Source organism: Maribacter arenosus (assembly GCF_014610845.1).
GTDB classification, from domain to species: Bacteria; Bacteroidota; Bacteroidia; order Flavobacteriales; family Flavobacteriaceae; genus Maribacter_A; species Maribacter_A arenosus.
In genome coordinates this window covers 57672-288357 of sequence record NZ_JABTCG010000003.1, presented here as the reverse complement: position 1 = coordinate 288357, position 230686 = coordinate 57672, and the positions used below count along the sequence as shown (strand labels likewise).

208 protein-coding genes, 2 tRNA genes, 1 other RNA gene and 1 pseudogene (2 of these 212 only partly in view) are annotated in these 230686 nt (G+C 40.1%); 65 read left to right on the top strand and 147 right to left on the bottom strand.

The genetic code is table 11. From position 1 onward, the window contains the following. The 8 genes from HPE63_RS09355 to HPE63_RS09320 all read right to left on the bottom strand — a co-directional run. On the bottom strand, positions 1–2080 hold the 5' portion of the coding sequence (locus tag HPE63_RS09355; RefSeq protein ID WP_188314006.1) for a GH36-type glycosyl hydrolase domain-containing protein. It extends 356 nt beyond the left edge of the window; only the first 2080 of its 2436 coding nucleotides appear in the window; the start codon lies at positions 2078–2080; its stop codon lies beyond the left edge, outside the window. A gap of 27 nt (positions 2081–2107) precedes the next feature. Next, entirely contained in the window at positions 2108–3712 is a 1605-nt protein-coding gene (locus tag HPE63_RS09350; protein WP_188314005.1) for an MFS transporter, read from the bottom strand. Positions 3713–3888: 176 nt separating this feature from the next. Next, entirely contained in the window at positions 3889–4164 is a 276-nt protein-coding gene (locus tag HPE63_RS09345; RefSeq protein WP_188314004.1) for an ATP-dependent Clp protease adaptor ClpS, read from the bottom strand. A gap of 55 nt (positions 4165–4219) precedes the next feature. After that, on the bottom strand, positions 4220–5056 hold the full coding sequence (gene prmA, locus HPE63_RS09340; RefSeq protein ID WP_188314003.1) for a 50S ribosomal protein L11 methyltransferase: 837 nt from the start codon (positions 5054–5056) through the stop codon (positions 4220–4222). 173 nt (positions 5057–5229) lie between these two features. Continuing rightward, positions 5230–5979: a triose-phosphate isomerase gene (gene tpiA, locus HPE63_RS09335; RefSeq protein ID WP_188314002.1), complete on the bottom strand. Its 750-nt coding sequence runs from the start codon at positions 5977–5979 to the stop codon at positions 5230–5232. After that, positions 5976–6482: a TlpA family protein disulfide reductase gene (locus tag HPE63_RS09330; protein WP_223198104.1), complete on the bottom strand. Its 507-nt coding sequence runs from the start codon at positions 6480–6482 to the stop codon at positions 5976–5978. The genes tpiA and HPE63_RS09330 overlap by 4 nt, the downstream gene beginning before the upstream one ends. A 4-nt stretch (positions 6483–6486) precedes the next feature. Continuing rightward, positions 6487–7581 (bottom strand): BT_3928 family protein, encoded by a 1095-nt coding sequence (locus tag HPE63_RS09325; RefSeq protein WP_188314001.1) that lies wholly within the window; start codon positions 7579–7581, stop codon positions 6487–6489. After that, complete coding sequence (locus HPE63_RS09320) at positions 7578–8123, bottom strand: DUF1599 domain-containing protein (RefSeq protein WP_188314000.1); 546 nt, start codon at positions 8121–8123, stop codon at positions 7578–7580. The genes HPE63_RS09325 and HPE63_RS09320 overlap by 4 nt, the downstream gene beginning before the upstream one ends. Before the next feature lie 115 nt (positions 8124–8238). On the opposite strand from HPE63_RS09320, the gene folP reads away from it, so the two are divergent. Together folP and cdaA are read left to right on the top strand one after the other, a co-directional pair. Beyond that, the gene (folP, locus tag HPE63_RS09315; protein WP_188313999.1) at positions 8239–9060 is read left to right on the top strand and encodes a dihydropteroate synthase; all 822 of its coding nucleotides are present in this window, start codon (positions 8239–8241) and stop codon (positions 9058–9060) included. A gap of 57 nt (positions 9061–9117) precedes the next feature. Next, positions 9118–9903, top strand: coding sequence for a diadenylate cyclase CdaA (gene cdaA, locus HPE63_RS09310; protein ID WP_188313998.1), 786 nt, complete (start codon positions 9118–9120; stop codon positions 9901–9903). Here the strand turns inward: cdaA and HPE63_RS09305 are convergent. Both HPE63_RS09305 and truA read right to left on the bottom strand, forming a co-directional pair. Continuing rightward, positions 9900–11666 (bottom strand): ABC transporter ATP-binding protein, encoded by a 1767-nt coding sequence (locus HPE63_RS09305; RefSeq protein ID WP_188313997.1) that lies wholly within the window; start codon positions 11664–11666, stop codon positions 9900–9902. The genes cdaA and HPE63_RS09305 overlap by 4 nt on opposite strands. Further along, the gene (gene truA / locus HPE63_RS09300) at positions 11659–12408 is read right to left on the bottom strand and encodes a tRNA pseudouridine(38-40) synthase TruA (RefSeq protein ID WP_188313996.1); all 750 of its coding nucleotides are present in this window, start codon (positions 12406–12408) and stop codon (positions 11659–11661) included. Before truA ends, HPE63_RS09305 begins: the two co-directional genes overlap by 8 nt. Before the next feature lie 92 nt (positions 12409–12500). On the opposite strand from truA, the gene HPE63_RS09295 reads away from it, so the two are divergent. Together HPE63_RS09295 and HPE63_RS09290 are read left to right on the top strand one after the other, a co-directional pair. Beyond that, the gene (locus HPE63_RS09295) at positions 12501–12995 is read left to right on the top strand and encodes a metallophosphoesterase family protein (RefSeq protein WP_188313995.1); all 495 of its coding nucleotides are present in this window, start codon (positions 12501–12503) and stop codon (positions 12993–12995) included. A gap of 93 nt (positions 12996–13088) precedes the next feature. Beyond that, complete coding sequence (locus HPE63_RS09290; RefSeq protein ID WP_188313994.1) at positions 13089–13895, top strand: class I SAM-dependent methyltransferase; 807 nt, start codon at positions 13089–13091, stop codon at positions 13893–13895. A gap of 96 nt (positions 13896–13991) precedes the next feature. Here the strand turns inward: HPE63_RS09290 and HPE63_RS09285 are convergent, their stop codons facing one another. Further along, positions 13992–14402, bottom strand: coding sequence for a DUF4293 domain-containing protein (locus HPE63_RS09285; RefSeq protein ID WP_188313993.1), 411 nt, complete (start codon positions 14400–14402; stop codon positions 13992–13994). A gap of 192 nt (positions 14403–14594) precedes the next feature. On the opposite strand from HPE63_RS09285, the gene rho reads away from it, so the two are divergent. From rho to HPE63_RS09270, 3 genes are all read left to right on the top strand, one after another. Next, positions 14595–16208, top strand: coding sequence for a transcription termination factor Rho (gene rho / locus HPE63_RS09280; protein ID WP_188313992.1), 1614 nt, complete (start codon positions 14595–14597; stop codon positions 16206–16208). 195 nt (positions 16209–16403) lie between these two features. Next, complete coding sequence (locus tag HPE63_RS09275; protein ID WP_188313991.1) at positions 16404–17171, top strand: hypothetical protein; 768 nt, start codon at positions 16404–16406, stop codon at positions 17169–17171. Positions 17172–17183: 12 nt separating this feature from the next. After that, positions 17184–17864 (top strand): hypothetical protein, encoded by a 681-nt coding sequence (locus HPE63_RS09270; RefSeq protein WP_188313990.1) that lies wholly within the window; start codon positions 17184–17186, stop codon positions 17862–17864. A gap of 147 nt (positions 17865–18011) precedes the next feature. Here HPE63_RS09270 and rpsT read toward each other — a convergent pair whose 3' ends face one another. The 4 genes from rpsT to proS form a co-directional block, all read right to left on the bottom strand. Continuing rightward, positions 18012–18263, bottom strand: a complete 252-nt coding sequence (gene rpsT, locus HPE63_RS09265) for a 30S ribosomal protein S20 (protein ID WP_188313989.1) — start codon at positions 18261–18263, stop codon at positions 18012–18014. A 43-nt stretch (positions 18264–18306) separates the two neighbouring features. Further along, positions 18307–18381 (bottom strand) — tRNA-Glu (locus HPE63_RS09260). 94 nt (positions 18382–18475) lie between these two features. Further along, positions 18476–18547 (bottom strand) — tRNA-Glu (locus HPE63_RS09255). A 171-nt stretch (positions 18548–18718) separates the two neighbouring features. Further along, complete coding sequence (gene proS / locus HPE63_RS09250; protein ID WP_188313988.1) at positions 18719–20194, bottom strand: proline--tRNA ligase; 1476 nt, start codon at positions 20192–20194, stop codon at positions 18719–18721. Positions 20195–20289: 95 nt separating this feature from the next. On the opposite strand from proS, the gene HPE63_RS09245 reads away from it, so the two are divergent. Both HPE63_RS09245 and HPE63_RS09240 read left to right on the top strand, forming a co-directional pair. Next, positions 20290–21639 carry a hypothetical protein gene (locus HPE63_RS09245; protein ID WP_188313987.1) on the top strand — a complete coding sequence of 450 codons (1350 nt, stop codon included), beginning with the start codon at positions 20290–20292 and terminating at the stop codon, positions 21637–21639. A gap of 39 nt (positions 21640–21678) precedes the next feature. Next, entirely contained in the window at positions 21679–23181 is a 1503-nt protein-coding gene (locus HPE63_RS09240) for an OmpP1/FadL family transporter (RefSeq protein WP_188313986.1), read from the top strand. Between the two features lie 76 nt (positions 23182–23257). On the opposite strand, the gene HPE63_RS09235 is transcribed toward HPE63_RS09240, so the two are convergent. Both HPE63_RS09235 and HPE63_RS09230 read right to left on the bottom strand, forming a co-directional pair. Beyond that, positions 23258–24718 carry a T9SS type B sorting domain-containing protein gene (locus HPE63_RS09235; protein ID WP_188313985.1) on the bottom strand — a complete coding sequence of 487 codons (1461 nt, stop codon included), beginning with the start codon at positions 24716–24718 and terminating at the stop codon, positions 23258–23260. Between the two features lie 127 nt (positions 24719–24845). Continuing rightward, positions 24846–26678, bottom strand: a complete 1833-nt coding sequence (locus HPE63_RS09230; RefSeq protein ID WP_223198103.1) for a T9SS type B sorting domain-containing protein — start codon at positions 26676–26678, stop codon at positions 24846–24848. 109 nt (positions 26679–26787) lie between these two features. Between HPE63_RS09230 and folE the strand changes: the two genes are divergently transcribed. The 6 genes from folE to HPE63_RS09200 all read left to right on the top strand — a co-directional run bounded on the left by folE (position 26788) and on the right by HPE63_RS09200 (position 31326). Next, on the top strand, positions 26788–27468 hold the full coding sequence (gene folE, locus HPE63_RS09225) for a GTP cyclohydrolase I FolE (protein ID WP_188313984.1): 681 nt from the start codon (positions 26788–26790) through the stop codon (positions 27466–27468). A gap of 15 nt (positions 27469–27483) precedes the next feature. Next, positions 27484–28965 (top strand): cysteine--tRNA ligase, encoded by a 1482-nt coding sequence (cysS, locus tag HPE63_RS09220; RefSeq protein WP_188313983.1) that lies wholly within the window; start codon positions 27484–27486, stop codon positions 28963–28965. A gap of 32 nt (positions 28966–28997) precedes the next feature. Then, positions 28998–29243 (top strand): membrane protein insertion efficiency factor YidD, encoded by a 246-nt coding sequence (yidD, locus tag HPE63_RS09215; RefSeq protein WP_188313982.1) that lies wholly within the window; start codon positions 28998–29000, stop codon positions 29241–29243. An 82-nt stretch (positions 29244–29325) separates the two neighbouring features. Then, on the top strand, positions 29326–30288 hold the full coding sequence (gene lgt, locus HPE63_RS09210; protein ID WP_188313981.1) for a prolipoprotein diacylglyceryl transferase: 963 nt from the start codon (positions 29326–29328) through the stop codon (positions 30286–30288). Positions 30289–30305: 17 nt separating this feature from the next. After that, positions 30306–30800, top strand: coding sequence for a DUF192 domain-containing protein (locus tag HPE63_RS09205; RefSeq protein WP_188313980.1), 495 nt, complete (start codon positions 30306–30308; stop codon positions 30798–30800). 4 nt (positions 30801–30804) lie between these two features. Then, the gene (locus tag HPE63_RS09200) at positions 30805–31326 is read left to right on the top strand and encodes a GNAT family N-acetyltransferase (protein ID WP_188313979.1); all 522 of its coding nucleotides are present in this window, start codon (positions 30805–30807) and stop codon (positions 31324–31326) included. A 45-nt stretch (positions 31327–31371) separates the two neighbouring features. Here HPE63_RS09200 and HPE63_RS09195 read toward each other — a convergent pair whose 3' ends face one another. Next, positions 31372–34140: a phosphoenolpyruvate carboxylase gene (locus HPE63_RS09195; protein WP_223198102.1), complete on the bottom strand. Its 2769-nt coding sequence runs from the start codon at positions 34138–34140 to the stop codon at positions 31372–31374. Positions 34141–34334: 194 nt separating this feature from the next. On the opposite strand from HPE63_RS09195, the gene HPE63_RS09190 reads away from it, so the two are divergent. Continuing rightward, positions 34335–35576: an ATP-binding cassette domain-containing protein gene (locus HPE63_RS09190; protein WP_188313978.1), complete on the top strand. Its 1242-nt coding sequence runs from the start codon at positions 34335–34337 to the stop codon at positions 35574–35576. A 373-nt stretch (positions 35577–35949) separates the two neighbouring features. Continuing rightward, positions 35950–36330 carry a hypothetical protein gene (locus tag HPE63_RS09185; protein ID WP_188313977.1) on the top strand — a complete coding sequence of 127 codons (381 nt, stop codon included), beginning with the start codon at positions 35950–35952 and terminating at the stop codon, positions 36328–36330. A 61-nt stretch (positions 36331–36391) separates the two neighbouring features. Here HPE63_RS09185 and secDF read toward each other — a convergent pair whose 3' ends face one another. Then, complete coding sequence (gene secDF / locus HPE63_RS09180; RefSeq protein ID WP_188313976.1) at positions 36392–39364, bottom strand: protein translocase subunit SecDF; 2973 nt, start codon at positions 39362–39364, stop codon at positions 36392–36394. Positions 39365–39519: 155 nt separating this feature from the next. Further along, entirely contained in the window at positions 39520–40446 is a 927-nt protein-coding gene (gene mdh, locus HPE63_RS09175) for a malate dehydrogenase (protein ID WP_188313975.1), read from the bottom strand. 251 nt (positions 40447–40697) lie between these two features. On the opposite strand from mdh, the gene HPE63_RS09170 reads away from it, so the two are divergent. After that, on the top strand, positions 40698–41072 hold the full coding sequence (locus HPE63_RS09170) for a hypothetical protein (RefSeq protein WP_188313974.1): 375 nt from the start codon (positions 40698–40700) through the stop codon (positions 41070–41072). Positions 41073–41152: 80 nt separating this feature from the next. On the opposite strand, the gene HPE63_RS09165 is transcribed toward HPE63_RS09170, so the two are convergent. The 3 genes from HPE63_RS09165 to asnB all read right to left on the bottom strand — a co-directional run bounded on the left by HPE63_RS09165 (position 41153) and on the right by asnB (position 46146). Beyond that, complete coding sequence (locus tag HPE63_RS09165; protein WP_188313973.1) at positions 41153–42157, bottom strand: DUF6588 family protein; 1005 nt, start codon at positions 42155–42157, stop codon at positions 41153–41155. A 72-nt stretch (positions 42158–42229) separates the two neighbouring features. Next, a complete protein-coding gene (gene gyrB, locus HPE63_RS09160) occupies positions 42230–44170 on the bottom strand; it encodes a DNA topoisomerase (ATP-hydrolyzing) subunit B (protein WP_188313972.1) in 1941 nt (646 codons plus the stop codon). Between the two features lie 305 nt (positions 44171–44475). Then, the gene (asnB, locus tag HPE63_RS09155; protein ID WP_188313971.1) at positions 44476–46146 is read right to left on the bottom strand and encodes an asparagine synthase B; all 1671 of its coding nucleotides are present in this window, start codon (positions 46144–46146) and stop codon (positions 44476–44478) included. Between the two features lie 266 nt (positions 46147–46412). On the opposite strand from asnB, the gene HPE63_RS09150 reads away from it, so the two are divergent. After that, positions 46413–46952 (top strand): DUF2911 domain-containing protein, encoded by a 540-nt coding sequence (locus tag HPE63_RS09150; RefSeq protein WP_188313970.1) that lies wholly within the window; start codon positions 46413–46415, stop codon positions 46950–46952. A gap of 64 nt (positions 46953–47016) precedes the next feature. Here the strand turns inward: HPE63_RS09150 and HPE63_RS09145 are convergent, their stop codons facing one another. The 9 genes from HPE63_RS09145 to HPE63_RS09105 form a co-directional block, all read right to left on the bottom strand. Beyond that, a complete protein-coding gene (locus HPE63_RS09145; RefSeq protein WP_188313969.1) occupies positions 47017–48636 on the bottom strand; it encodes an amidohydrolase in 1620 nt (539 codons plus the stop codon). Between the two features lie 157 nt (positions 48637–48793). Continuing rightward, a complete protein-coding gene (locus HPE63_RS09140; protein ID WP_188313968.1) occupies positions 48794–49207 on the bottom strand; it encodes a hypothetical protein in 414 nt (137 codons plus the stop codon). A 100-nt stretch (positions 49208–49307) separates the two neighbouring features. Further along, entirely contained in the window at positions 49308–50069 is a 762-nt protein-coding gene (locus HPE63_RS09135; protein ID WP_188313967.1) for an NYN domain-containing protein, read from the bottom strand. Positions 50070–50085: 16 nt separating this feature from the next. Beyond that, the gene (locus HPE63_RS09130; protein ID WP_188313966.1) at positions 50086–53328 is read right to left on the bottom strand and encodes a S41 family peptidase; all 3243 of its coding nucleotides are present in this window, start codon (positions 53326–53328) and stop codon (positions 50086–50088) included. A gap of 21 nt (positions 53329–53349) precedes the next feature. Then, positions 53350–53829, bottom strand: a complete 480-nt coding sequence (locus HPE63_RS09125) for a GyrI-like domain-containing protein (RefSeq protein WP_188313965.1) — start codon at positions 53827–53829, stop codon at positions 53350–53352. Positions 53830–53837: 8 nt separating this feature from the next. Next, a complete protein-coding gene (gene bla / locus HPE63_RS09120) occupies positions 53838–54578 on the bottom strand; it encodes a subclass B1 metallo-beta-lactamase (protein ID WP_188313964.1) in 741 nt (246 codons plus the stop codon). A 16-nt stretch (positions 54579–54594) separates the two neighbouring features. Further along, positions 54595–56289, bottom strand: a complete 1695-nt coding sequence (gene ggt / locus HPE63_RS09115) for a gamma-glutamyltransferase (RefSeq protein ID WP_188313963.1) — start codon at positions 56287–56289, stop codon at positions 54595–54597. A 164-nt stretch (positions 56290–56453) separates the two neighbouring features. Beyond that, complete coding sequence (locus tag HPE63_RS09110) at positions 56454–56645, bottom strand: cold-shock protein (protein WP_188313962.1); 192 nt, start codon at positions 56643–56645, stop codon at positions 56454–56456. A gap of 145 nt (positions 56646–56790) precedes the next feature. Then, the gene (locus HPE63_RS09105; protein ID WP_188313961.1) at positions 56791–58095 is read right to left on the bottom strand and encodes an MFS transporter; all 1305 of its coding nucleotides are present in this window, start codon (positions 58093–58095) and stop codon (positions 56791–56793) included. Positions 58096–58240: 145 nt separating this feature from the next. On the opposite strand from HPE63_RS09105, the gene HPE63_RS09100 reads away from it, so the two are divergent. Further along, entirely contained in the window at positions 58241–59032 is a 792-nt protein-coding gene (locus HPE63_RS09100; protein WP_188313960.1) for an NIPSNAP family protein, read from the top strand. Between the two features lie 18 nt (positions 59033–59050). Here HPE63_RS09100 and HPE63_RS09095 read toward each other — a convergent pair whose 3' ends face one another. From HPE63_RS09095 to HPE63_RS09085, 3 genes are all read right to left on the bottom strand, one after another. After that, a complete protein-coding gene (locus tag HPE63_RS09095; RefSeq protein ID WP_188313959.1) occupies positions 59051–60154 on the bottom strand; it encodes an OmpA family protein in 1104 nt (367 codons plus the stop codon). A 199-nt stretch (positions 60155–60353) separates the two neighbouring features. Further along, positions 60354–62102, bottom strand: a complete 1749-nt coding sequence (locus tag HPE63_RS09090) for a TonB-dependent receptor domain-containing protein (protein WP_188313958.1) — start codon at positions 62100–62102, stop codon at positions 60354–60356. Between the two features lie 21 nt (positions 62103–62123). Beyond that, a complete protein-coding gene (locus HPE63_RS09085; RefSeq protein WP_188313957.1) occupies positions 62124–65147 on the bottom strand; it encodes a tetratricopeptide repeat protein in 3024 nt (1007 codons plus the stop codon). Between the two features lie 236 nt (positions 65148–65383). Here HPE63_RS09085 and HPE63_RS09080 point away from each other — a divergent pair, with 236 nt between their 5' ends. Then, positions 65384–66067: a cell division ATP-binding protein FtsE gene (locus tag HPE63_RS09080; protein ID WP_188313956.1), complete on the top strand. Its 684-nt coding sequence runs from the start codon at positions 65384–65386 to the stop codon at positions 66065–66067. 93 nt (positions 66068–66160) lie between these two features. On the opposite strand, the gene HPE63_RS09075 is transcribed toward HPE63_RS09080, so the two are convergent. Beyond that, complete coding sequence (locus HPE63_RS09075) at positions 66161–67351, bottom strand: exo-beta-N-acetylmuramidase NamZ family protein (protein ID WP_223198101.1); 1191 nt, start codon at positions 67349–67351, stop codon at positions 66161–66163. A gap of 323 nt (positions 67352–67674) precedes the next feature. On the opposite strand from HPE63_RS09075, the gene HPE63_RS09070 reads away from it, so the two are divergent. Further along, positions 67675–69180 carry a ComEC/Rec2 family competence protein gene (locus HPE63_RS09070; RefSeq protein ID WP_188313955.1) on the top strand — a complete coding sequence of 502 codons (1506 nt, stop codon included), beginning with the start codon at positions 67675–67677 and terminating at the stop codon, positions 69178–69180. A 5-nt stretch (positions 69181–69185) separates the two neighbouring features. Beyond that, entirely contained in the window at positions 69186–69608 is a 423-nt protein-coding gene (locus HPE63_RS09065; protein WP_188313954.1) for a hypothetical protein, read from the top strand. 70 nt (positions 69609–69678) lie between these two features. Here the strand turns inward: HPE63_RS09065 and HPE63_RS09060 are convergent, their stop codons facing one another. Genes HPE63_RS09060 through HPE63_RS09040 form a run of 5 tightly spaced genes read right to left on the bottom strand, consistent with a single transcriptional unit; the run spans position 69679 to position 75186 of the window. Then, positions 69679–70737, bottom strand: a complete 1059-nt coding sequence (locus HPE63_RS09060) for a mandelate racemase/muconate lactonizing enzyme family protein (RefSeq protein WP_188313953.1) — start codon at positions 70735–70737, stop codon at positions 69679–69681. After that, the gene (locus HPE63_RS09055; protein WP_188313952.1) at positions 70737–71537 is read right to left on the bottom strand and encodes a creatininase family protein; all 801 of its coding nucleotides are present in this window, start codon (positions 71535–71537) and stop codon (positions 70737–70739) included. The genes HPE63_RS09060 and HPE63_RS09055 overlap by 1 nt, the downstream gene beginning before the upstream one ends. Continuing rightward, positions 71534–73003 (bottom strand): hypothetical protein, encoded by a 1470-nt coding sequence (locus tag HPE63_RS09050; protein WP_317172908.1) that lies wholly within the window; start codon positions 73001–73003, stop codon positions 71534–71536. Before HPE63_RS09050 ends, HPE63_RS09055 begins: the two co-directional genes overlap by 4 nt. Positions 73004–73041: 38 nt before the next feature. After that, the gene (locus HPE63_RS09045) at positions 73042–74118 is read right to left on the bottom strand and encodes a DUF1611 domain-containing protein (RefSeq protein ID WP_188313950.1); all 1077 of its coding nucleotides are present in this window, start codon (positions 74116–74118) and stop codon (positions 73042–73044) included. A 6-nt stretch (positions 74119–74124) separates the two neighbouring features. Continuing rightward, positions 74125–75186 carry a pyridoxal-phosphate dependent enzyme gene (locus HPE63_RS09040; RefSeq protein ID WP_188313949.1) on the bottom strand — a complete coding sequence of 354 codons (1062 nt, stop codon included), beginning with the start codon at positions 75184–75186 and terminating at the stop codon, positions 74125–74127. A gap of 748 nt (positions 75187–75934) precedes the next feature. On the opposite strand from HPE63_RS09040, the gene HPE63_RS09035 reads away from it, so the two are divergent. Both HPE63_RS09035 and ppgK read left to right on the top strand, forming a co-directional pair. Next, positions 75935–76243: a hypothetical protein gene (locus HPE63_RS09035; protein ID WP_188313948.1), complete on the top strand. Its 309-nt coding sequence runs from the start codon at positions 75935–75937 to the stop codon at positions 76241–76243. A gap of 145 nt (positions 76244–76388) precedes the next feature. Next, positions 76389–77150, top strand: coding sequence for a polyphosphate--glucose phosphotransferase (gene ppgK / locus HPE63_RS09030; RefSeq protein ID WP_188313947.1), 762 nt, complete (start codon positions 76389–76391; stop codon positions 77148–77150). Between the two features lie 58 nt (positions 77151–77208). Here the strand turns inward: ppgK and typA are convergent, their stop codons facing one another. Further along, positions 77209–79008 (bottom strand): translational GTPase TypA, encoded by a 1800-nt coding sequence (typA, locus tag HPE63_RS09025; protein WP_188313946.1) that lies wholly within the window; start codon positions 79006–79008, stop codon positions 77209–77211. Between the two features lie 165 nt (positions 79009–79173). Between typA and kdsA the strand changes: the two genes are divergently transcribed. Together kdsA and HPE63_RS09015 are read left to right on the top strand one after the other, a co-directional pair. Beyond that, positions 79174–79995 (top strand): 3-deoxy-8-phosphooctulonate synthase, encoded by an 822-nt coding sequence (gene kdsA, locus HPE63_RS09020; RefSeq protein WP_188313945.1) that lies wholly within the window; start codon positions 79174–79176, stop codon positions 79993–79995. 46 nt (positions 79996–80041) lie between these two features. Continuing rightward, entirely contained in the window at positions 80042–82006 is a 1965-nt protein-coding gene (locus tag HPE63_RS09015; protein WP_188313944.1) for a transglutaminase domain-containing protein, read from the top strand. A 51-nt stretch (positions 82007–82057) separates the two neighbouring features. On the opposite strand, the gene HPE63_RS09010 is transcribed toward HPE63_RS09015, so the two are convergent. Further along, entirely contained in the window at positions 82058–82417 is a 360-nt protein-coding gene (locus HPE63_RS09010; RefSeq protein WP_188313943.1) for a DUF1801 domain-containing protein, read from the bottom strand. Positions 82418–82516: 99 nt separating this feature from the next. Between HPE63_RS09010 and HPE63_RS09005 the strand changes: the two genes are divergently transcribed. After that, positions 82517–83632: an Sb-PDE family phosphodiesterase gene (locus HPE63_RS09005; protein ID WP_188313942.1), complete on the top strand. Its 1116-nt coding sequence runs from the start codon at positions 82517–82519 to the stop codon at positions 83630–83632. 8 nt (positions 83633–83640) lie between these two features. Here the strand turns inward: HPE63_RS09005 and HPE63_RS09000 are convergent, their stop codons facing one another. Next, on the bottom strand, positions 83641–84846 hold the full coding sequence (locus tag HPE63_RS09000) for an NAD(P)-dependent oxidoreductase (protein WP_188313941.1): 1206 nt from the start codon (positions 84844–84846) through the stop codon (positions 83641–83643). Positions 84847–84955: 109 nt separating this feature from the next. Here HPE63_RS09000 and ssrA point away from each other — a divergent pair. From ssrA to HPE63_RS08970, 6 genes are all read left to right on the top strand, one after another. Continuing rightward, positions 84956–85355: a transfer-messenger RNA gene (ssrA, locus tag HPE63_RS08995) on the top strand. Between the two features lie 428 nt (positions 85356–85783). Then, positions 85784–86011: a helix-turn-helix domain-containing protein gene (locus HPE63_RS08990; RefSeq protein WP_188313940.1), complete on the top strand. Its 228-nt coding sequence runs from the start codon at positions 85784–85786 to the stop codon at positions 86009–86011. Beyond that, positions 86008–86343, top strand: coding sequence for a HipA N-terminal domain-containing protein (locus tag HPE63_RS08985; protein ID WP_188313939.1), 336 nt, complete (start codon positions 86008–86010; stop codon positions 86341–86343). The genes HPE63_RS08990 and HPE63_RS08985 overlap by 4 nt, the downstream gene beginning before the upstream one ends. Then, entirely contained in the window at positions 86333–87310 is a 978-nt protein-coding gene (locus HPE63_RS08980) for a HipA domain-containing protein (protein WP_188313938.1), read from the top strand. Before HPE63_RS08985 ends, HPE63_RS08980 begins: the two co-directional genes overlap by 11 nt. Positions 87311–87618: 308 nt before the next feature. After that, positions 87619–88350 (top strand): hypothetical protein, encoded by a 732-nt coding sequence (locus tag HPE63_RS08975; RefSeq protein ID WP_188313937.1) that lies wholly within the window; start codon positions 87619–87621, stop codon positions 88348–88350. Positions 88351–88788: 438 nt separating this feature from the next. After that, on the top strand, positions 88789–89013 hold the full coding sequence (locus HPE63_RS08970; RefSeq protein WP_188313936.1) for a hypothetical protein: 225 nt from the start codon (positions 88789–88791) through the stop codon (positions 89011–89013). A gap of 135 nt (positions 89014–89148) precedes the next feature. Here HPE63_RS08970 and HPE63_RS08965 read toward each other — a convergent pair whose 3' ends face one another. Beyond that, the gene (locus HPE63_RS08965) at positions 89149–89415 is read right to left on the bottom strand and encodes a P-loop NTPase family protein (RefSeq protein ID WP_188313935.1); all 267 of its coding nucleotides are present in this window, start codon (positions 89413–89415) and stop codon (positions 89149–89151) included. 1327 nt (positions 89416–90742) lie between these two features. Between HPE63_RS08965 and HPE63_RS08960 the strand changes: the two genes are divergently transcribed. The 9 genes from HPE63_RS08960 (at position 90743) to HPE63_RS08920 (ending at position 102869) form a co-directional block, all read left to right on the top strand. Beyond that, positions 90743–91777 (top strand): glycosyltransferase family 2 protein, encoded by a 1035-nt coding sequence (locus tag HPE63_RS08960; RefSeq protein WP_188313934.1) that lies wholly within the window; start codon positions 90743–90745, stop codon positions 91775–91777. Between the two features lie 11 nt (positions 91778–91788). Beyond that, a complete protein-coding gene (locus HPE63_RS08955) occupies positions 91789–92655 on the top strand; it encodes an ABC transporter permease (protein WP_188313933.1) in 867 nt (288 codons plus the stop codon). 6 nt (positions 92656–92661) lie between these two features. Continuing rightward, on the top strand, positions 92662–93936 hold the full coding sequence (locus HPE63_RS08950) for an ABC transporter ATP-binding protein (RefSeq protein WP_188313932.1): 1275 nt from the start codon (positions 92662–92664) through the stop codon (positions 93934–93936). A 105-nt stretch (positions 93937–94041) separates the two neighbouring features. Further along, positions 94042–94953, top strand: coding sequence for a glycosyltransferase family 2 protein (locus tag HPE63_RS08945; RefSeq protein WP_188313931.1), 912 nt, complete (start codon positions 94042–94044; stop codon positions 94951–94953). 17 nt (positions 94954–94970) lie between these two features. Continuing rightward, positions 94971–95981 carry a glycosyltransferase family 2 protein gene (locus HPE63_RS08940; protein WP_188313930.1) on the top strand — a complete coding sequence of 337 codons (1011 nt, stop codon included), beginning with the start codon at positions 94971–94973 and terminating at the stop codon, positions 95979–95981. A 10-nt stretch (positions 95982–95991) separates the two neighbouring features. After that, positions 95992–97248: a glycosyltransferase family 2 protein gene (locus tag HPE63_RS08935; RefSeq protein WP_188313929.1), complete on the top strand. Its 1257-nt coding sequence runs from the start codon at positions 95992–95994 to the stop codon at positions 97246–97248. Positions 97249–97256: 8 nt separating this feature from the next. Continuing rightward, the gene (locus tag HPE63_RS08930; protein WP_188313928.1) at positions 97257–98906 is read left to right on the top strand and encodes a glycosyltransferase; all 1650 of its coding nucleotides are present in this window, start codon (positions 97257–97259) and stop codon (positions 98904–98906) included. Positions 98907–98917: 11 nt separating this feature from the next. After that, positions 98918–99925, top strand: coding sequence for a polysaccharide deacetylase family protein (locus HPE63_RS08925; RefSeq protein WP_188313927.1), 1008 nt, complete (start codon positions 98918–98920; stop codon positions 99923–99925). Between the two features lie 682 nt (positions 99926–100607). After that, positions 100608–102869: a hypothetical protein gene (locus tag HPE63_RS08920; RefSeq protein ID WP_188313926.1), complete on the top strand. Its 2262-nt coding sequence runs from the start codon at positions 100608–100610 to the stop codon at positions 102867–102869. Positions 102870–103075: 206 nt separating this feature from the next. Here the strand turns inward: HPE63_RS08920 and HPE63_RS08915 are convergent, their stop codons facing one another. The 22 genes from HPE63_RS08915 to HPE63_RS08810 all read right to left on the bottom strand — a co-directional run bounded on the left by HPE63_RS08915 (position 103076) and on the right by HPE63_RS08810 (position 129912). Continuing rightward, entirely contained in the window at positions 103076–104824 is a 1749-nt protein-coding gene (locus HPE63_RS08915) for a c-type cytochrome (RefSeq protein ID WP_188313925.1), read from the bottom strand. A 33-nt stretch (positions 104825–104857) separates the two neighbouring features. Next, positions 104858–105763, bottom strand: a complete 906-nt coding sequence (locus tag HPE63_RS08910; protein WP_188313924.1) for a glycosyltransferase family 2 protein — start codon at positions 105761–105763, stop codon at positions 104858–104860. After that, positions 105763–106299, bottom strand: coding sequence for an LbetaH domain-containing protein (locus HPE63_RS08905; protein ID WP_188313923.1), 537 nt, complete (start codon positions 106297–106299; stop codon positions 105763–105765). The genes HPE63_RS08910 and HPE63_RS08905 overlap by 1 nt, the downstream gene beginning before the upstream one ends. Positions 106300–106543: 244 nt before the next feature. Further along, positions 106544–107734, bottom strand: coding sequence for a glycosyltransferase (locus tag HPE63_RS08900; protein ID WP_188313922.1), 1191 nt, complete (start codon positions 107732–107734; stop codon positions 106544–106546). A gap of 6 nt (positions 107735–107740) precedes the next feature. Beyond that, positions 107741–108910 (bottom strand): glycosyltransferase, encoded by a 1170-nt coding sequence (locus tag HPE63_RS08895; protein ID WP_188313921.1) that lies wholly within the window; start codon positions 108908–108910, stop codon positions 107741–107743. Next, positions 108907–109896 (bottom strand): glycosyltransferase family 4 protein, encoded by a 990-nt coding sequence (locus tag HPE63_RS08890; RefSeq protein ID WP_188313920.1) that lies wholly within the window; start codon positions 109894–109896, stop codon positions 108907–108909. The genes HPE63_RS08895 and HPE63_RS08890 overlap by 4 nt, the downstream gene beginning before the upstream one ends. A 272-nt stretch (positions 109897–110168) precedes the next feature. Continuing rightward, positions 110169–111512, bottom strand: coding sequence for a phenylacetate--CoA ligase family protein (locus tag HPE63_RS08885; RefSeq protein ID WP_188313919.1), 1344 nt, complete (start codon positions 111510–111512; stop codon positions 110169–110171). 205 nt (positions 111513–111717) lie between these two features. Continuing rightward, entirely contained in the window at positions 111718–112974 is a 1257-nt protein-coding gene (locus HPE63_RS08880) for a WcaI family glycosyltransferase (RefSeq protein WP_188313918.1), read from the bottom strand. Then, the gene (locus HPE63_RS08875; RefSeq protein ID WP_188313917.1) at positions 112971–113411 is read right to left on the bottom strand and encodes a VanZ family protein; all 441 of its coding nucleotides are present in this window, start codon (positions 113409–113411) and stop codon (positions 112971–112973) included. The genes HPE63_RS08880 and HPE63_RS08875 overlap by 4 nt, the downstream gene beginning before the upstream one ends. A gap of 15 nt (positions 113412–113426) precedes the next feature. After that, a complete protein-coding gene (locus tag HPE63_RS08870) occupies positions 113427–114596 on the bottom strand; it encodes a glycosyltransferase (protein WP_188313916.1) in 1170 nt (389 codons plus the stop codon). A gap of 584 nt (positions 114597–115180) precedes the next feature. Further along, entirely contained in the window at positions 115181–116533 is a 1353-nt protein-coding gene (locus HPE63_RS08865; protein WP_188313915.1) for a hypothetical protein, read from the bottom strand. 9 nt (positions 116534–116542) lie between these two features. Then, positions 116543–117067, bottom strand: coding sequence for a glycosyltransferase (locus HPE63_RS08860; RefSeq protein ID WP_188313914.1), 525 nt, complete (start codon positions 117065–117067; stop codon positions 116543–116545). Continuing rightward, positions 117060–118097 carry a CgeB family protein gene (locus HPE63_RS08855; protein ID WP_188313913.1) on the bottom strand — a complete coding sequence of 346 codons (1038 nt, stop codon included), beginning with the start codon at positions 118095–118097 and terminating at the stop codon, positions 117060–117062. The genes HPE63_RS08860 and HPE63_RS08855 overlap by 8 nt, the downstream gene beginning before the upstream one ends. An 11-nt stretch (positions 118098–118108) precedes the next feature. Continuing rightward, complete coding sequence (locus tag HPE63_RS08850; RefSeq protein WP_188313912.1) at positions 118109–118903, bottom strand: glycosyltransferase family 32 protein; 795 nt, start codon at positions 118901–118903, stop codon at positions 118109–118111. Between the two features lie 603 nt (positions 118904–119506). Further along, the gene (locus tag HPE63_RS08845) at positions 119507–120661 is read right to left on the bottom strand and encodes a glycosyltransferase family 4 protein (RefSeq protein ID WP_223198100.1); all 1155 of its coding nucleotides are present in this window, start codon (positions 120659–120661) and stop codon (positions 119507–119509) included. Then, complete coding sequence (locus HPE63_RS08840) at positions 120658–122025, bottom strand: lipopolysaccharide biosynthesis protein (RefSeq protein WP_188313911.1); 1368 nt, start codon at positions 122023–122025, stop codon at positions 120658–120660. The genes HPE63_RS08845 and HPE63_RS08840 overlap by 4 nt, the downstream gene beginning before the upstream one ends. Before the next feature lie 46 nt (positions 122026–122071). Continuing rightward, a complete protein-coding gene (locus HPE63_RS08835; protein WP_188313910.1) occupies positions 122072–124369 on the bottom strand; it encodes a GumC family protein in 2298 nt (765 codons plus the stop codon). Between the two features lie 146 nt (positions 124370–124515). Further along, entirely contained in the window at positions 124516–125868 is a 1353-nt protein-coding gene (locus HPE63_RS08830; RefSeq protein WP_188313909.1) for an undecaprenyl-phosphate glucose phosphotransferase, read from the bottom strand. A gap of 195 nt (positions 125869–126063) precedes the next feature. Then, positions 126064–127146 carry a GDP-L-fucose synthase family protein gene (locus HPE63_RS08825; protein WP_188313908.1) on the bottom strand — a complete coding sequence of 361 codons (1083 nt, stop codon included), beginning with the start codon at positions 127144–127146 and terminating at the stop codon, positions 126064–126066. Between the two features lie 89 nt (positions 127147–127235). Beyond that, on the bottom strand, positions 127236–127619 hold the full coding sequence (locus HPE63_RS08820) for a GxxExxY protein (protein WP_188313907.1): 384 nt from the start codon (positions 127617–127619) through the stop codon (positions 127236–127238). A gap of 56 nt (positions 127620–127675) precedes the next feature. Then, positions 127676–128788, bottom strand: coding sequence for a GDP-mannose 4,6-dehydratase (gene gmd, locus HPE63_RS08815; protein WP_188313906.1), 1113 nt, complete (start codon positions 128786–128788; stop codon positions 127676–127678). Between the two features lie 650 nt (positions 128789–129438). Further along, entirely contained in the window at positions 129439–129912 is a 474-nt protein-coding gene (locus tag HPE63_RS08810; protein WP_188313905.1) for a UpxY family transcription antiterminator, read from the bottom strand. A gap of 326 nt (positions 129913–130238) precedes the next feature. Here HPE63_RS08810 and HPE63_RS08805 point away from each other — a divergent pair, with 326 nt between their 5' ends. Beyond that, entirely contained in the window at positions 130239–130553 is a 315-nt protein-coding gene (locus HPE63_RS08805) for a hypothetical protein (protein WP_188313904.1), read from the top strand. Between the two features lie 264 nt (positions 130554–130817). Here the strand turns inward: HPE63_RS08805 and HPE63_RS08800 are convergent, their stop codons facing one another. Then, on the bottom strand, positions 130818–131567 hold the full coding sequence (locus tag HPE63_RS08800; protein WP_188313903.1) for a hypothetical protein: 750 nt from the start codon (positions 131565–131567) through the stop codon (positions 130818–130820). 1035 nt (positions 131568–132602) lie between these two features. On the opposite strand from HPE63_RS08800, the gene HPE63_RS08795 reads away from it, so the two are divergent. Then, complete coding sequence (locus HPE63_RS08795) at positions 132603–133958, top strand: exopolysaccharide biosynthesis polyprenyl glycosylphosphotransferase (RefSeq protein ID WP_188313902.1); 1356 nt, start codon at positions 132603–132605, stop codon at positions 133956–133958. A gap of 408 nt (positions 133959–134366) precedes the next feature. Here HPE63_RS08795 and HPE63_RS08790 read toward each other — a convergent pair whose 3' ends face one another. The 11 genes from HPE63_RS08790 to HPE63_RS08740 form a co-directional block, all read right to left on the bottom strand. Next, a complete protein-coding gene (locus HPE63_RS08790) occupies positions 134367–135374 on the bottom strand; it encodes a metallophosphoesterase family protein (protein ID WP_188313901.1) in 1008 nt (335 codons plus the stop codon). Between the two features lie 20 nt (positions 135375–135394). Continuing rightward, complete coding sequence (locus tag HPE63_RS08785) at positions 135395–137485, bottom strand: alpha-L-fucosidase (protein ID WP_188313900.1); 2091 nt, start codon at positions 137483–137485, stop codon at positions 135395–135397. Positions 137486–137577: 92 nt separating this feature from the next. Further along, the gene (locus HPE63_RS08780) at positions 137578–138000 is read right to left on the bottom strand and encodes an endonuclease domain-containing protein (RefSeq protein ID WP_188313899.1); all 423 of its coding nucleotides are present in this window, start codon (positions 137998–138000) and stop codon (positions 137578–137580) included. 89 nt (positions 138001–138089) lie between these two features. After that, complete coding sequence (locus HPE63_RS08775; RefSeq protein ID WP_188313898.1) at positions 138090–138917, bottom strand: glycoside hydrolase family 16 protein; 828 nt, start codon at positions 138915–138917, stop codon at positions 138090–138092. Between the two features lie 23 nt (positions 138918–138940). Continuing rightward, the gene (locus HPE63_RS08770) at positions 138941–141085 is read right to left on the bottom strand and encodes an alpha-galactosidase (RefSeq protein ID WP_188313897.1); all 2145 of its coding nucleotides are present in this window, start codon (positions 141083–141085) and stop codon (positions 138941–138943) included. A gap of 787 nt (positions 141086–141872) precedes the next feature. Further along, a complete protein-coding gene (locus HPE63_RS08765; RefSeq protein ID WP_188313896.1) occupies positions 141873–142166 on the bottom strand; it encodes a GIY-YIG nuclease family protein in 294 nt (97 codons plus the stop codon). Positions 142167–142731: 565 nt separating this feature from the next. Continuing rightward, positions 142732–144339 carry a sulfatase gene (locus tag HPE63_RS08760; protein ID WP_188313895.1) on the bottom strand — a complete coding sequence of 536 codons (1608 nt, stop codon included), beginning with the start codon at positions 144337–144339 and terminating at the stop codon, positions 142732–142734. An 18-nt stretch (positions 144340–144357) separates the two neighbouring features. After that, positions 144358–145692, bottom strand: coding sequence for an alpha-L-fucosidase (locus HPE63_RS08755; RefSeq protein WP_188313894.1), 1335 nt, complete (start codon positions 145690–145692; stop codon positions 144358–144360). A gap of 265 nt (positions 145693–145957) precedes the next feature. Then, positions 145958–148318 (bottom strand): glycoside hydrolase family 95 protein, encoded by a 2361-nt coding sequence (locus HPE63_RS08750; protein ID WP_188313893.1) that lies wholly within the window; start codon positions 148316–148318, stop codon positions 145958–145960. A 19-nt stretch (positions 148319–148337) separates the two neighbouring features. Next, the gene (locus HPE63_RS08745; protein WP_188313892.1) at positions 148338–149747 is read right to left on the bottom strand and encodes a sialate O-acetylesterase; all 1410 of its coding nucleotides are present in this window, start codon (positions 149745–149747) and stop codon (positions 148338–148340) included. Further along, positions 149744–151351, bottom strand: a complete 1608-nt coding sequence (locus HPE63_RS08740) for a sulfatase family protein (protein WP_188313891.1) — start codon at positions 151349–151351, stop codon at positions 149744–149746. Before HPE63_RS08740 ends, HPE63_RS08745 begins: the two co-directional genes overlap by 4 nt. A gap of 263 nt (positions 151352–151614) precedes the next feature. On the opposite strand from HPE63_RS08740, the gene HPE63_RS08735 reads away from it, so the two are divergent. Next, positions 151615–153000: an exonuclease domain-containing protein gene (locus HPE63_RS08735; RefSeq protein ID WP_188314311.1), complete on the top strand. Its 1386-nt coding sequence runs from the start codon at positions 151615–151617 to the stop codon at positions 152998–153000. A 436-nt stretch (positions 153001–153436) separates the two neighbouring features. Here HPE63_RS08735 and HPE63_RS18570 read toward each other — a convergent pair whose 3' ends face one another. From HPE63_RS18570 to HPE63_RS08690, 10 genes are all read right to left on the bottom strand, one after another. Then, positions 153437–153568 (bottom strand): hypothetical protein, encoded by a 132-nt coding sequence (locus HPE63_RS18570; RefSeq protein ID WP_262890207.1) that lies wholly within the window; start codon positions 153566–153568, stop codon positions 153437–153439. A gap of 103 nt (positions 153569–153671) precedes the next feature. Then, positions 153672–153878 carry a YgaP family membrane protein gene (locus HPE63_RS08730; RefSeq protein ID WP_188313890.1) on the bottom strand — a complete coding sequence of 69 codons (207 nt, stop codon included), beginning with the start codon at positions 153876–153878 and terminating at the stop codon, positions 153672–153674. Positions 153879–153983: 105 nt separating this feature from the next. Then, entirely contained in the window at positions 153984–155396 is a 1413-nt protein-coding gene (locus tag HPE63_RS08725) for an MBL fold metallo-hydrolase (RefSeq protein WP_188313889.1), read from the bottom strand. A 67-nt stretch (positions 155397–155463) separates the two neighbouring features. Next, a complete protein-coding gene (locus HPE63_RS08720; protein ID WP_188313888.1) occupies positions 155464–157188 on the bottom strand; it encodes a SulP family inorganic anion transporter in 1725 nt (574 codons plus the stop codon). Positions 157189–157518: 330 nt separating this feature from the next. Then, positions 157519–159339, bottom strand: a complete 1821-nt coding sequence (locus tag HPE63_RS08715) for a hypothetical protein (protein WP_188313887.1) — start codon at positions 159337–159339, stop codon at positions 157519–157521. A 184-nt stretch (positions 159340–159523) separates the two neighbouring features. Beyond that, a complete protein-coding gene (locus HPE63_RS08710; protein WP_188313886.1) occupies positions 159524–159979 on the bottom strand; it encodes a GNAT family N-acetyltransferase in 456 nt (151 codons plus the stop codon). A 2-nt stretch (positions 159980–159981) separates the two neighbouring features. Next, entirely contained in the window at positions 159982–160572 is a 591-nt protein-coding gene (locus HPE63_RS08705; protein WP_188313885.1) for a DinB family protein, read from the bottom strand. A gap of 35 nt (positions 160573–160607) precedes the next feature. Then, positions 160608–161384: an aldose epimerase family protein gene (locus HPE63_RS08700; RefSeq protein ID WP_188313884.1), complete on the bottom strand. Its 777-nt coding sequence runs from the start codon at positions 161382–161384 to the stop codon at positions 160608–160610. A 51-nt stretch (positions 161385–161435) separates the two neighbouring features. Next, positions 161436–162836: a CotH kinase family protein gene (locus HPE63_RS08695; RefSeq protein ID WP_188313883.1), complete on the bottom strand. Its 1401-nt coding sequence runs from the start codon at positions 162834–162836 to the stop codon at positions 161436–161438. A 64-nt stretch (positions 162837–162900) separates the two neighbouring features. After that, positions 162901–164139 (bottom strand): ABC transporter permease, encoded by a 1239-nt coding sequence (locus HPE63_RS08690; RefSeq protein WP_188313882.1) that lies wholly within the window; start codon positions 164137–164139, stop codon positions 162901–162903. A gap of 3 nt (positions 164140–164142) precedes the next feature. Here HPE63_RS08690 and HPE63_RS08685 point away from each other — a divergent pair, with 3 nt between their 5' ends. Beyond that, the gene (locus tag HPE63_RS08685; RefSeq protein WP_188313881.1) at positions 164143–165381 is read left to right on the top strand and encodes an exo-beta-N-acetylmuramidase NamZ family protein; all 1239 of its coding nucleotides are present in this window, start codon (positions 164143–164145) and stop codon (positions 165379–165381) included. Between the two features lie 12 nt (positions 165382–165393). On the opposite strand, the gene HPE63_RS08680 is transcribed toward HPE63_RS08685, so the two are convergent. Together HPE63_RS08680 and HPE63_RS08675 are read right to left on the bottom strand one after the other, a co-directional pair. Beyond that, the gene (locus HPE63_RS08680) at positions 165394–165888 is read right to left on the bottom strand and encodes a YkgJ family cysteine cluster protein (protein ID WP_188313880.1); all 495 of its coding nucleotides are present in this window, start codon (positions 165886–165888) and stop codon (positions 165394–165396) included. Further along, positions 165881–166402 (bottom strand): DUF2059 domain-containing protein, encoded by a 522-nt coding sequence (locus HPE63_RS08675; RefSeq protein ID WP_188313879.1) that lies wholly within the window; start codon positions 166400–166402, stop codon positions 165881–165883. Before HPE63_RS08675 ends, HPE63_RS08680 begins: the two co-directional genes overlap by 8 nt. A 57-nt stretch (positions 166403–166459) precedes the next feature. Between HPE63_RS08675 and HPE63_RS08670 the strand changes: the two genes are divergently transcribed. Together HPE63_RS08670 and HPE63_RS08665 are read left to right on the top strand one after the other, a co-directional pair. Further along, complete coding sequence (locus HPE63_RS08670; protein ID WP_188313878.1) at positions 166460–167149, top strand: class I SAM-dependent methyltransferase; 690 nt, start codon at positions 166460–166462, stop codon at positions 167147–167149. Positions 167150–167245: 96 nt separating this feature from the next. Continuing rightward, complete coding sequence (locus tag HPE63_RS08665) at positions 167246–168070, top strand: hypothetical protein (protein WP_188313877.1); 825 nt, start codon at positions 167246–167248, stop codon at positions 168068–168070. A gap of 118 nt (positions 168071–168188) precedes the next feature. Here HPE63_RS08665 and HPE63_RS08660 read toward each other — a convergent pair whose 3' ends face one another. After that, complete coding sequence (locus HPE63_RS08660) at positions 168189–168821, bottom strand: 7-carboxy-7-deazaguanine synthase QueE (RefSeq protein ID WP_188313876.1); 633 nt, start codon at positions 168819–168821, stop codon at positions 168189–168191. 74 nt (positions 168822–168895) lie between these two features. On the opposite strand from HPE63_RS08660, the gene HPE63_RS08655 reads away from it, so the two are divergent. From HPE63_RS08655 to HPE63_RS08640, 4 genes are read left to right on the top strand one after another with little or no spacing between them, the layout of a single operon-like run. After that, positions 168896–170401 (top strand): helicase HerA-like domain-containing protein, encoded by a 1506-nt coding sequence (locus tag HPE63_RS08655; protein WP_188313875.1) that lies wholly within the window; start codon positions 168896–168898, stop codon positions 170399–170401. A gap of 6 nt (positions 170402–170407) precedes the next feature. Next, positions 170408–170962, top strand: coding sequence for a hypothetical protein (locus tag HPE63_RS08650; protein ID WP_188313874.1), 555 nt, complete (start codon positions 170408–170410; stop codon positions 170960–170962). 60 nt (positions 170963–171022) lie between these two features. Further along, positions 171023–171862 carry an alpha/beta fold hydrolase gene (locus tag HPE63_RS08645; RefSeq protein WP_188313873.1) on the top strand — a complete coding sequence of 280 codons (840 nt, stop codon included), beginning with the start codon at positions 171023–171025 and terminating at the stop codon, positions 171860–171862. Positions 171863–171893: 31 nt separating this feature from the next. Beyond that, positions 171894–172316, top strand: a complete 423-nt coding sequence (locus tag HPE63_RS08640) for a VOC family protein (protein ID WP_188313872.1) — start codon at positions 171894–171896, stop codon at positions 172314–172316. Between the two features lie 68 nt (positions 172317–172384). On the opposite strand, the gene HPE63_RS08635 is transcribed toward HPE63_RS08640, so the two are convergent. The 7 genes from HPE63_RS08635 to HPE63_RS08605 form a co-directional block, all read right to left on the bottom strand. Beyond that, entirely contained in the window at positions 172385–172570 is a 186-nt protein-coding gene (locus HPE63_RS08635; protein WP_188313871.1) for a hypothetical protein, read from the bottom strand. A 9-nt stretch (positions 172571–172579) separates the two neighbouring features. Beyond that, positions 172580–173437, bottom strand: a complete 858-nt coding sequence (locus tag HPE63_RS08630) for an alpha/beta hydrolase (protein WP_188313870.1) — start codon at positions 173435–173437, stop codon at positions 172580–172582. A gap of 107 nt (positions 173438–173544) precedes the next feature. After that, positions 173545–173868, bottom strand: a complete 324-nt coding sequence (locus HPE63_RS08625; RefSeq protein ID WP_188314334.1) for a hypothetical protein — start codon at positions 173866–173868, stop codon at positions 173545–173547. A 51-nt stretch (positions 173869–173919) separates the two neighbouring features. Next, positions 173920–175614 carry a DUF2207 domain-containing protein gene (locus HPE63_RS08620; protein WP_188313869.1) on the bottom strand — a complete coding sequence of 565 codons (1695 nt, stop codon included), beginning with the start codon at positions 175612–175614 and terminating at the stop codon, positions 173920–173922. A gap of 237 nt (positions 175615–175851) precedes the next feature. After that, the gene (locus HPE63_RS08615; protein WP_223198099.1) at positions 175852–176403 is read right to left on the bottom strand and encodes a LemA family protein; all 552 of its coding nucleotides are present in this window, start codon (positions 176401–176403) and stop codon (positions 175852–175854) included. 135 nt (positions 176404–176538) lie between these two features. Next, the gene (locus HPE63_RS08610) at positions 176539–177162 is read right to left on the bottom strand and encodes a DUF2306 domain-containing protein (RefSeq protein ID WP_188313867.1); all 624 of its coding nucleotides are present in this window, start codon (positions 177160–177162) and stop codon (positions 176539–176541) included. A 4-nt stretch (positions 177163–177166) separates the two neighbouring features. Continuing rightward, complete coding sequence (locus tag HPE63_RS08605) at positions 177167–178903, bottom strand: alpha/beta hydrolase-fold protein (protein WP_188313866.1); 1737 nt, start codon at positions 178901–178903, stop codon at positions 177167–177169. Positions 178904–179045: 142 nt separating this feature from the next. On the opposite strand from HPE63_RS08605, the gene HPE63_RS08600 reads away from it, so the two are divergent. Next, complete coding sequence (locus tag HPE63_RS08600) at positions 179046–179192, top strand: hypothetical protein (RefSeq protein WP_188313865.1); 147 nt, start codon at positions 179046–179048, stop codon at positions 179190–179192. Between the two features lie 36 nt (positions 179193–179228). On the opposite strand, the gene HPE63_RS08595 is transcribed toward HPE63_RS08600, so the two are convergent. The 6 genes and pseudogenes from HPE63_RS08595 to HPE63_RS08570 form a co-directional block, all read right to left on the bottom strand. Beyond that, positions 179229–181274 carry a M13 family metallopeptidase gene (locus tag HPE63_RS08595; protein ID WP_188313864.1) on the bottom strand — a complete coding sequence of 682 codons (2046 nt, stop codon included), beginning with the start codon at positions 181272–181274 and terminating at the stop codon, positions 179229–179231. A gap of 109 nt (positions 181275–181383) precedes the next feature. After that, the gene (locus tag HPE63_RS08590) at positions 181384–182268 is read right to left on the bottom strand and encodes a bifunctional 5,10-methylenetetrahydrofolate dehydrogenase/5,10-methenyltetrahydrofolate cyclohydrolase (protein WP_188313863.1); all 885 of its coding nucleotides are present in this window, start codon (positions 182266–182268) and stop codon (positions 181384–181386) included. A 63-nt stretch (positions 182269–182331) separates the two neighbouring features. Continuing rightward, positions 182332–182703: pseudogene (locus HPE63_RS08585) on the bottom strand (four helix bundle protein). 53 nt (positions 182704–182756) lie between these two features. Next, positions 182757–184094, bottom strand: coding sequence for a signal recognition particle protein (ffh, locus tag HPE63_RS08580; RefSeq protein ID WP_188313862.1), 1338 nt, complete (start codon positions 184092–184094; stop codon positions 182757–182759). 190 nt (positions 184095–184284) lie between these two features. After that, positions 184285–184737, bottom strand: a complete 453-nt coding sequence (locus HPE63_RS08575) for a hypothetical protein (RefSeq protein WP_188313861.1) — start codon at positions 184735–184737, stop codon at positions 184285–184287. A gap of 72 nt (positions 184738–184809) precedes the next feature. Then, on the bottom strand, positions 184810–186573 hold the full coding sequence (locus HPE63_RS08570) for a hypothetical protein (RefSeq protein ID WP_223198098.1): 1764 nt from the start codon (positions 186571–186573) through the stop codon (positions 184810–184812). A 107-nt stretch (positions 186574–186680) separates the two neighbouring features. On the opposite strand from HPE63_RS08570, the gene HPE63_RS08565 reads away from it, so the two are divergent. The 3 genes from HPE63_RS08565 to HPE63_RS08555 all read left to right on the top strand — a co-directional run bounded on the left by HPE63_RS08565 (position 186681) and on the right by HPE63_RS08555 (position 190828). Then, the gene (locus tag HPE63_RS08565) at positions 186681–187193 is read left to right on the top strand and encodes an RNA polymerase sigma factor (RefSeq protein ID WP_188313860.1); all 513 of its coding nucleotides are present in this window, start codon (positions 186681–186683) and stop codon (positions 187191–187193) included. Between the two features lie 172 nt (positions 187194–187365). Beyond that, positions 187366–188277 carry a FecR family protein gene (locus HPE63_RS08560; RefSeq protein ID WP_188313859.1) on the top strand — a complete coding sequence of 304 codons (912 nt, stop codon included), beginning with the start codon at positions 187366–187368 and terminating at the stop codon, positions 188275–188277. Then, positions 188258–190828, top strand: a complete 2571-nt coding sequence (locus HPE63_RS08555) for a TonB-dependent receptor (protein WP_188313858.1) — start codon at positions 188258–188260, stop codon at positions 190826–190828. Before HPE63_RS08560 ends, HPE63_RS08555 begins: the two co-directional genes overlap by 20 nt. Here HPE63_RS08555 and argS read toward each other — a convergent pair whose 3' ends face one another. Continuing rightward, positions 190829–192664, bottom strand: coding sequence for an arginine--tRNA ligase (gene argS / locus HPE63_RS08550; protein ID WP_188313857.1), 1836 nt, complete (start codon positions 192662–192664; stop codon positions 190829–190831). A 115-nt stretch (positions 192665–192779) separates the two neighbouring features. On the opposite strand from argS, the gene HPE63_RS08545 reads away from it, so the two are divergent. Together HPE63_RS08545 and HPE63_RS08540 are read left to right on the top strand one after the other, a co-directional pair. Next, complete coding sequence (locus HPE63_RS08545; RefSeq protein ID WP_188313856.1) at positions 192780–193205, top strand: hypothetical protein; 426 nt, start codon at positions 192780–192782, stop codon at positions 193203–193205. Further along, the gene (locus HPE63_RS08540; protein WP_188313855.1) at positions 193202–194626 is read left to right on the top strand and encodes an SDR family oxidoreductase; all 1425 of its coding nucleotides are present in this window, start codon (positions 193202–193204) and stop codon (positions 194624–194626) included. Before HPE63_RS08545 ends, HPE63_RS08540 begins: the two co-directional genes overlap by 4 nt. 64 nt (positions 194627–194690) lie before the next feature. Here the strand turns inward: HPE63_RS08540 and ctlX are convergent, their stop codons facing one another. From ctlX to rpsL, 40 genes are all read right to left on the bottom strand, one after another. Further along, a complete protein-coding gene (gene ctlX, locus HPE63_RS08535; protein ID WP_188313854.1) occupies positions 194691–195620 on the bottom strand; it encodes a citrulline utilization hydrolase CtlX in 930 nt (309 codons plus the stop codon). 92 nt (positions 195621–195712) lie between these two features. Then, positions 195713–196627: a dimethylarginine dimethylaminohydrolase family protein gene (locus HPE63_RS08530; RefSeq protein ID WP_188313853.1), complete on the bottom strand. Its 915-nt coding sequence runs from the start codon at positions 196625–196627 to the stop codon at positions 195713–195715. A 107-nt stretch (positions 196628–196734) separates the two neighbouring features. Then, a complete protein-coding gene (locus HPE63_RS08525; protein ID WP_188313852.1) occupies positions 196735–198021 on the bottom strand; it encodes a citrate synthase in 1287 nt (428 codons plus the stop codon). Positions 198022–198154: 133 nt separating this feature from the next. Continuing rightward, a complete protein-coding gene (locus HPE63_RS08520; RefSeq protein ID WP_188313851.1) occupies positions 198155–199696 on the bottom strand; it encodes a glycogen synthase in 1542 nt (513 codons plus the stop codon). 112 nt (positions 199697–199808) lie between these two features. Next, positions 199809–201101, bottom strand: coding sequence for a phosphopyruvate hydratase (gene eno / locus HPE63_RS08515; RefSeq protein ID WP_188313850.1), 1293 nt, complete (start codon positions 201099–201101; stop codon positions 199809–199811). A gap of 102 nt (positions 201102–201203) precedes the next feature. Beyond that, a complete protein-coding gene (gene carA, locus HPE63_RS08510; RefSeq protein WP_188313849.1) occupies positions 201204–202331 on the bottom strand; it encodes a glutamine-hydrolyzing carbamoyl-phosphate synthase small subunit in 1128 nt (375 codons plus the stop codon). A 70-nt stretch (positions 202332–202401) separates the two neighbouring features. Beyond that, positions 202402–203112, bottom strand: a complete 711-nt coding sequence (locus HPE63_RS08505) for a hypothetical protein (RefSeq protein WP_188313848.1) — start codon at positions 203110–203112, stop codon at positions 202402–202404. Positions 203113–203499: 387 nt separating this feature from the next. Continuing rightward, complete coding sequence (locus tag HPE63_RS08500; RefSeq protein WP_188313847.1) at positions 203500–204192, bottom strand: hypothetical protein; 693 nt, start codon at positions 204190–204192, stop codon at positions 203500–203502. A gap of 157 nt (positions 204193–204349) precedes the next feature. Further along, positions 204350–204844: a 50S ribosomal protein L17 gene (rplQ, locus tag HPE63_RS08495; protein ID WP_188313846.1), complete on the bottom strand. Its 495-nt coding sequence runs from the start codon at positions 204842–204844 to the stop codon at positions 204350–204352. A gap of 65 nt (positions 204845–204909) precedes the next feature. After that, entirely contained in the window at positions 204910–205902 is a 993-nt protein-coding gene (locus HPE63_RS08490; protein WP_188313845.1) for a DNA-directed RNA polymerase subunit alpha, read from the bottom strand. Positions 205903–205920: 18 nt separating this feature from the next. Then, complete coding sequence (gene rpsD, locus HPE63_RS08485) at positions 205921–206526, bottom strand: 30S ribosomal protein S4 (RefSeq protein ID WP_188313844.1); 606 nt, start codon at positions 206524–206526, stop codon at positions 205921–205923. A gap of 98 nt (positions 206527–206624) precedes the next feature. Continuing rightward, on the bottom strand, positions 206625–207017 hold the full coding sequence (gene rpsK, locus HPE63_RS08480) for a 30S ribosomal protein S11 (protein ID WP_188313843.1): 393 nt from the start codon (positions 207015–207017) through the stop codon (positions 206625–206627). 102 nt (positions 207018–207119) lie between these two features. After that, a complete protein-coding gene (gene rpsM, locus HPE63_RS08475) occupies positions 207120–207494 on the bottom strand; it encodes a 30S ribosomal protein S13 (RefSeq protein WP_188313842.1) in 375 nt (124 codons plus the stop codon). Between the two features lie 2 nt (positions 207495–207496). Then, positions 207497–207613: a type B 50S ribosomal protein L36 gene (ykgO, locus tag HPE63_RS08470; RefSeq protein WP_013305171.1), complete on the bottom strand. Its 117-nt coding sequence runs from the start codon at positions 207611–207613 to the stop codon at positions 207497–207499. A gap of 9 nt (positions 207614–207622) precedes the next feature. Continuing rightward, the gene (gene infA / locus HPE63_RS08465; RefSeq protein ID WP_013305172.1) at positions 207623–207838 is read right to left on the bottom strand and encodes a translation initiation factor IF-1; all 216 of its coding nucleotides are present in this window, start codon (positions 207836–207838) and stop codon (positions 207623–207625) included. A 3-nt stretch (positions 207839–207841) separates the two neighbouring features. After that, entirely contained in the window at positions 207842–209185 is a 1344-nt protein-coding gene (gene secY, locus HPE63_RS08460) for a preprotein translocase subunit SecY (protein ID WP_188313841.1), read from the bottom strand. A gap of 18 nt (positions 209186–209203) precedes the next feature. Beyond that, positions 209204–209656, bottom strand: a complete 453-nt coding sequence (gene rplO, locus HPE63_RS08455) for a 50S ribosomal protein L15 (protein ID WP_188313840.1) — start codon at positions 209654–209656, stop codon at positions 209204–209206. 15 nt (positions 209657–209671) lie between these two features. Further along, entirely contained in the window at positions 209672–209851 is a 180-nt protein-coding gene (rpmD, locus tag HPE63_RS08450; RefSeq protein WP_013305175.1) for a 50S ribosomal protein L30, read from the bottom strand. Between the two features lie 92 nt (positions 209852–209943). Continuing rightward, entirely contained in the window at positions 209944–210468 is a 525-nt protein-coding gene (gene rpsE / locus HPE63_RS08445) for a 30S ribosomal protein S5 (RefSeq protein WP_188313839.1), read from the bottom strand. 8 nt (positions 210469–210476) lie between these two features. Continuing rightward, positions 210477–210833 (bottom strand): 50S ribosomal protein L18, encoded by a 357-nt coding sequence (gene rplR / locus HPE63_RS08440; RefSeq protein WP_188313838.1) that lies wholly within the window; start codon positions 210831–210833, stop codon positions 210477–210479. A gap of 11 nt (positions 210834–210844) precedes the next feature. After that, positions 210845–211387, bottom strand: coding sequence for a 50S ribosomal protein L6 (rplF, locus tag HPE63_RS08435; RefSeq protein ID WP_188313837.1), 543 nt, complete (start codon positions 211385–211387; stop codon positions 210845–210847). Positions 211388–211409: 22 nt separating this feature from the next. Further along, positions 211410–211808, bottom strand: coding sequence for a 30S ribosomal protein S8 (gene rpsH / locus HPE63_RS08430; RefSeq protein ID WP_188313836.1), 399 nt, complete (start codon positions 211806–211808; stop codon positions 211410–211412). 65 nt (positions 211809–211873) lie between these two features. Beyond that, complete coding sequence (gene rpsN / locus HPE63_RS08425; protein ID WP_188313835.1) at positions 211874–212143, bottom strand: 30S ribosomal protein S14; 270 nt, start codon at positions 212141–212143, stop codon at positions 211874–211876. Between the two features lies 1 nt (position 212144). Continuing rightward, positions 212145–212696: a 50S ribosomal protein L5 gene (gene rplE / locus HPE63_RS08420; RefSeq protein ID WP_188313834.1), complete on the bottom strand. Its 552-nt coding sequence runs from the start codon at positions 212694–212696 to the stop codon at positions 212145–212147. Positions 212697–212698: 2 nt separating this feature from the next. Next, on the bottom strand, positions 212699–213013 hold the full coding sequence (rplX, locus tag HPE63_RS08415) for a 50S ribosomal protein L24 (RefSeq protein WP_188313833.1): 315 nt from the start codon (positions 213011–213013) through the stop codon (positions 212699–212701). Positions 213014–213027: 14 nt separating this feature from the next. Further along, complete coding sequence (gene rplN, locus HPE63_RS08410; protein WP_013993867.1) at positions 213028–213396, bottom strand: 50S ribosomal protein L14; 369 nt, start codon at positions 213394–213396, stop codon at positions 213028–213030. 1 nt (position 213397) lies between these two features. Then, positions 213398–213655 (bottom strand): 30S ribosomal protein S17, encoded by a 258-nt coding sequence (rpsQ, locus tag HPE63_RS08405; protein WP_188313832.1) that lies wholly within the window; start codon positions 213653–213655, stop codon positions 213398–213400. A gap of 13 nt (positions 213656–213668) precedes the next feature. Further along, positions 213669–213860, bottom strand: a complete 192-nt coding sequence (gene rpmC, locus HPE63_RS08400) for a 50S ribosomal protein L29 (RefSeq protein ID WP_188313831.1) — start codon at positions 213858–213860, stop codon at positions 213669–213671. 12 nt (positions 213861–213872) lie between these two features. Further along, complete coding sequence (rplP, locus tag HPE63_RS08395; protein ID WP_188313830.1) at positions 213873–214298, bottom strand: 50S ribosomal protein L16; 426 nt, start codon at positions 214296–214298, stop codon at positions 213873–213875. Between the two features lie 20 nt (positions 214299–214318). Next, a complete protein-coding gene (gene rpsC / locus HPE63_RS08390; RefSeq protein ID WP_188313829.1) occupies positions 214319–215038 on the bottom strand; it encodes a 30S ribosomal protein S3 in 720 nt (239 codons plus the stop codon). Between the two features lies 1 nt (position 215039). Beyond that, complete coding sequence (gene rplV / locus HPE63_RS08385) at positions 215040–215447, bottom strand: 50S ribosomal protein L22 (protein ID WP_188313828.1); 408 nt, start codon at positions 215445–215447, stop codon at positions 215040–215042. A 3-nt stretch (positions 215448–215450) separates the two neighbouring features. Then, positions 215451–215729 carry a 30S ribosomal protein S19 gene (gene rpsS, locus HPE63_RS08380; RefSeq protein WP_188313827.1) on the bottom strand — a complete coding sequence of 93 codons (279 nt, stop codon included), beginning with the start codon at positions 215727–215729 and terminating at the stop codon, positions 215451–215453. 12 nt (positions 215730–215741) lie between these two features. Next, entirely contained in the window at positions 215742–216566 is an 825-nt protein-coding gene (rplB, locus tag HPE63_RS08375; RefSeq protein WP_188313826.1) for a 50S ribosomal protein L2, read from the bottom strand. Positions 216567–216575: 9 nt separating this feature from the next. Beyond that, positions 216576–216866 carry a 50S ribosomal protein L23 gene (gene rplW, locus HPE63_RS08370; protein WP_188313825.1) on the bottom strand — a complete coding sequence of 97 codons (291 nt, stop codon included), beginning with the start codon at positions 216864–216866 and terminating at the stop codon, positions 216576–216578. A gap of 6 nt (positions 216867–216872) precedes the next feature. Beyond that, the gene (gene rplD, locus HPE63_RS08365) at positions 216873–217502 is read right to left on the bottom strand and encodes a 50S ribosomal protein L4 (RefSeq protein WP_188313824.1); all 630 of its coding nucleotides are present in this window, start codon (positions 217500–217502) and stop codon (positions 216873–216875) included. Beyond that, the gene (gene rplC, locus HPE63_RS08360) at positions 217502–218125 is read right to left on the bottom strand and encodes a 50S ribosomal protein L3 (protein ID WP_188313823.1); all 624 of its coding nucleotides are present in this window, start codon (positions 218123–218125) and stop codon (positions 217502–217504) included. The genes rplD and rplC overlap by 1 nt, the downstream gene beginning before the upstream one ends. 149 nt (positions 218126–218274) lie before the next feature. Beyond that, positions 218275–218580 (bottom strand): 30S ribosomal protein S10, encoded by a 306-nt coding sequence (gene rpsJ, locus HPE63_RS08355; RefSeq protein WP_007094989.1) that lies wholly within the window; start codon positions 218578–218580, stop codon positions 218275–218277. 10 nt (positions 218581–218590) lie between these two features. Beyond that, positions 218591–220723 carry an elongation factor G gene (fusA, locus tag HPE63_RS08350; protein ID WP_188313822.1) on the bottom strand — a complete coding sequence of 711 codons (2133 nt, stop codon included), beginning with the start codon at positions 220721–220723 and terminating at the stop codon, positions 218591–218593. 6 nt (positions 220724–220729) lie between these two features. Next, the gene (gene rpsG, locus HPE63_RS08345; protein ID WP_188313821.1) at positions 220730–221206 is read right to left on the bottom strand and encodes a 30S ribosomal protein S7; all 477 of its coding nucleotides are present in this window, start codon (positions 221204–221206) and stop codon (positions 220730–220732) included. A gap of 25 nt (positions 221207–221231) precedes the next feature. Then, positions 221232–221606 carry a 30S ribosomal protein S12 gene (gene rpsL, locus HPE63_RS08340; protein WP_013305196.1) on the bottom strand — a complete coding sequence of 125 codons (375 nt, stop codon included), beginning with the start codon at positions 221604–221606 and terminating at the stop codon, positions 221232–221234. 407 nt (positions 221607–222013) lie between these two features. Between rpsL and HPE63_RS08335 the strand changes: the two genes are divergently transcribed. From HPE63_RS08335 to rlmB, 5 genes are all read left to right on the top strand, one after another. After that, positions 222014–222517, top strand: coding sequence for a carboxypeptidase-like regulatory domain-containing protein (locus HPE63_RS08335; RefSeq protein ID WP_188313820.1), 504 nt, complete (start codon positions 222014–222016; stop codon positions 222515–222517). Further along, on the top strand, positions 222483–225242 hold the full coding sequence (locus tag HPE63_RS08330; protein WP_188313819.1) for a SusC/RagA family TonB-linked outer membrane protein: 2760 nt from the start codon (positions 222483–222485) through the stop codon (positions 225240–225242). The genes HPE63_RS08335 and HPE63_RS08330 overlap by 35 nt, the downstream gene beginning before the upstream one ends. 12 nt (positions 225243–225254) lie before the next feature. Further along, positions 225255–226637 carry a SusD/RagB family nutrient-binding outer membrane lipoprotein gene (locus tag HPE63_RS08325; RefSeq protein ID WP_188313818.1) on the top strand — a complete coding sequence of 461 codons (1383 nt, stop codon included), beginning with the start codon at positions 225255–225257 and terminating at the stop codon, positions 226635–226637. Positions 226638–226655: 18 nt separating this feature from the next. After that, on the top strand, positions 226656–227567 hold the full coding sequence (locus tag HPE63_RS08320) for a DUF1735 domain-containing protein (RefSeq protein WP_188313817.1): 912 nt from the start codon (positions 226656–226658) through the stop codon (positions 227565–227567). A gap of 464 nt (positions 227568–228031) precedes the next feature. Then, on the top strand, positions 228032–228766 hold the full coding sequence (rlmB, locus tag HPE63_RS08315; RefSeq protein ID WP_188313816.1) for a 23S rRNA (guanosine(2251)-2'-O)-methyltransferase RlmB: 735 nt from the start codon (positions 228032–228034) through the stop codon (positions 228764–228766). Positions 228767–228908: 142 nt separating this feature from the next. On the opposite strand, the gene HPE63_RS08310 is transcribed toward rlmB, so the two are convergent. Further along, on the bottom strand, positions 228909–229676 hold the full coding sequence (locus HPE63_RS08310; RefSeq protein ID WP_188313815.1) for a rhomboid family intramembrane serine protease: 768 nt from the start codon (positions 229674–229676) through the stop codon (positions 228909–228911). A 92-nt stretch (positions 229677–229768) separates the two neighbouring features. Here HPE63_RS08310 and HPE63_RS08305 point away from each other — a divergent pair, with 92 nt between their 5' ends. Continuing rightward, a protein-coding gene (locus HPE63_RS08305) for a replication-associated recombination protein A (RefSeq protein ID WP_188313814.1) crosses the window boundary here: on the top strand, positions 229769–230686 show its 5' portion. The gene runs 360 nt beyond the window's last position; the window shows 918 of its 1278 coding nt (coding positions 1–918); the start codon lies at positions 229769–229771; its stop codon lies off the right edge, out of view.

The window sequence follows — 230686 nt, the reverse complement described above, 5'->3', positions numbered from 1 at the left end:
GTTCTACCTTATGTAGTTCCGAAATGTCTTCGAGAAAACTCGGGGCTATTTTGGTATAATACCCATACGCCTGGTCTCCCCTACCCAATAGGGTCTCCCCAATCATAATCCAAGGATTGTTATGGCAGAAGATACCGCCATTTTCCTTATACCCGGCCGGATAGGTCGAAATCTCCCCGTATTCGATATAGTATTTGGTAAATGCTGGACTATTCAAAACAATGCCATATTCACAGTCTAAATGCTCTTTTACCGCATTCAGCGATTTTTCCACCATGCCCTCTTTCTTACCGATTTCCGCCATGGAACACCAGCCCTGGGATTCTATAAAGATCTTACCTTCCTCATTTTCATTCGACCCGATTTTTTTTCCATAATAATCATAGGCCCTTAAATACCAATCGCCATCCCAACCGTCTTTTTTTACAGCTTCAATCATGGCCTTTACATGCTTTTCGGCTTCCTTTGCTTCGGTATCCTTCCCAATTCGCTTACAAAGTTTTACATATTCCTTTCCATAGACCACAAAAAGTCCGGCGATCATCAAGGACTCGGCCGTCTTCCCTTTTTTATTTCCAGTGGTTTGGAAAGACTCATTGGGATCATCCGAAAAACAATTGAGATTGAGGCAATCGTTCCAATCGGCACGACCGATAAGCGGCAGACCATGGGGACCCAAATTATTCACCACATGGTAAAAGGAGGCTTTTAAATGGTCGAAATGGGGTTTGGCCCTAGAGGCATCATTATCAAATGGCACCATCTCATCCAATAGGGAGAAATCCCCGGTTTCTTTGATATATTCGGTGGTGGAGAGGATCAACCATAACGGGTCGTCATTAAAATCGCCACCTATGGCCGAATTGCCCTTTTTGGTCAAAGGCTGGTATTGGTGGTAGCATGAGCCATCCTCAAATTGGGTCGATGCGATATCGAAGATACGCTCCCTTGCCCTTTCAGGAATTTGATGTACAAAGCCGATCAAATCCTGATTGGAGTCCCTAAAGCCCATACCACGGCCAATACCCGATTCAAAAAAGGAAGCGGAACGCGACATGTTGAAGGTGACCATACATTGGTATTGGTTCCAGATGTTTACCATTCTATCCAAACGGTCATCGCTGGATTCAATATTGATCTTGCCCAGCAACCTATCCCAGTAGGTGTGCAAATCGTCATAGGCGGTATCGATTTTTTCAACAGTATTATATTTTGCCATCATAGCCTTGGCAGGCTTCTTATTGATGACCGCCTTTCGTTCCCATTTATCGTCCTTGTCGACCTCAACATAACCCAACATAAAGATAAAATCGCGCGATTCCCCAGGTTGCAATTCTACTTCAATATAGTGTGATGCAATGGGTGACCATCCGTGGGCCTCCGTGTTTTTGGGAGTCCCCTGGTTCACCACATCGGGGTTATCAAAGCCATTGTATAGACCCAAGAAAGATTCCCTATCGGTATCATAGCCATCAATAGGGGCATTGACGGAATAAAAGGCATAGTGGTTGCGGCGTTCCTTGAATTCGGTTTTATGGTAAATGGTAGAATCTTCGATTTCTACCTCCCCTGTTGAAAAGTTCCGTTGGAAATTGGTCATGTCATCCTCGGCGTTCCAAAGGCACCACTCTATAAAGGAGAACAATTTCAGCTTTTTGGTTTCTGAAGCGGTATTCTTCAAGGAGACTTTTTGGATCTCGCCCCAAAATCCTAATGGAATGAATTGAAGGATCTGCGCTTCAACGCCATTCTTTGCACTATTGAATTTGGTATAGCTCATGCCATGGCGACATTCATAACTGTCCAAACGGGTCTTCATCGGTTTCCATCCTGGGGACCAAGTGACATCTCCGTCCTTTATATAAAAGTATTTTCCACCATCGTCTATGGGAACATTATTGTACCGATAGCGTGTCAGCCGTCTAAATTTTGCGTCTTTATAAAAGGTATATCCGCCACCGGTATTGGAGGTTAAGGAAAAGAAATCCTCATTACCCAAATAATTGATCCAAGGGTATGGGGTTTGGGGATTCGTGATTACATATTCCCTATTCTTATCGTCAAAATGTCCGTATTTCATGTTTTTACTATTAATTCTTAAAGTGCGTTATTCTTGAAGCCTTCGTTGTTTCAACTCCAACGTGATCTCATCCAATTTCTTTTGTGTCAAAGGGTAAAGGAACATTAATCCTGCCGCCAATACAGTGATCAAGGCCGGTACCCAGCTCATCAGCATTATAATTCCCGGTACCGCCCCTTTAATCGATTCGGGATCTTGACCATTGTAAGCGAAAGCCCCCAAGACCAAACCGATAATCGCACCGGCAATACCCCCACCAAACTTTGTCGCAAACGAACCTGCGGAATAAATGAGCCCCGTAGCCCTACGGCCATTCTTGAACTCTGAATAATCCGCAGCATCGCCCAACATGGCAAAGAACAAGGTTGGGAAAATAGCGGCTGCAAATTCTGAAACAATACCAATGGTGAAAATGGCGGTGATATCCTCAGGGCCACAAAAAGCGAGTAAGGCATTTACCCCACCGGAAAAAAGAAGGGCATAAATAAAGAGGTTGCGCTTACCCAATCTCTTTCCTAAGGGAGCGGTTGCCATCGCGCCCAGTACAGAGGCAATCATAAGACCGATCAAGAACGAGGCGGACAAAAGTTGATTATGGAGATAATGGCTAAAGTAAATGATGACAATGCCCTGCTTGATCGAATTGTACACATTGAACAAAAGTCCTATGATCAATAATACCAGCCAAGGTTTGTTCGAAATCAAATCCTTGAAATCCTTTCTCAGGTTGTTCTTTTGCTCCTTGGGGGGTTGTATTCTTTCTTTGGTGGTATAGAAGGTCAAGAACATTAATATCGCCAGAAAAATGGACATCAAATACATGGCGTTGCTATACCCTCTTTTTTGGTCGATAATGGTGATTTTATCCGTAGATAGGTTTTGCTCCCCCTCGACCAAAAACACATACTCCTTATCGGCTTCCATAGAAAAACTTTTTCCATGGGTAGGGCTATCTTCCCCACTTACGTCTTGGGCATCTTCCCAAGTAAACAAGGCAATGCCGTCATCTGTCTTGATATTCACGTTCTCTACGTCGGAAGGTGCCGAAACGACTACTTTATAGGTATCATCGGTTACTTGATCTATAGCTATCTTGGGATTCACATTTCCGTAATAGGCTACCAAAAAAAGCAATGCCCCCTGTACCAACATACCCCCACCAAAAGCCCCCACCATCCGGTAAGACCCCAGACTCGTTCGTTCTTTATCATCCCCAGTCATTACGGCCATCAGAGCCCCATATGGCACGTTGTTGGCCGTGTATATTAGCGTAAAAAATATATAGGTGACATAAGCGTAAACGATCTTCCCAGTTTCCCCTAAATCGGGACTAGTGAACAAAAGAGATAAAATAGCGGCCAAGGGTATGGCGGTCCATAAGATCCATGGACGGAATTTACCATATTTCGATTTTGTGCGATCGCCAATGATTCCCATCACTACGTCGCTAATACCATCGCTAAAACGGGCGACAAGCATTAAGACCCCCACAGTTACAGGACTCAAGCCAAAAACATCGGTATAGAATATGAATAAAAAGGTGGCCACCCCTCTCCAGGCAATATTGGCGGCACCATCCCCTAAGGCGTATCCTATTTTTTCCTTTATGGATATTTTTTCAAATGACGACATGGCCTTAGGTATTGATTAGCTTTTAAAAGTAATCAATAATCATAGTCCACTGTAATGCAAAACAGTCTAATAATGCGCTAAAAAATAAGAGTTTTCCTTAAGAGTTTTCCTTTGGCAGGACCCTATCGCCCAGTCTTTCACTAAAATCCTAAATGAAATTCCAGAAGTGGTTAGATCTATACGATTTCTGCACTTAATCCTGCTTGGAGCAAACGACTGCATCGGGGTTCCAAATCTTTATAATCCCCTGTTTTTACGGTACATTTACCGTTGTAGTGAACAATTAAAGAACATTGTTCTGCCTGCTCTGGAGTGTGTTCGCAAACATCGATCAAGGTTTCTATAACATGATCGAACGTATTTACCTCATCATTAAAAAGTACAATTTCGTTTTGCTTTACTGTTTCTTCCTCGAGCAGTAATTCTTCCGAAATTTTTTCCTTTGTGCCCATAATTCAATATTTAAATTCGGATCTAGAACCTGTATTACATAGGTCCTAACTTTCTCTAAAATACATATTTTACGGCAACCCAATTATTTTTTTCCAGATTTTTTTCAATCCGAAGTCCATTTTCATTGCATTTTTCGGTGATTAAGGGAATGTCTTCCTTATAAAATCCGCTTAGGAACAACTGTCCGTTTTCGGTAAGGCATTTGCTATAAACAGGAATATCGGATAGCAGGATATTCCTATTGATATTGGCGATGATCACGTCATATTTTTGACCTTCCAATAGGGTTGCATCCCCTTCAAAAACCTTAATATTCTTACAATCGTTTCGTTCGATATTCTCTTTGGCATTGAGGTAACACCAATTATCAATATCTATGGCATCGACCGAGGCTGCTCCTTTCAACTCTGCCAATATAGCCAAAACCCCCGTACCGCAACCCATATCCAATACGCACTTTCCTTTAAATTCATGCGCCAAAATAAATTGCAACATCATATGGGTGGTCTCATGATGCCCAGTCCCAAAACTCATCTTGGGTTCAATGACAATATCATAGGCTACCTTCGATTTCTCGTGAAAAGGGGCCCTTACCTCACATTGATCACCAACACGAATGGGCTGGAAATTGCGTTCCCAGGTCGCATTCCAGTTTTCCTGTTCCAATTCCTTAACATCATAATCGAACTTAAATTGGGGATTCCCCAAAATCGTAACTTCACTCAAAATGTCTTCCCGCCATTCCCCTTTTTGGATATATGCTTGGATGCCGGTTTCGTGTTCCACAAAACTCTCGAAACCCACTTCACCCAATTCCGCGATCAGTATATCTGCTGCAGGTTGTAAGGGCGAAATCTCGAAGTTGTACTCTATGTAAATGGTATTCGGCATTTTTAGATTTTCTGGAAAAGGAAAGAGGCGGACTGAAAACCTAAGACTCTTAATATGAGCGCAGTTGAAGACCTTATTTTGCCTGGTTTTGAGGTCTTTCGACTGCGCTCAATGTGACTAAGTGAATTAAATCTTACTTTTTATCCGCCTTGTTGATAGAAATATACTAGGCCTTAGATCGCCTTAACGATAGCGATAAAATCATCTGCTACCAAAGCTGCCCCACCAATAAGGCCCCCATCAACATCGGGTTTGGAGAAAATCTCCTCGGCATTACTTGGTTTTACGCTACCACCATAAAGAATGGAAACGTTATCGGCTATATTTTTAGTAAAGGCAGTAGCAATGGTCTTACGAATAAAGGCATGCATTTCCTGTGCTTGTTCCGGAGAGGCTGTTTCACCTGTACCAATGGCCCATACCGGTTCGTAAGCCAAAATAATACTGCTCCATGATTTGGCATCCAAACCAAAAAGGGCGTTTTTTAATTGACTTTCGACTACCTTGAAATGATTCCCTGATTTTCGATCGTTCAATTCCTCCCCAAAACAGAACATGACGGTCATCTTTTTGGCAAGGGCGGCTTTTACTTTTTTCTTTAAGATCTCATCGGTTTCACCAAAATAGGCCCTACGCTCAGAGTGCCCCAATATAACAGTGTTGATGCCAATATTCAATAACATATCGGCAGAAATTTCACCCGTATAGGCGCCACTTTCGGCAAAATGCATGTTCTGGGCGATAACCTCTATTGATGAACTTTCCAATTGGTTTACGGCACTGGCCAAATTCACAAAGGTCGGTGACACCATGACCTTCGCATCCGTATCCGGCAATTTGGCGGAAACCTCGGCCAATAATGCTTCGGTCTCTTCCATATTCTTGTTCATTTTCCAGTTTCCCGCTACTATTTTGTCTCTCATGATCTATTTTCTTTTAATTGTTCTATAATTGCTTTATCACTAGCCTTGATGGCCTTATATAATGTTATATTTCCTTGTGCATCCAATACCATGTACCTCGGAATCCAATCCAAATCGATTGCCTGGAAAAGTTCGGACTTCCACCCATCCTTGGCCCAAAAATGGGAACCTTCCTCGATGTTGAACCTTTCGATCCCTTTTTTCCAGCTTGCCTCATCCTTATCCAAGGAAATAAACACCACAGTCATATCGGGAAACTCTTTTTGCAATTCTTTTACCTTGGGCATTCCTACGACACAATCCTTGCACCAGGAGGCCCAAATGTCCAAGAGTACCATATTGCCTTCATGTGCTTTTAATATGGATTGGAAAGTAACAGTATCCCCATTTAAACCTATCAGGGAATCATTCAATGCCTCATCGGAAAAAGTACGTTCCTGAGCGCACGCCAACAAGGAAAAAAAGATGACCCCGATTGTAACAACTTTGCTAATCTTCCCCATAAGCTTAAAAATTAAGATCCTCCAAATCGTTATAGTGTACCTTTTGTACAATTGTTCCCTTTTCTACAACCAAAACCCCTGGATTGGAACGGACAATGGTTTTTAAGGTGGTCTCATCGGTAAAATAAAAGGAAATGTCCAAACCGTATTTTTTAATCAATCCGTCGGTATGTTCAGGACCTGAGGCCGACATCCCTATTACCTTGTAACCCATATTCTTTGCCTTGGCAATCATCTTGGCCAATTCGGGATAAACCTTGAAATTACTTTTTCGAAGGTCATAGGAGATGATCATCACCAGTTTCGGTTCTTCCAATAATTCCGGGGCATAATCCACGCCCTCTTGCTCAATGGTAAAATCATGGATCGGGGGTTCGTACCCTTTTTCGATTTCAGTGGTTTCCACGTCGATGAACTCCCCTTCGACTGACGGATAATCCCCTTGGGTCACAATCACTTTTTCCTCCCCATTTATATTGAACTTCCAAGCGTATTCAAAGACCGGTTTTTGGGCATCTTCCGGTATTTCCATGCCTTCAATGATATTCGCCCCAATTTTGTAGGGTCTAAAATCGATTACGGGAAGATGTCGCAGCACATGATTCGCGAAAAGGATACATATCAGCAAGGAAACGCCAGTAATAATCCGTTTTGTATTCGATTCAAAAATGGGTTTTACATATTTCTTTCCTAGGAACAAAATGATAATGAATACCAATAGAACAACATCCTTCGTAAAAGAACCCCACGGCGTCAAATTCACGGCATCACCAAAACAACCGCAATCGGTAACCTTGTTGAAATAGGCCGAGTAGAACGTTAAAAAAGTAAAAAACAAGATTATCAGGAATAAGCTCCATAGGGTAAATTTGGCCCTGAAACCCAATAACAGCATCACACCCAAAAGGACTTCGAAAATGACGACAAAGAGTGCCAACCCAAGGGCATAGGGTACCAAAAAAGGGAGGTTAAGCACCCCTTCACTAAAGTATTCCTCTAATTTAAAGGAAAAGCCCAATGGATCGTTAAGCTTTATAAAACCACTGAAAATAAACAATACCCCTACGAATATTCGCGAAAAAGCAACCAGATATTTCATTTGGAATCCTCTTTTAAATGAATCAAGGCAAAAACCGCATAATTTACCATATCCTGATAATTGGCATCTATACCTTCACTGACCAAGGGCACCCCTTTATTATTCTCCATTGTCTTTACACGCAAAAGCTTTTGGAGGATCAGATCGGTCAAGGAGCTTACGCGCATATCGCGCCAAGCTTCCCCATAGTCATGGTTTTTATCCTCCATCAATAATTTGGTGATATTGGCATGTTTATCATAGAGTTCCAAGGCTTCCTTCTCCGATAGGTCCGGTTGATCTACCACGCCTTTTTCCAACTGAATCAAGGCCATGATCGCATAATTGACGATTCCAATAAATTCAGACCGCTCGTCCTCATCTACCTTTCGTACCTCATTTTCCTGAAGGCCTCTAATGCGTTGTGCTTTAATGAATATTTGATCGGTCAAAGAAGGTAATCTAAGAATACGCCACGCGCTACCGTAATCTTTCATCTTTTTCTGGAATAATTCCCTACAAATCTTAATTACGGCGTCGTATTGTTCGGAAGTCTGCTGCATGTAGTGTCACTAATTTGCGTAAATTTCGCCTAAAATATTTTAAACTTCAAAGTTCGTGTTTTAAAGTTGGTTTATCAAACTTTATTAGGGCAACTTTGCATCTTACTTTTGCCGTATGACGTTGAATTGTAATGGAAAATTGATTGATTTGTCAACCCCTAAAGTAATGGGCATTCTAAACCTTACCCCAGATTCGTTTTATGATGGTGGAAAGTACGAGGGCGAACAGGGGATTTTAGGCCAAGTAGAAAAAATGCTGGCTGAGGGCGCTACCTTCATAGATGTAGGGGCGTATAGTTCCAGGCCGGGAGCAGCTATAGTCACTTTGGAAGACGAATTAACAAGAATAGTCCCCGTAGTCACAATGCTTATAAAAACGTTCCCTAAAATCAACTTATCCATCGACACGTTCCGCAGTAAAGTGGCAGATGCCTGCCTGAAGGAAGGAGCAACCATGGTCAATGATATCTCCGCAGGTATACAAGATGATCGCATGCTCGCTGTGGTCGCCGAACATGGGATACCTTATTGTATGATGCACATGAAAGGCACTCCCCAGAACATGCAACAGAATACCGATTATAGCGATTTAGTGGTCGACCTACTGTATTACTTCTCCGAGAGAATAGCACGGGCAAGGGAATACCATATAAACGACGTCATCATCGATCCGGGATTTGGTTTTAGCAAAACCTTGGAACAGAATTATACCTTGCTACAAAATTTGGATTTACTGCAAACATTGGAACTACCCATTTTAGTTGGTTTAAGTAGGAAATCGATGATATACAAAGTACTGGAAAAAACACCACAGGAAGCGTTGAATGGTACCACGGCCCTTCATATGGTCGCCTTACAAAAGGGAGCACGGATCCTGAGGGTGCATGATGTTGCCGCTGCTATCGAATGTATTATATTGAACGAACAGCTCAACTAAAAATCCAATAGGGTTTATGTTCATCAAATTTTGTTAATTTTACAAAAACGGCTAGGATTGGATTTTTTGAATTTTCTCGACTTTAAGATTACCGATATTCTCGACATTATCTTAGTCGCCTTACTTCTTTATTATATCTACAAATTGGTACGTGGATCGGTTGCCATCAACATATTCATAGGAATTGTCATTATTTGGGGCTTTTGGAAACTTACCGAGTTGCTCGAGATGGAAATGATCAGTAGTATGGTTGGTGGGTTTATGCAGGTCGGACTGATCGCTCTGATCATTGTCTTTCAGCAAGAAATAAGGAAATTCCTGTTGATGATCGGGTCCACGAACTTTGCGAATAAACGAAACTTCCATCGTTGGTTTCGGTTTTTAAAACCGGAAGGCCTGACGACAAGCACGGATATCGACGCTATTTTGAAAGCCTGCAGGAGTATGGGACGATCTAGAACCGGTGTCATCATAGTTATTAAACGGAATAACTCCCTCGATTTTGTAAAGTCATCCGGGGATAGCATGTACGCCGAGGTCAATCAACCTCTTTTGGAAAGTATTTTTTTTAAAAATAGCCCCTTACACGATGGTGCTGCGGTCATAGAAGACAATAATATTGTGGCTACCCGCGTGATACTTCCGATTTCAAATGAACGCAGTATTCCCCTTCGTTTTGGATTACGCCATAGGGCCGCGGTAGGGATTACCGAACGTACGGATGCATTGGCACTTGTAGTCAGTGAAGAAACAGGTGATATTTCTTATATCAAAAATGGGGGGTTCGTACACTTTAAGGATATTGAAGAATTGGGCAATCTGATGAAAGAAGATTTGATTTAAGCCGCTTCCTCCTCCAAAAACTGGGCTTCATAAAGTTTGTTATAGTATCCTCCTTTTTTCAATAGCTCGCTATGGGTGCCAGACTCGACTATTTTCCCGGCTTCCATAACCAAAATCTTATCGGCCTTCTTGACCGTAGCCAATCGGTGGGCAATGATAATCGAAGTTCTTCCTTCCGTAATCTTATCGGTGGCGCGTTGGATCAATCGTTCGGAATACGTATCGACCGAGGAAGTGGCCTCATCCAAAATAAGGATACTTGGATTACTGACATAAGCCCTAAGAAATGCAATTAATTGACGTTGACCGCTCGACAACATGGAGCCTCGTTCCTTTACATTGAACTGATATCCTCCAGGAAGGCTTTCGATGAACTCATCTACCCCGATTTGCTTGGCAGCTTCCTTGATATCTTTTAAAGCTATGTTGTTGTTTTTCAGTGAAATGTTGTTGGCAATGGTATCGGCAAAAAGAAAGACATCCTGCAATACCACGGCTATATGGGAACGTAACGAAGCCAGTTTAAAGGATTTACTGTCTATACCATCAATTAAAATCTGTCCTGATTGTATTTCATAAAAGCGGTTCAATAAATTGATTATGGTCGATTTTCCGGCCCCTGTGGCACCAACGATAGCAATGGTTTCACCTGCCTTGGCCTCGAAAGAAATGCCATGTAGTACTTCTTCGTCTGGCACATATCCGAACCGGACATTCTTAAAGCTAATATCGCCCCTTACATGGGTATCCTCAAACGTTCCTGAATCATCCATGGTGCTTTCCGTATCCAAAATGGAAAAAACCCTGTTGGCCGCCACCATGCCCATTTGTAAAGTATTGAACTTATCGGCGATTTGTCGCAAAGGCCTAAAAAGTATCTCAATACAAAGGATATAGGCAAATATGGTTCCTGCCTCACTAGCTGAGATATTGGCGACATTCATGAGTCCACCATACCAAACCACCAAACCGATGGCCAGTGAAGTAACGATCTCAGCAACAGGGAAAAATATGGAGTTGTACCAGACCGTTTTCAACCAGGCTTTCTTATGCTTTTCATTGATTTCCCGGAATTTTGCACTCTCGATCTTTTCACGGGTAAATAGTTGAACTATTTTCATGCCCGCTATCCTTTCTTGAACAAAAGAATTTAAATTGGCAACTTCGGCCCTAACTTCGATAAAGGCCACCTTCATCGCCTTTTGGAACAAACGCGTGGCATATAAAATCAACGGAAGCAGGGCGAAAACGAGCAAGGCCAATTTCCAATTCATATATATCATCAACGCAGCCGCGGCGAACATTTTCAACAAATCGGCAACAATAACAAAAAATCCTTGGCTGAAGATTTCCCCAATACGCTGCATATCGGCCACTGCCCTGGTGACCAGAACACCTAATGAGGATTTATCAAAATAGGTCATTCTAAAATCGAGCATATGCTGAAATAATTTAATACGCACATCCTTTATGACCGATTCACCCAACCAGTTCGCATAATAATTAAAAAGTAATTGAAAGATGACTTGAGCCAATAAAACCACCAACATAGCCACCACCAAGTAGAACAATTTTTCGGCGTCGGATTTCATTATGGCATCATCAATAAGCATGCGCAATAAAAAGGGGGTCATCACAGCAAAAGCAGACAGTAAAATCGCGGAAAGGGCCACGCCATAAAAAGTAAACCTATACGGTTTGGTATACCTTAGTAGGCGCTTGAATAATCCGGTATCAAATGCTTTTCCTAATTCTTTACTCATTTCCTTTTATTGTATCGGGGTATACGATTTTGGTCAAATATAACCCTTTTGCGGGGACAGAAGCCCCAGCAAGGGATCTGTCTTTCCCTTTTAAAATTATCCTGACATCCTCCAGATTCGACTTCCCAATACCTACATCGAGAAGGGTTCCTACAATGGCCCTTACCATATTCCGAAGAAAACGGTCCGCTGTTATCTTGAATACCAATCTATCGGTATGCCGTGTCCATTCCGCCTTTTTTATCTTACATAGGAAGGTACGCACTTCGGTATTCGATTTTGAAAAGCATTCGAAATCGTTATGGGCCCGAATTAATTGGGCGGCCTTGTTCATGGCATCGATATCCAATTCATGCCTTACGTAATGGGCCGTGTCCATATAAAAAGGGTTCTTCCTTTGTGTTATCCAATATTCATAGGTGCGTTCGATTGCATCAAATCGTGCATGGGCATCGTTCGCCACCGGGTGTATTCCAACAACGGCAATATCATCGGGCAAAAAAGCATTTAAGCGAAATACAAAATCGTCTACGGCCAATTCCCCTTCAAAATCAAAATGGGCATACATTTGTTTGGCATGTACGCCTGCATCGGTTCTGCCGGCACCGACCACAGCTATATTTTCCCCCAAAAGCTTGGAAATCGAATCTTCCAAAACGGCCTGTATTGTTATGGCATTCGGCTGGCTTTGCCATCCATGGTACGACTTTCCAAAGTATGAAAAAACGATAAAATATCTCAAGTGAATGGTCTATTTTTGTGGTGATCAAAGATACTTCGTTCCATCTAAAGAGAGGTCCAAAAATCCTTAATTTTAAGCTTAATTTAAGTTTTATGACCAAAATTCTATTACTGTCGGATACCCATGGACATATTGACGACGCCATTTTAAAATATGTTCGACAGGCCGATGAAGTATGGCATGCCGGTGACATTGGGAGTTTGCAGGTAACCGATACCATTGAAAGAATAAAACCATTGAAAGGGGTCTATGGAAATATCGATGATCATATTATTCAAAAAGAATTTCCATTGCATAAACGGTTCATGTGTGAAGAGGTCGATGTCTGGATAACCCATATTGGCGGATATCCTCCCAAATACAATAGTAATGTAATCAAAGAAATAAGGGCGAACCCACCGAAACTGTTCATTTGTGGCCATTCGCATATATTAAAGGTAATGCACGACAAGACGAGGGGAATTCTGCACATGAATCCCGGCGCTTGCGGTAAATACGGATTTCATCAAGTACGAACTATGCTGCGATTTGTGATCGATGGAAAGGAGATCAAGGATTTGGAGGTCATTGAATTAGGCAAGCGATAAAAATAAGCTAGTTTTGAAATTCCAGCCTTAAAAAAGATAGTTTTATTTTCTAAAACAGGAATTTTGAAGTGGGGTTAAAAATTTGGGTACAAAATGGGGGCTAAAGAAAACTACATCGAAATAAACAGGGATTTATGGAATAATTCAACTGATTTTCATTTGAAATCGGATTTTTATGATCTCGATGGGTTTTTAAAAGGAAAGTCCTCATTGAAAGAAATTGAGTTAAACCTATTGGGTGACGTAAAAGGAAAAAACATCCTTCACCTTCAATGCCATTTTGGCCAGGACTCCATATCAATGGAAAGACTGGGAGCTAGTGTTACGGGAGTTGACCTCTCGGATAAGGCTATAGAGCAAGCTGAAAAACTTGCCAAAACGTGTAATGTAGACACTACATTCATCTGTTGTGATATTTATGACCTACCCCATCATTTAAATAAAACCTTCGATATTGTTTTTACCAGTTATGGAACTATAGGCTGGCTTCCGGACCTAAACAAGTGGGGCCAAATCGTATCGCGATTTTTGAAACCAAACGGCAAATTCGTTTTCGTGGAATTTCATCCGGTAGTATGGATGTTCGATGATAATTTCACTGAAATTGGATACAACTATTTCAATTCTGGTGCAATCATTGAAATGCAGAAAGGCACATATGCGGATAAAAATGCCAATATACATCAGAAATGTATTGTGTGGAATCATGGAATTAGCGAAGTGGTGAACAATTTAATCCGAAACAACCTGGAAATACAGTCATTGGATGAGTTTGATTATTCACCCTACAATTGCTTTAATAAGACCATAGAATTTGAACCCGGGAAATATCATATTGAACACCTGGGTAATAAGATTCCTATGGTGTATTCGATAGTCGCCACAAAAAAGGATAATTAACCCATTAGGGGGCATTTAGGGTTGAACCTGCATAAAACGTAAAAACCCTGATGCTTCCATCAGGGTTTACGCACTAATACTACTAAGATGTTAGGTTCAACGCAAACGATCCACAGATTTTACAAGATCCTCATCCTTCTTAATAGCCCTGTTGGCCAGGACCAAAAAAACGATAGAAAATACAGGAATCAACATCCCAATACCCTTCTCAGAAACCAAAGTTTCTCCGGATAAGTTTAGCGATCGGTAAACGAAAAATCCTAGTAAAAAAAGATTCAATATGATGTTCAATCTGTTAATCACAAATTGATTTTGTCTCTTCTTGAATAAAAAAATAGCAATCATGGCCAAAATCGCCGAAATGTAAAAAGCAATTGAGATCCATAGTTCATTTTTGGCAAAAAACTCCGCTCCTTTGGAATCTAACCAGAGATAGGCCAGAAAGGGGGCAACACCTCCCAATAAGGCGACAATGATTAGATAAATGGACTGAATTCTTTGAATCATTGCTTTTTAGAACGATTTGAAGCGCAAAAATACATGTCTTTTAAAAAATATCCCCGAATTATTGAAAATAATTTGTAATATTGTGGCGTTATTAGTTATAACACTTACCAAAGCGGGGATTCTTCCCCTTGTAAACCCAAATAACAATACACTTCTTAATTGTCTAAAGACGTATAATTTATATCACACTTAATGTTTGAGATTTCAGATTTAAAATCGAAAAAACTTCCTGAACTTCAGGAAATAGCGAAAGGGTTAAAAGTACCCAAATTCAAGACCTTAAAAAAACTAGACCTAGTCTATCAAATTTTGGATGTACAGGCGGCAAATCCGAAGGTTGCGGAAGCTATCGCTTCAGTTCCCGACCTTGCACAAGAAAAACCAACAGAACGACCAAAAAGATCCCGAGTTTCCCATGCAGAAAAAGCTGAAGGAAAAGCGACGGACAATACCAAAACAGAAGCCCCGTCCGCTGCTGAAAAACCAGTTAAGAAGCCACAAAAGGAAGGCAACAGACCCAACCCAAGGGCAGCCACTGGCCAAAGCACCAAGAAAGACCATCAAAAAGGGCCACAGCAACATAAAACCCAAAGTGTCAAAAAGTCCCATCATCAAAAAAACGGACAGGACAAACGCAATAGCAATTTTGACAAAGATCTCAAGAACCGATATAAGGAACCTGAATATGAATTCGACAGCATTATTGCAAGTGAAGGGGTCCTCGATATTATGCAAGATGGCTATGGTTTTTTAAGATCCTCGGATTACAATTACCTTTCATCACCAGATGATATTTATGTTTCGCAATCACAGATCAGATTGTTTGGACTTAAAACCGGTGATACGGTTCTAGGGAATGTACGACCGCCTAAAGAGGGCGAGAAATATTTCCCATTGATCAAGGTGAACAAAATTAACGGTATTGATCCCCAGGTCGTCCGCGACCGGGTATCCTTTGAGCACTTGACTCCATTGTTCCCACAGGAAAAATTCAATCTTTCGGAGCGCCAAAGCAGTATCTCGACCCGTATTATCGATTTGTTCTCCCCAATAGGAAAAGGACAAAGGGGTATGATCGTTTCCCAACCTAAAACGGGTAAGACCATGCTGTTGAAAGACATAGCAAACGCGATTGCAGCAAATCATCCCGAGGTATATCTAATTGTTTTGCTTATCGATGAGCGTCCTGAAGAGGTGACCGATATGCAGCGTAATGTACAAGGCGAAGTTATTGCTTCCACGTTTGATAAGGAAGCAACCGAACATGTTCGGGTAGCCAATATTGTATTGGAAAAAGCCAAACGTTTGGTCGAATGTGGTCATGATGTCGTTATCCTTTTGGATTCAATTACACGATTGGCTCGTGCGTATAACACGGTACAACCAGCGTCTGGGAAAGTATTGAGTGGTGGTGTTGATGCCAACGCATTGCACAAACCAAAACGTTTCTTCGGTGCTGCACGTAATATTGAAGGTGGTGGATCATTGTCGATCATTGCCACGGCATTGACCGATACCGGATCCAAAATGGATGAGGTTATCTTTGAGGAATTCAAAGGAACCGGTAACATGGAACTTCAATTAGATCGAAAAATCAGCAACAGAAGAATATTCCCTGCCATCGATTTGACTTCCTCGAGTACACGTCGGGATGATTTATTGTTGGATGACAATACCATTCAACGTATGTGGATCTTGCGTAAATACCTAGCGGACATGAACCCAATCGAGGCCATGGAATTCATTGAGCAGCGCATTAAACAAACTAAGAACAATGAGGAATTCTTACTGACTATGAATCAGTAGGAGAGACTTAAAATCATAATTGATTTCAAATAATCCCTTGGATCTTAGATTCAAGGGATTTTTTTTGTTTCTCAGGTTAGGATTTAATAATGATCCCAAATTTAACATCTTACTCTTATTTTAATATCTTTATAAGGCAAAGATTGCCTTCCCCCACATTTTTGCATGAACATTTATAACCTAAAACCCCTTGTTATGATCAAAGCAAAAAATTCCTTGTTATGCCTTTGTGTGCTTTCCCTTAGTGTTTTAAACCTCTCAAGTTGCGAGGAGAAAATGGAAAAAGAAAAAGAGGATCTCCCTGAGGTCATGGCCCCTGACCAAATCGTAGAGATAGCACAAGCCAAGCAAATGTATGATTTCTATGGCGACAGGCGCGTACCCTTGATTCAGCGCTATGAAGATTCCATCAACCGTAGTAAGTATAACGATAAAATCCGCCAGCAAAAGAAAGCCAATGTAAAATCAGGGAATGATAACGACGAAAAAAAATTCGATGTAGCACGCTATGTTTCCTATGATTATAAAACCATAAAACAGTACTTGGCATTTATAGAACAAGAAGCTAAAAAGGCCAATGTAGAGATTTCAGGATTGCGATTTTATTTTTCGAATTATCCCGACAAACCATTTTTCGACAACAAGGATTCTGTTTTACATCCAAGGCAGAATTCGGTGATGCTATCACCCACCTTAAAAAAAGGAAAACGGGAGTATTTATTTTATATCGGAGGCACCGAAGCACAACAAGAAGCTATATTGCTCACTGATAGTTTTGGACCGATTAAAACAGAAGGAATGGGTGCCACCCCTACACATGGTATCCGGTCATATGCCTCTATAATGCCCAATCTGACCAACAATACTATAAACACCACTTTAAATTCATCATTTTATGCCGGTTCAAGCTTAACGATGAATAAGGGCACTGCAGCCCCGCCGCCATATGAGGAACAGAATTAAGCTCGTATTTGGATGTACGCATTTTTAAAAGATAATTATTTCTTACCCCTGTATGCGATTACATTGGTGGTTTCATTACTCCGCTATAACCGCTATTTTAGTACAAGTGTCCTAAAATACCTACCTATGTTGATCGCATACACCCTGGTATCGGAAATACTGGGTTATTTCATTCGTGATTTTGAAAACTTTCAGGTTGTTTATCAGGATAAGTATCAATACGCCAACTATATCATCTTCAATATTTATGATGTCGTATTCTTTTTGTATTTCTACCTTTTATTTTGGAAAACCATAAACAATAAAAGACATAAGGTTATTATCAAATATGGGGGTGCTGTTTATATCATAGCAACACTGATAAATCCGTTTTTTCAAAATGTCTTGATTTTTCCACAAATTTATGCCTCCACCATAGGCTCCATAGTATTGATCATTTCAATAGTTCTTTATTACCATCAAATTAAGGGGCAAAATGGAAAACAATATAATCTATTGGTATGGATAAGTTCCGGACTTTTGGTTTTCAATCTTTTCTTTCCCTTGATTTCAATTTTCGCCCGATATGATTATGCGCTATATGAAAAATTAAGCCTAAGGCAATTCCATTATCTCCTCATTGTAATTATGAATGCTTGTTTTATTCTGGGCTTTCTATTAATGAGACCCATACGCGCTCCTGAAGATTCTTGAAAGAACAGCAATTTGGCAGTAGACCTTATGGTATTGATTTTCTAAACGATTCATAAATGAAGGACATCCACCCATAGTCAATGGAATGAAAAAGCCCTGAAGGTAGTACCTTCAGGGCTTTTCTAAATTGTTCAAAAGCGTTCGTTCTTACAAGGCAGCAATATGCTTTGCCAACTTACTCTTTAGATTTGCGGCTTTATTAGCATGGATGATATTGCGCTTTGCCAACCTATCGATCATACTAACAACCTCGGGCAACATTTTCTCGGCATCTTTCTTATTCTCCTCACCGCGCAACTTCTTGATTGCATTACGGGTAGTCTTGTGCTGGTACCTGTTACGTAATCGAACAGCTTCATTTCTTCTAATTCTCTTTAATGCCGACTTATGGTTTGCCATCTTTTCTTTAAATTATGTTTTTAAGACAATCGTCTCTTTAATTTGGTAGCCCGTAGGGGAATCGAACCCCTGTTACCAGGATGAAAACCTGGCGTCCTAACCCCTAGACGAACGGGCCGTTTTAAAGGTTCGAAGTTAGAAATACGAAGTACGAAAATTAGTTTTAAAATCCCCACTTCTTAAATCGTACCACTTCCCTCTTACTTCCCTTGTAGTCCGTAGGGGAATCGAACCCCTGTTACCAGGATGAAAACCTGGCGTCCTAACCCCTAGACGAACGGACCATTACTTTGCACAAAATGCGGATGCAAAAATACAATTATTTTTAACTATCGCAACACCTGCTTATTATTTTTTTACCGATTCCCGAAGATAAGGAATCCTGTAAAAGATTATGACAGGTTTGGTGAACTTTCAAAAATCATCTTTTATTATAATTAAAGGCATCTTTTGCCTTAGTATGCCTTGGCGAACAATACCCTTCTAACCGATGGTTCGCCCGTAACCATACAATGGCCAGCAGTAGTATCCCCTTCTATTGGAATACAACGTATGGTAGCTTTGGTCTCTTCCTTGATCTTATCCTCAGTTGTTACCGTACCATCCCAGTGGGCCGCAATAAATCCACCCTTTTCTTCCAGGACTTTTTTAAATTCTTCATAGGAATCGACTTCGGTGATATGTTGCTGTCGGTAATCAAACGCTTTGGTATAGATATTCTTTTGAATATCCTCCATAAGGAATTCAATTTTGGGGACAACCTCATCCATCGGCACGGTTTCCTTTTCAAAGGTATCGCGACGTGCTATCTCATAGGTGCCATTTTCCATGTCGCGCTGACCAATGGCCAAGCGTACAGGAACCCCTTTTAATTCATATTCATTAAACTTAAATCCCGGTTTCTGGGTATCCCGATTATCATATTTCACCGAAAACCCTTTAGCCCGCAACTCCTTTGCCAAAGGTTCGACCTTTTCTGAAATGGCCTCCAATTGATCAAGGCCTTTGTAAATGGGTACGATTACAACCTGTATAGGTGCCAGTTTTGGAGGCAATACCAACCCATGATCATCACTATGGGTCATCACCAAAGCTCCCATCAATCGGGTGGATACTCCCCATGAAGTTGCCCATACATACTCCTGCTTACCTTCTTTGGTAGCGAACTTCACATCAAAGGCCTTGGCAAAATTCTGCCCTAAGAAGTGGGAGGTTCCCGCTTGCAAGGCTTTGCCATCCTGCATTAATGCCTCGATACAATAAGTCTCCACGGCACCGGCAAACCGCTCGCTTTCAGTTTTCACCCCCTTTATCACCGGCATGGCCATATGGTTTTCAGCAAAATCAGCGTAAAGGTCCATGATCATTTCCGCTTCGTCTATAGCCTCTTTTTCTGTGGCATGTGCCGTATGGCCTTCCTGCCATAAAAACTCTGATGTCCGTAAAAAAAGTCGGGTACGCATTTCCCATCGTACTACATTGGCCCATTGGTTGATCAACAAAGGTAAATCCCGATATGATTGAATCCATCGTCTATAGGTATCCCAAATAATGGTTTCGGAAGTTGGCCTAACTATAAGCTCTTCTTCCAATTTTGCATCGGGATCCACAATGATACCACTTCCGTCCTCGGCATTCTTCAAACGATAATGGGTTACTACCGCGCACTCCTTTGCAAACCCTTCAACATGACTTGCTTCCTTACTTAAATAAGATTTTGGAATAAACAGGGGAAAATAGGCATTTTCATGGCCGGTTTCCTTGAACATCCTATCCAATCCAGCTTGCATTTTTTCCCATATGGCAAAGCCGTATGGTTTGATGACCATACATCCCCTAACCCCCGAGTTTTCGGCTAAATCAGCCCTTACAACGAGCTCGTTATACCATTTGGAATAATCCTCATCCCTCTTTGTTAATTTTTTACCCATTATGCGTAGTTTGGCACAAATCTTGTGTTAATATTATCGAAATAGTTCGGTAAAACTAACTATTTTTAATATGTTCAACAATAAAAATTGAAACCATGATACATTCGCTACCTCACCATAGAATCCGCACCGTGGCGCTTTTTGCTTTTATAGGCATATTTGCAGCATCCTGTGGTTCTTACCAGCAAGCCTCATACTACGACAATGATGGCATTTACGAAGATGATAATGTCAGAGTGGTTGAAAGGGCCCCTCAACAAGTAGTGAAGAAAAAAAGCCACGATCCCTACCAAGACTATTTTGGACAAAAGGCCGAAGAGTATAACGAAATATTGGATAGTGAAGTCTTTACTGATATCGATTCCTATTCAAGTGAATCCGAATTCGACAGCATTCCACAGAAAGATGAGTTGACCGATTATTACAAACCTGAAAACGATTATGAAGGTTATGGTGGTTGGGGAGACAATGCCACTGACGTGAGTATCAATGTTTATACAAGTGGCTGGAACAATTGGGGCTGGAGTGCCTATGGTTGGGGTTTTAATAACCCATGGCTGTGGGATAACTGGGGTTATGCAGGATACTATGGTTGGGGTGGATATTACCGTCCATGGCGCTGGAACAATTGGGGCTGGGGAGGCTACTATGGTTACGGATGGGGAGGATGGTATTCCCCTTACTATTATGGTTTTGGATATGGTTATGGTTATTATGGTAACCGATATTATAATCGATATTATGGAAATAGGTACTATGGCCGATATGGGAATTATGGAAATTACGCCTTGAACCGAAGTCGTAGAGGATACTATAACTCCAATTCACTTGCCAACAATTCGAGTAGCTTAAGGGGAAGATCCAATGTAAATACCAGGGGAACCTCACCAAGATACCGAAGTAACAGTACCTCAACAAGAACGAGTAGCATCAGAAGCAATAACAATACAGGAAGGTCGAATACCTATCGAAGTAATTCTACCACCCGTAGAACAGTAGGTGTAGATCAAAATAGGGCATATCGTACCAGTAGAAGTACCAGGGCAACACCAAGATATAACACCTCATCCAGGACAAGTCCATATTATAGGAGTTCTAATTCCAGGAGCAATACTTATAGAAGTGGTGCCACACGTTCAGGTAGTCCTACTAGGGCAACAACTCCTAGAACTTCTACCTACAGAAGTTCGGGAAGCCGCACTGGTAACTCTGGTACATATAGAAGTTCTGGAAGCAACACGCGAAGTTCGCAGTCTTACAGAAGTTCAGCACCAAGGACAAGTACTTATAGATCGTCTGGTAGTAGAAGTTCGAGCACTAGAAGTAGCGGAAGCTATAGAAGCTCCAGCAGTAGTTCTTCACGATCATCTGCCGGTCGTTCCTCATCTTCAGGTTCTAGCAGAAGTAGCGGTTCTAGTAGGAGTAGCGGTGGAAGGAGAAATTAAATCCTATATTATCAATACTGACATTAAAAATCATATAAAATGAAAAGGTATATAACTTTCATAGTGCTTTTGGTATGCACGATCTCAAGTGCCCAAAATATTAATGACGTGCTTCGTTATAGTCATGAAAATTTACAAGGAACTGCCCGTTTTCAAGGTATGGGTGGGGCATTTGGCGCTTTAGGCGGTGATCTATCAGCACTCAATATCAATCCGGCAGGGGCGGCAGTATTCAATAATAGCTTGTTTACGATTTCCGGTTCACATTACCAAATGGACAATTTGGCTACTTATTTCGGCACATCCTCGGGTGTTAAAACCAATAATTTGGATCTTAATCAAATTGGTGGGGTATTTGTTTTTAAAAGTAATAGCGGTTCGGATTGGAAAAAAATGGCCCTTGCGGTCAATTACGATCTGGTACGGAATTTCGACGATGAATTCAGTATCGTGGGCACCAGTGACCAAGGCATCGATAATTATTTCTTGAATTTCGCCCAAGGGGTTCCCTTTGGTTCCATTTTATTACAGGATGGTGAGTATATTGAAGATGGCTACCTGGATATCGGAGCTGTTCAGGGATTTGGGGATCAACAGGCTTTTTTAGGGTATTATGGGGGTATAATAGATCCCCAAAGTGATGATGATGCCACCACAATATACAATAGCAATGCTTTGTATAATACTGTGAATCAGGATTTCTTACGATTGACCTCGGGATACAATGGTAAATTCACTGTGAATTTCGCTACCCAATACCAAGACAACCTATATTTGGGAGCCTCATTGAATTTTCACACCATTTTCTATGATCAATTCGATGAATTCCGTGAAAGTGGGTATGATACAGGATCTCTGATACAACGGACAGAGTTTTCCAACTTTCTACATACCGAAGGTTCGGGGTTCTCTTTGAATTTAGGGGCAATAGCGAAAGTGAATGAAAATTTTAGAGTGGGAGGTAGTTATCAATCCCCGACCTGGTATCGTCTGACCGATGATTTTTCGCAACGCATCAATTCAGATTTGGCCGATGATGATATTAATTTTATCAACCATGACATAATAAACCTTTTTGAAGAATACACCATTAAGACACCAGCTAAGTGGACTGGTAGCATGGCTATGATTTTCGGCAAAGACGGACTTCTAAGTTTTGACTATAGCTACCAAGACATGTCCCAGGCAGAATTAAGACCTGCCGGTGATACTAGTTTCTCCTTAGTAAATTCCCAGATTGCCAATAATCTCGATGGGGTATCTTCCTTTAGATTAGGAGGCGAATATCGTATTGATCAAGTGAGCTTAAGGGCAGGATATCGGTTTGAACAAAGTCCATACGCCGACGGCAACAATATTGGGGATTTAAACGGTTATTCCGGGGGAATTGGTTTTAACTTCGGGGGAAGTCGATTAGATCTCGCAGTGAACAGGATCGAACAGGATTACAATATGCAATTGTTCGATACTGGAGTTACGACACCAGCCCTTATCAACAAGTCAAATACGAATGTAACTTTAAGCTATACATTGAATTTTTAAGGCAATAAAGTTCTAAGGAACAAAAAAAGACCCTTATGGTATACCTAAGGGTCTTTTTATATAATTTTTATCCAAATTATCTTTTTAAAGTAAAATGGGTTCGCAACGACCTTGCAACCACTACCCCTTCCTCATCACGGGAATATTCCATCTTAAACCAATAATCCGAGGATGGCATAGGCCTTCCATTAAAGGTGCCGTCCCAGCCAATGGTCGTGGCATCCAATTGTTTTATCAGTTTCCCGTACCGGTCAAAAATATGAACAACGGGATCAATAAGGGTCTCAATACCCAGTACGTTCCAGTAATCGTGGAACCCATCGGTATTGGGCGTAAAGAACTTAGGATAGCCCACTACTAAAAACTCTAAGGGTTCTGTGGTACCACAACCATTTTTGTCATTAACGATCACTGTATTAATGCCCGGAGGCACATCATTAAAAATAGGGTCATCTTGAAAATCCCCCCCATTAATGGCATATTCATAGTCGCCGTTACCTACAACATTGAATTGTACATTATTACTATCCGCTAAGTCATCTAATATTGTTACCTCGTTACCAAGTTCCAGTACAGGAATCCCATAGAAAGTAATCAAAATACCTCCGACGTCAGCCACCGTAGGTGGGGTTCCTGAAGCTGTTGTGATTTCGGCAAAATAACGACCTGAGTTGGGGCTTGTCACCACATACTCAGCTCCATATGTTCCCGTTCCTGTCAAGGTATCGTCAATAGTTCCATCATCATCATAGTCCACGGTCCAAGTTACATTGGCGATATCCGGTCCTGCAGGAGAGTTTAAGGCGGTCAACACTATATCGGGGTCGCCTTCGCAGGCAATGATATCCAGCCCCAAAAATTCATCCCTAAGGGTACAATCCAAGGCATTGTCTTGATCGGCATCAACCGAACTACCTGTAAAGGTCAGCGAAAATTGTTCTGGATCCCCATCGAAATTCGTATTAAAATTATTTACAAATATATAGTAGATCTCTCCTGGCAATACATCCAACCATTCATCGTAGGTGTTCTGACTTCCTTTTACAAAAGGGCCCCCAGGCACTCCATTTTCAGGATTCACACCAATCCCCGTAAAATTGGTAGTGTTCACTTCATAGTTACATCGTATGGGTTCAGAAGTACCATCACCTATAATAGTACAAAAGTTTTGACCACTGGTTTGGTCATAAGGACCATAAACCGCAAAGTCCCACTCCGCTGTTGGGGTTCCCACACCACCAACTGGCAATGCTTCAATATCAAAACCTACTTGCCCCCCTGTGCCAGCCCTAAAAACGAACCATGAGGTGTTGTGCTCAATATTGGCAGAACTAACGCTTCCTTTTTCCAAGCAACCACTTTGCCGAACAACATCGGGGTCAAAATCATCGATATCACCAGTTCCATCAACAAAAGGCATAATGGGTTGCCCATCGGCGCAAACGGGAATAGCACTTCGACAATCGGGTGAATTTTGGGCTTTTATCCCCGTTAAGAACAGGAAAAAACAACCTATAACAAAAAAAAGTGTTCGCATAGAAAATGGGGCTAACATTATACCAGTAACAACTAGTATAACTCAACCACTTATATTTTATTATATTTTGGCGATATTTTATGCAGTTAATCGATAAAATGCAAGCCTATCCTAATAATTTGGCCGACTATCTTTTAAGAGAGAAATGGTTGTTAATGTATTTTGCCGTTGACCTTTGCCCCGTGGTATCGATATAACTTAATTTAAACCAATAGTCAGACGAGGGTAGGGGGTTGCCATTAAAACGGCCATCCCAACCTATATCGCTTGCATTGAGCTGTTTTAAAAATTTTCCGAAACGATCATAAATATGCACAATAGGGGCTTCAAGTTCAGAAATTCCATCTATATGCCATAAATCATTGTGATTATCCCCATTTGGCGTAAAGAATTTTGGGAAACCCACGACCACAATCTGCTCAGTGACTGTGCCACATCCATTCACATCATTGATGGTAATCGTATGTATTCCTGGGAGGACGTCGCTAAAAACGTTAGAAGATTGAAAATCCCCACCATCCAATTGAAATTCAATGTGATCAGTGATATTGGTCAAAACCGTAACCGTGTTCTTTACCTGTAAATCCTCAATCAATACATCGGTTATTACGGGTGTTACAGATGTGGTAACATTAATTGTCCTTGAGTCATTACAGGTTACCCCACCTTGTGAATTGGTTGCCGTTACAGTATATGTGCCAGCTTGGAACACCTCAATATTGGCGGTTGTTTCTCCCGAATCCCACAAATAGGTATAATTTGGATTTGGTGGAAGGGTCTCCCCAATCACCACACTTGCGTTTTCGGCGCAAAGGTAAGCCTCCGTATCGAAATCCATAATCGGGGATTCAAGATGGGTCAATTGAAATTGCTGGCTAGCGTCAAAACACATAGGATTGCTTATCGATGACAACCGTACAAAAATTGTCTGTGAACCATTACCAGTAACGAAAGCCTTGGGCAAAACATTGGTCCCATTGGTGGCGTCCGTATAAGTCGCATGATAACTGACGATAAATTCGGCCGGATTTTGTGTTCCCAAAACCTCTGTATCCTTTTGTGAAAGATCATATGTTGTCGCTCCTGAACAGGATGCATCATCAGTCAAGGGGTTTGCTAATGGCATTGCCGAATAAACCACTTCCACATCACTTATTACGGTACTTCCATCAGGCAGTGTAACGTTTACCCTGTAAGCACCATTTGTTGTAACTGCAAGGGTTGGGTTATTTTCCCCAATAATGGGTTGAAAACCACTCCCACCATCCATGAACCAGTTATATGCAGTTGCATCAGTTGTTGTTGCATCAAGTGTAATGATATCATTTTCACAGGCTGAAATCGGCGGCCCCAGTAAGTTACTGATAATGGAACAATCCAAAGCATCATAAGGATTGCTGATGAAAATGCTTCCTGAAAATTGTATTGAAAAACCGGAATTGCTGTTGCTGAAATTATTGATCAACAAATAATAATCCTCTCCTGGCTCTACTTGTAACCAATCCTCATATTGTACATTAACGGTAGTTCCTGTCGGGTCCTCCCCCACTCCAATAAATGCATTCTGATCTTGATTATCGAAAAAATTGCAACGAACAGGCTCTCCCAATGTGTTGCAATCACTCGTTTTGTACAGTGCAAAATCCCAATCTTCAGAAGTATCAAATCCGATATTGAAGCCTAATTGACCAGATGCCCCCGTCCTGAAACGATACCAAGCCGAATTGGATTCGATGGCCCCTGTTGTAGTTTCTTCCAAACAACCGGACATTAATGCCCCATCGAAGTCATCGACACCATAACCCATAGTTCCCCCATTTACCGGGGTATTGTTACAAATGGGAATAGCAGTGCCACAATCAGGTGCTACCTGCGCATATACACCGGAAACTCCCAACAGTAAAACTAAAAAGAACCTAATACCCTTATACTTCATTGGCAGGTTAAACTTGAGAATCATAAAAATAATCTGCGATCACCCTTAACACTAATTTATGTTGTGTATTACGGCAATTAGGTCATAAAGTGCCATATAATGTATATCTTTGCCGTTCTGTAAAGTTTTTTGAATGAAAATGGATAGTACTTTGGAACAGCACTTCGAAGAAATGGGAAATGACCACGTTGCTTCAGCTGAGGACACCCCATTACGCGATGATGCCTTTGTGTTGAACGAGGATGAAAAAATCAAACGCATTCGGGCAAACGTTCGGGAGATTATGCTCACTTTAGGGCTCGATTTAGATGATGATAGTCTAAATGGCACTCCAAATAGGGTTGCAAAAATGTTTGTAAAAGAGATTTTTGGTGGATTGGACCCGCAAAAAAAACCGAAATCCTCGACCTTTGAAAACAAATACAAATACGGTGAAATGTTGGTTGAGAAGAACATCACCCTATATTCCACCTGCGAACATCATTTACTCCCAATAGTTGGTAAGGCCCATGTGGCATATATCTCCAATGGGACCGTTGTTGGACTTTCAAAAATGAATCGAATTGTCGACTATTTTGCCAAGAGGCCACAAGTTCAGGAACGTTTGAATATACAGATCGTACGAGAGCTTCAAAAAGTATTGAACACCGATGACGTTGCATGTGTAATCGATGCCAAGCACTTATGTGTGAACTCCAGAGGCATTAGGGATATCGAAAGTAGTACGGTGACAGCGGAGTACGGGGGCAAATTCAAAAACGAAGCCCTTCGAATCGAATTTTTGGAATATTTGAATCTAGATACAAAATTTTAATTGTCTTCACCTCAAATGCAATTGTACCAGGAACAAATCTTAAAAATCACAAATTCACTTTCCGGTAAAAAAGAAATCTTCAGACCTATAAATGAAGGTCATGTGGGCATGTATGTTTGTGGTCCTACGGTATACAGCAATGTGCATTTGGGAAACTGCCGCACCTTTATGTCGTTCGATATGATTTTCAGGTATCTAAGACATTTGGGCTATAAAGTTAGGTACGTGCGCAATATCACCGATGCGGGACATTTGGTAGATGACGCCGATGAAGGTGAGGATAAAATTGCAAAAAAGGCACGATTGGAAAAAATTGAGCCCATGGAGGTTGTGCAGCGGTACACCGTTGACTTTCATTATATCCTGGATCAATTCAATTTCTTACCCCCAAGTATAGAGCCAACGGCAACCGGACATATCATTGAACAACTTGAAATCATTAAGGAAATTCTCGAGAAAGGATATGCCTATGAAGTAAATGGTTCTGTATATTTTGATGTTAAAAAGTTCAATAAGGACTACGATTATGGGAAATTGAGTGGCAGAAAGTTGGAAGACATGATTGCCAGTACCCGTGAATTGGCCGCCCAAAGCGAGAAAAAAAACCCACAAGATTTTGCGCTTTGGAAAAAAGCCGAGCCTCAGCACATCATGCGATGGCCTTCGCCATGGGGGGATGGTTTTCCCGGATGGCATTTGGAATGTACTGCGATGAGCACCAAATATCTTGGGGAAACCTTTGATATTCATGGTGGTGGGATGGACCTGAAATTCCCGCATCACGAATGTGAAATAGCCCAGGCAGAAGCCAGCAATGGCCATTCCCCTGTGAACTATTGGTTGCATGCCAATATGCTGACCATGAATGGACAGAAAATGGCAAAATCCACAGGCAACAATATCCTACCCGGTGAGATTTTTTCGGGTGATAATAAAGTATTAAGTAAGCCATTTAGCCCCTCCGTAGTACGATTTTTTATGATGCAGGCTCATTATACCAGTATTTTAGACCTTAGCAATGATGCACTCTTGGCCTCTGAAAAAGGCTTTTATAGATTAATGGATGCCATTGACAATCTTAAGGATTTGAAGACCAACAAGCTTTCGGATTTCAATGTTTCTGAGTGGCGGCAGAAATGTTATGATGCCATGAATGATGATTTCAATACCCCAATACTCATTGCCCATCTGTTCGAGGCCGTAAAACATATCAATCTCATCAAAGAAGATAAGGAGAAAATTACCACCACGGACAAGGAATTGCTTCAACAAACCATGAATGATTTCGTATTCGAAGTATTGGGCTTGGAACAAAAAACGGAAAGGAACCAGGATTCGAACAAGCTTCAGGGGGTTGTTGAACTCTTGATCCAATTGCGCAATGAGGCACGTAGCAATAAGGATTTTGCTACTTCTGACAAGATTCGCGATCAATTGGCGGCTTTAGGCATTCAATTGAAAGACGGTAAGGAAGGCACCACTTTCAGTGTTTCCTAAACGACAATCAAAATAACAAAGTTCAGCGGCTTATGGGACTGGATACCAAACTCAGTTTAAAAAAAATTCTTATTGCCCCTTTTGTGCTTTTGGTGAAATTTTATCAATATGCCATTTCCCCATATACTCCGGCAACATGCCGGTACTCACCTACCTGTTCTCACTACACTCTAGAGGCCTTACAAAAACATGGATTATTTAAAGGGGGTTGGTTGGCGCTGAAACGCATCTTCAGTTGTCACCCATGGGGTGGCAAAGGGTATGATCCTGTTCCCTAGTGGGCAAGTTGTAGTAAATACCATGGTTCTCATAGGAAGTACTTTGGACTAAATAGTTATCTTAGCCATTCAAATTTTACATATGCACTTTTTAAGCTTAATATGGAATCCTAACGAAACATTGTTCAAAATAGGTTTTCTACAGATTAAATATTACAATCTGCTATGGATTGTTGCCTTCGCTCTTGGGTGGTTTATCATGAAACGTATTTTTACCCATGAAAAAAAATCCGTTGAACAACTCGATTCCCTATTTATTTATTCGGTCTTAGCGACCATGTTAGGTGCCCGGTTAGGACATGTGCTATTCTACGATTGGCCCTATTACAAAAATCATATTGCGGAAATTCTTTTGCCGATACGGGAGAGTGCCGACAGCAGTCTATTTGGAATTATAAATGGGTACGAGTTCACCGGTTTCACAGGGCTAGCAAGCCATGGGGCGGCAATAGGTGTGATTATTGGCATGTACCTCTATACCCGTAAATTTCCCGAATTCAAACTGCTTTGGGTTTTAGACCGTGTTGTTATACCCGTTGCCATTGGGGCCTTTTGCGTTCGTTTGGGCAATTTTTTCAACTCGGAGATTAATGGGAAAGTGACGGATGAATCTTTTATTTTCGCTACAAAATTCATTCGTGATTCAGATGACATGCATCCATCAAAAGCCCTGGCCATTACCAAGGAAAAAACGGTCAATGCGGCCTATGATGCTATTGAGCACAATGCCCAATTTTCAGAATATTTAGCCCAAATCCCCTATAGGCATCCTACCCAATTATATGAGGGTATTTGCTATATTTTCGTTTTCATCCTTTTGTATTATCTGTACTGGAAAACCGATAAGAAAAATAAATTGGGGTACCTTTTTGGGTTGTTCCTGGTTTTGCTTTGGACCATTCGGTTCTTTGTTGAATTTGTCAAGAAAAGTCAAGGTGGATTCGAGGAAACCTTGGGTCTATTATCAACAGGACAATGGCTGAGCATTCCCTTTATTTTAATCGGGCTGTATTTTATGTTCAGGCCAAGTAGTAATCGGTCGTAATCGGAAGTCAGATAGTAATGATAAAAATCAATACGCTCAAAGCATCCATTTTACTAGGTTCTTTCATATTCTTTTCGGCATGCAAGGATGAAACAAAGAAAGCAATCAAAACCGAAACTGTGACTTTCACCAAAGAAGGTATACTGACAATTTATAAAGCAGAAACTGATTCTGTCCTTACTACGCTCGATATCGAAATTGCCGATTCGGATTACGAGACCGAAACCGGATTGATGTATAGAAAGAGTATGGCCGAAAACCAAGGAATGTTGTTTATATTCCCAGATGTGCGGCAACATTTTTTTCATATGAAGAATACCGAATTCGGTCTGGATATCATTTTCTTGAATGAGGACTTAAGAATTGCAAGTTTTCAGGAAAATGCCCAACCTTTCGATGAAAAGTTACTGCCTTCACAAGTCCCAGTAAAATATGCCTTGGAAATAAAGGCAGGCCTTTCGGAAAAATGGTTACTTGAAGTTGGCGATAGGGTCGAATTCAATAAGTTATAGGGCAATGGATTTTCTTTTGACCGGTGAGGAATCCGAAAGATTGTCCTATCGAAAGTTAGAACCCTCTGATTTTGATGCCTGGCTACCTTTTCATGAAAATCCAACTAGCACCCAGTATTGGGCTGAAGAGTCATTAGATCCAAAAGAAGCCTGTCATAATTGGTTTAAAAATATCTTCTATCGGTATGACAACCACCTTGGGGGACTGAATGCCCTTGTCGACAAAAAAACCGGCTTATTGGTTGGCCAATGCGGATTACTGAAACAAACCGTAGACGGCATTCAAGAGCTGGAAATCGGTTATTCTTTGCTCCCTATCTACAGAAAAAGAGGATATGCCATTGAAGCGGCCAAAAAATGCAAGTCTTTTGCCATAGAACACCAATTGGCTAATTCGCTGATCTCTATCATCCATATCGACAATTTACCATCACAAAAGGTTGCGTTAAAAAATGGAATGTCATTGGATAAGACCACGACGTACAAAAACAATCCGGTTTATATCTTTCGGGTGAACATCTTTTAAGGCTTTATTTAAATTGAAATACATTTCAAGATTTCAACAAACCCGTTAACCCGTATTTCGGTTGGCCCCTGCTATAGCGTTGATGGTAAGCATAAGTTCTATTTGGGTGTTTTGGGCGGCGACTGGATTTTGAGGTTTTTCCATTCTCCACCTACGCAATAATTCCACTTGTTTCTTATGTAAACTGTACATCAATGGAGCCCTTAAATGATTGGAAAAGTACAATTCTTTTCTCCTCTCCTCTATTCGTTTTCCCGATAAGTCATCCATATGCTGATGCATCAATTTCAATTCGTCCAAAAATTTTGAAAGGAATAAATCCTTCAATGATGTGTCTGGCACCAATTCTGAATACAGTTTCATGGTTTCCTCATCAGTTGCAACTAGACTACTATCGACATTGGTAAATACATATCTTAAAAAAGCATCTGTTTCTATAGACTGTTTCAACTCTTGGTATTCTTTTGGTCGTTCGGACTTCAATTTTTTCAGCGCAGAACCTAATCCGTACCAACTGGTCATATGATAACTGGCTTGACTCCAAGAAAAAACCCATGGAATGGCCCTTAAATCCGCCAAGGTATTGGCTCCGGTTCTTTTGGATGGTCTTGAGCCAATTTTACTGGTTTCAATCGCATCTATCGGGGTGGCCGCCCTAAAATAATCTATAAAACCATCGGACTTTATAAGGCTGGTATACTGATTTTTACTTTCTTCCGCCAACCATTCAATAATATCGGCATTCTCATGATAACTACGCTCTTTGCTTTTATCCAATAATGTTTTACTTAGGGTATTGGCTACCAATAATTCCAGATTGAATGCGGCATTTATTTTATGGGCATATTTTTGGGCAATGGTCTCCCCTTGTTCGGTCAATCGAATGTTTCCGTTGGGAGATTTATAAGGCAATGCCTTTATGAAATAATGCGTGGGACCTGAACCTCTACTTATAGACCCTCCCTTACCATGGAAGAATCGTATATCGATATTGTATGCTTCCCCCAACTGGGCCAATTTATATTGGGCTTTGTACAAATGCCAGTTACTTGACATGATCCCACCATCCTTATTGCTATCACTGTAACCTATCATAATCTGTTGCATAGGTCTCTTATGACCTTGTTGTTCCTGATGATATTTTAAAGATCTTTGCACTATTGGGTTCGAAAAGTACGCCTCCAAGATAACGGGACCATTTTCTAAATCTTCTATGGTCTCCAATAATGGTACCACATGTATCTTTGAGACCAAACCTTCTTCAGACATAAAAGTAAGTCCGGCTTCTTTGGCCAAAAGATAAACGGTCATAAGGTCAGAGAACGAACGCGTCATACTCACTATAAACGACCCAATACAGTTGAAACCATAGATAGCAGTATGCGCCTCAATTGTTCGGTAACAATCCATAACTGCTTTCGCTTCACTATCTAACGGAGTTTTGACATGTACGAAAGGTCTGGCATGCTGTAATTCCGCTAATAAAAAAGCCGCTCTTTTTTCTTCATCCCAGTCTATATACGAACTTTCTTCCCAATGTGCCGCCTTCAAAAGCTGCCCAATGGCCTTATCGTGAAAATCACTGTTCTGTCGTATATCCAAGGCCGCAAGATGGAAACCGAAAACCTCTACAATACGCAGGGCTGAAGTTACTTCTTCATAGGCTGTAGACTTTGCACCATAGTCCAATAATTCTTTTTGCAATAATCCCAGATCCCTTCGCAGGTGGGAGGAATGTATATATGCCCCCTGGATATTGGATAATTTTGTCGCATGTCCCCGTTCTGTATCAACGGGTAATTTTGCGATCATTAAAGAAATCATTTGCCGAAAAGCTTCTCCCACATTGCGATGCAAGGCCTGGTGTCCGCGTTCGCCCAATTCAGTAACCATTTCGTCAATGCGTTTTTGATAGTCATTGGAGCATTTCTCCAAGGGTATACTAAAACTAAGACGCCGAACCAATTCATTCAATTTTCGACCAATAACCACGAAGGCATTGAGTCTTAAATGCAACAGTGTGTTCTGGGTTACCTCTGAGGTCACCAACGGATGACCATCCCGATCGCCCCCTACCCAGTTTCCAAAGGTGATTTTGGGATAGGCGTGATTGCTCTGAATCGCCCCTTTATTCAAGTCCAAAATATGGGCTGCTTGCTCTAACCGCTGATCCACAATAGGGATGACCTCTGGGAATACATTGACCAAATAATGCACAATGTTCCGCAGTTCAGATTCCACATCCGGTTTTTCCAAATAAATCTCCCCTGTTTTCCATAGGCGATACAAGCTAAGTTTAATGGTATTCCTAATATTTGCCTTTTCATGTTGGGAATACATGGTATTCTCAAGTTTTACCAAAAGGAGATAAAGTTCTCGATGATGCTCCAAAACAGTAGCTCTTTTTGCCTCTGTAGGATGTGCCGTAAGAACAGGTTCTATGGATATTTCCTTTAAAATTGGGATGATCTCTTTTTCGCTCATCCCCTTGGCCTTCAAATCCTTTAGGTTCGAGGCCCAAAGACCATTTACCCCAGCAAGGTCAGTTTCTTCCATTGACCGGCGATTTTGGACAGCATTATTAATTTCTACCATATTCACCATTTGAAATATAAGCGAATACAATTGTATGATTTTAGGGGTGATAGATGTTTCATGAAGTTGATCATGATTGATCCAGGGTATGTATTTTGCGATATCCTCTTCCCCATTTTCAATCAAAACTTCATTTAAGGACTCTAGTAAAAACCTTAGTCCTTTATAGGCCTTGCCCATTTCTTTCTCCACCGTAATAAGTGTCATCTTTTCTTCCATATTCAGGCCGTTTTTGTCCGCCAATCTGAAAATGGAAAATACCTTATAATTCTCAAAAAACAAAGTTGCCGAACTACAAAAAATGTGTCGATAGTACGATCATTCCCGATTTTTGGAAATAAAAGCATTATCCATAAGGTTTCGCACTTTTATATGCTTTCCATTCGGCGTATATTTAATAAAAATGTCATGGCATGAAGAAAGGTGAACATTGGGCGGTTTTCATTAATAATGATTCCAAAACAATGGATTTTATTGACAGATTAATGTCAGGAAACATCCTGAATTTTACCGCGTTGAAAGGATTACAAGGGGGTCTATTTTCTAAACTAGCGTTGATCGAATTTATCAAGGAGGAAAGTCGACACGGCGAAAGTGGAATAACTGCTAATCGCCAACAGAGTTTACAATCCATGTCTAGCGGGGAACAAAAAAAAGTGCTTCTCGACCATTTATTACAATCCAATCCTGATTTTTTGGTTTTGGATAACCCATTTGACAATTTGGACCAATACTTCCTGAAAGAATTTAGAAAACAACTTCGCCATATCTCAAAAGATATTGTAATGATCCAAATCATAAGTAGAAAGGAAGACCTTTTACCATTTATCACCCATTATGCAAAACTTATAGGTAATACCATAGAAAAGCTGCCAAGCTTAAAAGCCCTAACACCTACTGAAACCCATAATACCTTTTTAGGCAAAATACCCCTACCCTTGAAGCCCATGCACTATAATGGAGACACCTTGATCACTCTTAAGAATGTTAATGTTAGTTATAATGACAGGCCTATTTTAAAGAACATAACTTGGGATATAGGTAGGGGGGAGTTTTGGGAACTTAGCGGCAACAATGGAAGTGGAAAGACCACGATACTTTCCATGATAACAGGCGAGAATCCAAAAGGCTATGGGCAGGAGCTTTATCTTTTTGGGTATAAAAAAGGCAGTGGGGAAAGTGTTTGGGACATTAAAAAAAATATCGGCTACTTTACACCCACTATGACCGATAAATTTACGGGGTACCACTCCTTGGAGCATATGATGATCTCTGGGATATTAGATTCCGTTGGCCTATACGTACGGCCTACCGAAGCCCAATTGAGGCTCGCCAAAGAATGGTTGCAACTGATAAATATGTGGCATCTTAAAGACACCCTTTTCCACGATCTTACCCTAGGTCAAAGGCGTTTGATAATGACTACCAGGGCTATGATAAAACATCCTTTGTTGTTGATTTTGGATGAGCCTACCGTAGGACTTGACGACAATTCCGCAAAACTCTTGGTCTCTTTGGTCAATAAGATGGCCCAGGAAAGCAAGTCCACCATCATTTTTGTCTCCCATAGGAAGGAATCCGCTTTACAACCTCAATTTATAATCAGGCTCGAAGTAGGTGAAGATGGTTCACAAGGTAAAGTAGTACTACCCTGATTGCTCTTAGGGTCTCTTGATTCTTATCCTATCCGTCTTATGCCAGGTGCTGACATACCGATAATGCAATCTAGGTCTAAGGGTTATTCCTAGAATAATTCTTAGTTTTTCAACAGAAAGTTCTAACGTAAATCACGTTACGCACTGTTTGCGATTTAGATGCGAATGATGGTTGCTATATTGAGGTTAGGCAACAATTTAATTATATCAAGGAAACAAGATCTCCCAAAAAACATGTGGCCTAAAAATTGATTATTCACACAACTTAAATAAATCGGAACAATTCCATCTATTTTTTGGATTTTACTATAAAACCTCTTTATATTTAAAATGTAGGTTAAAGAAATTATAATATCCAAAAACTGCTCATTGTATGCCCATTGAACTAAAATTGAAAACCCAAGAAAATTATCTAGAAGCTGAATTTATTGGGAATCGCGATGCCGATGATGAGTTGGAAGAAAGTATTCGAATATGGTCCAAAATACCTCTTGCTTGTGAAAAGCATGGCTTGGATAAGATTCTTGCTATCTCTAGATTAAACAGAAGATTGAAACTGGATAATACCTTTGTCTTTGCAGAGCAGTTCAATGCAATCGGGTGGAAGCCTCATTATAAGCTGGCGGGAGTGGCATTTGATGAGGAACTTCTAAGGGATTATGAGTTATTGGCGACCTTTATTCGAAATTTTGGTTACGAATGTAAAATGTTCAATACCATTAAAGATGCCAAAAATTGGCTTATGAAATCCTAATCAGCCTAAAAAAAGCCGCTTTTTAGCGGCTTTTTTTATTGAGTTAGTTTGTGATATATTATTATTTAGCCTTCTTCCCGTCAGAAATCTTTTTCTTTATTGTATCGAACATGATAGGAGTAGCGATGAACACTGAAGAGTAGGTACCTACAACAACACCTACGATCATAGCGAACATAAAACCTCTTAAGGATTCTCCCCCAAAAATAAATATGGCCAACAACACCACCAATGTAGTCAAAGAGGTGTTCAATGTACGACCCAAAGTACTGTTCACCGCAGCATTGACGTTCTCACCTCCACGCCAACCACGCTCCGCTAAGGTTTCACGTATTCGGTCAAAAACAACTACGGTATCGTTCAAAGAGTACCCTATTACCGTTAATATGGCAGCGATAAAGGCCTGATCAATTTCCATATTAAAGGGCATTATTTTCCCCGTAATCGAAAATATACCCAACACGATCAAAACATCATGGAAAACTGCGACCACGGCACCTAAAGAAAATTGCCATTTTTTAAATCGCAATAAAATATAGAGGAACACTACGGCTAGTGACCCGATAATCGCCAAGAAAGCATTCTTTTTGATATCATCCGCAATGGTCGGTCCGACCTTTACTGATTGCATTATTCCGATGGCCTTATCATCACTACCGATAATGAAATCCTCTTTTGAAATACCGTCTGGAAGGTATTTTTGAAGAGACGTAAACAACTTATCCTGTATTTCATCATCAACCTCAACGCCTTCAACATCTACTTTGTAAGGTGTTGTAATTTTAATTTGGTTGGCCTCGCCATATGTTTTTACATTGGTACCACTTCCGAAAACAGTATTTAACTCCGAGGCAATCTCAGAGGGACTTACCTCATGTTCAAAACGAACTTGGTACGAACGACCGCCGACAAAATCGACCCCTTGTTGCAAACCGGCACCAAAGAACAAAGAGAATGCGCTTATGGCCACCAAAATAAATGACATTACATAAGCGATTTTTCGCTTGCTCAAGAAGTCGATATTCAAGTTTTTGAATAGATTCTTTGTAAGAACCGTAGAGAAATCCAGGGTTCTCCCTTTCCCGCTTAAATACCAGTCGACCAAAAGTCGCGTGATAAAAATGGCGGTGAACAATGATGTAAGGATACCTATTAATAAAGTCGTAGCGAAGCCTTTTATAGGACCGGTTCCGAACAAAAATAAGATCAAAGCGGTTAATCCCGTCGTGATATTCGCATCTAAAATCGATGAAAGGGCATTACCAAAACCATCAGCAACGGCTTGTGACTTTCCTTTTCCCCTATCCAATTCCTCCTTGATCCGTTCAAAGATCAGTACGTTCGCATCGACCGACATACCAATGGTCAAAACGATACCGGCAATACCAGGCAAGGTCAATACCGCACTTAGGCTGGTCAGCACACCAAATATCAGAAGAATATTCAACAGTAAAGCAATATCGGCAAATAGTCCCGCCTTACCATAGTAGAAGACCATCCAGACCAATACAATGGCCATCGCGATCAAGAACGACATAAACCCACTATTTATAGCTTCGTGCCCTAAAGAGGGCCCTACTACATTGGATTGTATAATTTCTGCTTTTGCAGGCAGTTTACCCGCACGCAATACGTTGGCAATATCCTTGGTTTCCTCTACGGTAAAACTACCGGTAATCTCAGTTCCACCACCGGAAATACCCCCAACAACGGAACAACCAGGTGCCGTGTAAACCTTATTGTCAAGGACCACCGCAATTCCTGTATTATTGATATTGGCATCGCTTGTTAATTTCTGCCATTCCTTGGCCCCTCTGGAATTCATACTCATACTTACGGCCGGTTTTCCAAATTCATCATAAGTATCACGGGCATCACTTACAACATCACCGCTTATTCTTGGTTCGCCATTTCTATTCGATTTTAAAGCATATAAATCAAGTATTTCCACATTATCCGTAGAAGGTCGTTCCCATAAAAACTTGGTGAATTGGATATCCGCTGGCAGTAGCCTTTGAATCTCAGGCATTCTGAGGTATTCCCCAACTTTGGCCGTATCTTTTACTGCAGCCCTGAACATAGCATGCGTACCGGGATTAGCAGGAAGTAATATATCGTATAATGGATTAATTTGATTTGTCAAATCCAAGGAATCGGTAACATCGGAAAGCAGGGAATCCAACTCGGATTCTTCCTTGACCGGTTCTTCAATATCATCGACCTTTACTAGCGTTTTAAGCTTCTCATTAGCGGCTACGATAAAATTGCCGAAACTAGGATTGTTTTGCTCATAGGTTTCCCAAAACTCCAATTGGGCCGTACTAGACAATAGCTCCTGTGCCCTAGCAATATCCCTTGCCCCAGGCAATTCTACCAATATACGACCTGAACTACCCTCCCGTTGAATATTGGGTTGTGTCACCCCAAAACCATCAATACGTTCCCGCAACACCTCAAAGGCCGAAACAATAGACTCATCTATCTTTCTACGAATGATGGGTTTAACCTCATCATCGGTCATTTGAAAATTGATCTCATCGCTCAATCCCTTATTCGCGAAAATCTCCGGAGAGGCCAATTTGGTATTTCCCTTAATGTTGTCAAATGCTTCAAAAAAGAGTTCTACATAGGTATTGTCACTATTCTTGGAAGCTAAGTCCGCATCAGCTAAGGCCTTATTGAAAATCGGACTATTGGAATTGTCCGCTAATCCTTTCAATATATCCTTTACTGATATTTGAAGGGTTACATTGATGCCCCCTTTGAGGTCAAGACCCTTGTTCAACTCCTTTTTCTTGGCATCATCATAAGAAGTATAGCCAAGTATTGGATTACCTCCTATTGAATCTAAATAATTGGCTTCCAATATCTCTCTTTGGGCAAGGTAATTTTCCTCAGCACTGGAAATTTTATTGATTGCATATTCTTCGGCATCTTTTTCAATTTTAGCCGTAATGAAGGTATATGATAATTGGTAGATACTAACAAGCCCGAATAAGAAGGCAAAAAGCTTTATAAGTCCTTTATTTTGCATGGGTTATGAATATTTTATATGTGCTTTTCTCAACAGCCTGCAAATATATGATTTACACTAAGAATTGGCAATATATTTATAAGTTATTGTAAAAAACGGAGGCATCCTCACTTTTTGGTCAGGATGCCTCATGAATTTAAAAGTTTAGCTTTGTACTATACCTCTAAAAGCGCGTTGGTATTGGCAACACCCTTGGCGCTTTCCTGCATTTTGGTTTTTTCTTCATCGGATAAAGGAATATCTACGATTTTCTCTATACCGTTCTTTCCTAATATGACGGGGACACCGATACAGATATCCTTTAAACCGTATTCCCCGTTCAAAAGGGTAGAACAAGGGAACATTTTTTTCTGATCGCATGCGATAGCTTGGACCAAAGAAGAAACTGCAGCACCTGGGGCATACCAAGCACTGGTCCCTAATAATTTTGTCAATGTGGCGCCACCAACCTTTGTGTCTTCAACTACTTGTTCTAAACGGTCCTTGCCGATAAATTCCGTAACCTTGATACTATTACGGGTCGCATGCGATGCCAATGGTACCATTCCGGTATCACTATGCCCACCGATTACCATTCCATCTATATCAGAAATGGGAGCATCCAAGGCCTCAGCCAAACGATATTTAAAACGGGCGCTATCCAAGGCACCACCCATTCCTATAATCTTATTCTTTGGTAGTCCGGTAACTTTATGCGCCAAATAGGTCATTGTATCCATAGGGTTGCTCACTACGATTAAAATTACCTTAGGCGAATGCTTAATAAGGCTCATTGCCACTGTTTTGACTATTCCCGCATTGATCCCGATCAATTCTTCCCGGGTCATTCCAGGTTTTCTTGGAATACCAGAGGTAATGACAGCGATATCGCTTCCTGCGGTTTTAGAATAATCGTTGGTGGTTCCAGTAATTTTTGTGTCAAATCCGTTTAAAGAAGCTGTTTGCATTAAGTCCATTGCCTTGCCTTCTGCATAGCCTTCCTTTATATCCAAGACGACTACCTCAGATGCGAAATTCTTTATTGCAATATACTCGGCACAACTCGCGCCAACAGCACCTGCACCTACTACCGTAACTTTCATATGATTTTGTTTTTATGTTGTGAATTTTAAGGGTACAAAAGTACTGAATCGTCAGCAAAAAAATATGACAAATATCAGTTTATATTTTTCTCATTTTCGGGAAGGGCATCACCTATGTCCTATTTATGTTAAAGGAAATGACCTTTCAACGAAGATAAGCCCTAAATCATGTCATTCATCGAATTTTAGCAATACAAAATATGGGGATTTCGTTCTATAATCATTAACCCCGAATCTGTAATTACCTACTAATGAAAAAGCTATTTTCATTCATTGCAATTGTCGGAATCATACTGGCAAGCAACTGTTCAAGAATACCTGAAAACAATAATCCCGTAATCGGAATATGGTCAAGTATGTCTACCCTGACTACAAGTGACTCCGGAAAAGTGTCCACTCGGTTCGAATGGATTTTCAATGACGCCTACCTTGGCAGATACCACATTAAGGAAAATGGGGTTGTGGTGGCCAAAACCGATTTTAAATGGAAGGATGACGACGGAGTGTATACCATTTGCTATCCTGGAATGGAAAATAAACCCGATGATAAGGTAACTATGCATGATACACCGGAAAGGGCAACGCTAATCGATGCAAAAGGAAATATTCTCGCTATTAGGGAATAATATCAAAATCATAATTACAAACCAAAGAGCCCTGACTATTTCGTCAGGGCTCTTTTATTATTATAATCTCACTTTATGGCCTACCTAAAACCAAAATTAACGCCAACGGAGAGGGTGTTAAATTCGGCCAAAGCATAATCGGCATGCAATCTAAAGAATCCTAATTTCAATTTAGTCCCAATATTCGCGGTAACCCCGCTTGCATTTTTCTTGATGGAAAAGGGATCCACATACGATTCTTGAAACGGGCCGGACTGTACGGTGTAAGTCCCTAGAACGTCTGTTGTTGATGACCCGGTCAAATATCCTAGACCACCATAAAAATTAATGACAGGAAGCTTGGTAGAAACTACGGCCTGAAAAACCCAAGTATTTACATCAACCTCTAGTTTTTGGTCTTGCCCAGCCACTATATTCGAACTGGTAAAATCGTAAGATCCGTCTAGATGGGTAAATCCTATGACAGCGGAAATAGCGATGGGCAATACTTTATCCGCAGGCAAATGTTTGGTAAATTCATGTTGTATTCCTAACCCATACATGCCTAATTTAAAGTCATCAGTGTTTATCTTAGGTAAGAATCTTGCTTTCAACTCAGTCCCCTTGATAAGGCCCACACTAGCCTGGATAAAGCCAGAAGGCACAAAATTTACGTTCTCCGAGGCCAAACCTGATGGTAAGTCGAATTCCTCTCTTAGAAGTCCATTCTCATCCTCAACAAAAACCCTGACACCTTCAATATCGCCTAAGGAACTTGAAACCAATTTTGAGGTACTACCATCTACAAATTGTAGATTTTCATAATCGGCCGTATTCATTTCAAAGGCCTTTTTATCCTCTTTATTCTTAAAACCGGCCATGTTTCCGATTATTGATATCTCAAAGCCACCCAAGGGTTTGGCATCTGCTGTGTTGTACCATCCACTTGAGAGACTGTACATGAATCCTTCGGATGCCGGGGCAAGATAATCGGTCGTGAATTTTTCGGCATCGTCAAGACCTGCCGCAAATACTTCGTTGATATTTGATTGGGCCATAGCCTGAAAACTGCAGGCCACTGCCAATAGGGATACTATTCGTTTCATTTGTCTGAATTTTCCCTAAAACTAAAAATCCTGACGCAAACGTCAGGATTTTTGTTGTGTAAGTACTACTTTCTATGCATCAATGTTCGCATAAACGGCATTTTTCTCAATAAACTCCCTTCTCGGAGGCACCTCGTCACCCATCAACATAGAGAAGACCCTATCGGATTCGGTGGCATTTTCGATATTTATCTGTCTTAGTGTGCGAAACTCAGGGTTCATGGTAGTGTCCCACAATTGTTCGGCGTTCATTTCACCAAGACCTTTATAGCGCTGAATGCTTACACTACCGTTAAAACTATCGGCAATCTCATCCCGCTCCTTATCAGACCAAGCATAACGCTTTTTGTTTCCTTTTTTCACAAGATATAAAGGTGGGGTAGCGATATATACGTGCCCTCCTTCTATCAACTCGCGCATGTAGCGGAAAAAGAAGGTCAAAATAAGTGTTTCAATATGACTCCCATCTACATCGGCATCACACATGATAACTACTTTATGGTAACGCAATTTCTCGAGATTCAACGCCTTACTGTCATCCTCGGTTCCAATCGTTACGCCCAATGCTGTGTATATGTTCTTGATTTCCTCATTTTCAAACACACGATGCGGCATGGCCTTTTCTACATTAAGGATTTTACCACGAAGTGGAAGAATCGCTTGAAAATTCCTGTCGCGGCCTTGTTTGGCCGTGCCACCCGCCGAATCACCCTCAACCAGGAACACTTCACAATTCGCAGGATCCTGATCAGAACAATCGGATAATTTTCCCGGTAATCCACCTATACTCATCACCGTTTTACGCTGCACCATTTCCCGTGCCTTGGTTGCAGCATGACGGGCTGTGGCTGCAAGTACAACTTTTTGAACGATAATTTTGGCATCATCGGGATGTTCTTCCAAATAATTGGTCAGCATTTCGGAAACAGCTTGACTAACTGCTGCAGAAACTTCCCTATTCCCAAGCTTTGTTTTCGTTTGCCCTTCAAATTGTGGTTCGGCAACCTTCACAGAGATTATAGCCGTCAACCCTTCCCTAAAATCATCGCCCTGAACTTCAAACTTTAACTTATCCAACATTCCTGAAGCATCCGCATATTTTTTCAAGGTACTAGTCAATCCCCTTCTAAATCCAGATAAATGTGTCCCACCTTCATGGGTGTTGATATTGTTTACATACGAATGGAGATTCTCTGTGTAGGACGTATTATATACCATAGCAACCTCAACAGGAATATCGTTCTTTTCCCCTTCCATGGAGATAACATTCTGAATCAAGGCCTCCCTATTGCCATCTAAAAACCTAACAAATTCCTTTAATCCCTCATCCGAGTAGAAGGACTCTGATACATATTCGCCTTTTTCGTCTTTCTGTCTTTTATCCGTAATGGTTATGGTAACCCCTTTATTCAAAAAGGATAGCTCACGCATTCTATTTGCCAAGGTTTCATAACTATACTCAATGGTCTGGGTGAATATGGCAACATCTGGGTGAAAAGTAATCTCCGTGCCTCTTAAGCTTGTTTCGCCAACACTTTTAACAGGATAAAGGGACTTTCCTCTTTCATATTCCTGCTCCCAAATTTTACCATTCCGGAATACCGTGGCCTTTAAGCGATCGGAAAGGGCATTTACAACCGAAACCCCTACTCCATGCAAACCACCGGATACTTTATAGGAATCTTTGTCGAACTTACCGCCTGCACCAATTTTGGTCATAACCACTTCCAATGCGGAAACGCCTTCTTTTTTATGTAAATCAACCGGAATTCCCCGGCCATTATCCCTAGTTGTTATGGAATTGTCTTCGTTTATAATCACTGAAATGGTATCACAATGACCCCCCATTGCTTCATCAATGGAGTTGTCAACCACCTCATACACCAAGTGATGCAATCCTCGAACACCAATATCCCCGATATACATTGAAGGACGCATACGTACATGTTCCATTCCTTCCAGGGCCTGAATACTATCGGCTGAATATTGTTCTTTTTTTGGTTCTTCGCTCATAAATTAATTCGTTGTATTCATTATAATTTTCACAATCTTACAAATATAACCAATACCCCATGCAATATGGGTTTTTGGGCTGTTTTATACCATGAAGTTATCAACAAATATTGTGGAAAATATGACGGAAGTTATTTGGTTTTTTAGAAAGAAATACTATTGAAAAACCCATCTTTTTAAATCCTAAGAAAACAAACAAAAAAGAAGCCCCAAATCAATGACACTTCTTTTTATTCTTATCCGATCTAAAACAAACCTGCTTTTACGCAGCGGTTACGCAGATTAATGGTTTATATGAAACACATTTAATTTTTATACGCATCGTCATGTACATTGGCCACTGCCCTTCCTGAGGGATCGTTCATGTTTTTGAACGCCTCGTCCCATTCCAATGCAATTTTTGTACTGCAAGCTACCGAAGGCTCCTGTGGCACGCACATTGCGGCGGCATCCGATGGAAAATGCTGTTCAAAGATCGAGCGATAATAGAACTCTTCCTTTGTAGTAGGTGTTTGCAATGGAAAACGGAACTTTGCATTCGCCAATTGCTCATCGGAAACTTCTGTCTTCACAATTTCCTTTAAAGTATCGATCCAACTGTAGCCGACACCATCAGAAAACTGTTCTTTTTGACGCCAAGCAACGCTTTTTGGCAACATATCCTCGAAAGCTTTACGAACTACCCATTTCTCCATACGTTCCCCATTGATCATCTTGTCTTTTGGGTTGATGCGCATGGCCACATCCATAAACTCCTTATCCAAAAATGGCACACGCCCTTCTATACCCCATGCGGCCAAGGATTTGTTCGCCCTTAGACAATCGTACATATGTAATTTGCCAAGCTTCCGAACGGTCTCTTCATGAAATTCCTTATCATTTGGGGCTTTGTGGAAATACAGATACCCACCGAATAATTCATCGGCCCCTTCACCTGATAAGACCATTTTTATACCCATGGATTTGATTACCCTGGCCATCAAATACATAGGGGTCGAAGCCCTAATCGTTGTAATGTCATAGGTTTCTAAATTATATACCACATCCTTGATGGCATCAAGACCTTCTTGAATGGTAAATTTTATTTCATGGTGTACCGTTCCTATATGGGCTGCCACCTTTTGGGCCGCCGCCAAATCGGGTGAACCTTCCAAACCTACGGAGAAGGAATGCAACTGTGGCCACCAAGCATCACTGACATCATCGGATTCGATACGTTTCTGCGCATACTTTTTCGCAATTGCGGAGGTCACGGATGAATCCAAACCACCAGAAAGCAAAACCCCATAAGGCACATCGGACATTAATTGCCTATGAACTGCGGCCTCCAAGGCCTCTTTTATTTCTTGAATGCTGGTCTCATTTTCCTTCACGGCATCATATTCCATCCAATCCCGTGTATACCATTTTTTTACTTCCCCATCGCGACTATGCAAATAGTGCCCGGGAGGGAATAACTCGATTTTAGTACATGTGCCTTCCAATGCCTTAAGCTCAGAGGCCACATAAAAAGTGCCGTTTTTGTCCCAACCCATATATAAGGGAATTATACCCATATGGTCACGGGCAACAAAATACTCGTCTTTTTCAGAATCATAAATGGCAAATCCAAAGATTCCGTTCATCTCATCAATGAAATCAACTCCTTTTTCCTTGTACAAAGCAAGAATCACTTCACAATCCGATTCGGTGTTAAACTTATATTTACCCGCAAATTGCTTACGCAATTCCCTATGATTATAAATTTCACCATTGGCAGCCAAGACCAATTTACCATCTTCGCTAAACAAGGGTTGTTTCCCTGAGGCTGGATCAACAATGGCCAGTCTTTCATGGGCCAAAATAGCTTTCTCATCCGCATAAATACCGCTCCAGTCAGGTCCCCTATGTCTCACTTTCTTGGACATCTCCAACAATTGGGGTCTTAAAACCTCCGTACTTTCCTTTACATCAAAGGCACAAACAATTCCACACATATCAATATATTTATATCAATTTAGAGGCAAATATGAATTTAAAATATCATATAAAAAACATAAAATCATATATTAATTATATTTTATAATCAAACTTATCATTTTAACTACATATTGTAATTTTATTAAAAAAATATTGGAAATTTCAAGCCATTTTGTAAGTTGGGATATTTTTAACGACTTTTTATATTCCAATAAATGGATTACTAATTAGATTTGAAAACACTAACCCTGAAATAAATTCAGGAAAAAAAACAAACACTATTATGAAAAAATTAGTTACGCTTTCCTTTTTAATGCTCGCTTTATTAGGGACCACTTACGTTTCTGCCCAAAAGTTCAGCGGATTGGACAAAAGCCCAATGGATATTACTGCCTTTCCTTCAAGCTATAAAGTTGCAGATAAAGCCGTACGGGTTACGTATAGTCGCCCCCAGTTAAAAGGTCGTTCTGTTTCGGAACTGGCTCCGGCCGGTGAGGTTTGGAGAACAGGTGCCAATGAAGCTCCTGAAATCACTTTCTATAAAGATGTCAATGTTGGCGGCACCGATGTAAAAGCAGGCACATACTCCTTATTCACGATTCCCGGTGAAGGCGAATGGACCGTTATCCTAAATAGTAATCTGAATCAATGGGGAGCTTATTCCTATGACCAGAAAGCGGATGTTGCAAGGGCCAAGGCCACGACTACTGCAGACAGTGAGTCCTTAGATGCGTTCTCCATGGCCTTTGAAGAGGTCGATGGCGGTGCAAATTTGGTAATGGGTTGGGGCACGGTGAGGGTTTCACTTCCCATTATAATGTAAGGGCTATATTTAATTATAATAACCCACAAAAAAACCGAAGCGGTTCGCTTCGGTTTTTTTGTGTTCAATAGACTCGTTTCCCAGCTATATAGGTCTGTTCTACCTCGATTTTCGGAACTTTTTCGATAGGGACTTCCATTAGGTCATCGCCATACATCGTAAAATCGGCAAATTTCCCCACTTCTATGCTGCCTTTTTCATCTTCCTCAAAATTCGAATAAGCGGCCCAAATAGTCATGCCTTTCAAGGTCTCTTCCCTTGTCAATGCATTATTGGTTTGATAGCCCCCTTCAGGATAACCATCCAAATCCTTTCTCGCCACAGCGGCATAAAAGGTTAAAAACGGACTCACCTTCTCTACAGGAAAGTCAGTTCCCAGAGCTATAGTTCCTGCTTTCTCCAATAGGGTTTTAAAGGCATAGGCCCCTTTTTCGCGTTCTTCCCCAATTCTGTCCCCGGCCCAATACATATCACTAGTAGCGTGGGTAGGTTGAACCGAAGGAATTATCCCATCTTTGAAATAATCAAAATCCTCCGGTGAGATGATTTGGGCGTGTTCCACTTTCCAGCGTCTATTTTTCTTACCCTCCAAAGCTTTTTGATAGGCCCTTAAAATCACAACATTTGCAGAATCGCCAATGGCATGGGTGTTCATTTGAAATTGGGTCCCTGCAATACGTTCTGCCAAGGCCTCAATATCGGACACTGGAGTAACCATGGCCCCATAATGGCCAGGTTTATCCGAATACGGTTCTCGCATGGCGGCACCCCGCGAGCCCAAAGCCCCATCACCATAGACTTTTATGGAACGCACATTCAAGCGTTCGGTCTTATAAGGTTCACGCTCCAAATAATAATCCAAATCATCCTTGATGGCACTGACCATGGCATACACACGAATGGATAAATCGCCGGTTTGGTGAAGACTATCGATCAGTTCAATGGTCGTTCGGCTCAAACCCGCATCATTAACGGTAGTGAGCCCATTTTCCAAACAGATTTTTTCAGCATCTTTCAATGCTTCGATTTGGGCCGCCCTACCCACGGGAGGAATTACCGCATAGACCATATCCATGGGGTTATCGATCAAAACACCGGTTAACTTTCCGTCCTTCTTAACAATTTCACCACCATCGATCTTGGTATCCCTTTGGATACCGGCCAGGTCCAACGCCTTTTGATTGACCAAGAGTGCATGTCCATCGATACGTCTCAGGGCAACGGGAGTATCCGGAAATAAGGCGTCCAGTGTTGTCTTGGTTGGAAACTCCTTTACCTCCCAATCGTTTTGATCCCATCCCCTACCAAGAATAAAATCCTTTGGGTTGTTTTCCTGGAACTCCTTTACTTTGATCAGAATTTCATCATAGCTTTTAGTGTCCACCAAATCAACTACTTGTTGGTTCATACCCAACCCGTAAAAATGGCAATGGGCATCGATAAGACCAGGGGTAATGGTGTTCCCTTCGGCATTTAGGGTTTGATCAGCGGTATATTTACCCAAAATTTCATCGGTAGTCCCAATAGCCAAGAACTTTCCCCCATCGACCGCAAAGGCCTCGATTTTAGAGAAAGCCGCATCTACCGTATACGTATTTGAATTGAATACGATTAAATCAACTTTTTCCTTTTTTTGACCACAGCCCATAAGAAGTAGTACGATTATCACAAATAGTTTTTTCATAGGGTGCATGTTTTTAAAATAGTATGATTTAATGTGAATAGTCCCAAAAATAGGAAATATTAAAATGGGTGTTTATTTATCCTTTTTGGAATAAAAAAATCCGTGGCAGCCCTAAGACACCCCGGATTATGCGCTTCAAGACAAATTAATTCTAATCCTATAACACTTGTCTTTTACCTTGAATGTTAAAAGTACCATCGTAAGACGTACTTTTTCCTGATATTATATCACCATCCACTGTCAAATCAACAGCAACGGTTTGACCTTCAATAAAAACATTGAATTTTATGGAATTGTCGACCACCTGAACGTCCTCACCTGCCAATTCACCATTGGGCAACTTAACCTTTACCGTATAAGTCTCACTTAGTTTGGCAATAATAATTACCCCCTTACTATATTCGTAAGGCGCATTTTCAACGGTATACTCATAGGCACCCAACAACGCCTCACTTGGCCAAGGGATATCGATTTTATGCCCTTCAGTATCGGTGTTCGACCATGAAATTGAAATGGACAATAGGAAAAATAAGGCGATTAAAAGCTGTGCTTTTTTGAATATTGGATTCATTTTTTATCGTTTGATGTTATACACTTTCTACAACCTTGTAAATTTAGAAAATAGAATAATTGGTTGCTTATCTTATTAATGATTTTATTAAACCATATGCCTATTTTCTTTGAGGTTTTGCAGACTTTTGTTCTTTCACCTTAACATAAATTAATTTCTTACGCCCACGGGAATCTTCCCTGCGCTCCACTTCAAAATTGGAAATGGATCCGATTAAAGGCGTTAATTTTTGAAAGCCATAATTACGAGAATCAAAATTTGGATGTCTTTTTTGGAGCAGGCTGCCTACATCTCCCAAAAAGGCCCATCCGTCGTCATCGGCAACATCCTCAATGGTTGAAGAAATAAGTCGGATATCCTTAGGGGTGACCTTATCAATATTACTTTTGGATGTATCTTTATTTGGACTGGTTCCAAGAATTTCCTCTGTTTGAGCCTTTAAAATCTCAATATATATGAATCGGTCGCAGGCCACAATAAATGGATTGGGGGTTTTCTTTTCGCCCATACCTATTACTTGCATTCCCGCTTCACGAAGTCGCGTCGCCAAGCGTGTAAAATCACTATCACTGCTTACGATACAGAAGCCATTGACCTTTCCAGAATATAGAATATCCATCGCATCGATTATCATGGCCGAATCTGTGGCATTCTTTCCCGACGTATATCCATATTGTTGGATTGGGGTAATGGCATTCTCCAACAACACGTTCTTCCATTTACCCAAACGTGGATTGGTCCAATCGCCATAAATCCGCTTTATGGTCGGATTGCCGTATTTGGCTATTTCCTCCATCATTTCCTTTATATAGGCCGAGGGTATATTGTCGCCATCTATTAGTACTGCTATATTTACATCCATTACTTATTATTTACTATTAATTATTAAATGATTTGTCGGGATATGCGGGAGGTTGTGGCACTTCCCTAGGATCTTGGGCAATCAATTTCTGCAAATGTACGATTGCGGCTTCCAATTGGGCGTCTTTACCTTTGAAAGTAGCATGTGGCAAATTATCCACTACGATATCGGGTTCAAAACCATGCCCCTCGATCAACCAGTCACCGTCCGGGCCATATACACCCATCATAGGAGCGCGAGCAATACCCCCATCACTCAACCTATTTGCACCACTTAACCATATTTCACCGCCCCAAGTGCGTGTGCCAATGGCCGTACCCAAATTTAGTTTTTTAAATCCGTCGGCAAATGCTTCCCCATCCGAGGCCGTATTACCATCAACAAGAATAACAATGTGCCCTCTAAAAGCATATTGCATGTTCCAATAGGGTTTGCCTGATCTTGATTTCCAATACATCCAAGCTTTACGCAATAATTTTTCGAGAATAAAACTTTCAATATTACCCCCTCTATTATGCCTTACATCTATAATGAGCCCCGGTCTGTCAAATACAGGATAGAATTCCCTATACCATTGATTCAAATCCTTACTCCCCATGGCTTGCAGGTGCACATAACCTACTTTGTTTTCGGTTGCTTCCTCCACTGTCGTACGACGGGAATATTCCCAATCACGATATCTCAAACTGTAAGTACTCCCTAAAGGTTTAACAATGATATTCTTTAATGAAGTTCCCCGTTTTATCTGCAACCTCACTTGTCTATCTTCTTGATTACGAATCAATTCACCAATATCCAAGACAGATAAGCATGGTTTACCATTAACACTTGTAATAATGTCTCCTTCCTTAATATCTAAAAAAGGATCATCAAGTGGTGATTTTTCATCGGGATAATCAGGATCAGCTTTATAGATATAATCAATGCGAAAGCCACCCAGGGATTCATCCCTCACGAGCCTTGCCCCTAAGTCCGCTACGGGAATGTTCTTGTCGTCTTCCCTGAGGTCACCCCCTCGTACACTGGTATGCAGTGCGGCCAGCTCACCAACAAACCGACCGATTAAATCGGACAACTCGCTTCTTGTAGTAATGCGATCCGTTAAAGGGAAATACTTATCGTGCATGGCCTTCCAATTAACCCCATGCATGTTCTTATCATAAAAATAATCACGTTCCATTCGCCAAGCATCCGTAAAAATCTGCCTCCAATCTTCTTGGGGTGTAATTGCAAACTTCCACCCGCCAAGGTTTATCTTCATATCGCTCAAATCACCAACCTTGTCCGTTCCGGCATCGACCATATAAAAGTCGTTTTTCTTTCGAACCAGCATTTTTTTACCATCCCCGGAAAGGTCAAAACTCTTAACATCCTCGACCATTGTTTTCAACTTTTCTTCCTCATTGCTTATCTTCAATACTCCTAAATGAGTCTTGGCATCTACGCCAGTTTCTCGGGTCATGACATAGATAGCCTTTTTTGTAATTGCCAATCCACGATAGTTTCCCGGTTTTAACGGTACTTCCTGGATTCTCCCAATTATTCCATCTTTATCAACATGTACAATGACCTTATTTTCACCATTTTCCTTTTCATCTTCTTTATCGCTGCTTGGAGCTAACTCATCATCGGGTTTAAATGGGGATCTAGTCCCTTTTTTTAACGCAATATGATATAGTTTCTCACTGGCATCAAAGTATGGTTCAGGTTGTCTCGGCCCCCATGGACTACCTACAAGTGTTGTAAAACTTCTATCTGAGAGAAAATAAATGAACTTGCCATCCGGACTCCAAACCGGATAATTGCTATTTGCCCTATCGGTGGTTATAGGGAATGAGGTAGCTGAAGCCAGATCATATAAATGGATTTGTGACATGGTATTATCGGCCACCTGTGTAAAAGCTAACCATTTACTGTCAGGCGACCATGAAAAGGAGTAGATTCCTTCCTCGTTCGTCGATATTTTTTTACTCGTACCGGTTGCTATTTCAAAGACGTACAAATGGCCTTTTAAATCATCAAAGGCCAACCATTTATCATCAGGGGATGGTTTACCAGCATACCTCAAAACGTTGCCGTTATTGGTGATCGGTTTTTGGGTGCCAATGCCATTGCTAGGCATACGTATAAACTCGAATTCACCACTTTCATCAGACAGTGCGTATATGTTTTTACCATCAGAGGAAAAAATGGCATCTCTAAGTCGCACATCCTTCTTATCGGTGAACTCTACCCATCGCCCTGACTTTACCGGCACTACAAAAGCCCTACCCCTAGCAGTAATAACTATCCGTTCACCTTTGGCATCAGGATTCACGGAGGTAATATATTCCGACGGATTATCAACCCATTTTTCCCGTAACTGGTCTAAATCAGATGCAAGTCGTATTTCTATTTTTTTTTTCGAATCGTCACTAACGTTCAAGTGCCAAATATCAGCCCCTAACTGATATACGATGCTTCCATTGTTGAGATTGGCATAGCGCACATCGAAACCGATATGATCCGTATGTTGTTTTAAATCATTCCCATTTTCATCGATAGACCAGATATTCATGATACCGTCGCGATCGGTAATGAAATAGACCCTACCGTTATACCACATCGGATGATGGCTTTCCCCGGTATACCCCTTGGTAATCTGAATGGCTTCATCAGTTCCAAAGGTGAATTTCCAAATTTGTCGGGCTGTGCCTCCTTTATATCGTTTGGTCACATTTCCATGATAAGACGGCCTAACAAAGTAAACCGTATTACCAGAGGCATCGAATGATGCTTCACTGGCTTGACTCAGAGGAATTCGTTCCTTGGTTTTGGACTTTAAATCTATAGTAACCAATTGACGGTCGGGCAATGTGGCATAGGCCCTCGTGTCATAAATAACCTTACCATCGGAAGTCCACCCATTGGTTATTGACAAATCACTCTCATAGGTCCAGCGAACTGGGAGTCCCCCTGTTATTGGCATGGTATATATCTCTGTTGGACCTTCATAACTTGCCGAAAATGCAATAGTCTTTCCATCCGGTGATATGGCGGGATATTGTTCCTCCTCTGCATGGGTAGTCAACTTACGAGCCAAGCCTCCGGTCAAGGGAACCGTATAAATATCGCCCTCTGCTGAAAAGACGACGGTATTGCCATGCACATCTGGAAATTGGTAGTACCCTTCAAAACCTTGTGATTGAAGGTTCTGATAAGCCAGAAACCATATCATAAAAATTTTCAATGGTATTGCAATTCTAAATTTCGATTTCATACGAGTAATTATTGGTTTGTCTTATTTTGGTTGTATCGGAATCCATATTTCCTCTTGGGAATCTGGATCATTGTTCTTGTATTTTTCGCCCAATACCTCAAAATGAGGTCGCTTATCCAATTTATAGTCCGACTTCGGTAACCAAGACGAATAAATATATTCAAAGATTCGACTATCGGCACTAGACCCTTTGTAGTCAAAAATGGCATACAAACCGCCTTCTAAGACAAAGGTATCCAATTTAGTAGGGATATCCTTGAAATCGGTCACCTCAACAGCGGCCCATTTCACGAATTCAAGTTTTGGATCATAGTTATTGAAATAAATGTCAGGGTATATCTGCAAGGCTATTTTATCTTTATTTATCGTATTTTCAATCTGATCGATCATGGGTAAGACGCTTCGCCATAGCTCAGCGGTCCTATTATTGACCAATGACATTTTTAGGTATTTCCCCGCCAATTTTTTTTCTTTTAAAATCTTTATTCTGGGGTTACGCATAGTATCGGTTATTCTTTGAATAAGGCAATGGTATAATCCAACAGCTCTATACCCCCTACTTTGCCATGACCAGGAACCACAATCTTTACATCTCGGTATGTATCCTTCAATCTTACCACGGAATTGGACCATTCATCTTCATTGGCATCATTCAAGTTTCCTTTTTTGGCCATATTAGCCTTTATCAAACAACCACCGAACAATACTTTTTCACTAGGTAAGTAACTTATTATGTTATCCTTGGTATGCCCTTCCCCCAGAAATTCATTCATTACTTTTTTATCGCCCACCATCAGTTCCAAATATCCATCAAAACCACTTTGGGGAACAGTAACAGCTTTTACTTTTGCAAGATCAATGGTTTTATCCAAAGCATACGATGGAATGCTGGCGTTATGGAATTCGGCCAAGCCTCCCAAACAATCCTCATGAAAATGGGTGGCCATAACCGCTTTCACCTTAATACCTTCCTTGTTTTCGATCCAATCGATTAATTCGTCCGAAGCCTTATCGTTCGTAGGGGTGTCAATTACAATAGCTTCGCCATTATCGACAACGATCAGACCATTACAGGGCACTTTTCCCCATGTATCGGTTTCTAGATATGAAATATGTACATAGGTACTCTCTGTCAATCTTTCTATTCTGAGATTTTCCGATTCATAGTGTAACGTATCAATACTTTGAGATTTGACAGTAGCATGTATTACTAAAACTATGCAAATCGAAATAAGCTCTAAATGCTTCATATAAAAGTGCTATTATTTAATAACCAGCTGCCTGACCATCTTTTCTGCTTTCAGAAGCACCGTGATAAACTTTGTTTTCCCTATCCCAAAGTATGGCTTGATAACCCCCATAAATACCACGACCAAAGCTTACCTTATGATTCTTATCCATAAGTCCACGGACGGTTTCATATGGAATTCCCGATTCCAGTCTAATTTCCCCTGTACCCTCTTTGGGAAAACCTGTCGGGGTTGAGGTACCAACGTGGTCCCAGCGAGGGGCATCCCCAGCCTCTTGCAGGTTCATTCCAAAATCCACTAAATTCATTACAATTTGGGTATGTCCTTGTGGTTGAAAATCACCACCCATGACCCCAAAACTCACAAAAGGTTGACCATCCTTGGTTATAAAAGCAGGAATAATTGTATGAAAAGGTCGCTTGCCAGGTTCATATGTATTGGCCTGACCACTTTTTAAACTAAAGAGTTCGCCACGATCTTGCAGCATAAATCCCAATTTTGGCGGAACCATTCCAGAGCCCATTCCGCGGTAATTGCTCTGTATCAATGAAATCATATTTCCGTCCTTGTCGGCCACAGTCAAATAAACTGTTTCACCTGCACTGATCTCACCCGCGTCATAGGATGAGGCATTTTCTGTGATACGTTTTCTACGTTCTGAGGCATAGTCATCTCCCAACAATTCTGTGACCGGAACGTTTACAAAATCCATATCGGCATAGTACTTGGCCCTATCCTCAAAAGCTAATTTTTTGGCTTCGGTAAACAGGTGCAAGTGCTCTGTACTACCAAAATCAATTTTTGAAAAATCAAAACCTTCCAAAATTTGAAGCATCTGAAGGGCAGCTATTCCTTGTCCGTTTGGAGGAAGCTCCCAAACATCATAACCCCGATAATTGATGGATACGGGTTCTACCCATTCCGATTTATGGTCTGCCAAATCTTTTTCAGATAAAAACCCACCTTTCTCTTGGATGAATGTAGCCATGGTCTTGGCGACCTCTCCTGTATAAAAGGCATCACGACCCCCTTTGGCTATTTTACGATAGGTATTTGCCAAATACGGATTTTTATATAGTTCCCCTTCACCGGGCAATTTACCGCCATTCTGGTCTAAATAAGTCTCACTGATATTGGCAAACCCCCTTTTCTGGTAACTTGTAACACTTTGCATATACCATGCAATCAGTTCTGTTAATGGAAAGCCATTTTCGGCATAGGAAATAGCCGGCGCCAATATTTCATTCATTTGTTTTGAACCAAACTTCCTATGTAATTCAAACCATCCATCGACTGCCCCAGGCACACTAACAGGAAGTGGACCGTGGGAAGGTATTTTTTCCATTCCCTTTTTTTTGAAAAATTCCAGGGTAAGTGTTTTAGGTGATCTACCACTGGCATTAAGTCCGTACAATTTCTTGGTCTTGGCGTCCCAAACTATGGCGAATAGATCACCCCCGATACCACTGCCCGTTGGTTCCATTAATCCCAAGGCTGCATTAGCGGCTATTGCAGCATCAATGGCATTCCCTCCACTTTTCAAAATATCTAGACCTATTTGGGTTGCCAAAGGGTGGCTCGTAGCCACCATTCCATTTTGTGCCAGGACTTCGGAGCGTGTTGCATATGTAGCTCCTGTAACCCGATCTTGACCAAGAGTCAAATTAAGGCTTAGGCTTACCACAAATGCGGCGAAAATGTATACTCTCATAAGAATGAATTTTTCAATTGATTATCAGCGATGGTCTTGAAATATGTTAAAACATACCCTAAAATTGGAGTATAGCAATTTAGAGAATAATTAGATAAAAGACCACAAAAAAGCCCTGACTTTTCTGGTCAGGGCTTTCATCTAAAAAAATTAAAAAGTATCTATTAAATAACTTTTACGTTTACCGCATTTAATCCTTTTTTACCGTCTTGCAGATCAAATTCAACTTCATCGCCTTCACGAATTTCGTCTACTAATCCAGATACGTGTACAAAATGATCTTTGTCAACGCCTTCTTCAGTTATAAAACCAAATCCTTTGGCATTATTGAAGAACTTTACTGTTCCTTTACTCATTGTTAAAATTTAAATTAATTACTTATCGTTCGGCAAATATAGTGCCATTATTTTTAAAAGGCGCTATTTAATATTGTAAAGTGCTTTAAATAAATAATTTATGTCAGTTCCCATCAAAAGAATCATCACGTTTCAATCAAGGAACCTATTGAGGACTATTCGCTTTTAATGAGCCCATCAATACGAAAGACAAAAAGGCCGTCCCTATATACCCTACCACTCTGTACGAATCAAAGGTAGCGTAACATAAACTGAATATGGAAGGCGCCAAGGCACTGGCCAAAACGATCAAGCCCATTACTTTGCCAGTTATTGCCCCGAGGTGATTACGACCATAAAATCGAGGCCACGCAATAGCATTGAGTACCGCAAAAAAACCACCCATAATTCCGAAACCGGCAATCAGCAAAGGAATACCAAAAGGATAGGCCAGCATCAGAAAACCGATGGATGCAAGCATCCCTCCAAAAATCATTAGAAATAAATACAATTTTAGCGATAGATAGTCGCTCAGATAATTAAAAATGGTCGAAATAGCCACCGCGACTACCGAACCGGGCAAAAAAATGGAGATGGCGTCCGATTTCGGGTAACCTTCACTGGCAAAAATAGAGACTACATGAAACGTGAGGCCTGTAATAAAAAAACTATTGAAGGCCAACATTAATCCATACATCCAAAAAGCACGTGTACCTTTTGCCTCTTTTAAAGTATATTGTTTTTTTTCGACGCGAACATCCTTCTTTATTTCAATCGGATCAGCAGCACCATCAGGTATAAGACCATGTTCTTCAGGCTTATTCTTATAAAACTGAAAGATGAGTAGGCTAAATACCAAAAGGCCTATGGCCAAAAGACGCCATGCCCCTTCCCATCTGTACTCTTCGATCAAAAAGTTGATCCATAGAGGTGATGATGAAAAACCAAAGGAAATGGCAATACTACTAACAGCATTTACCTTGCCCCTATTTCTATCGAACCAGATCATGATCATATTCCTCGAGGCCATTGTTAAAACTCCTTGTCCGGAAAAACGTAACAAAAAGAAGAGTAGTGTCATGATGGTAAAGGGCACCATCCAAGAATCCAAACGCAACATGTTTTTTACAAAGTAGGTCATTTCCAAAGACCATGAACACAGAAACAAGGCCATCGCTAAGGTAAGGGCAGCAAAGAATGCAGTATATCGCGCACCGTATCTATCAAACCAAATGCCAGCCCTGCCGATGAACATAGAACTGATTATCGTGCCGATCATATAAGCATTGCTAAACTGATTCCTTGATAATCCCAATGCATCTTTTACGGGATCTGTAAACAAAGACACCCCAATAGTTTGTCCAGGAATGCTGAAATAAATGCCCAAAGTACCTAAGACAAGAATGACATAGCCATAAAAAAATGGACTTTTGGAAGGATTTATAATTGAATACCGATTAGAACTGGACATACATTTTACGAAAAAAGCTAAAGTACATATTTACACGTAGGGGTATTGCAACTTTATCAGGAAAAATATAGTATGTCCTTTGGTGCAAAATAGGAAATATTGTTAAACTTGAGTAATTTTGAAGGAGCAACATTCTACCCTAAAAATGAAAAAACATTCCATTTTCAAGATACTGTCCATTACTCTGTTATTATTAGGAACTTTTACCACCATACAAGCCCAAAAACAACAAAGGGAGTTTTATCAACTAAAAACGTACACCTTGGAAAATGAAAGTCAGGAGAATCTTCTTGATACCTACTTAAGGGATGCGTATTTACCAGCATTGAAAAGAATGGGCATACAAAATGTTGGTGTTTTCAAAATTCATCCCCATCCTTATACGTTATCCGACAAAATTTATGTTTTAATCCCGTTTTCTTCTTTCGATATACTCCAAAGTGTTGAAAGTAGATTGGCCGATGATAAAATATATAAGCAAGCTGGGAAAGACTATATTCAAGCTTCTTATGACCACCCCCCTTATAAACGTGTGAATACAGTACTAATGACGGCTTTTGAGGATATGCCAAATATGAGGCCTACGAAAGTACAAGGTCCGAGAGAAAAGCGAATCTACGAATTAAGGAGTTATGAATCTCCTACCGAAGCCATATTCAAAAACAAAGTGGATATGTTCAATGCCGGGGGCGAAGTCGCTCTTTTTGATGATTTGGGGTTCAATGCTGTTTTTTATGGTGAAGTTATTTCTGGGGACAAAATGCCCAATTTAATGTACATGACCACGTTTACCGACCAGGAAAGTAGGGATGCGCATTGGAAGAAATTTGGGGATGCACCCAAATGGAAAGAACTCTCAACCATGCCCAAATACCAGAACAATGTTTCCCATATAGATAAAATTTTCTTATATCCTACGGATTATTCGGATTATTAGCACCTGTGATCGTATTGCCTACTTGTTGGATTTGAAAATGGTTTTTGAAATCACGAACTCTACCCGTCTATTCTGCTTTCTGCCGTCTTCGGAGGCATTACTTGTGATAGGTTGGGAACCTCCATGGCCCTGCCAAAAAATCCGTTCTTTCGGTAGACCCAATACGCCCAGATAATCAGCAACGGCCTTGGCCCTTGATTTTGATAAGGTTAGATTATAGTCGTCGGACCCTACGGAATCGGTATGGCCTTCAATTTCTATGGTGAGGGTGGAATCACGCTTTAATACTGAATAAACATGCTGTATTTCTTCCTTAGCATCTTCTAAAATATCGAATCGATCAAAATCGAAAAATACATTCTTAAAAACATGGTTTTTATCCAATACTATTTTCCCTTCGGCCAACGTATTGGCATCGATCTTTGGTTTTTGAACAAAATCAGTTGGTTCTGCCGATTCCAATAATACCATATCGATATAGTAGTACGCCCCTTGTTTGGCATTTCGTTTGGTCTTGAACAATCTGGTACTTCTATTGTTTTTAAAATTGCCGAAAATAAGAAACCGTTCAGTACCCTTGGCCTCGAATTGTGAATCGACCAAAATCCAATCCTTAGTGTCATCAAAAAAATTAGAATACCCTATTTCCATATAATGGTATTCATTTTCGGTGTCTTTATACAAATGCATTTTTGAAAGCTCCTTCCGAATGGAGACATCCAATTTGTTATTTGAAAAAAGAAGTCCAAATTCCTTTATCGCAAAATCCGAACGTTCCGCAAGGCTCACATAAAATGAAATCCTATACTTTTTCCCTTTTTCCAAGGGTTGGGATAATTCTGCCTGGATATATTCGCGATAGTCATTTGGGGCATATAGATATAGACCGGCATAGCCCACCCCAAAATCCGCAGGTTGTGACCCATTAAAATTTTCAGGGGTTCCCATTGCGGTGCTACACCCATTGAAATAATCTGTTGAACCCCGGGTAGGTGATGACCAACTTTCTACATCATCATTAAAATTCCCTAATTTTTTGGGGCAGTCGACAAAGACCTCAAAGCTCGGATTCTGAATGAGATTTTGGGACATAACGGTGGTGACGCCTAATAGACACGCCATTAAAATGATATGTTTTTGCGGGGTATTCAAGATAATACAAGATGCTTAGGATTACTCTAATGTAGTAATTTCCGCAGTATTATAAGTCCATCTGCCATTGCCAATTTAACCATTTTGTTTTCAGAATCTACATTGGCGTTTCTGAAATAATGGTGATTATCCTGTATAGTCATGCCCTAAAATCCTGAACCCTTCATCCTTAAAAATCGAACTTATAGGTGGCTCCTCCCAGCAACTGAATGCCCTGAACGGGAAAGTTGGCCCATTTTTGATAGTTATTATTGGATAAATTCGCACCTTTTAAGAAAATGGACAATTGATCGTTTACCCGGTACCCTACATGGGCATTGGCGTCAAAATAACTATCCAAAGTAATCAAGGTTGCATCGGTAACCCCAGGGGTTGGATCCTGTATTACCGAAGTCGAAAAATCCTCTCGTTCACCTATATAGAAGAGGTTAACACCCATATACCATTGTTCGTCGATCTGGTAATCCATGAATAGGGATCCCTTCAGGTTGGGCAGGTTCCAAGCAGGGTTATTGGTCTCTGTATCATAATCATAGACCTCAGCATTCACACCCAAGGTAAAATTGCGATTGATATCGACGTTCAATTCGCCAAACAATCCCAATGTTTTTATATCATCATAGAACACCTCGAAAGAGTTCCCGTAATAATACCCTTTCTCATCGTTCCTGAAATCATTTTGAGGGTTAAGATTGAACAATGGCCTTCTATTCTCCGCAGTATACGACCCTTTGATATTATAACTTAAGTTGGGCAACAATTGTCCTTTTAGGCCTATATAGGCATCATATTGGGAATCTGTAGGCTGAATATTCAAAGTCGGGGAAACATACGGGTTCTCTTCTACAAATCCATAGAACGAATTTTGCCTTAATTCCCCTTGCACCCCAGCGTAGGCGATGACCGTTTCATCCAACAATCGATAGGATGCAGCCACCGCAGGATAGACGTAAAAATTATTCTCACTGTTTTCCATATCCATCCCATACACAATGTTCACACCCAAATCCAGTGTAAGGTCATCCCTAAGCATGCGCAGTGTGGGGTTGATCCCTACCTGGAAATTGCTATAGTCGATCCCCTCATCATTGGTGGGACTGTTCACGTCGGCATTGGCAAAACTGCCCCCTACATAATCCAAGTGGATATTGATCCCAAAAAATTCCTCTTCCAAGGGAAATTCGAATCCTGTTTTGAATATTGCCCTATTTTCTCCCGATTCGACAGCGTCCCAAAATCGTCTATAGGTAATATTGGCATTCTTAAAATAGGCATCCTCAACATTTATATGGGCCCCTATTTCGCCCATAAAATAATTCTGCCGCTCATCTATAGTGTTTATCGTTGCCAGATCATAAGCTCCTTCAGGAAGGCCATACCAATTGTACAGTTGATGTTGCAACCCAATATCGGCTCCCCAATTCATGTCACTATCCCTTTTGGAATAGGAGGCATCTACCGTGGTATTCGCATATTTGCTTTCTAAATCAACCCCATCAATATCCGCTCTTGAAGAGTTATGGTTCAAACCTAAATCCAACCGCTCATCCCTATTGATCGCCCTACTTGTATAAAACTTGGCCATTGCATTTCCCGGATTTCCTAAACCTCCTGAAGCATAAGAGTTGTACAATTCAGGGGGAGGTAATTTTTTAACGGTTGATGCCTTACCCTTGGCCGGTGAAAAGGTAGAAGCTACAGGAACCGAGAAGATATTGTATTCGATTTTCTTTTTTTGAAGAACGATAGAATCATTCAAGTTTGGCATCGACTTGATCTTAAAGGCATCCGAAATCGTTGGCGAATAGGCTTTGGTCACGGTTACCGTTTCGGTTCCGATATTATCTTTCTCATCCTGGGCCACAACTAGCTGTGAAAGTCCAAAAATGACAAATAGAAGGTATACATGCTTCGACATAATGTGTTCTTTATCGGAATATTAATTTCCGTCAGGATTAACAGATGAATTACGTTGGGCCTCCTTGGCCCTAATGATGGCCAATTCGCCTTTTGCCTCGGCTACAATCTCCGGGTATTGGCTAAAATTGGTACTGACACTTTCGAGGATATAGGTCGCTTGATACGAATCGTTCAAGGCATAAAAGTTCTTGGCCATTAGTATCAATCCTTTTCCGCCCCATTCCTTATAACTTGAATAGTCCTTGGCCAATTTTTGTACCGAGGTATTCGATGCCTCATTTTGCCCCGCCTGGTTCTTAAAATACGCGTCGTAATAAAGCGCTTCTGCGGCGGTTTCACCGGTAGCGATTTTCAAGACCTCTGCATAAGCTGCTTCTGCCCTATCCATATTATTGGTCTGTATGGCCGAACGGGCAATCATTATTTGGGCATCACTTTTTATTCGATTGTCAATGGTGGGTGTTGCCAGTACTTTTTCCGCATAGGCTATGGTTTGCCCGTAATTCCGCTGTTCATAAAACCCTTTCATCAAATTGGATTGGGCAAAAGTCCTGTTCTGTTGTATATCACCCTGTTTCTCCAAGCGTTCCAAATACGGTAATGCCGTACCGTAATCGTTATTTCCGATATAAATCTCACAAACCCTTGTCAAAGCTTGTTCTGCAAATTCGCTCGCTCCAAGATCGGCCACATACTTAAAATAGGGCAAAGCCTTATCTTTTTGGTTTTTGGCAAAGTATAACTGTGCCAAATGAAAATTGGACTTAGCAGCATGCATCCCATTGGGGAATTGTTTTAGGTAACTCTCATAGCCCTTGATGGCGGCGTTGGTATTACCTTCGAGATTCTGCTTGTCGGCCGATTCAAAACTGGCATTGTCCAATTCAGTGTCAGTGACCTCAACAAAGTCCAAATCACGGACCCATTCGGCATATTCGTTTACACGGCCTAAATCAACATATACCAATTTAGCCGTCGCCACTGCTTGAACGGCTTCCTGGGTATTTGGAAAATCCCTGACCACGGTCTTGAATTTCTCCAGCGCTTTTTCATTTCTATTGGCATTGTAATGTACCAAACCTTGTCGCATCATGGCTTGGGGCACCAATGAACTTCCCCTATATCCTTCGATAAGGCGATCATAGGTTATCAATCCCTTGTTTTCCTGGCCTGCAGTGATATAGGAATTACCCAATTCAAAAAGGGCATCATCCTTTAAGGTAGATTGTGGATATCTGGAGACGAATTTGTCCAGCTCCTCGATCTTTGAATCACTTTTACCCACGAACCCGTAGCTTAAGGCCTTTTGAAAGGCGGCATAATCTTTTTCAGGGCCAGATAAGGCCAGAGCTTTATTATAAGTTTCAATGGCAGGCCAATATTTGCTGGTTACAAAGTAGCTATCGCCCAAACGCAAATAAGCATCATTCAGTTTATCTTGATCTGTGGTTCCAGATTTAGTGAAACTATCAAAGCTACTGATGGCATTGCCATACTGCCTTAATTTAAAATAAGCATACCCCAAATTATAATCCACATCGTTAAATTCACTAGTGCCCCTTGCACTTGAATTCCGTTTAAAATCAGTAAAATTGGCCAGTGCCTCCTCGAACCGGTTCAACATATATAAGGCCTCTGCGTTCCAGTAATTCGCCCGGGCCCTAAAAAGTGCATCTTCGGCATTCGACAGCGACTTTGCTAAGTTTTCATGGGCCCTGGAATAATCGCCATCGATAAACAATTCTATACCCCGGTAAAATGCTACTTTTTGATAAGTGGCTTTACTGGCATAACTGCGATTCTTTTCGAGTAATGCCATGGCTCCCTCAAAATTCTTTGATGTGATATAGGAATCAACCAATAAGCCTTGCATTTCCTGTGCATTGCTATCATTGGGATATTTATCCAAGTAACTTGATATAACCTGGGGAACCGGTTCATACGCATTCCCTATCTCATAGCTCAATCGGGCATAATTCAAATAGGCATCCTTTTGGATCTCAGGAGAGAAATCCATTTGCGAAGCATTGCGAAAGGCATTCAAGGCTTCCTGCTTCTTGCCCAAATTCAAATAGCATTCGGCCAAGTGATAATAGGCATTTTGGGAGACACTATTCGTACCCCCAATAATCTTATTGAATTGTTGAATGGCGTTGGCATAATCCCCTTGTTTATAAAAGCAATACCCTAATAGATAATAATCCGTATTGCTCCATTTACCGTTTTTACCCTTGTAAGCCTCTAAATATGGTATGGCATTCGCATATTGACCAAGATTGAAATAGCTCTCCCCAATGATCTTGTTCAATTCGGAAACCTCATTCCTATCGGATTTGGGCAATTGCTTTTTGGCCAAGGCGATGGCTTCTTCGAACTTCCCAAGTTTAAAATTCATGTCGGCCTGATAATACGATAGTTTTTCATCCAACAATTCCGGGTCGGTAATCTGGTCAAAGCGTTCGTTGGCTCCTTCATAGTCGTCTTGTTGGTAGGCAATATACCCTAAGTAGTACTTGGCTTGGGAACCATAGACCGGTGAATTGACTACCTTTCCTAAATATTTTTCGGCCTCTTTGCCCTTGCCGGAGGAAAACAACGAATAGCCATAATTGAAATTAAACTTGTCCATCTCTTTTCTTGACATGGCACTTTGATCCACCTTATTGTACCATTTCAAGGCGTATGGATATTTTCCCGTTTCGAAATAATAATCCGCCACATCGGAATAGGCGGAGTTACGTTTGGTAGATGTTGGATATTTTTCAACAAAATCCTCCATAAGGCGATCAGCCCCCAATTGGTTCAATCTCACCGCGGCATTGGCCGCATAGTAGGCACTATTGGCGGCTGTCTCATAATCTTTGGTCGTTAATTTGACCTTTTCGAAAATAGTCTGTGCGGCTTGGTATTGTTCGTTATTAAACAATGCCAAGGCATCTTGGTAGTCTTTCTGATCGTGGGTATAGATTTTGGTTTCCTGGGCCGTCCCAATCCAAAGTATTCCCGCAAAAATGGGAATAAAAACGGTGATTCTTTTCAGCATAGTGTTCTAACTATTTATAAAAATTCCGTACTCGTATTTAAAATTACCTTCAAGAAATCCCGCCAAGACGGACATAACCTGAAAGCGCTACTTTCGTAGTTAAAAACAATAACGGCAAATATTATTCCTAAGTATATTCGTTACGTAAAAATGTAACAAGAACAAAGTAAAATAATTTAAGTGGGCTACCTTTGTATTCATTTAGAACTTATTACTTTTATATCAACATTAAGAATATGTCAGAATCTATTTTAGAATTAAAGGATGTCGGTGTTTTTCAAAAGGAAAACATGGTATTGAATGAAGTAAGTTTAGACATAAAAAAGGGGGAGTTCGTTTACCTGATCGGTAAGACCGGCAGTGGTAAAAGTAGCTTTATGAAAACCCTATATGGAGATTTACCCTTACGGCATGGTGAAGGCAAGATAGTAGGCTTTGACCTTAAAACACTTAAAGAAAAAGACATACCGTATTTGCGACGTAAACTGGGCATCGTCTTTCAGGATTTTAAATTATTGCCCGACCGCAGTATCAACAATAACCTCCAATTTGTGCTCAAGGCTACGGGTTGGAAGGACCAGACTAAAATGAGTAAACAAATTGAAGAGGTACTGGACAAGGTAGGGATGAAAACCAAAGGATTTAAATTTCCGCATGAACTTTCAGGTGGGGAGCAACAAAGGATTGCTATAGCCAGAGCCCTTTTAAATGACCCTGAACTCATTTTGGCCGATGAGCCTACTGGTAATCTGGACCCACAGACCAGTGTAGAGGTTATGAAAGTGCTACAGGAAATCAATAAATCCGGAAGGACTATACTAATGGCCACACATGATTATGCCTTGATTTTAAAGTATCCGTCCAAAACCTTGAAATGTGATGGAAGCAAGGTATTCGAAGTTGTACAAAAAGCGGTATAAACTAAAAGCCATAGGGCCAACGTTGTCGGCCTTTTTTATTTATCCCCTTAATAACAAGTACCCGATCACCTTCCAAACGAACAATCATATACCTTATTCTTCATAAATCTTAATGCTTTCTAGCATTTGACGATATTCTTTGAAATCCTCAAAAGACCGGAGCATTTCAATACTTTCATTGTTTTCAACCCAATGCCTCAATCGATCCGTTCCGTTAATGATGTCTATAGGTAGGTTAATATAGTCATATTCGTAGGGTGGGTCTAACCAATGAAAATCGTTATCCATAAGATGATACAATTCCCTTAAAAGCCATTGACCTACTCGCCATGGTTGATAAACTTTTTTATCGGTTACATGAATTTGAAAACCCCCACAAACCTTTCCGGCCTGTTTCTGAAATGTGGGCATAAAAGTCATAGGCCTTAAGGCTACTCCTTGCAACCTTGCTTTCTTTAAAGCTTGTTTCAAATGTCCCTCAAACATAGAATAGGGCTCAATTTTTGGATGACCGACAATTTCCAAGGATTGTGTCGTTCCCCTTCCTTCGCTTAGGTGTGTCCCTTCAAATAAAACCGTTGCTGGAAAGGTCAAGGCGCTTTCTGACCTTGCCAAATTTGGAGAGGGCAATAGCCATGGCAATTGGGTGTCCTCAAAGAACATACCACGCTCCCAACCCAACATTTTTATCACCCTATATTCAATCCTTTTTTCTGCCCAATACTTTTGGTGAAACAATCCTATTTCGCCTATGGTCATCCCATGGCGGACCGGAATGGGATGGCGACCGATAAAGGAGGCGAATTTGGGGTCCAGAATATTGCCTTCCAAAGTAATCCCGTTCAATGGATTTGGACGATCCAGAACGATAACCTCGATATCCTTTTCGCTGCACTTTTCCAGTAACAAGGTCAAGGTATAGATGTACGTATACATACGACATCCTACATCTTGAAGGTCTATGAAAATATGATCAATACCCACAAGCATTTCATCAGTTGGGACACGGGTTTCAGAATAGAGGGAATACACCGGAATCTTAAAAAAAGGATGCTCAACGTGCGCTGTTTCGATCATATTGTCCTGTGCGTCGGTAGAAAATCCATGCTGTGGACCAAATAGCTTAACAAACCTAGGGCCAAAAATCGTTTTAAAACTTAATGCTGCATGCTTGAAATGGGCATCGATGGAAGCATTATGACAAAGTAAGGCCACATTTCCCTTGAATTCTTTTTGAAGCCTTGAATCATTTATCAGCACCTCCAACCCAGTAGCTATCTTCATGATACATACATTATTTACACAAGGATATTATTCAATTTTACATTGATATTCAGTGTATCATTAATTCAATAATAAAATTACGATTATTACGCTTTTAACGGGAAGCATTCGATGAACAATATGAGCCATAATCCCTATAACGGTGAATTACAATTCTGTAAAATGCACCCTCGAAGTAAATCAACGGTTTAAAATCCATTGATAATCCTTAATAGACCAAAAATTGCCAAAAAAATACCAAGCGTACAATATTAAGGGGGATTCTTACAAAAAAGGCCCTACCCACCCGAACATTTAATAACTTTAGGTAAACACCTTACGCTATGCCTCAATTCGAATATATTGGATATAAATATGCCAACTATCCTTTCGCATACCTCTTTAAAGATGTAAATGGAAGTAAGGGAAATAAGAAAATACACCAAATTATCTTTGGCGATTGGGTGGGTGTCCTTAAGCCCAAAAAAACCGATGGGGACTATATTTATGTTAGAGTACGGGGAGAAAACGGTTGGATGCATAAAGATGCCCTTCTCGATGAACGTGTGCTTGAGATTGTCTTTTTGGATGTGGGACAAGGCGATGGTGCCCTAATCGTTACCCCTGATGATGAACATATCATTGTCGATGCGGGGCTTGGGGATAATATGTGGCGTTACTTAAAATGGAGGTACAACGAATTCAAAACCCAATGGACATTTAAATATGCCGTTGCAAGTCATCCCGATCAAGATCATTATGGAGGGTATCATTATTTGGCGGGCGAACCCAATGTATTTTTCAATGAATTCTTGCATAATGGATTGTTAGAGTATCAAGATAATATAAAACCATCGTATTTTGGGGAATCAATAAAAACAAACCGGACATACTATACCGAACTTTTCGACAGCAAACAAAAGGTGACCGACTATCTGGCCCATGAACCCAATTGGAAACACCCCTCAGGCAATTCCCATTGGGATAAGAAATATGCCAAGCTTTTAAAGCGCATGCTTGATAACAACAAAATAAATGGGGAGATTAAAATGATCAGTGAAGCTGATAAATATCTTGATGGCTTTGAACAAAACAAACCCCTCAACATACAAATCCTAGGTCCGATCAGTGAAACTGTAAACAATAAGAAGGCGTTACGTTCTTTAGGGGGTAAAGGCAAGACAAAAAACGGACATTCCATTGTCTTTAAACTCAACTATAAAGACATTAACATACTCCTAGGTGGGGACCTCAATATCAAAGCCGAGGAGTTTTTAATGAAAAAACATACAGGGCAAACATTGGATTTCAATTCCGGTACAGAGGAAAATGAGTTTATTGAAGGTGCCCGTAACATATTCGAGGCTGACGTCTCCAAAGCCTGTCATCATGGAAGTGCGGATTTTACAAGTCTGTTCTTAAGATGCCTGAATTCTGTGGCGACCGTAATCTCTAGTGGGGACGAAGAACAACATTCCCATCCCAGACCTGACACTTTGGGGGCCATTGGGTTAAACGGGCGGGGCGATAGACCTTTGATCTTTAGTACGGAACTGGCGAGATCGCACCGGGAAAATGAAAATAAGACACTTAATGAAATCAAGGAATTGGAAATACGTTTAGCAACTACCACCTCCCCTGCCAAAAGACTGAACCTCATTAACAAAATTCAGGAAAAGAACGATAAACTTAAAGAACGGAATGTTACGGTTTATGGTTCCATAAATCTTCGCACCGATGGTGAGCGCTGTATCATCGCCCAAAAGTTGGAAAAAGGGGGCGGAAGCAAGGTTTGGGACCTCTATAAACTTGAAAAAAGCAATATTGGCCGCTTTAAATACGTTCCTTAGATAGTATGATACAAGAAAAAAAAGCCTTTGCCCCTAACCAAAAAGTAAGTCCGTTCATTGGACTTTTATTGTTCCTTATTTCAATTGTCCTAGTGGTCTTTACCACGCCTTTGGGTTTCATTTATGGCGTTTTCCATAATCTGTTCACAAAAGGTTTTTCAGGAATCGGGGAGTTTCTATTGCAAATCGCGATTTCTATCGATCAATTGGGCAATGTGGTCATGCAACATCTGTTAAATACTTTATGGATTAAAAAAAGTGGTTATAAATTTGGTAATCGGGATGAAACCATCTCAAGTGTCATTGGCAAAAACAAACAGCTTCGTACCTTGACCTTCTTTGGTAAAAACATGGACAGGATCCTCGAATTTATAGAGGCCAACCATTCGTTGAATTCCATCGATTATTATGTACAGCCTGATAAATAGGAATCATAAATAAAAGCACTAGGCCACCGGAATACAACCTCATAAAAAAATGTGTTGGTAAAAATTAGCCCTATTCGGCATAACCCAATCCATAATTTTCTTTAGGATACAATATGCCTTTCTCTAGACGAAAAATATCCGTATACGGGTCTGCCACTAGTTCAAGATGACCATCGAGATCTGCATATTGGATATTGGGTCTGGACAACGCAAAATGCAACCCTGCCGCAATGCCCAAACCACATTCATCGATGCAGCCCACCATAGCTTCCAAATTTGCCGCTTTGGCTACCGAATTAATATGCATACCGGCCATAATACCCCCTACTTTTTGAAGTTTGATGTTTACCATATCAACCCGTTCGTTCTGTGCCAAACGAAATGCATCGGTCAGGGTTTTTAGGCTTTCATCGGCCATTACAGGAATATCTACCTGGTCAGTAACCAAGCCCAAACGTTCCTCGGCCTCGATCTTCGTAGGTTGTTCGAATATTTCGATGCCGATATGGCTAGTGGCTCGCACGAAAGCTATGGACTCTTTTACGGAATATCCTTGGTTACCATCAAAACGCCATTTAACTTCCGGGAATTTTTCATGGAGCTTGATCATTTTTTCCACGTCATCTTGCAGATTATCCCCCCCTTTCACCTTTAGAATAGAAAAACCCTGTTTTACGTACTCCTGAGCATGTTTCACGGTATCGTCAACGGTCAAAATACCAACGGTAATACTGGTGGGAATACTATTTCTGAATCCTCCTAAAAACTGATACAATGGGACTTCCGCTTTCTTGGAAATCAGATCATATAAGGCCAGATCGACCATGGCCAATGCAGATGAACGCATTCCCAATAACTCCTTTAATTCTGTCAGAATCAAGGCATAAGTAAAAGGATCCTTACCAACCAGGTAGGGTATGATCAGGGTATTGATCGCATGTGCCACTTCCTCAGGATTTTCCCCAGTCACTACCCTATCAGGGGCAGCACAACCATAACCTACATATTTGCCATCGGTCTCCAATTTTAGAATAAAATTGGTTGTACTTGAAATGGTTTCGTAGGCAATAGTATAGGGTACGGATAGTTTAAAATCCATACGCTCGTAAGAAACTGCTGTGATCCGCATTAATATCGTTTTTGATACAGGTCTTTTAAAGGGGTATTCTTTATCGATTCAACAAAACGTACCATATGATGAATCATTAACTCCCATATTTTCTCTCCCTTTTCCGCAGTGCCCTTGGTAGCATCCCCCATAACGCCACTTTCCGATATCTTATGGGTATGCACATACCAGCTTACGCTAAGGTCATTGTCAAAATCCAAATAAGAACTGCCAAATTTCAAGGTCGCATCCACCGCCTTATCCATCTGTACCATATCGGGGCGAATAGCCATAGTAGTGCTAGTTTCCAGCTCTCCCGCATGAATGTCATTAGGTGTATCAATAAGTTTAAATAAAACAGAATCACTGGTTTCCCCAGTATCGACACAAACGAAAATATTGGTGTCCCTTGTTATCATTTGGGCCGCATAACTCAATGTTGGCGCATTATCTCCGTGTCCATTAAGGATAATGATTTTCTTAACCCCATTTTTGGCCAAACTCATGCCCAAATCATAGACGAATTTAGACAGTGCGTCATTGGAAACACTTAAAGTACCCTTAAAATCATCATGATGAAAAGAGACCCCGAAAGGTATGGTGGGCAATACTAGGGGTTTTGGGTCCTTACAGGCCTCGGCCACTTTATACGCCATATATTTGGCATCATAATAATCAACATCAACCGGTAAATGAGGTCCGTGTTGTTCTATTGCCCCACAAGGCAAAATAACCGTATCAACAGTTTTCAAATATTCTTCAATCTCGGGCCATGTAAATTCTTCCCACAGAAAACCAGACTTTTTATTTATAGTATTCATAATTCATTTTTTAGAAAATAAGGTGTTTCAAAATCCTCCTTTTGAAGGGTAAAGGTATGCCAATTCCGGTCACGATATCGTACGGCCCCATCGGTGTACTTTGCTAAAATTTTAAATAAAGGTCTTCGAGAATGAATGGGCAGGTCGCTCATCATACTTCGTTCATTATCAAAACGCAATTTTAAAATCTCGGGATGGGCCTTGGCCAATTTCAGACTATGTTCATTTTTTTCGACCAATCCTTTTTCGACCAAGAGATAATATAAATGCGCGGCATCACTACCGATTTGTTTTACGCTTCGAGCCGATAGGGCTTTTAAGCCCTTTTCAATCTGTGCCTCGGTATACCCACATCTTTTAGGGTCTTCGTCAAGTACTTTCAGCATACCAATGATACGTCGGCATTTTTCACAATTACCGCAGGGTAACATCCTTCCGTTTTCTTCATGTGCTGCATGGCAGGATACCTGCTGGGCTTGTAAATCAGGATAACGCTTCACCAGTACCTTCAAAATCAGCAGTTCGGAAAGGCTTCGTAAAATGGAATATTGGTAGATGTTCCACCCTTTTCTTTTATAATAACGGGTCAACGCATTATCGAAATATTTGCTCTGGTCGTATAAGGCATTATAATGGGTTATTCCTTCATGGGTTCCCTTTACTGTAGAATCATACTCATTACCGATGAGTACATTCCCGATATTGCGTTTACGAACAATGGGAAGGGTCCCGAAAAGGAAAACCGCTACCGTCCAAAGTCGAATAGGATAAATATCGGCCCTGATGTTCTGGAAGTTCTCCTTAATAAAAGGCATTTGCTTCACCATCCAATTAAAGATACGATCACTATTACACCAAGGCTTTGCAGTATTCGGTTCTTTCGCCTTAAAATATTTGTGAGAATTGATCGCGGTAAACCAGTGCCGGCCCGATTCATTGACAAATATAGGATGGGCCTCCCCTATTTCCTTGATAATGCCATAGGTCAATAGGCTATCCTTACCACCGCTACTTAGAATTCCATAAGCATCCAAATCTGTTTCGCGAGCAGACTTTTCAAGCTTCATATGGGCAAAATCCATATTGGTAAACTCGATTTTAGCAGCGGTATAACGGGCCATTTTTTCAGGTTTTATAGCATCGTAGGGAGGTTTTAAAAATTCATTTTTGTGAAAGAACTTGTTCACGAGGATTTCCCTGGAGGTATTCTCCATCATATCCCTTAGGAAACTTTTATCGGTATCGTCATAAAAACCATCGAATACAATGGTTTCGAAAAAAAGTCCATAATTCAAGGCTACTTGTACCACCATCATAGAGGCCAAATTCACATCCTCTGGATGCTTTTTATCAAAATACACCTTGTCATAGGAATAAATCAATTCGTTCGCAACCGTACTCCCATCTTGTTTTGTAATGGTATACACCGCTTTGACCCTTTTTGGCTCTAGGCAGATTTTATGCACCGTTAGTTTTTTAAAAACAACCAAAGATCGGATCGAGGTCATTTCAATTGTTCCTTTAAAATGGAAACCAGCTGATCTGCCCCAAAACGTAATACATCAAAGGCCGGCAATTTGGTTTCCAAGGTTATGTTCTTACAGGCTTCCAAAATTTCCTTATCACTTTCCATAAGTTCATGGTTTACGGTTATAGCGATTACCTTTTTTCCTGAGATCACTTCTACCGCATTGATCTGTTCTTTTAGGGAATGGAGTTTATACCCGGGGAAACCGTCATATTCGACACGTTTCGGGGCATGTTGCATTATCACAAAATCTGGGCGGCCTGCTGCCAATATTTCAAATCCGCCAGGATAGGCCGGATTCATAAGACTTCCCTGCCCTTCAATGACGATTACGTCAGGATCTTCATTTTCATAAGCACTTACAACGGCATGTTCTATTTCACCAGAAACAAAATCGTTGATGCAACTATCCATGACCATGCTATATTTAGCACCTTGCATCCAGGCTGTCTGACCAGTACCGATCATTTCAGCTTTGAGGCCTGCCTTACGAAAGGCATGTACGATGATCCAAGCCGTGGTACGTTTTCCGAGCGCGGAATCTGTACCTAATATGGCCAATTTTAAACAATCAACCTTTTCAATATCCCCGGTAAAAAAATGAAGTTTATCCCGATCTGGTGTCTTTCGAACATCACGGATACGACATCCCTTTTCTTGGCCTAATTTTACCAGTTCGGGATCATTCGTCAGAAAATCGTGCAAACCACTATCAACATTCCAGCCTTTTTGAAGTGCCTTTTTGATCGTACCCTTGGCTTCGGAAGGTAATCGACCCCCGTCTGGAGCAAGGCCGATAACAAGTGTTCTTGGCGTGTTCCCAGCTTTGGAAAGCGCTTTTGAAGCGTCTTCTATATTGGCAAAAATGGGAATTCCATTCGCTTTTCCATCCAGGACTTGGCCAGCATCCTGACCGGCGTATGTTGTGTCTAACACCCCAACCACTTCATAACGTTCGGTAAAACGGACAAGTCCATGTGCTGTCTTACCATTTGGGGTATTGAAAGCACCTTCACAGTATACAAGTGCCTTACCATCTATTGTTTTCTTCATAATCCATTAATTTTTTGCTGTCAACACTGCAACGAAACGGCCCGGTTCAAAATTCAATTTTTCATCCATTTCCAGAAGGGCAATGAGCCCTGCGGTAGCAGCAGGAAGAATTTTAAACCCTTCTTTTTTGGCCAATAAAGAGGTCATTTCCTTCATTTTCCTATCGCTGATGTTAAAGGCCTCTCCTTGGGATTCCCTCAGTGCGTATAGGGCCTCCTCCCCATCAAAACTATGCCAATTGATCAGGGGTTCGTTGTATTTTGTTTCTTTTATGGCTTCAGGTTTTAAATCCATACAATGATCTAATCCCGATAAAAAAGATTGCACAATGGGGTTCTTACGGGTTGACGAAGCGGCTATCATTTTTGGTATTCTCGAGGTTTTGCCCCTTTTGTACAAACTCACAAATCCACGATAGATCCCTGCCAACAAAGTTCCGTTCGATACGGGTACCGCGCAGTATTTAGGGGCATCACCCAAATCCTCATAAATCTCAGTGGCAATTAGTGAATACGCGGAAATCTGTAAGGGGGTATTCGAGGCCCCAGGATTTGCATCGTACCAATCGTTTTCTACAGCCAATTCACTACTTCTCACCACCACATCCTCATAGCTGCCTGGCAATCTTATAATTTGGGCGCCAAGTGCCTCCATTTCCTCAATGCGGTCTGTTTGGTAACATTCGGGAATGTATATTTTACATTCCATACCCGCCAAATTGGCCGCTAAAGCTACAGCAACCCCATAATTACCACAAGTAGCCAATGAAACAACATGGAATTCCCGTCTTAGGGCATCATAAATCTGGGCAAAGGCAATTCGATCTTTTTGTGTCCCTGTCGGGTTATCCCCTTCATACTTAATATACAATTGACGGATACCGAATTCACGTTCCATGGTTTTCGCACGGCTAAGACCGGTATCGCCCACTTCCAAATTCATTATGTCTTCATAGGATTCTAGGCGATCTACAAGCGATTTGCTCTTGTCCTTGACAAAAGCACTCAGTTCATAGGCTTCATCCGAAACCTTATTTTCAGCGGTTTTTACTCCGTCTTTAAGATTCATTGTCCATAGTTGATTAACACCTTTAAGTTATGTATTTTTTTACTATAATACGTGTATTTTAATAATCCATTCCATATTACAAATTCGGGTGCATAGGTAGTGAATTATTACTCTTCTAAAATAAAAATTAACTTTCCTTTTTTTGAAGGAATCCAATCGGTTTTCAATAAGATACCAAGAACGACACTTTGGATTATTCAACATATCCCCTTCTAGCAGTTCCCATCATAAAATTACACGTATTGGAGACATGGCCATTCACAACCGTACCTTGGATTTTGCTATTTTCCAATGGAATGCCATGCTTTGTGAAGCACCTTTACCCGTTTATTGGCACATGCAACCCAAGCATGATAATACAAAATACATAATGTGCTGTTTATTAATTAGTTACATATAACATTGTACTGATAAAATTTTGCTAAAAAAACACATAGAATCAAAAAAATGTACGTCATTTGTAGTATAATTTGGTTTATTTAATTTTGATTTTCATCACATGAAAACAATAGGGCCCAACCTGCTGCCAGGTATTCGGATACGAAATTCAAAAACGTCCGTTTTAATTGAAAAAAGGGGGCAACAAACTATCCCGAACATGGTACAAACCGAATTTTACATTCCTTCAAAAGAAAATTATATGGTGAGGTAAACCTATTGAATTTAGGCTTTTGCTACAAAGTCTATATTTCACATTATAATCACAATTACATGCTTTTAAAATTTAATGAATAAAAACAATACTATTATGAAAACACTATTTATTTCCTTGGTTTTAATCTTCTCTAGCTTTAGCGTGCCTATAGTGCAAGAATCTGAACAAGTGACTGCCACCTATGTTGGTATGGAAGATGACGTGTATTATTTTACCGATACGGATGGATTTTCTATGGAATTCCATAATATCAACCAAGAGGCACTTGACAGCTTTGACTTATCTGACGATAAATATAAGGGCGCTGTGTTTACCATAACCTATATTTCCGAGCCTGAAATCGATGAGCTTGATGAGGAAGTCATGGTAAATAGCATTATCGGATTAAAAATGATGCAATGAGCATCGTAAAGTATCCAAGGGGCGAAAGCCCCTTTTTTTTATGATTTTTATTAAAGATTATTTCGTTCTGACTTATTTCAGACTTTGCAACTTTCCAAGAGCCGATTCTTTTTATTACTTTGCGGTGGAAACATAAAAAACAAAAATGACAGTTCTAGGTATTGATATTGGAGGTTCCGGAATGAAAGGGGCGTTGGTAGACTCCCTTACGGGTGAAATGTTGACGGAGCGTTACCGAATTCCTACCCCACCTTCAAGGCAGCCCGCGGAAATGGCCAAGGTGGTCAACAAAATCGTTACCCATTTTAATCATAAAGGGCCCATTGGTGTAGGTTTTCCCACCGTTATAAAAAAAGGTGTCTGTAAATCGCCAGGAAATTTACACAAAAAATGGTTGGGCGTAAATGTCCAAGAGTTGTTCTCTGAAGCGACTGGGCTTCCGGTAACGGTAATCAATGATGCCGATGCAGCCGGTTTTGCAACGATGAACTACGGCATCGGGAAAGGAAAATCGGGTCTTGTGATCATGATCACTATTGGTACAGGTTTGGGTAGTGGGGCATTTTTTGACGGAGAACTTATCCCAAATTTTGAACTTGGCCAAATTCCCTATAAAAAATACACAAAAATCGAATCATGGGCTTCTGCTGCGGCAAAGGAACGTGAAGGATTATCCTTTACGAAATGGGGTAAACGTTTCAATACATTTTTAGAATTGGTTGAATTATTGGTTTCACCCGACTTGATTATCCTCGGTGGGGGCACCTCCAAAAAGTTCGATCTTTTTAAACAATGCATCAAGATCAACACCCCTGTAATTCCTGCCGAACTTCGTAATGAAGCTGGTATTATTGGGGCTGCGGCTGCCACAATGCATCAAGCACCGAAAAATTTTATCAAGGAATAATAAAAAAGACCTGACGACAACGACAGGTCTTTTTTTAAATAAGCTGTGATTTAAAGCCTTAAGCTATTTTATTCCTTTTACGTTCCACTTCTGTCAAGTGTATTTTACGTAACCTTATGAATTTAGGGGTTACCTCAACATATTCATCCTTTTGAATGTATTCCAAGGCTTCTTCCAATGAAAACTTTATGGCAGGCACAATTTTGGCCTTATCATCCGCACCTGAAGAACGAACGTTCGATAATTTTTTGGTCTTAGTAATATTGATGGTCATATCATCCCCACGGGAATTTTCGCCTATGACCTGTCCTTCATAAATATCCTCACCTGGATCTACAAAAAACTTACCCCTGTCCTGTAATTTATCGATTGAATACGGAATGGCCTTTCCTTTTTCCATAGAGACCAAGGACCCATTTTGACGTTGGGGAACATCACCTTTCATCGGTTGATACTCAAAAAACCGGTGAGCCATTATGGCCTCACCTGCAGTTGCCGTCAATAATTGGTTTCGAAGGCCAATGATTCCTCGAGATGGGATAAGGAATTCGCAATGCATGCGATTGCCCCTAGCCTCCATACTGGTCATTTCACCTTTACGTATGGAAACCATTTCAACAGCCTTGCCAGATACTTCCTCAGGCAAATCTATGGTCAATTGCTCAACAGGCTCACATTTCACACCATCAAACTCCCTAATAATAACCTGTGGCTGTCCTATTTGCAATTCGTAACCCTCTCTTCTCATGGTCTCAATAAGCACGGAAAGGTGTAAGACCCCACGGCCGAATACCATGAACTTATCCGCACTATCGGTCTCTTCGACACGTAATGCCAAATTCTTTTCCAATTCCTTTTCCAATCGCTCTTTAATGTGTCTTGACGTAACGAATTTACCATCCTTACCAAAGAACGGACTATCATTGATCGTAAACAACATACTCATGGTAGGCTCATCGATGGCAATGGTCTTTAATCCTTCCGGATTTTCGAAATCGGCAATCGTATCCCCGATTTCAAAACCTTCCAGACCAACAATGGCACAGATATCACCTGTTACCACTTCTTTTACTTTTAATCTTCCCATTCCTTCGAATGTAAAGAGTTCCTTTATTTTTGATTTTACTATGCTCCCATCCCTTTTTACCAAGGAAATCTGTTGTCCTTCCTTTAAACTTCCTCTTAACAACCTTCCAATTGCAATTCTTCCAGTAAAAGATGAGAAGTCCAAAGACGTGATCAACATTTGTGTATTTCCTTCTTTTGGCACAAAAGTGGGAATATGCTCTACTACCATATCCAATAATGGTTCGATGGAATCGGTTTCGTTTCTCCAATCATCGCTCATCCAATTGTTCTTGGCAGAACCATAAACCGTAGGGAAATCCAATTGCCATTCCTCGGCACCCAATTCGTACATCAGATCAAAAACTTTCTCATGTACTTCCTCTGGGGTACAGTTTTCCTTATCAACCTTATTGATAACCACACATGGTTTCAATCCCAAATCGATTGCTTTTTGTAATACAAATCGCGTTTGGGGCATAGGGCCTTCAAAAGCATCAACCAACAACAACACACCATCCGCCATATTCAATACGCGCTCAACCTCACCCCCAAAATCGGCGTGACCAGGAGTATCGATAATATTGATCTTGGCATCTTTATAGTTTACAGAAACGTTTTTCGAAGTAATGGTTATCCCACGTTCACGTTCAAGATCATTGTTGTCCAAAATAAGGTCGCCCGTATTCTGGTTGTCCCTAAATAGGTGGCAATGGTGCATGATCTTATCTACCAAGGTTGTTTTCCCATGGTCTACGTGTGCGATAATCGCAATATTCTTTGTTGTTGACATAACTTTAATTTAATAGCTTCCGTATTTTCAGCGCGCAAAGATACTGCTATTTTTTGTAGTTCATCATAAAAGAACCTTAATTCTTATCTAATTGATTTTGAGATAGTTCAACATAATTATTTTAGTGTCAAAATCCCGTATCTTTGGCCCGAAAATATATTACCCATGAAACTAGATTCAATACCCCAGTTAAAACATACAGATAGCAATAATTTCTTTTTGCTCTCCGGTCCTTGTGCTATTGAGGGCGAAGAAATGGCCATGCGTATTGCGGATAAAATAGTCTCGGTGACGGACAGACTTAAAATCCCTTATGTTTTTAAAGGTAGTTTTAAAAAGGCCAATCGAAGCCGTGTGGATTCTTTTACGGGTATTGGAGATGAAAAAGCCCTAAAGATCTTACGCAAGGTTTCGGAAACCTTTAAAGTGCCTACCGTGACCGACATCCACGAAATATCCGATGCAAAACTAGTTGCGGAGTATGTCGATGTACTTCAGATTCCCGCTTTTCTGGTACGACAAACAGATTTGGTTGTGGCAGCCGCAAAAACAGGGAAAGTCGTCAATTTGAAAAAAGGGCAATTTATGAGCCCCGAAAGTATGAAGCATGCCGTGACCAAAGTGATAGATTCCGGTAACGAGCAGGTGATGATCACAGACCGTGGTACCATGTTCGGCTATCAGGATATGATTGTGGACTTTAGGGGAATACCGACCATGAAGCACTATGCCCCGGTGGTGTTGGATGTTACCCATTCCTTACAACAACCCAACCAATCTTCAGGGGTGACCGGAGGGCGGCCCGATATGATCGAGACCATAGCCCGGGCAGGCATTGCCACCGGGGTAGACGGAATCTTTATGGAAACCCACTTTGATCCCTCTATCGCCAAAAGTGATGGGGCCAATATGCTGCATTTGGATCATTTGGAAAAACTACTGACCAATTTGGTGGCACTGAGAAAAACGGTGAATCAACTGCAATAATTCGAACAATAATCTGTTAGGATAACAGCACCTAACCCATTTTACAATGCGCTTTAATATTGTGATTATTTTGTTGCTCTTAAGCAATATAACCACCCTCACTTCTCAAGACAAAATCAATTTTGGAAAGCTTTCTGAAAAAGAAAAAGCATTCAAAACTTTCGAAAAAGATTCAACCGTCAATGCCGTAGTACTTTACGAAATTGGGGATAACTATTTTGAATGGGTTAATAATCAAATTCGAATAATCAAGGAATATCATGTGAAAATTAAAATACTAAATAAAAATGGATTCGATGAGGGAAATATATCCATACCCTATTACCACAACGAAACAACCTCAGAAAAAATTACTGAAATAATGGCAAAAACCCATAATGAAATTAGTTCACATAGTGTAATGCCCAATCAATTCTTTAAAAATAGTAATTCTGAGAAATGGTCAGAATTGGTATTCACTTTCCCACAACTACAAGAAGGCAGCATTTTAGAATATTACTATAAGCTTACTTCACCTTTTATATATAATTTTAGCGGATGGACCTTTCAATCCTCCATCCCTAAACTATATAGTGAGTTCAACGCATCGATACCGGGCATATATCATTATAACAGAGAATTAATTGGCAGCTTAAAATTAGATACAAATGAAGCGCATATTAAAAAAAAATGTACACAAATTGGTAGAGGTATCTCTTCAGGTGAATGTGAGGTGTTAAAATATGTTATGAAAGATATTCCCGCTTTTGAATCTGAAGAAAATTATATGCTAGCGGCTTCAAATTATCTCTCGCGAATAGACTTTGAATTATCCGAAATGCTACTTTTTAATGGATCAAAAAAAAGATATACTAAAACTTGGAAAGATGTTGATAAAGAATTCAAGAATAATAAAAACATTGGCCGGCAATTGTCTAAAAAGAATTTTTTTGAAAAAAATGTTCCTGAAAATTTGCTAACGGACGGTACTGAATTGGAAAGAGCAATGAATATTTATGAATTTGTTCGTGACCATTATACGTGGAACAAAAAATTCGGTATTTTTCAAAAAGCCCGTGTCAAGGAAGCCTTTGACGATAAGGTCGGAAATGTTGCTGAAATAAATATGTCATTGATTAATTTATTGAATGCAGCAGGTATTGAAACCAAATTAATGCTTTCATCAACAAGACAACAAGGACTACCAAAAACTTCACATCCTGTTATATCTGATTTTAACTATTTTCTCGCAAAGGTTGAGATAGACGGAAAAGACTATTTATTGGATGCCACTGATAAATTTATTCCTTTCGGCATGTTACCTTTCCGTGCCCTCAATCATTATGGTAGGGTTATGGATTTCAAAAATGAGAGTTATTGGTTCGATATCGTTCCTTGGCGGAATAACAGATATCAAATTCGGGGAGAATTAAACTTTGACATTGAAAATAACAAAGCCGATGGCATATTGGATATATTAAATCTGGGATATAATGCCGTTGATTTGCGCCAAGAGTTCGCTTCGGCTTCAGAAGAAGCTTATTTGGAGAAAATCGAGGATGCCTTTAACGGGGATTATAAAATTACATATTACGAGCCATCAAAAAAAAGCAATGAGAAAAGATTCTTAGAGCGGTTCAAGTTTGAATCGGAAAGTGCGATTAATGGAAATATGGTTTATCTGAATCCATTTATTATCCACTTTTTCAACAAAAATCCTTTTACCACGGAAAATCGCGATTATCCCATTGATTTTGGATATCCCAGAAATTACAAATATCAAATGAACTTCCACATCCCTGACGGTTATGCAGTTCATGAGCTTCCTGAAAATCGTGTCATCAATCTGGGGGAAGAATCGGCCTTACTAAAATTTTACCATCAGGAGGCAGAGAACCAATTATTGTTCTTGTTTGATCTTAAATTGAATTCGACGCATTTTACCCCAGAAAACTACGACGCCCTAAAACAATTGTTCGCGGAGGTCACTGAAATTCAACAGAATTCTTTAGTGATTCTTAAAAAAATATAGAAAGATCACGAAGTTGAAGTCTGATGCCTTTAGACCTCTTCCTTTATTACCTTATTTCCAAAATTTTTTGTCCCTGACCGAATAGGCATCCTTAAGTACCTCAACAAGAATAAGGTCATTGATTTCCTCTAAGGATTTATAACGCAACGAACGCATCATCTTTCGCCCGGCAGTGGTCATTTTATCCAAATGTACCGATAGATGATTTGCATGCCAAAATCCGACATCCACATAATCCTTGGATTGATTTAAATAACAAAAAGGTTTCCCCTGGATATAATAAAACGGAATCCTGTATTTGTATTTCAATTCTACCGCGGGAACCGTAGTTTCAATAACCGATTGCAAATGCAACAAGATACCCCTAAAAGGTTCCCGTTGGTTTACGATATAGGTTTCTGCCGGATTCATAGGATTAAATTTACCATTTCTTAAGGAATTCCATCCCTTTTTAGTAATTTGACAGCATACTTTTGTACATCATAAGTTTCCATAAAAAACAGCTTCCCTATGAATCGAATATTTACTTTGGCCGTTACTATTTTAAGCTTTACGATGGTTTGTGCACAAGACCATACCCATCAAAGCTCAAGGGCATTTTTCTATCCCAACATTGATGGTTATGTGACATTAAAGGCCGATCTTCACCAGCATACCGTATTTTCAGATGGCAATGTTTGGCCAACCATTCGTGTACAAGAAGCATTGCGCGATAACCTGGATGCGATTTCCCTAACCGAACATTTGGAATACCAACCCCATAAAGCCGATATTCCCCATCCGGATAGGAATAGAGCCTATCACTTGGCTTTGGCAGAAGCAAAAGACCATGACCTTCTTATTGTCCCTGGATCCGAGATTACCCGTTCAGAACCTGTCGGTCATAGTAATGCCATTTTTATCACGGATGCCAATACGCTATTAGGGAGTAATCCTGAATCGCCCTTTAAGGAAGCGAAAAAACAAAATGCCTTTGTCTTTTGGAACCACCCAGCCTGGCATGCCCAAAGTCCGACCGGGAATCCGATGATGGGTGATTTTCAAAAAGAGCGGATCAGAAATGGGGAACTTCATGGTATTGAGGTCATCAATTCAGTGGATTATGCCGAGGAGTCGTTGGCGCTGGCCTTGGAATACAATTTAACTATTATGGGCACTAGTGATATACATGGGTTGATCGATTGGGATTATACCGAAAAAGGCAACCATAGGCCCATTACCTTGATATTTGCCAAAGAAAAAAGTTTGGAAAGTATGAAAGAGGCCCTTTTTAAAGGTAGGACCGTTGCCGTGTACAATGATCTTTTAGTCGGGAAGCCTGAATATTTAAAACCTCTACTACAGGCCTGTATCGAAATAAAAAGTGCCAGCTATTTACCGAACACCACAGTTTTAAAGGTGGAGTTGACCAACATATCCAGTAGTGACCTCCTCTTTGAAAACCAAATGGAATTCAATTTTTATGACAGCTCGCCTGTTTTTAAAATCGAGGCGGGAGAAACAAAGACCCTACACATCAAGACATTGGAAAAACTGACTTCCGTTCCGCTGAGACTTAAAGCCTTAGGGGCTTTTACCGCTCCTAAAGCGCAACCACTGATCGAATGGTCAATTACGGCTGAATGAAAATCACATTATTCCTTGCCATCCACGTAATCCTGTAGATAGGAATATCGTTTGGTAAGTTTCCCATTTTTCGTCATTAAAGCACGCTTCAAAATGCCATCTTTATCCCGGTTGAAAAAAGCTGGAATTACGTGTTTCACAAAAGCATCCCCAAATCCGGCACTGGCATCCCGTGGCAGTTCGGCCGGGAGATTATCGACGGCCATCACGGCTATAGCCTTTTTGTTTTGGTAGTCCGTTTCGGATTCGGACTGTGGATCATATCCATAAATTGGATCTTGTATGGTAGAGGCCCTAAGGGTACAAGCTATGGGACCATCGATATCACAACTGATATCGGCTACCGTATTGATCTTGAATTCCGGCCGCTTCGCATCTTCCCTTGTAAATAGGAATGGGGCCCCCTCCCCATAAAAATGTCCGGCGATAAACAAATCGCTCACTTCGGCAAACCGAAAGAAATTGGAACGGTACTCATGTGGATTTGCAAAGAAATCAGCCTTATTGCCCCGAACACCGTCTATACGTTTGTTATAATCCGAAGCATCAATTTGGCAATAAACCGATTCATTAAATTCCTCCTCTAAAAATTCATGCACATTTACTTTTCGTACCTGTATACCATCAAGTATTTCACGGGCACCATTGCCTACCCTACCCCTACCGGTCAATATTATCTTGATATTGGGCAATGTAATTTTATTGAGGGTTTCGATCAATGCTTTTTGATCGCTTAACTTTTCCGCCTTGGGCAGGGTGTACAATTTGTTTTTCAATCCATAGGCCCGAAATCCATTATAGGCTCCAACAATACCCGCATATCTACCAAAAGCGACCAGGCGTATCCCTTTTTCATCGGTGATTACCTCATGGTCGTACATTTCGATATTCTTCTCAAGTATGGCCTTCAACAACGTTCTGTTATAGGGTTGTTTTTTGATCGTATGTGAAAAGAAAAAATATTTCTTATTGGGAACCAGAAATTTAATAGGCACCTCTTTAACCCCTAGAAGTACATCGCATTCTTCCATTTTGGAGTCCACCTCGACGCCGATTATTCTATATTCCCCATCGGAAAAAACGCGAATGGGGGAAGGTTCCACCACTATTTTGGCATCCTTGTACCTGGAAAGGACTTTTTGACAGGCCTCTGGGGAGAGGACCACACGCCTATCCGGTGGGTTTTTACGTTCTCTAATGATTCCGAATCGCATAGTTTGTATTTGGTATAAATTTTGTTCTAAAATAGGTGGAATTGTGACGGTGGGCAAACTTTTCGCTAACTTCGCATTCCTTTTGAATTAAGAAGTTCTTTGAAAATATGGGGCCGACTGGTTTTGACAGCGAGACCAATGGCAATGTAAGCATGTCGAGCGCTGGGCTACAGCTCGTTAATCTCATTTTCCACACTTTTAATTGGCGATAATAATTACGCTCTTGCCGCTTAATCCGAATTATAGTAGGATTTAGCCTCGTCCCTACTAGGTAGGGAAGCGAGATGTTCCTGAATAGCCTCTGTCGACGGCGATTCAATCCGGAGCACCATAAAGGTCGATATAAGGGTAGTATTCGCTTTGGTACTACCACCAAAACCTAAAGAAGCTAAGCGTTGGTTAGGCCGTTTCCGGTCAGGCCTGCGTCGAAAATCAATCGGAAACTAAACATGTAGAAAGCTTTGTAATTGCTTGTTTGGACGGGAGTTCGATTCTCCCCGGCTCCACTCAAAAGCCACTTTCGGGTGGCTTTTTTACTCATTATTTTTTGTTTTGATTTTTTATCGGTATTCGTGAACCACCTGTCGTCGGTTTCGTTTTGCCTTCGGTCGTCGAAGGCCAGCGCGCAAGGGCGCTCCATAGCCTGTCCTGTGCGTAGCCAAAGAGCTAAAATTCCCACTTTTACAAAAATAATCAAAAACGGACATAACCCGTTTTCTTTTTCCGAAAATGGATTGCTTCCAAGACCTTTTTAAACGATGCGCTTTGACTGGAATGGAATGAAGGGCAATGGGCATCACCTTTTCCAAACAGGATATTAAGTTAGATCATCTTCTTACTATATGTAAAAGCGTATAATTACAATCAAAATATATATTTTATATGTATTTACGTATAATTTTGTATATTTGCATAGTTTTATATTTAAAAGCATATAATGAAGGAGTTGTCCGAATTTGTAAAAGCAAGGCGTAAAGAGGTAAACCTTACCCAAAAAGAGTTTGCCGAACGTGCTGGTGTGGCCCTCACCGTTGTACGTAAAATTGAACAGGGAAAAACCAATCTGAATATGGAGAAGGTCAACTTGGTATTGAGTATGTTCGGTCATACCCTTGCAGCAGTGAGTACTAAGGAATTGAAAAATAGAAACAATACCGACTTATGAGAAAGGCAATTATATTATATAACGACATCAAGGCCGGACAACTTACTGAAACCGATGATGGTGATTACATATTCCAATACGACACCGATTATATAAAGAAATATCCAGAACAGTTTATAACTTTTTCCATACCTGTAAGAAAAGAGCCTTATACCGAAAATAGATTATTTCCTTTTTTTGAGGGGCTAATTCCAGAAGGTTGGCTATTGAACATCGCCACCAAAAACTGGAAGTTAAACCCCAATGACCGTATGGGTCTGTTATTGGCCTGTTGTCAAAATTGTATAGGTGCTGTTAGTGTTCAACCCATAACGACCAAAGATGAAGCATAAGTGTTTATACTGTTATACCGAATTGAAGGGAGAGGCGGATTTTCATGAATCCTGTAGTCTGGAATTTTTTGGAACCAAGGAACCTCCGAAATTAGAATATTCGATAGAACAGATGTCTGAACTGGCAAAAAACATAGTGGAACGAAGCGTATCCGTTCCGGGAGTCCAGCCCAAGTTATCCATGTCCCTAGTAAATGAAGTAAAGGAGGCGGGTAATTTTAGACTAACGGTTGTTGGTGCTCTAGGTGGTAATTACATCTTTAAACCCCCATCATTGGATTATCCCGAAATGCCCCAAAACGAACATGTAACTATGCGTATTGCCGAATCTTTTGGCATTCAAACAGTACCTTCAAGTTTAATCAGGTTACTATCCGGTGAACTGTCCTATATCACCAAACGAATTGATCGAACTGAAGATGGTCAAAAAATACATATGCTTGATATGTTCCAGATTACAGAAGCATTTGATAAATACAAAAGCTCCATGGAGAAAATTGGGAAAGCTTTGGATACATACTCAGATAACACACTCTTGGACAAAATCTTCTTTTTTGAATTGACCCTATTTAGTTTCCTTACAGGAAACAATGATATGCATTTAAAAAATTTCTCCATGATCATATCGACCTCTGGTTGGTTATTGGCACCTGCCTATGACTTACTGAATGTGTCTATTGTGAATCCCAAGGACAAAGAAGAGTTGGCACTTACATTGGAAGGAAAGAAAAGTAGGCTAAAACGAGATCATTTTGAATCATTGGGGAAAGGGTTGGGTTTAACCGACAAACAGATTCAAGGAGTGTTCAATCGTTTTTACAAAAAGAAGGACGATGCAATGAAATGGATAAATGCTTCTTTTCTATCTGTTGAAATGAAGGAAAAATATAAAACTGTACTACTCGAGCGTTATGAAAGAATTTATAACCCTTCATCAACTTTAGATAAACGATTATTGTTGTTATAATACAAAAGTCAGCTATCCGGTGAGCACAAAAAAACCAACCCACAATAACCCTTATATATAGTGCATTTAGGCATTAGGTTCTAGACCCTCCGGGATTTATAGCCTGCGCCCCTACCCATTCCTAAGTCTGTTCACGGCATGACCGGGATACGGACAAAAAGCGCTTATTTTACAATCCCCACAGCATTTTTGACATTCCATACATTTTTATCCTTTCTACTTCTGGAATACGATAATTTAACCGAATCAATAGTGCTTACATAACAGTTATTTAAAACAAATACCAACAATCCTAATAATTAAAACCTATGAAAAAGTCATTATTTTCAGCTTTGGCCCTGTTACCCATAAACCTGATCCTTGCCCAAAATTCGGTGACAGGGACGATTTCTGGATGGGAAACCATTTCCGCCGATATCGTTACCGGAATGCAAAGCCCTATCGCTATAGGTACTGTTAGTGAAGATGGTAGTTTTATACTGAATCTTACCCCCGAATTTACAGCCCAAACCATGAAAAGTATTGACGAGTTCAATAAGAATTCAGCCGAATGGAAGGCCAGTGTAATGACTTTGGAAAGGGCTTTTGCCTGTTATAGTGATTCCCTTGAAATCACCAACGGGAATGTTCCCGTAATTAAACTTTCCAATTTTGGCGGTTATGACTTGGCGGATCCCAAAGAAAAGAAAATACATGGTTCCTTTATGATCGTAAACAACAAGGAATTTGCCGAGACGTATAGGTCGTATGGGCAATACAATGCAATACCCGGTTATTTTATGGATTGGTTCTACTTTGCCGAGCCCAGCTCGGTCATTGGGGAATGCACTACGGAGTCCTATGCCGTTAATCAGGAAGAAACCTATAAGGCCATAACCGACTACCAATTGGACTTTAAAGCAGGATGGAATTTGGTGCAATATGAATTAGCTGAAATATTCACCGATAAGGAGGGTTTGACCTATGCCCTAAAAACAAACTATAAAACCTTGGATACGCTGCCTGAAGGCGTGCAGTATATTTACTTTGAGGATCAATAGATTTTTTGACATTGGGATTGTACTAATTCACAACCCAAAAATCAATACGAATTAAATGCCGTCTAATGACGGTTTTTCTTTTGTGGCAATCACCCCAAACCCTCAAAGAAAGGCCAATACTTATTGCTGAAACTTTAATTTTCCATTGTAAATATTCTCAATTTTCCGTAAAATAGTCGGGATTAATTCAAGGCGTGCAATAATAAGAAATATACTCCTATTGGATAGATTCCATCGAAGCAATAGACGTAACGGTATTGAAATTTCATGAATATCGTAAGAGGACATTATTATATCTTCTTCACAATTCAATATCAGATCCAACATATTTCAAAAATATGTTAAAAAAAAGAGTAGTTCATCGAATATAAATGTATTTTCATCGAATAAAGGTCTGATTTAGATAGTTTCGCGGCTTAAATAATTGATGCCTACCCAATGAAAGTCACTTTCTCCAATTTCTTTAAAATAAGTATTGTTTTAATCGTCGTTCTTTTAGCCTTTTCCTGTGATAAAGAATCCGATTTGGTAGTGGATTATGTGCATTCTGGCAACTTACATAATGAGCAATTAGATAGGTTGGCTGTAGAGGATTTTTCTAACCTATATACTGATCAAAGCGAAGTTTTCGATGCATTGGCAAATGAACTATATACGGACTAGGCAAACCTAAAAAATAGCAATCAATCACCAACAAATTCAGTTGAATTTCAAAGAAATAATGGTAGCGCCCTTTACTGATCCGTACGTAGGTGTTACCAGTGATTAGGATTTAGACTCACTACAAAATTGGTCAAATCATTCCTTTAATCCATACCCATGGCCATAGTTGTAATTCCTGAATTTACCCAGACCTATCTCATTGAGCACATTGGCCATATTATATAATTTCTTGCTGCTGTTCAGGTTTTTAGAAAACTCGATCAAACGCTTATCGGAAAACCTGGCCCGTGATACAGATAAGGTCAAATCTGCATATTGCGATATCAACAAAGTGTCAGTTACCAATAAGGTAGGTGCGGTATCCACTATAAAATAATCAATTTCGGTTTGGGCCTGTTCCATAAATCCCCTAAGCCGTTACCGGATAACAGTTCTACAGGGACTGGTCCTAACTTCCCAACATGTTCGATCGGGACCCACCGAACGAAGAGCCATAATTCCCATCCCAGTGAATTCCCTAGACCCCTAGAACACCCCAACCCCCTTTTTAATTCCGTTCTTTTTTGCATTGCCCTAAAAAGAACCAAAAAACGCTAGGCTGATTTTAAATTTCCATAAATCCACGTACTTTCCACAGCCGCACCATCCAGACCGCTTTCTCTAAGGTGAAATGCTCTTTGGATGGATTCCCAAGGCCAAGGTGGAAACTACTTGATTTAGAACGAAATTGAAAATAGGCCGTCTCATAGCCCTCTAATGCCAATAAACAGTAATACCAAAATCCTAAAAGGTTTTACTTTTCCAGCTTCTATAGGTTCGGGAGGGACTCACCTAGCGAAGTGAGGTAATTCCCGCCACTGGAACTTCATTTTGTTCCGACCATCCTTTCAATGAAGTAAGACAATAAAACGGCATTATATGCCGACTTTTACACTCTCAATAGGTTCGATCGGGACTCACCGAGCGAAGAGCCATAATTCCCATCCCAGTGAATTCCCTAGACCCCTAGAACACCCCAACCCCCTTTTTTAATTCCGTTCTTTTTTGCATTGCCCTAAAAAGAACCAAAAAACGCTAGGCTGATTTTAAATTTCCATAAATCCACGTACTTTCCACGGCCGCACCATCCAGACCGCTTTCTCTAAGGTGAAATGCTCTTTGGATGGATTCCCAAGGCCAAGGTGGTAACTACTTGATTTAGAACGAAATTGAAAATAGGCCGTCTCATAGCCCTCTAATGCCAATAAACAGTAATACCCAAACCCTAAAAGGTTTTACTTTTTCAGCTTCTATAGGTTCGGGAGGGACTCACCGAACGAAGAGCTTTAATTCCCGTTAAATGGAGACCCCTTCTTTTACTTATTGACTCAAAATACCCACAATAAAAATATGGGGCGTAATTCTTCTACGGTCCGCCTTGAATGAATCATAAACTTAGAACAGATCCTAAAATAATAAGCAACTTTGTCCCGTGACAGCTTGTGTTTCCTCAAAACAATGGAGAATTTGGTTAAACCAAAAATCATTATGCCTGGCCACCTTTTAGTAGTATTATATCTCCATTAAAAGATGCTATAAAAAGAACAACGATAAAATACCGCTGGTATTAATGCGAAAATATCACTTATTAAAATCTATATTTTAGCTATTTTTAGCGTTTGTAGCAAGTTATATAAAATTTACTTGCGTTTAAACTTTACAGGTAATATCGATAGTAAGTAGATTGTATATGTTCAAACGTATTCCGGATCATCCACCGCACATAAAACCCTATTCAGGTGACTACAATCCACTTTGGTCGGTAATGATTCCTGTTTACAATTGCATAGATTATCTTAAAGAAACCATGGAGAGCGTCCTTCAGCAAGATGCAGGACTTGAGTTGATGCAGATTGAAGTTGTTGACGATTGTAGTTCGGATGGTGATGTTGAAGAGCTGGTAAAGAAAATAGGCAAAGGACGAATAGGTTATTACAGGCAAGAAGAAAATCTGGGAAGTTTACGGAATTTTGAAACCTGTATCAATCGTTCAAAAGGGAAATACATTCATCTCCTCCATGGTGATGATAGGATAGAAGTCGGTTTTTATGATGAAATAGCGGCATTGTTCCGTAATTATCCAAAAGCAGGTGCGGCCTATACAAATTTCAATTTTATCGATAATAAAAGCCGCTTAATATCCCAAAAAAAGAATGGCATTCTGGAGCATCCGGGAATCATTCCCGATTTTTTTGATAAGATAGCGGTAAAGAATCTTCTCCAACCTCCGGCAATAGTAGTCAAACGTACCACATTTGAAGCATTAGGCAGTTTTTTTGCCGTCCATTTCGGTGAAGATTGGGAGATGTATGCGAGAATCGGGTCCAAATTTCCAGTAGCCTATTCACCTAAACATCTTGCCTCTTATAGACTTGATCCCAGAAGCGGTATTACCCATAAAAGTTTTCTTAGCGGTCAAAATTTTTTGGACATGAGAAAGGTAATCGATATTATACAGCAGTATTTACCTGAACATAAGCGATCCAAAATAAAAAAAGCAGCCTTGGCAGACACTGCCCAATACACTGTAAAATGTGCCAACAGCCTACTTCTAAACCATAGAAAAGCAGCCTTGAGGCAAGTTAAGGGAGCTTGGGGCATGAGCAAGGATCGTATTACACTTTATTATATAATACGCTTTTATGCCATGTATATTCTAAGATACAAGCAAATTGAAAGCCTACTAAGAAAAGGAAAAAAGATTGAATTAAAAAAGAACAGCTGATCCAAAATAATATGAACGATAAAACCAATAGCCTTGGTTCTGCAGATTGGGAATGGGAGATCAAACCCGGGACATCATGGTGGAACATTAGTTTGGCTGAACTTTATTCCTTTAAGGATCTATTGCTGCAATTGACCAGGAAAGAATTTTTAGGATTATACCAACAAACCCTATTAGGGCCCTTTTGGGCATTGATCCGACCTCTGTTAACCGTAATTACCTACGTTGTTGTGTTCAACGAAGTAATTGGTATTCCTACGGAAGGCGTTCCTCCCTTTTTGTTTAATTTGATCGGAATAACCCTTTGGAACCTGTTTTCAGAGATATTCATGCAAACCTCAAATACCTTTCTCCAAAATGTCGAAATTTTCAGTAAAGTGTATTTCCCTAGGATTATAGTCGCACTTTCTACTCTCTGGCTGCAATTAATATTATTCGGCATCCAGCTACTTTTACTTGTTGCCGTTTATCTATTTTGTTATTTTACTGGACTGGTCGACTTTAATGCCGGTCAAGGGCTTCTGATTTTTCCCGTAATCGTCATAACTGCAGGCATAGGATTCGGAGGCGGATTAATATTCTCTGTCCTTACCGCTAAATACCGGGACCTTTTGTCGTTGATGCAGCTTGTTATACGCTTGCTTATGTTTATCTGTCCTGTTTTTTACACCATGAGTTTGGTTCCCCAAAAATTTCAATGGTTAGCGCAACTCAACCCATTATCCACCCTCTTTGAGTATTTCCGGTTTGCTTTTTTAGGCATTGGGAGTGTAAATTCGATCCAGCTTCTTTATAGTTTTGGTTTTATGGTGGTCATCGTTCTACTTGGGATATTGATTTTCAATAAAATGAGTGATAAATTGATTGATATCTTATAATAAATTATGTCCGATATAGCAATACAGGCTGAAAATATTTCAAAATTATATCGATTGGGTACCATAGGCTCGGGGTCATTACGTCGTGACATGCAATCGTGGTGGGAGCGTAATGCCTTAAAAAAGGAAAATCCCAACCAATATATCAGGGGGGGCAAAAAGGTGGATAATTCCGAGGTTATTTGGGCCCTCAAAAATGTCGACTTTGAAATAAAAGTCGGTGAGGCTTTAGGAATTATTGGTCATAATGGCGCAGGTAAATCGACATTATTAAAAATATTATCGCGCATTGTCAAACCTACTGAAGGTATTGTTCGTGGGAGAGGCAGCATTAGCAGTTTGCTTGAGGTGGGGACAGGCTTTCACTCAGAACTTACGGGCAGGGAGAATATTTTTATAAGTGGTCATATCCTCGGAATGAAAAAATCCGAGATATCAAGGAAGTTTGATGAAATTGTCGATTTTGCTGGTGTTGAGGCATTTATCGATACCCCGGTAAAACGATATTCCTCAGGAATGTATGTGAGATTGGCCTTTGCGGTAGCCGCACATTTAGAGCCTGATATACTCATTATCGATGAAGTTTTGGCAGTAGGTGATGCAGAGTTCCAAAAGAAATGCCTCGGAAAAATGAATGAAGCGTCTAGCAAAAGTGGTCGTACCATTATATTCGTTAGCCATAATCTTCAGGCCATAAGTAATCTTTGTTCCAAAGCATTGTGGTTGGACAAAGGGAACGTTTGTGCCAGGGGAAATGCCAAAACGGTTGTTAACCAATATTTAAGCACACTGCAAAAACAAAATTGGATAAAGGAGTTCAAAACAATGACCGAGGCTCCCGGAAATGATTTTATTCGCGTACTTTATACTGAATTAACGCCCCATTTTGTTGACGCTCTTTCCGTAGTGGACATCAGAACCCCACTGACCGTTAAATTTCGTTTTTATAATGCGAATGATGGTATCCTATTGGCCGTAGGTGTTCATCTTTTTACAATTTCAGGCGAATGTATTTTTGATGTTTCCCATGACCCACTTCTTTATAAAAAAGGAATCATCGAGGGAGAATGTCATATACCGGGGGATTTTTTAAATGATGGGTCCTATTATATTTCCCTCATCTTCGTTGAAGATTCTTCCAAGCAATTGTATTATTACGAAGAGTGTTTATCTTTTGAGGTGGCTGATTTTAGGGAAAATATCAATTGGTACGGAAAGTGGATGGGATATGTTCGCCCAAAATTTCCCGTAATCACTAGACAAACTGAAATTCATGAATAACTATAATCGAATTGCCCGCATGGATTTTATCAACCAAAAATAAGCAACAAGTGTACGGAATCTTAGGGTTTCAGCTTTATATAAAACAAATAGACCAAATCAAGGATGCATAGTCAAGACCAACCACTAGTTTCAATCATAATTTGCTTTTTAAACGAGGAAAACTTTTTAGGAGAAGCAATTAAAAGTGTGCTTGAACAAGACTATGAAAATTGGGAACTTTTTTTGATCGACGATGGGTCTTCCGACAATAGCACTTCCATAGCATTGGATTTTGAGAAAAAATTTAAAGGCAAGATCCATTATCGGGACCATCCTGATCATAAAAACAAGGGGCTTAGTGCCAGTAGAAACGAAGGAATAAGAAATTCAAAAGGTGATTTGGTAGCTTTTCTTGACGCGGATGATATTTGGCTGCCTATGAAATTAACAGAACAAGTCGCCATTTTTAAGGAAAACCCATCTATTGGCCTATTGGCCGAGGCATCTTCCTATTGGTATAATTGGAACGATGATAGGCTGGACAACGTCTTAATACATGTTGGTGCCAACCCGGATAAAATTTATGATCCCCCATATCTAATGTTCCTACTTTATCCTTTGGGAGAAGGGGCAGCTCCTTGCCCATCATCCTTAATGGCAAAAAGAAAGGCGATTGAACATGTAGGATACTTTGAGGAATCCTTTAAACGTGAATATGCCTTATATGAAGACCAAGCATTTTTAAGTAAAATATATTTAAAGGAAAGCGTGTATATTTCTTCGGCCTGTAATAACATGTACCGACAACGTGAAGAGTCCATTGTAAAAACGGTTCATTCAGCTGGCCTTTACACTAAAGTACGAAAATACTATCTCGAATGGTTTCAATCCTATTTACATAAGAATAACATCCAAAATCCGCAACTTGATTTAATGGTGAAAAAGGCTTTACGACCCTTAAAATATCCCATTTTATATAATTCCATGAATAAAATACTTGCGAAACTGAAGTTATTCCTAAAAATGGGATTGTAATTTTATACAAAGATAAATTGGAACGGATACCACAGACCCCCCCACAAATTGCCCCCATTACCGATGGATTACACCGTCCGTTATGGTCTGTGATGATTCCCGCCTATAATTGTTCCCAATATTTGGCTGAGGCCATACAGAGTGTGTTACAGCAGGATATGGGTACATACTTGATGCAGATCGAGGTCATAGATGATTGTAGTACAGATGCCAATATAGAAGACCTTGTAAAAAAAATAGGTAAAGGTCGTGTAGATTATTACAAGCAGAAAACAAATGTTGGCAGCTTAAGAAATTTTGAAACCTGTATTAATCGCTCAAGGGGAGCCTATATTCACTTATTGCACGGCGATGACAGGGTTAAGCAAGGATATTACGAATCCGTTACCCAAATATTCAAAAAATTCCCACAGGCAGGCGCAGCATCTTGCGCATGGGAGTATATAAATAGTGAGGGTGCTTTTACACATCGGTCCCGTTTAGAGGCCGGTTATCCTTGCTTATTGGAGAACTGGTTATTTAAACTTGCAGAGCGACCCCGTCTACAATATGTAGCCATGACCGTGAAACGGGAAGTTTATGAGAAGTTAGGAAGCTTTTATTTAGTGCATTATGGTGAGGATTGGGAGATGTGGGCCCGAATAGCCAAAGAATATGAGACGGCTTATATCCCAGAATTTCTTGCTGAATACAGGGAACACAAAAATTCAATTACCTGGCACAGTTATCAAACAGGACAAAACGTAAAGGATATTGCAAAAGTTACCTCGGCCATAATGAATTATCTGCCCCAAAAAGATCGACGAAGAATGCATAGAAAGGCCAAAAAGAACTTTGCGCATTGGTTACTGGAAGATACATATGGACCTTGGTTTTCCCATAGGAACAATAAAATCGCCTATAACCAGATCAAAACCATATTAGGCATACACATAGATAGGCATATCATCTCAAGAATAAGCCGCTTACTGCTACATATGTGGACCGACCCATATCGAAGTATATTTAAAAAAAAGGTCCCTAAATAATTCAATATTCATGCAAAACATATCTCCTTACATTACGCATTATGTACAACTGGAAGAAAAGGACACCTTATTTGTTCCTATTCCAGAACTGGGCAAAAGGTATTATTATGTTTTTTGGTGGCACGGAATACCCCTCGGTCATTTATATTTAGAAGAAGTCGGGAGTGCCGATCTTACAATGGATATTCTAAATGCAATTATTCCAACGTTAACTCATTATAATGGCAATAAACAACAAATAAACAACATCGCACAAGCTTACAGAAACAAGGATTTTTTAAAATTTTCAAAGGTCATGGAAGAAATACTTTCTTCCTATAGGTCTTTGAACATACCTGATGAGGTTGATGTGTCGGTTGTGATCTGTACCAGGAACCGCAGTAAAAGTTTAAAAAAATGTCTCGATAGTTTAAGTAAGCAAATCTGTACGCCTATGGAAATCATTGTTGTGGATAACGCCCCCACTGATGATAGTACAAAGTTCACGGTAGCCTTATACCCTGGCGTCAGTTATTATAAAGAACCACGGCCGGGATTGGATATAGCACGAAATAGCGGTGCACGGGTAGCCAAGTATCCCATAGTGGCCTATACCGATGACGATGTACGGGTAGATCCATTGTGGTCTTTCCGCATTTGGGAATCTTTTTTACAGGAAAATATAGATGCGATGACAGGTTTGGTAATCGCATCATCCCTTGAGACCGAAAGTCAACAGATATTTGAAAAACACTGGGGGTTCAATAAAGGTTATCGAGATATCTATTTCTATAGCGATTTTATTTTCAAGTCTTCAACAGCACCAAAAGTTTGGGACATAGGTGCAGGTGCTAATATGGCCTTTAGGAAAAAGGCCATTGAACGGGTTAATTATTTCGATGACCGATTGGATGTGGGTGCTGCCGGTTGTAGCGGGGATTCCGAAATATGGTTTCGAATTTTATCCAGTAATATGACCATTCATTACAATCCAAGGGCATTTGTCTTTCATGAACATCGAGAGGATATACATCAACTGCATAAACAACTTTTTGGCTATATGCGTGGACATTCGGCCTCTGTACTCATACAGCATGCCCAAAATAAAGCAATTGGCTATAAAAAATATTTGTATTTTAAACTACCTAAATATTATTTTTCCTTGCTCCTTACCGGTTTCCCGAATTATAATTTTCGGTACCAAACCCTATGGAGTGAAATAAAAGGTCTTATATCCGGGATACGTTTTTATCACAACAATAAACACAAACCACCATTAACCCCCTAACCAACGCAATGGTAAAACCTTTAAACACATTATCCCCCCTAGTTTCAGTGATCATCACTTGCTACAATCATGGAAAGTATTTACCAAAGGCAATTGAAAGCGTTCATTCACAATCTTATCAATATTTTGAGCTTTTAGTCGTCGACGATGGATCTGTTGACAACACCAAAACGGTATGTTTGAATTACCCAAAAGTGAAATACATTTATCAGGAAAATGCAGGTTTATCCGCAGCCCGAAATATGGGGATTAAACATGCTAACGGGGATTATGTGGTGTTTTTAGATGCAGACGACTGGCTTTTGGATAAGGCCTTGGAAATTAATCTCAATTATTTGGAGTCCGATGTAAATGCCGCATTCGCATCAGGGGGGCATACCCTCTACTCTGAGTTGGAGGACAAAAGCTGGAACATTCAACAAGAAGTAACCGAAAACCACTATTGTAAAATGTTGGAAGGCAATTTTATAGGTATGCATGCCACCGTAATGTACAGGAGTTGGGTATTCGAAAAATTTGCTTACAATACCTCTTTGCGATATTGTGAAGATTATGACTTATATCTTCAGATTACAAGATCTTATCCAATAGTCCACCACACCCAACTAATAGCCGTTTACCGGCAGCATAGCCATAATATGTCTTTAAATTACACAGAGATGTTGAGATATGCACTACTAGTTTTAGAGGCACAGGGAAAAAAGATCAAAACATCCAAAGAAAAGAAATCACTTATTACAGGAGTGGAATCTTGGATAGCTTATTATTCCGAAAAACTTTTTGAGCAGGTCCTCAAGCCGTTGAATATAAAAAATTCGGACTACAGTTTAAAAGAAACCAATACTATGGCAAATGGTGGTCCATTACGCTACAAAAGGTTAAAAACCGGAAAAATGAAATACCTGAAAGAGGCGATCAATCCAAAAATCAAGAATACTATAAAAAAACTGATACCTTCAAGTGTCCTTAACTCATTTAAGAAAAAGTATAAAACGACAGGTACCAAGACTTTAACCGGTAAAGTGAATTTGGGCAGTCTAAACAGGACTACCCCCCTCAGTACAGAATTCGGTTATGATCGCGGCGGCCCTGTTGACCGCTATTATATTGAAAAATTTTTAAAGGAAAGTGCGCCTTTTATTAAAGACCGGGTACTTGAAATAGGAGATAATGCCTATACCTTAAAATATGGGGGAAGCAAAGTTACAAAGAGCGATATTTTACATATTGACGACTCTAATGAACAAGCAACTTTTGTAGGCGATTTAAGCAATGCACCGCATATCCCTTCAAATACTTTTGATTGTATCGTCCTTACCCAGACCCTTCACCTTATTTATGACTATAAAGCGGCAATCGAGACCTGTTATAGGATTTTAAAACCCGGAGGAACCTTATTATTGACCGTGCCCGGCATCAGCCATATTGCCCAGGATGGATGGGGCAAATACTGGCTATGGTCCTTTACTGATGCTTCCATGCAAAAAATTATGGGGGAGTACTTCGAGGAGAATAAAGTCTCGATCAACACCTATGGCAATGTATTGGTAGCCAGTGCATTTTTATATGGCTTGGGGCTCCCTGAGATTCCCAAGGAAAAATTGGACCACCACGATCCACATTATCAGGTAATAATCACGGTCGGTGCCGTAAAATAAAGAACGCTACCATGATTTCAAGGATAAAAAAGTTTTTACGCCCTAAGGAACCCAAGGCCATTGTCCTTATGTATCACCGTGTGTGCAATCTCGAAACAGATCCGTGGCAATTGGCAGTTAGCCCGAATAATTTCGAAACGCAGATCAAGGCGTTGAAAAATAACTTTCATGTACTACCCATTAGTGATCTAGCGGAACAATTCAAGGATGGTAAGATCAAACCAAATAGCATCTACATAACCTTTGATGATGCCTATCGGGATAATTTTATAAATGCAAAGCCGGTATTGGAAATTTATGATTGTCCGGCCACTTTCTTTATCCCAACCCATTTTGTAGGGAAGCACGAATTGTTTTGGTGGGATGAATTGGAATCTATTTTTCTTCATGCCCTAAAACTCCCTACAAACCTGACACTATCCATAGACGATAAAACGTATACTTTTGACATTAAGGGCGAGACTTTGAGCGATGAAGTCAGATTAAAACAACAATCCTGGGTTTGGCCAGATCCCCCACCGACCAATCGCTGCAAAATATATCTTGAATTATGGGAACTTTTAAAGCCCCTTTCGTTTACCAAAATATCCGGAATTTTAGATGTCATACGTAAATGGGCCGATCATACACCATCCCAAGGGCCTGCAGACCATCCTATGAACCATGTGGAATTGGATCATTTAGCCAAAAACAAATTATTTAGTTTGGGTATTCATACCATGACCCATCCTGCTTTGGCATACCATTCTGTAGAATTTCAAACCTCTGAAATTGCCGGAAGTAAAGATTTTCTTGCCGACATGGGGTATCCACAGATCAAAGCCATTGCTTATCCTTATGGTAATCATAACGATGAAACGCTTTCGGTGGTCAGGCAAAACAGCATCCCTTTAGGTTTTACCACACAGGAAGCGGTAATCACCCGAAATTCAGCTCCATTACGCCTAGGGCGAATTCAGGTAACCAATTGTAACGGACCCAAACTGATCGAAAAATTACGCTATTATTTCGATTCATAATATACTGCGTAAAGCGGATGATGATCGCCTTGCTATAAAACAGATAAAATGTTCTTCAGCATTGTTGTGTACTCTGTCAATTCATTACCCATATTCGGAATATAATTGAATTCTTCGCCATACATTACCCCTTGATGGGATCAATTCAGCTTAAATTGGCGGTCTCCTTCTGTAGTTTAATAGGTATCACCATAATAAAGTGTTCCACCACTGAAAATAATCCAATTAAAACTCCGTTTATTATATAATCCAAATTATAACCTATATAAAAAAGAACTTATACTAAAAGTAGGTGATAGAAATCCCCAATCAAAACCGCAACGTATATATTTATATTCGAATCGAGTTTTGGATTTCTAATTTAAGTTCACCAAAACCTATTATACAATTTTAATGTTGATTTAAGGTAAGTACGTAAGACACCACATCAGAAATATTAAAATAAATAACCTAAAGACATTAAAACGATATTTCAAGGGCTATGAAAAATACTAACTTATTCCCCTCCTCTGCAATAAAATTTCAATCCTCCAAAACTATTTCATCGTTCAACCACACTGATAGTCATTTTGATTCTGCATTTTATCGGGCATTTACCAGTATTCAATGTGAATATGTATTTTTTTAAATGATTTTAAACCCCAAAATATACCTGTTTGATTTTTTAACTCTCCGCTTTGCTATGAAATATCGCCCCAGCTACCCCTTCCATGCTATTTTATTTATTTGTGTACTTGTGTTTCATTATTCCTGTGCAAAGGATTCTGATTTGTTTACGGATTACATCATTGAGGAAAACCCTGAATATATAAGTGTTATTGATTTAGAAAACGCCTTACGTATACCCTCGGATTTTGACTGGACCAATATACCGGAAGGTTACGAAAATACCGTTTGGGAAATTACGGGATCTTTTGATCTGGAAGAAGCAAGTATACGCTTACCTGAAGGCGTGACCCTCTATTTTAATGGGGGCGAATTGACCAACGGCACCCTTACGGGCAGTGAAACCCTAATTGCCTCCCAGGGTTCTTCTCAAGTATTTGATGCGATATCGCTTACAGGCACCTTTGAAAATGACTATATCATGCCCTATTGGTTTGGGGCCGCTATGGATGGGGTTACCGATGACAGGGAAGCCTTTGTGGCCACATTGGCCCATGCCAATACCTTAGGATTAAAAGTATTGGTAGAAAAAGACATCTTTTTAGATGTTGAGGAAACCGGCACAAAATCGATATTCTTGGAGGACAACACTTGGATAGAAGGGGCAAATGATGTCAATATTATAGTAAATCAAATACTTTCCCCTGCTTTTCAGGGTATTTTAGCCGATGGTATAACAATTAAAAATGTAACATTCTTATACGATAACGCCTATAACGCGTCAACAGATTTTACGAATAGTGATAGGTATGCTAATAATACTGCTATTAAAAATTACATGGAAACATACAGGAACGTTGTATTTGAATCTGGTGTCAACGCTAAAACTATTTCGGCTACCGACTTTACGGCAATGTTCCTTTTTGATGCAAGCAAGAATATCACTTTTGATGGGGTGAATTTTGTAGCCAAAGGGGATACGGCTGATACATTTATTCTAATGGGCATTAAATTTAAAGAGCAGTATGCGGACAATCAAACAATCACAAGTTCCGGAGGTACAACAGATATATGTCGGAATGTAACCCTTACAAATATGGTTCTTGATGGGGTTATAATGGGTATTCAAGGGCCTGTAATTGGGTTGGCCGTAGATGGATTGAATTCTTTCAGATATTCGGATGTACAAACAGCACAAGGAACAAATATAGGTTGGGTAAACTATACATTTCCCCCACCTCATTTATTCTATTTAAATGAAGACGGGTCTTTGGACTATGACCCTAGTAATATTAGTATCAGAAATGTATATGATCATGGAAAATATGTAGGCAATTCAGACGTCAGAGGTGGTGGTGGATATTGTAATTCATTGAAGTTAATAGGAGCATCAAATGTATATGTTGACAATTATAAATCATTCCGAAGGGATGGATTAGGGGATTTAGGAGGAATAACGAACGGCGTTTTTAAAAATATCTATGCAGAAAGTACCATAGACATTTTTAATCCAACTTTTGGATTTACTTCATTACGTTTTGTGGGAGATTTAACCAATGTGACTTTTGAAAACATGACCATAAAAGATAATTCTGAAATCTTGGAGCGTTATCCTTTGGATGTAACAGGAGGCGATTACGTCACCATGGACAATGTGCATGTTTATGTCAATGAACTTTTACACACCCCACATGGCCCCTTTGGCATCAGTGGCTCTAACAATACAATTTTAAATTCAAGTCTTAACATTCAGAACCATACGGGAACGGAAACTTATAAAGCTGTAGTCTATCATAATAATGAAACCTTGGACAACGGGGCCAACAATCACTATGAGATCGAAGTCAATGGGTGGCGGGATATCAGTGATGATCCTGAAGGGCTGTCTATTCGTATGCTTTTACAATATGCTTCCAATACCAATGACAATTATGCCAAAATAATCGACACCGCTAACGGGTTTACCATTGAGCAGGAAAGTACAGTAAAACAGGATGCTTGGACACGTACCGAGGAAGTCGAATTAGGGAGTGGGACTAGCCAGTTATTAAATCTTAATATCCCAAGGAATCTTTACGTGCAGCGTGTAAATTTAACGACCCTTGAGGCTTTGGAAGACGGGTTGGAAGTCTATTTGTCGACCAGTGGTAACAGTACCAGCAGTAACTCTTGGCTAACTGAAATCTCCGCTATTACGGGCAGCATTTCCAAAACCTTCAGCAGTACCACCGCCCATACCTCGAGTCAAGCCCTATATTTGGTAGCCAATGACGATTTCGATAATCAGGGGAAGATTTTGGTTGAATTGGTTTTAGGGCGTACAACGGTTGGCAATTAGAAACATTTTAATTTGAATCCTAGATCAGGATTTTCAGGTTCCCAGAATCCTAACTGAAAGATTATATTTTGAGCGCTTAGGGTTATCATCAGAGTTATATCGCCACCAACCCTGGGGAGAGGTGCCAAAAGTTTCAAATTTTATGTTCGTTAAACACCAATTACACCTATATCGGTAGATAGTCTAGTTATTTGCTGTGTACCAACTTATTCCTTTTCCCGTTTTTCCAAAGATAAAACATACCGTACCACCCAATTGGTTTCTTTATTCGAAAGGGTATCTTTCCATGCGGGCATGGTCCCTTTTTCCGATCCATTTTCGATGATTCGCATCATATCTTCTTTGCCATAAATCCATTCCCCATCGACCAAACTGGGTCCTATGGCCCCTTGCCCTTCTGCCCCGTGGCAAATCTGGCAATTTTGCTTATAAATCAGCCTCCCCCCTTCCAAAGGATCCATTATTTCTTTTGATGAATCAACCCTATCATGCACAAGCCTATCGGTTTCCTTTTCGATAGGATGGAATAAGGTGATCGTCCCGTTCCCGAATTCCGATACATAAAGATTCCCTGTTTTGGTATCTTCTACCACATCCAAGGGTCCACTCCCTACTTTCAACCCCACTGTGGCTCCGTTATAATCGTTTACAATATCCAATTTTTCACCACCCGGTTTGACAATTACCAAATCGTTCCGTCCCATCCGGGCTACAATCAAGCACCCTTGTAACTTCCCGTTAAAAGTTTCACTTTTATATTCCATAATGCCGGTAGGGGCAATGTGGGGGCCAAAATCATAGGCAAATCCCCTAAAATTCACATCCGGTGCTACCCCATTGTATTCATAATTATCCACATCCGCATCCCCATGGTTCAGGACGTACTCTGCCCTAAGGGGGTTGGGGTGCCCATAATACCCGCCCTGCTCTACCCGTGCCATAAAATCATTTTGATCGGGTTGGGCGCCCCTAACAGCCGGGATATTTTTTGGGCCGGTATAATCAATGGTTGTATATGGGGGAATATAATAAGGGGATCCAGGATCTGAGGTCGGGGTATTTTCATTTCCCCCAGAGCCATTGATGGTTGCATAGAGTTGACCATTGCTATGCCAAACCAAATCATAGGCATTTCTTAGGCCCGTGGCATATATCTTTAAAGGCGCTATATCTTGATAGGGGTCATAACTTCCCCCGCCGTCGGAGGTTTTGACCGAAAGGGGTAACGTTTGTGGAAGTTTGTTGGGATCAAGACATAAAACAGCACCGGATAATAAGGCCTCCCGGGATGGCTCCTGATGCTCCTCGCAATCGCATAACCCCATACCCGTATTCGCCCCTTGTCCAAAATAGAGCTTTCCATCGGGCCCAAAGGCGATGGAATTGGCAAAATTTTCATGGTTCGGACCAAATAGGGGTAGGTCTTTGATGACCCATTCATTTTTAAGGACTTTGTCGGTCGTATCGTCCAAATGCATACGCGCCATACTACCCGCCCACTTGGATGTATCATAAACCTTTGGAGCATCGGCAAACGTTACCCAACTCGTAGGAACTTCCGAATAGGTGGTCCAAACGATCAAACTATCCGATCTCGAGGCTGGATCAAAAGCCAGGCCAATGGTTAATTTTGAAGCCTCCCCAAACGGTTGAAACGTATGTTCCAACTGTAAATCCCCTGAAGGCAAAAACAGAAACCGCCTGATCTTTCCATCTATGGCAGCTGCATACAATTTATCATCGGGGCCGATCAACAAACTGGTAAACTGCCCCTTGACCCCTTCGCCCAATACTATTTTTTGGAACATAACCCCTTCCATAGTACCTTTGGGCGTAGTGGCATATGCCCGAAATTTTCTTTTAACGTATCTGTTTAACCTATTCGGATAAAATACAAGAATTACCAATCCCATTGCCAGCAATACAACCAGTAATTTTTTTATTTTACCATTCATTTCACATCATTTTATATATCCCCGTTCAGGTGGCTATACCTTGATTTGATAGTTTTGGAAGATATAGTGCTTTATTTTTTCCGTATCATCCCCACAGGCTTTTTTTACTTCATACACCTTGGCATCGACCAAGGTACGGTACCACCACCCTTGTAAAAAATGCCATAAAAAACCTTCCTTCCCTTGGGCAAAACCCAGTTTAAAGACATAGCGATATATAAAATAGAGGAACGAACGCCAAAAGAGTGGCATGTTGGCGTACTTTTTCTTCTTATCCCGTTTGGATTGGGCATCTGCGGACATTTCATATTGTTGTGCGGCCGCTGGTTTTGGGGTTAGAAAATTATACTCTAAATTCAAAAGCTCAATAGCCTCACGAATGGAATAATTATTATGTTTCTCAATCCACCATCCCAAAGGATTTAAATTATGATCCACAAAAAATCCATCAAATTGAATGCTCTTTCCTTGGGTCAAGACGATATGTTCATCCATCCAACGCTCTTCGCAGAAACCATGCCGATATCTAAACAAGCGTAACATGTTCATTTGAATCATTCCCTTGGTCATTAAAGTATTTAGAAAATATTGTTTTCGCTCAAAAACTACTCCCGAAACAGTAGTCCCGAGGGTTGGCAATTTTTCTTTAATCTCAGCGATAAGCCCATCCACTAAATACTCATCGGCATCCAAGCGAAAGACCCATTCCGTAGTAATAGGTAGATTCTCCAACCCCCAATTAAGCTGTTTGGCATGATTATTTTCCCATTTGTTCTGGTACACCTTAGCACCCAAGGATTCCGCAATGGCCACGGTGTTATCTGTAGAATAGGAATCGACCAAAAAAATGTCCTGGGAAAATTGCTGTGCATTTTTTATACAACGTTCAATATGTAGTTCTTCATTATACGTTAGGATGATGGTAGTTATATCATTCATTAGCCCTTGATTTCTCGTTTTTTAATAAATTTTGCAGGATTACCTCCAACCACGGTCCAAGGGTCCACATCCTTAAACACCACTCCCCGCGCACCAACTATTGCCCCTTCCCCTATGGTTACTCCGGGACCTACAAAAACATCCGCTGCCACCCAACTTTTTTCTTTCAATAATATTGGAGAACTTATCAAAGAATGTTTACTGTCCATGATATCATGGGTCGCAGTACATAGATAAGCACCTTGGGAAACCACACAATGTCTCCCGATCACAACCTTATTCTTATTATAAATATTGGTATTCGGCCCTATACAACTATGTTCATCCATCTCTAAATTCCAAGGGGCCCAAATTTTCGCTGAAGAATACACCATCACCTTTAAAGGTACCTTAGCCCCGAATGCAAGTAAAAGTAAATTCCGTAACGATCGCAAGGGGGTTCCTGGGATGCAATAAAAAATCGTTCTATTAATAAAATACCAAACTATTCTTTTTAAATGGTTCGGCTTTGGCTCTTTATAATTTGATAAATCCATATTTCAGGTATTTTGTTCAACTGTTGTTTTGCTTAATGCATAAAAATTTACTGAAATCGGTAGTTGGCTACCGATAAGAGTGTATTGACTTCCCAAAGGATATCCAGTTGGGCCTAGTGCTCTCCTAATTGGAAAAAAGAATTATTCCGAAAGCGGTCGAACCAACCATACGTTCCATTCTTTTACATTGGAATGCCCTTGATTTAATTTTAAAAACGGTTTAATTAACTTATTCTTAAAAAAATCACTTCTCGTATACTTCTTGAATCATATTTTCCCATTCGTTAACGATCCTATCCAGAGCGAAATGCTGTGCCCGATCGTAAGCTGCCCTAGACAATTCTTGACGTAACACCTTGTCCGTTATAAGCTTTTCAAGTTGTTGAACGGTATTGGTCCTTTGGTATGGTGCTGGAGTTATAAAACCAGACTTGCCATTTTCAATAATATCATAAATAGCGGAATAACTACCATATACTATTGGTACGACCCCATAAATCATGCCTTCTATGACCACTAAACCGAAACCTTCCAAATCGGAGGTCAGCAACAATACGGATGCCTTTTGGTAAAATGCAATAGGAGCCTCCTTTTTAAAGCCCTCGAATACAACCCGTTGAATATCATTTATTTTTACATATGATTGCAAGGTTTCTTTCTCCGGACCATCACCAACCAAAACCAATTTCCAATCTTCGTGTTTCCTGTGTATTTCCTCCCATGCTTCCACTACCCGATGTACCCTTTTGTTGGCATGATCCATACGACCAACATACAAAATACTGTTCTCTTTGGCCTTTTCGTTGAGGCAATCAAAACTTTGCGGTGCCTCTATGGTCACCGGATTGGCGATTGCCCTAATTTTAGCGCTTTCCTTTATTTTCGAAAGAGCCCTAAACGTTTGGATAAAACTTTTTGACAACACTACATATTGATCGCTATGTTTATAAACATATTTAAGATTTAGACCGGTCACGAAAACCATAGCCTTATGAGCCTGTCCGTATAAAAAACGTTTGACAGGGTTTTCCGTGGTATTCTTATGGTGCAATATGGTCAATAAGCGTTTGTTTTGATCAGGAACTCCATGGAGCGCTGAAATCAGGATACATTTATGTTTCTTTCTGGCTTTATTGATTAAAGAGGTCACATAATAGGGCAAACACCATTGATTTATGATTACATCGATTTTTTTACTATCAAGGACATTTTCCAATATGCTAACATTCGATTTTTTTCGAAGGGGAAAACTCAAGGCCACCAATTGAATCGACGGGTTTAATTCTTCATCCTTTAATTCAAGATGTGGCTGCTCAAACGAGGCGATTGAAACTTTATGCCCTCTATCTACAAAGGCATTGGCCAATACAGTGGTTACCTTTTCGGTCCCACCATAATTGGGATATAAGCCGATTACAAAAAGTATGTTGGCCATTGAGTTTTATAAATTAATGCCATTTCTAAATTGAAGGGCTGCCTGGGCGATTGTAAAATAGCCCTGATAAACACCTTGAGCGGATTTGGACATGGCCGTCTTTTCACCCTTATTCAGAGACATCCATTGTTTTAGCGCTTGATAAGTATCCGCTTCAGTATCGTTTTTGACTATACCCCCTTTACCTTTTTCTATTTCCCGCCATATATTCACCTTATCACTAATCAATACGGGTTTGGCACAGGCCAAGGCTTCGACCACTGCTATCCCAAAATTTTCTTGGTGACTGGGTAACACAAAGGCTTCACTTTCAAAAAAAGCCCCCCATTTGGCATCCCCGCTTAACATGCCCGGAAATAGGATGTTGGTGGATCCGGCCGCCAGTTCTTGCATCGCCTCCCCATATGGCTGCTCTAACCCTGGCCCGGCAATGATCAGTTGGGGCAAACTTCCCAATTCTTTCTCTAATTGTAGATACGCCTTTATCAAAAGATCTACCCCTTTTTTGGGATGTATCCTACTTAAAAAAATGAAATGCGGTTTTCCATTCCATTGGGGTACTTTTGCGGCAAAGGCCTGTCGCATGGTTGGATCGTATCTTGGCGGGGGTTGTATGCCGTAACCTACATTGATTTCCCTTTGGGGCTTATAATTTGGAAAGGTGGTCCGGGCCAATACTAATTCCTCTTCACAGGTAAACAAAATACCGTCTGCTTGGTTGACCAACTTATTTTCAAACACTTTCCAATAAATAACATTGCGAAGTGCCTTTAACCTTCGTTCCTTGGCTTTTTGAAAATAGGGATCCAACATCCCATGGGGCATGACATATACCTTTGGGCAAGTCGTACTGGTCTTTCTAAATGCCATCATGGCCTTGATGGCCGCATGACTATGATACAGCCATAAGCCATGGATGATGACCGCCTCAAACCGTTGAAAATGTGCGAGAAGCCATGGTATCAATGCTTTATTATAGTTCCAAGGATTATTGCTTTTACCAAGGGCATGGATTTGAAACGGATCTTTCCCCAAATAATCCGAATTGGGATCATCCAAGCAAACCACTTCATTCTGCACGCCCAATTTATGCAGTTCGGGTATGGCATTTCGGATGCCTTGGCAAGGCCCCCCTTGCTGGGGATCCATACTGGGAATAATACGTAATATTTTCATGCTTTGGCTAGGTTTTGATATAATTCAACATACTGTTGTGCAATGTTCTTTACGGAAAACCTTTGGGCATTTACCAGTCCCTTCTCGACTAAATCCTTTCGATAAACCGCATCGGCCAACACTTTACCATAGGCTTTGCAAATAGAATCAACATCCGTGGGATTTACATAAGCTACCGCATCCCCAGCCACCTCTATAATCGGTTCAATCCTAGAAGCAACAACGACCCTTCCGGTTTGTTGGCCCTCAATCACCGGCATCCCAAATCCTTCATAAACCGAAGGGAAATTCACGATATCACAATTGATATATTCTTGCCTTATGTCTTCGTCCGAAATATCGCAGACATTGGAATACTCGATTTTATACGCTTTGAGTAGCTTGACTTGAATTTCGTTTAATTTACCGATAACCCGAAGATGACAGGTTATTCCTTCCAATGCTTCTATGGTTTTATCCAAATTTTTGTTCCAACCGGTCCCTATATGTAAAATCACCGGTTTCTCTTGATTGAAAGGCTTTTCAGAATGTGTAAAAATAGGGTCCACGGCATTGTGGATCACCACCAATTTATCCGTTTTGATTTTACTGATTATGTTGCGCTTGGTTTGGTTTGAAATACACACTACCTTGTCTGCAATTTTTATGGGCAAATACAACCAAAACAACCATTTGTAACAACGTTTGATCGGGTTTTTAACATTGTCCAAAAAAACCAGATCATGTACGGTCAACACGGTTTTCACCCCGATTAGGGCCATTAGCACATCATGGATATGCCCGGTTACATGGTGGATTGTATTTTTACCCCTTCTTTTAAAGGTGAACCAACAATTTTTATAAACATCCCATGGCATGGAGCCTCTATTGGGCATATCATATACCTCTATTTGAACTTTACGTTCCATTTCTTGTAATAGGGTACGAAAGACCCTATGCATGGAGTGCCCGACCTTTGGGTGTCTAAAAAAGTAAATTACTTTCATTTGTGTTCTTTATACGGTGGCCGATGCGCTGGTCTATTTTATCCGTAATCCTCGACTTTACTAAAATTCAATAAGGTAAATACCTACGTACGTCCCCTTTTTGTTCAATATAAAAGGTGTAAAGCACAGAACAATTTCGTAGCGCCATGGTCAATTAACCAATGACTTTTTGATATTTAGCCTGTATTGCCGGTATTACTATTTCTTAAATTTATTTTTAGGTATCCGACCATCTTTAAGTTTACATTCGAACAAAGTCCTTTATCGTCGCCTCAATTGTTTTGATTTGCGTGTAATTTACTTACAATCAAAGGGGACTTTACATTTTTTCGTATAATACTTTGTGTTTCTAGAGTGGTCACCTTTATTTCATGCCTTGCCCGCTTTTCCAAACTCGATTGCATTTTTTGAACGGCATCCTTGGCTTTTCGAATATCCCTTGGGATATAAACTAGGGTTACCGAATAATCCGCTTCCTGTACCAATTGCAGTTCCTTGAAATATTTCATAAACCCCTTGAACATGGCCATCAAATGTTCGCCCTTGATCTGGAGCCCGGAAGGGGTTTCAATATTCATCGATTGGCGCCCCCGTACATTATCCATTAGCGGCAAGGGGCTCCCGCAAGTGCACATATGGTCCCTGTATTTACCTTCATCCCCTATTTCGTAACGAATAATGGGAAAAGCATAATTGGTTAAATCGGTCAATAAGATTTTGCCCGTCGTATTCGGGGGTACGGGTTGATTGTTCTTATCTACAAATTCGACATGTACGGAATCCTGCATCATATGCAGGCCATTTTGCTCAGGACATTCGGCCGCAATCAACATGATTTCGGTATTGCCATATTGATCGCATACGGGGGCCCCAAAGGCTTTCTCCATCAATTCCCGTTGCTCCTCAAAAAGGGGGGCCGAGGTAACCCAAACCATTTTTGGGGGATGTATTTTTATATTGTTATCCAAAAGGTATAGGGCAAACTCGTACACCACATCTACATACCCTTGGAGCAGCGTGGGCTTGATCCTGTTATAATTACATACAAATTGCTCCAATTCCTTGATGCTTGGGTTGGCGGCAGCCAAAAATATCCGCTTTGTCGGCCACCACATGATGGCATTCATTACCCGCTCCCAAAAAGGCTTTTTAAAGCGATAGATAAAGGCCTGGTTCTCCCAAGGCTTTACCCCCCAAAACTGTAAGATACGCCAGCGGATCGGGGTTTCTGGATGCCTTTTATCATGTAATACGGCTACAGGAGCACTCGTACTCCCGGAAGTACTGGCTTTATAATATTGGGACGACGCCACATTATCGGCCTTTATAGACTTAAAATTTTCACGTAAGTCCTCTCTTGTCAATGGAGGCAGTAGTAAAAAATCCTGAGGGGACTGTAATCCTGTTTCAGCCATGGACAAATTCGCATATTTGCCTTTATAGAATTTGGAATGCCCCATAGCATGTTGAAAAAGTGCTTGTCGTTTCTTAAAATTATAGGCAGATAGGTCTTCTGCCAATAAATTGGTTTCGGTTCTTTGATGTAGCTTGTGTAAGCGTGGGTTTAAAATTTTCGTTTTAAATGAAAAAACGGCTTTTGTTAGGCTTTCCTTCATATGGGGCACTATTTTATCTTTATGGAGGTGGACATTTTAAATGAATATTCTATAACAAAAAATCTTGGCATTGTCGGTATTTGCGTAAGGTATTGGGAACATTTACTAAAAGGAAAAATCATAAAAGTATCGTAAGTATCCCTATTTCATAATAGTATAAGTTGATCGGCTTTTTAATCGATAAAATTCCATCGAACACGGCAAATCATCTGTACAAGGCTTCCTCAAAAGATCGCATTACGGTATCTATGGCCAAATACTGTTCGGCATAGCATCTGGCCGCCTTTTTAATGGCAGTATTATTTTTGCTGTTAAAGGCCTTTAATATCCCGGAATTCAAGGCCTCCTGATTTTCTGCGGCCACCAATAGCCCCATTTGGTATTTACTTACCACTTGGTATAAGGTAGATTGTATATTGGCGGTTATAAGGGCCACCCCCCCCACGGCCAGAATCGTGGTCAATTTCGAAGGCATCACCAAATCACTGGCCTTTTCTTTTTGGATGACCAAATGCAAGTCGGCCATATTCAAAAAGGCATTGAAGTCTTCTTTGGGTTGTAAGGGCATAAAAAATACATTTTTCAAGGCCATGTTCCCTGCCTTCTCTTTCAATACTTCCTTATAAGGACCTGTTCCACAAATTACAAACTTCAATTGCCCATAGGAACGAAGGGTATCCGCCGACTTTAAAATAGCCTCCAACCCCTGTTTTTCCCCAATGGCCCCGGAGTATAACACCACCCAATCGGTAGTGGTAAAACCAAACTGTTCTTTTAATGACCCTTTGTCTTTTATTGGGAAAAAACTATGGGTTTCGGTCCAATTGGGAAAGAACAAAATCGGTTTTTTGGCTTTTCTACCGATCCGTTCCATCATTCCATCGGAAATACTACTGATGACATCCGTATTTTTGAAAATAGAGCGTTCCACCGCATATAGTCGATTCAATAGTTTGGGAGATTTGATCAGCCCCAGATCTTGTGCAGCCTCAATCTGCATATCCTGTATATGGTGCAAATGTTTTGCCCCCTTCAACTTTTTATAGAATACCCCTAAAAGCCCAAATTGAAAAGAAGGGGCTATCGAGATTACCCAATCGCATTTTTTTTGAAAGAGTCTGGGCAACATGGCCATAAAAGCCGTGGCGGAAAAAGAGGTATCCAAAATCATACGCTTTAGCCCACTTGGGTTTTGGGGTACATACATAGGACATCTAATCACTTTTAGTTGCCCCCCCGAATCATATTTTCTTACCTCTTTTTTGTACCAAAATCGGTGTTGCCTATAGGGTTCCTGTACCTTCCAATAGGGATAATAGGGAAAGGCCGTAAGTACGGTACAATCATGGCCTTCCTTGGCCAACCAATGCATCATTTCCCCCGAATATTTACCAATACCGGTCAATTCGGGGGAAAAGTTATACCCTATAAATAAAATGCGTTTCTTTGCTTTTTGTGTCAAGACGATTTCTTTTTAAAGCTTTTTACAATATGCCAAGTAAAAAAGGGCAGCCCCAGACCGACGCTTGACCCCAAGATACCCCATATTATATCCTTACCATCCATACTTCTCGAAGGCAAAAAATATTGCACCCCTTCTGCAATAAGGACCACCAAGCACAGACTCGACCAAACAAGTAGCCAATATAACGGTTTGGTTCTTTGAACATAGATCAGGTAGCTCCCGACCAGGAGGCCCAAGCCTATAAAGGGCACCCCCGTACGCTTGCGGTCATTGTGCACGCTATCGGCCCAATCGGAAAGCCATCCCGGAATAAATGGCATCCCCTTTAAGTTGGGATTGGTTTTCCAACTTAAAAAGAACACCAATACGATGCCTATACCCAATAAAAACAGGATGACCCAATTTGCTTTTTTTTTGTTTAAACCGTTAGTCATTTGCTAAAGCAGTAATTAAATAAAATCATCAGCCATAATGTCGTTGTAAATACCTTCCAAGCGGTCTAAAATTTTGTCCTCTTTGAATCTAAGTGCATTATCCAATCCTTTTTGGATCATCACGGCCCGTTCTTTAGTGCCCATCTGTAGTGTTGCTTCCAAAACCTTTGCGGATTCGGCCGCCCAGATCGGTATTTCCCCATAACTCGGACAACGTTCTATATAAGTAGCGGCTTTACCCCCCACCTCGTTCATGGGCGCCGCGTCGGTGGTAATTGTCGGGCAGCCGGCCGCTAGGGCTTCTGCTATGGGCCAGCCAAAACCTTCGGCCAAAGATGGAAATACAAATACACTAGCCCCTTGATACCCCTTTAAAAGCAACTCTTGGGATACCTGCACTAAAAAATGAATGTCTTTTTTATAAGGGGAGGCCTCGAAATGGGCTTGAATACTCGCTGACGGTCGATAACCGATCATCAACAAGGGCAAAGACGATTGGGTTTGCTTTCGCCATGCGGTATAGATGGCGATAACGCCAATCCTGTTTTTATAAAACCCATTCCCCCCAACATTTAGGATATAGCCCTCTTTAAGATCCTGTTTAACAAAGTTGCCCACCAGCCTTCTGGCCTCCTCAATATTCCCGGGCTTAAATGCAGGATCTAGGGCATTATATACCTGCTCGACACGAATCGGGTCCTTATCCAGGAAACGCAATAATTCGCTATGGGTGTTTTCGGATATACAAATAAAATTATCTGCCTTGGAAAAGCCCTTTAAAATTAAACGTTGGTAGGTTTTACCTGTTCCACTGGTCGGATTTTCCTTTATTTGGCCCAAAGCGGATTTTAAGGCTATAAAATCATGACAATGCACAACGTGTTTTTTATTCCGGAGCAATGGCATCCACATGCCCAAGGCCTGATCGATCAATACATAAAGGGTGTCTTTTGGTAATTTTCTACTTTGTATTTTAAAACGAAGGGGGAACAGCACAAAGGAATCCAAATACCGCAACCATTTTTTGATGCCTTCCGGAAGGTTGTTATTCGACAAAAAGGGTTTTGGCGCCCAAATTTCGGTGTTATGCCCCCTATGTCGCATCCCCTCATTTAAAAACGAGGCATACCTGACCATACTAAAACTTTGAAAATCCTCGTGATGGTTTAAAAAAATGATTTTCAAAATAAAATGACAAGAATTAATTGAGTATTGTACTCGATTCCTAAACTACATGAATAACTTCACCTAGGCTTTTACAAACCACGAAGATCATTGAATACTTTAGAATGGTGAAGAATTATAGGATATGTCCAATGTGTCGATAGCTGTTTGCCCATGTTTTTCAACTCACATAGATATGAAATTCAAAATATCAAAATATCTTAAGCGGGTAAGGATAACGACCCATAAATCAACATAATACCAAAACTGGGAATATCCTTTACTAAATCCGAACCAAAATTACCATCCCATAGCTACTATATTCATTCAGCTATTAAAACCTTTTTATCTTGGTTTTTAATATATTTTAGATTCATTGCCCATAGTACGAACCTTATAAAGTAAAAAATTATTATATAGGTGACCACCCCTTATAAAGAACCTCGAATTACATAACTAAAATCTCCTAGCACCCCATTCGAATTACGAAACATTCCCAAGAACCCAAAAACCCCCATCAATGCAGCTACTCCTCGAATACTATATTAAAATCTTAGTCTTCCAAATTCCCTTTTGTCATTTGACGTCATAATTCAGATTTACGATTAATGTTCTCTTTGTAATAAAGTGATAAAATTCAGCCTATGGACCAAAACAATTACCACAATTACTAAAAAATAGGACACAGTATTCGCCAAAATTCCATCCAATTTCCTTTCAATACTAAAAGCAGTGTCAAAAAGAAAAAACACTATATAAAGAGATACTATTGTTTTTCCGAAAAAAAACTCAGAACAACCTGCAATTAAGAACCATATCTTATAAACCAACAAGTAAACTATAACCGTGAAAATGCCCCCGAACATAGAATAATCAGCGAGTGCTAAAAGTAGAACTGAATCTGCAGAGTCCTTTTTTGTATTCATTCTTTCCTGTAATAGAATTTCAGAGCCTTGACCTTTACTTGGATTAACTACCTTTGGAATAGCATGATCAATGGCCGCCAAAGTTATGCGGCCCCACGTAATTTCCTTTTCACTATCATAGTCCATTAACCAATATACAGCCCTATATAAGCCTAATGCTCGATCATCTGTTCTCACTGAAGAGTTTTTGTCTGCATCACTAAAGCTCGTTATTCCATAATCATAAATTTCCGAAATGGAAGATATCGGATCCTGCAAATCAACTTTTACTGGTGAATGCCTAATTATATTATAAAAAGGAAAATATATGAAGTACATAAAAGCTGCAAAACCTAAAGCATACATCATCATCTTTTTGTTTATCAACTCCCTATTGGTACTATAAAAAACAATTGCTGCAAATAAGAAGAATACCAACAATGTCCTTCGGGGTAATAATAAGAGATTAACTAAGAACAACAGCAATGAAATGGCAATTAATACATCAAATTTCTTCTTTTTAATTATTTGGAAAAATAAAACAATCGTAATTGTTATTCCAAGTTTAAAAATGGTGCCAAAAAACTTAACCATAGAAGACTGTTCATAACTTATATTCGCATTTGTATCTTGAATTTCCCCAAAAGCAGAAATAATGGAAACTTGCGGTACATAATAAATCAATGAGAAAATCGGAAGAATAATTAAAAGTATTTTAAAATATAGAGTCACCTTCAATTCATACAAATTTTTCAAAAACCTGGTCACATTCAGTGGAGAATCACTTTCCTTTATACTTAAGTTGCTGGCTATTAAAAGGGATACAAAGAAGAACAGCAAATATATAAAGACAAAAATCGAAGTACGTTCTGACAACCTACCTATAGAATCGAAAACTACTTCATTTGATTTGAGAGGTATTATAGCAAAATATAAAGTATTGAAAATTAAGAGTAGATCAAAAAAATTCAAATCCTTTTTTTGAATTAATTTATGAACCACGAATAATGATGGAAATATCAAAATAAGGGATAGGACCTTAATCAAAAGCATATTCTTAATTTAAATAAATTGACCCAATATATAATTGACCACATCCTCATTTCCTCTTTGATCAGTTAATAGTCTATTTTGTCCTTTTTTCGTTATTTCATTAATTAGTACTTTATCCCCTAAAAGTTTCAAGCATTTTTCAGCACACTCTTTTGGATCATTCCAAAAAACAGCTTCTATATCTTCTTGAAACAGCGCCAAGTGTACTTCCGTTCTTTCAGCAAACAAAAGACTCCCTATATATGGTCTTTCAAAACCATACGTTATGGGTTTCCTTTCCGCAAGTGTCGCAATTAGGGGTAAATAGCGATACATAAACATAGAGAGGTACATTAAAAACGCAAAAGGATACAGACGTATATATTTTTCCTTTAAAAAATAAGAAAAAACCCAATAGGCTATTATCGCCATAATGCAACCATAGAGGTTGGGAAGTGTAGGGAAAAACAATAGTTCGCCAACAACCGCAAGAATCAGAATAGCCCTCAAGACTTTTTTTATTTGCCCTAAAATATGTACAGGTTCTTTAATCATGCCCTAGAACGGTCTCTAACATTTTCTTTATGGTCTTTTCATTGGAATAGCCCGATATTTTACAGCGTTCCAAACCGGCCGCTGCGATACGTTTTCGCTCGTCCTCATGACCTAGATAATACCGGCATAACTCCAAGAGTTCTTCATTGGAGGAAAAATAGGCGGCTTCTTTACCTTCTTCGAACAAGTCCAGATGTTCCTCGGTGCGTTCCGCCAACATAAACCCCCCACAAGCCGGAATTTCCATGGTACGGGTCGTTTGTTGATCAAAGTTCATCTTTCTTAAAAAGCACAACGATATTTTTATGGCCTGAAGGGCCTTGGAATAATCCTCAGAAAAAATACCGGGTAATATGGTTAAATTAGGAGAGGTATTTTTATATTCGTTCCATTTGCCGTCCCCAAAAACCCTTACTTGAATCCCATTATTCACAAGGAACAAAATACTTTCACAACGTTCCTTTTCCCAAGCTCCCACAAAACCGACATCCCCCCCTAATCGTTCTTTGTCGGCAAGGGACAGCTCCCTGGGATAATGAAAGGTCTCTTCATACATATTATGGATAAAATGTATTTCCCTAGCTCCCAATTTACGCATATCCCCCAAAATATAGGACTTATTAGTAAAGATCATATCGTATTCGGGCAAGGCCTCCCGGTAATTTTGACTTTGGTTATGCCTTAGGGCCATATTATCGGGGGAATAGCTTACAATCATTGTTTTAGGGGATTTTTCCTTTATAAATCGTAAGGTAGCTTTATTAATGGTCACCCCCTTGTCTATCCAAACCACGTCATATGCCTTTTCAGTAACCAATGCTTTGATCTTTTTATTCGCTTTCGTTTGGTCTGGCAGCTTGATAGGAATCCCCTTTTGGAACAAATGGTAGGCCAATCGAGACCGCAAAGTCATCTTGGGCATACCGGCTTCTATTTTATCAATATACTTCGCATTCTTTTCCAATGCCCAATGACGATGCAATGAGGTACTGCTAGCACTCCGAAACCAACCCACAGATAATATTCTCATTTTCAATTAACCTAACGGACTCGAATTATTGCTATGTTAAACTTTAACAGCGTCTTTTGAAATAAAATTTTAAAATAATGGATAATTTTACCTTTTTTGGGATTGGTCCCCTTATAGTTGGGCATTTTTCCCTCATTTCCAGGTCTCCAACTGCCTGCCTCCCGATGAATACTATACACCCGTTTCATTGATTTGTATTGAGGCGAATCAAGAAAGTCTGAAGGGTACACATGAATTCCTTCTTTCAGAAATTGTTCTTCATCTTTAAACCCATTGGAATCATAGCCATAGTTAAGGGCTATTGTTGCCAATACTTCTGGGCTTATTGTTAAATCAAATTGAAAATGAGGTGGGAAATTCTTACTCTTGGTACGAATGAAATTCCGTTCCAGATAAAAATCCAAACAGTCTTTTATAAAAGGATGTCCTTTCTCAGCGCCAAAACAATGGGCTGTTAACCAATGAAATTTTTTTCCATATCCTTTGGCACCAGCCTCATTCGCTATAAAAACACGATTATTCAGCAAAGGATCAAAAGATTTATAGACTTCTATATCCGTATCGAACCATATGCCGCCGTGATGATAAACGGCATACAGTCTTAAGAAATCAGAAGCGAATGCCCACTTCCGAACACTAACCGCCTCATTGGCAAAGGCATTGTCAATTTTTGCCAATTTTTTACCATCCCATAATCTATATTCGTATTCCGGCATATGCATTTTCCACGTTTCCATCATTTTTTTAATATGGTCGGGAATTGGATCATTGCTGAACCAAGAATAGTGAATGATTTTCGGTATCATAGGATTTGTATTAAATTTCAAAAAACTTTGTTATAAATCAATTAAAAAAATTATGGATAATACGGTTTAAGGGTATTATATCTTATCATTTTATTCTAGGTTGAGAAGTAATTCGTCTACCGTACATGTTTATTTAGGTATGAATAATTTAAAAAAACAGGTGTAAATCTTTTATATCATTACTTAGTTTATAAAGCAAACTACAAATTCGACGGTTTTTTACTCCTAATAGAGTAGGTTGAACCTTATAAATTCAACATACAAAATCAATAAATTGGAATCCTTGAATATAACTGTATTAATTAGTTGCCATTTAAAAAATTGAACTAAGAAAACTTATTTTGAATACTTTCCATCTTCTTTCTTCCTCATTACTATTAAATACGATATGACCTCCTTATATAAATATAAAAACGTGTAATTGGGAAGATATTTTAATTAACTAAGACTTTGACTGTGGGGAAAATACCTTCTTATATGGAGAATAACTAACAATCTTGAATTAATTAAAATCTATTTTATTTAAATTAAATGTATTAATGGTTCCTCTCTGATCCATCAGGACGAAATCTTATCCGTTTTGGATCCGATCCCTCGATTTTGTCATGCAAATTTATCTATCAGCGCCTTAAAATTTGTGCCGTATGTATCCCAACCACCTAAAAATTGAACTTTGTTTATTGCTATTTCGCTCATTTCCGCTCGTAACCCCGGATTATCCATAAGTTTTTGAAAACAGTCCAATATGGCCCGTTCATCCCGAATAGGAACAATAAAACCTTCTTTTCCATTAGAAATTAAGTCTTGAGACCCTGTATTTGGAGTTGCTATTATTGGACAACCACAGGCCATTGCTTCGCCTTGTACCATGGCAAGCCCTTCCTCCAATGAGGTTAATAAAAACACATCCGAATAACTATAATATTCCAAAAGTTGGGCATTGGGGACATTTCCTTTAAAAATTACATTTTTCACTTGCCTTGTACCCAGTATCGATTTAATTTCAGAGGTCATTGCCCCAATTACGACAAACTCCTTATTGCGATGTTTAAAAGCTTCAAAAGCATTGAGCGCATACATAAACCCTTTTCGTAAGCTCACACCCCCTACCCATAATACCCTGAATTTGTTCTTTTCCGGTTCCCCTATTTTTTTAAATCGATCCAACCGTGCCCCATAGGGTATTTTTACCAATTTACTTTTCTTAACCCCTTTTTCGATAAAAGAATTCATCACGAAATCGGAAGGAATGGTAATGTAATCCGCCTGCTCATATTCCTGTTGCTCTTTGTCTATGATACGTTTATCAATCCCTTCCCATTGAAAACCCCAACGCTTGTATTCCTCATTTAATATTTCATTCTGATAAATAATATGGGAAGATCCCCGATCACAAATATATTTGCCACCCAATGCCTGCATTTTTTTCCCCGCATTTAGTCCATTGCTAGATAAAGCAATTAATACTCCTTTATTATGTATCTTATTTGCCACATATTTATCAAAAGTTTGAGCTCCTAAATGTGACCATTCCTTATTCAACCATTCAAATTTATCCAAACCTAAAACACCCCTTTTCATATAAGGGGCTTGGATCCAAGGAAAGGTTATAATTTTCTCCTTAGGGATACCCAGTTCATCCTTTAACTTAAACCTTGGGTAGCCTGTATATATTTTATCCAGCAATCCGTGTTTTTCCATTTGTCGTGCTAAATGGAAATGATGAAACCTAGCTGGAGTGATTTGTGTTACTTTCAAGAAATTTTTAGTTTTAACTTAATTTCGTTATATATTTTTTTCATGTCATTTAGACCATGGGAAAAAATATCTATAACCCTCATATTCAACATTTTTGCGCTTAAAGGCATGATGATCAGCGCCATTAAAACATCCAATCCCAAAGCTCCCAATGCAGCACCTGTTATTCCCAAATATTTTGAAAATATATAGGTTAACCCCACAGAAACCAAAGCAGAAAAAACACCTGACATGGCAAATTTATAGGGTTCGTTTTTGGCCCTAAAAACTGGTTCCGAAGACCACCAAAAAGCATGGAACAATAACCCTACTACAAATATATACCACATCAGAGGGGGTACTACCAATTCATTTTGTGTCCAAAGTTTATAAAACCATAACCCAAAGAAAGCCAAAAATACCACCCCAACAAATGCAATTAGAAATGAGAAAACAATTGAAAACCTATAAATCTTTTGGGCTTTTTCTTCGTTTCCCTGTCCTATTTCAAACTGTAATTCGGGAAAAATACTAGAACTTACAATATTCAACAACTGGTTCACCGACCTACTTAAGGTGCGTACCGTATTGAAGATCGCAACAGCCTCTGGGCCTAATACTATCCGCACTACAAAGGTGGTCCCCTGAAAATAGATGGCCTGCCACGCAGGAAACATTAAATACCCCAACCCTTTTTTGGTAATTTCCTTTAAAATCACCTTATCCCTTTTTCCTTTATAGTCATCAAACAGACTTAATACTTGTTTTCCTTTTACCCAGTAAAAAAGATTAAAAATGAGACTTACTAAAAGTTGTGAAAGTGCAAATGCCACCACTCCAAAGCCTAATAATAATACTAATAATCCTGCCCCTAAATTTAAAGCAGCCTTAACAGTAAGTAAATTAATAGCCAAAGCAGCCTTTTGGGCCGCCCTATAATAGGATTCAATCAATTGATTGTAAAAATTCAATAAACAGGCCAGAATTAGAATGGACACGGCTAATATAGCCTCGTTGCTATTTATTAAAGATTTATCAAAAACATGAAAATAATCCAATATAAAAATGGTCAAGAGACTGATTATCATGGCCACCAAAACCATTATGGTAATGATATACATGCCCGTCTTGTTTATGTTTGCGGCTTTTTGGCTTTCACCAGCAGCATAGCGCAACACAAAACTATTGGCGGCAGCCGTACCAAAGCCTAAATCGGAAAAGGCAATGACACTTGGGATTATAGTAAGCGTCAACCACTCCCCATAATACGCAGCCCCCCAAGACGTTATAAAAAAAGGCACCAATAATAATTGCTCCAATACCCGAACCCCTTTTTGAAAAACAGAGGCAAGTCCATTGCTCAACAGCCTTTTTTTTAAAGTCATTTTTACTTTCTTAAATAGAATTTATGGTTTTCTTTTCCTATATACCTTACTTACCATAGCCATAGGTCGCAACCACTTCCGTATCATCGTTCAGTAATACCATGCAGTTCTTTAATTTTCCATTCTTATGTATTGCATTGATATTTTTTAAATATTCTTTTTTGGTCACATCCTTACGAACCACATAGATAGTACTATCCAAATATTGGTTTAAGGCAAAGGCATCAGATACCAAGCCTATGGGTGCCGTATCGATGATAATTCGATCGTACTCTTTTTTCAAGGTATCCATTAATAGGGCAATGCGCTTACTCAGCATTAAACTACCTAAGTGGGAGGGTACCAAACCCGAACCTATTAGCGATAGGTTCTCTAGGGTGGGATGTTTTTGAATGACCTGATTTATATCCAACCCTTTCTTCAATATAAAGTCTGTTATACCCGGTGAGTTGGGCAACCCAAAATCATCCATCAATTGGGGTTCCCTAAGGTCAAAGGCCAATACCACTACTTTTTCCCCAGTAGAAGCTAGGGTGACCGCCAAATTAGAGGCAATAAAGGTTTTTCCTTCTCCCTTAACGGAGGAGGTCACCAAAATGGTCTGGTTATTATCCGTCTGTTTTAAATAATCCAGATTAAACCGCAATAAGCGAAAAAGTTCTATCGTTGGGGATTCCCTATCCCCATTTGTCAACATAACTCCTTTCTCCTTATTTCTGGAAATCTTCCCCAATACAGGCGCCGTTACCAATCTTGTTAGATCCTCAATCGACCGAACCTTGGTATTCAAGGTATCTTTAATATAAATCAATGAAAATGGGATCAAAACCCCTAAGAGCAAACCACTTAAGTAAAACATTCTTTTATTTGGACGGATAGGATATAACCCTGCTTTTGGCAAGTTTACTATTCTCGTCGAAGAAACTGGTGCAGCCAGTGAAAGTATTTCTTCTTCCCGCTTTTGCAATAAATATAGGTATAACCCTTCTTTGGTACTCTTATCCCGGCTAATCTCCAGTAATTCTTTCTCCATACCCGGCACCTTGGCGATTTGTGCATCATACCTACTAGCGTTGGAATATAAATTGCCCCTTGCTATGATCAGTCCGTTTTTATTGCTTTTAACATTCTGTAATATGGATGCCCTTAAATTCTTTAAACTAGCATCCAAGCTTACGATAAGGGGGTTGGAGGTTACAGCCGACTGCGATAAACCCTGTTTTTTAATTAAAGCTTCATTGTATTTATCGATAAGGTTCATTAAGGCCGGGTCATTGATCGAATAGGACCCTCCGATGGTAGATGACATATCCCCTGCCATAAGCGATTGTTCGATACTCGATAGGACGTTTATCCGGGTATCGTATTCCGCTGCTTGATTTTTATATTCATTGGCCTGTTGTATATAACTATCCGCATTACTCGCCACATCGGTCACTGCATTTTCCCGTTTGAAATCGACCACCGTATTTTCCACAACCTCAATCTCACCGGACAACAATCTTATACGATCATCGATCATCTTGATGGTGTTCTCAGCCAATTCATTTTCATACTTTATGGTTTTCTCAATATATGTTTCTATTACTTTTGTAAGTAGCTCCTCTCCTTTCGCTTTATGGGAAGAAATAAAACTCAACCGTAATAAACTACCGGTATCGTTATCAGGTAGTACACTAAGGCTACCAAGGAAATTGTTCACCAATTCATCTTTATTCCCAATCATGAAATACATTTGATGGGAAATGTCAAAATCAGAAATATTCGTTTTTGCTACAATGGTCATTGTACCATAAGGGAGTACGACCAAATCCCCAAAGGAGTGTTCGGATACCAACTCCTCATCATTATAAATGGTACTGATCTCATAGGTTTCCCCATTTAACAACCGAAGGTTTATAGGCAAATCGTAGGCTAAATTCTGGGCAGTTTCATCGACCCTTATTTGAACGGGCACCTCATCCCCATAAATTTCCACATCACGTATATTACCCTTTATATAGTAGGTGATATTCAATGAATTTTTTGAAATGACCTCTTCCATAATCCCAGAGGAGGTTAATATACCGATCTCATCCTCAAGACTTTGTGATTTTTTTAACAACCCTAAGTCATTAAATACATCCATTTCACCTAGAGCCTTACTACCTCCAGAATTCTTTATCAATATACTACTGCTTATTTGATATTCGGGCTGTGCCCAATATCTAAGATGAAGAAAAACTACCGCTACCCCAATTATGACCCCAATAATGAATAGGGGCCAGTATCTTAGATACTTTCTAAAAACATCACTAAGGTTATTTTCTTCCGAACCTAAAAATTCATTTCTTAACTCATTCATATGCGATCAAATAAAAATTTTATCAAGTTGTAATTCCGAATAACAAAAACAAGAAAACCTGGGGTCGTCTCTGTTTGTAGTTTTTAATCGGTATAATCATATTAATTTGAAATTCAATTTTTGACACCAAAGACCAAAACGCAAAACTAATAAGCCCTTTCCTCACCTTTTACAGCGTTGAAAACGGTATTATAAATTATCCTGAAATCCAATAGGATGGACCATTTTTCCAAATAGAAAATATCATAACGGACCCTGTTTACAATATCGGACTGTTCTACGATTTCCCCTCGATATCCTTTTATCTGGGCCAAGCCCGTAATTCCCGGCTTTAGAAAGTGGCGGACCAAATATTTGTCCACGGATTTTTCGTATTGTTCGGTATGGAACTCCATATGGGGCCGTGGCCCTACCACGCTCATATCACCAATGAACACATTATAAAATTGGGGCAGTTCATCTATGCTGGTTTTACGTAATATTCTACCCAGTCGCGTAATTCGCATATCGTTTTTGGTGGCCATCATGGTATCGCTTTCGTTGCTCTGAGTCATGGACCGAAACTTATAACACCAAAAACTTTCGCGATTGACCCCATGCCTTTTTTGTCTAAAAAACAATGGCCCTTTGGAATCGAATTTCATTAGGATATAAACCAAAGGGGTAAGCCAAGAAAGTACAAGGATGATCACCGTACTTGAAAATATAATATCAAAAATACGTTTCACCATAGTTGCATATTCCAGTTCCAAAGGGGATGCCCGCAAATTCAACACAGGTACACTGTCATAGAGTTCAATGGACATGGCCCTTGAAATCAACTCCTTATTGTCGGGGATGATCTTTATCCGTTTTAAGCTGTTGTCGGCTATAGACATCAATTGTTGCAACTCTTCCTTTGATAAGCGAGAGGCCATACAATATACCTCATCGATATCATTTTCAAAAATATAGGTAAAGGCCGACCTTATATCCCCTAAATAAGTTGGACTTTTAGAAATGGAATTATCGAAATACCCTAAATACCAATACCCAAAGTTAGAATTATCAAAGACATGCCTTATTTTTTTTAAATTCTTGTCCCTACCTATCACTACTACCTTTACGTAGTTATGCCCACTGGTACGATACTTGTTTCTTGCCCAAAAGAAAAACATTCTATATAGTGTGAACAAAACACACATGAAAAGATAGACCATGGTTAGGTAATCTATGGAATACGGATTATGACCTAACAGGGCGAATAAGGCAAAATATGCCAAGGCATAAAAAAAGAACACCCGAAGAAAGTTACTGAGATTGGTCATGAACCCCTCCCGCCTAGCTGTAGGATAAAAATTCAACATATGGGTTACCATTATCCAGGTGGTATTCAAATATATAATACTAAACGCATTTATATAGGTATCCGGCGTCAATACATAAGACATCAGGTTTATGGTAACAAGATGAAACAGTAATGAAATAGGAATAATATAGTAGGCTCTTTTAAATTTCATATGGTTGATGGATCTTGTAATGAATTAGGCCTTCAAAAATGCAATGAATATCCTAGCTACAATTAAAAAGAAGGGGAACATGTACTTATTATCACGATTGCCTAAAAACAACAAATTGGTTTGGTGCTATTACCAAGCTGGGGCAGCACCTCAGCGAATTGATGTTTAACTTATTAAAAGTCTTTTTAAATAGTGTTAACGGGTATACCACTGATAGGCCTTGGCCACACCCTCCCCCAATTCGATGGTGTGTTTCCAGCCCAGTTGATGTAGTTTGGAGGGATCGGTGAGTTTCTTGAGGGTACCGTCTGGTTTATCGGTATTAAAAAAGAGGGTACCCTTGAAACCAACAGTTTTTTTAATAACTTCACCCAGGTCCTTGATCGCGATGTCTTTCCCGGTACCAATGTTTATATGGGTATTCCGGATTTCCTTGGTGCCATCGGCATAACAATCCTTAAAATCCCTGTTTTCCATTAAAAACACACAGGCATCGGCCATATCCTCGCTCCAAAGGAATTCGCGCATGGGCTTGCCGCTTCCCCAAATTTCGAGATACACTGCATCTTCTTTTTGTTGAATGCCATATTTGTCGAGAATGCTATAGATCACATCCTTTTCCGAGGAACCATTGACACCTTCAATAGGCAAACGGTCCAAATCCTTACGAATGCCCTCCCAATCGTTATTTTCAAGGGCCTTTCCCAAATGCATTTTCCGAACCAAGGCCGGTAGCACATGGGACTTTTCCAAATCAAAATTATCATTGGGACCATAAAGATTCGTGGGCATTACCGAAATAAAATTAGTGCCGTATTGCAGGTTGTAACTCTCACACATTTTTATACCCGCTATCTTCGCAATGGCATAGGGCTCATTGGTATACTCCAAAACATCGGTCAATAGATAGTCTTCCTTCATCGGTTGTGGACAATTCTTAGGATAAATACAGGTGCTCCCCAAGAACAGCAATTTTTTTACCCCGTGCAGATAGGCTTGGTGGATCACGTTGTTTTGGATCATCAGGTTGGCATAGATAAAATCTGCCCTATAGGTATTATTGGCTACGATACCCCCTACCTTGGCCGCTGCCAAAAACACATATTCCGGTTTTTCGAGCGCAAAGAAATTGGCCACGGCCGTACTGTCCGTTAAATCCAACGCTTTATGGGTCCGGGTCACAAAATTGCTATACCCTTTGGCCTCCAGGTTCTTTAAAATGGCACTACCGACCAAACCCCTATGGCCCGCAATATATATTTTTGATGATTTAATCATGCTATTCTTATTACACGGATTTAGAAAAGGATTTCACAGAAATAATAAATGATTTTGACAAATTCTTGCGAATTAGGTGCGAATTTATACTAAGCCTGCGAATTTAAAATACGTCTATACTCTAATGATGGTTTGCCAAAATTTACCAATAAACCCAATCTCGAATTGGTTGCTTTCAAATAATTTCCTAATTGATCGTTTATGTTCGTATGTAAAAATTGTAATGCTTTCAACTCCAAAATAATCTTGCCATAACATAAAAAATCGGCTATATAGTATTTCTTTAATTTTTCTTCTTTATAATACAATGATAACTTGGTATGCCTTTCAAATGGAATATTATTATCCATAAATTCTTTTTCCAATGCCTCTTGATAAACTGCTTCAAGAAACCCTGCACCTAACTCGGCATGAACCCTCATACATGCCCCAATTATATTATAACTTTCTTCTTTAAAGACAATTTCAGTCATAATTTATTCATAGAAATTCGCATCTAATTCGCACTAAATTCGCATCCATATACATCTCACTCATAATAATTAAGTGTATCAAATCCTCCTTTATTCAAATACTGGTCCTTATTCATCAGTTTTAAATCGCTTTGCATCATATCTTTGACGAGCCCTTGTAGGTCATATTCAGGGATCCAACCCAATTTGTTGTTCGCCTTGCTCGCATCGCCGATCAAAAGATCCACTTCGGTAGGTCTAAAGTATTTTGGATCTATCGACAATACCTCTTTCCCTATTTCCAATTGGAATTTCGGATTGGAACAGGATTTCACGTATCCTTTTTCATTGATGCCTTTCCCTTTAAACTCCAAAGTAATGCCGACTTCGTTAAAGGCCATCCTTACAAACTCCCTTACCGGGGTCGTCTTACCAGTGGCAATTACCCAATCTTCGGCTTCCTCGGCCTGAAGGATCATCCACATCATCCGTACATAATCCTTGGCGTGGCCCCAATCCCTTTTGGCATCGAGGTTACCCAAATAAAACTTGTCTTGAAGGCCCAGGGAAATACGGGCAGCTGCCCTTGTGATTTTACGGGTCACGAAAGTCTCACCCCGTATCGGGGATTCGTGGTTGAACAATATACCATTACAAGCATACATCCCATAAGCTTCCCGATAATTGACCGTAATCCAATACGCATACATTTTGGCCACGGCATAGGGACTACGCGGATAAAAAGGGGTGGTCTCGGATTGGGGTACTTCCTGTACCTTACCGTACAGTTCTGAAGTGGACGCCTGATAAATACGGGTTTTCTTCTCTAAGCCCAACAAACGAACGGCATCCAATATACGAAGGGTACCCAAACCATCGGCATTCCCGGTATATTCAGGAATTTCAAACGACACCTGAACATGGCTCATAGCGGCCAGGTTATAGATCTCATCGGGCTGTATTTCCTTTATCAGGCGTATGAGGTTGGTACTATCGGTCATATCGCCATAATGCAGAACAAAATTTCGATTTTCAACATGGGGATCCTGATATAAATGATCGATCCTATCGGTATTGAACAAGGAGGCCCTTCGTTTAAGGCCATGTACCTCATATCCTTTTTTTAATAGGAACTCACTCAAATAAGCCCCATCCTGTCCCGTTACCCCGGTGATAAATGCTACTTTCATACTATTTGCTGAATTATTTATTTTTATTTTTTTTGGCCATATCCTACTCAAAGACTTTTTTTGGGAGATTCAAAAAATCAATGGACTTAAAGCTTTTAATTCTGTAATTTAAGGAAGTATTACCTTACACTTTAATCCGTAAAATTTGAATGGTAAATAGCGCTTCGCAATGTCAGCCACATGAATTTTTGGCAACAATACTTGCATAAGTTTTAAGAATGGGTACTTAGCGTTGACCCGGCATTCTGTGCTTGTAAGGCTTAGAATATCCCCTACAAAATTTAGACGAAAATAAAAGGCTTTTTTTTAGGTCGCAATGTTTTTTTAAAAAATCGGTCAAGTATTACGAGGTTATTGATATACGGGTTCGCAAAATGAACATATGCCAGTAACCGCTACCCAACTTTATGATATTGCCAATGGTTATTGAACGATAAAAAAATAGCCTAGGGATGTATTCCCCGTTTTCAATGGCCAAATTAAGGAAAGCATAAGCAATTATCTATTATAAATCGCAATATTTTGCCTTTTATGATGGCTTTTTATCGTAACAGTATGTATGTATGTTGCTGAAAAACAGCCAAAAAGCAATCGAAGATCGCTTTAGTGGATATAAAGGCATGTCATGAATACCCTTCAGTGCAAGTCTCTTAAACCACATCCTTGATTCTTGCATTAAGTACAACCCCCAGACCGGGTATGACCAATCGTATGCGTTTTTTGCCAACCTTTTGAATGATGGCTTTTTGGTCCTTTAAAATACCATTTTTTATGTACAATTCATCCCCGGGAATCAATTTGGAAAGGCTGATGTCGGCAATATCATCATCGTTCAACCATTTTTCAATGGTCTGTATTTCCTCGTCCCTGACAATTGCCGGTTTTCCTAACCAAAAAAGATATCGGACCACACCTGGCACCCCAAATACCCTATGGCGCTCCCGATCCGTTAAACGCACAAATACATAGGATTTAAACAAGACGTTTTCTATGGTCTTCTTACGATCACTCCATTGACGAACTTCCTTAATCAAAGGGCAATACACCTCAATCTGCATTTTTTGCAGCATTTCGGCCACCTTCTTTTCAGATTTCGGTTTTACATATAAGACATACCAATTCATACACACATTACTAATAAACATTAAATTAATAACATAACGATCAAATAATGTATTTATTCACTTTAAAAATAGGATAAAATTGTTGATTATATATTAATTACGATAATCAGCAACCGATAGCAAGACCATCGCCATAAAATTTACCTGTAATTGAATGGTTTTCAAACCTTCTTATGTATACGTATTTCATGGATGTCATGGAATAAAGAAGATTTTTCATAAAAATAGTTAAGTATTGTAAGTTTTTTCTGATATTAAGAACCGATAATAGATACTAAATACACCAAAGCCTGCGTTATTAATAGACGATCCCAAATCGCACATCTATGTTCGCTACCCTATTTTCATCCAAGAAAAACCACACGGCCGATAAAAAGTCAAAAAAACTCCAAAAATCGTCTTTTCTTGCTTTGGAACGCCTACTAGCCGAACTAGGTATCAAATTTGCAAAAAGCGATACCGACCCTAAAGATACCGTTCAGGAGAGGAAAGTGAAGGCCAATACCTATACGGGTCATTCCCCTGCCGAACTTGAAAACATCGCGAGGAACCAATTGGCCTATGCCCAATTATTTAAAGAAAAAATGCAGCGTACCCCTCTTGGCAAAAAGGATACTAAAGTCACTTTATTTAGCCGGTAAACAACGCACTCTTATTCTAAAATTCCCAATATGGATAACGGACGCCCGTTATTTAAAGTCTGGGTATACGACAAAGCCAAAAAACCATAACCAACGCCATCGTCTTGATAGAAACGAAGTAAGGTAATTCCCCATTACGTGTTTTCTATTTCAACTCCTTTCTTTTCTAAATATTAATTATAAATATATATGCTCGTGCAAAAATAGTTGCTTTTACATCAATAGGGAATAATTTTGTTGAATGGTATAGTAGAGGTTGATTGACTAATGCAGTTCGGTTTGTTTTCCAACTTCCTTAAATCCTTTGGCAACACCTCTTCTAAACTTCGATTTTTTTGCCTTGGCTAGCCTTTCTGTACTTGCCGGTAAACTTAAGATCGGGCTATCATTATGAGCGGAAGACTCTTCTTCTATAGAACTATTGGAAGATTGTGCAGTGATTTTTTTAAATTCTTCTGCATATCCTTTAGCAATTTTCCTTCGTCTCAGAAAATGACTTTCCTCAGTAAACTTCGCTGCCCTTTCCTCAGTAAACCTCACTGCTCTTTCCTGTAAACTTCCTATTGGGATGTCATTGTCAGTGGTGGATTTTACTTTACTAACTATGGAAGACTGAATGGTTTTTTGTAAAGACACTTTGCTTATTACCTCTTTATCGACGCTTAATTCATTGTATCGCCCTATAAGCCCATTTAAAGTGATTCGTAATCCCCAAAATAACAATACAATGGTAAACGATAAGGATATAAGTTTGGCTAAATCCAGTAGGTCTAAACCAGCGTATATACCAAATATCACCAGTACCAATGAAAAAGTGGCAAATAAGCCAGCACTTCCAAGGAAAGTTGTTTTTAGGGTATACTTCCTGCGATCTATCGGTTCAGACTTAAGATTCTTTGTCCGTATAAAATAGATTGTCAAGGCGAACATTCTTATCGATAGTAAAAATGCCACAAGCATGGAAAGCAAACCCAAAAAATAAAGGTCGGAAAATAAGTCTAGAATATAGGTCATAGGTTGGTTAAAGGCTCTTATTCTCTCTTTTCGTCCTTAATGCTAATTTCCCCATAATAGGAGGAAATTATATTTTGAAATAAGTTAAATAATTGGTTTGCAATATATTATATTTATTCCAATTATCTTTTTTTATTCGTTTAAATGCAGCCAAAAGTCATTGCCTAATAAAAAGAACGAGTTTGAACCACAATATAATCGAAAGGGGAACTAACCAATTTCAGGCCAATTATCAGAAGGTTTTTCAATTATTCAATTTTAGTTCTACAATTTACTTATGTCGTACATAGCAATTAAACCCATGGTAGACGCAGCTACTCCCCAAGAAATATCTTTCCAATCGAAACTACGATGTGGTAAAAAAAGTTGACCTAGTTCTGCCAGGAAGAGTAAAAAAAGTAAGGCTATATATCCAACAAACCACGAATTTAAAGGTGCTTTTTTAAGTAGAAGCTGTATTCCTATTAAAACACTTAAAAAAATAAAAGGCACAGCAGTTCTAATTGTATCATTTTCCTGATCATATGCCCAATTGGCAATCCATTATGGAAGTACACCGCTTAACCCAAGTGTTGGACCGGCTAACCAACTGAAATAGAGAACTGTAATTATTCCAAATACTAGAAGCGAATAATAAATAGGCGAACGCATAAAAAAAATTAAGATGACAATTTAATATATCTATTGAAAAGATCGATCTTAAATCGATTTATTCTACTAATACTTGCTGCTTAAGCTATCGCTTTTGCCAAAGATTATTATGGTTTAAAAATTTTGTCATAAACATCAAGTAGTTCAACGTTTTTTTTTGAAAGATTATACTTAGTACGTTATATTTGAACAGTTCTTTTCTTAAACCCCCGTAATATCAGGAATATTACATTTTTAAGATCTCATTAAAGCGAGAAAAGTTTACTATGGGATTTATCCTAATTGGTCTATTTAATAAATCTCCGTAAGGCTAATTCTTCGCACCCTAAGTTTTTAGAACCTATTTTTGTTTCTGAAAATAAAGCGGAAATATTCAATGAATAAATGAAAAGATTCAAGAATTCTATTTGGATAATTCCCATATCATTAATGGTCAACTTGGGGCTTATTAATGGTATTCTGTATGTGCTTACGCCTGAGACTTATCTTAATTGGTTCCATATTGTTTATTATAATCTTACCTGGGTGCTGATCACCCTTGCACTAGGCTATTATTCGACTGAAAGAAAAGAGACGTTCTTAACCAAAATCAAGAAGATGTTTCAGTTATATCTGATATTCGGCTTGGCATATTTTGCCCTTTTTGGTTTTACTGGCACCCTAATTAATTCCCTAAAATTTCAGGTATTTGTTTTATTGCTGATATATCTAATTCTGACCTGCTACAGGATGTTTTTCTTTTGGTTGCGAAATAAGTACAGGGCATTAGGGGGTAACTCCATTTCATTGGTAGTTATCGGAAGGGATGCCAATCTTAAAAAAATTAGAAAAGTCTTTGACAAGCCTTATTTTGGATACCGCTACCATGGTTACTTTGATGACCAATATTCCCCTAGCCTTACTTATTTAGGAAAGATTGAAGATTGTTTTCTGTACATTCTAGAAAACAATATTGAGGAGATCTATTGCGTTGCCTCAAAATTCAACCGCCTACAACTCAAGAATTTGATAGATTTTGCAGATAACAATTTAATTAAATTCAACATTATATTAGATAACAAGGAAATATTTTCTCGGGCCATGTCTATTGAGACTTACGAAAATATTCCTGTTCTTAATTTAAGAAAAGTTCCCTTAGACACTGCATTCGCGCGTATTGTGAAGCGATTATTCGACTTGGTTGTATCAACATTGTTTATAATCCTAGTGCTATCCTGGTTGACTCCCATATTATATGTGTTAATAAAATTGGAGTCGCCCGGCCCATTATATTTTAAGCAAGAACGGCATGGACTTAGGCGTCAAATGTTCTGGTGCTATAAGTTTAGGTCGATGCATAATAACGATTCTTCACATTTAAAAATGACCCTCAAAAACGATGCTCGTATTACACGCATCGGTAAGTTTATGCGTAGGACCAGTATTGATGAACTTCCCCAATTTTTTAATGTCTTTTTAGGAGATATGAGCGTGGTAGGTCCAAGGCCACATATGACACTACAAACTTGGGACTATGAAACCTCCGTTGATAAATATATGGTACGGCATTTTGTAAAACCCGGCATAACGGGCTTAGCCCAGATTAAAGGGTATAGAGGGGAAATAGAAAAATCCGCCGATATTCTAAATCGGGTACGTTTAGATATCTTTTATGTGGAGAAATGGTCGATATGGTTAGATCTCTATATCTTTTGGAAAACGATAATACATGTTTTTAAAGGGCATGAAAAGGCGTATTAGTACTAAATTATAACAACTGATTTTTTTTACATGTATGTAGCGGGTTATATAGTATTGTAAAGAATGTAGAATTAATCCATGAATTATAGATGGGCTGTAGGCCTCAATGAATTATGAATTTGACAAAACCCTGCGGAATGGGTTATCTTAACCAAAATATATTTTAGTTCAAAGTTTGAGAATCCTTCTCCCTAAACTCATGATATAAAAAGAGATTTATTCAGTCTATGGGAAAGCACAGCTATATTAATAGTCTTGGATATAAGGTTTTCAAGGGTTCTTTGGAAGACCTTCCCGATGACCAAAAAATAATGGTCAATACTACAAACCAATATTCGAAATCTATAGGGCAATCGTAACGACGACTTGTATTCGGTTTTTAGACCGCCTCTTTTCCTTCACTCAATATCAAAACCTCAAATCATAATCAGAAATACGGGCAGAGTATTCAGACCCCAAAATTCCTTGGGGCATTCCCAACTCAAAGGGCGATGGGGCTATCCATTCGCTTTCGACTCCTTCTATGACCATACTCCCTCTTGGATCCAGACATGCAAACGCATATAAGGGATCTTTATAGGTGGCTAAATTGGGCAACCATTTATAGGATGCATACATTTCTTTGGGATAACGGTCCGTGTTTTTGTATTTGTCCTCCATCCATTGGTACGACATACTGTTGATCTCTATATAATCAATCCCGTTTTGATGATGGTGAAAGTCGATATGGTTGTGCCCATTCATACAACATATCACCTTTGCTTTGTGGGCTTCCATGATTATTTGCAACGTCAAACGATTTTTAACGCCCCATTGGTAGTGCCAAAGGCTTTGGTGTGAAAAAACAATGGTCGGCAACTTCGTGGCTTCCAAATCGGCCCTGAACCATTCGATCTGTTCGTCATTGATAAAGGTTCGGAGACTACTATCCACATAGAAGTTGGACTTATTATAATCTGTAAATTTGCCATCCTCATATAAAAAATTGGCATCCAACACGATAAAATGGAATCCTTTAAAATCATAGGAATAATAGGTTTTTGGCATTCCCCAGAAATCGAGCATTTCCGGTTTTGAATTTCGATCCATATCATGGTTGCCCAACACATGGTATTTTGGCCCTTTGTAGGTGTTCCATATATCCAGGAAGTCCATATTCTTCACATCGGCCATACAGAAATCCCCTAATTGGATGATGAAATCGACTTTTCTGTCAATCGCTTCGTCAATGAACTTTTCCAATCGAGCATTCGCATCGGGCATTAGGTCTTTGTGCACATCGGCCACGATCCCGAAATTCAACACTCCGGTTGCCCCTTTTACTGAATTCGAAGGGGTAAACGAAAGTAGGGTGGTAGGCCAAACCGCCATGGTCGCCCCAAGACCCATCCTATTTATAAACTCCCTTCGTTTCATACTTAAATCCGGTTTGGGTACTATTTGGTCAGTACCCCGATCTCACCAAAAGACGTTTGATAATCATCACTGGCCACCTTAATCCCCCTTAATTTAATATACCTGCCTTTGGTCGGTTTAAACGTTATTTTTTGTTCAATACGACTGTTGACGATATTGGCGAATTCGCCCCTAACTACCCTTTCCCAATTACGGTCATCCGTGCTTACATAAAACTCGAAATTGGTGATGATCCCAAAAGGAAAACGTTCTTGCATTGGCCAATACGTGAACCCTTTAAGCGAATACGTCTTGCCCAGGTCGATGACCACTTCCTGTATGGTGGTGACCCCTTTCTCCGTGGCCCAAAAGGTTTTGGGGTTATCATCGATCAATTTGTTGGCTTCGACCATATTCCCCGTGGTGGTATGCAAAATTTTCCAGTTGGTTTTGGCGATATCAAACTTCTTTGTCGACACTTCAGTGCTTGCCATTGTTTTAGGGTCATAGGCGAAACATTTCAATGTTGTGGGTGTGTTGATTAGAATGGGTCTTTCATATTTGATCGAGGATGTCGTTGGCTCGTTCCCATCCAAGGTATAATAGACCTCCACTTGTTTATCAGGGACAGACAGGCGTACCATGCCTTCCTTTGATCGCTGAATACGTGGGGTTACCAATAAATTAGGAGCCCTGTACAATTCAATATTCGATAGGGCAATGGGGCCCTTGGAATCCATGATATGCACCTTGATCTTATCGGCTTTGACCGTTTTGAATCTTAGGATGCGCTTGTAGCCTATCGTGGTTTGTCCATCTATTTCATGCCATTTGCCATCGATCTCGGCTGAGATGATAAAATTCTTTATGCGTTGCCCAAGGGGTATATATTCCTGTAACAGGATCCTATTTACCTCGGTGGGAGCTTCAAATTCAAATACCAAAGCCGCTCTGGTAACCGTATCGTTCGTAGCCCAATAGGTCTCTGGATTACCATCATTGACATTAATCGCTTTGTATGCCAAATCATCACCGCGTTCATTTGTGGCCGTTACTTTACGGTTTTGGGCCAGTTTGGTCCCAAAATCCAAGTCCAATTGTTTGCGTAAGGCCATCAATTGTTCTTGATCTTTTTCATGGACCAACCCTCGATTATCGACAGGAAGATTCAATAATAAGGATGCATTTCTACCTACGGAGTGATAATAAATATCCAATAGCTGCGGCAGGGTCTTTACCTGATGGTCCTCACCTGGATGATAATACCATCCTGGACGAATGGAAACATCGACCTCTGCCGGTAACCAATGGGTGCCATCTTCATGGCCGGATCGCAACTCCACATAGCGTGGCCATCCGGGATAGATTTCATTTCTGCGCATGATGCTCCAATTGGTCTCGTTGGCCCATCCTTCCTCATTGCCTACCCATCGGATATCAGGACCCCCATCACTAAAAATCACGGCATTGGGTTGTAATTCACGTACAATATCAACGGCCGTATCCCATTCATAATAGGTTCTATTGTCAATTTTTCGGGTTTCGTTGGCACCTCCATAATATCCAGAACCACCATTGGCCCCATCGAACCACACCTCGAAGACCTCACCATAATTGGTCAGCAATTCCCTCAATTGTTCATGAAAGACGGCCACATACTCGGGTTGGCCATAGTCCTTATGGTTTCTATCCCAAGGGGAAAGATATACCCCGAATTTGAGTCCATATTCCTTACAGGCTTCCGAAAGATCTTTCAGAACATCTCCTTTACCTTCTTTCCATGGCGAATTTTTTACAGAGTGTTCTGTGGTCTGGGTAGGCCATAAACAAAAGCCATCGTGGTGTTTGGCTGTTAGGATAATACCCTTCATACCCGCCTCTTTGGCCACTTTGGCCCATTGTCGCGTATCAAGATTCGATGGATTGAATTGCTCCGGTTTTTCGGCACCGGTACCCCATTCCATATTGGTGAAGGTATTCATATTGAAATGCACAAACGCGTAATATTCCAGTCCATGCCAAGCCAACTGTCGTTCATAAGGCAGGGGCTTAATAGGTTCTGGGGATGTTGTCTTATTGCAGGCTTGTAGGAGGACCAAAAGCATTAAAATTACAATCCTAAATTTTTTCATATTCCATGTTTTGTAATCCATAATTCAACCCTTCCGACCCTGACGCTATCGTCAGGGCCACCTTCCCTAATCAAGGAAAGGAGCGTTCCCCTCTAAAACTCTCCTCCTGGATTTAGGAGGAGTGGATTCGCCAAAGGCGAAGACGAGGTGGTTGAATTTTTAAAGTTCTCTTTAATTTCTTGTATTACTGAGCCAAGGTTATCATAAACCATTTTATTCTCAAATCGTAACACCCTATTTCCCAATTTTTCCAATCTTTTTGTCCTTCTATCATCATAAGCCACCTGCTTAGGCTCATTATGAACCTCTCCATCCAATTCAATTATAAGTTGTTCTTCATAACAGTAAAAATCAACTATAAATTTTTCTATACTGTGCTGTCTTCTGAATTTTCTACCTTCCAGCTGTCTGTTTTTCAAGTGATTCCACAAAAAAGCCTCTGCAGGGGTAAGCTTATTTCTCAGTTCCTTACGATACGCTACTGTATCTTTGTTGTTATGTATTCTTCTAGACATTTTCTACCCTTCCGACCCTAACGTTATCGTCAGGGCCACCTTCCCTTGACCAAGGGAAGGAGCTTTTTTGATTTTCACCTTAAAGATACTCATTGATATAGTTTTACCCAATCGATGATCATCTGAACCGGTAAGTCCTTGGGGTCTACTTCCCCTACCCAAGATCCTCCCAACTGCTGGTCTATGAGCAGGTAAAAAGGTTGATCGAAAGGCCATTGTGATGGATCTACCCCTTCCATTCTTGGATAGGTATAGGATTCCTTGTCGTTTAAGGTATACACCAACCTATCGGGATACCACTCTAGACCAAACGTATTGAATTGTTCCGTATCACATGGCACGGTGGTATAATACGGTGGATTCTCTTTTTGTTTAAGTTCCAAAGTATAGTACGAATGGGTCGTTTGATAGATGATGGAATCATAATTCAAATGTTCCATGATATCAATTTCCCCATTTCTCGGGTAGTCCCCATATTTTTTTTGCTCCGAAAGCATCCAAATAGCGGGCCAAGCCCCTTGGGCACTCTCCAATTTGGCCCGAATTTCTATTTTACCATATTGAAAGGCTAATTTTCCTTTGGTATAAATACCCCCTGTTAAATAGGGCCTTGGATCCTTAAGGGTATCGTTGTTTTTGATTCCTTTGAGGTACATCAGCCCATCAGTAATTTCATAGCACTGGTCGTCACTGGTCATATAATTACCCCAATCCGCATTGTTGGGGGGTATGCGTGTCCATTTCGTTGTGTCCAATTCCTTGGTTTCAAATTCATCCTGCCATACCAATTTCCAAGCTTTCTTTGGCCTATTTTCCTTTTGCACCAATAGGGTCGGAATCGGTTCTTCAGGTGTCATCACCTTGCAACCGACCAAGAGAAGTAAAACGATGCCGTAAATACCTACTTTATTTTTCATGCTGATCTTTATTTAAACTTCCATTATTTTACAACAAACCAGGTATAGCCATTAGCTGGTATACGAACCTTGATTTCCGATCCGTATTTCCGGTTCAATTTTGAGGTTATAGGGTTCCCTCCTTTTTCCGAAATGAGGGCCGTATCGTCTAAACCCGTATAGTATAAGGGGACTTCAATTTTTTCCTCAATGTTTTTAGATGTTGGATTAAAAAACATAACAAACGCCTTTTCCTCCAATTGCGGATTTACGTGCATAAACCCATCCCAGGTACGACCATTCGGTCTTCGTAAATGGATGATATCCGAATTCAGAATATCCCTGTATTTCTTATAATGTGCAATTTGTTCAAGTACTAAGGATTTGGTCGTATCGGTATCATAGAGCCGCGGGCCCCTATAGCAGGCCTGTACGCCTGAACCATAGTTTTGTGCCATGTGGGCCTCATACGAATCGAGGTGTTCGTTCAATGGTTCCAGAGTTGCGGCCGCTCCGCCCCCATGATATTCCGTCAAGGGAACGAAAGTCCAAGCCATTGAAGGTGTTTTTTCCCAAGTGCCGTCATAAATATTCTGCCTGCCTAATATGATCTGCTGGTCCCTGGGCAATGACCAATTTACTTCCCGATACCCGATACCACATTTATTAGAACCTTGCAAATAATAGAAATCAGGGGCATTCAAGTAAATATCCTTTTTTTTGAGCCAGTGATAAAAGTCCTTGGTAATATTCCATTGTACCCATTGGGAATCTTCATAACCTTTATGGTATTTGTGGGTGGTAGACGCGCAATAATCCCCTGGATACGGTCCATCATGCTCTAAAAGATCAAATCCTGTTTTTTCGAGAAAATATTTCAATTTTTCTAGATAGGAATGTCCCCATTCGGATGCCAAACAAGGCGCATTCCCGAATTTGGCACCCCCTGGTTTCCCTGTGTCCTTATCGATTACGTCTACCGAATCATCGATCTTTCGACTGGAGAAAAGTGAGTACCCGCCCAATTCTATTCCATTGGCATGGGCATAGTCGGCCAGTTTTTTGAATTTTTCGATATTCCCGGTAGAATTATCCTCCATATTTAATCCGCTGCCAAAACTCAAAATGACCATTTCGTACCCCGTGGCCACACATTGGTCTATGGCCGTTTTCACCTTTTTGGGATCGGTGGTCGTTAAATGCATAAAAATGGGGTTTTCCGTTGCCCAAGGCGCTAATAATCGATACATTCTTCGAATGGCCAACGAGTTTCGCTCTCGGTCCGAACCATCTTGCAACAATTCATAGGTTCGAAAACTTGTAAAGGTGGATTTTGGATCCAATGCTACGGCAGGACCAACTTTTAGGGTGCTTGTCAATAAACATTCCGTTTGCAATAACCAATTTACTTGGGAGGTATATTCAGGGTCTTGCTCCCAAAATATAGACGTTTCGGATTCCCCTGAGGTGAAGCCACCAAAAGAATAGTCACTTTCGACATGCATATTTGGACGACGCCATCTTTTTGGGGTTTCCACATAGTTTTCCGTTTCAGGAAATGCCAATATCTCACTTTTGAACCCTGAGATCTGTATGGGTTTATTGGTATTGTTTTCCAAACTTATCCATTTCGATAACAGCGGAATACCATCATATATTTCATAATGAACGTTTACAATAATGTCTTTGAGTTCTCTTGAATGATGTTTAAATTGAAGGATCAAAGCTTTGCCCTTTGGCACAGAGGGTGCTGCCGTGTGATATCTTTTAGCGCTGTTCCAATTTAATTTAGGTTTTATATCTTCAATTGTATGGGTGTCATATTTGAATGAAGCGGAATCCGCCGCAAGTCCATCGATCCATTCTTCCAAAAGATAACCGTGTTCCTTCAATCCAAACAGACCTCCGACGGCATAGGTTTTATCGTTGATTGAAACCTCAGCCTCGGGCTTTATACTTCTCAGCATAGATTCACCTGTTGTTGAATTTCTAAATTCGATAGTGGCCACATTGGGTTCAATCCTAAGGGTGCGGCTTACAAGTCCGTTCCTTAAAATAAGGTCGTTTCCGTGCTGAACAATTTCAGCGGTATAGTCCGAATTGTTAAGTAACCAATCTTTTTTAGTTTCTTGGGCGAAGCAGAATACGTTTGCTATAAACATAAAAATGACCAGGGTAGAATTTCTCATTTTAGATACATATGATTTTACGACGAATTTAACAAAAGCATTTCGAATAAAACCTTTGTGTGCCCTATGTAAATCTTAGTGCTCTTTGTAGTTGATCTTCCAAATCGATTTAAGCACATAGTCCAAATGGACTTGGCAGGGAACCTCTATGTGCATATGAAAAACGATTAAGACCGATGTATGAATGTGTCACTTCGAGTGAATTTTCGAGGCACGAGAAAATTTGTATCGAGAAGCTTTCACATACCAATGGTTCTCGATACAATTTTTTCTTTGCGTTTCACTTAAAGGAAAAACCACTCGAACTGACATTTAAGATTGATTTAATGTAATAAAGTATTCGACTCTTTTTCAGTATGTCAAACAATTACGTCCATGTTAGTGGATTTTCGAGGTACGAGAAAATCCGTATCGAGAAGCTTTCACATACCAATGGTTCTCGATACAATTTTTCCTTTGCGTTTCACTTAAAGGAAAAACCACTCGAACTGACATTTAAGATTGATTTAATGTAATAAAGTATTCGACTCTTTTTCAGTATGTAAATCAATTACGTCCATGTTAGTGGATTTTCGAGGTACGAGAAAATCCGTATCGAGAAGCTTTCACATACCAATGGTTCTCGATACAATTTTTCCTTTGCGTTTCACTTAAAGGAAAAACCACTCGAACTGACATTTAAGATTGATTTAATGTAATAAAGTATTCGACTCTTTTTCAGTATGTTAATCAATTACGTCCATGTTAGTGGATTTTCGAGGTACGAGAAAATCTGTATCGAGAAGCCTCACTCCCTGAATTTTTTCTTGGACAGATTAGGCAATGTATCATTCTTCCCAGCAATCAATGCCTTTTTCTTCTCCCGTGACCATTTCTTGATTTGCTTTTCGGATTCAATGGCTATATTCGGATCGGTAAACTCACAATGGAAAACCAATTTAACTGGTCTCCTGGTACTCGTATAACTCCCTTTATAAGTTCCCCATTGATGTGATTCCAATCGTTTGGTAAGGTTGGATGTTATCCCAGTGTAGTACGTTTTGTCAGCGCATTCCAAGATATAGACGTAGTAGATTTTCATGCTTTCAATTTACGATTTACTAAATGACCATAAAGACTTCTCGATACAATTTTTGACCGCGCTGCGCTTGTCAAAAACCACTCGAAGTGACATTTGGGATTATTATTTAGATGGTACGCAAAAAATTAATATTGTTTGCTCGTTTCATGGCTTCAATTTACGATTTACTAAATGACCATAAAGACTTCTCGATACAATTTTTGACCACGCTGCGCTTGTCAAAAACCACTCGAAGTGACATTTAGGGCTATTCGTAACAGGTAGGTAGAATCAAATAGTAAAGTATTATTCAATTTACGATTTGGTATACAATTGGTATGGCTTCTCGATACAATTTTTGACCACGCTGCGCTCGTCAAAAACCACTCGAAGTGACATTTAGGATGATCTACGACAAGTGGATATTGTCAAAAACTAGTGAAATATATTTCAAGAAGCTACACAATTACGTCAATGATAGGCCAAAAGTTGCCAATACACCAGAATGACTTTTTGGGACCTCACTCCTACTTGATATGTTTTTATGAATCTGATTACAATAAACTAGAAGAAAATAGAACTTGTTTTATTCTTCTGATTTAACAGTATTCGAACTTAAAATATCCACAGGATATTCCACCTGCTTCCCAGTAATCCTATCTATAGGCATTTGGGCCTTTACCGTTTTCAAATGATCTGTCAGTACCCTTGCCAGCTCCTGCACTTTATCGGATTGTTGTGCCACCAAATTGTTGGTTTCCCCAATATCCAACCGCAGGTTATACAATTCCATACGTCTATCGGCATGAAAATAAATGAATTTCCAATCCCCTTTTCTTACAGCGCTTGAAGCTCCTATACCTGGTCCTTCGGGTCCCCATTCGTTGGGGTAATGCCAGAATAAAGGGCGTACTTCCTCTTTGGGAGCATTTGGCACTCCCGCTTCTATCTCTTCTTCCATAAGCAAAGGCACAAAACTCTTACCATCGATGGTTTGAACGGTTTCAACGGTTTCCAACCCGGCCATCTCCACTATAGTTGGGTAGAAATCCTCAATAATCACGTAGTTCTCTGATTGCGTATTCGGAGCGATCTTTCCTGGCCATTTGACCAACATGGGTACCCGGATTCCTCCCTCATATACCGAACCTTTACCACTTGCTAGCGGTTTATTATGGGTATTAGGCTCTCCACCCCGTGCATGAGCGCTCAACCCACCGTTGTCTGACATAAAAAGGATAATCGTATTCTCCGCTATTTTCTTATCCGCCAAATAATCCATGATATCACCCAGACTCTTATCCATTCCCTCGATCATAGAGGCATAGTTGGCTTCGATGGAATCCATTCCTTTTTCAAGATATTTCTGTACAAATCGGTCATCGGGCATTATTGGGGTGTGCACAGCATAATGGGCCATATAGAGGAAAAAAGGTTGTTGGGTAGTCACTACGGAATCGATGGCCGATAATGCCTCAAAAGTCAATACTTCACTTAAATGAATATTTTTACCTTGGTATTTTTCCAATCCTGGAACGGCCCAAATTTCCTTGCCTTCCTTACCATTACCAAAATTCTCGGTACCCAGATAACTTTCCGGTGCCCCCGCCGCATGTCCGGCAATATTCACCTCAAAACCTAGGTTTAACGGATTTTCCCCAGGCGTGCCTATGGCCCCGAAATGAGCCTTACCCGTATGAACAGTATAATACCCCGCTTCATTCAATAACTTGGGGAGTGGCGTTGCATAAACGGCTAGGGAATCCCCAGTAACAGGACTCATTCCGTTCACGTTCCAATGGGGAAACTCCAGGGTTGGATGATTTTTCTCCATAGGTTGAAGGCTGTCTTTATGTAGGGTCCAATTGGTGACCCGATGGCGCGCCGCATTCATTCCGGTCATTAAACTTACGCGGGTGGGAGAACAAACGGCCGTAGCATATGCTTGGGTAAAGGCAATTCCGTCAGCCGCCAAACGCTGCATATTAGGGGTTTGATAGCTTTCATTGAACGGCGTCTGCTTATACCAAAAAGGCACAGAGGTATCTTGCCACCCCATATCATCTACCATGAACACTATGATATTGGGTTTGGGTTTGGGGATTTCCTCAGGTTCACATGCGCTAAATGCAATGAACAATAAGGCAATTACTGACACTTCAATTGTGATACTTCTAAATTTAATAATTCCCATAGCCTAAATTATGTCGTGCTAATTACTTTCTATGACCGCACCGTCTTCCCGGTACAATTCGATTTTTCCATCCAATAAAACCGCAAGTACCGTCAATTGCCCGTCCAAAACATAGTCGGGTATTTTAATATAGGTAATCCCGGGATAATGACTCCAATATACCTTCCCCACCACTTGATGCTCCAATTTTGAGCCTTGGCCTACTACCCAAATGCGGTTGATCTTATTCTTTAACCCTCGAATGACAACTTCACCCTTGGGATCCCCTTTTACGAACAAATACAGTATAGTACCGTCCTTGGACAAGGTGGTGGGCCCATAAAAATGTTCTTTGGGTATTCCGGCAACCGTACCATAAATAGCCTCTTTGTGCTTGTGGGTCCACCTTCCCAAATCTTTTAAAATATGCTCTTGCTCCTCCGGAATGGTTCCATCTGCTTTTGGGCCGATATCCAAAAGTAAATTCCCCCCATTCGATAGCACATCGGCAAAGATCCCGATAATCTGATCGCTGGTCTTATAATCAAGGTCGTTCTTTTGAAAACCCCATGAGTTGTTCATGGTCATACACAGTTCCCAGTACTTACTTTTAGGTCTGGTTATGGGCATACCCTGTTCAGGTGTAGCATAGTCGCCCTGATCCCGAAGCCTGGAATTCAGGATGGTGTTAGGATTCTTATCAAGTAATAACTGCCTTACCTCTGGGGCCTGCCATTCTTCGGAATTATGTTCCCAATCCCCATCGAACCAATAGAGGTCGGGATCGTAGTTTTCGGAAAGTTCCTTTAATTGTCCTTGGTAATAGTCCAAGAACCTATGCCAACGCTCGGGTTGGTCCTTTATATCATATCGCAAGGAATCCCTTGTAAAATGGGTATAATCTGGATAAGACCAATCGGGTAACGAAAAGTAGATTCCCACCTTTAACCCATTTTTACGGAGCGCATTCACAAAGGGGGTCAAAACATCTTTTTTCGCGGGGGTGCTTTTTACCACGTTTAAATCCCCGAACTTTGTGTTCCACAATGCAAATCCGTCATGGTGTTTTGAGGTAATCACGGAATACTTTGCACCACTTTCCTTGATTAGATTTACCCAAGCTTGGGGATTATATCGCTTTGCCGTGAAACCCTTGGTCTGCTTTAGATAGTCTTCGTGGGATATATAGCCATTAAAGAACGACCAGGATTCATCGATACCGTCTACGGCATACAATCCCCAATGAATGAATATGCCCAGTTTGGCATCTTGGAACCATTGCATTTTTTCCTGATGAACCGATAAGGAGTCCTGGGTCTGTGAATGCATCGCTAACCCCATCGACAGTAGGACTATGGTAAACAGTTTTTTCATATGATTAAAATTTCTTAATGCTCGTTTCATTATGACATTTCAATTTAAATCTGTTGTGCATTTTGATAGTATTGAATTGACTTCGGGAGTCAGTTCGAGTGTTTTTTCGGAATGCAATGAAGAAAAAATGTATCGAGAACCAATTTAGTCATAAAATCGTTCTCGATACGCTCGATTTCCGATGACAAAATCGGTAAATCAAGCACTCGAACTGACATTCTTACAAAATCAATCAAAATATGCAACAAAGAATTTAAACTATTATTTAGCGACTAAGATTTCCATTCAAAAGTACTTTTTTGTTTTTAGGCAAATTAACTTGAACTTCCATCTCGCCATATTTCAAACGAATCGATTTTTTAGCATTGGCCCTTAACCCCACTTGCCATAATACCCCATCTTTCCATTCGATATCGACTTCGATATCGCCCCGGGCCTTAAGCCCTTTTATGCTTCCATTTTTCCAATTGACAGGTAGTGCTGGCAATAGGCGTATAAAACCTTCATGGGATTGTAGCAACAACTCTGCGACTGCAGCGGTATATCCAAAATTACCATCGATTTGAAATGGTGGATGCTCATCGAATAAATTGTCGGCTACGGAAATCTGGAAGAATTTTTTGATATTTTCCGTTGCGGATGTTGCATCCAATAATCGGGCGTTCAAATTAATCATCCAAGCCCTACTCCAACCCGTACCTGCCCCGCCATGTTGTAAGCGGTAATCAATGGTCCTTTGGGCTGCTGCAAACGCTTCTGTATTATCGGAAGTGATTTCATCCCCGGGGTGTAGTGCATATAAGTGCGACATATGCCTATGGCCTTTTTCAGGCTCTTCGTAAGGTTCGTTCCATTCCAATAACCTGCCATCTTCCCCAACTACCACGCCCGGAAACAATTTATCCCGTTTGGCAGTAACCTCCCTTGTAAAATCATCCTCAATTCCCAAAATTTCGGAAGCTTCAAGCACATTGTCAAACACTTCGCCAATAATCTGATGTCCCATGGCACTCCCATAGGAAACCGCAGCCGGTTTCCCATTTGGGGCGATATAGGAATTCTCTGGAGACGTTTCCGGAACGGAGACCCATCTCTTACTCTTTTCATCCCATACCAACCAATCCAAATAAAATTCAGCAAGACCTTTTAAAGTAGGATATGCCCTATTTCTTAAAAATTCCTCGTCTTGGGTAAATCGATAATGTTCCCAATAGTGCTGCACGCCCCAACCCCCACCATGGATCCAAGAACCCCAATAGGCCTGTTCGGCCCGCATAAATGGAGTAGCCCATAAATCGGAGGCATGATGCGCCATCGTTCCCCGTTCTATACCATATTGTTTTTGAGCCGTTACTTTTCCGCGTTCCAGAACCTTATCCAAAAAATCAAAGAACGGTTGATGTAATTCACTTAAATTGGTAACCTCGGCCGGCCAATAATTCATCTGTAGATTGATATTCAAATGATAATCGGCATTCCAAGGAGCGGTAATATGCTCATTCCAAATCCCTTGTAGGTTGGCCGGATTGGTTCCCGGACGTGAAGAAGCAATCAATAAATAGCGTCCGAATTGGAATAATTTGGCGCCTAAATCAGGGTCGTCAAAACCGTCTTTCATCCGTTGTAAACGCTCATTAATTGGAAGGCTATCCAATTCCTTCCCTCCCAAATCCAAGTCCACTCGATTGTAGAACCGTTGATGATCTTTTTTATGTGTTTTTAAAAGGGTCTCAAAAGATTGGTTTGAGGCTTTGGCCAAAGTTTCGGCATTTTTTTGTTCATACCCTTGGGCATGATAAAAGGAGGTGTTTTCGACGATCAAAAGCTTGGCTTTTTTTACGTTTTTCAATGCTAACTGTCCGTTATTCGGGCTAATAATCCCTGTTTCGCTCTCTACTCTTAATCTGGTTTCAAATTGCACCCCATAATCGAGCGGTAAGGATTTGGAATCCCTTTTTCCATTGAATTGGGTAACCATGCCCATCATACTGATTTCATTATCGGACGGATTGTTAGTTGTTACCGTTGGCCGACCTTCATCCTTTGGGCGGTCGAGTTTCAGGTTGAAATCCATTCCATTGGGATTGGTAGTTGACAACTCTATAACCAAAACGTCATCTGGATTTGAAGCGAATACGGTCTGGAAATACTCATGGCCTTCCGATGAATACGTAATAGTAACCACCCCTTCATCCAAATTCAATTCACGGGAATAATTCTCAACACTTTTGTCCTCTAGAAAATCGATATACAGCTCTCCCATGGTCTGGTGCGAACGTACAATGGTCTTATAAGAGAAACGTTCAACCATTAGACTATCAACTTCCCTCGTTCTGCCTTGTTTTAAAAGCTTCCGAATTTCTTCCAAATCTTGTGGTGTACCGCGCCCATCTCCCCAATCGGGACCGCCAGGCCACATAGAATCCTCATTCAGTTGAATACGCTCATGGTTGGGGTCACCGAAAACCATGGCCCCAAGTCGACCATTGCCAACGGGCAAGGCCTCCATCCAATGTTCTGCAGGTTGATCGTACCATAATTTATCGGTATATATTCCTTCCTCTTCCTTACAAGCGGTCAGCAATAAAAGGAAACAAATACAAAAGGCACTATATCGTATTTTCATGAGTTATGGGTTTGTTGTGCTATTCTTCAAATTCCCAGGAATCCGTCCTAAAAGCAGAAGCTGGGAGACCTTCAGTATTGTATAAATTGGGTTGGGCCGTATCTGTGAAAGCAAATCGTACCGCTACGGGGTTTTTTACATTTTTTGCCGAAACCATAACCGTATTCCCAACAATTTTAGCTTTTGCGGGATAAAAAACACGATCGGGGCCTGCTACCATGAAATCGGTGAGTCTTTTTCCTTTTTTCACCAATCCCTCCTGGGCATGATCGAACAGGAGTGTGATTTTGTCCTTCCTTATTTCCATCGATTTATAAACAGGTCCTGAATACTCCAATGACGACACCCCATAATCTTTGGCCAAAGCCCATAAGGCCAATCGTCGACCCACCTCCTGTTTATTCCTAGGATGTATGTCTTCCAGATTTCCAATATCATTGGTCACGGCCATTCCGGTTTTGGGAATTTGCAATTGGGTCTGTAATTGGGCATCCCTTACAATTGCCACATCCAAAGCATCAGCGGCTTCATATTTAAATGGGGCCAATTGAGCGTAATAAAAGGGGAATTCATTATCCCAAACCTCTCGCCATGTTTTGATTAGCAGGGGAAAGGACTTGTAATAGGAAGTGGCATTTTGCCGGTTCGATTCCCCTTGATACCATATACACCCAGCAATCCTAAAATTAACCAATGGGTGTATCATGGCGTTATAGGCCCATCCCGGTTCATTGGGCCACCACTTTCTGGGCTCTATTTTTTTTGCTGCTTCAACTAATTCCGGATTCATGGAAAGCACCGTTTTAGGAATCCATGTCTCAATCGGGGTGCCCCCCCAGCTCGAACCGATCAATCCCATGGGCCATCCGGTTTTTTTATGGATATCCCTACCAAAGAAATACGCAACGGCACTGAAATTTGCCGTAGTTTCGGGAGTACATTCTACCCAAAATCCGGGTGTGTCATCCTGTGGATGTCGAGCCAAATGCCTATCAACGTGAAAAAAGCGGATATTCGGATACCTGGCATTTGAAATTTCGGTTTCAGCATTGACAATTTTGGAGTTGGCGGACCATTCCATATTGGATTGTCCGGAAGCCAACCACACCTCACCGATCAACACATTATCGATGACCACTTTCTCATGTCCCTCTATAGTGACCGTAAATGGACCCCCAGCAGCAGGTGTGGGTAGGCTAACCGACCAAACCCCTTGATAGGCCTCTGTGGTCACCGAAATATTGTTCCAAGAGCCTTTGATCGTTATGGAATCGGAGGTAGCCGTGGACCATCCCCAAATCGTAACGTTCGACTCTTGCTGAAGCACCATATTATCGGATAGGATCGAAGGAAGCCATATCTTGGCCGAACAAATTTGGACCGTTCCAATGACCCATAAAATGGAAATGAATTTTCTAAGGTTTTTCATGTTTTATGTAGTTTCTCTTTTAACATCGCAAGTTGTTTCCAGTTTTTGGAACCATACTTTTCAGGGTCGTTCTCCTGCTTTGTTCCCGGAGTGCTTCGACCATCTTCGATATATTGAAGCATCAATTGCCGTAATTGATGTTCCACTTCGGGATGTTTCCCGTAAAGATTGGCTTGTTCCCCAGGGTCGATTGCCAAATCATACAGCTGGAAAATAGGAAGTTCCCCTATCCCATCCGCATCAGGCTTGGGATGGCTCCAACCCCCAGAACCAGCACAAAAAATCATTTTCCACTGGTCTTTGCGAATAGCGAAACTACCGTTTATGGAATGGTGTACGGTGGCCTCCCGTTTAAAGTCGGTCGTGTTAGGGTCTTTAAAAATGGGTAAAAGTGAATAACTGTCCTCCCCTTCATTTTCCCTTAGGTCTATCTTTGCGACATCGGCCAAGGTGGCCATTAAGTCCGTGGTGCATATGGTCTTTTCCGAAACGGTGTTCGAGGCGATTTGTTTTGGCCATTTCACTATAAAGGGCACTCGATGTCCCCCTTCATAAATATCGGCTTTATGGCCTCTGAAATTGGCATTTGGATGATGTCCTTTCTCCTTTAAAACCTCAAAATCGGCCTCTGGTGAACATCCGTTGTCGCTGGTAAAGATCACAATGGTATTTTCTGTTAATCCTTTTTGAGCTAGCACTTCCACCACTTCGCCGACATAAGCATCGATCATAACCACAAAATCACCATACGGATTCGTGTTGCTTTTACCCTGCCATTCCTTCTTTGGTAATATGGGGGTATGGGGTGAAGGTAAGGCCAGATACAGAAAGAAGGGGTGGGCCTGGGTGGCTTTTTCTTCAATATAGGAGATTGCTTTCTTAAAAAAATTGGGGGTCACCTCCTCATGGATAAAATCGGAAGCTGTGGGACCCTTACGCCACCAGGTGTACTTACCTGTATCCTCAGTAACACGGTCTACGGCAGCTGTTGGACGACCATTTTCAATATAAATATAAGGTGCCATATCCAATGAACCGGAGTGGCCGTAGGAAAAATCGAATCCCAGATCATTGGGTCCGTTTTTAATGGGCTTTTCAAAGTCCATATTCTCAAAATCCCCATAATTCCAACCTTCACCCCCGAAATCCGTGGAATCTTTAAAGGCCCAGTCCCACCCAAGATGCCATTTTCCAATAAAAGCAGTATGATACCCTTTGCGCTTCAATAAGGATGCAACCGTTGTTCTTTGTTTAGGGATCAAGGCTTTTGATTTTCCCGTAAGCACACCGCTTTTTATCGCACTCCGCCAGTTGTACCGCCCGGTCAATATGCCATAACGTGTGGGTGTACAAACGGCGGATGAGGTATGTGCATCGATGAATTTAATGCCATTCGTTGCTAACGCATCGATATTCGGGGTCGTAATTTTTCCATTGGGATTAAAAGCATGGATATCGCCATACCCAAGATCGTCGGCCAAAATATAAATGATATTCGGTAATTGCTCGGTCGTTTCATCCTTTTCAGGGGCTTCTTTACACCCGGTCAAAAATAAAATACCGCATGGGACAAACAGTAAAAATAGCAATGATATCGCCTTCATATTTAATTATATACCTATGCTTCGCGGGATTTACTTTAAAAATAAGCAATCATTACATTTCTTCCCGCTTTTATTTCTAAAGTTTCCATATCGATTCTTGGGTGTTACCAATTACCCCATTTTTTGTAATACGAGTCCGGTCAATGTCGATAAAGCCCATAACGCGAAGTCTTGAAGCCTAATTGACTGGTGTAATTTAATGGGCAAACAATATATTTTCAAGTAACTTTGACAAAATAAACTAGTTTATTAAATTCATTGATCTGTATTCAATAGTTGACATAGAGACGACCGGAAACGGAATTAAGGGAAACAAAATCACGGAAATCTCCATATTCAAATATGATGGGTACGACATCGTGGATGAGTTTACCTCTTTGGTCAATCCCGAATGTGAGATTCCTTATTTCATTACCGGATTAACAGGGATTGACAATGATTTGGTCCGTGATGCCCCTACCTTGGTTGAAATTGCCGATCAGATTCTTGAAATTACCAGGGATAGCATATTTGTAGCGCACAGTGTGGGTTTCGATTACAATGTCATTAAGAATGAATTTAAATCCTTGGGGCTCGAGTTTACCCGAAAAAAACTCTGTACGGTACGCTTGTCCCGAAAACTGATCCCGGGCTATAATTCGTACAGTCTGGGTAAATTATGTTCCGCATTGGATATTCCTTTGACCGACAGGCATAGGGCCCGAGGTGATGCCCAAGCCACCACTATATTGTTTCAAAAACTTTTACGAACGGAAGGAGCGGAAGACGTTTTCAAGACTTTTTTGAACGCCCGTTCCCAGGAAATCACCTTACCTCCTGCATTGCCCAAGAAAATCTATGATGATTTGCCCAATGCTCCGGGTATCTACTATTTTAAAAATGCAAAGGGCAAGATCATTTATGTGGGCAAGGCCATCAACATTAAAAAAAGGGTTTTGAGTCATTTCTACGATAAGGCTACCAAAGAGATTCAAATGTGTGCCGTAACCGCGGATATCGATTTTGAACTTTCTGGAAACGAATTAGTTGCCCTTCTAATGGAATCAGCGTCAATAAAACACCATTACCCTGAATACAACCGATCACAAAAAAGAACGGTACAGCGGTATGGTATTTTCAGTTATGAGGACAGGAACGGTATTCTTCATCTGGCCTTCAACAAAATAAAACAGGCCCCTGATCCTGTTGCCATCTTTTATAATACAACGGATTGCCGTTTGTATTTGGAGGAAGTCTGTAAAACATTTTCCTTGTGTGCGAAGTACTGTCATTTACAGGAAAATGTGGATACATGTTCGCATTATCGAATAAAAGAATGCGATGGTATATGTCGTGGGGACGAAACCGTGGATGCCTATAACAAAAAGGTAGAGGAGGCCCTATCCTTCATGCGTGATAATAGTGAAAGCCTTCTCATTCAGGAGAAAGGAAGGACGTATAGTGAAAGAGCCTTTGTAATGCTTAAGAATGGAATTTATATGGGCTATGGCTTTGTCGACAAAGATATCCAAATCAGTACCGTTGAAGATTTGGAAGCCTATTTGATCCCTCAGAAAAACACTTTGGAAACCGAACGGATCATTCAGTCATATCTTACAAGAAACCCACACAACGTACAACAGTTCACAACAACCGATGATGCCCACTGAGCTCAGTCGTTCAGTTTGTTATACATACGTATGACAAAGAGGATCCATATCACAAAAAAGATGGATACGATAATAGAGTAAATCAGGATAAACTCCATTATTTCTTATATTTTAAATAGTTCATGAACCCTAATATGGTGGGTGCCCAAAACGCGATGAAAATGGCGTCCAACTTGTCCCCCGTAAGAAATATCACTTCTGAAACTATAATTATTGAAATCACAACGAGCAGCATAATGCAGTTCATAACCCCAATCCGCTCAATAAAATTCTTTATCATTACTAGTGTATTACTGACTAAATATAACTATTAAATGAATTAAAGCTAATAAAATGAAATACAAAAAACAGGAAGAAGGTTGCGATACGTTTACAACCATCACCGGTATTAAATAGGTCGCCAGACCCGGGCTACGAATTTATTAGGAATAAGGATTTAGTTTTTATCCCTTTTTCCGCTATTCATGAAGATTATAAGTGTAACGACCAACCCTATTACGACGGCACCAAAAACACCGATCATAATAATTCCGTTGCCCCAATTTACCAAAGGTAGTACGTATGCCATACCATCAAATTTTATATCTAGATTGCGTAAAAATATAGGACTTTAACAATTGAAAATATGATAAAAGTCAGGTACAACCAATATCGGTAGCTTTAGAACGTTCTTATCTTTGCTTGCTACAACTATCGATTCCCAAAACGCCATATAACGGACAAAAACCAACCAAACCCGTGAGCACGAAAATACCGGCTAAGGCCAATAAAATATAGGCCAAAGTGTCTTCGACTACTTCAAAATAGACCAAAAGTCCAATAATCAAGGCCAATATCACCCGAATCAGCTTGTCCGTTCCACCCATATTTTTCTTCATATCTTCTTACTTAAGTTACTAAATACTCAATGGTCATAACCATAATGGTAATAAGTGTTACGCATAACACACAAGCCATTGCAATTTTTAATATCTTGGATTTACTCATTTAAAAGTGGTTGGACAAACAGCATCAGTTACCTTGATACCTGATGCCTTTATAGCCGAAAAACCTTCCGAAATATCGATTAAATTATGGATTCCCCTAGCCTTTAAAATTGAAGCTGCAATTACAGATCGGTAGCCGCCTTCGCAATGCAATAAAAAGATACGGTCCTTTGGGAATTCTGTAAACTGTTCATTTAAAAAATCCAAGGGTATATTGATGGCGTTGACCACATGTTCTTTCTTGTACTCACTTTCCTTGCGGACATCGAATAAGGGCACTTTGTTCGCATTGATTTCCTCACTTACCTCATCGGCGGTCACGGCGGTAATCTTATCATAGTCTTTCCCAGCACTCTTCCAGGCATCAAAACCACCTTTCAAATAGCCGAGGGTACCATCGAAACCTACACGTGACAATCGGATTACGGATTCCTTTTCCTTACCCACAGGGGCCACTAGTAAAATGGGCTGTTTTACATCGGCAAGCAGAGCCCCCACCCAGGGTGCGAAATCACCATTTAAACCTATGAAAATGGAACGCGGAATATGGCCTTTCACAAATTCATCCTGATGTCTCACATCCAAAACCACAGCACCTGTTTCGTTAGCAGCAATCTCGAAGTCTTCGGGACTCAACGCGGTTCTACCTCGTTCGAGTATCGCCCCTATATCTTCATACCCCTCTTTGTTCATTTTTACATTCAAGGGAAAGTACTTGGGGGGCGGCAATAATCCTTCGGTCACTTCAGCAATGAACTCTTGCTTGGTCATATCCGCCCGTAAGGCATAATTCATCTTTTTTTGATTCCCCAGTGTATCTACAGTTTCCTTCATCATGTTCTTACCACAGGCCGATCCTGCACCATGGGCGGGATAAACGATTACATCATCTGCCAATGGCATTATTTTATTACGAAGACTGTCAAACAAAATACCAGCTAAGTCCTCTTGGGTCATATCGGCCGCTTTCTGGGCCAGATCAGGTCGACCTACATCCCCCAAAAACAAGGTGTCCCCTGAAAAGATGGCATGATCCCTTCCCACTTCATCCTTTAATAGATAGGTGGTGCTCTCCATGGTATGCCCTGGAGTATGGAGCACTTTGATCGTAATATCCCCTAGTTTGAATTCCTGATTATCGGCTGCTATGATCGCATCAAAAGATGGATTTGCCAAAGGCCCATAAACTATAGATGCACCGGTCTCCTTGGCCAAAGTAATATGTCCACTTACAAAATCAGCATGAAAATGGGTCTCAAAGATGTATTTGATTTTGGCATTATCAGCTTTTGCCCTTTGTATATAGGGTTCTACTTCACGCAAGGGATCAATAATGGCTACTTCTCCTTTGCTTTCTATATAATAAGCCCCTTGGGCCAAACAACCTGTATAAATCTGTTGGATATTCATCTTCTTCCTTTTCAAAAATTTATTCAAAAATAACGCTTATGACACCTTTACTCGGTAACAATAGTTACTATTTAGATTTCCTTTGGTGCGCAATTTTCTGACACGTGTCCTGAATATTCCTAGGATCATCAAAACACGCGACTGCCTCTTTTGTACGTACAAAAAGAAACTCATTTCCTAATGCCTCAGCGATACCACTACTAAAAATAATATCCCTTGTGGGGCCAGTGGCGCCCACGATATAAAACTGGATATTGCGATTATGCAATTCCTCAATCACGGATATCAACATGCTTGCAGCCGTTGAGTCTATATAATTGATGGGTTCCGCATTTAGGATGACCCCTTTTAAGGAGGTTCCCTTTGCATTGACCTCTTTTAGCAAATGTTTCTTAAAATAGTTCTTATTTCCAAAAAACAATTGTGAATCGAAACGGATGATAAGCAGGTCATCCCTTTGCTCAATATCCTCACCAAAACGGTTTATGTTTTTGTAATATTCAGATCCACGGACTTTTCCTAAAACGGCATAATGCGGTTTTGATATGCGGTATACCATCAATAACAAAGAAAAAAGAACCCCAATAAGTACCCCTTCCTTTATACCAATAAACAAGGTAATCAAAAAAGTACATATCAATAGCCAATATTCATCCTTCCGATATTTCCAAAGTGTTCTCGGATAGGTAAAATCTATTAAACCGAATACCGAAACCATAATTATACTGGCCAGGACGGCATTGGGCAAATAAAAAAACAATGGGGTTAAAAACAACAAGGTGATGATGACCATGGTCACACTGAACAGTGCAAACCCATTTGTTTGACCCCCAGCATCGTTACTTATCGCTGAGCGTGAAAAACTAGCGGTAACAGGATAGGACTGAAAGAACGAACCAACCATATTGGAAGCGCCCAAGGCAACTAGTTCTTGATTGGCATCGATACGATCTTCCTTATTTTTTTCCTCTATAGACTTACCGATCGAAATCATCTCAAGATAACCGACCAATGCCAACGTCAAGGCTATAGGCCAGAGTTCCAAACCTTTTTGTAGATCAAAATCCGGTACTTTAAAATTGGGGAGGCCAATGGGGATTTCGCCCACTATTTTTACCCCATATTGCTGTAGATCGAATAGATAAACAATAAGAATCCCTGAAAATACCACCAATAGTACCGAAGGGATTTTTTTATTCCATTTTTTAAGGAGTACAATGAACACTATCCCAAATAATCCGATGGAAAAATCATAGAAATTGATATCGCCCATTTTCCCAGAGACATTGATGAGCAGTTCATGAAACTTGCTGCTATTTTCCATTTCGATGCCCAGCAGATGTTTTAATTGACTGAATATAATAATACAGGCCACTGCCGAGGTAAATCCGCTAATCACGGGTCTGGACAAAAAGTTGGCCAAAAAACCCATTCTCAAAAGCCCCAAAACCAACTGTATCAGCCCTACCATAAAAGCCAAAAAGATAGCCGTGGCAATGTAGTTTTCAACCCCGGTAATGGCTAAGGTCCCCAAACCAACCGCAACCAAAAGGGAATCCATTGCGACTGGACCAATGGCCACTTGCCTGGAGGTCCCTAAAAACATATAGACCAAAAGCGGAAAAACAGAAGCGTAGAGCCCATAGACTGGGGGAAGCCCAGCGACCATGGCGTATGCCATTCCTTGCGGAATTAGAACGATACCCACGGTAAGTCCGGCTATCAAATCTTTTGACAAGTACCTTTTATCGTAATTGGAAACCCAATCTACAAAGGGAAAAAACTTTCGCATTGGTCAAATTTAATCAAATCGAGTGTTTTTTATGGAAAAATCATAGGAACTACAAGGTTTAAATATGGAATAGAAGTACGTAACCATTTTCAGGGCTTACTATTGTTGGGGATTAGGGAAAGTGGCAAACTTTACTTTCATCCTAAAAAAATAAACTTCCGATGGATTGAAATTTAAGAGTCATGTATAAACGGCACTGCATAAGCCAAAATCAACACAGGGATGAAGGTTTAATATGGAAGAAAGAAAAATTGTCCGCCGGCCTTTTGCCAATGCAATTCGTTGGTAAAACTATATTTTAGAATCCAATCCAGAAAATAAATCGGTCGATCAAGCGCCAATGGTATTGAGTTCGCCCAGTTTCCCTATTTCAACATGCAAATGTTGTAATCTTTTTTTATTACTGTCCAATTCTTTCAGGAGGGATTCCTTGGTTTCCCGGAATACTTCTTTTGAGCTATTGAACAATGATTCATAGTAGGCTATACCGTCGTTCAGATTATTGATAAACCCAGTAAGGTAGCTCTCTTGTTTTTTATTAAAGGCGTTCTTTAGCTCCTCTATTTTGTTATTTAAATAATCGATATATAGTATAAGTTCCTTGACGAACATATTAGGACGATCTGAAGTCATAAGCACATTGGCCCTACCATAAATATGATCCGTAATCTCTTTTAGGCTCATCAATTTTGAAAAATAAGCCATATTGGGTCCCGGACATATAGAGACTCCTGTTCCTTCTACCCGGGTATCTATATTGTTCACCAGTAAAACAGATGTTCCCAAGCCCACGCAAATACAAGACTTATCAACTATCTTCCCATATTGTTCATTATGTTCTTTTTCAGGCAGTCCCAGCGTTTCCAGTTGCTTCAATTTTAAATGCTGGTACTGTCTTGAAGCCACACAGATATCCTTTTCGGTAAATTCGCTGTTCAATGACACAAATTTTCTCGGACACGAACTACCGGGTCTTCCCTTGGCAATCAATGCCTCTTTTTCCACATCCTTCGTATTCCCTTTAAGACTATTGAAAGGTACGCCCAGAGGGGAGATATTACTTAAATACAAATCTTTCTCGGTAGCATCCATTAGTTTTTCCAAGGTAGGATTATCTACCGTAGTGGCTTCAGGAACCAATAGAAAAGGTGTACCCCAACCCACTGAATCCAATTGGTAGTTATCCAGGAGAAATTGATGTTCCTCTGCAGTTCCCACCCCGCCTTGGGCCGTAATTCTTAACGGTAAAGCAGTTTTGGGTATTGGGCGATTTTTACTTTCCAGGGACTGTGCCAGAATTTCATAAGTCGATGCGATCAACTCTTCTCGTTTTTCTTTGAATTCCTCTAAAACAGGCCCAAGAAGATACCCATCGGTAGCAAAGGCATGCCCTCCACAATTCAGTCCGGATTCAATTCGGTATTCCGATACCCAAAGCCCCTTTTTTGCAAAGAATTTCCCTTGAATGAATGCCGAACGGAAGTCGCTGACCTTTAAGACAATCTTCTTCCTCAATTCCCCATTTTCGTTAGGGTAGAAATCTTCGAACTGCTCCATATACCCATATAACCTGGGACTCATACCCGCTGAAAGTATTACGGAGGATTTCAGATCACTTTCTGCAAAACCCCTTAAAGCCGCATGGGCATCATTATATTCGGTAGGTAATTTTTCGCCTTTCGAATAATTCACTTTATCTACCTTGGTCATTATATTCACGTCGATGCTGCCTAATGATAACTGGTCCTTTATCCAATTACCGGCCTCATTGAGGTTCATATATTTTTCCGATAGGTTCTTGAATTCCCTTTTTATGGAATTTCCATCGGGTAACATGCTTATGTATTCCTTCAGCTCGTTACCTTTATTGATCGTGGTATCTTTTAACTCCTCGAATTTTTGCTCTGCCAAAGTATTGATCAAATTGAGATAGGACGTAATTCGTTTCGCCCTGAAATCGTCAATTTTATCGGTTATTTCCTTATAGGGGATCTCATAGAACTCGCAGTACATTTTCCTTAACTTCTCAAGAAGAATATCATCAACCAGCGAAATAACCGAATCTATACCATATTGGGCAACTTTCAAAGGGGTATCTACGGTGAATCCAATGCCCATTACAGGAATATGGAATGTGTGTTTATTTGTCATAGTAGACTAATTTCCTAGGAAGCTTCCTAAACTTTCCCCTAGGCTTTAAATGAATTGGCAAAGGTACAAAAAAACGGACAAGTGAGGTTGATTTAACACTATGACCCTATACTTTAACAGGTTGCAGGGGCATTAAACTAAAACGACCATTAAGAAGCAGCCCAAAACCAAGTTTGCCAAAGGTTTATTGGCGTAGCGATTTCTTGAAGCACACACTGTTTTCCACCCCTTTGTATTGCCCATAATTAGGGATGGGCTGATATCCATTTTTAACATATAGTGAAATCGCCTCGGGTTGCCTTTTGCCTGTTTCTAGCATACAGGTCGTATAGCCCATCTCCTCTGCCCAAATTTCGAGTTCCGATAGTACTTTTGTCGCCAAACCTTTTCCTCTATCCTTTGGAAGGGTAAACATGCGTTTTACCTCCATGGTCTTCTTGTCCAATGGCTTAATGGCACCACAAGCGACTGGCTTAAGATGCTCAAAGAGAACCACAACATACTTGAGGCCTTCTATGCTATTAAATTGATCGTAAAAAGAATGCTCGTCCCCATCGCGATCTGCCAATTCGCCATCAAGTAGCTGTACGAGCCCTTTAAAATCATTGTTTTCGGAATCTGTTCGAACAGTTTTAATCATCGCTATTGTTTGACATTACCCATAAACAAGTTGACTTTGGAGTTGAATGGATTTCCGGCAGCCCTTCGCATCATGACAATTTGACCAGCATGCCAAACAGCATCTTCAATGTGTCCATTTATTAGATTCCAGAAAGGAAATTCGGCATTGCCATTTTTTCGTATAAAAACAATCTTGTGTTCGGCTAAATTTTTGGACACCTTGAACAAATCACTTGCATTTTTAAAATTCCCCAGGGTTCTTTTTCGCTTCTCGATCATCGTTAATTCCTCTGGTTCGGCCGAAAAATCGGTTGGCTGGTTTTTAGCGGAATTTAAGATGGTAGTAGATAGGGAATATATATGATCCATGGTCTCGGTAATAGTCCTGCCTTCCTCACTGGGCCTATATTCCAAATCTTCATCCGATAATCCTTCCGTGGCCCAAAAATATCTAAAACCCAGACCATCGATCATTCGCGCAACAACAGTGCCAGGCGTATATTGAGAAGGGGCTTCAGGAATTTTATCATAAGGCAGCTTTTCATTCATAACTTCTTGGGCTAAGGTAAAACTAATAACAAGGATTGCCAGTAAACTAAAATACAATTTCATAGGGGACCTATAATTTATCGTGTAAAATTAGGTGATTAAAATGGCATTATCCGTACCACAAAATTTACTTCTTTTTCATTTAAAACCATAAAACCTTTATTCAAATTATGCTGTTCAACAGCATACGGGTAAAAAGTTATGGGTTCAATACAAATCATAGTAGGCACTTCGGTCCATAACATAAAGTTACCGAAACCTTGGGTTTTAATTTTAAGCCTCATGGCGTCTTTCAATATCAGGGTTTCGCAATTTTCGACTTGCAGGGCCCGACCCCCTACTTCAAGTACTTGGGCAAGATCTATATTTCGTTCATCTATTTCGATGATAGGTTTTCTTGTGTGTAATTTGAATGCCGGATGATATCCTAACATAAAAGGCATACCCGTTTCCCCCGACACCTTGAATGTAATTTTAAGTCCATTTTCCTGGAGTTCAAATTGTTTTACAAAAGTGAAGCTGTAAGGCCAAAACAATTCATTGACCGATGATTTATCAGGAAATTTGGAATTTTTTACTGGTGTGTTGGCTAAGTACTTCTTTTGAAAAACAGCATGATGATCTGAATGTTGCACAAGTTCATATTCAAGCTCCCTTAACAGTCCGTGTTGGTCTTGAATTGCCGTTCCTCTTGGGGTTTTTACCTTGAAATCGGCCATTTCTGTAGGCCCGATAATGGGAAACATTTCGGTATCCGAGTTGCGCCATCCTGGACTCCCTTTTTGGTGGATGTACTCATGCCCATCAACCGTATAACCAATTAATTCACCAGCATCTATCTTTATCGTTTGGTTTCCCGTTGAGAGTAGTATCATATTGTGTTGAATAAGTTGGCTCGTTTATTTGTTATGTGCCATAGCAAAGAATTACAGATCGCCGATAGCCTGATCTAACCAATCCAAGCGATTGCTTATCCAGCTTTTCATATAGCCCATTTCATCGGCATGACTTTCACCTATGTAGTTATTGGGCCAAATATACATTCCGAAAATAGCCCAGGTCTCAAAATTGGTTTCCAAAGCTCCGGCTTTGTCCAAAGTATTTATATACCCGTCAAGTTTGGATTGAATGGACCCCTCAGCAAAAACCCCACCACGAAGTTCCGACCAACGGGTCTTTACTTTTGCCAAAAAGGATGGGTCTTGTAATAACCTATCCCACCAAAAGGGGACCAACCAATAATCTTCCGAACAGCGTTCATTAAAACGATATGCCCATACATCATAGGCTCCACCCCCGCAATAATCGGCATTGCCAAAGGCAAGGTTGAAATCCCAGATAGGTCCCATTTTGAGTTTTTCATTTTTGTCCTTGTACATAAAAGTACTTAGGCGATACCCATCCACATTATTGGAAAGCTCGTTCAATAAGAAAAAATCGACAAAACTATCCGCATCGATATACGCGTTATAACCCATATCCGGATCCATAAAATCGTCGCTGGCCAGCGCATTCTCAAATTGGGTCACATAATCAGATATATACGTTCGTTGTTCCGATGTGATATCTTCTGCTTTTGGATATTCATATTGAAATGCTATTGTCTGGGTCGTCGAGGCATTATTCGGAAGGTATGGGGAGGTAAAAGAATTCAGTTCGTTCAATTCCCCACCTAAAGTTCCTGTGGTTTTATCAATTTTTAATATATATCCCCCGGTAAGGTCTTCCCCTGTATTTTCATCGGTCTTTAATTTATTGATATCGACCCGGAAAGCATTCCGCTTTATTTTTTCCATCAAAACATAAACGCCTTTATAACTGCCGTTTAAATCCAATTCGACAAATTCTGTGCGACTAGCGTACCCCCCCAAATCCCTTGCAAGGTCAAAAATCAATTTGTTCCGCACCAAAGTCTTATCGCTGTATGGCGCGTAAAGAATCCAATCTTCTTCCTCGGGAAATCCAAGAAATGGTAGATCGATATCCTCGTTGTTTTCATCCCTTGTTTCAAAACCATATGATTTTTTGGGAAACATCTGGGAGGAAGACCCACGAATCTCGATTCCGATATTGTTCACAAACGTTATTTCACCTTTTTCGGATACGGTCACTTCCGCATCGATTTTCGGTTCATCAGGAATAGTTGCCCCATTGGTATTGATATTAACCAACGGTATTTTATCCGCATCGGCAATAGTTATCCCTTCTTTTTCAATTTCTTTTTCTATACTTGTCCCATCTTTACTGCAGGCAGTCGTTAGGAATAAAAGAAGTAAAAACGCCCTTAGGGAGCATTTGGAATAAAAATGCCGTAATGTTAATTTCATGAAGGAATATTTTCAGCTAAGATATCGTTTCTCTGCCAATAACCTTACATTTGAATCATAGTCATTATTCAAATTTTATGGCCTTTACAGGGCTAATCCTTGTTATGATATAAGAGGGCACCAACAGCATCAACAAGCATAGGATCAATACTCCAAGATTAAGCAATATCACAGTGACCATATCAAGGTGTACCGGTATATATTCCATATAATATTCTTGGGGATTTGGAAATTTAAGGAGACGGTATTTCCCTTGTACCCAGACAAATCCAAGTCCCAATAAATTTCCCCAAAAAAGACCAATGGCGATCAAATATGCGGCATTATATAGGAATATCTTTCGAATACTCCAATTCACAGTACCCAAAGCTTTTAAAATTCCGATCATCTGGGTGCGTTCAAGGATCAATACCAAAAGGGCAGTGATCATATTAATGCCCCCCACAATGATCATAATGCCAATAATCAATGCGATATTAAAGTCGAACAATCCGATCCATTCAAAAATCTTGTAATACTTATCGGTAATCGTTTGTGTATCCAAAGTCGATAGAATAGTGCCATAAATCTCCCGGTTCTTTTGTTCCAAATCTTCAAAACCATTGAGAAAAACCTCAAAGTTACCCACTTGGTTTTCCTCCCATTTGTTCATACGTTGAATATGGCGAATATCGACAAATACGTACATGCCGTCAATTTCCTCAAAGCCACTATCATAAATACCCAATACTTGAAATCTTCTCTGATTTGGTTTTAAGGGATCTTCCTCTTTCGGGAAGAAAGCCGAAAAAGAATCACCAACCTTCAATTGCAACCTGTTGGCCATTAATTTTGACAGTAGTACATCGGTATTCAAATCATTTGAATAATCAGGCAATGACCCTTCCGCTAAATATTCCTTGAAAACTTCCCAATTATAATCGGCACCTACCCCTTTTGCTATAAAACCTTCAAAGGTATCCTCAGTGCGTATTATGCCCCCTTTGGTGGCCACGGCCTGTATATGTACAATACCATGCACAGCGGTGAAATTGGGATAAAAATCCTGTTCCTTTGAAACCGGTACCACAGAAACATCGGAGGTATTATTATCGTAATTGTAAATCTGTATATGGCCATTGAAGGCAGCTACTTTTTCCCGAATCTTGTGCTTTAGACCAACCCCCGTGGCAATGGCGATCAACATCATAAAAACACTAATGGCTATGGCCGTGATAGCTATTTTTATTATCGGTGCAGATATACTAATTTTATGCGCCGATCCCTTAATGAGTCTTTTGGCTATAAAATATTCTAAATTCAAATTATGGCATTTTTATCCAGTTTCAAAAGTACAGTTTTCTTATGGGTTTTAATTGTGTCATCTTGTGGAAACACTGAAAAACAGACTAAAAACAATCAGGACTCGAAAAGCGACAATGCCGAACAGGTGGAAAAAAAGCCGATTGTTGTTGGTGCTAACAGTACTGAAGCCTATCTAGAATTGTTAAAGGGAAAGAAAGTTGGGGTGGTTGCGAACCAGACCAGTGTGATCTTCAAAAAAAATGGCTATACCCACCTAGTGGATTCGCTATTAAGCCTGAATATCGACATTAAAAAAGTATTTGCACCAGAGCATGGATTTCGGGGGCAGGCTGATGCCGGCGAAAAGGTTCAAGACGGCATAGACACCAAAACGGGATTGCCCTTGATTTCGCTTTATGGCAAAAACCGAAAACCTTCAAAGGAGCAACTCCAAGATCTAGATGTGGTCCTCTTCGATATTCAGGATGTAGGCGTTCGTTTTTATACCTATATCGCTACGCTGCAATTGGTCATGGAGGCCTGTGCGGAATACGACATTCCTATTGTGGTATTGGACCGACCTAATCCGAATGCCCATTATGTCGACGGTCCTACTATGGAAAAAGAACATACGGGTTTCCTCGGTATGACCACTATACCTTTGGTCTATGGTATGACCATAGGGGAATATGCCATCATGATCAATGAAGAAGGCTGGTTGGCAAATAAGGCAAAGGTTGATTTGACTTTTATACCCTTGGAAAATTACAGTCATGATTCGGAATATAGTCTGCCTGTTCGACCGTCACCCAATTTACCCAACGATATCGCCATCAATCTCTATCCCAGTCTGGGATTGTTCGAGGGCACCCATATAAATGCGGGTAGGGGTACCGAATTTCAGTTTCAACGGTATGGTGCATCTTTCCTTGATAGCACCCAATACAGTTTCAAATACTGGCCGAGACCCAATTTCGGTTCAAAAAGCCCAAAGGAAAATGGAAAGGTTTGTTATGGCAAGGATCTTACTAAAATTCCTAGAATGAACGAGGTTTCCTTAAAGTGGATTATCGATGCTTATAAAAATGCAACCGATAAGAATAAGGTTTTCATAACCAGTGGTTTTACCAAACACGCCGGAACTTCAAAATTACAGCAACAAATTGAAGCCGGACTCTCCGAATCGGAAATCAAGGCCACCTGGAAAGATGATTTGGATAAGTTTAAGGTTATTAGGGCAAAGTATTTAATATACGACTAGGGCTATTAACCCTTAATGTTTTATCCTTTTTTTCATTTCCTCGACAATATTGAAAGCTGCAGGACAAATGGCCACGTTTTTGAGGGTGAGATTACTTATTTTATGGAATTTTTTGCGGTCGGTATGCGGAAATTCGCGGCATGCCTTAGGTCTGACCTCATAAATAGTGCATAGATTGTCCGCTCCTAAAAAAGTACAGGGAAGCTGCTGCAACACATAGTCATTTTCTTCATCTACCTCTAAAAATTCTGAAATGAATTTTTGCGGCTTCAATCGGAAATGTTTCGAAATGCGTTCAATATCAGTATTGGTAAAAAGAGGTCCTGTGGTCTTGCAACAATTGGCACAGTTTAGGCAGTCCGTTCGTTGAAATTCGGCCGTATGCAACTCCTGCATTAGATAATCTAAATTCTTTGGGGGCCTCTTTCTTAATCTGGTAAAAAACTTTTTGTTGTCCTTCAATTTTTCGGACGCCTTTTTTGGGAGCTGTCGTATCACCTCATCCATTTTGCAAAAGTCGTAATGAAGTTTCATACAATTGGCGACTCCAACTTTCTGACACCTTTGATATTTCCGATATAAGCACTTCTTTCTTGCTTATAATCTTTTGGCCCACGACCGAATTATAAAAAGTATTCAATTCCTCTTTGTGGATATCTGTCATTTTCGAGCGGTCCGTTATCAACAAAACACCTGCTTCGGTTTTGTAAAAAGCCCCCATTTGTTTGATTTCTTCATGGGTGAAATTTTCCTGATATATAGGAACCATTAAACTTTTCATCTCTTCCAAGGCCTTACCCCTATTCTCTTCTAAATAGGTCCAACCCTGTTTATTGTCCTCGCTCTTGGGATAATTCCCCTCCATCATTATCATCAACTGATCATAAGCATATTCATATTGCCGCATTGTGCCATTATGCTCTAGATAATCCTTGATATCCTTGGAAAAGTTCGATTCTTGTGCCATGCAGACCAAAGGGGTCAAAAGAAAACAATAAAGAAATAGTTTGATTTGCTTCATATTCGGTTTTATAAAACGGACTAAAAGTCCCACTTTTGTTCGCAAAGTACGAATTCTATGGAAATGGATGTTTTCGGTAAGGCATTGCTGGATTACCTAAATGGCAAATACACGGAGGATATCATTACGTTTTCATCCTTGGATGAAGAAGACATAATTCCTATTCCCTACCTTTTTAGGTCCTATGAAGAAATGCCCGCTCTTGAACAAAATGCCCTAAACTTATGTCGGGGAGCCGTTTTGGATATTGGATGTGGGGCGGGAAGCCACAGTCTATACCTCCAAGAGAAAGGATTTCAGGTCACCGCATTGGATCATTCCAGTGGAGCCATTGAAACCTGTATTCGACGGGGCATAGAGTCTACTATTAATAGTTCGATACTTGATTTCACCCGACCAAAGTTCGATACACTGCTCCTATTGATGAATGGCATCGGAATCGTTGGCAAACTTTCCGATTTAAAGTCCTATTTGATACATTTTAAATCCCTATTACGTTCAAATGGGCAAATTTTATTGGATTCCAGTGATATCATCTATATGTTCGATCCCGATGAAGCGTTTACCGCATACTATGGTGAAGTAGAATTTACGATGCATTATAAAGGCTTGGCCAGTTCATCTTTTCCATGGTTGTATTTGGATTATAATATCCTTCAGAATGTGGCTTTCGAATGTGGTTTACGTTGTGAACTTGTAAGTGAGGGCGAACATTACGACTATTTAGCCAGATTAACACGTATTTGATACCAACGGCATTATTTTTGCGTTATCTTTTTAAACGAAAAATGTCTATATTTTCAATCTGTAAAAATAATAGACGATATCATTTTAAAAAAAGCTATGAAAAATCGACTTTTGGCAGTATTGGTCCTGTTTTTAGCATTTAACCTAAGTTGTTCTAAAGACTCGAGCGATACGACAGAACCAATCACAGTAAATCATTCTGCCAACTATAAAGCTTCTGGCGAATCTGCCAACGATATTCTATCGGATACCACCTTTGACAAATTACTCATTGAAATTGCCTATGTCACCGGTTATAGACCAACCTCGTTGGCAATGACCGATTTTGTCACCTTTTTGGAACAACATATATACAAGGACGATATTGAAATCATATACAACGAATTACCTTCTCCCAATGAGGAAAAATTGACCTTGGAAGAAGTTGACGACTTGGAAAAAAAGAACAGAACGGCCTTCAATGATGGTAAAACTTTGGCCATTTATATTTATTTCGCCGATGCCCCTTCTGATGGGGATGTTGAAGAGGAAGACCTAGTTACCTTAGGGGCGGTCTACTGGAATACATCGATGGTAATCTATGAAGATACAATAAGGAAGTTGGCAAGCAAAAGCATCTATGTTGGTGTCGAAGATATTGAGACTGCGACCTTGAACCATGAATTTGGCCATTTAATGGGACTCGTCAACCTTGGTTCGGCGCCCGTAAATGAGCATGAGGGCACTACAACAGACGATGATAACAACCAAATAGGTGATAATCACTGTACTGTTGAAGGCTGTCTTATGCGGGCAGAATTACAGTTTGGCTCGGGTATGAAAAAATTGTTGGAGCAAAGAACCTCAAAAGGATTAGCCAGCATTCCAGGACTAGGTTCTGAATGTCTTTTGGACCTTCAAGCTAATGGCGCTAGACCCTAGCCTTAGAAGGTGCATTGAAAAAATTACGGATACCTTGCCGGCATGGTCTCACCCATGTGGGGATGTGGGGATTGTCGATGCAAGGTAAACCTTGGTTCATCGTACTTAGTAATTCGAACTAAGGAATATTCAAGTACTTATGGGTCTGTAATGATACCTTCCACTTGGGGTTTGCCATCACATAATCAACGATTAGGGGAATAATCTTCTCCCGTACACTCCATTCTGGTTGTAAATATAAAATGCAGTCTTTGTTAACTTGTTCGGCCTGTTCCTCCGCAAAAAGAAAATCATGTTTATTATAGACAATTACCTTCAATTCATGGGCTTGCCTATAAACCTCAGCGGTGGGGAGTTTGTTTTTCTTGGGTGAAAGGCATATCCAATCCCAAGTCCCACTTAGTTCATATGCACCGGATGTTTCGATATGGGTTTGTAAATTTTTATTTTTAAGCGCCTTGGTCAACGGTCCCATATCCCAGGTGAGGGGCTCACCCCCAGTAACAACGATCGTATCGGAAAACGTCGCTGCTTTTTCCACAATGCTTTCAATAGCTGTCGGTGGATGTGTATCCGCGTTCCAACTTTCCTTAACATCACACCAATGGCAACCTACATCACAACCCCCAACCCTAATAAAATAAGCGGCCGTACCTTTGTGGTATCCTTCGCCCTGGATGGTATAAAACTCTTCCATAAGCGGAAGCATCAGGCCTTTATTGACCAATTCCAAAACCTTCATATTCATCATTTGGCAAAGATAGTACTAACTTATCGTTTTATTGTTGCCTAAAAATGCCCTATTTTTATCGAAAATTAGACCTCATGAGTTCCAAAGAAAAATTCTTTGCACATATCGAAAAAGGGTATACCACGAAAGGCGATTCCATAACTATGGGTGCAGCCATGCTCGATGGCGAGGCTGTCACCAATGCCCTAGTAAAAATACCTCTTAAAACCTTGAACCGCCATGGACTGATCGCAGGAGCTACCGGGACGGGAAAAACCAAAACGCTTCAGGTCCTTGCCGAGAATTTATCTGATAAAGGAATACCGGTCTTGTTAATGGATTTAAAAGGAGACCTTAGTGGCCTGGCCCAACCTAGCCCTGGACATCCTAAAATCGATGAACGACACGCCAAAATAGGGATACCCTTCGAAGCGAAAAATTTTCCGGTGGAAATCCTTTCCCTTTCAGAACAGGATGGGGTTAAATTACGTGCAACGGTTTCAGAATTCGGGCCAATACTCCTTTCAAGAATATTGGATCTTTCGGAAACCCAGGAAGGCATAGTCGCTGTGGTATTCAAATACTGTGATGACAATAAACTGCCACTTCTGGATCTGAAGGATTTCAAGAAAGTGCTTCAGTATGCCACTGGTGCGGGCAAGAAGGAATTCACAAAGGATTACGGACGTATTTCCACGAGTTCTACAGGTACCATTCTAAGAAAGATCATTGAATTAGAACAACAGGGTGCCGATTTGTTTTTTGGGGAAAAATCCTTTGAAGTTGATGATTTGACCCGTATTGATGAAAATGGAAGGGGCTATATTAACATCATACGATTGACGGACATCCAAGATCGACCTAAATTATTTTCGACGTTTATGTTGAGCTTGTTGGCAGAAGTATATGCCACGTTCCCGGAACAAGGGGATAGCGACAAGCCTGAACTAATATTGTTTATAGATGAAGCCCATTTGATCTTTAAGGAAGCTTCAAAGGCTTTATTGGATCAGATTGAAAGTATTGTTAAATTAATCCGTTCAAAAGGAATCGGCCTTTATTTTGTAACCCAAAACCCAACTGACGTACCCAATGAGGTCTTGGCACAATTGGGGCTAAAAGTCCAGCATGCCTTACGTGCCTTTACAGCCAGAGATCGAAAGGCCATAAAACTAACGGCGGAAAACTACCCTATCTCGGATTACTATGACACAAAGGAAGTCTTGACTTCCCTTGGAATCGGGGAAGCCTTGATTTCGGCCTTGGATGAAAAAGGACGGCCAACACCCTTGGCCGCCACTTTATTACGTGCCCCTATGAGCCGAATGGATATTCTGACCGATAGCGAATTGAATTCGGTAATCAAGAATTCGAAATTGGTCGGGAAATATAACCAAGAAATAGATCGGGAAAGTGCTTATGAAATACTGAACGAAAAGATCGAAAAGGCAGAAAAGGAAGCGGAAAAAGAAAAAACAAGCTCTGCGGGTAGACGAACATCGACCCGAAGAAGTACAAGACAGAATCCGGTTATCAAAGTATTGACGAGCGCCACCTTTATTCGTGGTGTTCTAGGGGTTTTAAAAAAGGTAATGCGCTAATTGAACATGAAGAAAATTATTATAGTCATAGGCATCTGTTGCATGGCCTTATTGACACAGTGCGAAAAAGAAAAAGACACCAAATTCCTAATAACCAATAACAGTGTAGGCCAACTTGAAAAAATTAGTTTGATCAGGGATTTGGATGTTATATTTTATCAGGATTCCATAGTTAAGGATACCATGAAATTAACATCCGGCTTGGGCGCCAGAAGTATTAAAATATACGAAAAGGGAGGAAATCACCTCTTGACCTTGACTCCCAGTTCGGATAGTATTCCTAAAATCCAGAATGTTAGGATTAACGATCCAAGATTCAAAACTGAACAAGGCATTGGCCTACAAAGTACATTCAAAGACATCAAGGAAAAGTATACGATTCAAAAGATCGTAACGTCTATCAACAATATCGTAATTTTCGTCAAGGATAGTGATATCTATTTTACCATCGACAAAAGTCAACTGCCCGAAAGCCTTCGCTATGTCTCAAGTCCTAATATAGATGCGGTTCAGGTACCGGATAACGCGAAAATAAAGTATTTGATGGTGGGTTGGGAATAAGCTTTTGCCATCCCCGACCTTATCTATTACCCAAATCCGATTCAATAGCCAATATACATAATGCAAAAAGCACTCAATAAATTCATTCCCCTTGCTTATGGGGCTTATTTCAACTCATTGTCACTTTTTTCCCAACAAGAAGCGGCAAAGAAAGCTTTTCAATTATTCTGTACCCCGAGAAAAGGAAAAGTACTTTCGGCCCAATCAGCGTATCTCGACGATGCAAGACATCAACGTTTACAGGCAATGAATATTGAATTACAGACCTATCAATGGAAAGGGGATAAAGATACCGTGCTTTTATTACATGGATGGGAAAGCAACTCTTTTCGTTGGAGAAAATTAATAGCGTTCCTAAAAGATGAAAACTATAATATCATCGCTTTTGATGCCCCGGCCCATGGGAATTCAACTGGGAGCATCTTCAATGTTGCCCTTTATACGGAATGTACCAAGGTTATTGTGGATGCCTACAAACCAAAAATAATAATTGGTCATTCGGTAGGCGGTATGAATACGTTGTACCATCAGGAAAAATATCCTGATTCTGAAATTGAAAAAATTGTGACTATAGGTTCGCCATCAAAACTTCAAGACGTAATGCAACAATACCAACAACTCTTAAAATTCAATGATGTTGTTTTCAATGGTTTGGATGATTATATATTGAAAAATTATGGTTTTAGAATCCATGAATTCAATTCGTCGGACTTTAAAGGACATTTAGACAAAAAAGGGCTGATCATACATGATAGGAGGGATACCATTATTCCTTTCAGCGCCTCAGAGCCAGTACATGCCTCCTGGAAAAACAGTGAATTTTATACTACTGAAGGTTATGGGCATTCGATGCATCACGATGAGGTGAATCTTCGCATTTTGGATTTTATAAAATCTTAGAAAAAACCTACATTTAATCAAACTTATATATATGCGAAATGTAACTCCTTTCCACATCGCGATACCTGTTCATAATTTGGACGAATGCCGTAAATTCTATGGTGAGATCCTGAATTGTGAAGAAGGCCGTAGTAGCGACCATTGGGTGGATTTTAATTTATTTGGACACCAATTGGTCATTCATTATAAACCCAAATCCAAAGAAGCACTTCACACCAATCCCGTAGATGGTAAAAATGTTCCTGTACCCCATTATGGTGTAGTCTTACCCTGGGACACGTTTCAAACGTTTTCAGAGGAGTTGAAATCCAAAGGGGTGAAGTTCGTTATTGCCCCGTATATACGTTTTAAGGGGCTGATAGGTGAGCAAGCCACCATGTTCTTTTTAGACCCAGCAGGGAATGCCTTGGAATTCAAGGCTTTTAAAGATATGGGACAATTATTTGCGAAGTAATTGGGGAATCATTAAATGTACTTTACTTTCTAGTATTCATTTCGCAAAACCGGTAAATGTATCTGGTTTTATTCCTTGTTCTTCCATTTTTCCCTAAACCAGATAAATGCCCCATAAAGGGCACCAAAAACAAGTCCTTCAAGAACTTCTCGCATGATAATATCGTTCGAATATTCCTTTTCAAGAATTAATGAGATAATAACATACAATACTATTGCGGCCAATACTTGTACCAATACTCTTTTTTTGTTCATTATCTTCTTTTAATACTGATGAAATGCCTGTGAAACAAATTCCAACACCTTAGGCAAAGATTCCCGCCAGTACGTCCAACTATGACCACCGTCGCGAACCCTGTATTCATGTGGAATCTCTTTCTTTTTCATGGCAATATGTACCAAACTATTACCCTCATACAAAAAATCGTCATCACCACAATCAATATACCATCGAACCGATTTTATATCTTCAACGGGAACGCTCTCGATTAAATTAAGGGTGTTGTGTCGTTCAAAATACTCTTGTATTTCTTTATCCGAATAATTTTGCCCCCCCTTATTGATCTGTGCCTTGAAATCCTCAATAGTCAATGGACCTATATATGCGCTCAGAGGACAGGCCGAAGAAAACAATTCTGGATGATGCAGTGCATACATAAAGGAACCTCCACCGCCCATAGAAAGTCCCGCCACAGCGCGATATCTTTTTTCGCTCTTAATTCGATATTTTTGCTCAACATAGGGCATGAGTTCCTCAAAAAAGAAATCCTCATAACGCCAATCTCCCTGATTAAAATACCCTCTTTGACCGGTCTGGGCATCGGGCATGACAATAACCATGGGAGTTGCAGTACCATCCTTAATGGCATTATCGGTTATTCGAAGTACCTCGCCAAATTGCACCCAACCTGTCTGATCATCCCCTGCCCCATGAAGTAGATACAAAACAGGATAACTTCGCTCTGAGGTTTCATAATCTGGTGGTAGGTACACGGCATATTTGCGTTCACTCTTAAGAATTTTACTGGTCAAGGCCAGATCGTCGTAAACCTTACCGGTTTGTGCATTGGCCGAAACCATTATCGCGAAACAGAATACAAATAAAAGTATAGTTTTCTTCATCTTATTTTGGGTTACTTTTTATTGATGACAAGATAAGAAAAGACCACTGAATTAAGATGCAGGTGAGTGCAAAAGTATTTAACCATTTAGGCACTGGGACTATGAAATTACCCCATCAATTCGATTACTTCAAAATGCCTTTCACGAACAAAAACGTAAACGGACCTTCCACATAACCCTCTGAATTCTGAAGTAATTTTCATGAAAAGACTACCATCTTCCCATGGCACAATCCCTGTAAAATAGGAATAGGTATGGTACACCCAATATTCGTTTTTGAACACCACAGCTTCAGGGTCGGCATACCAACCTTCAAAAATAGGGTTGCCCGATGTAATTGAATCCAAGCTGGAAGACCCTTTTTTTGTAGACTCCTTACAAGCCATAAAAAGAAAAAACAACATGCATAAGGTGGTGAGTTTCTTTTTCATTATTCTTGTTTATATCCAGGCGAAATCACTCTAAAAACCCACTTTTTGGCACTACCAACTTCCGCCACCGCCTCCACCGAATCCGCCCCCGGAAGATCCGCCTCCAGAGGACCCACTGCTCGAGGGGGTGCTCACCATATTCGATTTTGCCATGGTCATTGATCTTGAGAACGATTTTGAAAAACTGTGCATGGTAAGCGTCTTGGAGGATGGGGAGCTATACCATTGTGGGGGTGGTACGTGCAAAGCTTCGAACTTTTTGGCCCATTTATCAAATCTACCGAAGGCAAGGGCATACCCCATAGTATTTTCAAAATAGCTAGAATCATCCTTTAACAACATCTTCAATTTATTTTCCTCTGCCACTTTTATAAATTGCTTGAAACCCTTTAATTCTGAAAGCACCCGGTTACCCCTGGAATTTTTTTTCACCATATAGACATTGAGGATCATCAATAAAATACAGGTAATAAAAAGGGCTATGGCAGCTAAGAGCCCCCAATAAACTAATCCCACAAAGGTCAATACTATGGCTATGAAGACTAAAACGATCCAAGTGATGCCCTGTATTTTTTTTGATTCAGCCACATAATAGGGCTGTGCCTTTTTCTTTAGGGCCCTATTCGCTTCTAACATGGTAGTGTAAAAGGTGTCTTTTAAACTGCTTACCAGTACTTCGGCCCCATCTTTGCCCGGATTACTGCCAAACAACCCATTGAATATCTTTAATTCATAATCCGCCACTTCGTTCGGTAATGGTTTTAAACAAATAAGTTTGGTATCCTTTTTTCCGAACAGACCTTTTTTGGGCACTTCCTCAATCCGTAAATGTCCTTTGGACCCCCAAAAAGGCAACAATGAAATCAAATCCGCATTGTCCGCTTTATCGTCAATGAGAAAACCTGCCATTGCGGGGTCTATATTCTCTGGCGGATAGTAACTCGTAGTGCGCACAACCCGTTCGTCCTTACCAAATTTCCGCCATATCAAAAAGAATGCGATAATCAAAGCCCCAACGAAGAACAACCAACCATACTCATTCCAAAATGGCCATAAAGGTTTTATTTCCTTTATAGCATTGGGAGGAAGATTGATCAATACGGTCACACTTTCCCCTGGACGTGATACGAAATCTTCGATACCCCTACCTTCCAACGATCCTTTGTCAAAGTCAATTTTAAAATCATTGCTCGTGATCCTGGTTCCCGAAAGGCCCGAATAAACAAAACTATTCTCCCTGCCAAGTATTATTTCATCCGGGACGTGTATCTTAAAAGTAATTTGATGAAAATCGGCCTGCCACCCATCGGGTTTTATATTCCAATAAAACCGAATTTGGGAATCTGTAAATAGAAAGGCATTGTAAACACGATAGCTGATTTCATAATGCTGTGGCCCTATAAGGGTTTTATTTTCATCCCCGATTTTAATTTCAATCTGATCACTCAACTTTTGGACAAAGTCAAATGGGGCATCAAATTTATAATTCGGAACCTTTATATCCCTGATTTTTATTCTCCTTTTCTGGGCGTTACCTTCTTCATCTATGAGGTCATAGTTGGTTTGTATGGTGCGGTAAATACCATGCTTGTATGTTTCAAAGTTGACGTCGTAATTTTCAATAACATCAAAATAGCCCTCTTGATGAATGAAGATTTCTACCGAGTAACCATGCACCGTGAAATCCTGTGCAAACCCATTAAAAATGGGAAGCAAAGCGAATAGCACCAAAAAAAACCTTTTCATCGATAAAAGTTCAGTTATATTAATCACCCCTAAGCCAACGACCACCGATTGTTGACCCATTTTTAGCTGCAAGTAGCCCATACTTGTTTTTGGGGTTGGTACGGTCGGAAGATCAAAAGCCATACACCACCTAAAGATGGTCATGTTAAATTACAATAACGTTCTACAAAGTGTTCTATGAATGTACGACCACTTGTCTTCACAAAAAATCCTAATTATTCCTATCCAGATAAGGATCTAAGAAAAATCCACTTTTACATTGGCCCTACTTGCCTCATCAACTTCGAAAAAGTCAAAATGCTGGTATTTGAACATTCCTGCAAAAAGCACTCCTGGAAAACTTTCACCATAGGTATTATTTTCCCTTACGGTTCCGTTGTAATAACGCCTGCTGCGTTCGAGATTCTCTTCAATTACATTCAATTTCTCTTGTAAATCCAAAAAATTTGTGTTGGCCTTTAAATCCGGGTAAGCTTCACCAAGGGCAAAAATACTCCGTAGGCTTTGTTGTAATTGATTCTCCGCCTTGATTTGGGCATTTATGTCCCCTTTAGGTACCTGCATAGCCGCATTTCGGGCATTGGTTACATCTTCCAACGTGGATTTTTCATGCTTTGCATACCCCTTGACGGTTTCCACCAAATTTGGAATCAGATCATATCGCCGTTTCAATGCCACGTCAATATTGCTCCAGGCATCATTTACCGTATTCCTATTTTTTACAAATCGATTGAATATCCCTACAAGTAATAATACAACCAGAATGAGTAAACCGAGTAAAATTATCATAGTTATCATGTTCGTTTTATTTTATTTTTTTTCTATTTCAAAAAGACATACTAAATTACATTTATTTAAGATCAACTAATAATATAGCCCCGTATTTTACTTAAGCATTATAGTGTGGACCCTACAATGAATCGATCAGCCTACGATCAACCCTTTTTTACGCACCCAGAAAAAAGCGAATACCATATTGGGTACCCAACATAACCAAGCAACAATGCGGTAAGCCACCACAAAATCATCAAAGACAAAGCTCAATATGGGCAACCAAATTCGAAGGGTAACCGCTGCAAAGCATGCGGCATAACTATAAATCATAAATCCTTTATGCAACGAAAAATCTTTTTTTCGGGCTGCGTTGTAAGCCATTATAGTTGTATAAAGCCAAATAATCCCCAAGGAAATAAAACCTAAAGAAGCTATTATGCCCCCAGTTGCAAAGAAACCAATATACAGGGCACACAGTCCACTGATAATCACCGAAATAACATATACTTTACCAATGACTCGGTGTCTTTTTAAATTTGAGTTCCTTACTTTTTCACTAAACTGGATCCATCCAATGAGTAAGGCAAGTCCACCCAGGAGAATATGTCCGTAAAATCCAATATTCCAAAAGGTGTTCGACAGCAGTTCATCACTTTTTGAAGCCAAAAGACCAAACTCCCTATCTACGACAAAATACATCAAAGGATATAAACCTATCGTCACGGCCAAAACCGCGAAAACCACCCATGATACCTTATTTGATGTATTCTTCATGAATTCATTTATAACGCCAACTCGTTAAATCGGCACCTTTTGGCGCACTTTCGGCAATACGTTTCATGATCTTGGGAACATACATGGAATTATACCGCATACGACTGATCGCATTGGGTTGGTCAGGATCCCCATTCCAGCAATGCTCTGCCCGATCACCATAAGCCACCTCCCCATCGTAATAGGGTTCAGTCGTGCTTTCTAAAAAATCCTCCATCAGATATACCGCATTGTTGAGATAGTAATTATCCATATCCCCACAATAAATATGGATTTTCCCTTTTAGATGATCCCCTAATTTAGCCCAATCGCGTTCCAGAATATAGCGCAGGTCATAATTCTCTTTCCAATATTCGGCTACCTTGTGGTCGATATCTCCAGAAAATTTATCCCACAAGCGTACTGGATATCCATCCTCTCCTTGGGGCGAATACGTAGCCTCCCAAATATCCCATTGCTGGCCAGACCTCGACTTATCGCCTAAAACCAATTCTAGATGATTGCCTTGACGCAAAGTGGATTGTATTTGGCCCAAATAATCGCGATGTGCCGGGACTTCCAATGTTTTGTGTTCACTTGGATAGTAGTATGCATTTTCATCTTCGTAAATATTGGTCAAGCAATACGCCCTAAAATCAATAGGGTCCGGACAGGCCGCAAAACAGCCATTGTATTCGTCAGGGTATTTAACCTGTACGGCCAGGGCTTCCCATCCTCCTGTAGAACCCCCATATAAAAAGCGGGACCAGCCTTCGCCCATTCCCCTAAACTGCCTCTCGATCTCTGGAATTAGTTCATAGGTTATGGCGTCGCCATAAGGTCCCTGGCTTGCGGAATTTACCGCATAGGAATCGTCATAATAAGGCGTAGGATGTTGTATTTCAATAATAAGGAAGCGGGGGAAATCCGGATCGATCCATCGTTTATAAAAATCATAGGATTCTTGTGCCTGAATGATATTGTATCCTTCCACATCGAAACGCTCAGAATATTCGGGTTTCATATTCGGGTCGGGCGGGGTGGTGCTAAACCCTCCAAAATCGGAGGGGAAATGGCCGTGAAAAACCATCAAGGGGTATTTGGCTTCCGGATGCTCCTTGAATCCTTTTGGGAGCAGAACATGGGCCCCCAAATAAATATCCCTGCCCCAAAATTCGGATAATTTTTCAGATTTCACTTTAATATGTTTTACCCATTCGGTATCCTCTGGTTCTTCAATAGGCGGAATTACCTGATCCATGACAACATCTACATTTTTGATACCCCTATCTGTTATGGTAATTTTAAAAGGTTGGCTGTACACGTTACCGGGAGATTTATTCCATTGTTGGCCCTCCCCATTATCCATAGGCAACTTTACCGAATGGCCTGTAGAAAGGTCGAACGTTTCATACACATGCAAAAGTGCCTGTACGTTGTACTCACCGGCAGGTACATCGGCAAGACTTGGATAAGGGTATCCAAATACCGTTTCGTCGAAAACTATGTTTTTACCTGCTTCCATTCCCTCAACGTTCATCCCAAAAATCAATTGGGTTTCGAGTCCGTCATTAATTTGAAATCGAGGTTCCTCGGCCTCATTATTAGAGAACATCAACAAAAGTCGGCCATCCAAAACATCTGAACTTGCGGTATTCGAAAATGATACATTGATACGTTTATCGGACGTTTTGTCCTGATCTGATTGACAACTGGCAAATACCATTAGTAGTGCAAATGGGAGTGAAATCCGCTTTTTCATATAGAAGATTGATTTTCAACAAAAGGTACTGATTTACAGCCAATCAATCAAACTTAACTGGGCCGTTCAAATAACAATTTTTTGAATATTACGTTATGAAATAGCAGCAACTTGGTATTGATACCTGTACAAATTACGGATAATGAAAAAGATAGTACTTATAGGAATGGTGTTGGCCAGCGTGATAACAATGGGCAGTTGTGACTATGATGATAGTAATGACATTGATATTATTGCACCCAATGACAGCACACAAACAGGGATTGACCTAAATAATAAAACCCTCTAAAAAGAGGGCTTTATATTCATTTTATTATTCTGGAGACTACCAAATTTTCACTCTTTCCTCAGGTGCCAAATACAAAGAATCGGTTTCTTTTACATTGAAAGTCGTATAGAATTCTGGAATATTCCGTACAACTCCATTTACCCTAAAGTCGGCCGGGGAATGGGGATCGGTATTGATTTGAACCCGTAACGATTCATCCCTAGCTTTGTTCCTATAAGATTGGGCATACCCGATAAATACCCTTTGGTCTCCTGTAAAACCATCGATTTTAGGCGACTCCTTACCTTCCAACGACATTTTATAAGCTTTCAATGCAATACTTAATCCGCCTAGATCACCAATGTTCTCTCCAAGGGTAAACTCCCCATTTATATTCAAATCAGGTAGTACCTCAAAACCATTATACTGCTCGATCAGTGCTTCGGTGCGCTTTTCAAACTCCTCTTTATCGGCTTCGGTCCACCAATTGCGCAGGGCACCATCACCATCAAAAGTACTGCCTCTGTTATCAAAACCATGTCCGATTTCATGGCCGATTATAGCCCCAATAGCACCATAGTTAACGGCATCTTCCGCATTCAAATCAAAAAATGGCGGTTGTAAAATAGCCGCTGGAAAAACTATTTCATTCATTGTTGGGTTGTAGTAAGCGTTCACGGTTTGAGGATTCATTCCCCATTCATCCTTATCAATGGGCTGACCTAATTTTGCCAGTTCCCTATTATGCTCCAATAAGGTAGATCTCTTTAAATTTCCAAATAAATCATCCGCCTTTATTTCAATATCATAAGATTTCCATTTATCGGGATACCCAATTTTTGGGGTAAACTTGCTTAACTTATCCAAAGCTTCGTTTTTGGTATCCTTACCCATCCAATCCAAATCCTTTATACTTACCTCATAGGCCTTTAATAGATTGTCGACTAAAATTTCCATATGGGCCTTGGCCTCTGGTGAAAAATGTTTTTTCACGTACACCTTACCCACAACTTCGCCCAATGCACCATTCACAGCAGAAACCCCTCTTCGCCATAGTGGCCGTTGTTCCTGTGTCCCTCTAAGTTCCTTGCTATAAAATTCCCAATTCTGATTGTCCAAAACTTCATTTAGCCTGGAAGCATTTGCATCCAAGACACTCCATTTTAGATAGGTTTTCCAAGTACTTAAATCAGTAGACGCAATAATTTTATCCAGCGCTATAGTATAATCCAAGGTTAATACACATAATTTATCCAGCTTTTCCAAACCGGATGCTTTCAAATAGTTATCCCAATTAAAATTGGGCATAATGTTCGAAAGGGTATCTACTGGAAACATATTATATAATTCTACCCAATTTCTTGCTTTCTCCTTTTCTAAATGCTTGGATGCAATTTTAGTTTCCAACTCCATAATTTTCTTGGCAGCATTGCTCCCTTCCGACATGTTAGCCAAATCAAACATTTTTTCTATGTGTTCTACGTATTTGGACTGTATTTCTTTTGATCTGTCGTCTGTTTTCAAGTAATATTCCCGATCCGGCAAACCCAATCCGGATTGATAGGCATAAACCGCATATACATCAGGGTTTTTAAAATCTGTACTTATAAACATGGTCATTGGATTGTTAATGCTATACGTGTTGGCGTAACCAAAATAAGTAGCCAATTCATCGTAGTTGCTAATAGCATCAATTTTGGCCAACTCAGGCTGCAAAGGTGCAACTCCCAATTCATTCCTTTTTTCCATATCCATATAGGATTGGAACAGGTCGCCCACTTTTTGTTCATCTGAACCCGCAGCAAAATCACCAGAAGCAGATTCCTCGATAATTTTCTTCACGGCATCCTCTGATTCTTCGTAAATAATATACGCCACGCCATAAGACGACTTATCAGCAGGAATCTCCGTATTCTTTACCCAAGTACCATTTACATAAGCTGAAAAGTCATCTCCGGGATTCACCAGGGTATCCATATATTGCGTAAGTATTCCTGATGTTAATTCCTTATTTTCGATGTTTTCTTTTTGATCGTTTTTACATCCAATTGCCATTAAAATAACCATGGCCAAAGTAGATTTTAATACTACCGTTTTTTTCATATTGTTTTAGCTTGAAATAGTTTTAGAATTCGACTATAAAATAAGAGTCATGTTAGATAAAATAATCCTTAGACTCCAAATAAAAGGCTTTTTTAAAAAGGGAATCCCTTTACTTTCTACCTCTATGCCTTTCTCGGGCTAATAAGGTATTCTTGAGCAGCATGGCAATGGTCATGGGACCAACCCCACCAGGAACAGGGGTTATAAATGATGCTTTTTTACTTACATTCTCAAAATCTACATCCCCGGTTATATAATATCCTTTTTCCTTGGTATCATCTGGAACACGCGTAATACCGACGTCTATAACGACAACATCGTCTTTGACCATTTCAGCTTTAAGGAAATTGGGCACCCCTAAAGCTGAGATAATAATATCTGCCTGGGAAGTTATTTGAGTTATATTCTTTGTTCTACTATGTGTCAATGTTACGGTCGAGTTTCCCGGGAATCCCTTTCGTCCCATCAATATACTCATGGGGCGACCAACGATATGGCTTCTACCGATAACCACCGTATGTTTGCCCTGTGTCTCTACGCCATAGCGTTCGATCAATTCCAAAATACCAAAAGGCGTGGCAGGAATGAAGGTACTCATGTCTAAGGCCATTTTACCAAAATTGGTTGGGTGGAAACCATCGACATCCTTGTCGGGATCAACAGCCATAATAACCTTTTGGGTATCGATTTGATCGGGTAAAGGAAGCTGTACAATAAAACCATCGATATCATCATTTTGGTTCAACTGTTCTATCTTTCTCAACAACTCGATTTCTGAAGTTGTACTTGGCATTTGTACTAAGGTCGATTCAAAACCTACCCGCTTGCATGAACGTACCTTGCTACCCACATAGGTTAAACTGGCCCCGTCATTCCCAACGATAATTGCGGCCAGATGAGGGACTTTCTCCCCGTTTTCTTTCATTTTGGCCACCTCAGCAGCAATTTCCTCTTTTATTTGATTCGAAATCTTTTTTCCGTCTAGAATTGTCATTTAAAAAGTATTCAGTTGGCAGTTGCAGTCTACAGTTATATATGTTTACAGTTTCCTGTAACATTAATTCTCCTTGACTTCAAATTTGCCCGGGTTATTTATCATATAATTTAATAATCTTCCAACTTCTTCACTACGTTCAGTTAGTTGATTAAAGTGATCATCACTAATATAATTGCACGCTTTAGCAAAATCTAGCCAAACTTGCGTCTCTGAATTTTCACCATCGGAATCGGTCAACTATCTGATCCAATTCTTAACATATCTTCGTTTTCTATAAGCCTCTGAAATATTGGCGCAAACCGACCTAGAGGATCGTCTGATCTGATCGGTCAACGAAAAGGTCTCTTCTTTAGGAAAGCTTTTTGATACTTGATAAACATCCATAGCTAAATCAAAACCTTTTTTATAACCTTCAAGCGTTTTAAAACTCATTTATGACCATTTAAAAGACGTAATTGCCGCTGCTAACTGCAACTGCCTACTATTTACTTTCGGCCCAAGCCTCCCCCCATCATCTGCATCATCTTTTTACCGCCACCACCTTGCATCATTTTCATCATTTTGCTCATTTGGTCGAACTGCTTTAATAGCTGATTGATTTCCTGTACATCCCGACCACTTCCTTTTGCAATTCGTTTTTTACGACTGGCATTCAATTTTGAGGGCGTAGATCGTTCGTCTGGGGTCATCGAATGAATTATCGCCTCAATATGTTTAAAGGCGTCATCATCTATATCCAATCCTTTCAACGCCTTTCCCGCACCGGGAATCATACCCATTAGATCCTTGATATTCCCCATTTTCTTGATCTGTTGGATCTGGCTCAGGAAATCATCAAAACCGAATTTATTCTTGGCGATTTTCTTTTGAATCTTTCGTGCTTCCTCTTCATCGAACTGCTCTTGTGCCCTTTCGACCAAGGAGATCACATCGCCCATACCCAATATTCGATCCGCCATTCTCGAGGGATGGAATACATCTATGGCCTCCATCTTTTCACCCGTACCGATGAACTTAATGGGTTTATCGACTACCGATTTAATGGATATTGCAGCACCCCCCCGGGTATCACCATCCAATTTGGTCAAGATGACCCCATCAAAATTCAGAACATCATTAAAAGCCTTGGCCGTATTAACCGCATCCTGGCCTGTCATGGAATCTACTACGAAAAGTGTTTCCTGTGGTTTTATGGCGTTACGGATATTCGATATCTCGTTCATCATCCTCTCATCGACTGCCAAACGACCGGCGGTATCAATGATAACCACATTATGGCCATTGGCTTTTGCATGGGCAACACCTGCTTGGGCAATAGCTATCGGATCATTATTCTCCCGATCTGAAAATACCTCAATACCAATTTGATCCCCAACTACATGCAACTGGTCTATTGCCGCGGGGCGGTAAACATCGCACGCTACCAACAATGGCTTTTTGTTTTTCTTGGTCTTAAGATAATTAGCCAACTTTCCTGAGAAGGTGGTTTTACCTGAACCCTGTAAACCAGACATTAGGATAATCGAAGGGGAACCTGACAAATCTATACCCTCAGTTTCGCCACCCATAAGCTGGGTCAGTTCATCCTTTACGATCTTGACCATTAATTGGCCAGGTTGTAAAGTGGTCAATACATTTTGGCCCAATGCTTTTTCCTTCACCCTATTGGTGAATTCTTTGGCTATCTTAAAGTTGACATCGGCATCCAATAAAGCCCTTCGGACTTCCTTGGTGGTCTCTGCCACATTTATTTCGGTAATCTGCCCATGTCCTTTAAGGACGTGTAGCGCTTTATCCAGCTTTTCACTTAAATTATCAAACATATTCTTTCCTTATTAGCGGAGGTTTGCAAAGTAAAGAAATATAGTGCCCATAGGCAAGGGAGTGTTAATAAGAATCGTGGATTGTTCAGTATTTTATCGAACAAGGAAAACCTAATCCTTTTGGTCTAAAATTTAAAAAGGCACCCATTTAAAATGGATGCCTTTCAAAAAAATGTGGGGCAAATAAGGTTTATTTTTTTTCAAAGGTCAAATAGTCGGTTGAACTTTCATCATCACTTATGTCGATCAGTTCGATTTTAGAGCTTGAATATTTCAAGACTTCCCAATCATCGGCAAGTTCTTCAAATATATCAGGGGCCGTGAAAAATATATTGAAATCGAGTTCATCGGCCTCCGATGTGGTCATTGACCACGCTCCCGACACTGAAGTATTCCCATCAGTTGCCCCAAGCGTACCATCGGAATTGAACCTAAAACTGAAACCAACATAGTTACTGGTTTCATCAATATCATCATCAGAATATTTGCTGATGCTCCAATCACCAGATTCAACCGTGGCTTTTATGCTTGCCATATCGGCCGCTGTGATTTCTTCGTCCACTTTTACTTCATCCTCACTGCAAGAACTGATCAGTCCTATACTAAGCAAGGCAATTGCCATACAAATTATTCTTCGTTTCATAGGTAAGTAGGTTTTTGGGGTTATGTTAACAAAGTAACCCCGATGCGCAAAGTCATCGGGGTTATCATAAATTTATTTCTTTTCGAAAACGAGATGGTCATATCCATCATAGTCATTCTCGTGCTTTAGCTCCAATCGGTTTTCTTCTATTTCTAGGATCTTGTAATCATTGCCTAACGGATAGAAGTTACTATCAGATCCAAAACGAATGATCATCTCCAATTTACCATCGCTATTTCGATACACATACCAGTTGCCTGCACTGATTTCGGTCATAACCATATCGAGTACCGTGATAGTACCATCCATACCAAATCTATAGGTATAATCGGCATAAGCCTCGGTAAGGGGGTCTTCATTTTGAGAGAACAAAGCCAATTCCCAATCGGTGTCATTGAATAATCCCCTGATCCAAGTTACATCTTCATCGTTATCATCATTATCACAATTCCTTTCAAGAATCAACATATAATCGGTACCGGGAATCTCAAACTTCAATCGCTCATTTCTAAGTTCACTTAAAGGCCATTCGAAACTAACTCCGGGTTCTTCACCCATTGTAATCGCCATTACCAAACGTCCTTGTTCATTAACCGTTATCTCCCAACTTCCTTGGGAAACTAGATCCCCATTGCTTAAAGTAACAACACCTTCAGCCTCGAAATTGAACTCAAAACCTAATAGTCTTTTTACTTCTTGGCCATCATAGAATACCTTTTTAATTATCCAGCCGCACTCTTTTAGTGCTTCACGTAAGGTAGTTGGATCATCGTTGATGATGTCACAACCTTTTTTCATGATTATCCTATTGCCGTCACTTACGTGTAATTTGATCGTACCTTCACCCTGCTCATATATAAACCATTCTAGATTAAAATCGACCAGTGTTTCAAACTCCAATTTGAGAAGTAGGGCGAAATCTGTCTCCCTGATACTCCATATACCTGTCATGCTGTTTCCTTCCCTATCATTTACAGTTACATTACCATCCTCTTTAAAATTCATTACATAGTCGAAGTATTGGTCTGTTTGTAATTGATCGTTTCTCTTTACCTCTTTGACCAACCAAGGGCACGATACCAAATAATCCGCTAAATCTTCTTGCGTAAAATCATCGTCATTATGGTCATTGTCATCATCCTCATCACATAATTCCTTTGCATTTTCAATGGCATTGGCCAATTCGGCGTTAGTATTCACTACCACCTCAGTACCATCATAAAGTTTTAACGTAATAGGAAAATCAATACCGATCAAATCATTTTGATCCAATCCGGCAAAGAAACGTCTTAGATTCTTATCACTTTCTACTGTGAAATTTCCTGTTTCCTCATTGTTGAGATCAAAAGTGTACAAGGTGATCGGATACACAAAATCAATACATTCAATGTCGTCATCATCGCCACCTTCCCTACATTCTTTGGCAAGTTCCCTTAGATCTTCGATACCGTTTATGGTAATCTCGGCATAATCCGCCAAGGTGATGGTAATAGGAAATATGATATCAATTATGTCCTCATCTTCCTCAAGGGCATCAAAAATCTCCTCAATGGAATCTAGGTCATCGATAGAATTAATGGTTAAATCGACTCCGTTGGCCTTGACCCGGTATGGAAAATTAATATTGAAACAGCTCGACTCGTCCACAATATTGTCAAAAGAGCCATCATTGGAACATGTATCCTCGATTAATTTTGCAGTTGTGGAACTCGCTGCAATCGCTTCTGCCTGGACACCTTCCTCCGGTAACGGTTCAAATTCATCCTGACAAGACGTAAAACTCAACGCTATTACCAGTAGGCTTGTGTAAAATGCGTAACTAAAAAACTTTTTCATAACGATTTGGTATTTTTTGTTCGTATGACTATGAAACAACCCACTTTAAAAATACCCTACCCTAATATTTCATTTTTTTCAAATATCTTTGGTACAAAACCAACGAATTGAACACGGACACCAAGGATAACGTATGTGATGAAGAGGTATACAGTACACTCTTCAGGGCTAATTCCAAAACGGTTTTTAACTACATATATTATAAGTACGGTAATGAAGAAAAAGCCTATGACGCTGTACAGGAAGCTTTTGCACGACTTTGGGAGAACTGTGCCAAGGTGACCCCGGCTAAGGCCAAAGCTTATGTTTATACCATAGCCAATAACCTTTACCTGAATGTATTAAAGGCTGAGAAGGTACGTTTAAAATATGCCGATAGGGTAACTACGACCAATCATGAGACCCCAGAATATGTCATGGAGGAAAATGAGTTTAAACTAAAATTGGACAATGCCTTGCAAGCGCTGCCCGAAAACCAGCGAACCACATTTTTATTAAACAGGATCGATGGTAAAAAATATGCTGAAATAGCCGAAATGGAAGGGGTTAGTATCAAGGCCATAGAAAAGCGGATGCATTTGGCTTTGAAATCCTTAAGGGAACAAATCGATGGAATATGAACGGGTTGATGGTTGATGGTTGATGGTTGATGGTTGATGGAAAATATTGACATTATTATTGTTTCCGCCCAATAATTATAATACCATCAACGACCAATTAATAACAAAAAATAAAAAGAACAAGTAGGGTTTTTAGAACCTGGATTGTTATTAAATAGTAAAGCTAGAAATCATGCAAGAGAATTACTTGGCAAAATGGCTCAATAACGAACTCACTGAGGAAGAACTCGCAGTATTTAAAAAATCTGACGAGTATGCTTCTTATCAGCGAATTCTGGAAGCTTCCAAAACCATGGAAGGGCCAGATTTCGATGTCGAAGATGCGTTGCAGGCCATAAAGAACAAACGAATCTTGCAAGAACCAAAAGTGGTGCAACTGAAACCGTTCAGAAGATTCCTGAAGGTTGCCGCAGCTGTGACCATTATTATGGTAGGCTCCTATTTTTATTTAAATACCTTAAATGAAAATATCACCACCCAGTTTGCGGAGAATAAAGAGGTGATTCTTCCGGATTCCTCTGAGATCATTATGAATGCCGATTCCAAAATAGCGTATAGTAAGAAAAAGTGGGACACAGAAAGAAATGTATCATTAAATGGTGAAGCTTTCTTCAAAGTAGCCAAAGGTGAACGTTTTACCGTAACAACAGATCATGGTACTGTAGCGGTATTGGGTACGCAATTCAATGTAGAAGGTCGTGAAGGTTTTTTCGAGGTAACCTGTTTTGAAGGTTTGGTTAGCGTAAGCTATAAAGGCTCGGAAACCAAATTACCTGCAGGCACTTCCTTTATGGTTGTTGAGGGCGAAATCGTCCCAGCTGAAGAACCAAAGAACCTAAATCCCTCTTGGATGGATAATGAGAGTACTTTTAAGAGTATTCCACTAAAATATGTTTTGGATGAATTTCAAAGACAACACAATGTAAAGGTCAAGACCCAAAATATTGATTTGGGTAAATTATTTACCGGCACTTTTAGCAACACAAATACAGATTTGGCGTTACAGAGTATTAGTGTACCTTCCCGAATAAAGTTTAAATTAGAAGGGAATAAAGTGTTGTTCTATGCCGAAAGCGCACCATAAACCGCTTTTATCGATTATTGCGTGCCTGCTATTGTTTTTTTCCTTCTCCAAAATAATGGCACAGGACGATTCCGTCACGGCTAAAAAACTCATTTCCGTACTTCGAAGCCTTGAAACTAGGTATGACATTAAGTTCTCCTATATTGATGCCGATATCACCGATATTACCATCAAAAGCAGCCATTTTGAAGATCTTCAAGACATACTTTCCGATATTCGAGATCAGACACAGTTGAAAATTCAAAAATTGAATGAGCGCTATTATACCGTCACAAAAAGCATAACGGTAGATATCTGCGCAACGGTTTTGGACAATTTCAAAGAAAATACCGTTACCGGGTCTTCAGTTTCGGTGCTCAATAGTGATATTGCCATGATTACCGATAGTGATGGATATTTTTCTATGGAAAATATTCCAAGAAAGTCGATGATCCAAATAAAGCATATAGGCTTTAAACCCTTGTTTATTACGGCAGAGGAATTGGTCAGCCATAATCCCTGTAAGACTTTAGTATTAGATTTGAAATACGAACAATTAGATGAAGTCATCGTATATCAATTTTTAACTACAGGACTAAGCAAGGAGATCGATGCCAGCATTCAATTGACCACTAAGGATTTCGGTATTCTACCAGGTTTGATAGAACCAGATGTCCTTCAGACCGTTCAAGCCCTGCCAGGAATTGAAAGTATTGACGAAACCGTATCGAACATCAACATCCGAGGAGGAACAAATGATCAGAACCTTATCCTTTGGGATGGTATAAAAATGTACCAATCCGGGCACTTTTTTGGTCTTATTTCAGCGTTCAATCCGTATTTGACAGACAAGGTAACCCTTATAAAAAATGGTACCAGTGCCCAATATGGTGATGGGGTTAGTGGGGTCCTAGATATGGAAACCAAAAATGATATTACCGGGGATTTTTATGGAGGTACCGGTTTCAATTTGATCAATGGGGATGTTTATGGCTATGTTCCCATTGCCCAAAATGCCGCATTCCTGTTCTCCGCACGACGCTCATTGACCGACTTTTTTGACACCCCGACCTATAATCAATTTTCCGATAGGGCTTTCCAAGATAGTCAAATCATGAGTACTAGTGGTCAGACCGACGAAATCAAAAGGACCCAGGATTTCTATTTCTATGATTTTACAGGAAAGCTTTTGTTCGATATAAGTCCCGACCACAAAGTTCGTATCAGTTTTATCAACATCAATAATAATCTGGATTATACAGAACAGAATCTTACGGCCTTACGCGAAACCAGGAGCAAGTTGAACCAAGTGAATATTTCTATTGGGGGTAGTTTGGATAGTCGTTGGAGCGATATCTTCACTACAAAAATCAATGCCTATTATACCCGTTATAATCTTGATTCGGATAATACTACCGTAAATTCACCTCAGCTGCTATCCCAAGAAAACGAAGTTATTGAAACCGCACTAAAGTTGAATACTGCCTATAGCTTAAGCGAAAATTTAACTTGGTCAAATGGATACCAATTAACGGAAACAGGGATTTTAAACTTTTCAGATGTGACCCAACCTCCATATAGCAACAAAATAAAGGGGGTTATGCGAACACATGCCCTTTTTTCCGAATTGGAATACCGATCTCCCGACAAGAAGCTCTTTGCTCGTGGAGGTACCCGTCTCAATTATTCTGAAAACCTCAACACCTTCAGTGAATTTTTTATCGAACCACGGCTAAATGTCAATTATGAACTTGTGGATAATCTTAAAATGGAACTACAGGGTGAGTTCAAGAACCAAACCACCCATCAGGTCGTTGATCTGGAACAAAATTTTTTGGGCGTAGAAAAACGACGTTGGTATATCGCCGACCCTGATAACCCTTTACTGCCCTTACCCATAACCAAAAGCAAGCAAGGTTCTTTAGGCCTCAACTATGACCACCCTAGCCTATATGTCGGTATCGAAGGATTCTATAAAGAAGTCAATGGTATCAGTGCGCGAACCCAAGGCTTTCAGAGTGAAGGGGAATTTAATGAGGAAATTGGAAGTTATACGGTAAAGGGATTGGAATTCCTCGTCAATAAAAAAACATCGGATTACAGTGCTTGGTTTAGTTATTCCTATAATCTAAACGATTATACCTTCGAGGATATCGTACCCCAGACCTTTCCCAATAATCTGGATGTACGCCATACCATCACCTTTGCCGGTAATTATACCTATAACAAATTTAAAATCGGTGTAGGGTTGAACTATAGAACCGGAAAACCGTATACAGAACCCGACCCCGACAACCCAGTGGATACCAGCTTTTTTCCCAGTCAAATTTCCTTTCAAGAAGCGAATAGTAGTCGGTTACCGGATTATCTAAGGATGGATGTTTCTGCCATCTATGATTTTAAACTATCGCCAAGGATAAATGCAACGGTGGGAGCATCTGTTCTTAACCTTACCGATAGAAAGAACATTCTTAACACCTATTATCGGCTTAATGATGATGATGAGATCGAGACCGTGGAAAGCGTTTCTTTGGGCCTTACCCCCAATATAAGTTTCAGGGTTAGGTTTTAACTACATACGTTCTGGAACTTGAATCCCTAATAACAAAAATGCGGATTGAATGACCTCACCGACTTTTTTAGACAATTGCACCCGTAACATTTTCTTTTGATCATTGGTTTCTCCCAAGATGGAAACTTGCTGATAGAATGAATTGAATTCCTTCACGAGATCATAGGTGTAATTGGCTATCAAAGCCGGACTAAAATTTTCGGCTGCCAATTTAATGGTCTCCGGAAAGAGTTGGATTTGCTTGATGAGTTCCTTTTCTTTTGGATGAAGCCCTAATTGGATGCCTACTTCGTTGGTAACGTCAAGTAGGTCTTGCTTGGTATCTTGAACCGCGGGATTTTCTAAACCTTCCAGATACAACTCCTCCGCCTTTCGTAGGATAGACTGTATTCGGGCATAGGTGTACTGAATAAATGGCCCGGTATTTCCTTGAAAATCGACAGACTCTTCAGGATTGAACAAGATCCGTTTCTTGGGATCTACCTTTAAAATAAAATACTTGAGAGCTCCCAAGCCTATTATTTTGTACAATTCCTGTTTCTCTTCTGTTGAATAATCTTCCAACTTCCCCAGCTCCTGTGCTATTTTGGCTGCCGTCTGGGTCATATCGTCCATTAGATCATCCGCATCGACCACGGTACCTTCCCTGCTTTTCATTTTACCACTGGGCAAATCGACCATTCCGTAACTTAGATGGTGTAACTGGTCTGCCCAGGCAAAACCCAATTTTTTCAGAATCAGGAACAACACCTTAAAATGATAGTCCTGTTCATTTCCCACGGTATAGACCATTCCCATAACATCGGGATAATCCTTTACCCGTTGGATGGCGGTACCTATATCCTGGGTCATATAAACCGCTGTCCCATCGGAACGCAATACGATTTTTTCGTCCAGTCCTTCATCGGTAAGATCGATCCAGACACTACCGTCCTCCTTTTTATAAAACACCCCTTTTTTCAAACCATCGGCAACGACATCCTTTCCCAAAAGGTAGGTGTTACTTTCAAAATATAATTGGTCAAAATCAACGCCAAGGTTTTTATAGGTTTCTTCAAAACCCGTATACACCCAACTGTTCATCTTTTTCCAAAGGGCAACCACTTCATCATCCCCGGCTTCCCATTTTCGTAGCATATCTTGGGCTTCCATAAGAATGGGGGCTTCTTTTTCGGCAACTTCCTTTGCGATGCCCTCTGCCACCATAGCTGTTACTTCGGCTTTATAGGTTTTATCAAATGCAACATAATACTTCCCGACCAACTTATCGCCCTTTAGACCTGTACTCTGTGGTGTCTCCCCTTTACCGTATTTTTGCCAAGCCAACATACTTTTACAAATATGTATCCCCCTATCATTTATGATTTGGGTCTTATACACCTTTTTTCCTGATGCCTTTACTATTTCTGCAACCGAATACCCCAACAGGTTGTTTCTAATATGGCCCAAATGCAAAGGCTTATTGGTATTTGGTGAAGAATATTCGACCATTATCGCTTCCTTACTGGTATTTGTTTTATACCCGAAATTCCGAATATCCTTAATCGTATTGAAAAACCGAAGATAATACGCATCACTGATCACAACATTCAAAAATCCTTTGACTACGTTATATCCGGAGACCTCTTCGACATGTTGCTGCAAATAATCCCCGATCTGGTTGCCTATGCGCTCAGGATTACCCTTGACAAAACGGAGCATAGGAAATACGACAATCGTAATATCCCCTTCAAAATCCTTACGGGTGGGTTGAAATTCCACATTCGGCAATTCTACGTTGAAATTGGTAAAAATGGCTTCTTTGACCTTTTCTGAAAGGACATCTTGGATATTCATCGATTATTGAATTTAAGCAGCAAAACTAAACAATTTTTAAGCTTTAATAGTGATGCGCAGCTGTTAATCACAAGGATTTGGTTAACTTTAGTACCGCTAATGAAAAAGAGATACTATGTTATTGAATGTTTCTTACAACCATAGGGATGTTACGCGCAAAGTCGATGAGGAAGTCGGAAAACCTTTTACCTTAAAAGAGCGCTGGGCCATGGGTGGTATTGGATCCCCCAAGTTGTTCATCACAGAGGCCAGTCTTGAAATCAGGAATTTGCTCATTTTAGACAACAACATCGATTGTTGTAATATCGAGTTAAGGCCCAAGGGTATTATTGTACGATTTCGTTCTTTGTTAGAAAGCTATGCCCTGGTTATTCCCTTTTATAAATTGACCGTTTACAAAGGTGATTTCGCCGTATATTCGGTTTATAGAGACCATCACTTTATAAAAGTCAAGTCGGACACCAAGGCTATTCAAAAGTTTTTTAAGAAGATTTTGGATTTTAGGACCGAAAACAAACCCACTTCAATCGAGGATATATGAAAATTCTTCTCACTGGCGCCAATGGTTATATAGGAATGCGATTATTGCCACAACTATTGGAATTGGGCCATGAGGTAATCTGCGCAGTGCGGGATAAAAATCGCTTTTCAATTGATGAGGATACCAAAGCCCAATTACAAATTATCGAAGTAGATTTCTTAAAGGAATATACGCCAAATCTTATTCCCAAGGATATTGATATCGCGTATTACCTTATCCATTCCATGAGTTCGTCAACTTCCGACTTTGATGTTAAAGAAGCTCAATCGGCTGAAATGTTTAATCGATATATGGCCGATACCAGGGTAAAACAGGTCATTTACTTAAGCGGTATCGTCAATGAGGAAAAACTCTCAAAACATTTGAGTTCGCGTAAAAATGTCGAGGAAATTCTGTTTCGTGGCGGCTTTAACCTTACGGTACTCAGGGCGGGTATTATTGTGGGATCAGGGAGCTCCTCATTTGAGATTATCCGAGACCTTTGTGAGAAGCTACCTCTTATGATTACCCCGAAATGGGTGTTGACCAAAACCCAACCTATTGCCATTAGGGATGTTGTACGTTTTTTAACAGGGGTTATAGGGAATGAAAAAACCTATAATGATTCTTTCGATATCGGTGGGTCTGATGTACTAACCTACAAACAAATGCTTCAACAATATGCTCAAACACGAGGTTTTAAGAATTGGATTGTCACCGTACCTATTATGACCCCCAAGTTATCCTCCTATTGGCTGTATTTCGTAACCTCTACCTCATATAAATTGGCCATGAACCTTGTAGACAGTATGAAAATGGAAGTTGTTGCCAGAGATCGAAGGTTACAGGATATTCTAGGGATCGAAACCCACAGCTACAAAGAAGCCATAGCTATGGCCTTTAAGAAAATTGAACAAAATCTGGTCATCAGTAGTTGGAAAGACAGTATGATCAGTGGGCGTTTTCAAAAAAACCTTGAAAAATATATTCAGGTTCCCAAATATGGTGTGTTGAAAGATGAACAAAAAAGAAAGGTCAAGGATGCGCAGGCCGTTTTGGAAAACATTTGGAAAATAGGGGGTGAAAATGGGTGGTATTACGGCAATTGGCTATGGAAAATCAGGGGATTTATCGATAAATTAACTGGCGGTGTTGGGTTACGAAGAGGGCGAACGCATCCCGATAAGATTTTTCCTGGTGATGCCCTGGATTTTTGGAGGGTGCTTTTGGCTGATAAAGAGGCCAAACGATTGTTGCTTTTTGCCGAGATGAAACTGCCAGGAGAGGCATGGCTCGAATTCAAGATCGATGAAAACAACGTCCTACATCAGACAGCAACCTTTAGACCACGTGGCTTAAAAGGCAGGTTGTACTGGTACAGTATTGTTCCTTTCCATTATTTTATTTTTGGGGGAATGATTCGAAATATTGTCAAAACGTAAAAATCTTTCATTCATACGTTCAAAGCCACAACTATGTTGCTAAAAGATTCTCTAATTTAATACATTAAGCTTTTGGCAAAAACACTTCGGCCATCATGCAACGGGCACTACCGCCACCGCAGGTTTCGATGGTATCCAAGCTACTATGTACGATCTCACAATACTTTTCAATGTTCTTTATTTGCAGAGGGGTAAGACTATGATAAGCCTGCGAACTCATTACCATTAATCTCTGTTCATTTGCACCAATAACCTGCAACATATTTCCAGCAAAATGGTGCATCTGTGCTTCTGTTATTTCAATAATTTCCTTACCATCTTTTTTCAGATGATGTATTACATTTTTACGTTCATTTTTATCATCGATGGAATCCAGGCAAATAACCGCGAAATTTTCCGCCATGGCCATCATTACATTGGTATGGTAAATGGGTAAGCGTTCCCCATTCACTGTTTGATTGGCATTGAAAATAACCGGGAAACAATCAAAATCCTCACAAAACTCGATGAACAACTCTTCATGTGCCCGATCTGAAAGCGCACAATAGGCTTTTTGGTTCACCCTATCCTTTAAAATACTCCCTGTGCCTTCCAAAAAAACCCCTTCTTGCTCGGCAGCCGTATAATCTATGATTTCGTTGATACTAAAACCATGCTGTTCCAAAATATCAAAAATATCATCACGTCTTTCCAACCTTCTATTCTCGGCGAACATGGGATACACTACTACAGTACCATTCGCATGGAATGAGACCCAATTGTTGGGAAAAACGGAATCTGGAGTGTCGGGGTCTTTACGGTCTTCGACAACAATAACATTTACGCCCTTACTCCTCAATACCGAAACAAATGCATCAAATTCCTCCTGTGCTTTTGCGTTTATGGTCTGGTTCTTCAAATCCATATCTTCCATGAAATAATTGTTCACGGCCGTTTGTTCGTTCATCCTGAAATTCACCGGACGAATCATTAAAATGGTATTTGTAATCTGCATCTTCTAAAATTGGATGTTTGGGTAAAATTAGGTTTTTAGCCCTGTATGGACTACTTAAAAAACAAAAACATACTAGAATATATAAAGTTGACCTATTCCCGTACCAAGGGCAACGTGCTGCAACGGAGTAACCCACCTTGCTTTGAGACTTCGGCGTACGGAATTTCCTCAACAGTGAACCCCTGAGCTCTCAACCATCTGTTTAAACGGTTGAAATTACGTTCTGATACAACAACGTCCGGAGCGATCGAAAAAACATTACTACACATCTGATACATTTCATCTGCGGTGATTTCAAAAACATTCTCCTTTCCAAAATATGCTAACAGCCATTCATATTCCTCTTCGATCAAAAACCCATTTTTATGCAAGATCGCCTTGTCCTTACCAACAGGTTGAAAACAACAATCTAAATGCAATGCATTCTCTTTGGGGTTGGTTATCGATTTCCTCAATTCGAAGGACTTGACTTTTTTGGATGGAAACATTTTCCTAATATACTCCACCCCCTGCCAATTGGTCCGGGCTGTAATATAATCCGGATAATCCTTTCCCGTATACGTCCCGATAAAGATATAATCGTTCCAAGGCATAACATCCCCCCCCTCAATATGAACCTCATTTGGGGGATATAAAATATTCCGAGGGTCCATTTTGTCGAGAACATGAAGTATGGCTTCAAATTCCTCTTCCCGGTCAGGGAGAATATTCGCCTTTATCAATTTGTCTTCGATCACAAAGGCAATATCCCTCGAAAATATCTGATTGCAGTCCGGGAGTACCTCTGGGCGAAAAACCCGAACACCATACTTCTTAAAGACTTTTGCGAATGCTTCCATTTCCAAAATCATATCCTCTTCCTTGGGGTAAGTACCCGCTAGAATATGCTCTAGGGATTTGGGATCATAAGCCGCTGCAGGAAGTGGTATGGGACCACTTTCTTTGGCAGTACCTAGAACTACAGCTTTTAATTTTGAAGTTTCGTCTTTTATATTAAGATGTAGCATTGTACTATTTTGCGCAAATATATGAATTCGGTTATGGCGACCATAAAAAACCACCTATTTCCGACAATGCAAATAGGTGGTTTAAATATACCTTCATTTCAAAAGGATCACTTCCTTTTTTTCAATGGCACGAAAGGCCTAGAGGTTTTACCAATATATACTTGCCTAGGACGGCCAATAGGTTCGTTTCGTAATCGCATTTCCCTCCAATGGGCAATCCAACCAGGTAGTCGACCCATGGCGAACATTACTGTGAACATTTCCGTGGGAATGCCCAATGCACGATATATTATTCCCGAATAGAAATCAACATTGGGATATAATTTTCTATCTACAAAATAAGGATCTTCCAAAGCCACTTTTTCCAAACCCTTCGCTACATCCAAAATAGGGTCTTCTAATCCCAAATCACTTAACACCTCATCCGCTGATTTTTTAAGTATTTTTGCCCTTGGATCAAAATTCTTGTACACCCTATGTCCAAAACCCATTAACCTAAAAGGATCGTCTTTGTCCTTGGCTTTCGCCATATATTTTTGAGTGTCCCCATCATCTTCATCAATCGCTTCGAGCATCTCTAGAACGGCTTGATTGGCCCCACCGTGTAAAGGTCCCCAAAGAGCGGATATTCCTGCAGATAACGACACGAACAAGCCAGCGTGCGATGAACCGGTTATCCGTACTGTGGAGGTGGAACAGTTCTGTTCATGATCCGCATGTAGTATCAATAACTTGTCAAGCGCATCAATAGCGATCTTATTGGTTTTATAATCCTTATTTGGCCTTTTGAACATCATCTTATGAAGATTTTCAACATACCCCAAATTATCATCCCCATAATCTAGGGGTAATCCTTTTTTCTTACGCATGGTCCATGCAACAAGAACTGGGAATTTGGCCATGATACGTACAATCGCGTGGTACATGTCTTTTTCAGAGGATACGTTGACCGAGGAAGGATTAAAAGCTATTAATGCACTGGTCAATGATGACAATACGCCCATTGGGTGTGCCGATTTAGGAAACCCATCCAAAATCTTTTTCATTTCCTCATCTACATGGGATTCAGCCTTTATATCGTTATGGAATGTTTTCAATTGCTCCTTAGTTGGCAATTCCCCAAAAATGAGTAAATAGGCAACTTCCAAGAAATCGGCCTTTTCAGCTAAATCCTCAATCGAATAACCCCTATACCTGAGCATTCCCTTTTCCCCATTCAGAAAGGTAATGGCACTCTCACAAGAACCGGTATTTTTAAAACCGGGATCTATGGTAATCATTCCTGTTGTTGGCCTTAATGTTTTAATGTCAATGGCCAATTCGTCTTCAGTACCTTTAATTACCGGAAACTCATATTTCTTACCATCGTATTCAAGAATTGCTTTATCAGACATTTGTATGTATTAATGAGTTAATATGAAAAGTAAATTTAAGAAAAACGCGTCATTTTAACAATTGAGCGAAGGATAATAATCTAACTTCATGGCCCTTTTTGACAATAGTGTAAAACAGCCAATAAATTAACCATCAACCGCATAAATACAACAACTTGTAGTAAGCATCAACGGACTTCTTCCAGGTAAATCTCATCTTCTTGGCATTGGTCTGTATTTTCTTCCACAAGGGCTTGTCATTCGTATATATATCCAATGCCAAGTCATACGTGTCAAGCATGTTCTTAATCTTTTCGTCAAAGGTATCCCCATCAAAACTAAATCCTGTCTTCATATGCTCAACCGTATCTTTTAATCCTCCTGTATGATGTACCAGACATGGCACCCCATTTCGCATTGCCAGCATTTGGCTTATACCACAAGGCTCAAAGAGGCTTGGCATGAAATAGAGGTCCGATTCAAGGTAGATTGAATCAATCAATCTTTCTGATTGACCATTGGTAAATATGAAGTTTCTATTCTCATAACTTATTTTCCTGAATAATTCTTCATATTCAGGAGCCCCAGTACCTAATAGTATAAAAATGCCATTTACCTTTTCCAGTTTTTTGAGAATTGCAACAAAGGCTTCCGGTGAACGTTTAAAGAAATAAAATTTCTGCTCTGTTAAACGTGCCACGCTAGAAACAATAAAACCGGGCCTACTCTCTATGATGTGCTTCATAATTTTTTCGCCCGTGTGGGCCAAAAAATCCGCTTTGTACTTTTTAGTTTCATCTTGTAGCCACCGAAACAATGCTATCACCGTGTTTCGGTAAATCATTCCCTTGGTTTCTACGTTAATATTACTATAGTTACTCCCATTTAAAATACCAAAAAGACGTCCTTGTTCATCGGCTTCCTTCAAGTCTTTCTCGAGGCCCTCGCCTCCAATGAACTCAGGTGGCCTACTGGGCAGCATAACATCTTCCTTATAGGAGGGCGAAACTGTATGTACAGCATCTGCAAAGCGAATACCCACGGCCATTAGATTTATACAGTCTTGGTACCTATAGTCTTTCAACTTCTCAGTGTCGTATGAAATATTTGGAAACCAGTTTCTTAATGAGGCATAATTATTTTCAAAAGGTCTAATGCCCTGAATGGCCAAATTATGAATAGTATATACAAACCTTATTTTTTTAAGTGACCCGTATGCTGGATGATAGGTTTTTAAAAACAACACTAGGCTTGAGTGCCAATCGTGCATATGTACAATGTCTAACTCACCAAAGGCCCCTTGCTTAATAGCCTCTGCCACAGCGGTACAGAAAATTACGTATTTTATAAAATCTGTAAAGAAAGGTTCAACAGAGTTATCATGGTAAATCTTTGCGATTTCACCCCCTTCAATCTCAGGATGATGGATGACATAATGGTGGATATTACTGAATTCTTTCTTGGGAATAACTTCATATAATTCGGCGGTGTAGGTAGTGCCCCTCAATTCAAAATTAAGGTTGGTCTTGAACATACCCCCATGATGTAAACGTGAATAAGCAGGGACAACTACATGTACCTTATCTCCCCGTTCCGAAATTTGTCTAGGGACATCGCGGACCACATCGCCCATACCCCCTGCTTTGCACTTATGTAATCCGTCATTTTCGGCGGCAACAAATAAAAAGTTATTCATGTAATATAGTAATCATTGATTAGTAGTAGATATTTTATTAAGGTAAGTAAATTTGGTCTTTAAGCCAAAAAAAAGCCTTTCTAAGAAAGGCTTTTTTTCATTCTTTTTAAAATTACTGGTTTACCTTAAAAGCTTTCTCCTGTGGAAAATAGGCTGTACTTCCTAATTCTTCCTCGATTCGAAGCAATTGGTTGTATTTGGCCATTCTATCAGAACGGGAGGCCGAACCGGTTTTTATTTGCCCAGTATTCAAAGCTACCGCCAAGTCTGCTATCGTATTGTCCTCTGTTTCTCCCGAACGGTGAGACATGACAGAGGTATAACCAGCATCCTTAGCCATATTTACGGCAGCAATCGTCTCGGTCAAAGATCCGATTTGATTTACTTTGATCAAAATTGAATTGGCAATACCATTTTCTATACCTTTTGATAAACGTTCAACATTGGTGACAAAAAGGTCATCACCTACTAATTGAACTTTGTCGCCAATCATATCCGTTAAGACTTTCCAACCATCCCAGTCATTCTCGTCCATTCCATCCTCGATAGAGATGATAGGATATTTAGCACATAGCTCGGCCAAATATTCGGCTTGTTCCTTAGAGGTACGAACCGCACCTTTATCCCCTTCAAACTTCGTGTAATCGTATTTTCCGTTTTCATAAAATTCAGCGGAGGCACAATCCAAGGCTATCTTAACATCCTTCCCAAATGTATATCCCGCATTTTTAACGGCCTTACCAATAGTTTCTATGGCGTCTTCCGTTCCGTCTAAAGTTGGTGCAAAACCACCTTCATCACCCACGGCAGTGCTTAAGCCCCTATCGTGCAATACTTTTTTAAGGTGATGGAATATTTCGGTACCCATTTGCATGGCATGTGTGAAACTTTTCGCCTTTACGGGCATAACCATAAACTCCTGAAATGCAATTGGGGCATCTGAATGCGAACCCCCATTGATGATATTCATCATAGGTACCGGAAGGGTATTGGCGCTTACGCCGCCAACATATCTGTATAATGAAATTCCAAGCTCATTGGCCGCAGCCTTGGCAGTAGCCAAAGAAACCCCTAATATAGCATTTGCCCCAAGTTTTGACTTGTTCGGGGTTCCGTCCAAGTCTATCATGGTTTGGTCAATAAGATTCTGTTCAAAGACAGACATTCCCAAGATTTCCTCTGCAATAACCGTATTGACATTCTCAACTGCCTTACTAACGCCCTTACCCATATAAGTACTACCGCCATCACGAAGCTCAACCGCTTCATGCTCACCCGTAGATGCTCCTGAAGGAACCGCTGCACGACCCATTATACCATTTTCTGTTATTACATCTACTTCTACTGTTGGATTGCCCCGAGAATCTAAAATCTGTCTCGCATGGACACTAAGAATAATACTCATATGAATTTGTTTTTAGTATTGATTTTTGAATGCACAAAGATACAAAACAGGTAAGTTTCTAAACCTGTTTCAACACTATATTTACATGAAAATAAAGATAATTTAAACTTTGACTTTTTCCTTTGCCGATTTCTTGATCGATTCGAAAAACTGGTCAAATAGATACTCCGCATCATGTGGCCCAGGACTCGCTTCTGGATGGTATTGCACAGAGAAGACATCCCTATTTTTCATTCGGAGACCAGCAACGGTGTTGTCATTTAAATGTACATGGGTAATCTCGAGGTCAGGATTTGCTTCCGTATCGTTACGGTCGATTGCGAACCCATGGTTTTGACTGGTGATTTCCCCTTTTCCAGTAAGTAAGTTCATCACAGGATGGTTAATACCACGATGACCATTATGCATCTTATACGTAGATACACCATTTGCCAAGGCAATTACCTGATGGCCCAAACAAATACCGAAAAGTGGTTTTCCACAAGCTATGATTTCCTTGGCCGTTTTTATTGATGCATGCAGAGGCTCTGGATCTCCAGGGCCATTGGAAATAAAATAACCATCGGGGTTCCATTCACTCATTTCCTCAAAGGTTGCATCATAAGGAAAGACCTTTATATAACAATCCCGTTGGGCCAGATTTCTTAAGATATTCATCTTAATGCCGATATCCAAGGCCGACACCCTAAAGGTGGCATTCTCATCCCCAAAATAATAGGCTTCCTTTGTCGAAACCTTGGAAGCAAGCTCTAAGCCTTTCATACTGGGCATTTTGGCTAATTCGATTTTGAGCTTATCTACTTGATCCACATCGGTGGTCATTACGGCATTCATTGCCCCATTGTCCCTGATATAACTTACCAATGCCCTGGTATCCACATCGGAAATGGCCAGTGTTTTATTCTTTTCCAAAAATTCGAGCAATCCCATGTCCGCATCCGGACGGGAATAATCATAACTGAAATTTTTACAGATCAATCCAGCAATCTTTACCGAACTGGACTCCACTTCATCTTGATTGGTACCATAATTACCGATATGGGCATTGGTGGTCACCATAAGTTGACCAAAATAAGATGGGTCGGTGAAAATTTCCTGATATCCTGTCATACCTGTATTAAAACAAACCTCACCGTAGGCCGTACCCTCTTTTCCGCCAACGGACTTTCCATGGAAAATGGTACCATCAGCCAATAACAACAATGCTTTTTTCTTGGATTGATATTTCATTTTATACTTATTTGTTCTATGTTCAAAATCTTTCCTTTCTTGTCTTGCTAGCCCTATCTGTAATTCAGCGTTAGGCACCTAAGGAATTAAAATATGTTAAAATTTGTATTACGTCATCGGAATTCCTAAAACTCAGTCCATGCTCCCTGGCATAGGTTTTCAAGATTTTCACATCATCATCATCTACCAAATTCAATATTACCGACTTTTTCAATTTTACCGCCTTCAAGGCTTCATCTTCCACCATTAGTGTGTAGAATTTCTCTTTCTGAAGCAGTTTGGGAGCACCCATAGGGACTTTGGTCAATGGGTTTAAGCCAGCCTCCTGGATCTCGGCAAAATATTTTCGCAATAAAACCACATTATTTAGTCTAGCGAGTTCCTCAAAATAGGAGTTTCTCTGAAATTCGGGATCAAGGTACCGTTTAAACACTTTGTTTCCCAATACTACCTTATCAACGCCTTTAGGATTAATGATAAAAACAGAATCCTTGGACAATTTTGCCTCAAACCTTTCCGCATATACATTATAATTCAAACTGGGGAAAATATACTCCTTTTGCTCGAAATATACCTTAGCGTTATTAAACCAAGCCGGATATAAATAGGGAGATCCTTCCACGGCACTATTAAAATTATTGCCAATAGCCTTATTATAATCCTCGGTACTCATTCCTACAAGCCGTACATAATCGTTTTGACCAAATGCCATTGAAAATCCATCTTGGGAAAACGTATTCAGACTACACACAAACATTAACAAATAGATGCCTTTTTTCATAACAATTCGCTTAAATTCCCAACAAAGTATTTCTAAAATATTCTATACAAAACTAATAATTCCAAATCGATTGCCAATGGTCTTATGCTATCGGATGTTCAAAAAAAATGCGTGGCACAAAATGGTTTCGGGTTTCCCCGAATCCCGACCGGATTTTGTCTTTTACAAATTCTTTCTATCCATTGATATAGGCTACCCCATGCCCTTTGGCTTTCTCACAAATAAACATAAAAAAAGGATAAACCTGATGGCTTAGCCTTTTTTATGTTCTTATAATACTATTTTATTTCACTGAATCATTCATTTTTTCTTCACCAGGTGGAGTTCACTATTTTAGAACCAACCCGTCTACTGTGTTTGGTCGTTTTATTTACGGGCTTACTTATTTCAGGAACCCAATGTATTGTAATATGCCAATATGGTGGTAACATCCTCCAGGTTGTTATATTTCAATCCATTTTCCTTGACATAGGATTGTACCTCCTTGGTAAAGTTCTTATCGACTAAATCTAGTACTGCTGATTTTTTGAAAGTTATCTTCTCCAGTAGGGTACTTTCTCCTTTGAGTACATAGAAATCCTCCTCCAATTTCAACACCGGCAGACCCATCGGTGTCTTGGTTAAAGGATTTACTTCGGCTTTCTTGATTTTAGTAATAAACTTACGCAATAAAAGAAGGTCCTTTGATTTCATTATTTCCTCAAAATAGGCCTTCTTTTCATTTACTGGATCTAAATATTGTTTAAACACCCTATTTCTCAAAACCACTTTGTCAACACCAGATGGATTGATGACAAATACCGAGTCTTTGGAAACCTTGGCCTCAAATTGCCCAACATGTGCATTGTAATTACAGGCTTTGAATATATAGGCCTTATTTTCGAAATAGACTTTTGATTCGTTGTCCCATGTCTCGTAAAGGTAGGGTGAGCCCTCTGTGGTTTTTTTATTCTCACCAACCACATAATCTCCCATAGACATAGAATAACTATGATCAACGAAACCGTATGAATACACCTGGACTTGCGATGACAAGAATGTACTACACAGTAACATACTTAGAAAAATACCTATTTTCATAATTTTAAATTTTGGTTATCAAAAGAATAATCATTTCATATAAAGCTTAAGGGTACTTTATTTATCCACAAATACTATTCCGAATCTTCCTATTATCAGAAACAAAAAAAGGATAAACCAGTTGGCCTATCCTTTTATCATATTCTTTAAATGAATGTTATTCCTCTGAATCATCTGTCTTTTTATCAGCAACAGGTGGCGTCACTGTTTTAGAACCACCCCTTCTACTACGTCTGGTAGTTTTCTTCTTGGGCTTATCGGCATTGTAAAGCTCGTTAAAATCAACCAGTTCGATCATGGCCATATCAGCATTATCACCAAGACGATTTCCTAATTTAATAATCCTGGTATAACCTCCTGGCCTATCGCCGACCTTTTCAGAAACGGCACTGAACAATTCCGCTACGGCATATTTGTTTCTTAGATACTTGAAAACAATACGTCTATTATGTGTCCCCTTATCGGCAGATTGGTTATTCTCGGCTTTTGACTTTGTAATCAAGGGTTCAACAAACTGCTTTAAGGCCTTGGCTTTAGCAACCGTGGTATTGATTCTTTTATATTCTATCAAGGAACAAGCCATATTGGCCAACATAGCCTTTCTATGGGCTGCTTTTCTTCCTAAATGATTTACTTTCTTTCCGTGTCTCATTTCTAAATATTATCATCTTGCTACCAAATCCTAACAATTGCGTCAGAAGAGCAAAATATGATTAATTAATCTTTGTCTAATTTATATTTTGATAGATCCATACCGAAGCTCAGACCTTTATTGATTACCAATTCCTCAAGTTCGGTCAACGATTTCTTTCCGAAATTCCTGAATTTCATAAGATCGTTCTTATTGAATGAAACCAAATCACCCAAGGTATCGACTTCCGCTGCCTTTAAACAGTTCAATGCACGAACCGAAAGATCCATATCGACCAATTTTGTTTTTAACAATTGGCGCATATGTAGTGATTCCTCGTCGTATGTTTCCGTTTGGGCAATTTCATCGGCCTCCAAAGTGATACGCTCATCAGAGAACAACATAAAGTGATGTATTAGAACTTTCGCACCTTCTGTCAAGGCTTCCTTAGGGTGGATCGAACCATCGGTGACGATTTCAAAAACCAATTTTTCGTAATCGGTTTTTTGTTCAACCCTAAAGTTCTCTATGCTATATTTCACATTCTTTATAGGTGTGAAAATAGAATCTACCGCAATTGTTCCTAAAGCCGCATTGGATTTTTTATTCTCCTCGGCAGGTACGTATCCTCTTCCCTTATCAATAACAATCTCCATATTGATACTGACTTTGGAGTCCATATTACAAATTACCAGATCAGGATTCAAAACTTGATACCCAGAAATGAATTTTTGAAAATCACCTGCGGTCAATTGTTCCTTACCACTTACGGATATTGAAACAACTTCGGCTTCTGAATCTTCAATCTGCTTTTTAAAACGAACTTGCTTCAGATTAAGGATAATTTCGGTTACATCTTCTACAACACCGGGGATAACAGAAAACTCATGCTCTACTTTATCGATTCTTACCGAAGTAATTGCATGGCCTTCCAAAGATGAAAGCAAGACTCTTCTTAATGCGTTCCCAACGGTTAGACCGTAGCCAGGCTCCAATGGTCGAAATTCAAATTTCCCTTCGAAATCTGAGGAATCGATCATTATTACTTTATCGGGTTTCTGAAAATTAAATAATGCCATAATTGGATCAGTGTTGTTTTATTTGGAGTATAACTCGACTATTAATTGTTCCTTGATATTTTCAGGAATCTGCATTCTTTCTGGAACAGAAACAAATGTGCCTTCTTTCTTTTCGGTATTCCAAGTAATCCACTCATATACATGACTACTTGCTGCCAAAGCATCCTGAATGGTCTGTAGCGATTTGGATTTCTCCCTAACCCCAACAACATCACCGGCTTTTAAAGAATAAGATGGAATGTCTACCAATTCCCCGTTAACGGTAATGTGCCTGTGCGACACTAATTGTCTTGCCCCTCTTCTAGAGGTAGAAATCCCCATTCTGTAGACAACGTTGTCTAGTCTGGATTCGCACAACTGTAAAAGCACCTCACCGGTAACCCCTTTACTTCTGTTGGCATTGGCAAACAAGTTTCTGAATTGGCGCTCCAATATACCATACGTATATTTCGCTTTTTGTTTTTCCATCAACTGCACGGCATATTCTGATTTCTTTCCCCTTCGTCGATTTTGTCCGTGTTGCCCTGGAGGGTAATTTTTCTTTTCAAAAGACTTATCGTCTCCAAAAATCGCTTCACCGAATTTACGGGCGATTTTACTTTTTGGTCCTGTGTATCTTGCCATCTTCTTTTAATTTGGAAATGTGATTATGAATTAAGGCTTAATCCTTCGATAATCGTAACTACATTCCCTATGAATTAGTATGAAATATTACTATTGAATTAAACTCTTCTTCGTTTTGGAGGTCTACAGCCATTATGTGGCATAGGTGTAACATCGATGATTTCGGTAACCTCTATACCGGAATTGTGAATAGAACGAATTGCGGATTCCCTTCCGTTACCTGGCCCCTTAACATAGACTTTTACTTTTCTAAGACCAGCTTCATGGGCTACTTTCGCACAGTCCTCAGCAGCTACTTGGGCAGCATAGGGTGTGTTCTTTTTTGACCCTCTAAATCCTTGTTTTCCGGCTGATGACCATGAGATCACATCTCCCTTTTTATTGGTCAACGAGATGATGATATTATTGAAAGATGCCGTGACGTGGGCTTCTCCAACAGCATCTACTATAACCTTACGCTTCTTAGCCGATTTTACATTTGTCTTTGCCATATTGTTTAGTATTTAGTACAACATATTGCGTAGTGGATATGAATCTATTGCCCAAGGGCTTACCTACTTAATACTATGTACCCAGTACTTCGTACTATATTATTATTTAGTCGCCTTTTTCTTGTTGGCCACTGTTTTTCTTTTTCCTTTACGGGTTCTAGAGTTGTTCTTGGTTCTTTGACCTCTTAATGGAAGTCCAGCTCTATGGCGAATACCCCTATAACAACCAATATCCATCAATCGTTTGATGTTCAATTGGGTCTCTGACCGTAATTCGCCTTCTATTATGTATGAAGCCGCAGCCTCACGAATACGACCAATCTCATCATCGTTCCAATCGGACACCTTAGTGTCTTCACTAACCTGTGCCTTTTCTAAAATCTCTTTAGCTCTACTTTTTCCAATACCAAAAATATAGGTCAAGGCTATTACTCCTCTTTTCTGTTTTGGTATATCTATACCTGCAATTCTTGCCATAATTATCCTTGTCTTTGTTTAAATCTAGGATTCTTTTTGTTGATTACGTACAACCTGCCTTTTCTGCGTACTATTTTGCAATCGGCACTTCTTTTCTTTACTGAAGCTCTTACTTTCATGTTGCTTTCTTAATATCTATAAGTAATTCTTGCTTTGGTAAGATCATATGGACTCATTTCCAATTTGACCTTGTCGCCAGGAAGCAATTTTATATAATGCATTCTCATTTTACCTGAAATATGGGCCGTGACCACATGGCCATTTTCCAATTCCACTCGAAACATTGCATTTGAAAGGGCCTCTATAATAGACCCATCTTGTTCTATTGCTGCTTGTTTAGCCATAACTTATGCTACTTTCCTGTTTTTACCTGATTTCATCAATCCATCGTAATGCCTGTTCAACAAATACGCATTTACTTGTTGTACGGTATCAATGGCAACACCCACCATGATCAATAATGACGTACCGCCATAAAACATGGCCCACCCTGATTGTACATCCATAAGTTTAACGACTATTGCAGGCAATACGGCCAAAAGCGCTAAAAATACAGATCCTGGCAATGTGATCAAAGACATAATCTTATCAAGAAAATCACCGGTCTCCTTACCTGGTCTGATGCCCGGAATAAAACCGCCACTTCTTTTTAAATCATCTGCCATTTTATTGGTTGGTACCGTTATCGCCGTATAAAAATAGGTGAATATAATGATCAATAAGGCAAACAATAAGTTGTAAGCCAAACCAAAGATATCCTGGAATTGAACTTCCATCCATTGACCTACAGCGGTGCTGTTAAAGGTTCTTCCTATTAATCCCGGGGCAAACATAATGGCCTGGGCAAAAATGATCGGCATTACCCCAGAAGCGTTCAATTTTAATGGGATATATTGTCTAGAACCCATTATATTCTTCTCATAGCCACCAGAAGCTGTCCTCCTTGCGTATTGTACCGGTATTTGCCGTGTTGCCATGACCAACAATACACTGGCTAAGATAACTAGGAACCATATGATGACTTCAATTAAAATGAACATCAAACCCCCATTATTATTGGCTGTTCTTGAGATAAACTCCTGTACAAATGACTGTGGAAGCGTGGCAATGATACCGATCATTATCAAAAGGGATATCCCATTTCCTATTCCTTTATCGGTAATCTTTTCACCTAACCACATAGCGAACACACAACCTGTAACCAAAATTATTACGGATGGAATGATAAAATCCATTCCTTTACCTAATATAAAAGCACTATCCGGTACTCCTAAAGCACCCAAGCTGTATAAATAAGCCGGAGCTTGAACAATACAAATACCTATGGTTAACCAACGGGTTATTTGATTGATCGTTTTTCTACCACTTTCACCCTCTTTCTGCAATTTCTGTAAGTACGGAATGGCAATCCCCATTAATTGTACCACAATCGATGCCGAAATATAGGGCATTATCCCTAACGCAAACACCGACGCATTTGCGAAAGCCCCCCCAGTAAAAGCATTTAGAATTCCCAAAATACCACTTTCGGTATTTGAGGTTAATTCAGCCAATTGGGCGGTATCAATACCAGGAAGAACTATTTGACAACCAAAACGGTATACCAAAAGAAGACCTAAGGTAATGACTATTCTATTCCTTAGCTCTTCAATCTTCCAGATATTGGATAGTGTTTCGAAAAATTTCTTCATAGTATGCTATTCTCTGGCTTATAAATCTATGGCTTCCCCACCGGCGGCTTCTATAGCGGCTTTGGCAGTGGCTGTAAACTTATGTACTGATACCTTCAAGGAAGCTTTTAATTCACCCCCTCCTAATATTTTAACCAAATCGTTTTTTCCCACCAATCCATTTTCAACAAGGTTATCCAAAGTAACGACATCCTTGATTACTTTTTTGTCGACCAATTCTTGAAGTTTATCAAGATTGATGCCTTTATATTCCTTTCTGTTGATGTTGGTAAACCCAAACTTTGGAACTCGTCTTTGTAATGGCATCTGTCCACCTTCAAAACCGATTTTCTTGGAATAACCAGATCTGGATTTCGCCCCTTTATGTCCTCTGGTGGCGGTTCCGCCTTTTCCGGAACCCTGGCCTCTTCCTACCCTTTTTCCATCCCTGTTGACAGCGCCTTCAGCTGGTTTTAGATTACTTAAGTTCATCTGTTACTTTTTATATTAAGCTTCCTCTGTGGAAACCAGGTGTTTAACTTTATCTATCATGCCAAGTATATTCGGTGTGGCATCATGCTCTACAATCTGGCCAATCTTACGTAATCCCAAAGCCTCCAAAGTTCTTTTTTGGTTCTGTGGTCGCTTTATGCTACTTTTTAATTGTTTTACTTTAATCTTTGCCATTATTTCTTGGTATTTAGTATTTAGCAGCTAGGGATTTTCATTAACCAAAATCAATACTCCCGACTAGATACTCAGTACGTATTACTATCTTTTTATCCTTTAAAAACTTTATCCAATGAAACCCCTCTTTGTTTTGCTACCGTATGTGCACCTCTTAATTGCAATAGGGCATCAAAAGTGGCCTTGACAACATTGTGGGGATTGGAAGACCCTTGGGATTTAGACAATACATCATGTACGCCAACAGATTCCAATACCGCCCTTACGGCACCTCCTGCAATAACTCCTGTACCATGGGATGCAGGTTGGATATATACTCTAGCTCCTCCGTATTTGCCTTTTTGTTCATGGGGCAAGGTATGTTTGTCCAAAGGAATTCTTATAAGGTTCTTTTTAGCATCTTCGATAGCCTTTGCAATGGCGGTGGCCACCTCTTTGGATTTCCCCAAACCATGTCCTACAACACCGGCTTCATCCCCTACAACTACAATGGCGGAAAAGCCAAATGCCCTACCACCTTTGGTTACCTTGGTTACCCTTTGCACACCGACCAACCTATCTTTAAGCTCTAGACCTCCTGGCTTAACCGTTTCTACGTTTTTGTATTTCTGGTACATACTATTTATTAAAATTTTAGTCCTGCTTCCCTTGCTCCTTCAGCGAGCGATTTAACCCTACCATGATATAAATTACCTCCCCTATCAAAGGCGACTTTATCTATTCCGGCTTTTTTACATTTTTCGGCAATGGTCTTGCCAACTAATTTGGCTATTTCCGTCTTATTGCCTTTAGCCGATGCCAAATCCTTATCCCTAGAAGAAGCAGCGAACAATGTAGTTCCTTTAATATCATCTATTACTTGGACATAGATTCCTGTATTACTTCTAAATACAGACAATCTTGGCCTATCGTTAGTTCCAAAGGAAACTTTTCTGATTCTCCTTCTAATTCTTAATTTTCTCTGAGTCTTTGATAATCCCATGACACTAATTATTAAGCTGATTTACCTGCTTTTCTTCTTAATTGTTCCCCGACGAACTTAATTCCTTTTCCTTTGTAAGGTTCCGGTTTACGGAAAGATCGGATCTTGGCCGCAACCTGCCCTACCAATTGTTTGTCAAAAGAAGTTAGTTTTATAATCGGGTTTTTTCCCTTTTCCGAACTCGTTTCTATCTTCACCTCAGGGGCTATGTCCAACACGATATTATGTGAAAAACCTAGTGCCAAATCTAATTTTTGACCCTGATGGCTTGCCCTGTAACCAACACCTACCAATTCGAGTTCTTTGGTCCAACCTTTGGATACTCCTTTGACCATATTCAAAACCAATGATCTATAAAGACCATGTTTAGCCTTATGTTCTATTGAATCAGATGGTCTTGTAACCCAAGCTTGTCCGTCTTCAACCTTTATAGCCACACCAGAAAACTCTTGGGTCAATTCGCCCAATTTACCTTTTACGGTAATTACATTCTCTTTTACATCTATAGTCACTCCTTCTGGAATCGCTATCGGATTATTACCTATTCTTGACATTTTTTTTACTCTTTATAATGTATTAATACACGTAGCACAAAACCTCACCACCAACGTTATCTCTCTGGGCCTGCTTACTCGTCATCACACCATGTGATGTAGAGACTATGGCAATCCCCAAACCGTTGAGCACACGAGGCATATCGCCTGAATTGGCATATTTACGCAATCCTGGCTTACTTATACGCTGTATTTTCTTGATTACTGGTTCCTTGGTCACTTTATCATATTTCAAAGCGATCTTAATAGAACCCTGTACTTTGTCTTCCTCAAACTTATAACTCAAAATATACCCTTGATCGAACAATATTTTGGTTATCTCTTTCTTAACATTGGAAGCAGGAATTTCAACCACTCTATGTCCGGCTGAACTGGCATTTCTAACTCTTGTTAAGTAATCTGCTATAGTATCTGTTACCATATTTGTTAATTTTGGTATCGGTTTCCTGCGATTAAGCAAGACCTAAAACCAGTTTATATTTTTTATTACCAGCTGGCTTTTCTAACACCTGGAATTAAACCTTGATTGGCCATTTCCCTGAATGTTACCCTTGAGATACCAAAAGTTCTCATATACCCTTTAGGTCTTCCTGTAAGTTTGCAACGATTGTGCATACGAACCGGAGATGCGTTTTTTGGCAATTTCTGAAGTGCTTCGTAGTCACCCGCTTCCTTTAAAGCCTTACGCCTTTCAGCATAGATAGCAACTGTTCTAGCTCTTTTTCTTTCACGGGCCTTCATTGATTCTTTAGCCATACTAGTTCTTTTTAAAAGGTAATCCTAATTCGGTTAATAATGATTTTGCTTCTTTGTCCGTAGGGGCAGAAGTAACAAAAGTTATATCCATTCCATTGATTCTATTGATCTTGTCGATATTTATCTCTGGAAAAATAATCTGTTCGGTAACGCCTAAACTATAATTTCCGCGACCGTCGAAACCTGTTGAACGAATTCCTTGAAAATCGCGTACCCTTGGCAAAGCCGAAGTGACCAATCTATCTAAAAACTCGTACATTTTTTCACCGCGCAAAGTAACTTTGGCCCCAATTGGCATTCCTTTACGCAATTTAAAGGCGGCCACATCCTTTTTAGACATTGTGGAAACTGCTTTTTGGCCTGTAATCAATGTCAATTCATCAACAGCATGATCGATCAACTTTTTATCAGCCACGGCAGCACCTACACCTCTACTCACCACGATTTTCTCTAATTTGGGTACTTGCATTACATTCTTGTAACCAAATTCCTCCTTAAGCGCATCTACGATACGCTCCCTATATTCTTTTTTTAATCTTGCAACGTAAGCCATAACTAAATTACTTCATTGGATTTTTTAGAAAATCTAACCTTCTTACCATCCCTAACTTCCTTACCCACTCGGGTAGCTTCGTTTGATTTTGAATCGATCAATGAAAGGTTGGAAATATGTATTGGCGCTTCCTTTTTCACAATACCACCTTGGGGATTGTTCGCACTTGGCTTCTCATGTTTAGAAACCATGTTCGCACCTTCTACGATGGCCTTGTTCTTTTCAATAAACACCTTAGTGACTTTACCTTCGGTACCTTTATGGTCTCCGGCAATTATCCTTACGGTATCTCCTGTTTTTATTTTTAACTTTTTCATTATAGTCTTGAATATTAAAGTACCTCAGGGGCCAATGATACAATTTTCATGAATTGCTTATCCCTCAATTCCCTTGCAACAGGTCCAAAAACACGTGTGCCTCTCATTTCACCAGTAGGGTTCAATAATACACAAGCATTGTCATCAAAACGAATGTATGAGCCATCAGGCCTTCGTACTTCCTTTTTGGTCCTAACCACTACTGCGGTAGAAACTGCTCCTTTTTTTATACCCCCATTTGGTGTAGCCTCTTTTACGGTAACCACGATTTTATCGCCAATAGAAGCATATCTTCTTTTTGTACCACCTAGAACTCTAATGGTCAAAACCTCTTTTGCCCCAGTATTGTCCGCTACTTTTAGTCTTGATTCTTGCTGTAACATATTATTTAGCTCTTTCTAGGATTTCTACTAACCTCCAACATTTGGTCTTACTCATGGGTCGGGTCTCCATTATCTTGACGGTATCACCTTCTTTACAATCGTTCTTTTCGTCGTGTGCCACATATTTCTTTGTTTTCAACACGAACTTACCGTACATAGGGTGTTTAACTCTTTTTACTTCGGCAACAACTATGGACTTCTCCATCTTGTCACTAGTAACAACCCCTACTCTTTCTTTTCTTAAGTTTCTTTTTTCCATAAAGCAGAACCAATTATTGGTTTTCCCTATTAGTTAATTCAGTAGCCAATCTTGCAACCGTTCTTCTTACTTTCCTGATCTGAAGTGGATTCTCCAATGGAGTTACAAAATGCGCCATTTTTAAATCGGCGTGCTGTTTTTTAAACTCAGCAAGCTTTTCCGTAAGTTCTTCGACCGATAATTTCTTTATTTCTAGATTTTTCATGATTCCTTACGATTAATTCTGATCCGTATAATCCCTTGCAACAACAAATTTTGTTTTCACAGGCAATTTTTGAGCCGCTAAACGCAAGGCCTCTTTCGCAATTTCTTGGCTAACCCCACCAATTTCAAACATAATCCTACCAGGTTTCACCACAGCTACAAAATATTCAGGCGCACCTTTACCTTTACCCATACGTACTTCCAATGGTTTTTTGGTAATAGGCTTGTCCGGAAATATTTTAATCCACAATTGACCTTCCCTTTTCATATATCTCGTGGCTGCGATACGGGCTGCCTCAATTTGACGGGAAGTCAAAAAAGATGAATCCAAGGATTTAATGCCAAACATGCCATTTGAAAGCTGATGCCCCCTTCCGGAGTTACCCTTCATACGGCCTTTCTGCATTTTACGAAACTTGGTTCTTTTCGGTTGTAACATTTTTTTACTTCTTTAAAAAATTACTTTCTACGTCGTTGCTTTCTCTGACCTTCGTGCTTTCCTCCCTTTCCACCTTGGCCTTTTTGCATACCGACCAATGGGGAAAGCTCTCTCTTTCCGAATACCTCACCTTTCATTATCCATACCTTGATCCCCAATCTTCCATAGGTAGTATGGGCTTCATGTAGGGCATAATCAATATCGGCCCTAAAGGTCGATAAAGGGATACGGCCATCTTTATAAGATTCAGATCTTGCCATTTCCGCACCGTTCAATCGTCCTGAAATTTGCACTTTGATTCCTTCTGCGTTCATTCGCATGGCTGCTGCTATCGACATCTTGATAGCCCTTCTAAAAGAAATTCTACTTTCAATCTGTCTAGCGATACTCGCTGCCACTAAATTCGCGTCAACCTCAGGTCTTTTGATCTCATAAATATTGATCTGTACCTCCTTATTGGTAATCTTCTTAAGCTCTTCTTTAAGCTTATCGACTTCCTGACCTCCTTTACCGATTATAATACCCGGTCTGGCGGTAGTAACCGTTACAGTGATCAGTTTTAAAGTACGTTCGATAATTACCCTGGATACACTGGCCTTGGAAAGACGCGCATGTATATACTTTCTAATTTTGTCGTCTTCAGCTAGTTTGTCACCATAATCATTTCCACCATACCAGTTGGATTCCCATCCTCTGATAATTCCTAGACGATTTCCTATCGGATTTGTTTTCTGTCCCATTCTAGCTTGCTATATTATTATTAGACCCCAATACCACTGTTACATGGTTTGAACGTTTACGTATTCTGTGCGCTCTACCTTGTGGGGCTGGCCGCAATCTTTTTAACATGCTGCCGCTATCGACGCGTATTTCGCTTACGATAAGACCGGCTTCTTCTACATTGGCATCCTCGTTCTTTGCCTGCCAGTTAGCTAAAGCTGATAAAAGCAACTTCTCCAATCTTCTAGATGCTTCCTTTGAATTGAATCTTAGGATGGCCAATGCTTTCTCTACCTCGACCCCTCTGATCAAATCAGCTACCAACCTCATCTTTCTCGGAGATGTTGGACAGTTGTTCAATTTTGCAAAAGCCACTTGTTGTTTTTCAGCCTTAATTCTTTCGGCCATTTGTCTTTTTCGAACTCCCATAGCTTACTTTTTTCCTTTATTCTTAGCTCCTGCATGACCCCTAAATGATCTTGTTGGAGAAAACTCACCTAATTTGTGACCTACCATATTCTCTGTGATATACACGGGTACAAACTGTCTACCATTGTGTACCGCGATCGTCAACCCAACAAAATCAGGTGTTATCATTGAGGCCCTTGACCAAGTCTTGATAACGCTTTTCTTGCCAGAAGTTACACTTTGTTGGATTTTCTTATCCAAGCTATAATGAACGTATGGTCCTTTTTTTAATGAACGTGCCATTTATTTTTCTTTTTATTTCTTTCTACGTTCTAATATATATCTATTTGTACTCTTGGATTTAGAACGCGTTCTAAAGCCTTTTGCAGGAATTCCGTTTCTAGATCTTGGATGACCTCCCGAAGCCCTACCTTCACCACCACCCATCGGATGATCCACTGGGTTCATGGCTACCGGTCTAGTTCTAGGCCTTCTTCCTAACCATCTACTTCTACCCGCCTTACCGGACACCAATAATTGGTGATCCGAATTGGATACGGCCCCAACGGTCGCTAAACAATCCGCTAAAATGAGCCTTGTCTCACCTGATGGCAATTTCACGGTAACGAACTTACCCTCTTTTGCCATCAACTGTGCAAATGTACCAGCACTTCTTGCCATCACCGCACCTTGTCCAGGCCGCAATTCTATACAAGAAATGATCGTACCTAACGGAATACTGTTCAATGGCAATGCATTTCCGATTTCAGGTGCGGCATTTTCGCCAGAAGACACTGTTTGCCCAACCTGTAAACCATTTTGTGCGATTATATATCGCTTTTCCCCATCTGCATATTCCAATAATGCTATGAAAGCCGTTCTATTGGGATCATACTGAATTGATTTTACCGTAGCAGCAACACCTTGCTTATCTCTTTTAAAATCAATTAAACGATACCTCCTTTTATGACCTCCACCTCTATGGCGTATGGTCATTTTTCCTTGACTGTTTCTACCTCCCGACTTTTTTAACGGAGCAAGCAAGCTTTTCTCCGGCTTATCAGCAGTAATGGCGTCAAATCCGTTTACTACTCTAAAACGCTGTCCTGGAGTGATTGGTTTTAATTTTCTAACTGACATTTTTTGTCTTTATAGATTACTGTAAAAATCAATTATGTCACCTTCCGCAACATCGATAATCGCCTTTTTAATGGCGTTTGTCTTCCCATGTTGAATTCCGGTTTTGGTATATCTTGACTTTCTGGTCGGACCATAATTCATGGTTCTTACCTTATTCACCGAAACACCATACGCAGCCTCTACAGCTTCCTTGATTTGAATTTTGTTCGCCTTGGGATCCACAATGAAACCATAACGATTATGCAACTCGCTATCCGCAGTCATTTTTTCCGTTATAATCGGCTTTATCAACACACTCATGGTTTCCTATTTATTTAAGTTCGATTCAATTCCTTCCAAAGAACCTTCCAAGAACACAATATTATTTGCGTTTAATATTTTGTAAGTACTTAATTCTGAATTAGTTATAATCTCAGAAAGCTCCAAATTACGCGAAGACAAATATACACCATTATTTGAATCGCCCAACACAAATAAAGATTTTTTGTTTTCGAGTCCCAATGCCTTTAAAACCTGTACGAAATCTTTGGTTTTCGGTGTCTCAAAACTAAAGTCCTCAACGACCATAACGGCCTTCTCTTTTGTCTTGATACTCAACGCCGATTTTCTCGCCAAACGTTTTACGTTTTTGTTCAGTTTTTGGCTATAATCCTTAGGTCTTGGTCCAAAAATACGTCCACCGCCTCTAAATATAGGCGACTTTATACTCCCTGCCCTTGCAGTACCGGTACCTTTTTGCTTTTTGATCTTTCTGGTACTACCAGCAATCTCAGCTCGTTCCTTGGCCTTATGTGTGCCTTGTCTTTGATGTGCCAAATACTGCTTCACATCTAAATACACCGCATGGTTATTTGGCTCTATTCCGAAAACAGCATCAGAGAGGTCAACCTTTCTACCTGTTTCTTTTCCTTTAATATCTAAAACTGCTACTTTCATTACTGCCACCTTTTAATGGTTACATAAGCATTCTTATGCCCAGGAACACAACCTTTTACCACTAAAAGATTTTTTTCTGGAACTACTTTTAAAACTTTAAGGTTTTGAACGGTTACCCTATCACCTCCCATTCTACCTGCCATCCGCATTCCTTTGAATACTCTTGACGGATCTGATCCCGCACCGATAGAACCCGGGGCACGCAATCGGTTATGTTGACCGTGCGTTGACTGGCCTACACCACGGAAACCATGACGTTTTACAACTCCCTGAAATCCTTTTCCTTTTGATGTTCCAATAACATCAACAAATTCACCTTCTACAAATACATCAACACCTACAGTGTCCCCTAATTTGTAATCTCCTTCAAATCCTTGGAATTCCATGACTTTTTTCTTGGGAGAAGCACCTGCTTTTTTAAAGTGGCCTACTTCGGCCTTGTTAGCACGTTTTTCTGCCTTGTCATCGAAACCAAGCTGAAGGGCATTGTACCCGTCTACCTCTTCGGTTCTGACTTGGGTAACTACGCATGGTCCTGCTTCTATGACAGTACAGGGAACATTTTTCCCATTCTCATCAAAGATGCTGGTCATACCTACTTTTTTTCCTAATAACCCAGACATATAACTATTATTTATTTATTACTATTCTTTGTTAAAAAAAAACAGAGTCAAAAACAATTCAACCCTGAATTAATTTTTGTTACCGTTTTTCCCTTGCACGCAGCTCAGGACATGTTCGTGTCATTCCTATATAAAGAATGACGGTTGAATTATACCTTGATCTCTACCTCAACACCACTGGGAAGTTCTAACTTCATTAGGGCATCGATCGTCTTGGATGATGAACTATAAATATCCAACAAACGTTTGTAAGAGCTCAACTGAAATTGTTCCCGCGATTTTTTGTTCACGTGGGGCGAACGCAACACGGTGAATATTTTCTTATGTGTTGGCAATGGAATTGGTCCTGTAACCACAGCACCAGTAGTCTTCACCGTTTTTACGATTTTCTCCGCGGACTTGTCCACTAAATTGTGATCGTAAGATTTTAGTTTTATTCTGATTTTCTGACTCATCTTCTAAAATTTAAGCGGTTACCCCTTTAGCGGCCTTAATAACTTCTTCTGCAATGTTCGATGGTGTCTCGGCATAATGCGAGAATTCCATTGTCGATGTAGCCCTACCTGAAGACAATGTTCTTAATGAGGTAACATACCCGAACATTTCAGATAATGGAACGGTACCTTTAACCACTTTGGCACCTGCCCTATCGCTCATGTCACTGATCGTACCTCTTCTTCGGTTCAAATCACCAACAATATCACCCATATTTTCTTCTGGCGTAATTACTTCCAACTTCATAATAGGCTCCATAATTACGGCACCAGCAGCTTTACCTGCGGCTTTATATCCCATTTTTGCAGCCAATTCGAATGAAAGCGCATCTGAATCCACAGGGTGGAAAGACCCATCTTTCAATACCACTTTCATGGTATCCATTTCATAACCGGCCAAAGGTCCGTTCAGCATTGCTGCCTTAAAGCCCTTTTCTACCGATGGAATAAATTCTTTTGGAATTCTACCTCCTTTTATTTCATCGACAAATTGCAATCCTGTTCCTTCGAAATCCGCATCCGCAGGACCCATTTCAAATACAATATCACCGAATTTACCACGACCACCGGATTGTTTCTTATAAACTTCCCTATGGCTGGCCGTTTTGGTCAGGGATTCCTTGTACTCTACTTGTGGTTGACCTTGATTCACCTCAACCTTGAATTCCCTTCTTAATCGGTCAACGATAATATCTAAGTGTAGCTCACCCATACCGGAAATAATGGTCTGGCCTGAGGCTTCATCTGTTTTTACTTGGAATGTAGGATCCTCTTCCGCTAATTTAGCCAAAGCCATACCCAACTTATCAACATCGACCTTGGTCTTAGGCTCTACAGCAATACCGATTACTGGATCTGGAAAGTTCATACTTTCCAAAATGATCGGATGCTTTTCAGCCGACATCGTATCCCCGGTCTTAATATCCTTAAATCCTACAGCAGCTCCAATATCACCAGCTTCTATATAATCGATAGCGTTTTGCTTGTTCGAGTGCATTTGATAGATCCGTGAGATACGTTCTTTTTTACCTGAACGATTGTTCAAAATATAAGAACCGGCATCCAAACGACCCGAATAGGTCCTAAAGAATGCCAAGCGACCTACAAAAGGATCGGTAGCAATCTTAAATGCCAAGGCAGCAAAAGGCTCCTTAACATCTGGTTTTCTGCTGATCTTCTCACCTGTATCGGGATCAATACCAACAATCGCATCCTTATCTATAGGGGAAGGTAAATATCTACATACCGCATCCAATAAAAACTGTACCCCTTTATTCTTAAAGGAAGAACCGCAAATCATAGGAATGATAGCCCTATCCATAACCGCAGCCCTTAGGGCAGCGTGCACTTCGTCTTCGGTAATGGAATCTTCATCTTCAAAGAATTTTTCCATCAACTGCTCATCATACTCAGCAACAGCCTCAATTAAAGCAGCTCTATACTCCCTTACTTCGGCTTTCATTTCTTCAGGAATGTCAATAACGTCAAAAGTGGCACCGAAACCTTCTTCATGCCATACAATTGCCCTGTTTTTTGCCAAATCAACGATACCTTTAAAATCGGCCTCATCACCAATAGGCAAAACGATAGGAACCGCATTGGAACCCAACATTTCCTTAACCTGCTTGCAAACCATCAGAAAGTTCGCTCCTTGGCGATCCATCTTATTTACGAAACCTATTCGCGGTACCTTATAGTTATCAGCAAGTCTCCAGTTCGTCTCTGATTGTGGCTCTACGCCATCAACCGCACTAAACAAGAACACCAAACCATCTAAAACCCGCAATGACCGGTTTACCTCAACGGTAAAATCTACGTGCCCAGGGGTATCGATAATATTGAAATGGTATGGCATGGTCTCGTCAATAACCTGCCCATTTTTCATTGGAAACCTCCATGTACAAGTAGTAGCGGCGGAAGTAATGGTAATTCCACGCTCTTGCTCCTGCTCCATCCAATCCATTGTGGCGGCACCATCGTGAACCTCGCCTATTTTATGACTGACCCCAGTATAAAACAATATACGTTCGGTCGTCGTCGTTTTTCCAGCATCAATATGTGCTGCTATACCTATATTTCTAGTATATTTTAAATCTCTTGCCATTTCTGATTAAAATCTAAAGTGGGAAAATGCTTTGTTTGCCTCCGCCATTTTGTGGGTATCCACTCTTCGCTTAACGGCAGCACCTTCTTCTTTTGAAGCCGCTAATATCTCACCGGCCAATTTCTGGGCCATCCCCTTTTCATTTCGCTTGCGCGCAAAACTGATAAGCCATTTCATCGCTGTGGATATCTTTCTATCGGGTCGAATCTGCATCGGGATTTGAAAGGTGGCTCCACCAACCCTTCTACTTCTTACCTCAACATGGGGCATAACATTGGAAAGCGCATCTTTCCACAACTCCAATGCCGTTTTTTCCTCATCCGTTTTCTTTTCCTCTACAATATCTATAGCATCATAGAATACACTGAATGCCACTGATTTCTTACCATCCCACATCATCATGTTCACAAAACGGGTCACCAACTGGTCGTTAAACCTAGGATCCGGTAAAAGTGGTCTTTTTTTTGCCTGTCTTTTTCTCATTACTGTCTTTTAAAAAAAGTTTTGATTACTTCTTAGGTCGTTTTGCTCCATATTTCGATCTACGTTGGGTTCGGCCTGCAACACCGGCAGTATCCAAAGCCCCTCTGACAATATGATATCTAACTCCTGGCAAATCCTTTACTCTTCCGCCCCTTACCAATACTATCGAGTGCTCTTGTAAATTGTGTCCCTCTCCTGGAATATAGGCATTCACTTCCTTTCCATTGGTCAACCTCACCCTGGCCACTTTACGCATGGCTGAGTTTGGTTTCTTGGGAGTTGTTGTATATACCCTTGTACATACACCCCTCCTTTGAGGACACGAATCCAAAGCAGCCGATTTACTCTTCTTGGTAATCGTGGCCCTTCCTTTTCGTACTAATTGTGAAATTGTTGGCATACTATATATTAATGTATAAAAATTGTACCCCTTGTTTAAGGGCTGGCAAATGTAGCAATATTTCATTATAATTCAAATCCCTAAAGATTAATTTTAAACTTTTTTTACACACACCTAAAAAACAACCACAAATCGCTCCCAATACCCATTATTGTAATGCTTAAATTGAAGAATGATTAAAAATATACCATTATATCCAATTTTATTTCGTTTTCGTTTCCCAAATAAGGTGTTTGTTGCCAATTTTTCATTAATAGCCAATTCCATTGCATTATCCATAATTTACCACAAAAAGAATCAAGAAAGTTGTATTATTCAAATGAACTCTTAAAGTTTTATTAAAATAAACTTGGATTATTAACGCTAAATTGTGATTTTTGCGCTTAGCTAATTCAAATAATTTAAAAATGAGAACAAATTTAAGTGGAATCCTGACGCTATTATTGGCGTTTGTTGTGCACATTACGTTTGCACAAGAGAAAACGATATCCGGTATGGTTACGGACCAAAGTGGTCTACCCCTTCCTGGAGTGAATATCGTTGTAGTAGGTACAACTAATGGTACTCAGACCGATTTTGATGGGAATTACTCTATCAAAGCATCAGAAGGTCAGACCCTAATGTTTACCTACATTGGTCAAAAGGAGGTCCGTCGAACGATTGGAGCCGACAACAGTATCAATGTACAAATGGAAGAAGATGCCCAGGCTCTTGACGAAGTTGTCGTTACAGCAGTAGGTATAACCAGGAGTGAAAAAGGTCTTGGTTATAACGTGCAGAGTGTGGAAGCGGAAGCGATCAGTGTAAAACCAAATGCCGACCTTGTGAATTCATTGAACGGTGCGACATCGGGTGTGCAGATTGTAAATGCTTCGGGTGAAGCCGGTGCTTCTACCTTATATTACCATTAGGGGTTCAGCCTCTATCACCGGAAACAACCAACCTTTGTTTGTGGTCAATGGCCAGCCCATTGATACAGGTGGTGGGGACAGTGGAACCGGTGGGGTGAATACTTCGAACAGGAGTATTGATATCAACCCTGACGACATTGCTACCCTATCCGTATTAAAAGGGGGTGCTGCAACAGCACTTTATGGGGTACGTGCCGCAAACGGTGCGATTATCATCACCACAAAATCCGGTAAGAACTTGACACAACGAAAAATCGAGTTCCACACCTCTATAGGTGTTGATCAGATATCGCAAACTCCAGCACGGCAAAAGAAATATGCCCAAGGAAATAATTCAACGTGGATAAGTGGTGATAGAAGGTCATGGGGACCTGAAATCTCCAGTTTGGAATATGATGGTGATACTAGCTACCAATGGGACCCCAATGGTAGATTGGTTCCTAAGGGAACAGGAAACGGGAACCCAGCGAGGTACTACGATCCGTACGAATTTTTCCAAAATGGATACCAATTGAACAACCGTTTCAGCATCAGTAATGGTTCTGAACAAGGGGACTATTTCTTTTCCCTATCCAATTTGGAGCAGACGGGTGTTATACCTAACAACCAATATGGAAGAACCACATTGCGTTTGAACGCATCCACCAAAATTTCTGACGCAATCACTTTTGGGGCAAATATGGCCTACACGAATTCTAGGGCCGTACAGATCCAAAAAGGATCCAACACATCTGGGATCATGTTGGGGCTTTTAAGAACAGCCACTACCTTTGATAACAGCGCCGGGTATGAATTTCCCGATGGTACGCAACGTAACTATAGAAACGGTGGCGGGTACGATAACCCATATTGGGTAGCGAACAATATTGCGTATAAAGAAGATGTAAACCGTTTTACGGGCAATATCAACCTAAGTGTGCAGTTCACCGATGAATTGAGTTTGAATTATAATACCGGTATCGATTGGTACAGTACCAAGTTTACCGATCAATTCAAAATAGGGTCTAATAATCTCCCTGCAGGGTATTTAAAGGAACAGATGGAATTTCAAAGTATATTTAATTCTGATTTGTTGTTAACCTATAGAAAGGACATTTCGAACAAACTGAATATGAGCCTCACCTTGGGGAATAACTTCTTTTCGGATTACAACAAAGCTTTATTCGGTGATGCCAGTGGTTTGGAAATCCCTGATTATTATCAGTTGAACAACTCAAGTGCCAATACCACCCAAACCGGAACGGCAAATTTAAGGACTTCCGCTGTTTTTGCTGACCTTCAATTATCTTTTGATGATATGATCTTCTTAGGCGTTACAGGAAGAAATGACTGGGCAACGACTATGCCACAACAGAACAAATCAGCTTTTTATCCATCTGCTAGTTTGGGGTTTGTCTTTTCTGAGATCGAAGGGTTAAAGAGCGACTTCTTTAGTTTTGGTAAATTAAGGGCCTCTGCCGCACGTACGGCAAACATTGCGCCAGTATACAGCACAAGCAACTATTTTGAAGCAGCCAACGGGGCTGATGGATGGACTGGCAACAATGATAATATAGCCTATCAATTCCCATATCAAGGCCAAACTGGATTTTTTGTTGATGATGATTTAGGAAATTCAGATTTGAAACACGAGACCCAAGATACGTGGGAGGTTGGTGCTGATCTTCGCTTTTTCAAAAGTAGGTTGGGTATTGATTTTACCTATTTCAACAACACCAATACCGACCTGTTAATGCCAGTTCCTATTGCGGCATCTTCCGGGTTTAACTCCGTGTTCTTGAATGCGGCCTCTATGGAATCTAAAGGTATTGAGATAAGCTTAAATGCAAGTCCCATAAAAACAGAGAACTTCTCTTGGGAATTTCTTGCGAATTTCACCCAATTTACCAATATCGTAACCGAGTTGGCAGAGGGTGTTGACAACATTTTCCTTGGTGGATTTACCACGCCCCAGGTTCGGGCCGTTGTAGGGGAGGAATACCGAAGTATCTTTGGGGAAGATTGGTATAGGGATGCCAGTGGAAACATTCTAATCAATGATGATCCTACGGATAGTTATAGGGACGGTTATCCAATGACCAATACCGCTCAAGGTTTGGTGCCTATTGGGAACTTTAACCCGGATTGGACCGCCAACATGACCAATACCCTTACTTATAAGAATCTATCCTTATCTTTCTTGATCGATGTGAAGAAAGGTGGCGTAATGTACAATGGTACCGCTTTTGCCATGAATTTCTTCGGTGTGTCTGAGCGTACTGTCAACCGTGAAGTGTATTACAATGCTGATGGTAGCATCAATTTTGATACTACCCCCGCTGAGAACTTGGTGGTAATGGATGGCGTTTACGGACATATTGGTCCTGATGGTGAAATTATTTCCAGTGGTGTTCCAAACGTCACTCCTGTAGTCCAGGACCAAGATTGGTTCCAAGGACAAGGAAGTAACTTTGGAGGTGGCCCTTCTTCCGCGGCCATGGAGCCTGCGGATTGGGTACGACTACGAGATTTGACGTTCGCTTATAATTTACCAGAAATTGGAAAAGGAAAAACGATAAAAGGAGGACAAATATACTTCTCAGGTAGAAACCTTTGGATAGATACCCCTTACTCAGGTATCGATCCTGAGACGAACTTAGGAGGTGCCACCAACGCCCAGGGTATGGATTATTTCAATAGTCCTGGTACTAGGAGCTATACCTTAGGCCTTAAATTGACATTTTAAAAAAAATAGATCATGAAAAAAAATAGAAATATAACATATAAAGGTCTGGCACTAATATTGTCAGTACTTGTTTTCACCATATCTTGCGAGAAGTGGACCGATTCGGACATCAACATCGATCCGGACAAACCCGCAAATGTGCCCATGGGTTTAATACTTCCTGGGATACAACAATCCATGGGATACAACCTAGTCGGTAATAACTCGGTTCGCACCAATAATATATGGATGCAGATTTTTGAAGGTGTCGATCGTCAATCCTTTACAGAAGGAAGGTACCAATTGGTCTCTTCCGATGTAAACAATTTATGGACGAACATGTATACTGAAATGATGATTAACAGTACCATCATCATTGATAAAGCTGATGATGAAGGCCTGGAATCACCGCATTTTGCCGGTATTGCCCAGGTACTTTTGGCAACTTCTTTGGGTATAGGTACCGATTTATTCGGCGATATGCCCTTTACAGAAGCATTCAAAGGTGGGGAAAATATCTTGAGCCCCGTTTATGACGGACAGGAATCCCTTTATGGATCGATCAATACCCTTTTAGATCAGGCGATTGGTAATTTAAACAGTACCAACAACGTTATTGATGTATCTGGGGATGTAATTTATGATGGGGATTTGGACAAATGGAAAAAAGCGGCCAGCTCAATTAAGGCCCGACACGCCATTCAGCAAACTAAACGTAATGGCAATGCGGCTTATTCTGCGGCTTTAGCAGCCGTTGCCAATGGGTTTACGTCCAATGACGATGATTTTCTAGTTCCTTTTGAAGATCAGAATAAAAATCCTATATTCCAATTTATGGAGCAGCGAACGGATATCAGAATGGGCGCCAATCTTATCGACTTGTTGTTGGCCACTGACGATCCCAGATTGCCTTTTTATGCCGAAGAGGATGCCGATGGTAATTATTCGGGAAGTGCCCTTAGATCTCAAAATAGTGATGCCTCCTTTCCTGGACCAAACCTTGCAGCTTTTGATGCTTCGGCTAAATTGATGACCTATTCAGAATTGAAATTCATCGAAGCGGAGGCTAGATTGGGCCTTGGGCAAGCAGGAGCTCAAGAAGCCTATGAAGCGGCAGTAGCTGCTTCAGTATTACGGATAACCGGGGAAGCCAATACGGCTTGGTTAGATGCGAACATCAATGGTGATCCTGTAACCTTGGAGAAACTAATGACCCAAAAATACATCGATGGGGCGGGCACCAACCAACCGTATGCCGATTATAGAAGAACCGGTCTTCCTAGCCTTACGCTAGCGCCAGATGCAGTAGTTAGTGAAATCCCACGAAGATTTCCTTACCCACAAGGCGAGTTGGATTATAATACGCAGAATGTACCTGCTGTTACCTTATTAACCAAAGTTTGGTGGGACCAATAATCTTTTAAAACTATAAAAATGATGAAAAATATATTCAAACGTTTAACATATATAGCACTGTCAGGGGTTCTCCTTGTATCGTGTGATTGGGATAACGACGCTTTTTCTGAGCTATCCAATAGCCCTGATCCTAATGCCACCTATTATGTGCAGTTTAAGGATGCTTCTAAAAGTCTGGAATCTGGAGTTACAGAATCTGGCGATTTAATAGATATTGAAACTACGGTCATTGTGAATATACTTGGATTGCCACAGGCCCAGGATATTACAGTTAACCTAACCCTTGATCCCGCATCAACAATAGATGAAAGTATGTATAACTTGTCAGCCTCAGCAATTACTATACCTGCTGGTTCTGCAGGTGGGTCGGTTACGCTAACCACTAATACAGAATTGATGCCGGTAGGTGAAGTAGTGGATTTAATTTTGAATTTAGATGCAGGTGCCAACTCGGCAACGGCTGGCCTTCAATTAAATTATAGCTTGTTACGTATAGAATTTTGTCCTTTAGAAAATGGTACGGTTGATTTAGTCGGCTCATATACAGCTACTATTGACCTTAACGGTTACCCTGATCCTATTACCGCAGTATTAGATGCCGAGAATCTACTGATTTCGGGCTTAGGAGTGAATTTTATTGAAAATTTCTGGGCCGAAGCTGTTACAACGAGTGTCCCCATTTCAGCGGAAATTGCCGGAAATGGTGGGATTACCATCCCAAGACAGTATATATATACCACTACATACGAAGGTGCGCCTTACGACTATGAAATCGAAGGTACCGGAAAGTGGGAGAATTGTGATGGCAAACCCGTCATGATCATAGACTATGATATTTACTATCCAGGTGATGACACAGGTCTTGCTGCTACATATTTCCCAACATATTTGGCTTCCCCTACATTAGGAGGTACCTTTACCATGAATTAAATTTTACCGTATTGTTGAAATACATAATCTAATCAAAGACCAAAGGGGCATTAATTTAATTTAGTGCCCCTTTTTCTATGGTATGACCTCATTCAATTAAATCGACAACCAATTAAATCGACAACTTTCCTGTAGACAAAAACTATCCTTACCCCTATTTTTGGCTATTACCCTTAAAGATGGCTTTCTATAAAATTAGACCAATATTGCATTCTTTACAGGCCTCCCAAATAATTACTTTATTAATAGTAGTAATCTTGTATGGTCATCTTTCAAACTTCTTATGGCTGTAAAATATAAACCTTGAATTCCTAATTCCTTTTACCGAGTATAACTCTAAAATAAAAATGCCCTTAAATCATTTTAAGGACATTTATAAATAGAAGTAAGCCTAATCGTCGGGATTAATTGATTAATTTTAAGCCCGAAAACCCTATAACACATTCTTAAACCCATTCTCCCTTATGGAAAAACCGACCCAAATTTATGGTCTTAGAGCCGTCATAGAAGCGATCAATGCGGGTGAGGCCATAGACAAGGTATTTATCCAGAAAGGGCTAAAAGGCGATTTATCCAGGGAATTGGAAGGATTGATCCGTAAAAAGGGCATCAATGCATCTTATGTCCCGCCCGAAAAATTAAACAGGTTAACCAAAAACAACCATCAGGGGGTTATTGCCAACATCTCCCCTATCAGCTTTTACACCCTTGAAACCTTAGTGGAACAAGTGATCGAAAACAAAAAAAATCCATTGTTCCTTCTCTTGGACCAACTTTCGGATGTCCGTAATTTTGGGGCCATTATAAGGACCGCGGAATGTACTGGTGTCGATGGTATCATCATTCAAAAAAAAGGCGCAGCCCCAGTAACTGCCGATACCATCAAAACCTCGGCCGGAGCTGCCTTCAAGGTACCGATTGCGAAAGTAGACCATATAAAAGATGCCGTGTTTTATCTTCAGGCATCGGGCATTTCGGTTACCGTTGCTACCGAAAAGACGAACACTAACATTTATGACCTTGCTTTTAACGAACCTTGCGCCATAGTTATGGGTGCTGAAGATAAAGGGGTTTCCCCCTCGGTCATAAAAGCAGCTGACCATACGGCTAAACTTCCTATGTTGGGCGAGATAGGATCTTTGAATGTCTCAGTGGCCTGTGGGGTATTTTTATACGAAGTGGTTAGGCAACGGATGTAGCTTTAAAGTTCAAAGTTTCTGGTTTCTGGTTTCTGGTTTCTGAAGTTGAAGTGGGAAAGAGGGAAAGAGGGAAAAAGTAAATGAGGTAAAGAGGGAAAAGTGAAGGAGGTAAAAGTTTTCCTTATTTCAAGCTTGACTGGTTCTAATCTTTTGTTTCTTTGTTCGTGTCTCCCGGTTGCTTTTTATCCCTTGCCCGGTAATGATAGATAATCTGTGTGGGTTCTTCTGCCTGCGCAATGTCTTCAGGTCTTGTTTCGATAAAATTCCCATCCTTATCAAACTGTTTTAAGAATTCGTCCTCTTCCTCATTGTAATCGTCATGTTCCCAAGCAAATTTTTTAGGCGAAGGTATCTTGGCTTCCATTAAAATCGCCAGTAAAAGGCCCGTAACAAATCCGCCTAAATGCCCCTCCCAGGATATGTCGTCTTTTATAGGGAAAATATACCATAGCAAACTTCCATAAATGAACACCACGATAAGTGAGAGTGCGACCAACCGATAATATTTGGTGAAAATCCCCTTAAAAAAAACAAAACTAGCAAGAACATAGATGACCCCACTCGCTCCAATATGGTACGATGGTCTTCCTATGCCCCAGGTGAGCAAACCAGACAGGAGAACGCCCCAAAACAGCACTTTAAGGGCTATCTTTCGATAGAAATAGAATAAAGAGGCCATGAGTATGGCCAAGGGAATGGTATTGTTATACAAATGTTCCACGGAGCCATGAATGAACGGACTAAAAACCACACCCCGTAATCCAGAAAATGTCCTAGGAAACACCCCATATTGATTCAGGTTGACATGAAACTGAAGTTCTATCCAGAAAACGGTCCATATGCAGAGCATCGCCCCAAGTGGGGCAATGACGACCGCATTGGAAAATTTGAAATAGTGGTGCTCAGACATCCCTTAAAATTAATGGTTTTCCAATCAATAATTCCGCCATAAATGTAAAACCTGATAAATTGTCATCAACAGAATTATAGTATTTTTACGGTATGAACGAACCACTTGCAGAACGGGTACGCCCCAAAACGCTGGAAGATTACATAAGCCAACACCATTTGGTGGGGGAACAAGGTTCGTTGACCCATCAAATAAAAAAAGGCATTATTCCATCCCTTATATTTTGGGGACCCCCCGGAACAGGTAAAACGACCCTTGCCCATATAATAGCGAAAGAAAGCGAAAGACCATTTTACTCTCTGAGCGCCATAAATAGTGGCGTCAAGGACATACGGGACGTTATTGACAAGGCCAAACAAAGTGGGGGACTGTTCACTGCGAAAAATCCGATTTTATTTATTGACGAAATACATCGCTTCAGTAAATCACAACAAGATTCATTGCTGGGAGCCGTTGAAAAAGGTTGGGTTACCCTAATAGGGGCAACCACTGAAAATCCCAGTTTTGAAGTGATTCCCGCATTATTGTCACGTTGTCAAGTATATGTTTTGAATCCCTTTGGCAAGGAGGACCTCGAAGCGCTTCTTGCCAGGGCCATGATCAAAGACGACTATCTAAAAACCAAGAAAATAAAACTGAAAGAAAGCGAAGCGCTATTGCGGCTTTCGGGCGGTGATGGAAGAAAACTCCTTAACATCTTTGAACTGGTTGTGAATTCAGAGGAAACCGATACGATCACGATTACCAATGAATTGGTTATGGGGAAGGTTCAAAAGAACACGGTTTTATACGATAAGACCGGCGAACAACATTATGATATCATATCGGCCTTTATAAAATCTATTCGGGGAAGTGATCCCAATGGGGCAGTCTATTGGTTAGCCCGAATGATCGAAGGCGGTGAAGACCTAAAATTCATAGCACGCCGCATGTTGATCTCTGCCTCAGAGGATATTGGATTGGCCAATCCTACGGCTTTGGTCATAGCCAATAATGCGTTTCAAGCCGTT

Excerpts from the sequence above, each read along its gene's own strand:
- HPE63_RS08660 (WP_188313876.1), bottom strand. The coding sequence starts at position 168,821 with ATGATGAATATGAAGGTTTTGGAATTGGTCAATAAAGGCCTGATGCTT.
- HPE63_RS09035 (WP_188313948.1), top strand. The coding sequence starts at position 75,935 with ATGAAAACACTATTTATTTCCTTGGTTTTAATCTTCTCTAGCTTTAGC.
- rpsG (WP_188313821.1), bottom strand. The coding sequence starts at position 221,206 with ATGAGAAAAAGACAGGCAAAAAAAAGACCACTTTTACCGGATCCTAGG.
- HPE63_RS08335 (WP_188313820.1), top strand. The coding sequence starts at position 222,014 with ATGAGAACAAATTTAAGTGGAATCCTGACGCTATTATTGGCGTTTGTT.
- rlmB (WP_188313816.1), top strand. The coding sequence starts at position 228,032 with ATGGAAAAACCGACCCAAATTTATGGTCTTAGAGCCGTCATAGAAGCG.
- HPE63_RS08645 (WP_188313873.1), top strand. The coding sequence starts at position 171,023 with ATGCAAAAAGCACTCAATAAATTCATTCCCCTTGCTTATGGGGCTTAT.
- HPE63_RS09165 (WP_188313973.1), bottom strand. The coding sequence starts at position 42,157 with ATGAAACGAATAGTATCCCTATTGGCAGTGGCCTGCAGTTTTCAGGCT.
- HPE63_RS08615 (WP_223198099.1), bottom strand. The coding sequence starts at position 176,403 with ATGATAATTTTACTCGGTTTACTCATTCTGGTTGTATTATTACTTGTA.
- HPE63_RS08680 (WP_188313880.1), bottom strand. The coding sequence starts at position 165,888 with ATGGATGAGGTGATACGACAGCTCCCAAAAAAGGCGTCCGAAAAATTG.
- rpsS (WP_188313827.1), bottom strand. The coding sequence starts at position 215,729 with ATGGCACGTTCATTAAAAAAAGGACCATACGTTCATTATAGCTTGGAT.
- secY (WP_188313841.1), bottom strand. The coding sequence starts at position 209,185 with ATGAAGAAATTTTTCGAAACACTATCCAATATCTGGAAGATTGAAGAG.
- HPE63_RS09235 (WP_188313985.1), bottom strand. The coding sequence starts at position 24,718 with ATGCGAACACTTTTTTTTGTTATAGGTTGTTTTTTCCTGTTCTTAACG.
- HPE63_RS08890 (WP_188313920.1), bottom strand. The coding sequence starts at position 109,896 with ATGAAAGTAATTTACTTTTTTAGACACCCAAAGGTCGGGCACTCCATG.
- rplC (WP_188313823.1), bottom strand. The coding sequence starts at position 218,125 with ATGTCTGGGTTATTAGGAAAAAAAGTAGGTATGACCAGCATCTTTGAT.
- HPE63_RS08885 (WP_188313919.1), bottom strand. The coding sequence starts at position 111,512 with ATGAAGGAAAGCCTAACAAAAGCCGTTTTTTCATTTAAAACGAAAATT.
- HPE63_RS08570 (WP_223198098.1), bottom strand. The coding sequence starts at position 186,573 with ATGAAAAAGTTTTTTAGTTACGCATTTTACACAAGCCTACTGGTAATA.
- HPE63_RS08825 (WP_188313908.1), bottom strand. The coding sequence starts at position 127,146 with ATGATTAAATCATCAAAAATATATATTGCGGGCCATAGGGGTTTGGTC.
- HPE63_RS09205 (WP_188313980.1), top strand. The coding sequence starts at position 30,306 with ATGATAAAAATCAATACGCTCAAAGCATCCATTTTACTAGGTTCTTTC.
- carA (WP_188313849.1), bottom strand. The coding sequence starts at position 202,331 with ATGAAATATCAATCCAAGAAAAAAGCATTGTTGTTATTGGCTGATGGT.
- HPE63_RS08560 (WP_188313859.1), top strand. The coding sequence starts at position 187,366 with ATGCAAGAGAATTACTTGGCAAAATGGCTCAATAACGAACTCACTGAG.
- HPE63_RS08830 (WP_188313909.1), bottom strand. The coding sequence starts at position 125,868 with ATGAAATTTAAAAGAGCCTACTATATTATTCCTATTTCATTACTGTTT.
- HPE63_RS09005 (WP_188313942.1), top strand. The coding sequence starts at position 82,517 with ATGAATCGAATATTTACTTTGGCCGTTACTATTTTAAGCTTTACGATG.
- kdsA (WP_188313945.1), top strand. The coding sequence starts at position 79,174 with ATGAAACTAGATTCAATACCCCAGTTAAAACATACAGATAGCAATAAT.
- HPE63_RS09135 (WP_188313967.1), bottom strand. The coding sequence starts at position 50,069 with ATGGATGTAAATATAGCAGTACTAATAGATGGCGACAATATACCCTCG.
- HPE63_RS08785 (WP_188313900.1), bottom strand. The coding sequence starts at position 137,485 with ATGAAAAAATTTAGGATTGTAATTTTAATGCTTTTGGTCCTCCTACAA.
- HPE63_RS09295 (WP_188313995.1), top strand. The coding sequence starts at position 12,501 with ATGACCAAAATTCTATTACTGTCGGATACCCATGGACATATTGACGAC.
- rplW (WP_188313825.1), bottom strand. The coding sequence starts at position 216,866 with ATGAGTGTGTTGATAAAGCCGATTATAACGGAAAAAATGACTGCGGAT.
- rpmC (WP_188313831.1), bottom strand. The coding sequence starts at position 213,860 with ATGAAAAATCTAGAAATAAAGAAATTATCGGTCGAAGAACTTACGGAA.
- HPE63_RS08675 (WP_188313879.1), bottom strand. The coding sequence starts at position 166,402 with ATGAAGCAAATCAAACTATTTCTTTATTGTTTTCTTTTGACCCCTTTG.
- HPE63_RS09285 (WP_188313993.1), bottom strand. The coding sequence starts at position 14,402 with ATGATTCAAAGAATTCAGTCCATTTATCTAATCATTGTCGCCTTATTG.
- bla (WP_188313964.1), bottom strand. The coding sequence starts at position 54,578 with ATGAAGCATTTAGAGCTTATTTCGATTTGCATAGTTTTAGTAATACAT.
- HPE63_RS09045 (WP_188313950.1), bottom strand. The coding sequence starts at position 74,118 with ATGAAGAAAACAATAGATGGTAAGGCACTTGTATACTGTGAAGGTGCT.
- HPE63_RS09270 (WP_188313990.1), top strand. The coding sequence starts at position 17,184 with ATGTACGCATTTTTAAAAGATAATTATTTCTTACCCCTGTATGCGATT.
- HPE63_RS08855 (WP_188313913.1), bottom strand. The coding sequence starts at position 118,097 with ATGAGAATATTATCTGTGGGTTGGTTTCGGAGTGCTAGCAGTACCTCA.
- rho (WP_188313992.1), top strand. The coding sequence starts at position 14,595 with ATGTTTGAGATTTCAGATTTAAAATCGAAAAAACTTCCTGAACTTCAG.
- HPE63_RS09105 (WP_188313961.1), bottom strand. The coding sequence starts at position 58,095 with ATGTCCAGTTCTAATCGGTATTCAATTATAAATCCTTCCAAAAGTCCA.
- HPE63_RS08900 (WP_188313922.1), bottom strand. The coding sequence starts at position 107,734 with ATGGCCAACATACTTTTTGTAATCGGCTTATATCCCAATTATGGTGGG.
- HPE63_RS18570 (WP_262890207.1), bottom strand. The coding sequence starts at position 153,568 with ATGGCATACGTACTACCTTTGGTAAATTGGGGCAACGGAATTATTATG.
- HPE63_RS08545 (WP_188313856.1), top strand. The coding sequence starts at position 192,780 with ATGTTATTGAATGTTTCTTACAACCATAGGGATGTTACGCGCAAAGTC.
- HPE63_RS08320 (WP_188313817.1), top strand. The coding sequence starts at position 226,656 with ATGATGAAAAATATATTCAAACGTTTAACATATATAGCACTGTCAGGG.
- rpsQ (WP_188313832.1), bottom strand. The coding sequence starts at position 213,655 with ATGGAAAAAAGAAACTTAAGAAAAGAAAGAGTAGGGGTTGTTACTAGT.
- secDF (WP_188313976.1), bottom strand. The coding sequence starts at position 39,364 with ATGCAAAATAAAGGACTTATAAAGCTTTTTGCCTTCTTATTCGGGCTT.
- HPE63_RS08700 (WP_188313884.1), bottom strand. The coding sequence starts at position 161,384 with ATGATACTACTCTCAACGGGAAACCAAACGATAAAGATAGATGCTGGT.
- rplQ (WP_188313846.1), bottom strand. The coding sequence starts at position 204,844 with ATGAGACACGGAAAGAAAGTAAATCATTTAGGAAGAAAAGCAGCCCAT.
- HPE63_RS08600 (WP_188313865.1), top strand. The coding sequence starts at position 179,046 with ATGAAAAAGATAGTACTTATAGGAATGGTGTTGGCCAGCGTGATAACA.
- HPE63_RS08705 (WP_188313885.1), bottom strand. The coding sequence starts at position 160,572 with ATGAAATTGTATTTTAGTTTACTGGCAATCCTTGTTATTAGTTTTACC.
- rplO (WP_188313840.1), bottom strand. The coding sequence starts at position 209,656 with ATGAACTTAAGTAATCTAAAACCAGCTGAAGGCGCTGTCAACAGGGAT.
- mdh (WP_188313975.1), bottom strand. The coding sequence starts at position 40,446 with ATGAAAGTTACGGTAGTAGGTGCAGGTGCTGTTGGCGCGAGTTGTGCC.
- fusA (WP_188313822.1), bottom strand. The coding sequence starts at position 220,723 with ATGGCAAGAGATTTAAAATATACTAGAAATATAGGTATAGCAGCACAT.
- HPE63_RS08905 (WP_188313923.1), bottom strand. The coding sequence starts at position 106,299 with ATGGATTTATCAAATTATAAAGAGCCAAAGCCGAACCATTTAAAAAGA.
- HPE63_RS09305 (WP_188313997.1), bottom strand. The coding sequence starts at position 11,666 with ATGAGTAAAGAATTAGGAAAAGCATTTGATACCGGATTATTCAAGCGC.
- rpsN (WP_188313835.1), bottom strand. The coding sequence starts at position 212,143 with ATGGCTAAAGAATCAATGAAGGCCCGTGAAAGAAAAAGAGCTAGAACA.
- HPE63_RS09190 (WP_188313978.1), top strand. The coding sequence starts at position 34,335 with ATGAAGAAAGGTGAACATTGGGCGGTTTTCATTAATAATGATTCCAAA.
- HPE63_RS08755 (WP_188313894.1), bottom strand. The coding sequence starts at position 145,692 with ATGAAAAAACTGTTTACCATAGTCCTACTGTCGATGGGGTTAGCGATG.
- HPE63_RS08850 (WP_188313912.1), bottom strand. The coding sequence starts at position 118,903 with ATGATACCGAAAATCATTCACTATTCTTGGTTCAGCAATGATCCAATT.
- HPE63_RS08965 (WP_188313935.1), bottom strand. The coding sequence starts at position 89,415 with ATGGAACAGGCCCAAACCGAAATTGATTATTTTATAGTGGATACCGCA.
- HPE63_RS08770 (WP_188313897.1), bottom strand. The coding sequence starts at position 141,085 with ATGAGAAATTCTACCCTGGTCATTTTTATGTTTATAGCAAACGTATTC.
- HPE63_RS08725 (WP_188313889.1), bottom strand. The coding sequence starts at position 155,396 with ATGAATATCCAACAGATTTATACAGGTTGTTTGGCCCAAGGGGCTTAT.
- HPE63_RS09240 (WP_188313986.1), top strand. The coding sequence starts at position 21,679 with ATGAAAAGGTATATAACTTTCATAGTGCTTTTGGTATGCACGATCTCA.
- rplD (WP_188313824.1), bottom strand. The coding sequence starts at position 217,502 with ATGAAAGTAGCAGTTTTAGATATTAAAGGAAAAGAAACAGGTAGAAAG.
- HPE63_RS08820 (WP_188313907.1), bottom strand. The coding sequence starts at position 127,619 with ATGACTGAAATTGTCTTTAAAGAAGAAAGTTATAATATAATTGGGGCA.
- ffh (WP_188313862.1), bottom strand. The coding sequence starts at position 184,094 with ATGTTTGATAATTTAAGTGAAAAGCTGGATAAAGCGCTACACGTCCTT.
- proS (WP_188313988.1), bottom strand. The coding sequence starts at position 20,194 with ATGGGTAAAAAATTAACAAAGAGGGATGAGGATTATTCCAAATGGTAT.
- HPE63_RS09170 (WP_188313974.1), top strand. The coding sequence starts at position 40,698 with ATGAAAAAGCTATTTTCATTCATTGCAATTGTCGGAATCATACTGGCA.
- HPE63_RS08670 (WP_188313878.1), top strand. The coding sequence starts at position 166,460 with ATGGAAATGGATGTTTTCGGTAAGGCATTGCTGGATTACCTAAATGGC.
- HPE63_RS09230 (WP_223198103.1), bottom strand. The coding sequence starts at position 26,678 with ATGATTCTCAAGTTTAACCTGCCAATGAAGTATAAGGGTATTAGGTTC.
- HPE63_RS08945 (WP_188313931.1), top strand. The coding sequence starts at position 94,042 with ATGCATAGTCAAGACCAACCACTAGTTTCAATCATAATTTGCTTTTTA.
- rplR (WP_188313838.1), bottom strand. The coding sequence starts at position 210,833 with ATGGGATTATCAAAGACTCAGAGAAAATTAAGAATTAGAAGGAGAATC.
- folP (WP_188313999.1), top strand. The coding sequence starts at position 8,239 with ATGACGTTGAATTGTAATGGAAAATTGATTGATTTGTCAACCCCTAAA.
- HPE63_RS09145 (WP_188313969.1), bottom strand. The coding sequence starts at position 48,636 with ATGAAAAAACTATTTGTGATAATCGTACTACTTCTTATGGGCTGTGGT.
- HPE63_RS08520 (WP_188313851.1), bottom strand. The coding sequence starts at position 199,696 with ATGAATAACTTTTTATTTGTTGCCGCCGAAAATGACGGATTACATAAG.
- HPE63_RS08805 (WP_188313904.1), top strand. The coding sequence starts at position 130,239 with ATGTTCGCTACCCTATTTTCATCCAAGAAAAACCACACGGCCGATAAA.
- HPE63_RS08765 (WP_188313896.1), bottom strand. The coding sequence starts at position 142,166 with ATGAAAATCTACTACGTCTATATCTTGGAATGCGCTGACAAAACGTAC.
- gyrB (WP_188313972.1), bottom strand. The coding sequence starts at position 44,170 with ATGAGCGAAGAACCAAAAAAAGAACAATATTCAGCCGATAGTATTCAG.
- HPE63_RS08875 (WP_188313917.1), bottom strand. The coding sequence starts at position 113,411 with ATGACTAACGGTTTAAACAAAAAAAAAGCAAATTGGGTCATCCTGTTT.
- rpsH (WP_188313836.1), bottom strand. The coding sequence starts at position 211,808 with ATGGTAACAGATACTATAGCAGATTACTTAACAAGAGTTAGAAATGCC.
- rplE (WP_188313834.1), bottom strand. The coding sequence starts at position 212,696 with ATGGCTTACGTTGCAAGATTAAAAAAAGAATATAGGGAGCGTATCGTA.
- HPE63_RS08810 (WP_188313905.1), bottom strand. The coding sequence starts at position 129,912 with ATGAATTGGTATGTCTTATATGTAAAACCGAAATCTGAAAAGAAGGTG.
- HPE63_RS08650 (WP_188313874.1), top strand. The coding sequence starts at position 170,408 with ATGAAGAAAATTATTATAGTCATAGGCATCTGTTGCATGGCCTTATTG.
- prmA (WP_188314003.1), bottom strand. The coding sequence starts at position 5,056 with ATGCCGAATACCATTTACATAGAGTACAACTTCGAGATTTCGCCCTTA.
- HPE63_RS08715 (WP_188313887.1), bottom strand. The coding sequence starts at position 159,339 with ATGACAAATAAACACACATTCCATATTCCTGTAATGGGCATTGGATTC.
- HPE63_RS09345 (WP_188314004.1), bottom strand. The coding sequence starts at position 4,164 with ATGGGCACAAAGGAAAAAATTTCGGAAGAATTACTGCTCGAGGAAGAA.
- tpiA (WP_188314002.1), bottom strand. The coding sequence starts at position 5,979 with ATGAGAGACAAAATAGTAGCGGGAAACTGGAAAATGAACAAGAATATG.
- HPE63_RS08925 (WP_188313927.1), top strand. The coding sequence starts at position 98,918 with ATGATTTCAAGGATAAAAAAGTTTTTACGCCCTAAGGAACCCAAGGCC.
- HPE63_RS08635 (WP_188313871.1), bottom strand. The coding sequence starts at position 172,570 with ATGAACAAAAAAAGAGTATTGGTACAAGTATTGGCCGCAATAGTATTG.
- HPE63_RS08500 (WP_188313847.1), bottom strand. The coding sequence starts at position 204,192 with ATGAAAATAGGTATTTTTCTAAGTATGTTACTGTGTAGTACATTCTTG.
- HPE63_RS08980 (WP_188313938.1), top strand. The coding sequence starts at position 86,333 with ATGAAGCATAAGTGTTTATACTGTTATACCGAATTGAAGGGAGAGGCG.
- rplP (WP_188313830.1), bottom strand. The coding sequence starts at position 214,298 with ATGTTACAACCGAAAAGAACCAAGTTTCGTAAAATGCAGAAAGGCCGT.
- HPE63_RS09195 (WP_223198102.1), bottom strand. The coding sequence starts at position 34,140 with ATGGAAGAAAAGATGACACTTATTACGGTGGAGAAAGAAATGGGCAAG.
- HPE63_RS08955 (WP_188313933.1), top strand. The coding sequence starts at position 91,789 with ATGAACGATAAAACCAATAGCCTTGGTTCTGCAGATTGGGAATGGGAG.
- HPE63_RS09320 (WP_188314000.1), bottom strand. The coding sequence starts at position 8,123 with ATGCAGCAGACTTCCGAACAATACGACGCCGTAATTAAGATTTGTAGG.
- HPE63_RS08730 (WP_188313890.1), bottom strand. The coding sequence starts at position 153,878 with ATGAAGAAAAATATGGGTGGAACGGACAAGCTGATTCGGGTGATATTG.
- HPE63_RS09065 (WP_188313954.1), top strand. The coding sequence starts at position 69,186 with ATGATACAAGAAAAAAAAGCCTTTGCCCCTAACCAAAAAGTAAGTCCG.
- HPE63_RS09055 (WP_188313952.1), bottom strand. The coding sequence starts at position 71,537 with ATGAATACTATAAATAAAAAGTCTGGTTTTCTGTGGGAAGAATTTACA.
- HPE63_RS09130 (WP_188313966.1), bottom strand. The coding sequence starts at position 53,328 with ATGAAATCGAAATTTAGAATTGCAATACCATTGAAAATTTTTATGATA.
- folE (WP_188313984.1), top strand. The coding sequence starts at position 26,788 with ATGAAAATGGATAGTACTTTGGAACAGCACTTCGAAGAAATGGGAAAT.
- HPE63_RS08935 (WP_188313929.1), top strand. The coding sequence starts at position 95,992 with ATGCAAAACATATCTCCTTACATTACGCATTATGTACAACTGGAAGAA.
- HPE63_RS08780 (WP_188313899.1), bottom strand. The coding sequence starts at position 138,000 with ATGTCTAGAAGAATACATAACAACAAAGATACAGTAGCGTATCGTAAG.
- HPE63_RS09060 (WP_188313953.1), bottom strand. The coding sequence starts at position 70,737 with ATGCGGATCACAGCAGTTTCTTACGAGCGTATGGATTTTAAACTATCC.
- rplF (WP_188313837.1), bottom strand. The coding sequence starts at position 211,387 with ATGTCAAGAATAGGTAATAATCCGATAGCGATTCCAGAAGGAGTGACT.
- HPE63_RS08590 (WP_188313863.1), bottom strand. The coding sequence starts at position 182,268 with ATGACAATTCTAGACGGAAAAAAGATTTCGAATCAAATAAAAGAGGAA.
- HPE63_RS09095 (WP_188313959.1), bottom strand. The coding sequence starts at position 60,154 with ATGGCGTGTCTATTAGGCGTCACCACCGTTATGTCCCAAAATCTCATT.
- HPE63_RS09245 (WP_188313987.1), top strand. The coding sequence starts at position 20,290 with ATGATACATTCGCTACCTCACCATAGAATCCGCACCGTGGCGCTTTTT.
- HPE63_RS08895 (WP_188313921.1), bottom strand. The coding sequence starts at position 108,910 with ATGAAAATATTACGTATTATTCCCAGTATGGATCCCCAGCAAGGGGGG.
- HPE63_RS08530 (WP_188313853.1), bottom strand. The coding sequence starts at position 196,627 with ATGCTACATCTTAATATAAAAGACGAAACTTCAAAATTAAAAGCTGTA.
- HPE63_RS09070 (WP_188313955.1), top strand. The coding sequence starts at position 67,675 with ATGCCTCAATTCGAATATATTGGATATAAATATGCCAACTATCCTTTC.
- HPE63_RS09090 (WP_188313958.1), bottom strand. The coding sequence starts at position 62,102 with ATGTCGAAGCATGTATACCTTCTATTTGTCATTTTTGGACTTTCACAG.
- HPE63_RS08640 (WP_188313872.1), top strand. The coding sequence starts at position 171,894 with ATGCGAAATGTAACTCCTTTCCACATCGCGATACCTGTTCATAATTTG.
- HPE63_RS08655 (WP_188313875.1), top strand. The coding sequence starts at position 168,896 with ATGAGTTCCAAAGAAAAATTCTTTGCACATATCGAAAAAGGGTATACC.
- HPE63_RS08595 (WP_188313864.1), bottom strand. The coding sequence starts at position 181,274 with ATGAAAAAAACGGTAGTATTAAAATCTACTTTGGCCATGGTTATTTTA.
- HPE63_RS08610 (WP_188313867.1), bottom strand. The coding sequence starts at position 177,162 with ATGAAGAATACATCAAATAAGGTATCATGGGTGGTTTTCGCGGTTTTG.
- HPE63_RS09125 (WP_188313965.1), bottom strand. The coding sequence starts at position 53,829 with ATGCGTAACCCCAGAATAAAGATTTTAAAAGAAAAAAAATTGGCGGGG.
- rpsJ (WP_007094989.1), bottom strand. The coding sequence starts at position 218,580 with ATGAGTCAGAAAATCAGAATAAAACTAAAATCTTACGATCACAATTTA.
- HPE63_RS09080 (WP_188313956.1), top strand. The coding sequence starts at position 65,384 with ATGTCAGAATCTATTTTAGAATTAAAGGATGTCGGTGTTTTTCAAAAG.
- HPE63_RS08840 (WP_188313911.1), bottom strand. The coding sequence starts at position 122,025 with ATGACTTTAAAAAAAAGGCTGTTGAGCAATGGACTTGCCTCTGTTTTT.
- HPE63_RS08915 (WP_188313925.1), bottom strand. The coding sequence starts at position 104,824 with ATGAATGGTAAAATAAAAAAATTACTGGTTGTATTGCTGGCAATGGGA.
- HPE63_RS08490 (WP_188313845.1), bottom strand. The coding sequence starts at position 205,902 with ATGGCATTATTTAATTTTCAGAAACCCGATAAAGTAATAATGATCGAT.
- HPE63_RS08970 (WP_188313936.1), top strand. The coding sequence starts at position 88,789 with ATGAAAGTCACTTTCTCCAATTTCTTTAAAATAAGTATTGTTTTAATC.
- HPE63_RS08325 (WP_188313818.1), top strand. The coding sequence starts at position 225,255 with ATGAAAAAAAATAGAAATATAACATATAAAGGTCTGGCACTAATATTG.
- HPE63_RS08620 (WP_188313869.1), bottom strand. The coding sequence starts at position 175,614 with ATGAAAAGGTTTTTTTTGGTGCTATTCGCTTTGCTTCCCATTTTTAAT.
- HPE63_RS09185 (WP_188313977.1), top strand. The coding sequence starts at position 35,950 with ATGCCCATTGAACTAAAATTGAAAACCCAAGAAAATTATCTAGAAGCT.
- HPE63_RS09350 (WP_188314005.1), bottom strand. The coding sequence starts at position 3,712 with ATGTCGTCATTTGAAAAAATATCCATAAAGGAAAAAATAGGATACGCC.
- HPE63_RS08790 (WP_188313901.1), bottom strand. The coding sequence starts at position 135,374 with ATGAAACGAAGGGAGTTTATAAATAGGATGGGTCTTGGGGCGACCATG.
- ggt (WP_188313963.1), bottom strand. The coding sequence starts at position 56,289 with ATGAGAGTATACATTTTCGCCGCATTTGTGGTAAGCCTAAGCCTTAAT.
- HPE63_RS08685 (WP_188313881.1), top strand. The coding sequence starts at position 164,143 with ATGGCATTTTTATCCAGTTTCAAAAGTACAGTTTTCTTATGGGTTTTA.
- HPE63_RS08920 (WP_188313926.1), top strand. The coding sequence starts at position 100,608 with ATGAAATATCGCCCCAGCTACCCCTTCCATGCTATTTTATTTATTTGT.
- argS (WP_188313857.1), bottom strand. The coding sequence starts at position 192,664 with ATGAATATCCAAGATGTCCTTTCAGAAAAGGTCAAAGAAGCCATTTTT.
- HPE63_RS08865 (WP_188313915.1), bottom strand. The coding sequence starts at position 116,533 with ATGCTTTTGATTAAGGTCCTATCCCTTATTTTGATATTTCCATCATTA.
- rpsM (WP_188313842.1), bottom strand. The coding sequence starts at position 207,494 with ATGGCAAGAATTGCAGGTATAGATATACCAAAACAGAAAAGAGGAGTA.
- HPE63_RS09085 (WP_188313957.1), bottom strand. The coding sequence starts at position 65,147 with ATGCTGAAAAGAATCACCGTTTTTATTCCCATTTTTGCGGGAATACTT.
- HPE63_RS09040 (WP_188313949.1), bottom strand. The coding sequence starts at position 75,186 with ATGAATCTTAAAGACGGAGTAAAAACCGCTGAAAATAAGGTTTCGGAT.
- rpmD (WP_013305175.1), bottom strand. The coding sequence starts at position 209,851 with ATGGCAAAGATTAAAGTAAAACAATTAAAAAGTAGCATAAAGCGACCA.
- HPE63_RS08525 (WP_188313852.1), bottom strand. The coding sequence starts at position 198,021 with ATGTCTGATAAAGCAATTCTTGAATACGATGGTAAGAAATATGAGTTT.
- HPE63_RS08505 (WP_188313848.1), bottom strand. The coding sequence starts at position 203,112 with ATGAAAAAAGGCATCTATTTGTTAATGTTTGTGTGTAGTCTGAATACG.
- HPE63_RS08960 (WP_188313934.1), top strand. The coding sequence starts at position 90,743 with ATGTTCAAACGTATTCCGGATCATCCACCGCACATAAAACCCTATTCA.
- HPE63_RS08665 (WP_188313877.1), top strand. The coding sequence starts at position 167,246 with ATGAAAAATCGACTTTTGGCAGTATTGGTCCTGTTTTTAGCATTTAAC.
- HPE63_RS09110 (WP_188313962.1), bottom strand. The coding sequence starts at position 56,645 with ATGAGTAAAGGAACAGTAAAGTTCTTCAATAATGCCAAAGGATTTGGT.
- ppgK (WP_188313947.1), top strand. The coding sequence starts at position 76,389 with ATGACAGTTCTAGGTATTGATATTGGAGGTTCCGGAATGAAAGGGGCG.
- HPE63_RS09015 (WP_188313944.1), top strand. The coding sequence starts at position 80,042 with ATGCGCTTTAATATTGTGATTATTTTGTTGCTCTTAAGCAATATAACC.
- HPE63_RS08555 (WP_188313858.1), top strand. The coding sequence starts at position 188,258 with ATGCCGAAAGCGCACCATAAACCGCTTTTATCGATTATTGCGTGCCTG.
- HPE63_RS08800 (WP_188313903.1), bottom strand. The coding sequence starts at position 131,567 with ATGACCTATATTCTAGACTTATTTTCCGACCTTTATTTTTTGGGTTTG.
- rplN (WP_013993867.1), bottom strand. The coding sequence starts at position 213,396 with ATGTTACAGCAAGAATCAAGACTAAAAGTAGCGGACAATACTGGGGCA.
- HPE63_RS09330 (WP_223198104.1), bottom strand. The coding sequence starts at position 6,482 with ATGGGGAAGATTAGCAAAGTTGTTACAATCGGGGTCATCTTTTTTTCC.
- HPE63_RS09100 (WP_188313960.1), top strand. The coding sequence starts at position 58,241 with ATGAAAAAACATTCCATTTTCAAGATACTGTCCATTACTCTGTTATTA.
- HPE63_RS09150 (WP_188313970.1), top strand. The coding sequence starts at position 46,413 with ATGAAAAAATTAGTTACGCTTTCCTTTTTAATGCTCGCTTTATTAGGG.
- HPE63_RS08835 (WP_188313910.1), bottom strand. The coding sequence starts at position 124,369 with ATGAATGAGTTAAGAAATGAATTTTTAGGTTCGGAAGAAAATAACCTT.
- HPE63_RS08630 (WP_188313870.1), bottom strand. The coding sequence starts at position 173,437 with ATGAAGAAAACTATACTTTTATTTGTATTCTGTTTCGCGATAATGGTT.
- typA (WP_188313946.1), bottom strand. The coding sequence starts at position 79,008 with ATGTCAACAACAAAGAATATTGCGATTATCGCACACGTAGACCATGGG.
- rpsC (WP_188313829.1), bottom strand. The coding sequence starts at position 215,038 with ATGGGACAGAAAACAAATCCGATAGGAAATCGTCTAGGAATTATCAGA.
- rpsK (WP_188313843.1), bottom strand. The coding sequence starts at position 207,017 with ATGGCAAAGACAAATGTAAAATCGGCTAAGAAGCGTAAGGTTATAGTA.
- HPE63_RS08860 (WP_188313914.1), bottom strand. The coding sequence starts at position 117,067 with ATGATTAAAGAACCTGTACATATTTTAGGGCAAATAAAAAAAGTCTTG.
- HPE63_RS08950 (WP_188313932.1), top strand. The coding sequence starts at position 92,662 with ATGTCCGATATAGCAATACAGGCTGAAAATATTTCAAAATTATATCGA.
- rpsT (WP_188313989.1), bottom strand. The coding sequence starts at position 18,263 with ATGGCAAACCATAAGTCGGCATTAAAGAGAATTAGAAGAAATGAAGCT.
- HPE63_RS08575 (WP_188313861.1), bottom strand. The coding sequence starts at position 184,737 with ATGAAACGAAGAATAATTTGTATGGCAATTGCCTTGCTTAGTATAGGA.
- HPE63_RS09325 (WP_188314001.1), bottom strand. The coding sequence starts at position 7,581 with ATGAAATATCTGGTTGCTTTTTCGCGAATATTCGTAGGGGTATTGTTT.
- HPE63_RS08310 (WP_188313815.1), bottom strand. The coding sequence starts at position 229,676 with ATGTCTGAGCACCACTATTTCAAATTTTCCAATGCGGTCGTCATTGCC.
- HPE63_RS08695 (WP_188313883.1), bottom strand. The coding sequence starts at position 162,836 with ATGAAATTAACATTACGGCATTTTTATTCCAAATGCTCCCTAAGGGCG.
- rpsL (WP_013305196.1), bottom strand. The coding sequence starts at position 221,606 with ATGCCAACAATTTCACAATTAGTACGAAAAGGAAGGGCCACGATTACC.
- HPE63_RS09275 (WP_188313991.1), top strand. The coding sequence starts at position 16,404 with ATGATCAAAGCAAAAAATTCCTTGTTATGCCTTTGTGTGCTTTCCCTT.
- ctlX (WP_188313854.1), bottom strand. The coding sequence starts at position 195,620 with ATGCAGATTACAAATACCATTTTAATGATTCGTCCGGTGAATTTCAGG.
- HPE63_RS09075 (WP_223198101.1), bottom strand. The coding sequence starts at position 67,351 with ATGAAGATAGCTACTGGGTTGGAGGTGCTGATAAATGATTCAAGGCTT.
- HPE63_RS08760 (WP_188313895.1), bottom strand. The coding sequence starts at position 144,339 with ATGGGAATTATTAAATTTAGAAGTATCACAATTGAAGTGTCAGTAATT.
- asnB (WP_188313971.1), bottom strand. The coding sequence starts at position 46,146 with ATGTGTGGAATTGTTTGTGCCTTTGATGTAAAGGAAAGTACGGAGGTT.
- HPE63_RS08740 (WP_188313891.1), bottom strand. The coding sequence starts at position 151,351 with ATGAAGGCGATATCATTGCTATTTTTACTGTTTGTCCCATGCGGTATT.
- HPE63_RS08625 (WP_188314334.1), bottom strand. The coding sequence starts at position 173,868 with ATGAAAAAGAAACTCACCACCTTATGCATGTTGTTTTTTCTTTTTATG.
- HPE63_RS08990 (WP_188313940.1), top strand. The coding sequence starts at position 85,784 with ATGAAGGAGTTGTCCGAATTTGTAAAAGCAAGGCGTAAAGAGGTAAAC.
- lgt (WP_188313981.1), top strand. The coding sequence starts at position 29,326 with ATGCACTTTTTAAGCTTAATATGGAATCCTAACGAAACATTGTTCAAA.
- HPE63_RS09200 (WP_188313979.1), top strand. The coding sequence starts at position 30,805 with ATGGATTTTCTTTTGACCGGTGAGGAATCCGAAAGATTGTCCTATCGA.
- HPE63_RS09000 (WP_188313941.1), bottom strand. The coding sequence starts at position 84,846 with ATGCGATTCGGAATCATTAGAGAACGTAAAAACCCACCGGATAGGCGT.
- rplX (WP_188313833.1), bottom strand. The coding sequence starts at position 213,013 with ATGAAAAAGTTAAAAATAAAAACAGGAGATACCGTAAGGATAATTGCC.
- HPE63_RS08910 (WP_188313924.1), bottom strand. The coding sequence starts at position 105,763 with ATGAATGATATAACTACCATCATCCTAACGTATAATGAAGAACTACAT.
- HPE63_RS09010 (WP_188313943.1), bottom strand. The coding sequence starts at position 82,417 with ATGAATCCGGCAGAAACCTATATCGTAAACCAACGGGAACCTTTTAGG.
- infA (WP_013305172.1), bottom strand. The coding sequence starts at position 207,838 with ATGGCTAAACAAGCAGCAATAGAACAAGATGGGTCTATTATAGAGGCC.
- HPE63_RS08745 (WP_188313892.1), bottom strand. The coding sequence starts at position 149,747 with ATGAAAAACCTTAGAAAATTCATTTCCATTTTATGGGTCATTGGAACG.
- HPE63_RS08710 (WP_188313886.1), bottom strand. The coding sequence starts at position 159,979 with ATGATTAAAACTGTTCGAACAGATTCCGAAAACAATGATTTTAAAGGG.
- HPE63_RS08985 (WP_188313939.1), top strand. The coding sequence starts at position 86,008 with ATGAGAAAGGCAATTATATTATATAACGACATCAAGGCCGGACAACTT.
- gmd (WP_188313906.1), bottom strand. The coding sequence starts at position 128,788 with ATGAAAGTAGCATTTATCACCGGGGTAACGGGACAGGATGGGGCTTAT.
- HPE63_RS08540 (WP_188313855.1), top strand. The coding sequence starts at position 193,202 with ATGAAAATTCTTCTCACTGGCGCCAATGGTTATATAGGAATGCGATTA.
- HPE63_RS08605 (WP_188313866.1), bottom strand. The coding sequence starts at position 178,903 with ATGAAAAAGCGGATTTCACTCCCATTTGCACTACTAATGGTATTTGCC.
- rpsD (WP_188313844.1), bottom strand. The coding sequence starts at position 206,526 with ATGGCAAGATACACAGGACCAAAAAGTAAAATCGCCCGTAAATTCGGT.
- rplB (WP_188313826.1), bottom strand. The coding sequence starts at position 216,566 with ATGTCAGTTAGAAAATTAAAACCAATCACTCCAGGACAGCGTTTTAGA.
- HPE63_RS08720 (WP_188313888.1), bottom strand. The coding sequence starts at position 157,188 with ATGCGAAAGTTTTTTCCCTTTGTAGATTGGGTTTCCAATTACGATAAA.
- HPE63_RS08930 (WP_188313928.1), top strand. The coding sequence starts at position 97,257 with ATGGTAAAACCTTTAAACACATTATCCCCCCTAGTTTCAGTGATCATC.
- HPE63_RS09140 (WP_188313968.1), bottom strand. The coding sequence starts at position 49,207 with ATGAATCCAATATTCAAAAAAGCACAGCTTTTAATCGCCTTATTTTTC.
- cysS (WP_188313983.1), top strand. The coding sequence starts at position 27,484 with ATGCAATTGTACCAGGAACAAATCTTAAAAATCACAAATTCACTTTCC.
- HPE63_RS08795 (WP_188313902.1), top strand. The coding sequence starts at position 132,603 with ATGAAAAGATTCAAGAATTCTATTTGGATAATTCCCATATCATTAATG.
- ykgO (WP_013305171.1), bottom strand. The coding sequence starts at position 207,613 with ATGAAAGTAAGAGCTTCAGTAAAGAAAAGAAGTGCCGATTGCAAAATA.
- eno (WP_188313850.1), bottom strand. The coding sequence starts at position 201,101 with ATGAGTATTATTCTTAGTGTCCATGCGAGACAGATTTTAGATTCTCGG.
- HPE63_RS08750 (WP_188313893.1), bottom strand. The coding sequence starts at position 148,318 with ATGAAAATACGATATAGTGCCTTTTGTATTTGTTTCCTTTTATTGCTG.
- HPE63_RS09290 (WP_188313994.1), top strand. The coding sequence starts at position 13,089 with ATGGGGGCTAAAGAAAACTACATCGAAATAAACAGGGATTTATGGAAT.
- HPE63_RS08775 (WP_188313898.1), bottom strand. The coding sequence starts at position 138,917 with ATGAAAAATAAAGTAGGTATTTACGGCATCGTTTTACTTCTCTTGGTC.
- rpsE (WP_188313839.1), bottom strand. The coding sequence starts at position 210,468 with ATGTACCAGAAATACAAAAACGTAGAAACGGTTAAGCCAGGAGGTCTA.
- rplV (WP_188313828.1), bottom strand. The coding sequence starts at position 215,447 with ATGGGAGTTCGAAAAAGACAAATGGCCGAAAGAATTAAGGCTGAAAAA.
- yidD (WP_188313982.1), top strand. The coding sequence starts at position 28,998 with ATGGGACTGGATACCAAACTCAGTTTAAAAAAAATTCTTATTGCCCCT.
- HPE63_RS08975 (WP_188313937.1), top strand. The coding sequence starts at position 87,619 with ATGAAAAAGTCATTATTTTCAGCTTTGGCCCTGTTACCCATAAACCTG.